Raw genomic sequence first — 230,686 nt, 5'->3', positions numbered from 1 at the left:
TGGTGTTCGGGGGCGGGCACGTGGTGCTGCCGCTGCTGGAGGCTTCCACCGTCGAGACGGGCCAGATTGTGGCCGATACCTTCCTCACCGGCTATGGCGCCGCCCAGGCAGTGCCGGGGCCGCTTTTCACCTTTGCCGCCTGGCTGGGGGCCGGCATGGCGCAGGTGGGCGGCGGTTCGGCACTGTTCGGTGCCGTCATTGCGCTATTGAGTATCTTCCTGCCGGGGATTCTGCTGCTGATCGGTGTGGCGCCTTTGTGGGGGCGTCTGCGCGCCCGCGCCGGGGCGCGCGCTGCGCTCGCCGGTGCCAATGCGGCCGTGGTGGGCGTGCTGGGCATGGCGCTCTATGACCCGCTATGGACCACCAGCGTGCTGAGCCGCACGGACCTGGTGATCGCGCTGGCCGCCTTCATCGCTCTGACGCGTTTCTCGCTGGCACCCTGGAAGCTGGTGCTGGGGATGGTGATCCTCGGCGCGGTGCGTGGCGTGATCTAAGTCCCGACGTCGTATCTGGCAAAAGAACGCCCCCGTCTGCTGTTGGCAGGCCGGGGCGTTATTTTTCTGCAGAGCAGTTCATACCGAGCAACTTCAGGCAGAGCAACTCATGCAGAGCAGCTCATGCCGAGCGGCTCGCGGTTGGCATCACACTAGCGACAGCAGCGCGGTGACCAGCAGCTCGTTGTCGTAGTAGGGCGCGCTCTGCTCGCTGATCAGGCGGGTGTCGATCACGGTGATGCCCATGCGCTCGAGCGCCTCGATGCAGGGGCCGCCGGGGTAGTCACCGCGCTGGCTGTCGAGGAGCACGATGTTGAGCAGGTTCTCGGTGGGGCAGTCTTCCATGCGGCCGGTGAGGTCGGCACACAGGGTGTCGAGCAACACGCTGACCAGCTCATCCATGCGCTTGCCGGTCTGCTCCGGGTCCGGGCAGCAGTTGGGGATGTAGACCTTGGGGCAGGGGTTGGCCAGCACCGCGCGCCCGACGCCCTTGGGCAGCAGATTGGCGAGCACGCTGGAGTAGAAGCTGCCGGGAGGGAAGCAGATCAGCTCGGCCGACTCGATCAACTGGCGATTGTTGGCGTGCAGCTCCGGCACCACGGGCACATGGTGGTCGCCCTCCGTCGCGGCCAGACGCATGCGCGCGATGGGCGAATCGAGGGGGGCGACTTCCTTGCCGGTGATGCGGTGCTGGCCGATGATCTCGCGACCATCTTGCAGCGTCACCGCCAGATGGCAATCGGCATTGACCACGGCGCGCACCGTGCCGCGTACATGTACCAGCTTGGAGAACAGGAAGATGATCTGATCCAGCTGCTGGTGATGGTTCAGATAGCCACCGGCAATGATCAGATTGCCGATGCTGGCGCCGCGCAGATCGAAGCCTTCCGGCATGGCGTCGATGAGAAAGCCCAGCTGATGGCAGATCAGGGTGCGCATCGGTTCCGCGACCGCCATGGTCAACGGATGACGTCCGGCCGCCAGTTCGCGCAGCGTGGCATGTAACATCTCCGGGCGCGCTTCACGTGGCAGGCGGTGGGTAAACAGGCGATAGATGTCGGGATGGCCCAGGACGCTGTCATCGGCCAGCGCCATCAGGCGTGAACGCAGATCGCCGATGGCGGGCATCGAGAAGGCGTCGCGCAGTTTGGCCGAGCTGCCACCGGAGTCGAACGGCGTCACCAGATGGATGCTGTGGTGGGTATAGCGGGTCAGGGTGCGTGAGACCCCGGTCAGCGCGGTACCGCCACTGAAGAACAGCACGCGTGGGCCGACTTCGGGGGCTTTCAGATAGCGCCTGACGCGCATGGGATCGGGTACACGTGCGGTCCGACTGACCCTGACCTTGGCCATTGCATGGCTTCCTTTATGCTTGCATTTTTGGCATAGAGTGCCTTTTTTTACGCCCAGCGTCGCCTATTATGCACTTTCTCTCAATTCCAGCGCAGGGACTCTCGACTCCAGTCCAGTCTCTCGATCCCAGCCCAGCGTTTCTTGTTGCCAACCTGGTTTCCTTCATTGCCAACGTAGTGTCTGCCAGGCGCGCTGTTGCGCCAGGCTGGCGAGGGTCGGGTCCGGGTGGACGGCGAAGGGGTGATCGACGAACTCCAGCAAGGCCAGATCATTGCGTGAATCCGAATAGCCCCAGCTGGGCACCCCGGCGCTGTGGCCTGCATGTTGCTGTTGCCATGCCTTGAGTGCCGCGAGCTTGCCCTCGCGGAAGGTGCGAATGCCACGGGCCCGCCCGTTGTAGCAGCCTTGCTCGGTCTCAAGGGCCGTGGCCAGGGCCGCGTCCAGCGCCAGACGTTCGGCGAGGGGGGCGACCAGGTGCGCCGTCGAGGCCGAGATGATCACGACCTGATGATTCTGCGCGCGGTGCCAGTGAATTCGCTCCAGCCCCTCACGATATAGGCGCGGCATCAGCTCGGCATCGAGAAAGCGTGCCACCTCGGCATCGACCTCACTGACAGCGCGCCCTGCCAGCGGGGCCAGCAGGTGGGTCAGGTGGGTCTCCATGTCGAGCTCACCGGCCGCGTAGTCCAGCATCTGTTGTGCCCAGATCGCGCGATATTCCTCGCCATCGGCGATCCAGCCCTTTGCGATCAACCAGTCGGTCCAAAGCCCCGTGGCATCGCCCTCGAGCAAGGTGTCGTCGAGATCGAAGATGGCAAGTCCTGTGATGTCATCCATGGGGCACCTGCGACATGGCGGCGGTCTCGTTACCGCACAGCGCCTGGACCTCATCCAGATCGGCGTGCAGCATCACGCGCAGATGGCGCGGCAATAACTGCCGAGCGCTGCGATTGAGGACATCGACATTCAGGCGCAGTCCCTGACAGTCCACCTCGTAACGCACGATATTGCCGAGCAGCTGGTGGCGACGAATCACGCCCGGGCAGCCGGGGCCGGCATTGTCCGGCAAGGGCTGGGTCGGGAAGTTGGCATATTCATCCTGCTGTCCCTGGGGGCTGGTGTCCGGTTGCAGATACAGCGCTTCCGGACGCAGTGCCACGCGCGGGCTGTCGCTTTCATAGCCGAGCAGCGGGCGCGCCAGCTCGCGACCGATCAGATTGTAATGCCCCATGAAGCCTGCCGCCGTGGCATCCACCGGCCGCGTATACAGCGACTCGGCATTGCCCTGTTGCAGGATGCGCCCCTGATGCATCAGGAAGATGCGGTCCGACAGCAGCAGTGCCTCTTCCTGATCGTGGGTTACGAACAGGGTGGTCAGGCCGAGGCTCTTCTGGATGTCACGGATCTGATCACGCAGATGGCGGCGGATACGTGCATCGAGTGCCGACAGCGGCTCATCCAGCAGCAGGATCTGCGGCTCGACCACCAGCGCGCGTGCCAGCGCCACACGCTGACGCTGACCGCCAGACAACTGGTGCGGGAAACGCTGCGCCTGATCGGTCAGCTCCACCAGTCTGAGCACCTCGCTGACACGCCGCTCGCGCTCTTCCGGGCGCACCTTCTTCATGCGCAGCCCGAAGGCCACGTTCTCCGCCACGCGCATGTTGGGGAACAGCGCATAGTGCTGGAAGACCATGCCGATGCCGCGACGCTGCGGCGGCAGCGACGTGATGTCGTGACCATCGACGATGATCTGGCCGGCATCGACATCATTGAGGCCGGCGATGGCGCGCAGCAGGGTCGACTTGCCGCAGCCGGAGGGGCCGAGCAAGGTGATGAATTCCCCGCGTGCGATCTCGGCCTCTATCTCGGCGAATACCTGGGTCTTGCCGAAGCTCTTGGCCAGGCCATTGAGCTTGAGATAGTGCTGGTCGGCGGCGCGTTCGCGCAGGGCGCTGGTCAGAAGGCCGCCGGCGCTCTGGCTATCGAAAGTGGTGGCGGTGTCGATGGCAAGCATCAGCGGTCCCCTCGGGGTGCGGAGTCTGACGACTGGTGGTGGGTGTGGCGCGGCTCAGGGTCGGCGCTCGGCAGTGGGCCGGGCAAGCCGTCGGTCATGGTGGTGGCCAGCGCCTCGTCGGGGTCATCCGCGGGCATCTCCTGCTCGGCGGGCTGACGATTGCCGAGCCAGGTCAGGATCAGGGTGAACACGAACAGGGTGATGACCAGGGCGCTGGTGAAGTGGCCGCTGGCGCCGCGGATATTGTTCAGATAGACCTGCAGTGTCTCGAAGCGCGTGCCGACCAGCATGTTGGCGAACACGAATTCGCCGGCCAGGAATGAGAAGGCCAGGAAGACGGCAATCTGGATGCCGACGCGGATATTGGGCAGTACGACCAGGAAGAACGCCTTGAGCGGACTTGCCCCCAGCAGTTGAGCGGCCTCCATCAGGGACGCCACGTCCAGCGCACGCAGGCTGTTGGCCAGAGCGCGGTACATGAAGGGCAGCACGATGGTGAAGTAGGTGGGGATCAGGATCCACGGCGTGCCGACGATGGCCAGCGGGCCGCCCGCGTAGAGCTGCAGCAGGCCGACCGATGACACGATGGGTGGCACGGCGAAGGGCAGCAGGATCAGCCCATTCATCACGCTGTCCAGGCGCGGATAGCGTGTGTGGGCGAGAAATACCACCGGTACGATCAGCAGCAACGACAGTGCCAGCGCGCCGACGGCGACCAGCAGCGAGCGCCCGAACGCCGCCAGAAAACGCGGCGTGGTCCAGAGTTCCAGAAACCATTTCACGGTCAGGGCGTCGGGAGTCAGGCTGGCGCCCCAGCGTGTCGCCAGGGCGTAGAACAGCGTCGCGATCAGTGGCAGTGCCAGCAGTGCGAAGACACTGGTGACGATGAAGGTATAGACACTCACGCGGCGCAGGCGCGCCATCAGGCTGGGCAGCAAGGGCTTGCCGTGGCGATAGGGCAGTTCAGCGGGAAGTGACATGGTAGCTCCTGCGCATGAGCCATTGCTGAATCAGCGTGACGATGACGAGAATGACGACCAGCACCAGGGCCAGTGCACTGGCCAGTTCTGGCTGCAGGAACAGGTCTCCGGAGACCAGATTGGCGATGCGGATGGTCATCAGGTTGTAGCTGGTGTTCACCAGCGCATAGACGGTGGCGTAGGCGCCCATGGCATTGGCGAAGAGTACGGTGAGCGTGCCTGCCAGGGACGGCCACAGCACCGGCAGGCCGATGTGCTGCCAGTAGGCGAGGCGGTTGGCGCCCAGCAGGCTGGCGGCTTCACGCCATTCCGTCTTCAGGGTGCTGAAGGCGGGATATAGCAACAGGATGCCCAGCGGAATCTGGAACCAGGTGTAGATGACGATCAGGCCGGTGCGCGAGTAGAGATTGAAGTTCTCGAGCAGACCGATGCGCTCCAGCATCAGGGTCAGCATGCCGTTGGCGCCCATCAGGATGATGAAGGCGAAGGCCAGCGGGACACCGGCGAAGTTGCTGGTCATGTTGGTGAAGGCAATCATCATGCGCGTCAGGCGCGGACCACAGCGGTGCATGCTGTGACAGGTCACGGCGGCGATCGCCAGTCCCAGCACGCTGGACATGAAGGAGATCTCGAGGCTGCGCCAGATGGCCTGTCGGAAGAAGGCCGATGAGGCGATCTCGTGAAAGTTGGCCAGCCCCCAGCCCGTGGGGGTCTTGAAGGCGCTGATCATCACCCACACCAGCGGCGCGATCTGGAAGGCGCCGAAGATCAGCGCAAACGGCAGCAGCCACATGACGGGGCTGGTCAGGCGGCGCTTCAAGGCGGCAGACATCACTTGAGGCCTCGCGTGGCAGCATGACTCGTCAGCAGCGACGGATTGCTCGCCTTGCTGTGCTCAAGCCCCAGCAGTGTGGCCAGGGTGCCGCAGAGCTCGCGTTGCTTGAGATCCGTCGCGACGCCATTGGCGAAGGCGGTGCCGAAGGTCCACAGCGGCACGCGACGCTCCTCTTCCAGCAGGCCGGAATGTGAGCGGTCGGCATTCATGCCGTGATCGGCGGTCACCATCACCTGATAGCCGGCTTCCAGCCATGCCGGCAGGTAGTCGGCCAGCGCGACGTCGGCATGCCGTGCGGCATTGCGATACTGCGGCGTGTCGCCGCCATGACGATGGCCGGCATCGTCGATGTTCATGCTATGCACCAGCAGGAAGTCCGGGTCGTGACGCAGGCGCAGCATTTCGGCGTCACTGAACAGATGGTCATCCGGATAATGATCCTGCCAGTAGAAGATGCCCGCTTGGATGGCGGATTCCGGGTTGTCGAGCCAGCGATGGCGGGCCGGCACGAAGGGGGCCGCGACATAGAGTTCACTGACCCAATGATAGGCGGCGGCAGCCGTGCGCTTGCCCTGCTGGCTGGCAAGGGCGAACAGGCTGATGCCGCGTGAGCGGCGCACGATACCGTTGTTGACGATACCTGAGTCGACAGGCAGGTCGCCGGTCAGCAGGCATTCATAGAGCGGGCGCGACATGGCCGGCAGCTCGCAGTCCAGTGATTGATACTGGCCACGGCCGGCCTCGACCAGGGCACTCAGATAGCCCATGGCATGGTGACCCACGGCGTGGTTGAGGCCGTCGAGCACGACAAGAATGACACGCTGAGACATGGTGACTCCGTGAAGCTCAAGACGGCACCGCCAAGGCGATGCCGTCTGTCAGGATGGTGCGCGCTCTGCTCGCGTGAAGCAGAGGCCGGGGATCACTGCTGGTGGATCAGTACCTGGGACTGCCACTGGCGCGGCAGCTGCTTGGCACTGGCTTCCCAGCCCGCGAAGTCCTGGACCGGACGAGCATTGGCATACTGCTCGTTGGGCAGCAGCTTGGCGGCGATATCCTCGGGCAGGGTGAGGTGCTCGGCGCGGATGGGACGGGCATAGCCCTTGGCCAGATTCAGCTGACCGGCGTCGGAGAGGATGTACTCACGGGCCAGCTTGGCGGCATTCGGGTGCGCGGCATGCTTGTTGATGATGGTGGCGTAGCCGGAGGTCACGGAGGCATCAGACGGAATGACGACCTCGAAGGTGTCGCGGTTGATCTGATCGCGATAGTTCAGGGCATTGAAATCCCACAGCAGGGCGACTTCGACTTCGCCTTTCTCCAGGTTGGCGATGCTCGGCTCTGCCAGTGACAGACGGCCCTGGCGCGCCAGTTCCGCGAAAACTTCCAGGCCCGGTGTCAGGTCGGATTCCTTGCCGCCATTGGCGAAGGCAGCGGCCAGAATGGCGTTGTTGGCCTGGGACGCCTTGCCGACGGCGCCGACGGACACCTTGTAGTCACCTTCGGCGAGATCGGCGAAGGAGGTCGGGCGCTCATCTTCACTGACCAGCGTCTTGTTGATCATGAAGGAAATGGTGCCGGTGTAGCCCAGTACCCAGTGGCCATCCTTGTCTTTGGCCCACTCCGGGATCTGCTCCCAGGTCGTGGTCTTGTAGGCCTGGGTCACGCCTTGCTGCACCGCGATCGGACCGAAGGCGAAGCCCACGTCACCGATATCGGCGGTGGCGTTCTCACCCTCGGCCTTGAACTTGGCGACTTCCTCGGCGGAGCTCATGTCGGTATCGCTATGCGCGATGGAATACTTCGACTCGAGGTCTGCCCAGGTGTCCTTCCAGTTGGCCCAGCTGTCCGGCATGCCGACGCTATCGACACGGCCTTCGGACTGAGCGGCCTCGAGAAGGTCAGCCGGCATGTCGGCGGCACTGACGGAGGCACTGCCCAACAGGGCGGCCATGCAGGTGGAAACCAGCAGGCCGGTGGAGCGGGATGAGGTAGTGGCAATCGACTTCAAGGAGATTTCCCCAGTAGGTGATGAACAATCGCTGCGCTGAAGGTAAGGCGTGACGGGCATCAGGCACCCTGTCGACACGCTGAGAGCACGTCCGGGTGCTCAGGTCATTGCTCAGGCCAGTTCTCGTATCTTTGATCAGACCAGTGCTGTGCCAAGTGCTCAGGCAAGTGTCGAGACAGCCGAGACTGTGTGGTCTAGTTCAGTTCAAGAGGCACGATCGACTCTAGCGCTCGCCTGTGACAGTTGCGTGTCGTCAACATGTCGTTGTCATGGCATGGGGTGGCGGCTCTGCCTCTGCCTCCTTCATACCTTCTTCGTGCCTTCTTCGTGCCTTGCCGCGGGCTTCAGTCCTCGCTATCTTCCACAGCCATGGGCGGACAAGGCATGAGTCAGCGCGTGATGGCTGAGCTGGCGTGGCAGCCAGAGCTGTCACCGAGTTGTCACGCCAATGCCACTATTCTCCTCATGCGTGTCTCGACAAGCGTGTCTTGAAAAGCCGCACTGAACTTTGCGGGTCATCTGAACTAGACCACAGAAATCGCTTCTCTCTGACCCTTTCCATCCTGGACGCCCTGGATGTCATGCAAGTGACTCGCCAGAAATTGCTGTCTTTCGTTATCTTTCAGGAACTTCGCATGCCTTCATCTTCGCTTGAGCCCCAGAGTGACGCCGCCTCATCGGCAACTCCTGACGCGGATGTCCCCGTGGCAGGGCTCAAGGGCAAGTTGCTGAACCATCTTGAGGCAGCGCCGCTACGCGCTTCACAGCGCCTGCCCTCCGAGCGCGAGATGATCGAACGCTTTGTCACGACGCGGGTCACCCTGCGCGACACCTTGCTGCAGCTGGAGGCGGAGGGGCGCATCTATCGCGAGAATCGGCGGGGCTGGTTCGTCTCGCCGCCACGACTGCGCTATGACTTGCTGGCGTGCCTGCCATTTCGCGACATGGTCGAGTCACAGCAGCGGGTGGCCAGCACCGAGGTACTGGCGGCAGGAGAGGTCGCTGCCAACGCGGTGATCGCGCGGCGACTGGGGATTGCGGAGGGCTCAGTGGTCTATCGCATCACTCGCGTGCGGCGTATCGACGGGCGGCGCGTGCTGCATGTCTGCCATCACCTGCGACGTGACTGCTTCCCGGGCATCCTCGATTTCGACCTCGCGGCCCACTCCCTGACCGACCTCTATCGGCACGAATATGCCATTCGTGTCAGTCGCGTCAGCTTCGAGCTGGCCTCCACGGTGTTTGACGCTGAGGCCGCCGCCGCGCTGAACGCCGCGCAGGGCAGCCCCGCGCAGCGCATCACTCGCATCAACTTCGATCAGAATGGCCGCGCGGTGGACTGCGATGATGAACACTGGCGCCACGACGCCATCGAATTGACGCTGAGTGCCGCACCACAGAGCTAGTCGGCAAGTTCGCGGCGAAGCCTGAATGCCTGGCAGGCCGCTGGTGGCCCAGGCGAAAACGCCCGCACACCTCTCTGTCGGTGGAGGCCGTGCGGGTGTTTTTTGTGCGACGGGCAGGATTCGGGCGCGGTTGAGACCCGATCGATCGGTATCAGCGCATCAGCAGGCTTTCATCGACTTCGCGGAAGTGATGGGCGCTTTTCATCAGGGCGAGGGCGGTGAGGGCTTCGACGCCATAGACGCGGGTGGTGATGGCGTGGCGGGTGGCGACATGGTCCAGCAGCAGGGCGAAGTCGCCATCGCCGGAGGCGAGGATGATCTCATCGACCTCGGGGGCGGCTTCCATCACGTCGATGGTGATGCCGACATCCCAGTCGCCCTTGGCCGAGCCGTCGCCGCGCTGGATGAAGGGCTTGAGTTTGACCTCGAAGCCTATCTCGCGCAGGCGCTGCTGGAATTGCTGCTGCTTGGGGTCGCCACGGTCGATCGCGTAGGCGTAGGCATGCTGGATCGAGCCGAGGCGCTCGAGCTCTGCCCACAGGCGGCGATAATCGAACTGCCGACCGAAGGTGTCGCGGGTGGTGTAGTAGATGTTCTGCACATCAATGAAGACGGCCAGGCGTGTGCGTGCCCCATCCGCGTCGCGAGTGCCATGCACACTGTGCTGGCGGGAGTCGAGGGTGCTGTCGCGCGAAGAGGATGCTGGCATGGGCGTCGCCGTGGCGGGAGGAGCAAGGGCAGGCAAGAGGTGGTTTTCCTCTCCCCAGAAAGAAGCCGGCCGCTACCTGATGATGCAGGGCAGCGGCTGGAGGTCTAGCGATGAACAGCGCTCTCACCGGTCAGTGACTCGATGGCAGACGCCAGTTGAGTGAGGCGAGCAGCCCGTTCGGGCACCAAGGCTTGATGGGCAAGCCTCAGCTCTTGGCAGCAGGGTTTGACGGCTTGGTCGGCTTGACGCCAATGACCTGGCCGCTGACACCGGATTCAATCACATCCACCTTGCCACCACGGTCCAGGAAGGCCTGCATCTGAGCTTCAAGCGAGGCTGAGGTTTCGACAGCAGCCGGTGCTTTTTTCTTTGCAGCAGTACGAGTATTCGCCATGCGGGACTCCGTTCCAAGACGTGAGGGGTGAAGGTGCATGATAACACAGTGGCAACTTTGCTGCTTGATGGCGTCAATTTGGAATCAGAAGCCTGATGTTTTGCGTCGCTTTTCCTGGTGTCTGCAAGCCTCGCGCAGCTTGGTGGGTCGCTGTTGCGATCTGACCAACACAGTGATGCAGGGCAGCCAAGCCATTGAAAAGTCGGGCTGTCGGCAAGAGGTCAGTGGGCATGATCGCGATTGCCGCATGGCATGCGAATCCTTTTATGGGCGCTGAATCATCTTTGATGACCAGGCTCCCCGACGCTCAGCCAAGCAAGGAGAGACTCCATGACAAGCCCTTCCAACGGTGGTTTTGACGGACAGACTCGCGCTTATGCGGTGGCATCCGAAACGGCAGACCTGGCGCCCTGGAACTTCGAGCGTCGCCAGCCGCGTCCGGATGACGTGGCCATCGAGATTCTCTACTGCGGTGTCTGTCACTCGGATCTGCACGTCGGCCGCAATGACTGGGGCTTTTCTCAGTATCCGCTGGTACCGGGGCACGAGATCGTGGGTCGGGTGACCCAGGTGGGCAATGACGTCAGTCAGTACAAGGTGGGCGATATGGTCGGCGTCGGCTGCATGGTGGATTCCTGCCGTGAATGCAGCGCCTGTCAGAAGGGGCTCGAGCAATACTGCCTCGACGGCATGACCATGACCTACGGCAGCCCGGACCGTCACGATGGCAGCCTCACCCAGGGCGGCTATTCCGACAAGATCGTCGTCAGCGAACGCTTCGTGGTCTCCATCCCGGACAAGCTCGACCCGGCAGTGGCCGCGCCGCTGCTGTGCGCGGGTGTCACGACCTATTCGCCGCTGCGTCACTATGGCGTGAAGTCCGGTGACAAGGTCGGGGTGATCGGCATGGGCGGCCTGGGCCACATGGGCATCAAGTTCGCCAAGGCGATGGGCTGTGAAGTGACGCTCTTCACCCGCAGCGAGAGCAAGGTCGAGGAAGCGCGCGAGAATGGTGTCGATCATGTGATCGTCTCGACGGATGACGAGCAGATGGCAGGCGCCACTGAAACCTTCGACTTCCTGCTTGACACGGTGCCGGTGCCGCACGACCTCAACCCTTACCTCAATACCCTGAAGTACGACGGCACGCATATCCTCGTCGGCTTGGTGCAGGAAGTGGACCCCGCGCTGCAGGGTGGCAACCTGGTCATGAAGCGGCGTGTACTGGCGGGCTCGTTGATCGGTGGCATGCCGGAGACCCAGGAAGTGCTCGACTACTGCGCCGAGCACGACATTGGCTGCGATATCGAGATGATCGACATCGACACCATCAATGATGCCTGGAAGCGTATGCAGGAAGGCAAGGTCAAGTATCGTTTCGTGATTGACATGCAGAGCCTCAAGAACGCCCAATAAGCGCTGGCGCTGCTGCCGACGAGGCAGTCTGTCAGTGAATGCTGAAACCCCCGCCAATGACGCATTGGCGGGGGTTTTGTCGTAAGGTATGTCACAAAATTGCTACAGGGTGATTCCCGATGTATCGCAAAACGCGTATAAGAACGCGATGAAAACGCCAAAGAGAATCCAGCCGCTCATAGATGACGGTCTGGTCGATGAAGTGCTCCGCCCCTTGATGAGTGGCAAGGAAGCCTCGGTTTACGTCGTGCGCTGCGGAGAAGAGATTCGCTGTGCCAAGGTCTACAAGGATGCTGCCCAGCGCAGCTTCAAGCAGGCTGTGCTGTATCAGGAAGGCCGCAAGGTGCGTAACAGTCGCCGTCAACGGGCGATGGAGAAGGGCTCCGGCTTCGGACGCAACCAGCAGGAAGCCGCCTGGCAGAATGCCGAGGTCGATGCGCTGTATCGTCTGGCCGATGCCGGTGTACGCGTGCCGCAGCCGTTCGGCTGTTTCGATGGCGTGCTGCTGATGGAGCTGGTCACCGATGATGACGGCAATGTGGCACCGCGCCTGAATGATGTCTCGATGTCCGCCGAGCAGGCGCGGGAAGACCATGCACTGATGATGCAGTACATCGTGCGCATGCTGCATGCCGGCCTGGTGCATGGCGACCTGTCTGAGTTCAACGTGCTGGTCGATGACTATGGCCCGGTGATCATTGATCTGCCGCAGGCGGTCGATGCCGCGGCCAACAACAATGCCAAGAGCATGTTGGCGCGTGATGTCGCCAATATCACCGCCTACTACGCGATGTTCGCGCCTGAACTGGCACGGACACGCTACGCCGACGAGATCTGGGCAATGTTCGAGGCCGGTGATATGGACCCGGATGTCGAGCTGACGGGCCTTTATGAGGACGACGCCGAAGCGCCGGACGTGGATGCGCTGCTCGAGAACATCATGGCGGCCATGGAAGAAGAGCAGGAGCGCAAGGCGCGCCAGAAGAGTGCCGAAGAGGGCGATGATGACTAGCAGGAGTCTTTAGCTGCTAACTGCTGGCCGCTAGCCGCTAGCCAGGGCTCGGGCTCCCGTCAGAAGCGCTGAGGAGGGGCTCGCCAGTGGCAAGCGAGTGATGCCCTGTCACGCACGCTGTTGTTTCGATGGCCTGATCTTCCCACGAGTGCCGGGTAGATCAGGCCATTTCTGTTGGTGCCTTGTCTCGGCCGAAGGTAAGGCACAGAGGCGACAGGCGACAGGAGAAGGAGAAGGAGAAGGAGAAGGAGAAGGAGAAGGAGAAGGAGAAGGAGAAGGGATAGAGAGACAAGGCAGCCCGCGGCAGGATCCTCAGCGGAGATGTCACGCGGCTGCAATAAAATGATGCTCATATATGCCTATGCGTATTTATCGACATGCCTGTCATCGAGATACGTGTTCAGCATGCCGAGGGTGATTCTCATCACTGGCATGTGGCGATTGGCGAGGTGTCGCGCCAACCGGGGTAGCGGAGTCGTGAGGGATTGCGCTACCAAATATATGCTTATTCATATAAATCAATGCATCGGAGCACCGCAATGAATCGCCCTCTCAAGCAGCTCGCTTTCGTGATCGCCTCTGCGGCTATCGTGTCCAGTGCACAAGCACGTGACCAGGTTCGCATCGTCGGTTCCAGCACCGTCTATCCCTTCTCGAGCTATGTGGCGGAAGAGTTCGGTGTCACCACGGATCATCCCACTCCGGTCATCGAGGCCACGGGTTCCGGTGGCGGCATGAAGCTCTTCTGTGAAGGTGCCGGCAGCAACACCCCGGATATCACCAACGCCTCGCGCCGCATGAAGGCCTCCGAATTCGAGCGCTGTCAGGAAAATGGCGTGACCGACATCACCGAAGCCTTCATCGGTTATGACGGCATCGCCTTCGCGCAGTCCAACACCAACGACGTAGCCGCCTTCACGCTGGAGCAGATCGCGCTGGCGGTCGCGGCTCAGGTTCCGGTCGATGGCAAGCTGGTGGCCAACCCCTATACCCGCTGGAACCAGATCGATTCCAGCCTGCCTGACCGCAAGATCACCATCTATGGGCCGCCCAGCACTTCCGGTACGCGCGATTCCTTTGAGGAGCTGGTGCTGGAAGCCGCCACCGAAGAGATGGACGGCTATGGTGGCGAAGGCTACTCCAAGGTGCGCAACGATGGCGTCTTCGTGCCGGCCGGCGAGAACGACAACCTGATCGTGCAGAAGCTGTCGGAAGACACCGAGGCCTTCGGCGTCTTCGGCTATTCCTTCCTCGAGGAGAACGAAGACTCGCTGAGCGGCGCGACCATCGACGGCATCGCCCCGTCTCCCGAGGCCATCTCGGAAGAGACCTACCCGGTCGCACGTACCATGTTCTTCTACATCAAGAATCAGCACGCGGAAGAAGCCCCGATCATGTATGACTACGCGGACCTGTTCATGAGCGAGAAGATGGTCGGCAACCTGGGCTACCTGAAAGGCATCGGCCTGATTCCGGCGCACGAAGAAGCGCGCAAGGCGGCGCGTCAAGCCGTCGCCGACAGGAAGCCCCTGACGCTTTCGGACCTGCAGGGCTGATGACGTGAGCCACGCGGTGCGGCGGTCGAGCGCATCGTGAACGCAGCGAGTGGCGATCTTCGCGGGCTGGCGTGGTGTGTCTGGCAGTTGCCGGTCACTGCGCTGGCCCGTTCGCGTCTGTTGCAGGCTCTGTTGCAGGTGTTGTTGCAGGGTTTGTTGCAGAAAGTGTTCTGAAGGTGGGGCGCCGAGGCCTGAAAGGCTACTGACATCAGTTTGTTATACAAGCGCGGTACTTCTGATATGCGACCCTATGGTAAGGTAAAATTGCAGCTCTGGAGATGAGTCATGTCCAAACAGCGAGTGCTTTTTCTGTGCAATGCCAATTCTGCCCGCTCCCTGATGGGGGAGGCATTGCTGCGCAACATGGCGGGGGACGAGTTTGACGCCTTCAGTGCCGGTGTCGCGCCTGATGCCCCGCAACAGCATGCGTTGGCCGCTCTGGCGCGCGCCGGGGTGGATAATTCAGGTCTGGCGAGCGAGTCGATCGATCGCTACCGCTCTCAGTCCTTTGATGCCGTCATCGTGCTGTGTCAGAAGGCGCAGCAGCAGTGTCGCCAGTGGGATGGCCAGACCGATGAGCTGTTGTTCTGGGATATCGAAGACCCGCGCAATGAGGATACTGCGGTGTCCTATGGGCGGGCCTTGAACGAAATTCGCACGCGCTTGCAGCTGTGGTTGGCGGCACGCTCACATCATTGAATCAGGTGGAATTCTGCATTGTCTCTTCTGACCCCGACACGTCTTTTCAAATGCCTCAGCGACGATACGCGCCTTGTGCTGATGTTGCTTATCCATGCAGAAGGCGAGCTTTGCGTATGCGAGATGACCTACGTGTTGCAGGAGTCGCAGCCCAAGGTATCGCGCCATCTGGCCCAGTTGCGCAATTGCGGTCTGCTGCTGGATCGCCGCCAGGGACAATGGGTCTACTACCGTCTGATGCCTGACCTGCCGTCCTGGGTATTGCCGGCGCTGGTCGCGGCGGCGGAAGGGAGTCAGCACCGCATGGCACCGTTGCTGGCGCGCCTGGCCACCATGGAAGGGCGCCCCAACCGCGAATGCTGAGCCGCTGTTGGTACCGCCATTGCCGTTATACAAGAACGCCGCCCCGGATTCCGGGGCGGCGTTCTTGTTGAGAGCACATCAGGGGCTGATCAGACCGGATCGACGGCGTGCTGCTCGGTCTCGGGGTCATGGCGACGATGGCGCAGTTCGATGCCCTTGAGCAGGTTGCGCAGGATCTGGTCCTTGCACTCGCGGTAGTGGCGATGATCGGGCTTGCGGAAGAAGGCAGACAGCTCGGACTTGGTGATCAGCTCGAAACCGGCCAATGCCAGCAGCTCGAGCATGTCGTCATCCTTGAGCTCGAAGGCGATCTTGAGCTTGCGCAGAATCACGTTGTTGTCGAGACGCTTTTCAGGCGCCGGCTGGGCGCCTTCGCGCTTGCCGCGACGCACGTTGATCAGGCCATTGAGGAACCTGGCCAGGTCGATGTCCTTGATGCGCTGCTGAGCCTCATCATCATCGCGCTTGAGCCAATCGCTGATCTGGGCGCGTGAGACCTCGTGGTTCGCGGCAGCGAAGGTGTTGATCATGTCGGTGTCGGAGAGGTTCAGCGCGTAGCGCAGGCGACGGATGATGTCGTTATTGGTCACGGGCGTGGTTCCGGTCGTGAAGAGTGTCAATGGGCGGCAGGCGGCTCAGTCGGCACAGCAGAACTGATGCCCAGGTGCCGGCCAGCAAGGCCGCGGATGGCGCGCAGCATACCAGATCAGGCGGGCGGTTCGCTCCACTGCAGGCGATGGGGATCGAATCCGGCGCACAGGGTCGGCTTGATGATGTCGAAGTAGGGCGAGATATCGAAGTCGCAGGGTGCAAACAGGCTGTGATGGCGGATATGCAGCAATTCCTGATAGCAGTGCAGGCATGCCGGGTCGCTGGAGGGCAGGACGTCACTGTCTGGCAGGATGGGATAGCGCACGGCCTGGAAGGCCTCGGCGATCAGCGATGAGCAGATCGCACGGGTCGGGTCGCCGCTGCCCAGTGCCAGCATGCGGCGCCGATAGCGGCTTGGCACCGGTGGTGTGCGAATCAGATAGCGAGCCAGATCGACGATGTTGCGCAGGTCATATTGATGGCCCAGCCGCGCCTCGGCATGGGCGATCAACGCGCTGATCTCCTCCTCCGTGAGTCCGACCGGGCGGCAGATGCGCGTGTGCTGATGCCAGTAATGGTTGAGGGGGACGCGGCGCACCCCGGCGGTGACGTCCGCTTCCAACAGGCAGTCGCCCCTGACCGGGCGACCTCTGCTGTCCAGCGGCGTGCGCACGCAGAGCGCGGCGTGAGACCAGGTCGACTGAGTGAGGTAGCGAATGGCGGTGCTGATACGCGAGGAGCCCTCGACCAGCAGGACATCGCCGCGCCGCAGGGTGGCAGCCAGCTTTTCCGGTGATGACGTGGCGCGATGCGCCGGCAGCTGGCCCGGCGCCGTGAGATGACGCGCCAGCCGCGTGCCCAGCCAGTCGAGTCCTCGCATGCCTGCCTCCCGTATGGCTCAACCCTCATCAGCCAGTCTGGGACCTTTTGGAGAATTCAGCCAAATGCCATCTCAGGCATGTCGCGCTCAGCGACCTGGCTTCGGCACGTCCTGATGACTGACATTCTCGTCACTGGCGGTCTCGCTGGCCTCGGCCTGGTCGTCGGCGTCCGGCTCCGGGGCATCGAGTGTCTCGTCGGTGTCCTGGGCGGGCGTCAGCGCCAGTTCGGTGAGCAGCGGGAAGTGATCGGAGCCGAAGGCTTCCATGCGCGCCACGCGCACCACACTGAAATGCTCGCTATGGAAGAGGTGATCCAGCGGCCAGCGCAGCAGGGGAATGTTGGCGTGGAAGGTGTTGAACATGCCACGGCCCACGCGGGGGTCCAGCAGGCCGGACAGCTTGCGGAACAGGCGCGTGGTACGAGACCAAGCCACGTCGTTGAGGTCGCCGGTGACGATCACCGGTTGCTGGCTGTCGGCGACGCTGCGCGCCACGATGATCAGCTCGGCATCCCGCTCGGATGACTCGTCATTCTCGGTCGGGCTGGGCGGCGCCGGGTGCAGGAAGTGCACTCGCACGCGGTCACCGCTGGCCAGTTCCAGTTGCGCATGCATCGACGGCACATCCTCTTCGACCAGGTAATCGATGCTGGCGTCATGCAGTGGCAGGCGTGAATAGACATGCATGCCATAGAGGTTGTCCAGCGGGCATTTGAGGGTGTGCGTATAGCCGTATTGCTCGCTATCCGCCTCGAGCACGTCGAGCCGCTGCTGCCACCAGTCATCGGATTCCAGCGTCACCAGCACGTCGGGCTGTTCGCGTTCGACGATGGCCAGCAGCTTGTCACTGTCGTGATTGCTGGTCAGGACATTGGCGGTGAGCAGGCGGACCTGACGCTGCCGGTCGTGCTGTCTGGTGCGCGCGGACTCGCAGGGAAAGAGGCGGGTATAGGGCACGATCCAGTGTGCCTGATAGACAAGTCCGGCCACGGCGATCACGGCCAGAGACACCCTGAGCCCGAAGGAGAGCTCGGACACCGCGAGGTCGGCGATCAACAACATCGCCCACAAGGCGGCCAGCTGCAGACGGGGGAAATCCATGATGCGCACCGACCAATGGCGAATACGCGTCAGTGGCAGCAGGGTGAAGGCTGCCATCAGCAGCGTCAGTACGCCGAGTAGCGTGGGGATCATGGTGGCTCCGGTGGCAAAGAATGGGGCGGGAAGTCGAACGCTCAAGCGTCAGACATGGTGGCGACATGCCTGACACTCAAGTCAGGACGCTGTTCTCACGAGGCAACCCGCCGCTGACGCCACAGGCGTGAGATCCATTGCCAGCGATTGATCAACAGGGCGGTGAAGATGAGGCCGCAGCCGGTCATCTGGATCAGGGTCATGCGCTCACCGAACCAGGCGGCCGACATCAGGGCGGCCCAGACCGCTTCCAGCATCAGGATGACCGAGGCGTGGCTGGGCGTGGTCAGGCCCTGTGCGTAGATCTGCAGGAAGAAGCGCAGCGTGCTGGCGATCAGGGTACTGGCCAGGAACCAGCTCAGGATGTCGAGACTGATGCCTGCGGGCCAGCTCTCGCTGAGTGCCGAGAGTATCAGGCAGGTGACGCCGGTGGTCATCAGCTGGATGGCCGTCAGCGGCAGGGCCGGGATATTGCGCACCAGGCGTGAATTGAAGTTGAACACCAGTGCGAACAGGCAGGCGGCGCCGAAGATGAGCCATTGAGCGGGCTCGATGGTGAAGCCATCGGTCGCGCCGGGCTGACCCATGCCGAGCAGGGCGAAACCGAGCAGGGCGGTGGGCAGTGCGATCCAGGTGCTCAGCGGCGGTCTGTCCTTGAACAGCAGTCGTGCGAGCACCGGCACCAGCAGGATGCCGAAGCTGTTGATGAAGGCGATCACGCCCAGTTGATCAGATAGTGCGACCCCCAGCGACCAGCAGGCCATGGCGCCACCGAACAGGACACCGACGCCGCTGGCGCGCAGCTTGCGCGCGGTGGATAGCTGTCCCAGTGAGCGCGCATCGAAGATGGCCAGAATGAGCCCCGCAAGCAGGAAGCGACTGCCGATGAACAGCAGAGGGGGCATGCCGGCCATCGCCTCCTTGGAGAATATCCAGCCGGCGGCGGCGATGATGGTGACCAGCAGGAGCAGCAGATCGGCCTTGAGGGGCGAGCGGGAGGGGGTCGTCTCGGAGGAGAGGCTCATGGGGAAGGCGGGAATCCTTTATTCGTTGCTTCGCAAGTGATAACTATCCTATCAAGCTGGCGCAGTGGCTGCTGGCCTTTATCGGAACGCGAAAATCCGCCAATGCGTCTTGAAAGCCGCGCGACTTTCGACGTTACGCTGCGCATCATGCAGACACGTTTCTTTTTTCATTGGATGGCCGGAGGTTGAATGGCATCGACACCGCAAGATGAGGTTCGCGATCCCTCGCATGAGCCTTCCGGGCAGCACGCTCACGATCATTCCCATGGTTCCGACCCTTCAGACGGTCACTCGCATGGCGATTCACACGTTCATTCACACGGCCACTCACATGATCATTCGCACGGTCATTCACACGGGCACCACCATGATCATGCGCCTGAGGTGACCGCCGACAGCGAGCGACGCGTCAAGCTGGCCATGTATCTGACGGGCGGCTTCATGCTGGCGGAGGTGGTCGGCGGGCTGGTCGCGGGCTCACTGGCCCTGCTGGCGGATGCCGGGCACATGCTCAGTGATACCGTGTCGCTGGCATTGGCCTGGGGCGCGTTTCGCCTCGGGCATCGGGCGGCGACCCGCAAGCTGACCTTCGGCTATGCACGCTTTCAGGTGCTGGCCGCATTCGTCAATGGCCTGACCCTGCTGGTGATCGGGGCGGCGATCGTGGTGGCCGCCATCAAGCGGCTCTGGCTGCCCTCCGAAGTACTGGCGGGGCCGATGCTGGCCATCGCCGTGCTCGGACTTGTCGTCAATATCGCGGCATTTCGTATCCTACATCAGGGCGATCAGGACAACCTCAATCTGCGCGGCGCGGTACTGCACGTGATGGGGGACCTGCTCGGCTCGGTGGCAGCCATCGTCGCCTCGCTGATCATCATGACTACCGGCTGGAATCAGGCAGACCCGCTGTTGTCAGTGCTCGCGGCGGTGCTGATATTGCGCGGTGCCTGGTCGTTGGTGAAGCGGTCGGCGCACACCTTGCTGGAAGGCACGCCTGAGCAGCTCGACCATGCCGATATCCAGGCGGGCGTCCTGGCGCTTGAGGGCGTGGAGAGCGTACATGACCTGCATCTCTGGGGGCTGACGCCTCAGTCGCCGATTGCCAGCCTGCACGTCGTCGTGGCCGCCACCAGCGTGCCCGGCGATGTGCTGGAGCGTGTTCAGGCCTATCTGCGCGACGGCCATGACATCTCGCACGTCACGGTTCAGCTGGAAGGTGAGGCATGCCTGCAGGGCTGCGTGACGCGCTGATGTGATGAGGGCTATCAGCGCGCTGGTTGAGGGAGGGAATATCGCAAGGGCAAGCATGCGAATCTCTGACGCAAAACGCCCCGCTGAGAAGCGGGGCGTTGTTCGTTGCCGCGAAGGGACTGGAGTGAATCATCCGCTGCAGTTTCTTCAGCTCTTCAGCCTCTTTAGCTGTTCAGCGTCGCGTTGCACCTCAACGCTCAGCGGCCAGTGCTTGGCGAGTCAGGACTGAGCCTCTCAGTGCTCAGCGACATAGACGGTGCGGATGTTCATGAAGGCACCGAAGCCATACTCGCTCTGCTCACGGCCATAGCCACTGCCTTTGACGCCGCCGAAGGGCAGCTGGGCGAAGGGCGTGGTCGGACGGTTGACGAAGCTCATGCCGGCCTGAAGTTGACGAGAGACGCGTTCACCCCGTTCGTCGTCCTTGGCCACCACGGTGCTGCCCAGGCCATAGGGGCAGTCGTTGGCAAGCTCGATGGCATGCGCTTCGTTGTCGGCGACCACCACGGAGGCGACCGGACCGAACAGTTCTTCATTGAAGGCCGGATTGCCCTGGGTGACATTGGTCAGCACCGTCGGCGGATACCAGGCGCCGTCGCGATCCGGAATCTCACCACCGCATTCAAGCTTGGCGCCTGCCTTGATGGCGCGCTGGACCTGGTCATGCAGGTCATCGCGCAGGTCCTTGCGAGACATCGGGCCGATATCGACCCCTTCGCTCATCGGGTCATCCATGCGCATGTCCTTGACCTTCTCGATCAGGCGCTTGGAGAAGTCTTCGGCGAGGGACTTGTCGACGATCAGGCGCTTGGACGCGGCGCAGCTCTGGCCGGTGTTGTCGAAACGCCCGGCGATGGCGAGATCCACCGCACGCTCGATGTCGGCGTCATCCAGCACGATCAGCGGGTCGATACCGCCCAGCTCCAGCACGCTTGGCTTGAGCGCCGCGCCTGCCTGCTCGGCGACCTTGCGACCTGCCTCTTCACTGCCGGTCAGGGTGACGCCCTGCACGACAGGATCATTGATGATGTCTTCGATCATCTCCGAGCCCACCGGCAACCAGGTGAAAATACCCTCTTCAAAGTCGGCCTTGTGGAACAGTTGGGTGATCAGATCGGCACACCCCGGGACATTGGACGCGTGCTTCATCAGGCAGACATTGCCGCCCGCCAGGGCCGGAGCCGCGAAACGGATGACCTGATAGAGCGGATAGTTCCACGGCATCACGCCGAGGACGGCGCCGATGGGGTCCTTGACGATCTTGGCACGCACGGCGCCGTTGACATCACGCTGCTCGGTTTCCATCAGCTTGGGCAGGTTGTCGGCATAGAAGCGCGCGATGCTTGAAGAAATCTGCGTCTCGCTGATGCCCTGATCATAGGGCTTGCCCATCTCATGGGCGATCTGCGTGGCGATTTCCTTCTGATGCTCATCGATCAGGTCCGCCAGAACGGTGAGGCGCTGCGCACGATCCTGCACGGTGGTCTGGCTGAAGCTCGAATACGCCTTGTGCGTCTGCTCCAGTTTCTGCTGAACCTCTTCCTTGCTCAGCGTGGCGTATTCCTTGAGAACCTTGTCATTGGCCGGATTGGACGCGGTCAGTGTCTTGTTGCTCATCTTGCCTCCCTGGTGGGTGCTGGTTCAGCAAGTGACTGAATGGGGATCGCGAGGGGTCGAGATCGGCCCTTGAGCCAGTCACTTCATTGGCTACACATCAGGACTTGGAGATATTGCCTGAGGTCTTCAAGGGGCTGGGGACTATTGCGTCGGGTCACCTCAGTGTTGCCATATGAGCACGCTGCTGGCCCTTGAAAAGCCAAAGGTGTCATCAGCGCTCGATCGCGAAGCGGTCAAATGTGAGCCTGCCGAACAGGCTGCCAGCATGCGACAATGGGCGTCTGACGTCCGTGCGGGGCCAAGCTTGCCGCGCGCCGGGCCATCAACATGAGTGCAAGCGTCACAAGGAAGAGGAAGTCAGCGTGTTCAACAATATTCTGGTGGTGTGTACCGGCAATATCTGTCGCAGTCCGGTCGGCGAGTCACTGCTGAAGCAGGCGTTGCCTGGCAAGACGGTGCACTCGGCGGGTGTGGGCGCACTGGTCGATCACCCGGTCGAGCCCACGGCAGCACGCTTCGCCCTCGAGTCAGGGCTCGAGCTCGATGAGCATCGTGCGCGCCAGGTGTCGGTCGAGATGCTGACGGCTGCAGACCTGATTCTGGTCATGAGCGATGGCCACCGCCGCGCCATCAACCAGATGGCACCGCAGGTCAGTGGCAAGACGATGCTGTTCGGTCGCTGGCTGGCGGGCGGCCAGGGGGAAGAGATTCCCGATCCCTATCGCAAGAGCGAAGAGGCCTTCCGCCATGCGCACCAGAAGCTGGTGGAAGCGGCTGCGCTGTGGGTCAAGAAACTGATGTAATCAATATTCTGTTTTTAAAAATATTTTATGGATTTTCCCGCCGAGCGTCGCGTGGAGCAGCTGGACTGGCGTCGCTCCGCCAGTGGTCTGGAACGCAGGCTGCTGCAGGATAGCCCGGTGGTGCAGGCCGATCTGGACGTGCAGCGCCAACGGGTCAGCGCGCTGCAAGCCGAGCAGGCGACCGGTCAGCTGGAGGCGGCATTCGCCGGCAAGGTGCACTCGCTCAACCCTGCCTTGCGAGAAGGGGGCTGGGTCGGTGAAGGGGAGCGGGTGATGACGCTGCGCAATCCCCGGCAGGTGACCCTGACGGCCTGGGTGGAAGAGGAAGAGGTGCTGCGTGTCGATGAAGGTGCCAATGCCTGGTTCTATCCGCTGGCGCCAGTAGACAAGCCGCTGGAAATGCGCGTGGTCAGCATCGAACCTCAGGCAGTCGCAGTGTTTGAGCAGCCAGAAATGGCCGCGCCCTACGGTGGGGAGTTGAAGGTTCGCGAGGGCGAGGAAGGGCAGCTGGAACTGATGCGCAGCCTCTATCGGGTCACGCTTGAGCCAGTGGACTTCTCGCAGGCGCTGGCACTCTCGATGCCTGGCCGGCGCGGCATGGTCAACGTAGAGACCGAGCCGCGCAGCCTGTTGAGTCGAACCTGGCGTGAAGTGGTGGGAGTCTGGCGTCGCGAATCCGGTTTCTGATACCGCTATTCTCCCTCCTGCACCCTGCACCCTGCACCCTGCACCCTGCACCCTGCACCCTGCACCCTGCACCCTGCACCCTGCACCCTGCACCCTGCACCCTGCACCCTGCATGCTGCATTCTGAATAAGAGCACAGAAGCCCAGCCTCCGAGTGGCGTTTGCCGCTCGGAGGCTGGGCTTCTCTGGTCTGGTTCTGGAGAGCGGACTTCTGGATACAGGGCTTATGGAGAGGGTTTGGAAAGAGGGCTTTGTGTGGTTTCGAGGAAATGCCGCGCTCTGCTCTATTCCGCGCTCCGCCTTGATTCGGCAAGCCCTGATTCAGCCGGCCTTGGGAGCAAGAGGCTGCGCCACGCGAGCGTCATTGACCCGTGAGATCGGGCTGGAGCCTTTGCCCTCAGCATGCCCCTTGCCGTGGCCGTCATCGGTATTGGAGCAGATGGCGAGTGTCTCGAGTGGCTCCGGCATGCCCAGCGCATAGCCCTGCACATAGTCGGCGCCGATGGTGGCGACGGAGGCGAGCACTTGCGCACTTCCCACGAATTCCGCCACGGTCTTCATGCCCATTTCACGCGCGACCTCGGCAATGGCGCGGGCGATGGAGTAGGAGACGCGGTTGGTGTCCATGTCGCGAATGAAGGCGCCATCGATCTTCAGGAAGTCGACGGGCAGGTTCTTCAGGTAGCCAAAGGAGGACACGCCACTCCCGAAGTCATCCAGCGCCAAGGAACAACCGAGTGCGCCGAGTGCCTCGAAGAAGGCACGAGCGTCGCCCAGCCGCGTGATGGCGACGGATTCGGTGATCTCGAAACACAGCTTGTCACCCGGGATGCCACTGTCGCGGACCAGCGTGACCAGCAGGTCGCGAAAGCTCGGGCTGCTGATGGAATGCCCGGAGAGATTGAGTGACACCATGGTCAGTCGCTGGGCATGCTCAGGGTGCGCCGTCAGCCAGCTCAGGTATTGGCGAATGACATGTTCATCGATGGCGGCTGACAGGCCATAACGCTCCGCTGCAGGCAGGAAGGCGCCCGGCGCAATGATGGTGCCGTCCCGGCCTTTCAAGCGCACAAGCACTTCGTAATGTAGCTCGCAGAGCGGCTCGCAGTGCGGGTCGTTGCCAGGCTCTGCGTTGTCAGCTTGTGCAGTGGCGAGGGTGCTGACAATCGGCTGTTGGTAAAGCACCAGACGCTGTTCTTCGATGGCCGCGGTGATTTCTGTCAGCCAGTGCATTTCCTGCATGCGCCGAGCTACCTCGTCACCGGATTCACTGTGGCGATGAATGCGGTTACGCCCGGCATCCTTGGCTTCATAGCAGGCAGCGTCGGCGGCACTCAGCAGTTGGTGCGGGTCGTTGTGATTGCTGTCGATGCTGACGAGGCCAATGCTGGTACTGATGGTGAACAGCTTGTCTTCCCACATGAATCGGAAGTTGGTGACGGACTGGCGCATCTCTTCGAGCAGCGCCTCGGCGGCGTCCAGCGACATGTCTGGCATCAGCAAGCCGAATTCATCCCCTCCCAGGCGCGCGAGACGATCCTGCTTGCGCAATCCGGCGGCAATGACGTCGACCAGCTGGATCAATAGCGCATCGCCGGCCGAGTGGCCGCAGGTGTCATTGACGACCTTGAATTGGTCCAGATCGATGTAGGCGAGACAATGCAGTGCGCGAGTGGCGCGTGCATCATCGCAAAGTGTCGTCAGTTCACGCTTGAAGGCGCCGCGATTGAGCAAGCCCGTCAGGCTGTCGTGATTGGCCTCGTGAGCCATGCGCTGCGACATGGTGTGATTGAGCGTATTGTCGATCAGCGCCAGCAGCGTATAGCCATCCTGGTCTGGCGTCGCCTCGACCGCAGAGACACTGATCTCTGCATGCACCGAGTTGCCTGAGGCATGGATGAAGCGGCATTGCTGGGTAAAGAAGTCCTTGCGCTGCTCGATCAGCGCCTGATGTTGCTGCAGGAAGCTTTCCAGGTCTTCCGGCTCGATCAGTTCGCGTATCACACTCTGCGACAAGGTGGCGGCGGTGTAGCCCAGGATGCTCTCGAGTCGTTGATTGACGCGCAACAGCTGGCCACTGGTGCTCAGGTGCGCCATGCCGACAGCGGAGTGCTCGAAGGTGGCGCGGTAGCGTCGCTCGCTGGCTCGCAGGCGCTTCTGAGAGGCCTGTTGCTCGAATTCGGTCATGAGCTGTGAGATATGATCCGCCACCGAGGCCAGAAACGCCTGCTCATCCTCTGCCCATTCGCGTGGGGCATTGCTTTCCGTACAGCAGATGACGGCCACCACCTGGCCCGCCACACGGATCGGGCTGTCGATGATGGCCTTCACGCTGCAGCGGAAGGTGCCATCAAACAGCAATTCCTGGTTGGCCTTGGTCACATCGGCCAGGGCGAGAGCATGACCGGCATCCAGAGCCTCGAAATAGACCCGGTTCTGGGTGCGGGTAAGGCGAGTGGGGACTGTGTTATGCGTGGCATCTTGCGGCGGTGGGACCCACGCATCATGGACATGGGCCAGCGACAGGCAGTCGCGGTCTTCATTCATGTACCAGAAGCTTACCTTGCGTATCTGCAGTCCCTTGGCGACTTGCTCACATAACCACGGCAGCAGGCTGTCGAGCTGCGCGTTCTCATCGTGGCGGGTGTTGCCGAGCTCGATCAAGGCCGCTTGCTGACGTTCATAGCGGCGCAGCTTGTCGGCCTGGGCATCCTTGGCCAGATGCTGCTGATGGATATCCAGCAATGAGCCGATGAAGCGGTAGGGCGCGCCGTTTCTGACCTCGAATTGAGCGCGCAGCTCAAACCAACGATGATCTCCCTGCTGGGTGCGGATCAGCAACTCGCAATTGAAAGGCGTCCCGCTCAGTCGCTTGGCGTTGATCAAGGCCTTGAAGTCGTCACGCATGTCGGGCGCGACTCTCTCATGCAACGCCTCGAGTGCGGTATCGAGTGTGCCGGCTTCATACCCCAACTGGTTTTCCAGGCGGGTAGAGATGGTCAGTCTCTCGTTGCCTGTTTTCCATTCGATGATGCCATCGGAAATGCTGCGCAATATCCAGCTGGCCCGCGACTGACTGTCTGCGAACTCTGCATTGAGGTAGCTTTGATTGACCTGGCGTTTCAGCGCCTCGGTCGCCAGGCTCGCGAGCTTGTCCAGCCGGACGAGGACGTCCGGGCTGGGCAATTGTTGCCGCGGCTCAGCGTCCGCCAGGCTCATGCAGCCGATTATCTCGCCATTGTCTGCCTTGAGGGGCAAGCCGATGTAATAACGAATGCCGTCGGCAAGGACCGAACTGCAACCGGCGAGTTCCGGTTGTCGACGGGCGTCACACGTGATGAGGGGACTGGCTTGCAGTACCGCTGCGCCACACAGCGCATCGTTGATGGGGACGGACTCATGCACGTTGTCGTCCAGACTCAACCAGCGCTTGAGCTGCTCGCCATCACGCAGGTTGATCATCGCAATGGGAGCGCCAGCCAGGTCGGCAGCCAGTTCAAGGATCATCAGGGCCTGATGATCCTCTTCATGCCGCAATGTCTTGATCCAATTGGGAATAATGGATGTATCAAGCCCGAGAGAATCTGGCATCGTGTCGCAGCCTTCCCTGTCTGTAACGGTGATGGGGGATCAAGATCGCAGACTATCACAGTAAAGCGTTGCCTCACCGTTGTTGGGAGTTGAGAGCACTGAGAGCACGGAGGGCAGCAAGGGCGCTGGGGTCATGAGGATGCCGGGAGGGAGAGGCAAGGGCGTCAGGGATGGCTGTGACATAATTGTCAGCATGGCGGCCTGACGGGCTGACACGGTCAAGAGGAGTCTGTAAGGAAATGGCGTTGATCAAGGGGTTCTGCATCTTGCTGCTTTGCCAGTTTCTCGGCGAGGTGACGGGGCGTGCGTTGTTGCTTCCGGTGCCGGGGCCGGTACTGGGAATGTTGTTCCTGCTGCTGGGGTTGATGTTGCGAGGGCGGCTGCGCAAACGGTTGTTGCCTGCCCCGGACAGAGAGGGGGAAGGAGTGCTGCGTGTTGACGAGAATGCGGATCGAGACCTCGGTCAACGTCAGCTGGCCCGTGCGCTGCTGCGGGAACGTGTGCCTGCCAGTCTCAGGCTTGCCAGCAATGGCCTGCTCTCGCATCTGTCGCTACTGTTCGTGCCTGCGGGCGTTGGCGTGATGGTCCATTTCGAGCTCATCGCACGCGATCTCACCGCCATCGCCATCACGCTGGTCGCGTCGATCGCGGTCACCCAGTTCGTCACGGCCTGGCTGTTGCAGCGCCTGATCGATCGAGGTTCTGCGACGCCGAGTGGAGCAGGGGGCAAGTCACCCAGCGCCGATGAGGTGTCCTCATGAATCTGGCCCCGCTGGACGCCCTGTGGGTGTACCTGAGCGCTTCTCCGTTGCTGCATCTGCTGTTGACGCTGGTGGCCTTTCTGCTGGCGACGGCGATCAATCGTCTGGCCCGGGGCGCATCGCTGGCGCATCCGGTACTGGTCTCCATCGCGCTGATCATCGGGTTTCTGTGGCTGACGGACACCGACTATCCCACCTACTTCGAAGGGGCCCAGTTCATCCACTTCCTGCTCGGGCCGGCCACCGTCGCGCTGGCGGTACCGCTGTTTGATCATCTCGATCGGGTCAAGCAGATGCTGTGGCCACTGCTGACAGCCTGTTGCGTCGGTATCGTCACTGCCGTGACCACCACCCTGGGTCTGGCGCTGGCACTGGGGGCACATACCCAGGTGGCCTTGAGCCTGGCGCCCAAGTCCGTCACATCACCGATCGCGATGGGGATCGCCGAAAAACTGGGCGGTATTCCCTCGCTGACGGCAGGGCTGGTACTGCTCACCGGCACCCTGGGTTGTGTGGTAGGCCCCGTTGTCATGCGACTGGCAGGGGCGCGAGACGATACCGTCAAGGGCTTCACCATGGGCTTGTCAGCGCATGGTATCGGTACCGCCTTCTGCTTCTCGTCGGTGAGCACGCTGGCGGGGGCCTTCGCTGGCATGTCGATGGGGCTGACCGGTCTGCTGACCGCCTTCATCGTGCCGCCTATCGTCAGGCTTTTCGGCTTCTGAGCATGAGAGGGGCATTGGTGGAGAGTCGAGCTGGAGGTGAGCAAGCGGCGAGCAAGAAGCAGGAAGGCCAGCGTTATCGTGGCATCGTCCTGTGAGAGCTTAAGTTTGCGTTAAGCGCAGCCATTCATGCTGGTGATCACTCCATGGCTCAGCTCAGCGCTTGCGTGTTGGCCATGGCAATCGCCAGCACGTCTTGTGGAGATGTCACCTCGTTGCCACATGTCTGTCAGTGAGCTGATCGATCATGCTCCTACGCAGGTCCACAAGGCGTGGCATCCACTCGCGCCTCTGTGTCTGGCAATGCCTCGACCCAAGGAAAGCCCTCATGTTCACTTCTCTTGCACGCACAGTTCTTGAACGCACTGGTCTTGCCCGCATTGGTCTTGCCCACACCGCTGCAAAGCTCAAGCCCGCTGGCCTTGCCGGGCATCGTGTACTGGTCGAGGCGCCGATGGCCTCCAGTTGTCGAGAGCTCTGTTGGCAGCTGGCGGCGGCAGGGGCTGCATTGATTCTGGTCGAGCGAGAGGGGGATGACCTTGCCTTGCTGTGCAGGTTGTTGCCCACCCCGAGTGGCCAGCAACATCGCCGCCTGTCATTGACGCACGCAGATGTGAGTGGTGACGCGCTATGCACGCAACTGTGCAACATCCCGGCTTCGGAGTGCCCCGATACCTTGCTGAGCCTGCCGGGCGATGGCCGCTGGCATCTGGAGAGTGGCCGCGCCTGGCATGTGCTCGAGCGTGGGGGATGGCCGGCTGAGGTGCGCGCCAAGGTACTGGAGTGTCTTGAGCTTCATGGCTCGGCGGATAGCCGACGCCCGCTGCTGGAGCTGATCGTGCAGGCAGACGGCGACTTTTTCGTTCCGCTGCCGACAGCGAATCACTCACGTATCCGGTTGCATACCCCGGCGCTGATCACCGGCGAAGAGGACCCTCTGTTGATGCGCCTGGCGCGCCATCAGGGCAATCATCCTGTCAGTGTGGCGCGTCAGGCGCGCAAGCTGATCTTCCGGCTGCGTCTGGCGCGAGCCAGGCACCCGCTCGCGTATGGCTGGCTGATGGCGGGCGAGGCACTGCGGCGTGTCATCGGCGGGCCGCGCCGCATGCTGGAGCGTGGCGCGCTCGGGCTGCGCGAGCAGAGGATGCTGCTGACGGCGCGTCTGGCCAGGTGGCGCCATGCCCGACACCAGGGGCGTCGCGCACGCAGCGGTGTGTGAAGGCTGGCTGATCCATCGACGCCGGCGATGAGCTATCCCGCAGTTTGCTTGCAACGTCCGTCACCTTTCGGTGGCGGACGTCTTGTCTCATGTCCCCTCATGTCCCGATATGACATGGCAGAATCAGAACGATTTCAAGGAGTCCAGATGCGAGTTCTGCTCGTCGAAGATGATCCGTTGTTGGGCGAGGGGGTCAGCCATACCCTGCGCCGCGAAGGCATGAGCACTGAATGGTTGAAGGAGGGCGCCAACGTTGCCGCCACGCTCAAGCATTCGCCCTTTGATGTGCTGGTGCTGGACCTTGGCCTGCCGGATCTCGACGGTCTGCAGGTCTTGAGTCACCTGCGCCGTCAGGGCCAGACGTTGCCGGTATTGATCCTGACGGCACGTGATGACATCAGCGACCGGGTACGTGGTCTGGACGGCGGCGCGGATGACTATCTGGTCAAGCCGTTCGACATTGCCGAGCTGGTGGCGCGTCTGCGTGCGTTGGTGAGGCGCCATGCCGGGCAGGCCAGCGGTTGCCTGCAGCTGGGGCCGTTGCGCATTGATCAGGCTGGCCGCACTGTCACGCTCTCCGGTAGTGAGGTCGCGCTGGGGCGGCGCGAGTTTGATCTGCTGGAGTTCCTGCTGCTGCACCCCAGTCGTGTCTTCAGCCGGGATCAGCTCGTCGAGCAGCTCTATGGCTGGGATGGCGATGTCGAGAGCAATGTCATCGAGGTACATGTGCACCATCTGCGCCGCAAGTTCGGCACCGGGGTGGTCAAGACCGTGCGCGGCGTGGGGTATCGACTGGGGGAACTCACGTGAAATCCATCCGCAGTTTCCTGCGGCGCAACCTGATCGGTGGCGTCGTGGTCGTGCTGGGGACGGCCGCCGCCTGGAGCTACTTCGATTCCCGCGAGCAGATTGATGAGCTGTTCGACGCTGAGCTGGCCCAGAATGCACGCATGCTGGGGCGACTCTATCAGTCCCGACTCGCGTCGTTGACACCGGTCGAGCGTCAGGAAACGTTGCAGCAGATGACATCGGGCCAGTTCAGCCTGCGTCCGCCCTCCTTGAGCTTTGCCGATGGCCATGAGAAATCCCCGCTGGGACATGTCTATGAAGACAAGCTGATCTTCCAGATGTGGGATGCGCTGGGCCAGCCGTTGCTTGGCCTCTCGTCACGCTCCGTGGCGCTCGATTACCTGCCGGTGCCCGGCTATGGCAGGCAGCATGACAATCACCATGACTGGTTCACCTTCACGCTGTATTTCCCCGAGAGTGGCATCTGGGTCACGGCGGCCCAGCGTGAAGATGTGCGCGATGAACTGACTGGCCAGATTGCGTTGCACAACGTGCTGGCGCTGGTGGTCGGGTTGCTCGTGATCGCCTTGCTGATCGGTGTGGCGGTCTCGCGGGGGTTTCGTCCCGTCTTGCGCATCAGTCATCAGATCACGGCCCGTCAACCCGGGTACCTTGAGCCGCTGGATGCCAGCGAGGCACCGGACGAGATACGCGGCATGGTGGATGCCCTCAATGGGCTGCTGGCGCGCCTGGCGGACACCCTGGACAAGGAGCGGCGCTTCACGGCCAATGCCGCCCATGAATTGCGGACTCCCCTGGCGGGCATCAAGGTGCATGCCCAGAATCTGGAGGCCGATGCCAGGGATGAGGCCTCGCGGCGCTCGGCACGCATGATCGTGGATGGCGTCAATCGCATGACGCGGGTAGTGGAGCAGCTGTTGACCCTGTCACGGCTGGAAAGCGGTGCAGAGGCACCGCGTCGTCCAGTCGATCTCGCCCAGCTGACCCATGAGCTGGCGCGGGACCTGGGCCCCATGGCACGCCAGCGAGGCATCAAGCTGCATGTCGAGGTTGCACCCGGCGCGCAGCTGGTCAGTCATGAGAACGGCCTCTACGTGCTGCTGCGCAATCTGCTCGACAATGCGCTGCGCTATACGCCAGAAGGCGGAGAGGTGCATCTGGATATCCGCCGCGACGACGCTGGATGGCGCATGGAAGTGGCCGATACGGGCCCCGGAATCCCGCTGCGTGAACGCGAGCGCGTCTTTGAACGCTTCGTTCGTCTGGCCGGCCAGAAGACTCAAGGTTCCGGGCTGGGCCTTTCCATCGTGCGCGAGCTCGCCGAACGTCTAGGCGCAGCGCTGGCGTTGAAGGAGAGCCCTTTGGGAACGCCGCAGGCGCCGGGGCTGCTGGTGCAGGTTCGCTTCCCGTCATAGCAGGTTCGCGTTACGTCCAGGACAGCGCCTGTCGGCCGGGTTGCGTCAGCGGAGGCCAATGATTGCGTCGAATGCATCATGCGGCTGTGATGCTGGCTGGCGCTCGATAATGCCAACGGGGAGTGCAACTCGGCGATGGTCGGGTGGCAAAGACGGCTAGATTAGCGCTATCTTCATTATATGTTGCAGAGCAGCATGACATTCCCCTCTGTCAGGAGATTCGCATGAGTGAACAACAGTCTTCCCCTGTCCGTGTTGCACTGGTGACCGGCACCGCCAGTGGTATCGGCGCCGCCATCATGCAGGCGATGTGCGATGCCGGGCATCAGGTGCTGGCAGTCGATTTCAGTGATGAGGGGGCAGAAGTCGCCGACAAGGCAGGGGCTGCCTTCTTCAAGGCCGACCTGACGGATGCCGAGCAGTGTCGCGCGGCGGTGGATGAAGCCGTGTCCCGTTTCGGGCGTCTCGATATTCTGGTCAACAATGCCGGCATCCAGCATGTCGAGCGCATCAAGGACTTCCCCGAAGCCAAGTGGAATCAGATCATCGCCTTGATGCTGAGTGCGCCATTCACCCTGATCCAGGCGGCCTGGCCGCACATGGAGAAGAATGGCTATGGGCGCATCGTCAACATGGCGTCCATTCATGCGCACGTCGCGTCGCCGGGCAAGGCAGCCTACGTCAGTGCCAAGCACGGCCTGATGGGGCTGACCAGAACCGCTGCGCTGGAAGGGGGCGAAAGCGGCATCACCGCCAATGCCATCTGCCCGGCCTATGTGCGCACGCCGCTGGTCGACAAGCAGATTGCCGAGCAGGCCAAGCTCAATGACATGCCTGAAGATGAAGTGATCGAGAAGATCATGCTCAAGGGCGCGGCGATCAAGCACATGATCGATCCCTCCGAGGTGGCGGACATGGCGGTATGGCTGGCCTCCGACAAGGCAGGCTCAGTGACCGGCTCCAGCTTCAACATGGACCTGGGGTGGACGGCGCAGTAACGGCGTACCCTTGAGCAACGGCTCATTCCAGACAGTGCAGAGACACGAAGCCCTCACCATCGATTCGCGCTTGCGAGCAAGGATGGTGAGGGCTTTTGCTTGGCAGCGCCGATGTCTCAGCGCTTGACCGGGCGCTTCTGCAGCTTGCGTTGCAGGGTACGGCGGTGCATGCCCAGGGCGCGGGCTGTGGAGGAGATGTTGCCATCGTGCTCGTTGAGCACCTTCTGGATGTGCTCCCAGGTCAGGCGGTTGACCGACGGCGGGTTGTCGGAGATCTCGGCGGCAGGGTCGCCGCCTTCGCGGTTGAAGGCGTTGAGAATCTCGTCGGCGTCGGCGGGCTTGCACAGGTAGTTGACCGCGCCGAGCTTGATGGCTTCCACCGCGGTGGCGATGCTGGAATAACCGGTCAGCACCACGATACGCGTGTCAGGCAGCAGGGCGATCAGCTCGGGCAGCAGCTTGAGGCCGGAGCTCTGCTCCAGCTTCAGGTCGAGCGTGATCAGCTCCGGGCGGTGGCTGCGTGCCACGCTGAGTGCCTGGGCTTCATCACGGGCCACTTCCACTTCATAGCCGCGCCGCGTCATGGCGCGCGCCGTGACCTGGCAGAAGAATTCATCATCGTCGATGATCAGCAGTCGGGTTGCATCGCTCATCAGGGTTCTCGCTTGGGCGGTCTTTGCCGCCATCATGTCAGATGAAGGGGGAGGCGCACTTCCGTCAAGGTGCCGCCATCTTCGTGGTTGTACAGACTGACGCCGCCACCGAACCGATTGATGGTGGCATGCGTGAGGAACAGGCCGATGCCCATGCCCTTGGATTTGGTGGAGATGAAGGTCTCACCGAGCTGGTCCGCCACCGCCATGGGCACGCCATCGCCATGATCGCGGATGTCGATCAGCACTTCCTGATCGCGTTGCTCCAGGGTGATCTCGATATCATCCGGGCAGGCGTCGGCGGCATTGTTGAGCAGGTTCATCAGCGCCTGCTCAAGCGTGGTGTCCACCAGCATGGAGGCTTGTTCAGCGCCGGGCGTCACCTCGACGCTATGCTGCACGTCCGGACGCACCACCAGCCAGCGCTGCACGATTTCCTCCAGCCACTGGGCAGCGTTGATGGGTTGGGGCTGTTCCATGCGGCGGCGGTCGGCCGCGGCGACCATCGCCTGCAGGCGTTGCTTGCAGGTGTCGACCTGACTGCGCAGCAGGGCAAGATCATCCTCCAGCTGAGGGTCATTCCTGTCCTTGGCATCCTCGCGCATCTCGCTCAGCAGCACCGCCATGGTGGAGAGCGGGGTGCCCAGCTCATGCGCGGTGCCAGCGGCCTGGCTGGCCACCGCCAATACCTGCTCGCTGCGCAGGGCGGCCTCACGCGTGGTGGACAGCGCCTGATCCCGGGTGCGCAGGGCATGGGCCATCTTGTAGATGAAGTAGGTCACCAGCGACGCCGACAGGCCGAAGTTCAGCCACATGCCGATGACATGCAGGCTGATGCGTCCACCCAGCTCATAGGTCGCCAGCTGCGGCACCGGCTCATAGAACACCATCAGGAAGCTGTAACAGCCCATGCCGACCGCGGCAATCACCCAGGCGTAGCGCCAAGGGAGCGTTGCGGCCGCCATGGTCACCGGCACCAGATAATAGGGCACGAAGGGGTTGGTGGAGCCACCGGTATGGAAGAAAAGCATCGTCAGACCGGCGATATCTACCAGCAGGTGAATCAGGTTCTCGGTGTCGGTGACAGGGTGTGATTGCCCGAGGCGCCACCAGGTCGCGACATTGACCAGCCCCATCGCGATGATGATCGAGATGACGGGCAGCACATTGAGCTGAAAGCCGATGATCTCGAGCCCGAAGATGATCAGGATGAGAAAGCCGGTCCAGGTGATGCCGCGCGCGATGGTCAGACGAATGAGATTGCGGTGCGGCGTGGACAGTGGTGGCGGTAGCGGCTGATTCATGACGACTCCTGCGAGGAATGCGGCCATGATAGTGAATAAGGCTCATAAAGTGCAGCCCTGACGGCCAGTTAGCGCCAAGGCGCCATGCAATCCCCTGCGTTGCTTTCTCTTCGTTGCACCCTCTTCGTTGCACCCGCTTTGTGGCGCTCTCTTCGTGGTTCAAAGTTATCAGCCTCGCTCGAAGGAGCCACTCAGCCAGGGCGTCACGCGTGTCGGTGTGATGTCGGCCAGATGGGCCTCCCAGCCCTCGACATGCGTGAGAGGCTGGCGCGGGTAGCTTCCTGCTGATCTGTCGCGGCCGGTGCTGCTTGACCAGGCGAGCCAGGGCGCATGGCGCTGCATGCCGGCGGGCAGTGTCGCAAGCTCCGGTATCCAGCGGCTGACGTAATGGGCGAGAGGATCATGCTGGCGTGCCTGCTTCATCATGTTGAAGTGGCGATCCCCGCGCGGATCACGTCCGATACCCGCCAGATAGCGCCAGTTGCCCCAGTTGGAGGCGACGTCGTGATCCAGTAGCTGATGCTCGAACCAGGCTGCTCCCTGGCGCCAGTCCACGCCAAGGTCCTTGACCAGAAAGCTCGCCACGTTCTGGCGCATGCGGTTGCTCAGCCAGCCGGTAGCCGCCAGTTCACGCATGCCGGCATCGACCCACGGTATCCCGGTCATTCCGGTCTGCCAGCGTTCAAGCGCTTCCGGCGTCTGCGCATGGCTTTGCGGCTGAGCCGCGTAGTGGCCTGGGGACTCGCCCGTGAAGGTGTGTCTGCCCAGCCGCCGTGCATCCCAGTGGAAGTACTCGCGCCATAAAAGCTCGACGCGGATCCAGTCGCTGTCCTTGAAGGCAGCCTGCGGATGTTCACAGTGCTCGGGCAGTGTGGTCTGAAAACGGTGCAGCGCGTCCAGTATCCGCCGCGGCGACAGACAGCCCAGTGCCAGCCACACGGAGAAGCGGGTCGAGAAATCCGCGCCGCTGAGGCGATTGCGAGTGGTCTTGTACTGGCCGGCGAAGGCCGGGCTCAAGTAATCCTGCAGGCGCTGCAAGCCGGCGGGCTCTCCGGGGGCAAAGGTGTATTCGCCACGGGTGTCGGCCTGCCATTGGCGAGCCTTGAGCAGGAGTCTGGCCGTGCCCTGAAAGCCACGAGGGGCGGCCTCTGGCCAACCGGGGAGCGTGGATGGTGCGTCAAGCGGGGCAGGCATGTCGGTGAGGCTCGGGCGGGCCTTCTCCAGCTTGCGCCGGAAGGCACTGAAGCTCTCGGGGAGTGCGGCGAGTGGTTCCGGCAGCTCGTCTTCGTCCAGCAGCAAACCACTGCTCAATTGCCGCAGGCGACACTGGCTTGCCACCGCGTGTTGCTGGCGTTGTTCCACCACGCCCGTGGCGCGGCGCGTGATGACGCCCCGGCAGCCATATTGCCTTGCCAGTTGCCCAATCAGCTGTGCCGCGTCGCCGTGGAGGATCAGCAGGTCACTGCCCAGTGCCTGAAGTCGCGTGCGCAGCGATTCCAGGCTCCCGAGCAGGGCATGTTGCCGTCCTGTGCTGAGCGGCTGCAGGCGTGGCTCCCCGGGGCTGACGCTGCCGAAGGGCTGAAAGGTCGTCTCGGCCACCACATGCACGACCAGCAGGTGCGAGGCTCGCTCCTCGAGCGCGGCTTGCCACAACGGGTTGTCATCCAGGCGCAGGTCCTCGTTCAACCATACCAGCCAGGGGTCAGTGGACGTCATCGCGCGCCTCCCGTGCCAGCTGGCGTGCGTTGCGACGACAGCGCTGACTGCAATGGCGTACGTCGTCCCAACAGTCCTGCCACTTCTTGCGCCACGTGAAGGGGCGCTGGCAGGTCTGACATGGCTTGCTGGGCAGGTGCGGTTTGCGATGCATGCTGGCAAGGCTCCTTAAAAACAGTACACAACCTATACCATAATTGTACGTCATGCGAAATGGCGGCCAGGCAATCCCCTGTCATTCAGTTGATGAGCGCCTTGCATGCCTGCCTCAGTCGCTGCCCGGCAGTTGATCCAGTTGTCGCTCCAGAGTCTGCATGGTGAGCAGAAGATCACGGTATTGGCGTGCATTGACGGCGCCGAGCAGCTCATCCTCGAAACGCCGCGCTTCGGGAATCAGCTCCGCGAGCATGGCTTCTCCCTCGGCGGTGAGAACGAGCAACTGCGCACGCTGGTCCTGCTCGCTCGGGCGACGCAGGATCAGTTCACGGCTTTCCAGTGATTTGACGGCGCGCGAGACGCGTACCTTGTCCATGTGGGTGCGCAGGCTGATTTCCCGCGCGGTCATTGGCACGCCTCGGCTCAACCAGGCCAGCAGACGCCACTCGGCGACATTGATGGCGAAGCGCTCGCCATAGCGGGCGAACATCGCCTCACTGGTGCGCTCGGCCAGTCGGTTGAGGCGATAGGGCAGGAACTGGTCAAGATCCAGCTCGCAGCGGGGCGTGTCCTGTGAGGCTTCCCCATCAAGGGCATCGCGCGCTTCGGGAGTGTCATCAGTGCGTTGCATCGAGAGTTACCTGTCTCGGTGAGGGGGCTGACCAGCGTTGTCACGACAGTGCATGGCGGTCGGATCAGGTTACCGATGTTACCACTTTCGACAGCGAGCAAGACAAAAGTCGAGCACTTGAGCGATTGCCAAAGTGTGAATCTGTCTATATGGTTTCATGTGTAACTAGTTGAGGGCGGTGGCGGCATGTCGTGCCGTGGATGCCCCAGGTCATCAGGAGCCGCGAGCCCACAAGGAGATGAATCGTCATGCGCGAGCGCAATGCTGAGTGTCATTATCACGCCGGTTTTCGAAATCATGTCTCCAGCGAGGCGTTGCCTGGCGCCTTGCCGCAGGGCCAGAACTCTCCCCAGCGTTGCCCCTATGGCCTGTACGCGGAGCAGTTGAGCGGCTCGGCCTTCACCGCGCCGCGTAGCCACAATCTGCGCAGCTGGCTTTACCGCATTCGGCCCTCGGTGGTGCAGGGCGCCTATCAGCCCATGGAGATGCCGCAGGTCGCCACCGCACCGCTGGCCGAGAGAATGCCGGATCCCAACCCGATGCGCTGGGACCCCATCGAGTTCTGCGCTGGCGATTTTCTGGAAGGCCTGATCACGCTGGCGGTCAATGGGGATGCCCAGGCGCAGCAGGGCTGTGCCACGCATCTCTACGCCTTCTCTCGCGGCATGCAGCAGCGCTTTTTCTATAACGCCGATGGCGAATTGCTGATCGTGCCGCAGCAGGGTGCCATCGAGGTGCGCAGCGAGCTGGGTCTGCTGGAAGTCGCCAGCGGCGAGATCGTCGTGATTCCGCGTGGTATCAAGTTCCAGCTCAATCCGCTGGCGGGGCACGCGGAGGGCTGTCGAGGCTATGTGGCCGAGAACTATGGCGCGCCTCTCGAGTTGCCCTCGCTGGGGCCCATCGGCAGCAATGGACTGGCCAATCCGCGTGACTTCCTCGCGCCATCGGCACGTTTCGAGGACGAAGCCGGTGACTTCACGCTGGTGGCCAAGTTCGGCGGGCGTTTCTGGCGCGCGAGCCTGGATCATTCACCGCTGGATGTCGTGGCCTGGCACGGCAACTACGCGCCCTACAAATATGATCTGGCGACCTTCAATACCATCAATACGGTCAGCTTCGATCATCCTGACCCCTCTATCTTCACCGTGCTGACATCACCGTCGGACACCGCCGGGGTCGCCAATCTCGACTTCGTGATCTTCCCGCCACGCTGGATGGTCGCCGAGAACACCTTCCGGCCGCCGTATTTCCATCGCAACCTGATGAGCGAGTTGATGGGCCTTATCCATGGCGAATATGACGCCAAGCGCGAAGGCTTCCGTCCGGGCGGCGCGAGTCTGCACAACGCCATGACCCCGCATGGCCCTGACGCTGCCACCTTCGATGCCGCCAGTCAGGCAGAGCTCGCTCCCCGCTATCAGGGCAATACGCTCGCCTTCATGTTCGAGAGTCGCTATCTGTTCCAGCCCACCCCGCAGGCCCTGTCGTCGAGCGCTCGTCAGCGCGACTATGGCTCGGTCTGGCAGGGGCTCGCGTCTCACTTCACGCCTCACACCACTCCTTAATTCACCCCTTGATTCACTCCTTAATTCACCCTGCAACAGCGATGACCTTTGACTGTTCATCGTCATCCGACCCCAGGCAATTCCTGCATTATTGCTCACGTTGCTCTTCAAGGAGGCACCCATGAAATTCGCTACCTACCAGGATGGTTCCCGTGATGGAACGCTGCTGCTGATCTCCCGTGACCTGACCCGCGCCGTCAAGGTCGCGGATGTCGCCACGACGCTGCAGGCGCTGCTGGAAGACTGGGCCTCGCTGGCGCCCGGGCTCGAGCAACGCTACGCGGCGCTCAATGATGGCACGCTGACGGACGCCTTTGCGCTGGAAAGCCAGGCGCTGCATTCCCCGCTGCCGCGCAGTTATCAGTGGGCAGACGGCTCGGCGTATCTAAACCATGTTCAGCTGGTGCGTCAGGCGCGTGGCGCCGAGATGCCCGAGACCTTCTGGCACGACCCGCTGATGTATCAGGGGGGCAGCGACAGCTTCCTGGCCCCCAGCGCCGATATCGTATGTGCCAGTGAGGAGCATGGCATCGATTTCGAAGGCGAGATCGCCGTCATCACCGATGATGTGCCGATGCACGTCAGTCCGGAGCAGGCCGAGGACCACATTCGCCTGTTGATGCTGGTCAATGACGTCAGTCTGCGTGGGCTGATCCCTGGCGAACTCGCCAAGGGCTTCGGCTTCTTCCAGGCCAAGCCGTCGTCAAGCTTCTCGCCCATCGCCGTGACGCCGGATGAGCTGGGGGATGCCTGGCAGCAGGGGCGCGTACATCTGCCGCTGAGCGTGCATCTCAATGGTGAGAAGTTCGGTGAGCCAGAGTCAGGGCCAGACATGATCTTCAGCTTCCCGCAGCTGGTGGCACATGCCGCCAAGACTCGCCCCCTGGGCGCCGGTGCGATCATCGGCTCAGGCACCGTGTCCAATCCCGGCAAGGATGGCGGCCCCGGCAAACCGATCAGCGAAGGTGGCGTGGGCTACAGCTGTCTGGCCGAAGTGCGCATGGTCGAGAAGATCCTGTTCGATGAGATTCGCACGCCCTTCATGCGTTTCGGTGATCGCATCCGCATCGAGATGTTCGATCGCGATGGCCAGAGTATCTTCGGCGCCATTGATCAGCAGGTGACGCAGTTGGACGCCTGAGGGCCGCGTCGAGAGGCAGAGCTTCTCAGAGACATGTCTCGGGAAGACATCGTGTGCCGGTAAGCCTCAAGCCAACTGGGTGCGAGGTAGTGCGAAGGGGCGGCCGGCATCCAACCGCGTCACAGGGGAGTGCAGCATGAGTTCAATGAGCCTGTATGGCTATTACCGTTCATCTACCAGCTATCGGGTAAGAATCGCGTTGGCGCTCAAGGGGATTGAGGTCGCTCAGGTGCCGGTCAATCTTCTCAAGGGCGAACAGCGCAGCGAGGACTATCTGGCCATCAATCCCCAGGGACTGGTGCCGACCCTGATGGTGGGAGATACCCCCGCACCGGTGGCCCTGACCCAGTCGCTCGCGATCATGGAATATCTGGAGGAGCGCTGGCCCACCCCGGCGCTGTTGCCCTCAGTGCCGGAAGCGCGTGCGAAGGTGCGCTCGCTGTGCCAGTTCATGGCCTGTGAGATGCATCCGCTCAACAATCCGCGCGTGCTCAATTATCTGACCGATCGGCTTGAGGTCACCCAGCAGCAGCGCCTTGAGTGGTATCGACACTGGGTCGCCGAGGGCTTCGCGCGTCTGGAAGTGATGCTGGCGGAAAGTGCAGGGCGGTTCTGCCATGGCGATAGCCCGGGCATGGCGGATGCCTGCCTGATGCCCCAGCTCTACAATGCGCGCCGCTTCGAGTGTGAGCTCAAGGACTACCCTAGGATTCTGGCCATCGAGGCGGCCTGTCAGTCTCTGGAAGCCTTCCAGCAGGCCCACCCCGAGCGTCAGCCAGATTGTCCGGCGGCCTGACGCGCATGGCTTCAAGGCAGCAAGCAGCGCCCCACCCGAAACGGTGGGGCGCTGTCGTTTCAGGTGACCCCTCGACATCTGAACCTGTCTATCAACCATTTGGCGCCTTCATCGAGCTGAGCATTGCGACGTGTCGACAAGCCGATGGGGCGATGAAAAAGTGGATGGTCAAATTCAAGGAATTTCAAGCGATCTTCGAGATGCGGGAGCGTCATCTTGACCGGCATTGCCGTCAAAAGATCGGTCGAACTGACGATCTCGAGCGCGGCGCTGATCGCGCCTACTTCACAGACGATATCCAGTTTCTCTACACCGGATTCCAGTAATGCCATTTCCGTCTGTTGTCGCAACAGACTGTCGCGAGAATGTGCCAGCCAGGAGTGAGACTGAAGGTGTTTCGGTGAGACTTTCGTCTGGTGAACCAAGGGATGATTTGCCCGGCAGAGTATTCCTATCCTGTCCTCCACCAATGGGGAAAACGTGACCCCCGTATCGGCATTCATCACATCACGCGGACCAATCACGATATCGACTCTCCCTCGCGATAACATGGACCGTAACTCAGGGACCAGTCCCACTTTCAGGTCGACGCGCCAGCCGGGTTTTTCCTCCAGAAATTGAATCAGAATCTGCGTCAGATAGCGTCCAGCCACGATGGGTGGGGCGCCAATACGCACGATGCCGCGCTTGCCTTCGGCCATCAGGCTGGCATCCATCTCGGCCTCGGCCTGTGCCGCGCGAATCGCCATCCCTGTCCTGGCCAGACGCTTGGCCAATGCCGTCGGCAGGGAACGCTTGCCTGAACGTTCGAAGAGTGGTGACCCGAGTCTTGCTTCCAATCCGCGCATGTTTCGACTTATGGCGGGTTGTGTCAGTCCCATTCTTTCGGCAGCCAGTTGGAAGGATTCTTCTTCCACGATGGCCGAAAGTTGTGCCAGATGTCGCGGATCGATATTCATATCAACCTGGTATGCAAAATGTCGGAATTGATATTTTTCATCATAAGATAACGAGGCTAATCTGACGCTACAACAATAGGAGTACGCCATGAAAACCCATGCTAAACGTGCAAGTTTCCTTGCCGTTACGTTGCTTTTCGCAACCTTTATTTCGCCGGGGTTCGCCGAGGCCAAGGTCTACAAGGGAGAAACTGCCGGGGCGGGAGATTCCGTGCACACCATGTTCGTATCATTCGTCAATCAAGCACGATTGGCCGATGTGAATATTCAGGTCAATGCCGGTCAGACGCTGACGAAATCCATGCTCAATGGGGCGCGCGGCAGAGTGGATTTTTTTTCTTCCGTTCCCTCGCTGGTCGACATGATGTCAAAGGGGGGCGGGATGTATCAGCCCATCACGAATGCGCCGGAGCTTTCGACTCATCTGCGCGCCATTCTCGGCTTTCAGAGTGGTGTCTATCACCCTGTGACACTGGAAGGCTCGGGGATCACACGCTGGGAAGACATCGCGGGGAAGACAGTCTTCACCGGCCCGCCTGCGGGCTCGGCCGCTGCTACCTCAGAAGCCCTCATACGCGGTATCACCGGCTATGAGCCGGGAGAGGATTACACCGCCGTCCGTCTGAGCTGGGGTGAGGCCTACGAAGCGCTGGCGGATGGCAAGATCGACATGATGATTCGTCCCGCGGAAGTCGGTTCGGCCAATATCGAGCGTTTCGGACTCACCGATGAATTCAGGATCCTCTCCATTCCTGACAGCGCCATTGCCTCCCACCGGCTAGATGGCCTCATCGGCCAGGCAGGGCGAGGCACGACGAGCTTTGACGGCAGTCTCTACGACGGGCAGTTGACCCAGGGCAAGGTCACGGCCCTCGCGTACTACCAGTTCATCGGTACCAACGACAGCATGTCTGAAGACGTGGTGTATCAGGCTACCAAGGCCTTCTGGGAAAACCTGGCCAGCGTGCAGAGCAGCGCCTCATTCCTGAAGGCCGTCACGCCGGGTACGGCGTTTGCCGGCATCAATGTGCCGCTGCATCCCGGTGCACTGCGCTACTACCGGGAACAGGGCTACGACATCCCCGCCGCCTTGAAAGTCACACAATAACAATCGCCTGGAACGGCCACGTACATGTGACCGTTTGCCTGACTGTAGAAGGAACTCGCCATGAACGAACAGGCCACGGTGTCACATCCATTATTACGTATGTTGTTCTTCGCCTCCGTCGCGTGCTGCGGAGTGATCGGGGCGATGTCGCTCTACTCGGCCGGTATCGGTCTGATTGATCCCACATGGCACCGCACGCTGGGGTTTGGCCTGGCGCTCGTGATCGGCGTTGCCGCTGCGCGCCGCAAGCAGCTCTCCGCTGCGCCGCAAGGCTCGGGTTACGGTATCCGTCATATCGTGGTGGACCTGCTGTTGCTCGGCGCCGGTTGCTGGGCGATCGTCAGCTTCTTCGTGGTCCAGAGTGAAATGCAGGTGGTGCTCTACGACGTGACCCGCCAGGATGCCTGGCCGGCGCTGGCCGGGTTGTGCGTATTTCTCGAGCTGTGTCGGCGTCTCTGGGGCTGGGGGCTCTTCGCTGTCGGGGCGCTGGCCGTGCTCTATCTGCTGTTCGGTCAGGGCCTGCCCGGCATTCTGGAACATGCGGGCTTCACGCTTGCAGAAGTGGCCGAGAACCTCTGGTACAACACCAACAAGGGCGTGTTCGGCTCCATCACCAATATCGTGCTGGGTACCGTCTTCATCTTCATCATCTTCGGTGTGCTGCTGGAAGGGACTGGCGCAGGGGATACGCTGCTCAAGTTCGCCTTCCTCGCCACTCGTCGCTCGCGTGGTGGGCCTGCGCACGCCGCCATCCTGGCGTCTTCGCTGTTCGGCACGATGTCAGGCTCCACGGTCGCGAACATCGTCGGAACCGGCACCTTCACCATTCCGATGATCAAGAAGCGTGGTTTCACGCCTGCCTTCGCCGCGGGTGTCGAGGCAACAGCCTCCACCGGCGGTCAGATCATGCCGCCGATCATGGGGGCAGCCGCACTGGTCATGGCTGACCTGACCGGTATGGGCTATCTGAACATCGCCATCGCGGCACTGGTGCCGGCACTCTTCTATTACTTCAGTCTGTTCACCGCGGTCACCATCGAGGCACGTCGTCAGGGCGTCCAGGTGCAACCGCTGGAGGTAAAGGACAAGATCACCCGGCTGGACATCTTCAACTCGATCCTGTTCGTCGGGCCTATCCTGACGGTCATCGTCTCGCTGGTCATGGGCGCCTCCACCTCGGCCTCCGGCTTCTATGCCACGCTGGTACTGGTCCTGCTCTCCGTCATCAACCCTGAGGTTCGCCGTGATCCCATGCGGCTGGTGCGTTCCTTCATCACCGGGAGTGCCAGCGGCGCCTCTCTGCTGATCGCGATCGCGGCCATCGGGATTCTGGTCGGTGCATTGGATTCCACCGGTCTGGGGCTCAAGCTGGCCAACGTGATCGCGATGCTGCGCGGCGAGAGCCTGTTCTCGGCGCTTTTCGTCGCCATGATGGGAGCACTGGTGCTGGGGATGGGCATGCCGACCCTGCCAGCCTATCTGATCATCGTGCTGGTGATGGGGCCTGCCATCCAGGCGCTCGGGCTGTCGCTGCTGACGGCGCATATGTTCGTCTTCTACTACGGGGTCGCCTCGTCCCTGACGCCGCCGGTCGCGATCGCCGCCTATGCCGCCGCTCCCATCGCGGGCGCAAACCCGCTCAAGACCTCGCTGGTGGCATTCCGCCTGGGGCTGGCGCAATTCATCATCCCCTTCATCTTCGTCTACTACCCGTCGCTGCTGATCGTCGAGGACTTCTCCCTGTCGTCCTTCCTGTGGATCGCGGCGCGCACCGCCTTCTGCATCTGGCTGTTCTGCTCGGCCATGGCGGCCTTCGATCGGGAGCGCCTGTCCATCGCCGAAGTCGTGCTGCGTTTCCTGGTGGCATTCCTGTGCCTAGTGCCGGATCCGCTGATCCACCTTCCTGCTGTTGCCATGGGCGCCTTGCTGGTGGCCTTCCATCTGCGCCGTACTCATCCAATCGCCAACGTGACCGGAGCCTGAATCATGACTGCACGTCCGAACTTTCTCTTCATCATCACCGATCAACAGCGTGCCGATCATCTGGGATGCTATGGCAATGGCGTCGTCAAGACGCCCAACATCGATCAGCTGGCGGCGAAGGGGACACGTTTCGAGCGCTTCTACGTCGCCAACCCGATCTGCATGCCCAACCGTGCCTCGATCATGACCGGACGGATGAGTTCATTGCATGGTGCTCGTCACAACGGCATTCCTCTCTCGCGTAACCACACCACCTTCGTGGAGTTGCTCAAGGATGCAGGCTATCGCACCGCGCTGATCGGCAAGTCCCACCTGCAGAGCTTCACGGGGCTGCCTGCCACCAATGTCTTCAAGTCCGAAGAGGGCAAGCAGGCACCGTCCGCCTCGCTGCGTGATGCCTTCAAGGACAATCGACACACCGATGACTATGAGCTGGAGAATACCCGGCATTGGGAAACACCTGTCGCGGAGCGGCTCGCAGGAGATTTCTACGGGTTCGAGCATGTAGAGATCGCCGCAGGGCATGCTGATGAGGCCAGTGGCGACTATCTGTTGTGGGCACGTCAGCAGCGGGCCGATTTCGACGACCTGGTCGGGCCGAAGAACGCCTTGCCGGATCAACGCTACCAGGCGCCACAGGCATGGCGCACCGCCGTGCCGGAGGAGCTTTATTCCACCAGCTGGATCGCACAGCGAAGCCAGGCATGGCTGGAGGAGCAGGCCGCTGGCGACCAGCCATTCTTCCTGCAGATGTCGTTCCCGGACCCGCATCACCCCTTCACTCCGCCAGGCAAGTACTGGGGCATGTACAGCCCTTCCGATATCGACCTGCCTGCAAGCTTCGGCAAGGGAGAATTGCCGCCGCTTCTGGCGATGCGCAAGGCGCTGGAAGAGGGCACCGACCCGCGGGACAACCAGAATCCCTTTGCGGTAACCGAGGATGAGGCACGGTCAATCACCGCGCTGACCTACGGCATGATTCACATGATCGACGATGCCATCGGGCGAGTGATGGCGTCCCTGGAAGCGCTGGGTCTGGCGGAGAATACCGTGGTCGTCTTTACTTCCGATCACGGCGATTACATGGGCGATCACGGTCTGATGTTGAAGCTTCTGCTGCACTATCAGGGGCTGGTGCGTACCCCCTTCATCTGGCACGACCCCCAGCGGCCCCAGGACGCTGCCTGTTCCACCGGGCTTGCCTCTTCGGTGGATATCGCCTCGACGATACTCGCCAGAGCCGGGATTCAAGAGTTCAACGGCATGCAGGGGCGCGACCTGCTGTCGACATCGGCACCCGAGGCTGTCCTCGTCGAGGAAGACAGTCAGCGCACGATGACGGGATTCGATCGACCGCAGCGGGTGCGGACGGTGATTACCGAGCGTTATCGCATGTCGATCCGCCATGGAGAGGACTGGGGCGAGCTCTATGACTTGGAGAGCGACCCCGATGAGCTGGTGAACCTGCACGATGATCCCGGTCACGCGGCGGTGCGCGCCGAGCTGACCGATATCATGCTGCGACGCATGATCGAACTTCAGGATCGCGCGCCGCTACCGGCCTATCGTGCCTGAAGGCCTTCAGTACTCAAGGTCAGCGATGCCCTGTCTGTCAGCTTGGCTTTCTGGCGTAAGGCATGCGGCGCTTGATGACCGCGTAGCGTCGCCTCAATGACACACGAACGCCCCATCCGACTCGGTGGGGCGTTCGTGTATCAGGCCGATAGCGTGATATACGGCATTGCGCAGGCGCTACTCAGCGAGCGAGGTTCAACGACAGCACTTGCTGGAGCTGTCGCCGCTGGCGGGTGTCTGCTCGACCACCACGGCAGCCGTGGATGGCGCGCAACAACTGCGGGTGGCGCAGGATGATGGCGGAGCGTCAGGGGCTTGGGAGCTTGCGTCTTGCTCATGCGCAGCTTGCGCGCTTTCGGCCTGCTTGGCTTCGCGCAGCTCAACTCGCGCATCGCGAATCACCTGCCAGGCGGACTGCAGGAAGAGTGCGGCAATCGCCGCCCCCAGCAGCACATCCGGCCAGCGGGAACCTGTCCAGCCGACCAGTAGTGCTGCGCCGAAGACCGAGGCGTTGGCGATGATGTCATTGCGTGAACAGAGCCAGGTGGAGCGCATGTTCAGATCATCCGACTTGAAGCGCCACAGCAGGCCGAAGCAGATCAGATTGACGGCCAGCGCCAGCAGGGCGAAGGCGCCCATGCCGTGTGCGGCGGGGGCGACGCCATGGAGGGCCTGATAGCCCGCCTCGCCAAGGACGATCACGCCCAGCGCCAGCATCACGATGCCTTTCACCAGCGCGCTCAACGCACGTTCACGCACGCTGCGGTGCAGGACGTAGAGGGTCAGGGCGTAGACGCTGGCATCGCCGAACATGTCGAGTGAATCCCCCAGCAGTGCGGTGGAGCCCAGCCACCAGGCCGCGGTGAATTCGATGAAGAACATGCTGGCATTCAGTGCCAAAAGGATCTTGAGCACCTTGCCCTGAGAGGCTCTGAGCTCTGCCAGCTCGCCGGACTTGCTTTCGCAACAGCTTTTCATAAGGGGTCTTGGCCTCCTGTCGTATTGCTGACAGCATGGAGGTTATAGTCACTATAAGGTCAAGTCTCATGACACAAGGAACCGGGCGCGAGCCGGGGACAGCAGCGCAAGACCCGCAAAGATCAGCGGCTTGCACAGGGTCTGACACAGAGCCTGTCACAGGGGCGATGAGCATCGGTCAGCTGGCCAAGGCCTCAGACGTCCAGGCGGTGACGATCCGCTACTACGAGAAGCAGGGGCTGTTGGCCCCGCAGCGGCGTGCAGCCAACGGCTATCGCGAATATGGCAATGCACAACTGCGCCGGTTGACCTTCATTCGCCGTTGTCGGCGTCTGGGTTTCTCGCTGGATGATATCCGCGCCTTGTTGGGACTGGCGGACCAGCAGGCGTTGCCGTGCCATCAGATAGATGCGCGTATCGAGGCGCAGCTGGCCGAGGTGCGCAAGCGTCAGCGCGACCTCGCCGTCATGGAGGAGGAGTTGCAGCGCCTGACACATTGCTGTGCCGGCGGGGTGGTGGCGCAGTGCCGTATCGTCGAGTCACTGTCCGAGAGCGAGGAGTAAGGCCCCGGCAGGCAGTTAACTGTTGCCAGGGCTGGGTCAAGGAGGGGGGAAGTCAGGCGGGTTCAGGCGGTGCCAAGCGGGGTCAGACGCCGCAGGACTTGCGGGCGAGTTCCTCCGCGACCAGTTCCGTGACATCGATCAGGGTCTTGGTGGGGGTTGCGTCGTTGCCTGACGAGCTGACGGGAATCAGTGGTAGCTCGGTACAGGCCAGCAGCACGGTGTCTGCCGACAGGCTCTCTAGCAGCGCATGAAAGCGCTGGGCCACGCTCGGGTCATCGCCGCCATGCGCCTTCACGTCATAGATGATCTGATGCAGCAGGTGTGGGTCGGCGGGCACCTCGACTTCCACCACCTCCGTCAGTGCCCGATAGGGTGACCAGTCCCCCATGTCCGTCACGGACTTCGCGCCCAGCAGCGCCACCTTGCTCAAGCCGTCGCGCCGCACCCTGTCGATGACGACATCGCTGAACGACACCAGCTGGGCATTCAATTTCAGGGCCTCCAGCTGTGGCTGATAGTAGTTCAGCGTATTGCAGGCGATGGCGTAGTAGTCGACATGCTCGGCGAGCTTGTGGGCGCTGTCGGCCAGTGCCTCCCATACCTGTTGGTCATGAGTCTCGAGCTCCATGGACAGCCCGAGCGCCGGCTGGGAGATCAGATGGACGTGCGGGGCATCCAGATCTCCCCGATAGCCAGGCCCGATACGGGCCTTGTTGGCGATCAGCAGCTTGTTCCAGAGATCCAGTCCGGCATCCGGGCCGGAGCCGGTGAGGATGCCGATCACGTTGCGTTGGCGCAGCTCAGTATCTTGCATGGCGGTGTCCGTCGTCTTGTTGCGGGGCAGGCAGTGAAGGTTCAGTCGAGGGCAGCTCAGTCAAGAGCAGCTCAGTCAGGGGCAGATCAGCTGGCTGAGCTTGGGGCTGAACTTGAGACTGAACTTGGGGCTGACGCTGACAGCGAGGAGCGCACAGCGGGCGTGTCGCCGGTAGCTTCGTCCTGGACGCTCGCCTGGCCTGCCGGGCTGAAACGACGGCCCCAGCCGGTGGCGATGGAGACACTCATCACGGCCAGCAGGACCCAGGCGTAGAGCACCCAGGGCGTCAGATCGAGCGGCATCAGGGCCGGCACGCCGGGGAAGGTCTCGGCGGCTTTCACGGACAGCCCGGAGGCGAACAGCAGCGCGGCGGACCAGGGCAGCGAATAGACCAGGGTGCAGGACATGCTGTCGATGATGTTGGCGCGTCGGTAAGGGCTCAGGCCGAAGCGTTCACCGACCGGTTTGGCGTAGGACAGGCCGACCGCGAGGATCGCAGGGGCATTGATGCTCATCAGCGAGGACATCAGCAGCGAGAGCCCAGCGGAGGAGGCTTCCGCGCCACGCGGTGTGCGCACGACGCCCTTGAGCGCATTGATGAGCTTCTCACTGCCACCGCCATCGAGCATCAGGCGAATGCCCGCCGACAGCAGGATCACCAGAATCGACAGGTCTGCCATCCAGCCGGCCACGCCATTGATCAGCGCGCCATTCTCGACCGACACGAAACCGCTCAGCGTATTGAGGCCGGTGAGCATCGCCACCAGCATGCCGGACAGGATTCCCACGGTGGTGGCGAAGATCACATCGCCTTTCTTCATGGCCACGTAGATGGCGGCCAGGGCGGGCAGCAACATCACCAGGCCCTTGGGGTCCATGTGCTCGGCCAGCTGTTCATGCGCGACGACCAGCGGCGTCGTTTGCTGCGTCAGACTGATCAGCACCATCACCACGAGCGTGATGCTGCCGGCCACCAGCGTGAAGGGCAGTCGGGAGCGAACCACGCCACCGATATCAGCGCCCTGACTCGCCGCCGAGGAGATGGTGGTATCGGAGATGGGCGCCAGGTTGTCACCGAAGGCGCCGCCGCCCACGATGGCCCCTGCCAGCAGCAGCGGGTCGGCGCCCAGCATGACGCCTGCGGGATAGAGCACGCCCATGCCCGCGGCGATGGTGCCGAAGCCGGTGCCTGCCGCAGTGGCGAACAGGGCGCAGGCGAGGAAGGTCGCGACAAGGAAGGCCGTTCCGGTGGCGCCGGTGTGATAGGCCGCCCACAGGATGCCGTCCACCAGTCCCGAGGAGCGCAGTACCGTGGCGAAGATGCCGGCAAAGATCCACGCTGCCACCGGGGCGATGGCCACCTTGCTGGCCATGCCCTTCATGATGGTGTCGCTGTAGACGGACTTGTCACGGGCAAACAGGAAGGTGACCAGCAGGCCGGCGAGAATGCCGACCCACATGCCCTGGATGGTCGGCTCCTCCAGGCTGGTGGCCACATGGATGGCCGTGGTGATGAAGCACAGGATGGGCAGGAACGAGGCCCAGGGCCCGCCGTGGAACGTGAGTTTGGATGCAGGAGTCATGCGATAGCCTCTTATATGGTTATTACTATCTGCGTGTGAGGGACTTCTGCATTGCATCATTCACTCGTGAGGCGCGGAATTTGACGACCTGACTCAAGATGGCGCACTCAGACGCACTATCTGATACAGACTGCGCCTGACGCACTCTGGGTCATGACGGGTGGGCGGCGTAGACTGAGGCTCTATCCCGGCGCGAGACAGACCCATGAACGAAGACCTGGCCCTCAATCTGCGGCTGCTGTGCAGCTACTACCGGTCCATCGCCGAGGTGAGTCGGCGGCTCGAGATCAGTCGGCCACAGTTCAATCGATATCTGAGCGGTCAGTACCGGCCCGCTGCGCATACGCTGCGACGGATCTGCGAGTTCTTCGGGGTGGAGGAGCACGAGATCCTGCTGCCCAATCGTCAGTTCCAGCGTCTGGTGCAGGTGCGTCCCAAGCCGCGCGAGAGTCACGCCACGCGTGTGGAGAGCGAGCCGCTGGCGCAGCTGAGACGCTCGGGCGCCTCCGAGCTGAGCCGCTATGTGGGCCACTACTATGAGTACTATCTTTCGATGTCGTCGCCGGGGCGGATACTGCGGGGGCTGGTGTCCATCATCCAGCGTGAGGATGGCGTCTATTACCAGCGTCTTGAGCGCCTGGTCGAGCGCGAGTCGTCCGGCGTCGGCGTGTCACACTGCAAGTATCAGGGGATGGCGTTCTATCTGAGCGATCGCATCTTCATGACCGACTATGAGTCGATGACCGTCAATGAGATCACCCAGACCATTCTCTACCCGACCTTCACCAGCCGTGTGTCGCGCCTCAAGGGGCTGCGGATCGGGGTATCGGCAAGTGGTGACCGCACGCCGGCCAGCACTCGTGTGCTGCTCGAATATCTCGGGCGTGATATCCGCGTTCGTTGCGCGCTGAAGCAATGCGGCCTCTATGCCCTGGACAGCTACGAGATCGAGGATGCCATCCGCCACGAGATCCTCAACGATCAGGCGCCGGTGGGCGAGGGGCCCTGGCATTTTCGCGCGCGCAAGGATGACTGAAGGCCGCTGATCGCGCTCGCCTCTGTTGCCGCGCCGCGCCAGCCGCTACAATGCGCGCCATTCGTCTTGTTCTGCTATTCACCCAACAGTGCGCGCGGCGTGCCTCACGTCGGGCCGGATGCCTTTCAGCTCATGTCAGATTCCCAGATTGCCAAGGCGGCGGATGTGCGCCGTACATTCGCCATCATCTCTCACCCGGATGCCGGTAAGACCACCATCACCGAGAAGCTGCTGCTGTTCGGGAATGCCATCCAGATGGCCGGCTCGGTCAAGAGCAAGCGGGCCGATCGCCACGCGACCTCTGACTGGATGAAGATGGAGCAGGAGCGTGGCATCTCCGTGACCACCTCCGTGATGCAGTTCCCCTACAAGGACCGCATGGTCAACCTGCTGGATACCCCCGGGCACGAGGACTTCTCCGAAGATACCTACCGGACGCTGACGGCCGTCGACTCGGCGCTGATGGTCATCGATGGCGCCAAGGGTGTCGAGGACCGCACCATCAAGCTGATGGAAGTCTGCCGCCTGCGCACCACGCCGATCCTGACCTTCGTCAACAAGATGGACCGCGAGACGCGTGACCCCATCGAGGTGATGGACGAAGTCGAGACGGTGCTCAACATCCAGTGTGCGCCGATGACCTGGCCGATTGGTGTCGGCAAGGGCTTCAAGGGCGTCTATCACCTGCTCAATGACGAGATCCATCTCTACAAGCAGGGCCAGGGCAACCGCATTCCCGATGACGTGCGCATCAAGGGCCTCGACAGCCCCGAAGCCATCGAAGTGCTGGGCGAAGACCTGATCGAAGAGCTGAGCATGGAAGTCGAGCTGGTGCGCGGCGCCTCCCACGAGTTCGATCTCGAGGCCTATCGTCGCGGTGAACTGACGCCGGTCTACTTCGGTACCGCCATGGGCAACTTCGGCGTGCGCGAGATGCTCGACGGCTTCGTCGAATATGCCCCGCCGCCCCAGCCGCGCGATACCGATACCCGCGAAGTCACGGCCCACGATGAGCGCTTCACCGGCTTCGTGTTCAAGATCCAGGCCAACATGGACCCGAAACATCGTGACCGTGTCGCCTTCCTGCGTGTCTGCTCCGGCAAGTACGAGAAGAACATGAAGATGCGCCATGTGCGCATCAACAAGGACGTCAAGATTCCTGACGCCCTGACCTTCATGGCGGCGGACCGCTCCCACGTGGAAGAGGCCTGGCCGGGGGATATCATCGGCCTGCACAACCACGGCACCATCCAGATCGGTGATACCTTCACCATCGGCGAGGACATGCGCTTCACCGGCATTCCGCACTTCGCGCCGGAACTGTTCAAGCGCGTGCGTCTGAAGGACCCGCTCAAGATGAAGGCGCTGCAGAAAGGCCTTCAGCAGCTCTCCGAAGAGGGCGCGACCCAGGTCTTCCAGCCGTTCGACAACAACGACCTGATCGTCGGTGCCGTCGGTACGCTGCAGTTTGACGTGGTCGCTCACCGCCTGAAGGAAGAGTACAAGGTCGAGTGCATCTATGAGGCGATCAACGTGCAGACCGCACGCTGGATCTACTGCGATGACACCAAGATGCTGGAAGACTTCAAGCGCAAGGCCAGTGCCAACCTGGCCTACGACGGCGGCGGCTGGCTGACCTACATCGCGCCGACCCGCGTCAACCTGCAGCTGACCCAGGAGCGCTGGCCGGACATCACCTTCCGCGCGACCCGTGAGCACTGAGACAGTTGCCACAGCGGCGCTGCGATAGCGAGACTGTCGATCACGCCATGAAGAACGCCACCCCTCGGGGTGGCGTTTTTTTATGCCCGGATAAAGGTGGCGTTTTTCGTGGCCAGACATGCGTGTAACCCTACGTTTACACAGCCAACCCATGGCGCGGCATCAGCACGGCATAATGTTCGGGTCATGTTGTCTTGCTGGCATCCGGGTGATGAAGCTTGCTGGGGCGAAGGTCGGTAGGGCGCAGACAATGACAACAACAATGGCGTGGGATGTGTCTCAGTGCGGGCCATGCATGATGCGTGGCAATCCGCCGGATGGTTAGCGAGTGACAGGAGATGACAGATGTCCGGATTCATGCAGGAATTTCGTGATTTTGCCGTCAAGGGAAGCGTCGTCGACATGGCGGTCGGCATCATCATCGGCGGGGCATTCACACTGATCGTCAAGAGTCTGGTCGGTGACATGCTCAACCCGTTGATCGGGCTGCTGATCGGCGGAGTCGATTTCGCCAACTTCTTTGTCGTCCTCAAGGAAGGCGCTCAGGCCGCGCCCTACGCCAGTCTCGAGGCCGCCAAGGAAGCGGGAGCCGTCACGCTGAACTATGGCTTGTTCATCAATGCCATCATCAGTTTCGCGCTGGTGGCGCTGGCGGTATTCGTGTTGATCCGCCAGATCAACAAGCTCAAGAAGGAAGCCGAGGAAGCGCCGGAAGAGGTCACCGACAAGGATTGCCCGTATTGCCTTTCCAAGGTGCCGCTGGCGGCGACCCGTTGTGGTCATTGCACCTCCGAGCTGGCGCCGGCAGCGCCGGTGGAGGCGGCCTAGGCCATCTGCGTCAGTCACGACGACTGGCAAGCAATATCGACACTCGTCCTCAAGGGACCGGCCACCAGGCCGGTCCCTTCGTTTGTCTGACACACGCTGATATAGCACGATGGCTGTACGACCATCACCGGGAGATTCCATGCTGATCGACAGTCATTGTCATCTGGATTTCGCTGACTTCACGCCGGATCGTGAGGCGGTCATCGCGCGTGCCGAGCAGGAAGATGTCTCGGCCTTCGTGGTGCCCGCCACCACGGTGGCAAGTTTTTCGGCAGTGCTGGCGCTGGCGGATTCATCGGCGCGTATCTTCTGTGCCCTGGGACTGCATCCCTATTTTCTGTCCGAGCATGGCGATGGCGCGCTGGCGGCGCTTCATCAGGCCCTCGATCAGCATGCCGGCCAGATCGTCGCGTTGGGCGAATGTGGCTTCGATGCGCGACTGGCCGATCATGACGCCCAATGGCAGCTTTTCGAGGCCCAGCTGAGCATGGCACGCGAATTCTCCCTGCCTGTCATCGTGCACTGCGTGCGCGCCAATGACGAAGTGGCCAAACGTATCAAGCAGGCACGACTCACCCGTGGCGGCATCATCCACGCCTTCGCGGGCAGTCAGGTGCAGGCGGAGCGCTTTCTCGAGCTTGGCTTCGTGCTGGGGCTGGGCGGCAGCGTGACCTACCCGCGTGCCAACAAGCTGCGCGGAGTGGTGGCGTCACTGCCCGACGATGGCTTCGTGCTGGAAACCGACAGCCCCGACATGCCGCTGTGCGGGTTCCAGGGCCAGCGCAATGAGCCATCGCGAGTGGCGAAGGTCGCGGACGTGGTGGCGGAACTCCGCTCGAGCAGTCGCCACGATATCGCGTTATCCACTACGACAAATGTGCAGCGTATTCTTCAACTGAACGTCTGATCTAGACTGACCTCAAAGGCCAGGCGACAGCCTGCCGACCCGGTTCAGGAGGTCGCCTCATCATCGGTAAATCAATGTCAGATTCTTCAGCATCGCGTTCCTCCTCTCGTGTGCCGGCACACGAGTCTTCTGCTGTCTTCGCGCACGCCTCCCTGCCTGCTGGTCCCCGCTATCGGATGTACCTGCTGCCGCTGCTGTTGCTGGCGGCATTGCTGGCCACCGCCTGGTTGACGGCCAGCCAGATTTCGCAATCCCGCGAGGCGGATCGTGAGTCCGACAGGCAGCGGCTGGCCTTGTGGGTCAAGAGTGAACAGCGCCTGCTCGCGGGACAGCTGCAGGAGAACGGCTACTGGGAAGAAGCCGTGACCAGGTTTCTGCGCGAGCCCGAGCTCGACACGACCTGGCTCGAGTACATGTATGGCCCCGAGTTCGCCATCAATACCGACATACATCTGATCTCTGCGGTGCGTGGCGATGGGCAGGTGGCCGCCTGGGTGCAGCACAACGCCGGGTCGCCGGGGGCCGACTGGCTGGGCAAGCAGCCGGTGAGCTGGCGACGTGCGCTCGCCCCCGTCATGCAGGCGGCCCGCCAGTCACCGACACAACCTCAGCTGGCCTGGTTGATCGTCGACAACCAGCCATGGCTGATCGGCATGCAGGGGCTCTACGAGGATGAGGAGGCCTTGCCACCGCGAGACGAGCAGGGGCTGTTGATTCTGGGCATGCCGCTCACGACAGACCTGCTGGATGAGCAGGCGGCCGTGCTGGGCTTGAAGGGTCTGCATGTCGTCAGCAACGCCATGCCACAGCCCATAGCGACGCAGCAGGTCTGCGTGGCCTTGCCGGCGTCCGGCCGTGCCGATCGCTACAACCATGCCAAGGCCTGCTGGCAGGATGAAAATCGCGTCGCTCAGTTGCTGCAGGAGATGGGCACTCCGCTGGCGGTGCTGCTGTTGATCATTTTACTGGCGGGCATGGGCACCATCGGCATGCTGGTACGCGACAGTCGGCGCCGCAGGGCGAGTCGGGCCTATGGCGCCTACCTCGAGCATCAATACCAGCGCCACAGCATCCTCAACCAGCAATTCCTGTGCGTCCCCTATGAAACCCACACGCCGCAGAATGCGCGTGCGTCTCTCACCCGCTACCTGCAGCGCGTGCGCGAGATGCTGGGGGCAGAGATCATCATCTATCGGCGTGAGGTGGGAAATCCCAACGCCGGCTACCTGATTCTGCAGAGTCATGATGAGCGTGAGTGGTTGAGTGAAGCATCGTTGCGGCGTGATCCTCTCTGGCGCCTGCCGGTGGGGCGCGTGTGCGTATCGGCCGGCGATCGCTCGCGACGCGATGGCGATGGGAGCGTCGACAAAAGTGTCGATGAGCAGGAAGATCGCGCGCTGCTGCTGTGCCAGCGACTGGGCGCCAGCCAGCTGATGGGCTATTCGGTCTCGCCGCATCCCGGGCGCAGCGAATTGCTGCTGGTGGCCAGTCGTGGCCATCGACTCAACGCCACCGAGATGATGCCGTTGCTGGACATGACCCTCGATACGCTGGTGGTACGAGGGCTGGAGCAGGAGCGTGTGCTGCTCCAGCACCAGTTGCTCGAGGAGCGCGAGACGGATCTCGATACCGGTCTGCTCAGTCGTGAAGGCATGCTGCGCCTGATCAAGGTGCGGATTGACCAGCTGGGCGAGGTCGCGCCGATGGAGGGCTTCGTGCTGATGGCGCTTAGGATCGGCGGCTTGCAGGTGCTCTACGATCATGCCGGCGCCGAACCGGGCAATCACCAGCTGGAGCAGGTCCAGAAGCGCATCGCTCCCTTGCTGGGCAATTCCGGCGATGTGGCGCGCCTCGAGACCGACAGGCTGCTGATCATGGTCCAGCGCCGGCTGCTGGAAGCGACGCGAGGCGGTATCAGCGGCTGGCTGGACAATCTGCTGAATGCCGTGCGCGACAAGGTCACGCTCAATGATGAGGTGATCTATCTGCAGCCGAGCCTGGGCATCACGCGCTATCCCGAGGATGGCCATCAGGTGGATGCGCTGGTCTATCGCGCCGAACGTGCCCTGCACGATACCCAGCAGTGCCAACGCGAGTGGCATTTCTTCGATGAGGAGGCGGAGCGTGAGTTGCGTCGCCTCAAGCAGCTGGAGGCCGAGTTCACCGTCGCGCTGCGCGAGGATCAGCTCAGGCTCTTCGTGCAGCCGATCGTCGACGGGCGTACCGGCCGTTTGCAGCTGTCGGAGGCGCTGATTCGCTGGCAGCACCCGGAACATGGCTTGATGGGCTCGGCGGACTTCATGGCCATCGTCGAGTCCGCCCGCCTGGATGTCGCGCTGGGGCGCTGGGTGCTCAAGGAGAGCATCGCGACCCTGATGCGCGTCCACGAGAGCGGCCATGAGCTGCATCTGAGCGTCAACGTGACCGTGCGCCACATGATGGACAAGCGCTTCCTGTCAGACCTGGAAATGTTGTTCCGGCATCCGGAGCTGTGTGAGCGCCTGACGCTTGAACTGGTCGAGAGCCAGCTGCCGGATGACATCCAGGCCCTGGCCGTGCTGTTCCAGACCATCCGGGCTCACGGCGTGGCGTTGGCACTGGACGATTTCGGCACGGGCTACTCCTCGCTGTCACAGTTGCAGCGGTTGCCGTTCGACAAGCTCAAGATCGATCGACAGTTCGTGACGGCGCTGGGCTCCAGCAAGGGGCAGGCCATGATCGAAGCGATGCTGGGGCTGGCGGAGGCCTTCCATCTTGCGGTGGTGGCCGAAGGTATCGAGACGCCGGAGCAGCGAGCCGAATTGCTCGCGCTTGGCTGCTCGCTGCATCAGGGCTATCTCTATGCACGACCGATGCCGGTGCAGGACCTGATCGAGCATCTGATCGCAGGGGATGGCTGGCTGCCGGAAGGGCTGTAAGAGCTGTGAGCCCCGGCAGGTGCGTGAGGTCTGCAGTCCTTGAAAGACGAAAGCCCCGCACCTTGGCACGTGCGGGGCTTTCTTATGACGGCTTTCAAGCGATCAGTCCCTCAGGGAGATCAGCCTTTCAAGGCGTGCCCTTCAGCCCTTGAGCTGCTCCGGATCGCGACGCTCGACGGCATAGGGCAGCGCGCTGCGCTCAAGCCGGGTGCCATCTTCCAATGCCAATGCGATCTCTTCATCGCGCAGGCTGATCACGGCCAGCAGCTCCAGACGTCCCTGCTCATCATGGGCTGCCTGCAGCACTTCGCCGAGGGACTTGCCGTCGGGGCTTGTGACCTTGCTGCCTACCGCCGGCAAGTCGGCCGGCTGCGCCGTCTTCAGGCGTTGTAGGCGCTTCTTGACCTGGCCGCGGAAGTGGGCGCGTGCCACGACTTCCTGACCGGTATAGCAGCCCTTCTTGAAGCTGATCGCGGCGAGGGCTTCCAGATTGAGCATCTGCGGCAGCCAGCTGTCAGTCTGCGCGGAGGTGACCCACTGCAGACCGGCGCGGATATCTTCCAGGCGCCAGCGGGTTTCGTCGCTGGCGGCCACATCGCGTGCGAAAAGCGCCGTCGCGAGGTCTGCCAGGGCGGCATGCGGGCCGACCAGTATCGCGCGCGGGTTATTGCCTGACGGCTGGCGTGCCAGCGCGCAGGTCTGCGGTTCTTCTTCCTCGCTCGACTGCAGGGGCGACTGGAGGACCGAGCGCATGGCCAGGTCATGCTCGGCCAGCGCAGGTGCCGCGAGGGCATCGGCACAGGCCGCCAGAGTCTGTTCGCCGAGCAGGCCGAGCACGCTCAGCTCACTCGACACCTCCAGCGTCACCTTGTAGAAGGGCGCGAACTTGGCCAGATGGGCACGCAGCGGTTCGGCGGTGCCCGCCGGCATCACGAGCCACAGGCGCTCTTCGCTGACGCGCAGCAGCTGAGCCATGGCCAGAATGCGTCCCTTCGGGGTGCAGAAGGTCGTCAGCGGCGCCAGCTCGCCATCGACCAGACTCAGCTGCTGTGAGGTCTGTCCCTGCAGAAAGCGTTCGCCATCCTTGCCGCAGACCTCGAGTACCTCGAAATTGCCCAGCGGGGTCAGTGCATTTTCGGCCAAGGCACGGTCGGCTACGCCAGCGTGAGGCATGTCAGCGAGTGGCATGGAGGCGTCGGCTGGCTCACCCAGCGTCAGGCGGCCGTCCTCGCCGAGCTGGTAGCCGTGGTCTTGCATCAGGGTCTTCAAGGGATTCATCTACCATCATCCTGTTGCGAAGGAGTGAACTGCCGGTGGCGCACTGGCAACCATGCGGCATGTCGGATGCCCGCATTGTCACGCGCCAGCTGGCGGCTGTCAGCCCCTTGTGCCACATGTGGCCTCAAAAGAACGGGCAAATCAGTGTTCCCGTCCTGCCAGGCGTTTCTCGGGCCTGGCTCGCGACGAGTCTGATCCGCGCTGACTGTCAGGCAACCGTGCTATTCTTGACGGCTGCAATGCGCCGCGGCGCCCCTTTTTTACTGCATGACAGGAATGACACGATGGCCAGCTTTTCTCTTACTCTGATCGGCGTCGAGAGCGTCAAAGACGTCAACAAGGTCACCACGGCGCTGATGATGATGGACGGCGTCAAGGAAGCGGAGGTCGGGCGTGGCTTTGCCGAAGTCGACGGTCAGGTGCGTTATGACGCGCTGGTCAAGACGGTCGAGAAGGCCGGTTACAAGGTCAAGTGACCGCAGTGCGGTGACGCTGGACAGGCGGGAAACAGGCAACGTCTCACGAGCGGGATCACGGACAGATCAGCGACAGGGAGGTGACGAATGAGCATCGAGGTAATCAGCCGTCGGTCAGGCAGCTTCGTGCAACGGGTACAGGTCGCAAGCTTTGATGAGTTGCTGGTCGATGTGCCGGCGGTGGTCGGTGGCGACGAGAGCGCCCCGGATCCGCATGACTATTTCGATCTGTCGCTGGGGGCCTGCAAGTCGATCACCGTGCAGATGTACGCCCGGCGCAAGGGCTTGCCGCTGGCGGGGATCATCACCACGGTCGACCGGGACGACAGCGACGAGCGCCGTGGCAGCAACAGCGAATATCGCCTCACGGTCAGCATGCAGTTCCTGGCCGAGGAGGGTCATGAGCTGGACGCCGAGACCCGCGCGCGCCTGATCGAGATCTCCGAGCGTTGCCCCATCCATCGCCTGATGACCAGCACCCGGGTCTCGGTGACCAGTCGAGAAGCGCCCGCGAGCGAATGATGCCGCCGGGCAATCATCTGCCTGTCGTCAGTTGAAGACTCGACTGACTGCCACCATTGAGAGCGCATGAGCAAACCATTTCGCATCGATTCCAAGTTTCAGCCGGCCGGTGACCAACCGGCGGCCATCGAGAAGCTGATCACCGGCCTGGACGCGGGCCTGGCGCATCAGACCCTTCTGGGCGTGACCGGCTCCGGCAAGACCTTCACGGTGGCCAACATCGTGGAGCGCCTGCAGCGTCCGGCCATCGTCATGGCCCCCAACAAGACATTGGCGGCACAGCTGTACGGCGAGTTCAAGTCGTTCTTCCCCGACAACGCCGTCGAATATTTCGTCTCCTATTACGATTACTACCAGCCCGAAGCCTACGTCGCCTCCTCGGACACCTTCATCGAGAAGGATGCCTCGATCAACGACCACATCGAGCAGATGCGTCTGTCGGCGACCAAGGCGCTGCTGGAACGCCGCGATGCGATCATCGTGGTCTCCGTCTCGGCCATCTACGGCTTGGGTGACCCGGATCAATACCTGAAGATGCGCCTGCACTTCAATCGTGGCGAGCAGATCGATCAGCGCGGCTTCCTCAGGCGTCTGGCTGAGCTGCAGTACACCCGCAACGATATGGATTTCCGGCGCGGTACCTATCGGGTGCGCGGCGACGTGATCGACATCTTCCCGGCCGATTCCGAAGAGCAGGCGGTGCGTGTCGAGCTGTTCGATGACGAGATCGACTCCATCCGGCTGTTCGATCCGCTGACCGGCGAAGTGGCCGAGTCGGTGCCGCGCATGACCATCTATCCCAAGAGTCACTACGTGACACCGCGCGAGACCATCGTCGCTGCGGTCGATCACATCAAGGAAGAGCTGGTCGAGCGCCTCGATTACCTGCGCAAGCACGACAAGCTGGTCGAGGCCCAGCGCCTGGAGCAGCGCACCCTCTATGACATCGAGATGATGATGGAGCTGGGCTACTGCAACGGCATCGAGAACTACTCGCGCTATCTGTCGGGGCGTGATCCCGGCAATGCGCCGCCGACCTTCTTCGACTACCTGCCCAAGGACGCGCTGGTCTTCATCGATGAGTCCCACGTCAGCGTGCCGCAGGTCGGTGGCATGTATCGCGGTGACCGTTCGCGCAAGGAAACGCTGGTGGAGTACGGCTTCCGTCTGCCGTCGGCCCTCGACAACCGCCCGATGAAATTCGAGGAGTGGGAGAGCATCCTGCCGCAGACCGTATTCGTCTCGGCGACGCCTGGCCCCTATGAGGAAGAGCATGCCGGCCAGGTGGTGGAGCAGGTGGTACGTCCCACCGGGCTGCTCGACCCGGTCATCGAGGTGCGTTCGGCCTCGACCCAGGTGGATGACGTCCTCTCGGAGATTCGCGCGCGCACTAAGGTCGGCGAGCGCGTGCTGATCACCACGCTGACCAAGCGCATGTCGGAAGACCTGACCGAGTATCTGGGCGAGCACGACGTGCGGGTGCGCTATCTGCACTCCGATATCGACACCGTCGAGCGGGTCGAGATCATTCGTGACCTGCGTCTGGGCAAGTTCGATGTGCTGGTCGGCATCAACCTGCTGCGTGAGGGCCTCGATATTCCGGAGGTCTCGCTGGTGGCGATTCTGGATGCCGACAAGGAGGGCTTCCTGCGCTCGGAACGCTCCCTGATCCAGACCATCGGTCGCGCGGCGCGTAACGCCAACGGCAAGGCCATTCTGTACGGGGATCGCATCACCGATTCCATGCAGCGGGCCATTGCCGAGACCGAACGCCGTCGCGAGAAGCAGATGGCCTTCAATGACGAGCACGGCATCACGCCGCGCACCATCACCAAGTCGGTGGCGGATATCATGGAAGGTGCCCAGGCGCCGGGCCGCAAGAGCAGCCGTCGCAAGGGCAGCGAGCGTCAGGTGGCGGAAGAGACGCCGGACTACGCCGCGCTGGCGGCCGAAGGGCCTCAGGCGCTCGAGAAGGAGATCAGCCGTCTCGAAGATGCCATGTTTGCCGCGGCCAAGAACCTCGAGTTCGAGGAAGCCGGTCGACTGCGCGACCAGATCAACGATGTCCGCAATCGCCTGATCGCGCTGGGCTGACGCTATTCTCCATCCCCCAGCATTCGCGTTGCTAAAGGCATGACCCTGCGCGCCCGACGATGTCACCCATCGTCGGGCGCGTGGCGTTCAGGGCTGGCGGATATCTGACGGGGGAGTGCCATCAACAAGTTATCCCGTTATCTTGCTCGTTACCTTGCAGCTCGCCACATTGCAGCTCAGTGCATGGCTCAGGAGCAACCGGTTGCTCGGGGAGGGCGGCAGGATTGCTTCTCTTACAACCTTGGGCGTAGCCGGGCAGGGGGCTGCGGTGCGTCCTGATGGTGCGAGAGGAGAGGGAAAACCTGTTATCCGCGTGTTGGCATGTGCCAATGACTGGCTTTGATCAGGTTTTCCGAGGATTGTCTGGCCACATGGGAAAGCGTGGTGCTTTTCGCTATTGGCAGGCTACCGAGCCGCATTCATGAGCGGCCAAACGGTCACTTTACATGCGTATTCGCTGCTGCCAATAATGCTTTCAAGGCATTCCTGACGTGTCGATCCCCTGCCTGCAGGCTGGCAGCGGCGCACAAGGTCAGCGAATGACAGACACTGTCGCCAGCCCTTTTCGGTCAGCCCAGCGCTGCCACCAGGCGTCAGTCAGGTCTGCCCGGCCGTAGTACAACAATAATCGGGAACAGGAATTCTCATCATGATGCGCAGGTCTCTTCTCGCTCTCGGTATCGCCGCGGCGATGTCCACCCAGGCTCAGGCCGATATCACCATCGCCATGGCAGGCCCGGTCACGGGGCCGGTCGCCCAGTACGGTGACATGCAGTTCATCGGTGCCGAGATGGCCATCGAGCGGATCAATGCCGCCGGTGGCGTCGACGGCGAGATGCTCAAGGGCGTCAAATACGACGACGCCTGTGATCCCAAGCAGGCGGTGGCGGTGGCCAACCAGATCGTCAATGACGGTGTCCAGTACGTGATCGGGCACCTGTGCTCCAGCGCGACCCAGCCGGCCTCGGACATCTACGCCGAGGAAGGCGTGATGATGATCACGGCGGCGTCCACCAGCCCGACCATCACCGAGCAGGGCTATGAGCTGGTCTTCCGCACCATCGGCCTGGATTCCCTGCAGGGGCCGGTCGCCGGGCGCTATATCGCCGAGACGATCAAGCCCAAGCACATGGCCGTGATCCACGACAAGCAGCAGTATGGGGAAGGCATCGCCACCGGCGTGCGCGACACCGTCGAGGAGGCGGGCATCGATGTGGTGCTGTTCGAGGGCATCACGGCGGGCGACAAGGATTTCTCGGCGCTGATCTCCAAGCTCAAGAAGGAGAACGTCGACTTCGTCTATTACGGTGGCTATCACCCGGAGCTGGGCCTCTTGCTGCGTCAGTCGCGTGAGCTGGGCTTCGATTCCCCCTTCATGGGCCCGGAAGGGGTCGGCAACCCGGACATTTCCAAGATCGCCGGTCAGGCCTCCGAAGGGCTTTACGTGACGTTGCCGCCGGCCTTCGAGACCGACCCGAAGAACGCCGATCTGGTCGCGGCCTTCAAGGACAAGGATCAGGACCCCTCCGGCCCGTTCGTCATGCCGGCCTACACCGCGGTGGAACTGATCGCCGATGGCATCAAGGGCGCCGACTCCACCGACCCGTATGACGTCGCCGAATATCTGCGCGCCAACAGCTTCGACACGCCCATCGGCAAGGTCGAATACGACGAGAAGGGCGATCTGAAGGACTTCAACTTCGTCGTCTACAACTGGCACGCCGACGGAACCAAGAGCGAAGCGGCACATTGATCATCGGCTGGCCTCTGCTCGTCTGAGCCCAGCCTTCGCCACGGCCATGTGACGTCTCATTCGAGATCTCATGTGGCCGTGGTGGATCAACCCCGAGACGCTTCCCGTCATGCCACCAGGCATGGCGGGCTTCTCCGTTCGGTCGAGTCCACGGTGATGCAATATCGCCGTGCCTTCCCGTTGTCGCCGCGCATGCGGCATTTCCCTGACGGTCACCGGCCACAAGCCGAAGACAGTCGCGGCCAAGGGTCGTTTCAATGGAAGACATCCTCTACTTCCTGCAACAGGTCATCAATGGCATGACCATCGGCAGTACCTATGCCTTGATCGCCATCGGCTACACGATGGTCTACGGCATCATCGGCATGATCAATTTCGCCCACGGCGAGATCTACATGATCGGCACCTACGTGACCTTTATCGTCATCGCGGCGCTGGGCATGCTGGGCATCGCCAACCCCTTCTTTCTGATGGCGGCCGCCTTGCTGGTGGCGGTGCTGGTGTCCTGCGCCTACGGCTTTGCCGTGGAGCGGGTGGCCTATCGCCCGGTACGTGGCTCCAAGCGTCTGATCGCGCTGATCTCGGCGATCGGCATGTCGATCTTCCTGCAGAACTACATGCGGCTGGCCCAGGGCTCGCGGGACATGGCGATCTCCAGCCTGATCCCGGGCGGTTGGGAGTTCGGGCTGGAAAGCTTCGCGGTCAATCTCTCCTACATGCAGGTGATCATCTTCAGCGTCACCCTGGTGTGCATGCTGCTGCTGTCGTCCTTCATCTCTCGTTCCCGCCTGGGACGTGCCTGTCGTGCCTGCTCGCAGGATGCCGGCATGGCGCGTCTGCTGGGCATCAATACCGACATGATCATCTCGATGACCTTCGTGATCGGGGCGGCGCTTGCCGCCGTGGCGGGCCTGCTGCTCGGCATGTACTACGGCGTGGTCAATCCCTACATCGGCTTCCTGGCCGGCCTCAAGGCGTTCACGGCGGCGGTGCTGGGCGGTATCGGCAGCATCCCCGGCGCGATGCTGGGCGGACTGCTGCTGGGAGTCGCGGAGGCACTGACCGGCGGTTACCTGTCCACGGAATACAAGGACGTGGTGGCCTTCGGACTGCTGATCCTGATTCTGCTGTTCCGTCCCTCCGGGATTCTCGGCAAGCCCGAAGTGGAGAAGATCTGATGCCCAAGCTTGCGAAACAGACTCTGAAGAAAGCGGGCACCTCGCCTGCCGAGACGTTGCCGCCCCAGCCTGCCTATCGGCGCCCCTGGTGGTCGGCGCTCGCGGCCGCCGTGCTGACCCTCGTGCTGGGCGGCTCGGTGCTGGGGGTACAGCTCGAATCCACCGGCATCACCACCACGGTACGCTTGATGGGCATGGATACCTGGGGCTGGTTGCTGGCCGCGGCACTGGCCGTCTTCCTGCATCAGCTGGTACGCCCGCAGATCGAGGAGTGGCGGGCGCGTACCCGCAAACCCTCACGTTTCAGCGTCCCCGATGTGATGAGCGGCCAGAAGCGTCAGCTGTGGATCATGCTGGCCATCGGCGCACTGCTGATCTTCCCGTTCCTCTCCAACCGCTCGGCGGTGGATCTCGCGACCCTGACGCTGATCTACATCATGCTGGGCCTGGGGCTCAACGTGGTGGTGGGGCTCGCCGGGCTGCTGGATCTCGGCTACGTGGGCTTCTACGCCGTCGGGGCCTATACCTATGCGCTGCTCAATAGCTATCTGGGCTTCAGCTTCTGGGAGGCGCTGCCCATCGCCGGGTTGATGACGGCGCTGTTCGGCTATCTGCTCGGCTTCCCGGTACTGCGACTGCGCGGGGATTACCTGGCCATCGTGACGCTGGGCTTCGGCGAGATCATCCGCATCCTGCTCAACAACTGGACCGAGCTGACCGGCGGCCCGAATGGCATCGCGCGCATTCCCAAGCCGACCTTGTTCAACCTCGAGTTTTCGCGGCGCGCCGACGAGGGCAACATCGCCTTCCATGAGTACTTCGGCATCGACTACGACCCGGCCCTCAAGGTGATCTACCTGTATCTGCTGGCCTTGATCCTGGTGCTGATCACGCTGTTCGTGATCTACCGCCTGCTGCGCATGCCCATCGGGCGGGCGTGGGAGGCACTGCGCGAGGATGATATCGCCTGTCGCTCGCTGGGCATGAACCCCACCGGCATCAAGCTCTCGGCCTTCACGATCGGCGCGAGCTTCGCGGGCTTCGCCGGCGCCTTCTTCGCCGCGCGTCAGGGCTTCATCAGCCCCGAGTCCTTCACCTTCATCGAGTCGGCGATCATTCTGGCCATCGTGGTGCTGGGCGGGATGGGCTCGCAGCTGGGCGTGATCCTGGCGGCGATCGCCATGACGTTGTTGCCGGAGCTGGCCCGCGAATTCAATGAATATCGCATGCTGTTGTTCGGACTGATGATGGTGTTGATGATGGTCTGGCGTCCTCAGGGCCTGGTGCCGCTCAAACGACCGCAGATGGAGCTCGACCGTGGCTGATACACATGACAAGCAGGTCCGCGACAGGCAAGACCTCGACAATCCGACACCGGTTGCCTCCGCGCGTCGTCAGGCGCGCGCCGAGGGCGGAGCGCCATTGCTGGATGTGCGCGACCTCAACATGCAGTTCGGTGGCCTCAAGGCAGTGGACGGCGTGACGCTGCAGGTGCATCCGGGCGAGGTGGTGTCGGTCATCGGGCCGAATGGTGCGGGCAAGACCACCGTCTTCAACTGCATCTCCGGCTTCTATCAGCCCACCGGTGGCGAGGTGTATTTCCAGAACCGCGCCATGCATCGTCTGCCGGGCTATCGCATCGCCCAGGCCGGCATGGTGCGCACCTTCCAGAACGTGCGGCTGTTCAAGGAGATGACCGTCATCGAGAACCTGCTGGTGGCGCAGCACATGCACGCCGAACGCAATCTTCTCAAGGGACTGTTCAAGACGCCGGGCTATCGACGCAGTGAAAAGGCGCTGATGCAGCATGCCGGCGACTGGCTGGAGCGAGTCGGTCTGCTTGAATTCGCCAACCGCGAGGCTGGCAATCTGGCCTATGGCCAGCAGCGTCGACTCGAGATCGCACGCTGCATGGTCGCCAGGCCGCGGCTGCTGATGCTGGATGAGCCGGCGGCGGGCCTCAATCCCAACGAGACGCGTGATCTGGATGATCTGATCGTCAGCCTGACCCGCGATGAAGGCATCTCGGTGCTGTTGATCGAGCATGACATGAGCCTGGTGATGGGCATCTCGGACCACATCTACGTGGTCAATCAGGGCCAGCCGCTGGCGGATGGCAGTCCGGAGGACATACGGCGCAACGATGCCGTGATCAAGGCCTATCTGGGGGAAGAGTGATCATGAGTGAGCATGTCGAAGACGTGACGCCCGAGGCCACGCTTGCCGGTGAGGAGCTCGCGCCCCGGGAGGCCATGCTGGCCCTCGAGCATCTGACCACCCACTACGGGCCGGTGCAGGCGCTCAATGATGTCTCGCTGGCCGTCGGCCAGGGCGAGATCGTGACGCTGATCGGTGCCAACGGCGCCGGCAAGACGACGCTTCTGATGTCGATCTGTGGCGATCCGCGTCCGACCAGCGGGCGAGTGTGGTTCGAGGGCGAGGAGATCACCGGCACGCCCACGGCGCGCGTGATGCGTGGTGGGCTGTCGGTGGTGCCGGAAGGTCGCCGCATCTTCACCGGCATGACGGTGGAGGAAAACCTGGCCATGGGCGGTTATTACCAGAGCAAGGAGGAGAACGAGCGCAGCATCGAGCACGTGCTGGGGCTCTTCCCGCGTCTCAAGGAGCGCTTCCAGCAGCGCGGCGGCACCATGTCCGGTGGAGAGCAGCAGATGCTGGCCATCGGGCGCGCCCTGATGAGTCGGCCGCGGCTACTGTTGCTCGATGAGCCATCGCTTGGGCTGGCGCCCATCGTGATCGGGCAGATCTTCGAGATCGTCGAGCAGTTGCGCGAGCAGGGCACCACCATCTTCCTGGTGGAGCAGAACGCCCATCGTGCCTTGTCGATCGCCGATCGCGGTTATGTGCTGGAGCATGGTCGAGTGGTCTTGGCGGATAGCGGCAAGGCGCTGCTGGCCAATGACGATGTACGCCGCGCCTATCTCGGAGGCTGATCGCTCGCAAGTCGATCGGGTTCACCACACCAGAACGCCGCCCCCGGCACTGAATCGTCAGTGCCGGGGGCGGCGTCTTTTTTCGCTCTCGAGATCGGGATGAGGTGGAAGTGTGGGAAGGAGGGAAAGGAGAGGGCTAAGGCTGGCTCGGTCAGTGGTGTGCTGCTCGTGCCAGTCCCTTTATCAGTACCAGTGACCTGCGTGAGCAGAGGTCAGGCAGAGAGAGATTCGGGAAACTCTTCGGGCATGTAGGCAACGCCGTCATGAATGCGGTAATGATCGGTGGGGCCCGAGGCCTGGCAGCTGTTGACGCATGCCTGGCTGGCGGGAAGCTGGCGCAGGGGGTAGCGCACGCCGGCCTGGCACAGTTCCAGCATCTTCTTGAGCGCGCTGCGCTCACAGTAACCACACAGGCACTCGAGGGCGTTGTCGAGGCAGTCTTCTTCGCTCATGCCCGCGCCGTAGATGCGATTGTCATCACAGACGACGAATCCGAGAGCGCCGGGGGATGTGGCGGGTGTTGTCATGTCTGCTGCCGTATCAGGTACTGCACTGAGAATGTTGTCAGCCATGATGAACCTCATTGTGATGGGGTATTCCGGCTTCTCCGAGCCAGTCGCTAGCTTGTGTGTCCATGACCCTCTCTGGTCATGCCTCATCCCAGAGTAGACGGCGGTCGTCAAACTGCCATGCAAATCTGTTTGGCGCGTCAAGGACGAACCGATGCTGCGTCAGAAAAGTGACAGAGAAATGACATTCAGATGACTGCACAGGCCCCACACCTGGCGGCCTCAGGTCGGCTGGCAGCCCGGCGACTGGCGGTAACGTGAGTTGAGTGCCAGCAATATCGCGGCACTCTCGGCATCGAAGGCCCCGCTGATCGCCCCGGGACGAAAATGCGCCTGGAACGCGGCAATCGCCAATTCGGGACGTGCGGCGTCCACCGGATAGCCGTAATGCGTGAGCGCGGTGAGCAGAACCTCTTGTGATGGCAGGCCCTCACTTGCCAGCTGGCGCTGGAAGCACAGCACGTCAGAGGTGCGTGGCCAGGCACCAATGCCGGCCTCATGCAGACGCTGCCAGGGGAAGCGCGGGCCGGGGTCGGTCTTGCGCTCAGGGGCGATGTCCGAATGCCCGACGACATCCACCGCCTTGATGCCATGGCGCGCGATGATGGGCTTGAGCAGCGTGATCAGTGCGCTGATCTGCGCCTCGCTCCACGGCGCGAAGTCACGCGAGGGGGACCAGCGTCTGGCGACCGCCGCCCTGGCGTCTTCCTGCTCGCCTGCCGGCAGTGGCACCAGTGCCAGCGGCCCGGCATTGACGATCTCGATGCCGATGGAAGTGTCATTGAGATTGCTGCGCTCACCCCACTGGCTGACGCCGGCATGCCAGGCGCGGCGCGCTTCCGGCACCAGCGGATAGACGCGCGGCAGGCCGGTCTCGGGCATCGGCGCCGACAGCAGATAATGCGCGCTGACCTGAGAGCCGGTCAGGCTGATCAGGGAGCCGCGCAGATCATCATCGGTGTAGTGCAACACCAGATGGCGAACCCGCGAATTGCTCTTGCCGTGGGGGGAGGACGTCACCCAGTCCAAGGTATCGCTCCCGTCACCTGCGCCAGAACCCGGCTGGGTGCCACAGCCTGCCAGCAACACTGTGAGCGCGGCAGCGGCCAGTGACAGCAGACGTCGCGAAAAGGAGCGTGACGAGAAGAAGCGTGGCGAGCAGGGACGTGGTGAACAGGGGCGTGGTGAACAGGTGCGTGGCGTCATTGAGCGGTCATCGTGGTTAAAAAAGGAGAGGCTGCATGACAAGACGGTACCGCAACGGGACGGCGTCAGTCGCCTCGCGATGCACGCGACTGCCGGCAGCGAAGCAGACGGCTCCGGCCGGGAGAGCATCACGCAGACTGGGCCATAACCTGCTGAATTCTCATGACTTGCGGGTTGCAGGATTCGCTCTGCCGCCTCGTGCTCGCATGAGGTATAATCCTGCGCACCTGACCTGACGCTCGCCCCGTGGCGGCGCGATTGCCGTGCCTGACAACAGTAATCGCCCCTGTGCCCTGCGCGCCAGTGTGTCTGTCTTTCCCATCGCTTGCCCTTGAGGAGCCGATCCTGATGACCGTGATCCGCCAGGATGACCTGATCCAGAGCGTCGCCGACGCGCTGCAGTACATCTCCTACTACCATCCGAAGGATTTCATCGACGCCATGAACGCGGCGTACGAGCGTGAAGAGAATCCTGCCGCCAAGGATGCCATCGCGCAGATCCTGATCAACTCCCGGATGTGCGCCCTGGGTCATCGTCCCATCTGTCAGGATACCGGTATCGTCACCGTCTTCGTTCACGTCGGCATGAACGTGCGCTTCGAGGCCGACATGAGCCTGGACGACATGGTCAACGAAGGCGTGCGTCGCGCCTATCTGCTGCCGGACAACGTGCTGCGCGCCTCCGTGCTGGCAGACCCGGACGGCAAGCGTGCCAACACTAAGGACAATACGCCGGCCATCATCCACCACAAGCTGGTGCCGGGTGACAGCGTCGAAATCCACGTCGCGGCCAAGGGCGGCGGCAGCGAGGCCAAGTCCAAGTTCGCGATGCTCAACCCGTCCGACTCCGTGGTCGACTGGGTGCTGGAGCAGATTCCGAAGATGGGGGCTGGCTGGTGTCCGCCCGGCATGCTGGGTATCGGCATCGGCGGCACCGCCGAGAAAGCGATGCAGCTGGCCAAGGAGTCCCTGCTCGAGCCGATCGATATCCAGGAGCTGCAGGCGCGTGGTGCCTCCAACCGCGCCGAAGAGATCCGTCTCGAGCTGTTCGAAAAGGTCAACGCCACTGGCGTCGGCGCCCAGGGCCTCGGTGGCCTGACCACCGTGCTCGACATCAAGGTCATGGATTACCCGACCCACGCGGCCAACAAGCCGGTGGCGATCATCCCGAACTGTGCGGCGACCCGTCACGTGCACTTCACCCTGGATGGCAGCGGTGTGGCAGAACTGCCGGCACCCAAGCTCGAGGACTGGCCGGAAATCACCCGTGAAGCGGGCGACAGCGTCAAGCGTGTCAACCTCGACACCGTGACGCCCGAGGAAGTGCAGAGCTGGCAGCCGGGCGACACCCTGCTGCTCAACGGCAAGCTGCTGACCGGCCGTGATGCCGCTCACAAGCGCATGACCGAGATGCTGGCGCGCGGCGAGCAGCTGCCGGTCGACCTCAAGGGTCGCTTCATCTACTACGTCGGCCCGGTCGACCCGATCCGTGACGAAGTCGTCGGTCCGGCTGGCCCGACCACCGCGACCCGCATGGACAAGTTCACGCGCACCCTGCTGGAAGAGACCGGCCTCTTGGGCATGGTCGGCAAGGCAGAGCGTGGCCCGACCGCGATCGACGCCATCCGTGACAACAAGTCCAGCTACCTGATGGCCGTCGGCGGCGCTGCCTACCTGGTCGCCCAGGCGATCAAGAAGTCACGCGTGCTGGCGTTTGAAGACCTGGGCATGGAAGCGATCTACGAATTCGAGGTCGAAGACATGCCGGTGACCGTGGCCGTCGACAGCGCGGGCGTCTCCGTGCACCAGACGGGCCCGGCCAAGTGGAAGGAAATCATCGCCAGCCGCGCCTGATGACGGCCGAGTGATGAATCGTCACGTCCTGTGGCATGCGTCCTTGTGGCAAGTGTCCTTGTGATGACCTGAAGAACCCCGCCCGTGATCACTCATCGGCGGGGTTCTTGGCTTTGCGGCGCTCAAGACATCTACACGAGCGCCAACGCAACGGCATCGTCGCGCGCGCTGCTGTGGCATACTCTGGCAACCCTGACGCCTGCAATGGAGTTGCAATGACCGCCTGGCTACTCGGCTTTCTCCTGCTGACCAGTCATATCCTCGGTGCCATGTCCGCCGTCATGGCCCTGATGTCGAGCCGCACTTCACAAGGGGCGATCGCCTGGATTCTGTGTCTGCTGACGTTCCCCTACGTGGCGCTGCCACTGTACTGGGTGTTCGGACGTCCACGCTTCTATGGTTACGTCAGCGCTCGTGAGGAGCGCGACTCGACCATGCGCCGCGTGCTGATGCGCTTTCGGCCCAAGCTGTCGCCGTGGCTGTCACGCCCGCTGGGCGGCAACCCCACCCATCTGGATGCCATCGAGCGTCTGGCGATGATGCCGGTCACCACCGGCAACCGCGCCAAGTTGCTGATCAATGGTGAGCACACCTTCGATGCGCTGTTTCATGCCATCGATGCCGCCGAGGATTACATCCTTATCCAGTTCTTCATCGTGCGTAACGATGAGCTGGGGGTGCGTCTCAAGCAGAAGTTGATGCACCGCGCCGAACGCGGCGTGCGGGTCTGTTTCCTGTATGACGAGATCGGCTCGCGCAAGCTGCCCGACGGCTATCTGAATGATCTGCTGGAGTCGGGATGTGAGGTCAGTGCCTTCAACTCCTCGCGCGGCTGGCGCCATCGCTTCCAGATCAACTTCCGCAATCACCGCAAGATCACCGTCATCGACGGCCGCGTCGGCTTCGTCGGCGGGCTGAATGTCGGCAATGAATATCTGGGTCATTCCGAGCGCTATGGCGCCTGGCGTGATACCCACCTCAAGCTTGAGGGGCCCAGCGTGATGGGGCTGCAGGAAGCCTTCTGGGAAGACTGGCACTGGGCAACCGGTGAGGTGCTGTCACTCGAATGGCAGCCACAGATCAGCTGTGACGAATGTCAGCATGTGGTGATCGTGCCCTCCGGTCCGGCGGACCGCCGCGAGACGGCCAGCCTGCTGGTGCAGCAGGCGATTCACTCCTCGGTCAGCCGCATCTGGATCACCAGCCCCTATTTCGTGCCGGACCAGGGCGTGCAGGATGCGCTCAAGATCGCGGCGCTGCGTGGGGTGGATGTGCGGGTGATGATTCCTGAGCGTCCCGATCACCTGCTGGTGTTCCTGTCGGCGTTCTCGTTCCTGTCAGAGATGATTCGCTCCGGCGTGCGTGTCTTCCGCTATCAGCCAGGCTTTCTGCATCAGAAGGTGATGTTGATGGATAGCCATACGGCGACCATCGGCACCGTCAATCTCGACAATCGCTCCTTCCGCCTCAACTTCGAGATCACGGCGTTCGTGCCTGATCACCAGTTTGCCTCGGAAGTGGAGGCGATGCTCGAGGAAGACTTCCGCCACTGCCGTGAAATCAGCTGCGAAGAGCTGGATGCGCGGCCGATGTGGCGCAAGCTGGTCTCGCGGGCGGCCTATCTGCTGGCACCCATCCAGTAATGCAGCATTCTGCATGAAAAGTCCTGCATGCAAAGCCCTGCATGCAACAAGCGCCTGCCGAACTGAGCAAAACTCGCTCGGCAGGTCTTGCCAATCGCCGCGCCAGCAGGCATCTTCTCGCTATAACTGATCGCCTTCTTATGTCTGTAAAGAATAAGGTGAGAGCCTTGATGTGCTTCACGTGCCATGCGCGCCAAGCGCCACCGAGGCCGGCGACTTCATGATTCAGCGCTGAGACCCGCCATGACTGCTCAAGACTCCACCGCTAGCACTGCACCCTCCATCGACTATCAGTTTCGCGATGATGTGGATGTGATCGCCTTCGCGCGCCAGCACGTCGGTGCGCGCTATCCGGCCTTCGCGACCGCTGAAGCACTTCAGGTCGAAGAGATCGGCGATGGCAACATCAACTATGTCTATCGCGTCTGTACGCCGGACCGCTCCGCCTCGGTGATCGTCAAGCAGGGCCTGCCCTGGGTGCGCATCATCGGCGAAAGCTGGCCGTTGTCGCTGGTGCGTGTGCGCATCGAGGCGGAAACCCTGCAGTTCGAGGCCGACTGCGCGCCGGACCTGGTGCCGGCGCTTCATCATTTCGATGAAGCTCGCTCGGCGATCGTGATGGAAGATATCGGTGATCACCGCAATCTGCGCCATGCCTTCCTGGAGCGTGCGTCATTGCCGCGGCTGGGCGAGCAGATGGGGCGTTTTCTGGCCACCACGCTGTATCGCAGCAGCGATCTGGCACTCGATGCCCACGACAAGAAGGCGCGCGTCGCACGCTTCATCAATCCCGATCAGTGCAAGATCACCGAAGACCTGTTCTTCATCGATCCGTTCTGTGATCACGAGCGCAACAGCATCAATCCGGCGCTGCGCGCGGATGCCGAAGCCCTGTGGCAGGACGCCGCCCTGAAAGTCGAAGTGGCGGAGCTCAAGCAGCGTTTCCTGTCCGCGCCCGAGGCGCTGCTGCATGGCGATCTGCATGCGGGCTCGATCTTCGTGGGGGAAGACAGCACCAAGGTCATCGATCCGGAATTCGGCTTCTTCGGTCCGGCGGGCTTCGATATCGGCAGCTGGTTGGCAGCACTGTGGCTGGCGGCCTGCGCGCATACCGAGCTTGAGGGAGAGCAGGGCGACAAGCGTGACTACGTGGCACAGCTGCGTGCCCAGGCGGTCGCCAGCTGGGAAAGCTTCACTCGGGAGTATCGTGAGCAGGCCGCCGACACGCCGGATGCCAGCTTCGCTGCGCCGGGCGTGGCTGAGCGTCTGTTGGCTCGCATGTTGCGTGACGCACTCGGCTACGCCGGCTGTGAGCTGATCCGCCGCACCGTGGGGCTTGCGCATATTCTGGAACTCGAATCCATCAGCGATGAGACCACCCGCGCGCGTGCCGAGCGGCGGGCGCTGGCACTCGGGCGCGAGCTGATCATGGCGCGCGAAAGCCTGAGCGATATCGATGCCATCGATGCCCTGGTGGCGCGTCACCTCGCCTGAGGGCGCGCGCGCCAGGCAGGAGTCGGGCGTTCAGGGCCCGGCTAGGGTAGACTCTGCGCTCCGCACCCACGCGCTTGCCCTGTCACGCGCGTGGTTCAGTCGAGGAGCATGGTGCTTTATCGGCAGAGTGTCTTCCTGCCATCGCCTTTCCAAGACGTCTGCCTTTTCAAGAAGAGATTTTCATGGCCCTGTCTTCCACGCCTTACAAGGTGGATCTGTCGCTGACCGACCTGGATCGCGGCGTCTACGAGACCCTGCGCTTCACCGTGGCTCGTCATCCCTCCGAAACCGAACTGCGTCTCTGCGTGCGCCTGCTGGGCCACGCCCTGTGGTACAACGAGAACATCGCGTTTGGTCGCGGCCTGTCCGATGTCGATGAGCCGGCGCTGTGGGAAAAGAGCCTCGATGGCCGTGTCCTGCACTGGATCGAAGTCGGTCAGCCGGATGCCGAACGCCTGACCTGGTGCTCGCGACGCACCGAGCGTACCTCGCTGCTGGCCTATGGCAGCCTGCGTGTGTGGGAAACCAAGGTCGTGCCGGCGGTGGCGGGGCTCTCCAACCTCAACATCGCGGCCGTGCCGGAAGGTTCGCTGGACGCCATCACCGAGTCGCTGCCACGCAACATCAAGTGGACCGTGATGATCTCCGAAGGCACCATCTTCATCACCGATGACAACGGCCAGCACGAGATCAACCTCGAGTGGCTGAAGGGCGAGCGCTGAGCGACATCAGCCTCGCATCCGGTCCCAACGACAGCGCCCTCTCAAGCCTTGCTTGCGGGGGCGATATATTTAGGGATGGCTCAGCCGGAGCGGCTGCCTTGATCGAGGCTGATTCGATCCTGCCGGGGTTCAGATGACGTTCAGGTCCTTGTCGACCATCAGACGGCCTCGGCCATTTTCCTTGGCGTGATAGAGAGCGTCATCACTGCGCTTGACCCAGCTCGACAGGGTGTCATCGGCGTGCAATTCGCTGGCGCCGGTGCTGAAGAGGATCACCCCGTGCATCAGGGGCGTGGCTTCGCAGCGCTCCCGCAGGCATCTGTCGAACTGGCGAGCCGACGCCAGGGTGCCGGGAATCAGGATCATGAACTCCTCGCCGCCATAGCGTCCTGCTTCTCCCGAGAACTCCTGCGTTAGCAGACTGACATGGAGTGAGAATTCTTCCAGTACCGTGTCGCCGTATGGATGCCCATGGTTGTCATTGATCATCTTGAAATGATCCAGATCACAGATTAGCAAACAGGAACTTTGCGAACGCCTGATCCAGGCTTTAGCCTGTTCGTGGATGGCGCGATGGTTGTAGAGCCCGGTTAGGCTATCCAGTAAGTTGAGGCGCTCGAGTCGAGCGGCATAGGCATTGGCAATATCACGCTCTTCATGGATGCGTCGAGCGTAGCCTGCGATCACTACGCTGAGCAGTCCAAAAGAGAGCGTGTAACTGAAGCCCATGTCAATGAAGCGCATGCCTTCTGTGGCATAGCCGCTGACTAGCCCCGGCCTTGAATACTCGAAGGCCAGCAGCCCCCAAGGCATGAACATAAGGCCAATGATGATGATGCCACGGCGCTTGGGATTAGCTGGAAGTACCGCTAGCACATAGGCTGCCGCCATTAGATAGAACAGCAGGGTGGGACCGGTCGCGCCATGATTGAATAGCCAATTGCCAGGCAGCATCACGAAGGTCACCAGCGCACAGAACAACCAGGCCATGCGCTGGAACTCACCATGAAAGCGCGAGCGATACCATATCAGGGCTATGAACGCGCTGATGATGACCAGCACGATGTTGTACGCCGGCAGGGTGAGGTCAAACAGGGAGTTGAAGAGGGCCGAAATCAACCCGATGAAGACAGCGGAAACGAGAAAGCCATGATGGAGTATCTCGCGGGCGGAGCCGGTATTGCCGACCAGCCAACGCCAGGAGGTAACTATCAATTTCAATGGGCTGACCATGTGACCTCGGGCATCGAGATGTCAGTGCACGGCAGGCACCAACCGGGAAAGGCGGGATGATACACCACCTCATCATCAGCCACAGCTCGCCAGAGCCAACGAAGGGCGCGCAAACCCTATGCTAACGCATGGCGAGTCAAAAAATGCCTCATCCATCACTGCGCGCAATGACGTGGGTCGCTTTTGCGTGTGATGGGCAATATATTGCCTGTTCGACGCTGGCGCGATAACTCCTGATGCCTTCCCAATGATTTGCGTCGCCGCGCCGTTACTTCCAGGGCGTGTAGCGGTAACTGTCGGGGTCGTTGGCATCCGGGCTGTCGGCTTCCTTGAGGCGTACTAGGGTGTTGCCATCGTCATCCTCTTCGACTCCCGTCACTGTCACCGGAAAGTTGGGTGACAGGGCATCGAGTGCCGGCCATTGCCCCTTGGTGATCTGGCTGCCGGCGGCAGGGGCGCTGTCGGCGCTGACCTTGATGGGGTCTCCGCTGACGCTGGTGCCGCCCTTGAGCGTGGTGGTAAGCGTGAATTGGATCATCAGTCGCGAACTCCTCTGGACGATTGTCGTTCATGGGGCGTTGCATTCGAAGGTGCGCAATGAATGCCTGCTTCATGAACATGCGTCGCACCCGGGCATTTTGCAATGCCGACGGCGGATTCAGGCGTCACTGCGACACCAGATCACGACGCAGGTAAAGAAATGTGAGATTCCTGCTTTTCTTTTTGAGATCAATGCGGTACATTACGTCTCGTCTTGAGGGGGAAGCTCTTCCAGACACTAGTCGGGACGTGGCGCAGCTTGGTAGCGCGCTGCAATGGGGTTGCAGAGGTCGCAGGTTCGAATCCTGTCGTCCCGACCAGATTCAAGTGAAAAGGCCATCCGGAGACGGATGGCCTTTTTGCGTTTTCGCATGCCCGTAAGATACCTGCCTCTTCACTGTTCGCTCTGCGCTCTTAATTTTTGCTCTCCGTTCCTCATTTCCCTTCTTCATTTCCCTTCTTGCGACAACCGTCAGCCTCCCGCATCTCGCCTTCGCCCGTATTGCTCACTTTCCTGGCCCCTCAGCTCAATCAGCACTGTGCTCGCGCAAGTTCTTGTCTGTCGATCCAGGCAGATGCCTCTGACATGTGACCTTTAAAGCGCTGCCGATTGAGTTGATGTGGATCAATTTTCTGTCGGTTCGAAGGGCGGGGCAGGCAGGATGAGTTCTCTAAGTATGTAAGTATTAGGTTTTTCGTATATACTGCGCCAGTCGATATTGGTGGTGATAATGAAAATCATAGACATTTACACGGCATCTCGATTCAATCCCGAACGCTCCATCCTCAGAGAACAGCTGGGCGGAGGCTATGTGGTGCAGACCTGCGCCGTGGCCGCCGAGAACTACTGCTTCGAGGTCTCTCAGTCGCGCCATTTCATCCTGGGGTTTGAGGTCGCGGGTGCACGCAGTGCTGAATTTCTGTCGATCATCACCGAGGATTACGTCTTCCAGCATCCCGGCATTCGCCCGGAAACGCTCTCGGCATACCTACAGGCTCACGCCCGACATCCGCTGCGTCTTCGCGCAGCCTCTGCGCCTTCCGCCACTGTATCGAGCGCCGCACGGCGCAGTGTCACCAGCGTTGCCGTTGGCTGATGATGCTTGAGGCAACGCTCTTCAGCGAATGTCGTTGTGCCGTGCTGAGGGGGAAAGCAGGCCAGATGTAGGCAAGAGACAGGCGAGCGCAGGGCAAGCGAGACAGCCAGAAAGACTACAAAGACAGAAAAACCTGCAGGACAAGGAAGGGTAGAACGCAGCGCTGGGGAAGGGGAGCCGTTCAGAGAAGACTGTGCAGGTTTTTCACTTTTTACGGCGCACACTGTTGCGGCAAGGGCTTTTGCGGCACACGCTTTTTACGACGTTCACTCTTCGCCGTGCATCTGCTCTTCGCCGTGCATGTGCGCGTCTCATTTATTCGCAGGGCGCGCACAGGGTCATGTTCTGGCCCGATAGCGCCTGAGCGCCCAGACCGTGCTGGCCAGGCACATACAGCAGAGTAGCGGCAGGGCGACATCGAGACAGGAATCCAGATTCCAGTGTTGCAGCAGTCCGTAGTCCCAGCGCTCCGCCTTGGGGCCGTCGCCCTTGTATTCGTGCTGAGCGATCTCGCGGCCCAGAAACAGGGCCACGGCGATGGCACCTGCCGACCACACGCCAAATAGCGGCCAAAGCGCCAGCTGGATCAGCATGGCGATCACACCATGCTGAACGGCACTGTTTAGAATCTCGGCCGTCATATCTCAGCCATCATGCTGCAGGCCTCATGCTTGAAAGCTCATTCTTGAGAGCTTGTTCTTGAAAGCCATCTGTCGACCTTCACTTCTCGATCCTCATCCCTAGACCCTCATTTTCGACCGTCATTTCTCGGACCTCGTTTTCGATGAAGCTCACGCCTCTCACGCATAGCCCAGTGCCTTCTGCAGGCGCTCGGCGTTGTCGGCGACCCACTGGGCATTGATCGGCCCCCAGTCACGAATCACGTAGTGGCCGATATTGTTGCGCTGACCTTCCTCACGCTGGAATTCACAGACGATCTCGAGCTCACCCAGGGCAGTGATGGTGTCCTGGGCGGTGCGACGCGGCATGCCGGTGGCCGCGATGATGGCCGGTACGCTGGCGATGTCATGCGCGATGAGGTGGGCCACGAACAGGCGTCGATAGAAGCTCGTCTGGGTCTTGCTCAGCGGGGTATCGGACATGGGGGCTCCATATGGCGAAGAAGGGGGCTGTCGAGAGGTGATCAGTGGCTCAGGGTGTAGTCGATGGTGGTCACGACTCTGACTTTCTTGATGTCAGGGGTATAGCTGTCGAGATCCGAGATCGAGAAATAGCCCTGGCTGGCATGCTTGATGTGACCGACCGTGCTGCCGGAATCCTCCGCGAACTGCTGGGCGGCGCGCCGGGCATCCGCGGTCGCGGCCGCGATCATGTCGGGCTTGATGGCTTCAAGCCCCGTGAACAGGAATTCGGTGCGATAGGCATAGTCAGCCGAGAGCAGGATACCTTCGCGCACCAGCTCACCGGTCAGTGAGGCACTCTGCTTGACGAGGTCGACCTTGGGCGAGCGCACCAGCACCGTGGCTTCGGCGCGATAGCGCTCATCCGGACGCTGGGCGTTGTAGCTGTTGGCGTAGAGGTCAGTCACCTGAGGAGAGGTCACGCTGACCTGGTCGGCGGGGAAGCCCCGGGCGGTGAGAAAGGCGCGAATCTTGCGCTCATCATTGGCCAGCGCCTCATGAAGGCCGGTCAGCTGATTGGCATTGACGCTGAAGTGCAGCGGCCAGAGGGCCAGGTCGGCCTTGACCTCACGCTCCGCGAGCCCCTTGACGGTGACCACGCGGCTGGAAGATTCCCACACCTGCGCGGCCTGCTTGAGATAGCTGCCACTCCAGACCATTCCCACGGCCAGCAGGCCGCCCAGCACGGCCGAGCTGATGATGTTGCGCATGAATTGTCGTCCCTGACGTGAGCTGTAAGCAGGCCGCCGCCCTCGGCGGGGTCAGTCCTGTACCTTGCCGCGCATGGCCTTGATCTTGCCCTTGCGCGTCTTGCTGTCGACGCGGCGACGCTTGGCGCCCTTGCTGGGCGCTGTCGCACGGCGCGCCTTCTGCACCTTGACGGCCTCCAGAATCATCGCCTTGAGGCGCGCCAGCGCATCTTCCTTGTTCAGCTCGAGGGTGCGATGGCTCTGCGCCTTGATGATGATGACACCTTCCTTGCTGATGCGCTGATCCGACAGCTGCATCAGGCGCTCCTTGTAGAAGCCGGGCAGCGTCGAACGCTGCACATCGAAGCGCAGGTGAACGGCGGAGGCGACCTTGTTGACGTTCTGGCCGCCATTGCCCTGGGCGCGAATCTGGGTAAGGTCGATTTCCCAGTCGGCCAGCGCTACCGAATTGGAGATGGTCAGCATATTGAATCTCCTTGTTTTTGGGACTGTGTGGTTTGTCACGCAGGCACAGTCAGTGAAGCGATGGTCCATCTTAGCCTATTCGCGCACTGGCTTCAGAATGGCGCTTGCGTCTGCCCCTCCATTGGGTCAGCTCGCGACGCTGATCGCCTGCCCTCGCGTCACAGCGCAGAGGGCTGTGAGAACTGTCATGACGCGGAGGAGAGGCTGGGAGGCGAGGCGACAATTTATTCTAATATGGCGTTGAGGGAGGGTGAGTTCAACTGCGCGCTGCCCGAGACGCTCGAATATCGGGTACTCTGCTGGCTGCGTCTTGCGTCAAGTCTCTCTACTTTGCTTAGCCCCTCTCCCATCCTCTGCAGAGCGCCTCATGGATATCCCGCATCAGCGTCTCGTCTATTTTCAGGTCACCGTCGAAGCCGGCTCCATCCGGCGTGCCGCCGCGCGCCTGAACATCGCCCCCTCGGCTGTCAGTCGTCAGATAGGTCTGCTCGAAGAGGCCATGGCCGCCTCGCTCATCGAGCGTACCCGTGACGGCGTGCAGCCGACGCGGGTCGGCGAGATGCTGCTAGATTACATCCTGCAGCGAGAGAAGCTCGACCAGCACCTCGGCGAGCGCCTGGATGCCTATCAGCGGTTGGAAACCGGGGAAATTCGCTTGATTATCGGTGAGGGCTTTGTCGGCGACATCATCAACAGTCCGCTGCGCGCCTTTCGCAAGCAGTACCCCGGCATCACGCTCAAGGTCAATACCGGCAGCATGCAGAGCATCATCGACAGCGTGATCGAGGATGAGGCGGATATCGGCCTGATGTATCACGAGCGAGTCCATCCCCAGTTGCGCTTCTGGCATTCGAGCCCGCAGCCGCTGGTGGCCATCATGTCGCCGGAGCATCCGCTGGCAAGCGAGACCCATGCGCTGACGCTCGAGGAAGTGGCGCAGCATCCCATGGCGCTGTGGGGGCCGAGTCACGGCGTGCGTCAGCTGATGGACGATGGTTTTCGTGAGGCCGGGGTGCGCCCGCATATGGTGGTGCAGACCAATTCCATGGAGGTGCTCAAGCAGGCGGCGCGCTCCGAGCTGTGCATCACGCTGTTGCCGGCCTTCGCCGCGGCGCGTGAGCTCCAGGAGGGCGTGTTGATCGCACGGGATGTGGAGTGCGCCAGCTTCCGCCAGGCCCGCGCGCATATCATCACGCGGGTCGGGCGGCGCATGCCGCGTGCCAGCCTGCAGTTGCTGCGCCATCTCGAACGCTGGATCGCGGCATTCAGCGGTCCGCGTCAGGAAGCGCGCTGATCGTGGGCCTTATGATCTAGGGGCTCTGATTTCGGTCAGTCGCGGCGGGGGCAGCTGGGCGGGCACCTTGCTCAGCCAGCGATCGCACAGATGATGGAGATCATCCTCGTCTGCCGGACATAGCTCCGGCGGCTGACAGCGCTCGAAGACTGCCTTCATCAAGCCTTCCGGCAGGTTGAGCGTGGTGACGAAACTGCGCGCCAGGCGCAGGTCTCGGCGCAGCTGACCGGTGGAGATGCCCGAGTCATAGCGGCCCGGCAGCACCCAGCGCGGAAAATTCACCTCGCTCACGGCACTGCGTCCGGCGCCCAGGTTGATGGCATCGATGCACGCCTGGGGTGTCACGCCTGCGCGATAGGCCATGGCGACCGCCTCGGCAGTGGTGATCAGGTGCGCGGCATGCAGGTAGTCGCTGGCCAGGGCGGCGGCATGGCCACAGCCGGCATCTCCGACATGCAGATGCTGCGTGCAGATGGCGTCGAGCAGCGCTGACATGCGCGTCACGGTCAACTCATCACTGCCGATCAACAGCGTCAGGCTGTCATTCGCCTCATCGGCGGGATTGCGACTGGTGGCCGCTTCCAGCCAGTGATGGCCGGCGAGGCGTGTCTGCACGGCCAGTTCGCGGCTGAGCGTGACATCACCACTGCATAGATCGATCACGGTACTGCCTGGCGGCGCCCTGCGCAGCAGGCCTTTCTCGCCCGTCAGTACCTTCTGCACCTGTTGCGATGTGGCCAGCGCCATCAGGTAGACCTCGGCGCGGAAGGACGAATGGTTCGCGACTTGCCCTTCGGGCGCCGCCACTGCCGAGACGCCCTCGACTCCGGCGTGTGCAAGCGCCTGTATGGCCCGAGTGCCAATGGGCGCATCGCCAATCACGCAGATCTTCATGCTGAGCACTCCTCGCCGGGCCCGTGTCGCTGGTGGTCTTGATTAGTGGTTGTCTTGATCAGTGTTGGTGGTTTCGTCAGTGCTTCACCCCGGCCATCTGCTATCCGTCAACGGCCAGCAGCTGACGCACCAGCGACGTCCAGTAGCTGACGCCGATGGGCGTGGCAGCATCATTGAAGTCGTAGTGTGGGTTGTGCAATGAGGCGCTGTCTTCGCCGTTGCCCAGCCAGATATAGGCGCCCGGACATTCCTGCAGCAGATAGGCGAAGTCTTCCGAGGCCATCGAGGGCGGCAGATCACGATGGACCTGCTGGATGCTCGGCAACTGCTCGAGAACGCTGGCGCAGCGTTCGGCATGGCCGGGCGCATTGAGCGTCGCGGGATAGCGCGGCTGATAGTCGAAGTTGACCTTGAGACCGTGGAAGGTCGCCATGGCATCGACGGCGTCATGGAAGCGCTGCTGCAGATGCGCGCGCAGTGTCGGGTCGAAGCAGCGCAGGGTGCCGCGCAGTTCGACCTCTTCCGGCATCACGTTGAAGGCGTCGCCGGCATGGAACTGGGTGATGCTGAGAATCGCGGTCTGGTGCGCCGGCGTCTCGCGGCTGATCAGCCCCTGCAGCTGGGTCACCAGCTGACAGGCCGCCAGGATGGTGTCCTTGCCCAGATGCGGCATGGCGGCGTGGCAGCCGTGACCGCTCAGGGTCAGGGTGAAGACATCGAAGGCCGCCATTACCGCCTCTTCATGCACCGCCGCCTCGCCGAGCGCCAGCCCCGGCCAGTTGTGCAGGCCATAGATGGCATCCATCGGGAACTGCTCGAACAGGCCGTCCTCGACCATGCGGCGGCCGCCGCCTTCGTTCTCCTCGGCCGGCTGGAACACGAACACCACGCGGCCGGCAAAGTCCGGATCACGCGCCAGTTCACAGGCCGCGCCCAGCAGCATGGTGGTGTGGCCATCATGGCCACAGGCATGCATCTTGCCCGGTGTGTGCGAGCAATGTGAGACGGCGTTGGCCTCGGTGACATCCAGCGCATCCATGTCGGCGCGCAGGCCGATGGTCTGGCCCTTGCCCAGCTTGCCGTCGAGCACCGCGATCACGCCGGTCTCGGCAAGTCCCGTGGTGACTTCCAGGCCTGCCGCACGCAGGATCTCGGCGACGCGCGCCGAGGTGCGGTGCTCCTCGAAGGCCGTCTCGGGATGCTGATGAAACTCATGACGCCAGCTGCGCAGCAGTGCCTCGTCGATCTTGTCGGGTAGTTGCATGCTGAATTCCTGTGGAAACCGGCACCCTGGAGTGCCGGCGTGAAAGTGATGAGAAGGGGGTAGCAAAGTGAGAAGCGAAAGGTAATGCGAAAGGTACAGCCCGAAGCCCGTGTGATCAGAGTAGTGCCTGCGCCACGACCGCCGAGCCGATATAGGTGCCAGTGAAGACCAGCAGCGAGATGATCACCAGCTTCCAGCCCGCCTGGCGGAACATGCTGAACTCGCGCTTGCTCAGCGCCAGACCCGCATAGCCGAGCACCGGCGTGACGATGGCGAGGAAGTTGACGAAGCCCAGCTGCTCGGTGATCCAGCCGCTGCCCGGGAACCACGGCAACGTCATCAGAATGCTGACCAGCGACACCCAGGCGATGGCCGGCAGGTAGAAGGGCATGACGCGGGCGACCAGCAGACCGAGCATGGTCATCACGTAAAGGATCAGCATGCCGGGCGCTGCATCGATCAGGCTGGCACCATTGATGGTGTTGACCACCCAGCCGACTACGCAGACGGCTGCGACGACTAGTGCTGTCTTGCCCAGCTGGTTCTCCGGGCGGTCTTCAACCAGCGCGTCTGAGGCGAGCTTGGCTTCCTCGTCATTCATGGCGTCATCGCTGCCGGCCCGCTTGCGGCTGAAGAAGCGGAACAGGCGCTCGGCGACCGGCAGAGCGATGAACAGCGAGACGTAGAGGCCGGTGGCATAGGTCAGCAGGTTGCTGGCGCCGGCGAAGGCCAGCAGCTCTTCACCCATCTCCGGCAGGGCACCGGCGATGGCGCCGGAACACGCCGCCACCATGCTGCCGCTGCCGACACCGCAGGCCATGGCCAGTGCACGCGGGTCGAAGATGTCCAGTGAGGTCAGGTAGCCCGCCATCAGCGCGAACCACAGGGTGCCGAACATGGTGCCCACGACATAGACGCCCATCACGCCGACGCCTTCCGGGCCCTTGAGGCCGTATTTGTCGGAGATGATCGCGATATTGGGTTCACGCGCGATGGAGTAGGTCGCGCCAATCGCCTCGCGGCCCATCTTGAGCACCACCACCGCGATCGGCATCGCGATCAGCATGGTGCCCAGGTTGCCCAGTTCCTGCAGGATCAGTGCCGGACCCGCCGAGATCAGCTGCTCGATGGCCGGACCGATGGTGGAACCAAAGCGGGCGATGAACGGCATGATCGACAGCAGGATGACTGGCCCTGCCGCCGCGCTGACCACCGGCGGGATGAAGCGTCTGGTGCCACTGAACAGGTGCGGATTGCACAGCACGGCGGCAATGAAGGCATAGAACAGCGGCAACAGCAGCAAGGTGCCGGGGCCGAGCGGGAACTTGAGAATACCGATCAGTTCGGCGCCGAGGGACAGCACCACGACCAGCAGGTGCAACCGCCAGTCCAGGAGTTGAGAAAGGGGCATGTGGGACTCCGCTTGTTATTGTAGTTTCTTCAGCTGATGAAACGTCTGGAATGCAGCGCGTCGGGCATGCCCGCGGCTGTCGGCTGCCACCCTCTGTCGGGGCGGTCAGCGCAATCCAGTATTGTCAGGAGCGGTGCGCTAAAGAAACACGGAGGGTGTTCGAAAAAATAGCGCGGGTCGTCATTGCCACTGAACCAGGCGCGCACAACGCAACGACCCGACACGCCGCGTGGGGCGGCGTGTCGGGTCGTCTGGTGTATCGAACGCGTCGGGTGTGTAGAGAGTGTCGAGAGTGACGAGCGTATCGCGACTGGCTGCGGGCCGCCATTCACGGCCCGGCGGGCGGTCAGTCGCGGGTGATCACGCGCAACAGCTCATGGCAGGCGCCGAGGCTATGATAGTCACACTTGGCACCCGGCGAGCTCTTCAGGTCATCGAAGCGCTGGTTGTCGGCATTCAAAAGGCGATACCAGGCACCGTGCTGGTGGTCGATGAAGTGCTGCCAGGCGTAGCCCCACAGGCGCTCGTACCACTCGGCGTAGTGTGAATCGCCGGTGGCCTCGTGCAGCAGCGCCGCAGCCACCAGACTCTCGGCCTGCACCCAGAAGTACTTGTCGTCATCGCAGATGGTGCCATCCGGCGCGAAGCCGTAGTAGATGCCGCCACGTTCGCTGTCCCAGGCCAGATCCACGGCGGTATCGAACAGACGCTGCGCTGTCGGCAGCAGCCAGTCGTCATCGCGCTGACGCTTGAGCATCAGCAACAGCTTGGCCCACTCCGTCAGGTGACCCGGCTGGAAGCCCCACGGACGATAAAGGTTCTTGGGATCGTCGCGGTTGTAGTCCCAGTCGACGTTCCAGTCGCGATCGTAATGCTCCCAGATCAGGCCATCGGCCTTGGCGGCCTGACGCTGGCAGATGTTGCTGGCCAGGGTCAGGGCCCGCTCCAGATAGTGCGCCTCGTCGGTGGCTTCGAAGGCGGCCAGCATGGCTTCACAGGCATGCATGTTGGCGTTCTGGCCACGGTAGTCGGACAGCGTCTGCCAATCGGCGCTGGCCTCGTCGGCATAGAGCCCCGCCTCAGGCGACCAGAACTTGTCTTCCATCAGCGCGCGGGTCTCCTCGAGCCAGCCGCGAGCCTCCTCGATGCCGGCGCGATAGGCCGTCGCATAGGCCAGCATCACGAACGCCAGGCCGTAGCACTGGTTGGTGTGGTCTGCCTCGCCTTGCTCGCTCAGCGACCACAGGTAGCCACCGGTCTGCGGATCGAGATGCACATCGCGCAGGTAGTCGATGCCGTGACGGGTCGCGGCCAGACACTGCTCATCACCGCTGCGCAGATATTCCATCGCGAAGTTGAAGACCATCCGCGTGCTGCTGACCAGATGACGCGCCGCGGGCGCATACACCGTGCCATCGTCGCGCCAGGCCTGGAAGTAGCCACCGCGCTCATGGTCTACCGCCTTGGGCAGATAGAAATCCATGATCGAGCGGATATGCTCACCCAGAAAGCCGCGGCTGGCGAACGTTGCCGGCATGGGCGGTACTGCCTGGCGTGACAGCGGTGCCTTTTGCGGCGCCTGCGCCAGCTGAGAGGCTTGTCGAGACTGTTGCTGAGAGGCGTGCTGAGTCATCAGGAAGCCTCCACGACGCCGGCTGCCGCCTTGCTGGCAGTGAAGCTCTCCAGCGGGTTGAGCCAGTAGAGGTCCATCGCCGCGGTCCAGGAGAAGTCGCGGCCGCCACAGCCTTCGCCGGTCACCGAGTTGAAGTACTCGTAGTAGCCGGCGGCCTCGATGCACTTCTGGCTGGCCTGCTTGATCTGGTCGGCCTCGCGGGACATGCCATATTCCTCGCAGCCGATGGCCAGCATCCAGTTGATGTGCAGCCAGCTCGGTCCGCGCCAGTAACGCTTCGGCTCGAAGCGGGTGCTGGCCGGATGGGTGGAGGCGACACCGAAGGGCGCCTGTTCCAGCCATTCCTCGAGCAGACCGCCCATGCGCTGCGCCTGGGCGCCGCTGGCGACCCCGGCGAACAGCGGCAGGATGCCGGCGGTGGTGACGTGCTCCAGCAGCACGTTGGCACGCGCATCGCGGCTCAGGAAGCAGCCCAGCTCATCGCTCCACAGCGCCTGCACGCCTTCCTCTGTGCGCGCCAGCGACTGCTTGAGGCTGAAGAGCGCCTCGCCGTGGGTGTTGGCCAGACCCAGACCGGCGGCATCCTCTTCGCACAGCGCGATCAGGTCGCGCGTGCCACGGTGCAGGATGGAGATCAGGCTGATGTCCTCGACGAGGTACGGGCAGTCGCGATACAGCACCTCGGCGTCGTGCTCGTTCTGCTGGAAGAACTTCACCAGATAGATGTAGCGATCATATTCGTACTTGTGCGGGCGCTCGGACGGATCGACCAGCCCGGTATCGCGACGCACGTATTCGGCATCCACCGGCGGTACGCCAGCCAGCGGGCCATCCCACTGGGGGCTGTTGTCCATGCCCGATTCCCACGGGTGATAGCTGCACACGCGGCCGGTGTTTTCCGGATCACGATCGCGGTAGAACCACAGGTGGTAGCGGATGACGCCGGGCAGGGTGGCGGCCAGTTTTTCCTCGGCAAGCCGGCGATCACGGCCTTCCTCGAACAGCAGCTTCATGACGCTGGCCAGCACCGGCGGCTGGGAGATGGCGCTGGTCGACGGGCTGTGCTTGACGCCCCAGACTTCCGGCCCCGGGAAGTAGGTTTCCGCATCACCGTGGAAGACGATATGCGGCACCATGCCGTTGTCCCACTGACCTTCCAGCAGGCGTTCGACCTCACGCCAGGCACGCGCTTCATCACCGGCGGCCAGCCAGCCCAGCGCGGTGATGGCGGCGTCCCAGTTCCACTGGAAGGGGTAGAGGCCACGCGTGGGTACGGTGTAGCCGCCCAGGTCGTTGAGCTTGAGAACGTCGTGAGCGCTGAGCGCGTCGAGCTTGGCATTCATGTAAGTCGGCTCCGTTCGGGATGAAAGGTTTGGGCTGAAAGGTTGGGTAGATAGGGGTCGGGGTGCCTTACGCCGACATCAGGTGGCCGCTGTGGTCGTAGAAGCGCACCTTCTCGGCCAGCGGGCGGATGTGGATGTCGCTGCCATTGCCGACATCGAGATCACTCGGCACGTTGACGCGAATCATCTCGTCGCCGAAACGCGCGGTCAGCTGCTTGTGCGATCCCAGCAATTCCGAGACCAGCACGCGCACCGGGGCGAAGTTCTCGGTGGGCTCGAAGCGCACCTCGAAGTCCTCGGGGCGGATACCGCACTTGTGCACCTGCTGGCTCGACTGCTCGGGTCGGGTCGGGTGATTCCAGCGCGCATCCGGCGGGATGAAGTTCATCGGCGGGTTGCCGATGAAGCTGCCGACGAATTCGGTCGCCGGGTAGTGGTAGATCTCGGAGGGCGGCGCGTACTGCTCGATCTGGCCACCCTTCATGACCGCGATACGGTCCGCCAGGCTCATGGCCTCGACCTGGTCGTGGGTCACGTAGATGGTGGTGGTGTCGGAGGCGGCGAGAATGGTCTTGAGCTCGGCGCGCATCTCCAGACGCAGCAGGGCATCCAGATTCGACAGCGGTTCATCCATCAGCAGCACTTCCGGCTCCATCGCCAGGGCGCGCGCGACCGCGACACGCTGACGCTGACCGCCGGAGAGCTGACCGGAGTAATGATCGAGGCGGTCCTCGATATGCATCAGCTCAGCGGTTTCCTTCACCTTGCGCTGGATATGCGCCTCGCTGTCCTTGCGCACGCGCAGGCCGAAGGCGATGTTCTCCGCCACGGTCATGTGCGGGAAGACGGCGTAGTTCTGGAATACCATCGCGATGCGACGATCGCGCGGTGCCAGCGAGGTGATCTCACGCTCGCCGATGCGGATCGAGCCGCTGCTCTCGTATTCCAGCCCCGCGATGATGCGCAGCAGGGTGGACTTGCCGCAGCCGGACGGGCCGAGCAGTACGGTGAATTCCTTGTCACGGATCTCGAGATCGATGGACTTGAGGATTTCCTGCTTGCCGAACTGCTTGCGTACGGCGCTGATTTGGATGGCTGACATGGTCTGACTCCTTTGATCGAGAGCGGCGGCGAGGAAGTGAACTCGCTTGCGAGAGACGATGAAGATCGCCGCCGTTCATTGGCCTGATGAGCGGGCGTACGTTAGCGGTTGGAAATGCCCCACATGCTGAACAGGTACTTCCTGATCGCGAACAGGAACAGCAGCGCCGGGACGACCAGAATCAGACCACCGGCATACTTGATCTCGGCAGGTGACTCGGAAAGGCTCTGCACCAGGAAGGCGGTCAGGGTGCGGTTCTCGACGGTGAGGATTGCCGAGGCGAACACCTCGTTCCACGAAATCACGAAGGCGAACACGGCCGAGGCGGTGATGCCCGGCGCGGCCAGTGGCAGCACCACGCGGCGGAAGGCCTGCCAGCGGTTGCAGCCCATCAGCCAGGCGGCTTCCTCGAGCTCCACCGGAATGCCCATGAACAGGCTGGAGGTGATCAGTACCGCAAACGGCAGTGCCAGGGTGGCGTGCACCATCGCCAGACCCAGGATGGAGTCATCGATGCCGACCTGGATGAAGATGACGGCCAGCGGCAGCGCTAGCAGCGGCATCGGGAAGGCTCGCGACAGGATGATGATCATGCGGTAGGCATTCATGCCCGGGAACACGAAGCGGGCCAGCGCATAGCCTGCCGGTGCGCCGAGCACGATGGCGATCACCATGGTGAAGACGGCGGCCAGCAGCGAGTTGCCCAGCGCGCTGATCACGCCCTGGTAGTGCCAGAAGAAGTCGAGGGTCTCGAAGCTCAGCGCCGGGGTCAGGGTCTTGGGCCAGCCGGTGATCTGCTCCGGCGTGCTGACGCTGTTGAGCATCAGCAGGGCGATGGGCACCAGCACCCACAGCACCAGGATCGAGACGCCAGCCCGGAACAGCCATTTCCAGGCCATGTCATTGCGCCGTGGCTTGTGGGCGGTCTGTGCCTCCTGGCGTGAGGAATCGGCTGAGGAGGCGCTTGCGCGTGACGAAAGTGATGACGGCATGACGGCCTCGGAAGAAGAGGATTTCATCAGCGGGCCTCCTTCGGCACATTGAGGAACTTGATGTAGAAGCCGGTGATGACCACCGAGATAAGCATGATCAACACCGCGTAGGCTGCAGCGGCACCTGTCTGCTGGTAGAGGAACTGCCAGTCGAAGGTCTCGCTCATCAGTACCGGCATGTCACTGCCGCCCAGCATCATCACTACCGCGAAGACCTCGAGTGCCAGCAGGGTGCGCAGAATCAGCGCCGACTGGATGCTGGGGCGCAGCATCGGCAGGGTGATCTTCCACAGGCGCTGCCAGTAGCTGGCGCCGAACACCTGACCGGCCTCGTCATATTCCTTGGGGATCAGCCCCATGCCCGATACCAGGATCACCAGCACGATGGCGGTACCGCGCCAGATCTCGGCGACCACCACGGCCAGGAACAGCGCGAAGGCATTCTGATAGTTGAGCCAGGACGCCGGCGCATCGATCACGCTGACTGCGCTCAAAAAGCTATTGAGGAAGCCGAACTGCTCGAGGATCGCCAGCCAGATGATGCCGGCGGCCAGATCGGAGATGCCCAGCGGGATGGTCCAGATGTAGAGGATGCTGTCGCGTCCCTTGTTCATCTTTGTGACCATCAATGCCATGCCGATGGCCAGTACCAGCTGCAGTGGCACCACGACTCCGGTCAGCAGCAGGGTGTTCTTGAGTGACGGCCAGAAGTTGAAGTCCTGATAGATGCGCGTGAAGTTGGCCAGGCCCACGTTGCCGTCACTGCTGGTGAAGGCCTCGGCGAAGATCTGGATGAACGGATAGAGAAAGAAGGCACCCATGAACAGCAGGCTGGGGGCGATCAGGTAATAAGGTAGCCAGCGATCGTGCTTCATCTTTGCTCACCTTTGGCGTTGTTGTGATGGCTTGTCGGAATGGTTTGGGGGCACCGGGTCGGCATGACAGGGGTTGGCGTACCGTCATGGCGACCCGTCGGGGGGGCTGCCGTTGCTGCTGCTGTGTTGCGAGTGCTGCGAGTGATGCGTGTGTGGCGAGTGATGCGTTCTTGAGTGCTGCATTCTGGCGCCAGCGGCTTACTTGACCGGGCAGGGGCCGTCGCTGGGCGTATCCGGGAGCCAGCAGCCTGCGCCTGATGTGTTGATCAGCGTCTGCAGGCGCGGGGCGAGGATATCCAGCGTCTCCTCGATGTCGGCGTCGCGCAGTACGATCTGCACAAAGGCATCGCGGTAGATCTTGTTGAACAGGCCCGACTGCTGGCCCAGGCCGCTGGGCAGCAGCGAGAGCACGGCGTCATCGGCGGAGGATTGGGCTGCGACCGCCTTGCCGGACATGCGAATGCTGGCGGGCAGGTCATCGGGAAGTTCAGCCTCCACCACCGGGAAGAAGTTGGTGGCCCGCAGGGTGCGAATCTGGGCTTCCGGCGTCATCAGATAGCGGATCAGCTTGCGTGAGGCGTCGGGATTCGTGGCATTGGCGGGCACTGCCAGACCGGCGACCACCGGCATGTAGCCGCGTCCGCTGGGGCCGGCGGGGGCCGGGAAGGCCACGTACTGATCCGGCTGCTTGTTGAAGGCATCCTTTAGGCGCGCGGTGTGATCGAAGGCAACCCACACCTCGCCATTGAGCAGCGGTTCCTGCATGAAGCCATAGGCGGTGGAGCGCGGATTGGTCACCGCCCAGATCTCGCGGAACTTCTGCCACATGGCCACGGCGTCATCGCTGCGGAACTCACGCACCACCGAGTGGGTGAAGGACGGGTAGAGATAGCCTTCCAGGAAGCGGTGGATCAGCCCCTTGCGACCGGCCGGGAAGCCCAGCTTAGGGCTGCCGGTGGCCTCCTGCATGTTGCGGCCCCAGGCCAGCAGCTCGTCATAGCTCAGCGCGTTCAGGTCAGCGCCTTCGGGCAGGTAGGGCAGCGCCTTGCGGTTGGCGGCCATGATGTAGGTCGCCTGCATCCACGGGATGTAGCGTTGCTGGTCGCCGCCCAGCTTGCCCAGCGTCATGTACTGCTGGCTGATGCCCGCGTCCGCAAGCGAGCCTTGCAGGTCATCCAGCGGCGCTAGAATGCTGGGCGTCAGCGACCCCAGTTCGCCGTGCAGCCCACCGAGCAGATCCAGCGCGCCGTCGGGGCTGGTTTTCTCCGCCTCGAGACGTGACAGGAAGGTGCCCGTCTCCTGCGGCATGTAATTGATAGCCTCGGCGTAGGGTGCCAGCGCGATCTCGCGCATCTGCTGGGCCTCTTCCAGCGGTCTGGCCTGGGTGCTGAAGAAGGTGATGTCAGCGAGGGCGGACGTACTGCCCAGCAGCGCCAGCAAAGCGAGGGCGGTTGGCATCTTGCGCATGGAGGTCTCCCCGGTCGGGTGTTGTTTTTCTGGCGTCACGCTGACCACGTTCTGTCAGTGGCAATTTCAGATCAGGCGTTTGGCGGTCAGGCGTCTGGCGTCGTGAGGTCAGTCGATGGTCCTGTGTGCTCAAGCATGTGTGCTCAGGCAGTGGTATCGCGCAGCAGCAGGTCGTAATCGAAGCAGCGATGACGTGGCGCGCCCTCCTGCGGCGCCAGCACCAGTTCGATCAGTGCCTGACTGACGGTCTCGAACGAGATGTCCAGGGTGCTGAGGATGGGCTGGCGGTACATCTGCGGCGGCAGGTTATCGGCGCCGATGATGGCGATGTCCTTGCCGGGTGCATGGCCGCAGGCGCTGACCGCTTCCATCACGCCGTAGGCGAAGATGTCGCTGGCACACACGAAGGCGGTGGGGGCGTTGCCCCCGGACAGCGCTTCATGGGCGACCTGATAGGCACTGGCATAGCCGTGCGGGCAATGGCGTGAGCTGGGCACTAGGCCGGCGTCGTGCATTGCCTGCAGATAGCCGGTCTCACGTTCGACGGCGGTATAGAGGTCGCTGAAGAAGTTGAGGAACAGGATGTTGCGATGGCCCAGACCAATCAGATGGCGGGTGGCGCGCATGAAGCCATCGGCGGCATTGATGTCGACCCAGTCGTGTTCGCTGGCGCGCCCGGTACGACCGTGAGTGACGAAGGGGATGCCGCTGTCGAGCAGGAAGTCGACGCGCGGGTCCTGAATGCGGGTACGGGCCACCACGAAGGAATCGACCTTGCCGCCATCGATGAAGCGCTTGTAGGTATCCAGCTCGTCGCGGTCCTCGGGCACCGTGGTGACGATGAGGTCATGTTCCGGTGCGGCGTCGTGCAGCGCCTGGCCCAGTGCGACCAGCAGGCGGGTGTTGAACTGATCACGAAAGTCGCCCTGGGCGCCGTTCATGATGTAGCCCACCGAGGAGGTGCGGCCTGTCTTCAGGCGGCGTGCGCTCTGATTGGGTTTGTAGCCCACTTCACTGGCATAGGCCTGCACCCGCTCACGGGTCGTGGCGCTGACATCCTCGAATCCGCCCAATGCCCGCGAGACCGTCGTGACCGACAGGCCCAGCTGGCTGGCGAGATGCTTGAGTGTGATGTTCGGCGGCATGGCACTTTTCCTTTGCGGTAACTGTGAGCGGAAACCGTTACCCGAAACGTTTCGGAAGCGATCTTTTCACTGTTTCAATTGGCTTGGCAAGAATGATGAGACCAAAGAATATATCCGTAATAATCCCGACATCTGGCGCTGGAAATCGCCGCTCTGGCTGGTGATTGAGCCGGCGACGATACCACGCTATTTGCACGTAGCGATCTAGTGCGCATCACCGCTGGTGGAAGGGAGCAAGTCATGCGTGTTGCAGGCAGCGAAGTCGATCAACGGCTCCTGAAGCGACGCTTGATCGGTATGACATTGGTCTGAAATGCACAGAGCTGAAAGGTATCGCTCCTTGAATGAACGCCCTTGAGCAATAGTTCTTTGGACATCGATGCCGCGAGGTCTCCATTTCCTGAGAAAAGAACGCAAACACCCCGCACATGGCGGGGTGTTTGCGTTCTCGGGAGCCATTGAAGCGGCCCTGGGAAACACTCTCGAACAGTGTCAGCCCATGGTCACTTAGGGGCTCAGTCGTTCAGAGGATCAGTTACCCTGTGGCGCGACTGCCGCGGCCTGTTCCTGCTCTTTCTCTTTGCGCGAAGGACGGATCAGACGGCCCTGGAGTTCCTCAAGCGACACACCCTTGGTCTCGGGCATGAAGAACAGTACGAAGACCAACTGCAGCAGCATCATCAGGGCGAAGAAGGCGAACACCGGCCCGCCGCTGAAGTGGCTGAGAATGGTCGGCATCAGCAGCGCGATCAACGCCGCGAAGACCCAGTGCACGGAGCTGCCGAAGGACTGCCCCATGGCGCGTACCTTGTTGGGGAAGATCTCGGAGATGAACACCCAGATCACCGTACCCTGGCTCATGGCGTGTGCCGCAATGAAGACAGCCATCAGGATCGGGACTCCATAACCGCCCATGGCACTGAAGTCCTTGAGGTAGAAGGCCCAGGAAATCAGGCACAGCGACAGCAGATAACCGGCAGAGCCGATCAGGATCAAGGTGCGTCGACCCAGCTTGTCGATCAAGGACATGCCCAGCATCGTGAAGGCGAGATTGATGACCCCGATGCCTGCCGTAGAGAGCAGGGCAGCACTGGATTCAAGCTGCGCCTCGGCCAGAATGCGCGGCGCATAGTAGATGATGAAGTTGATGCCGGACAGCTGATTGAAGGCCGCGATCAGGAAGGCGAACAGCACCGGCAAGCGATAGCGCCAGGCGAACAGGCGGGTATGTTGTTTGGCGCTCTCTTTGCTTTCCGTACCCCGGATAATGGCAATTTCTTCCGCGATATTGGCGTTGGGGTTGATCTGTTTGATCACCTCCGCCGCTGCCGCTTCATCGTTGCGCTTGAGAATCAACCAGCGCGGACTGCGCGGCACCTTGCAGATCATCAGCAGATAGAGCGCGGCCGGTACGGCTTCCACGCCCAACATCCAGCGCCAATTTTCACCATCGATGAAGCCGATGAAGTAGTTGGAAACGAAGGCAATCAGGATGCCGAAGACGATGTTGAACTGATAGAGCCCGACCAGCGCACCGCGCCGTTCTCGCGGTGCGATCTCCGAGATGTAGATAGGCGCGGCCACGGATGAGGCGCCTACACCCAAGCCCCCCAGCAGACGGAAGAATGAGAAGACATACGGGTCGGTGGCCAGTGCGGAACCCAGCGCCGAGACGAGATAGAGAATGCCGATACCGATCAGCGTGGCACGGCGTCCGAAGCGGTCGGTCGGCCAGTTGCCGAAGATGGCACCGATCACTGTGCCCCATAGCGCCATCGACATGATGATGAGGCCGTGGGTCAGGTCACTGAGTCCCCATTGACTCTGCAATGAGGTATCCGCTCCCGAGATGACGGCGGTATCGAAGCCGAACAGAAAGCCGGCAAGGGCGACCGTGATCGACCACTGGAGAATTCGTGACATGGCGTTTCTCGTCCAATGAGAGATGGAAGTGGTTGTGTCATTTGAATCGTTTAAGAGTGTATAGGTGAATCGTGTCACCTGGCAATTGTCAGCATAGAGATGATGACAGCCCTCATCTGCTAGACCTTATATGCATAAAGTAAAATTCAGATATATTTTTGTTGCGGATAAGGCTTTATCTCATTTCATATCAATGGTTTATAAAGATGCGGCATTGTATATATCAATATGGAATATAGTTATTCTGTATTTTGCATTCTTTTGGGAGGCGGCGTAAGCTGACATCAATCTCCAGCGAGTGACCCATGGGAGGCAGGACCATGCCCACGCAATATCCGGACGTCGAAAGCTTCTTTGATAAAGACAGCAACACCTTCACTCACCTGGTGCGTGACCCGCAGTCTCGCCAGTGCGCGATCATCGACCCCGTGCTCGACTTCGATTACCCCGCTGGGCGTACCAGTACCCAGTCAGCAGACGCTCTGCTTGCGCATATCGACGCCGAGTCCCTCGAGGTGGCGTGGATTCTCGAGACCCACGTTCACGCCGATCACCTGTCGGCGGCCGCCTACCTGAAAGACAAGCTGGATTGTCAGCTGGCGATCGGGGCGCGCATACGCGAAGTGCAGGACATCTTTGCCGATATCTTCGCCGCCGAGGCGGGTTTCGCGCGTGATGGACGCCAGTTCGATCGTCTGTTGGAAGAGGGCGACAGCCTGGCCATCGGCGGGCTTGAATGCCGCGTGCTGCATACGCCGGGTCATACGCCGGCCTGCGTCAGCTACGTGATCGGCGACGCCGTCTTCGTCGGCGATACCCTGTTCATGCCCGATTACGGCACCGCGCGCTGCGATTTCCCCGGCGGCGATGCGCGCACGCTGTATCGCTCGATCCACAAGGTGCTCTCGCTACCTGACAGCACGCGCATCTTCCTGTGCCATGATTATTCGGCCGAAGGACGCGAAGGCTTCTGCTGCCAGACGTCGGTGGGTGAGCAGCGTGAGCACAATATCCATGTGCATGACGGCATCGATGAGCAGGCCTTCGTCGATATGCGTTCAAAGCGTGACGCCGGGCTTGGCATGCCGCGCCTGATGCTTCCGGCGGTGCAGGTGAACATGCGCGCCGGCCAGATGCCGCCGGCGGAAGACAACGGGCGCGCCTATCTCAAGATTCCGCTCAATCTGCCTTTTGATCCGCTGTGATGGCCGCCATGCCGGCTTTGCTGAAGTGCTTTGCCTATGTAGCTTGCTTACGTAATTTTGTGACTCAAATGGACGAATTTCCGCGATGGGAGCCTTATCGATGAGCCAGAGCACGCCACAAACCCCGCCAGTTTCGGATTCTGCAACGACGCCTTGTGACAATCAGGGGGCTGATTCGGCCACCGAAGCGACCCGCGCCGCCAATCACCGCCTGGCACCCAATGCCCACAAGGTGGTGATCATCGGTGGCGGGGCCGGCGGTATCGCGGTGGCGGCCAGTCTGCTCAAGCGCCAGCCGGGCATGGACATCGCCATCGTCGAGCCCGCCGAGCAGCACAGCTATCAGCCGGGCTGGACGATGGTCGGTGGCGGCATCTTCACGCCGGAATTCACGCGCAAGCCGATGCACTCGGTGATGCCCAAGGGCGTGCACTGGTATCGCGATACAGCCACCGGCATCGATGCCGAGGCGCACGAAGTTACGCTCGGCAATGGCCATCGCCTGCGCTATGAGCGTCTGGTGATCGCCATCGGGCTGGAGCTGGACTGGGGCGCCATCGACGGGCTTGAGGAGACGCTGGGAATGAATGGCGTCACCTCCAACTATCGCTATGATCTCGCGCCCTATACCTGGCAGCTGGTGCAGTCCCTCAAGGGCGGCAAGGCGCTGTTTACCCAGCCGCCGATGCCCATCAAGTGCGCCGGTGCGCCGCAGAAGGCGATGTATCTGGCCTGCGATCACTGGCAGCGCGAGAACGTGCTGTCGCAGCTCGAGGTCAGCTTCCACAACGCCGGCGGCGTGATGTTCGGCGTGCCGGCCTACGTGCCAGCGCTGGAAGAGGCGGTCGCGGGCTATGGCATCGACGTCAGGTTCCATCAGCGGCTGGTCGCGGTGGATGGCGAGACGCAGACGGCACGCTTCGAGGTGCCGGCAGCCGAGGAGGGTGGCGAGCCGCAGATCGTCGAGCAGTCCTTCGACATGCTGCATGTGGTGCCGCCGCAGAACGCGCCGGCGTTGATCGCACAATCCGGGCTGGCCAACGCCGCTGGCTGGCTGGATCTCGAACCCGAGACCCTGCAGCACATGAGCCATCCCGACATCTTCGGACTGGGCGATGTCAGCGGTACCTCGAATGCCAAGACCGCCGCGGCGGTGCGCAAGCAGTCCCCCGTGGTGGTCGAGAACCTGCTGGCCACGCTGACCGGTGGCGCGCTCACGGCGAGCTATCGGGGCTATGGCTCCTGCCCGCTGACGGTGGAGAATGGCCGCATCGTGCTGGCGGAGTTCGGCTACGGCGGTGAACTGCAGCCGACCTTCCCCAAGTGGGTCAATGACGGCACGCGTCCGACTCGCCTGGCCTGGCAGCTCAAGGCGCGGGGGCTGCCGTTCATCTACTGGAACCTGCTGCTCAAGGGCCACGAATGGCTGGCGCGTCCGGCGTCACGCGATGTCTGAGCCGGTTCGAGAGGCAAAGGGGACGTCGCTTGCCCTCTGGCTGCCGCTGGCGGGTTGGCTTGCCCACTATGACCGCCACAGTCTCGGCCGTGATCTGCTGGCGGCGGTGATCGTCAGCGTCATGCTGGTGCCTCAGGCGCTGGCCTATGCGCTGCTGGCAGGGCTGCCGGCGCAGGTCGGCCTTTACGCCTGCATGTTGCCGCTGGTGCTGTATGCGCTGTTTGGCACCAGCAGCACCCTGGCGGTGGGGCCGGTGGCGATCATCTCGCTGATGACGGCCTCGGCGATCGCGGGCATGAGCGGCACCGATGGCGCGGCGCTCTCCACGCCCGAGATGCTGGCCGCCGCGCTGCTGCTGGCCTTGGTCTCCGGCGCGATGCTGATCGCCATGGGGCTGTTGCGCCTGGGAGTGCTGGTGAATTTCATCAGCCACCCGGTGATCTCGGGCTTCATGACCGCCTCGGGCATCCTGATCATCGCCAGTCAGCTCGGGCCCATCACTGGCCTGAGCCTGAGCGGCGGCAATCTGATCGCGATGGGCGAGTCGCTGTCGGCAGGCGCGCAAGAGCTGCACTGGCCGACACTCGCCATCGGGCTGGGCTGCCTGGCGTGGCTGATTTTGGCACGCCGTCATCTCAAGCATGGCCTGATGGCCTTGCGTATGAGCGAGAGCGCGGCGGGCATGCTGTGCAAGACCACGCCGATCATCGCGGTCATCGTCTCCAGCCTGCTGGCCTGGGGGCTGAGTGATCCTCTCGTTCAGGGCGAACAGCTTGAGCAGGGCAAGAGCGGCATGGCGCTGGTCGGTGCCGTGCCCGGCGGGCTGCCCGACCTCAGCCTGCCGAGCCTTGTCAGCCATGACTGGTCGGGTCTGCTGATCTCGGCACTCTTGATCAGCGTGGTCGGCTTCGTCGAATCGCTGGCGCTGGCCCAGACCCTCGCCGCGCGGCGCCGTCAGCGCATCGACCCCGACAAGGAGCTGATCGCGCTGGGCGTCTCCAACATGGGCGCAGGCGTCAGCGGTGGCATGCCGATCTCGGGCGGGCTGTCGCGCTCGGTGGTCAACTTCGATGCCGGCGCCGCCACGCCCTTGGCGGGGGCCTTCACCGCCATTGGCATTCTGCTCGCCAGCCTGTGGCTGACCGACTGGCTGGCGTGGCTGCCGCGCGCGACGCTGGCGGCGATCATCATCGTCGCCACCACCAGCCTGATCGACATCGCGGCGATCAAGCGCACCTTCCGCTACTCGAAGGGTGACGGTGCGGCGCTGATGATCACACTTATCATCACTCTCGCGCATGGGGTGGAGAGCGGCATCATCGTCGGCATCGCCGTGTCGCTCGGGCTCTATCTCAAGCGCACCAGCCAGCCGCACAGTGCGTTGGTCGGGCGGGTGCCGGGCAGCGAGCACTTTCGCAATGTCGAGCGTCATGAGGTGGAGACCGACCCCGAACTGGCGATTCTGCGCATCGACGAGAGCTTGTATTTCGCCAATGCGCGCTATCTGGAAGACACCGTGCTGGCGCTGATGGCCGAACGCCCCTCGCTCAAGCATCTGGTGCTGGCCTGTCAGGCGGTCAACCTGATCGACGCCTCGGCGCTGGAAAGCCTGGAAGTCATCAATGAACGCCTGAGCGCCGCTGGTGTGAAGCTGCATCTGAGTGAAGTGAAGGGCCCGGTGATGGACCGCCTCAAGTGTTCGGAGTTGCCGGCCAATCTCGGTGGCGACATCTATCTCAGCACCTTCGACGCCTGGCAGGCGCTGAGCATTCACGGCAGCCACTGCGGCCAGTCCTGCGCGCGGGACGGCATCAGCCAGACGGCGGCGGTCGGCTGATAGGAGAAGTCGCTGGTTTCAAGAAAGAGCTGTGAACGAAAACACCCCGCCTCGGTGTTTGCCGAGGCGGGGCGTTTTCTTATCTGGTCACACAAGATGCTCAGTCAATACGTTCAGTCAAGTACTGGGCCGATGATGTGCTTGACCTCCAGATAGCCCGCCAGGCCCCACGGCCCCAGCTCACGGCCGATGCCGCTGCGCTTGAAGCCACCCCAGCTGGCCTGCACCAGCGGCAGCTGCTCGCTGTTGTACCACACCACCCCGGCACGCAGGCGACGGCCGAGCTGCTGCGCGCGCCTGGCATCGCCGCTGACCACCGTGGCCACCAGCCCGAAATCACAGTCATTGGCGAGGCGGATCGCCTCGGCCTCATCGGCGATGCGGCGTGAGCACAGCACTGGCCCGAAGATCTCCTCGCGCCACAGACGGCTTGTCATCGGCACATCGGTGTAAAGGGTCGGCGCCACGAAGTAGCCCTTGTTCGGCAGGCTGCGATGGGTGCCATCGCGCAGCGCCGTCAGGCCTTCCTCGCGCGCCACGTTCAGATAGCTCAGCACGGTGTCGCGCTGGCGGGCGCTGGTCATCGGTCCCATCTGGGTCGCGGCATCCAGCGGGTCACCCAGCACCAGCGCATCGATGCGGCTGGCCAGTGCGGCGTGCAGCTCATCGGCGATGGCTTCATGCACCAGCAGGCGCGAGGTGGCAGAGCAGATCTGACCGGCATTGAAGTAGATGCCCGCCATCACCCAGTCGGCGGCTTCCTCGACGTCGGCATCGTCGAGCACGATGATCGGCGACTTGCCGCCAAGCTCGAGGGAGACGCCGCGCGTGCCGCAGGCCGCGGCCTGCATGACCTTCTCGCCGACCACATTGCTGCCGGTGAAGGAAATCTTGTCGATGCGCGGATGACGGGTCAGCGGCGCGCCGATACCCTCGCCATCGCCGTGCAGCAGGTTGAACACGCCCGCCGGCAGTCCGGCTTCCAGCGCGATCTCGGCCATCACCTGTTCCGGCAGCGGCGTCACTTCAGACGGCTTGATCACCAGGGTGCAGCCCGCGGCGAGCGCCGGCGCGACCTTCCAGGCGCTGGTGACCAGCGGGAAGTTCCACGGCGTGATCAATCCCACCACGCCTGCCGGCTCGTGATAGGTGTGCGCGGCATAGCCTTCGACATCATGCGCGACCTCCGCACCCTGACGCGCATCCAGCGCGCGTGCCTGGGCGGCGTAATAGCGGTAGCAGCCGATGGCGTCATCGAGATCGATCTCTGCCTCGGCGCGAATCTTGCCGTTGTTGCGACACGACATCTCCACCAGCGCTTCCCGGCGTGACGTCAGCCCCTCGGCGAAGGCCTCCAGATAGACCGCACGCTCGGCGCCACTCAGTGCCTGCCAACCCTCGAAGGCCTCGGCGGCGGCCGCGACGGCGGCCTGTACATCACGCGCATCACCCGCCGTCACCTCGGCGATGACGGTCTCCTCGAAGGGGTTGGTGACCGCCAGACGACGCTCGCCGTGGGACTTGACCCACTCGTTGTTGATGAACTGATGATCGAGCTTGTGCATGGACATTGTTGGCATGGACATTGTTGGCATGGACATTTCTGGCATGAGAGTTCCTTGCCGCCTGCCACCTCAAGGGCACAGGCGGGCATTGTTCAGTGTTGTGGAGCGATGTGGCGAGCCAGACTCACTGTGCGATTGAGCGCTGCCACGCCGCCGCATCAATTTCCACCAGCAGCGGGGCGCTTGCGTCGCGCTCGCTGATCGCGGTCGCCAGCTCACTGGGGGAGTCGATCGCCACGGCGGCGCAGCCGAAGCCCTGGGCGAGCAGCTGGAAGTCGGGGGCCTTGATGTCGACGCCCAGGCGCGTGACGCCGGCGTTGTCCATGAAGCGGCGGATCTCTTCATAGCCCTGGTTGTGCCACAGCACGATCACCACTGGCAGCTGTTCTTCCACTGCGCAGGCGAGTTCGGACAGCGTGAACATGATGCCGCCATCGCCAACCAGCGCGATCACCGGCAGGTCCGGGCGGCCCAGGGTCGCGCCCATCGCGGCAGGCAGGCCGTAGCCGAGCGTGCCGTAGCCGGTGGAGGCATTGAAGTAGCGGCGCGGCGCCGGCTGGCTGAGCAGATGATTGGCGGCGTAGACGGTCGCGCAGGAATCGCCGACCCAGATCGCCTCCGGCAGCGCTTGCTGCAGGGTATCGAACAGCGGCACGTAGGGCGCGAAGGCCGGGTCAGTCGGCAGCGCGAGGGCTTCAAGCGTGGCGGCGGTGATCTGCGCGCCGCGTGTCTTGCCTGCTCCGTCAGGCGTCTCAGCCGTCTTGTCATAGGTTTCGCCCAAGCCGCCGGCAACACGCGCGGCGAGAGTCTCCAGCGCCAGACCGGCGTCGGCGACGATGGCGAGTGTCGCCTGCTGGTTGCGCGCCAGCTGTTCGGGGTCGATATCGATGCGGATCAGCTGACCACCGATCACGAAGCCATCATCGAACACCACGTCGTAGTCGGTCTCGCCAAGTTCGGTACCGATCGCCAGCACCACATCGGCGTCGCGCGCCAGTTCACGTACCGCAGGCAGCGCGGCATTGGCGCCGAGATCCAGCGGGTGGGCGCCGCCCAGCAGACCCTTGGCATTGATGGTGGTGACGGTGGGGGCATCGAGCGCCTCCACCAGCTGGCGGGCTGCGTCGGGTGCGGCCACACAGCCACCGCCCAGCAGCACCAGCGGACGCTCGGCGTCCTGTAGCATATTCACGGCCTCAGCGAGCAGGGCCGGGTCCGGCGCGAGGCGGCCGATGCGCGGGCGCGTGAAGTCATGCGTGGTGCGACCTGCGGGCGGTGCGACCTCGGCATTGAACAGGTCGATGGGAATCTCGATATGCACGGGGCCGGGGCGGGCGCCCTCGAACAGCGCGAAGGCGCGGGCCAGCACTTCCGGCAGCGCGGCCGGGTCGAGCAGGGTGTGGCTGAAGCGCGCCACGCCCGACACCAGCTGCTGTTGGCTGGGCAGTTCGTGCAGACGCCCCTGGCCACGGCCGAGGGTGTCGGTGCGATTGACGCTGGAGATCACCAGCATCGGGATGGAGTCGGCCAGCGCCTGTCCCATCGCGGTGGTGATGTTGGTCATCCCCGGGCCGGTGATGATGAAGCACACCCCGGGCTTGCCGGTGCTGCGGGCATAGCCATCGGCCATGAAGCCGGCGCCTTGTTCATGGCGCGGGGTGACGTGGCGAATGCTGCGCGCGGCGGGATCGGCATCCGGCTCCAGGCCACGGTAGAGCTCGACGGTATGCACGCCGGGAATACCGAAGACGGTGTCGACGCCGTAGGTGTCACGCAGCAGTCGGATCAGGAGTTCAGCACAGGTCATGGCAGGTTATTCCAATGACGGGAGCACCGTGGTGCTCCCGTATGAGATGAGAAACAAGTTGAGTGCCCGCTTGGCTCAGAACACGAACAGATGCGCGATACCGGCGATGATCGGCAGGGTGATCAGCGTGCGCAGCACGAAGATGGCCACCAGTTCCCAGATCTTGAGCGGAATCTTGGACTTGAGCAGCAGGGCACCGATCTCGGACATGTAGATCAACTGGGTCAGCGACAGGCAGGCGATCACGAAGCGGGTCAGTTCGCTGTCGATGTCCTTGGCCAGCACCGCCGGCAGGAACATGTCGGCAAAGCCGACCAGCGTCGCCGGGGCTGCCTCTGCCGCGTGGGGAATCTGCAGCAGTTCCAGCAGCGGAATCATCGGGTAGGAGAGCCAGGTGAACACCGGCGTGAACTCGGCCAGCATCAGCGCCACGGTGCCGATGGCGATCACCACCGGCAGCAGGCCGAGGAAGATGTCCGCCACGTTGAAGCTGGCCGATTTCACCAGCTTGAGCGGGCCCGGCGCATGCTCGGCGCGCGCGACCGCCATGCCGAGTGAGTAGCGCAGCACGCCACAGTCGCTCTGGTTCTCTTCACTGATCTGACAGCCGACCGGCTCATGGTAGTCATCACGCTTGCGCGACAGCGGCGGCAGACGCGGCACGATGACGGCGGCGATCAGGCCCGCGATGACGACGGTCAGATAGAAGGGCACGAACAGGTGGTTGATGTTCATGAAGCTGGTGACCAGCAACGCGAAGGCGATCGAGACCACCGAGAAGTTGGTGGCGATCACTGCCGCTTCACGCTTGCTGTAGAAGCCCTGCTCGTACTGCTGGGTGGTGATCAGCACGCCGACGGTGCCGGAACCCATCCACGAGGCGGTGGCATCGATGGCGCTGCGCCCGGGCAGATTGAAGATGGCGCGGAACGGGCGACGCACCAGGCTGCCGATGAATTCCATGAAGCCGAAGTCAACCAGCAGCGGCAGCAGAATGGCCGCGAAGAAGAAGAAGGTCAGCAGTACCGGCGCGAGATCATTGAGCATCACGCCGCCGGTGAAGGCTGCGGTGACCTGGGTTGGCCCCCACTGGAAGTAGGTCATCAGCGCGAAGATGGCGCCGAGGGCGCGCATGGCGAACCATACCGGCGAGACGTCGAACAGCTCGTGCGCCGCGCCCTGACGTGCCCAGGCGGGCTTGGCGAGCTTGACGAAGCCGGTGAGGATCACCGACAGACACAGCACCGCAACGGCGATGGCGGGCAAGGCGCTGCCGAGCGTGGCCTTGAGCCAATCGGCCATCAGGCCCATGCCGATGTTGATGGTGTCGCCGACACTGAACGGCACCAGAAAGAAGCTGACGCCGAGCAGTGACGGCACCAGGAATTTCATCAGCCCCTTGGCCGTCAGCGGCACGGGGCGGGTGGCGATGAGGTCTTTCTGCGCCTTCTGTGGCTTGGCGGTCTCAGGCTGTTCAGCACCTGAGCTAGAACTTGATACGGAACTTGAGACAGAGTCGGAAATAGCGCGGGGCGGCGTATGGTCCGCCGCGGAGTCGATGCTGGTTGTCATTCGGGTCACCTAGATCTTGTTGTAATGGTCAGGCTCTAGCCGAGCATTGTGTGATGCATCATGCCGTATCGTCTCGAGTGATTCTGTGTGCGCCGAGGGCGGGACGGGCCCCCGGCGCGGGTACAGCAGGACAGCGGGTCATTCGTGGATCGTTCGTGGATCAGTCGCGCTGTTGCACGCCCGGCAGTACGCAGAGCATTTCGTAGAGCAGGGTCGCGCCCATCAATGCGGTGTTGCCGCTGGTGTCGTAGGGCGGGGAGACTTCCATCAGGTCACCGCCGACGATGTTGAGGCCACGCGCGCCACGCACGATTTCCATGCCCTGCGGCATGGTCAGGCCGCCGGCTTCCACGGTGCCGGTGCCGGGGGCGACGGAGGGGTCCAGCCCATCGATGTCGAAGGTGATGTACACCGGGCGGTCGCCCATCATGTCGCGCACTTCGGCCATCAGCGGGGCGAGTGACTTGAACCAGCACATCTCGGCGGTCTCGACACGGAAGCCCTGCTGGCGGCACCAGTCGAAGTCATCGGCGGAGTAGCCGGTGCCACGCAGGCCGATCTGCACCACGCGATTGCTGTCGAGCAGGCCTTCTTCCTGGGCGCGGCGAATCGGCGTGCCGTGGGCGATGGGCTCACCGAACATGTGGTCGTTGACGTCGGCGTGGGCATCGATGTGGATCAGGCCGACCGGCCCGTGCTTCTTGGCGATGGCGCGCAGCACCGGCAGGGTGACGGTGTGGTCACCACCCAGGGTGAGCGGCACGCAATCGTGGCTGAGCACTTCATCGTAGAATTTCTCGATGATGTCCATGCTCTTGGGCAGGTGGAAGGTGTTGATCGGCACATCGCCGATGTCCGCCACCTGCAGGCTATCGAAGGGCGCGGCGCGGGTGGCCATGTTGTAGGGGCGCAGCATGCGCGATTCATCACGGATCTGGCGCGGACCGAGACGTGCGCCCGGACGGTTGGAGGTACCGATGTCCAGCGGAATGCCGATAAAGGCGGCGTCCAGGCCTTCCGCGGTTTCCTGAGCCGGCAGACGCATCATGGTGGCCGGGCCGCCGAAACGTGGCATGTCGTTGCCGCCCAGCGGCTGATTGAACTCGCTCATCTGTCTCTCCAGGGTCTTGAGTCGCTCGCGCTAACGTGACGGCGAGCGGGGTATTGTGATTGTTCGCCTGATCGCTCGGCCGGACGGTGTCATGAAAGCCAGCGATCTTCCTTGGCGCATACCCCAGCATTGCAGTAATCGTGCCAACTTTTAGTTGATTGATTTTATTGGGTTTTATTTGAGGGCAATGGCTGAGTGATTTATTTCTGGATCACTCGTGCGCCATTAATGATTCAAAAATGGATCACTGATTCATTTGTGGATCACATTCGGGCATCATCGAGAGTGTCTTCAAGCGCCGTGCGAGAAAGACCAGCTAGAAAGACCTGCTGGGAAGAACTGATAGAAAGAAGCGCTGGAAAGCCCGCCCGATTCACAGGCTCGACCATGAGGTGCCCGCCATGTCAGAGCTCGACCGTCAGATTCTCAAGACCATCATCGACACCGCTCATGATCACTACTTCGTGGTCAATGCGGATGGTCAGGTGATGGATGTCAGCCCCGGCGCCGCGGCGGTCTATGGCATGACCCGCGAGGAGTTGTGTGCCGCCAACGTGCATGAGCTGGAAGCCAGCGGCGTGCTCAAGCCCTCCATCAGCCTGGAGGTGCTGCGCACGGGGCGCACGCTGCAGATGATGCAGCTCACCGCCACCGGGCGGCGGGTGGTGGCGCAGGCGCATCCAGTGTTCGTTGCGGGCAAGCTCGAGTGCGTGGTCAGCCGCTCGATGGATCTCACCGATATCCAGCTATTGCAGCAGGAGTACGCGGTGCTCCAGCAGCGCTTCAGTGATCACCTGCGTCGTAACTCACGCGGCGGTGAGCTGGGCGGCGTCAATCAGGCCGAGGGCGTTCGGGCAACGGCGGGGGCAGGGCAAGCAGTCCACGACACTGAGCAATATGCACAGAGCCAGGCTGAACAGCGGCAACGTGAACAATCAGCACGAGAGCAGGCCGAGTGCGAAGACGCCGCGCTGGAGCTGGGCGAGCTGCAGGTCAGAAGCCCGGTGATGCGCGAGATAGCGCTGCTGCTCAAGCGGGTCGCGCCCACCAACGCCACGGTATTGATGCTGGGTGAATCCGGGGTCGGCAAGACGGCCTTCGCCCATCAACTGCATCGCTGGAGCCAACGCGCCGACGGCCCCTTCATCGAGGTGAACTGCGGCGCCATTCCCGAGAGCCTGTTCGAGTCCGAGATGTTCGGCTATCAGGCCGGTGCCTTCACCGGCGCGGGCAACCGTGGCAAGGCGGGCCTGATGGAGCAGGCCGAAGGCGGCACCCTGTTCCTCGATGAGATCGGTGAGCTGCCGCTGGCCACCCAGACCAAGCTGCTCAAGGTGATTCAGGACGGGATGATCACCCGCCTGGGCGACACCACCACCCGCCGCGCCGACTTCCGACTGGTCGTTGCCACCAATCAAGACCTCGCTGCCCGCGTGGAGCAGGGCCAGTTCCGCCTCGACCTCTACTACCGCATCAATGTGCTCCCCGTCAGCTTGCCGCCGCTGCGTGAACGCCGCGAAGATATTCCCGCCCTGATCGAGCAACACCTTGCCCGCCTCAATCAACGTCACGGCCGCCGCAAGCTCCTCGACGCCTCGTTATGGCCCATCCTCATGCGCCAGGACTGGCTCGGCAATATCCGCGAACTGGAAAACTGGCTGGAGCGCGCGTGGCTCAGCGCCCCCAGTGATGTCATCGACAGCGACTCAGTGAAAACACTGCTCAACACTTGTTCCACGAATAACGCGAATGCATCAGGCAATTCATTAAAATTAAGTAATGACAAATATAATGAGATAGGAGTTACTGATACAGTTGCCTCTGTTGCCTCTGTTGCTGATGTGCAAGGCGATAATTTTCTTTCAGAGTCTGTCCCTGAGGGTGCGGTAGCCGTGTCAGTCCCCAAACTTGGCCCCAATGAAACTCTCAAGGAAGGGCTGGCACGCATCGAAGCACAGTGGCTACGTGAGATGGCAGCCGAATTGCCCAGTACCTATGCGATAGCGAAGAGGGCGGGGGTTAGTCAGCCGTCTATTGTAAGATTTTTAAAAAAATACAAGATCTATTTGTTGAACAAACAACGATATGTGGGATGATATGATATGACATTCAACGTTATTGATGGTCAATGGAATCTGCCACCAGAATCTGGCTTTTATTTAATAAGGTTAACTGTAGTTGTTACTCTTTATTGCCATGTCTGATGTTGTTTTGTCGATTTGGTCGGTGAGTATCATAATGTAGTTAGGGTCAAGATAGGTTTCGAGGGCTAAGTTGAAAAAATAAGTAGTTACTCAGTAATACCGAAAGCATTCGGGTAGTTAGATAGCATTTTTTCTCCTTGGATGAAAATATTGATTATTATAAAAATCTGTCTGACCTGGATTCATAGAATAACTGCAGCACTTTGGACTGCACGGTAGAGGCAGGAGGGCCAGCGCCGGTACCATTCTCGGCTCACCGACCAAAGTGAAGCAGAATATGGAATACCGACAGCTGACCCAGACCCAACGATACCAGATCCACGCCCGTTATGACTTGGGCATGAGCCAGCGCCAGATCGGCAGGGAGTTGAACCTCCACAGCAGCACGATCAGCCGTGAAATTCGCCGTAACGCCACCGCTGATGGCTATGATCCCGAGCAGGCTCAGTCTCTCAGTGATCATTGGCGCCGCACTGCTACCAAGTGGACAAAGCGCCTCCATGCATGATGGCCGCCGTTGCCGGTCGGCTACGTGAGGAGTGGAGCCCACAGCAAATCAGTGGCTTTATGGCGCCCTTGGCCGGCGTTAGTGTCAGTCATCAATGGATCTACTCCTTGATCTTGGACGACAAGGCACGGGGTGGTGACCTTTGGCAGCATCTTCGTCAGCCCAAACACCGCAATAAGCACCGTGCACATGCCAAAAGCGCCGGGTTGGGCAAGATCCCCAACCGAGACGGTATCGAGCACCGCCCAGATGAGATTGATGACCGGCGCTTCATCGGCCACTGGGAGGGCGACACCGTGATACAAGGCCACAAGCAATCAGGCCTGGTCACGCTGGTCGAGCGTCGAAGTGGCTATTTACTGGCAGCACGACTGCCCAGGATCTCGGCCGAGTTGACGCAAGCAGCCATGATCCGCTTGTTGAAGCCGCGTCGGGGAGCGGTCCAGGCGATCACACTGGACAATGGCTCGGAATTCGCTGGCCACGAAGCGGTGGCCAAGGCCGTGACGGCGGCGATGTACTTCTGCGATCCCTACTGCTCTGGACAGCGTGGGACCAACGAGAATATGAATGGCCTGATACGGCAGTACTTCCCCAAAGGAACGGATTTCCGTCAGGTCAGCAATGCAGAGCTACGCAAAGTGGTCGAAAAGCTGAATGACCGTCCTCGAAAGCGACTCGGCTACCGGACACCGGCGCAGGTGTTTCTAGGGGAATACTCAGGAGGCCTGGATACCGCAGGTGCTGCGCTTATTGCTTGAATTCAGGTGTTTTAGAGGGATATGTCCTCGGCCACCGGATCACCAACGCCCCACAGTTCAGTGAAGTCGAAGCCGCCGCATTCCTCGGCGTTCCACGAGGCGAGCAGGAAATTGGCCACGCGGCACGACTGCCCGGTGTCGTGCCTGGCGATGCTCAGCAACCGCTCGAGGGCGGGTACCCATCCGGGGAGTGTGGTTGTGGTGTCGGACAAAGAAGCCTCCCAGTCATGATGGGTGGTGATTGCCATCACGATAGGCGACGGTGACCAGCGGGGCTTCATGTGCCAGCATTGCCTCTTGTGACAAGGCGAGCCTGTCGTGCTTCATTAACTGTATTGCCTGACGCAGCTCGGCACTCAGGTCCTGCTGGCGCTCCAAACGGGCCAGTTGTTCCAGCTGCTTGAAATACTCACCCTCTTTCCGGGAATTCTTGAGCTCAAGGGGGGAGGCGGGGATGACGACGTGCTGCTGGCGCGCAGGAACGTCGGTAAAGATCCCCAGGGCTATCTCGAAGCCCGCGGCGTCGAAATCCACAAACATGTGCAGCGATATTCTATCGCCCCAATCCGCCAGCAAGGTTTTCAGCTCGCGGGCGGCCTGGTCGTGGCCCCGATAGAAGATGAGGGTGTCGCGGCGCAGTGCCTCCGGCAATAGCGGCACGATCTGCCACCAGCGCTCCATCACCGCCCCGTTTTCCACCATCAGCACGTGCTGGGTCCCGGGCGGCAGGATGAGCATGTCGCCGAGTACCGAGGGGAGAACACCGGGCGGGCACGGAAGCGAGAGAGCAGCTTCTGCGGCCCGGAGGGTCACTTCGCCGTTGGTGTGTGCAACACGCTGAAGGGATGAGAAGGCCTGGTGCGTGGAGAGCTTCTCGTCTGGCAGGTGACCCGCCAGGCCGACCCGATCCTGATCCAGGTTGAGGTGAAGGCCGGCATGATGGGTGAGCCGATCATAGACCCGGCGGATACGCTCCTGATCGTGGGCCAGCAGCCGCAGCGTCCTCCCTTGCGGGGTGCCGATGCCATGCTCCTCATGAATGCGCCGCCACACCTGGCCCAGCCGGACCTGATTGGTGGGCTGGCGCAGGATGCGCTGGAGCGCCTTGATCGTCTCCCTCATGCCGCGTGATGCCTTTCCAGCGAGAATACGATGTCCTCTACCAACCGGGTGCCGTCATAGGTCCCCATCTGCCGCTCGGTAAGCTCGACCGGCACGAGGTCTTCGCCGTTCTCCAGTCGCATGTTGTAGCTCTCCCACAGCGCCAGCATCCAGAAATCGAGGGGCTCCTCGACATCGAGCTTGTAGTAGGCGTCGACGGCGGAGATTGGCTGTTTCGTCACGAGAGTCGGCAAGGCTTCAAAGAACCATTCCAAGGCCTGCTCGAGCGGATCTTCAGGCTCGACCTCCTCGGCGCCACGCTGGTCGATCACCTCGACTCGCTCCGTGAAGACATTCGAATCGGTGAGCGTGCCGGGCTCGAGGCGACGCAACGCGTTCTCCGCGAGCTCATCGAGCTCCTCACGCTGCGAAGGATCGTCGATGGCCGGGTGAGCCCGTATCTCAAGAGGCTCTACTCGGAAGAGGCTAGGCGACCGGCCATGGGCTTCATCGAGGATATCCTCGCCGGGGGCATAGCGGGGATTGCGCTCATAGTGCTGCAGCCAGGCATCGATGACATGGTTCTGTCGCTGCACTTCCTTGTCGTTCTGGAGCTTGGCCAGGTTATCGGTGAGCCGGTGAAGGGCATCCACCAGATTTGCCCTCAAGCGCGACAGGCTGCGCGCCAGGATCTTGGTCAACAGGTACTGTAGCTCACGGCTGAACCGGGCAAGCTGCATCAAGTAGGACGGGGTCAGGGTATCGAGAAGCCGGTTGATGTTGCCGGCTTCTTCCAGCGCACGGCGGTTTTCCAGGATTCGCAGATCGATATCGGAGACCGTCGAAAAGCGATTATGGATATAGTGCGTGAAGCGGACCACGATAGCCTGGAGGGTGTTGATAAGGCTGGCAATGACTTCCTGGGTCTCGATCAGCTTCCGAGCGGCATCATCGGCCGCACCCTTCTCGCGGGCGAAAAAATAGCTTTCCACAACGTGTTCGAGCTCGCGCACCAAGTCACTGACGGCACCACTGGACGCCTGACGCTGATAGCTCTGCGTCACATGTGCCATCAGGTCCCCGACCACACGACTGACCTGTACGTGCGGGAGGTCTTCATCGAGGTGAAAGACCAACTGGTGCTGACGCAGTGCTTGGATCGCCTCAAGGTTGTCGGGGGTGTCATAGATCACGCCGCCGTGTTCAAGCGTTGCCTCGGCCAGCACGTCGGTATGCTTTGCCAAGGCCTTCATCGCATTGCGCGCATCATCAAGACGTGCCAAGGAAGAGCCCCTCTTGCTGCGGTTCGTTCAGCGCGGCCTCACGCTCCTCAGCGACGATGCCTTCGCGCGCCATCACGAACTCAAGTTGATCCTGGAGCAAGGACCACTTGCCGGTGGCCTGATAGATGGCTCCGGAACTATCGATGGCCACCAGGTAGCCGAGCTTGCACAGCTTCTCGAGCAGGCGACGCAGGCGGACCTTGGCATCGCGTGAATTGGACTGCACCTGAAAGCGGGTGGCGATGACTTCCAGCTCTTCCTGCATCATGGAAGAGTTTTCGATCGCGGCCAGCCACTCACTCTCGCGCACGACATCCTTTACCTTCAGAGGCTGCGACGATGGCGAGGCTTGTCGAGACAGGCGCAACCAGCGCAAGAGGGCCTCCCAGTCACGCACCGCGCTTTCGAACTGGTGACGGATCCGATGCCGGACGCCACGCGATTCGGTATCTAGGTAGACGCAGTAATACCCTGAGCCATCCCGGGTTTTTTCAAGCCCATGGCCGGTCTCCGCGAGGTAATGGCGGACCCGGTCTTGGCCTTCGAGCGTGCTGAGATAATCGTGCGCTTCATTGGCACTGACGGGGCACAGCACCTCGCCCTTCAAGAGCCCCTCGATGGTGGCGGCGAAACGCGGGTCGTAGCTCATAGCGGATTCTCCATGTCGACCTGAGGTGCCACGGCCGCCGGTGCTAAGGCATTACTACTGTCCATGCCCAACAGCGGGTTGTGGCCCTTGTCATGTTCGCGCGGGCGCATGATGCGAACTCCGCCGTCCTTGCTCAAAGAGACCTTCTGGGAGAAATGACGCTGCACATCGCTGTGCAGTTTGGGCTGGGCACACAGCAGCGTGATGTTGTAGTCGGCCATCATGCGGAAGATCTTGGCCACGTTCTTTGGGTCGAGCTTGCCCAGTTCATCGATGGGCCAGGTGATGTTGACGTGTGGATCACGGCAGAGGTAGCGGGTCAGCCCGCTGAACAGAATCAGGATCGCGATGCTGGACAATCCCTCGCTGCTGGCCTTCTTCATGTCGTCATCACGGCGGATAGGCACCAAGCGCCCTTGTTCTCGGAATTGAATCTCGATGCTGACCAGGTTCTTGAGGTCGAAGGTCGCCATCTTGGCGGCCTTCAGGTCTTTGTCGACGTGGCTCATCAACGACAGTAGGGCAGTGCTCGGTAGGCCGGCAAAGTTCTGCTGGCCCCAGGCTTTCCATACTTGGGCAAAGGCGCTGAGGTTCTTCCAGAAGTCGTATTCGTGGATATTCGAGCGCACGACGACTTTCACATCGCTGATCTCGGCAAACTCGTGTTGCGTGTTTAGCTGGGTTTCCAGCTCACGGCTGACTCGCGAGGTCATTGTGTCGAGGTTTTTGAGGTTCTCACGGTAGTAGGCGAGCTGCCCGCCGATACTGTGGATTGTTTCGTTGAGCGCGCTTTCGACCTGGGGGATCGATTCATCTACCAGCGCATGAAGGTCCTGCATCAGCACGATGTAAAGGGCCTCGGTGGCCTCAGGCAGACCGGATTGCAAGCGCCTCGCCTCACTCATCCGGTTCCAAGTGTCGTGAATCTGGGTCTCAGGGTGTTGCGCGATTAGGCTGCTGCTTTCGCGCGAGGCCTTGATGACATCCTGCTTCTGTCGGGTAGTTAACTCGATCAATCGGCGCATCTCGGTGGCCAGCTGCTCATCGCCCATGGCTTCGCTGTTGGGCGCCAGTGCCTGGCGGCCTGGGATCTCGATCACCGGGATCGACTCAAGCAGTCCGGAGGCGTTGTCGCACAGCCGCTGCCAGGACTCACACGCTTGCAAGGCACCTTTGATGCTCGCGGTGACCTGCTTGTGCTCAGCCTCAAGGCACCCCCGCGTGTTGCTATAAGCCTGTTGGGCATCGCTCAGTTCAAGCTCGGCGCTCTCCTGCCGACGTTTCGCGTCGTGGAAGCTGCGCTCCTTCCGCGGTTTTTCCTCGATCATGAGCGTTCGCCACTGCTGATAGGCGAAGACCTCATCACGCTTCGACTCCACTGCCTCAATCTCGTCGGTTAAGCGGGCAACCTCCGCTTTTTTCGCGTGTCGCGTGGCAATATCGATGCCCCCAACTGCCAGGGCCTGGTCGCGGACCGCCTCCAGTTCGCCAAGGCGGGAGGTGAGCGAGGCCTGGTGATCTTCGCGATGCGCCTTGATCTGGGCACGCCGCTCTTTCACTGCGTCCTTTTCGCTGCTCTGATCCGCCTTCAGCTGCAGTTGCCGCGCCTTGTGGTCACGCTGCAGATGAAGGGAGCGCTTCTCGGCCTCGAGTTTTGCTGTCTCTAGGTGATGGTTCGCGTCTGTCAGTTGGTTCGTGAGGGCCTGGTGGCGCTGGTTCCCGGCGCCTGTCACCTCTGCCTCAATGGCGCGATGGGTGGCCCGGCACTGAGATAACTGGTCTTCCGCACTCTTGTGGCGCGATCGACTCAGGGTGACGCTCTGGGCCGCTTTCGCATGCTTTTGCTGAGCCTCCTTCCACGCCTTCTCCTGGCGATCCACGTCTTTCTTGGCCGCTTCCAGCCGGCTAGTGGCTTGCTCCAGAAGCGCCATGAGCTCTTCGATGGCCCGCGCGTCGTCCGGGCGCTCCAGTCCGGCCAAATCTAGCTCCAACCCAAAGGCCTGGGTCAGGTCTGGCGTGCTCGACAGCCGAGGGTGTAAATCGCGCCGCCCCAGCAACCGCGGATCGATGAGCTTGCCAAGCTCATCGTGCCAATCGAGCCCGGACGTGCGCAGGAACGCCAGCAGGGTCCCATCGGCGGGGTACACCTGTCGCGTGAGCCGTTCGACGTCATCGGCTTGCTGGTCTCTGGCGCGCTTTGCATGAGCGAAGAGCCGTTCCGCCTGCTTGAGGGCTTGCGCTTCCTTGTCCTCGGCGTCCTTGGCCTCGTTCAGTTGCTGCAAGTGGCGGGTGGCGAGAGATTCGGCACTCTGGATACTCGATACCGCTTCCGCCAATCGTTCCGCTTCCTCGGGCGTGGGGGCCTTGGCGGTCGCGCGCTGCTCTTGGATCTCTTGGATGGCTGCGCGGAGCTCGTCGGCTCGCTGCGCATCGCGGGTGCGCAGATCGTCTTGCTCCTGGCGTAACTCGTCCTCGAGAGCGGCCTGCGCGGCATTGTGAGCCTCGTTCAAGTCCTCTAGCTCAGCGGTAGCGGCGTCGATACGCTGGGTGAAGTCTGCTTGCGCCTTGCCATGCTCCTCTCGGACCTTGTTGACCTGGGCGTAGTAGGTTTCTTCAATGCGCGTGGCCGAGGCCGACATGTAGGCCAGCGCGTCCTCTGCCGCCTTTAGCGCTTTGCGCAGCGAGGGCAGTTCATCGAGGCGCTGTTGCCAGGTGTCGATGTTCTTGGCACCCCATGCCTGCTGCTCCTTTTCCTGCCCGTGAAGCCAGCTTTCAGCGGCCTGGGCGTCGTTGCGCTGCTGACTGATGATGCCATTCAGCTCTTCCCGCCGTTCCTCAAAGCGCTTACGTGTCTCTTCGAGATTGTCATCGAGTCCGCGACGCTTTGCCACTAGCGTGTTGAGTTGCTCCTTCTTACGCGCTATCGCCTGCACCAGGCCACTGAGCGTGCTCGTGATCGTCTCTCGGCTGTCCTGAAGGGCTAAGTGGGTTTCAAGCGCCTTGCGTAGTCGCGGCTCATGCTGCTTGAACTTCTCAAGACTCTCGACGTTCTGCCACAGGTGGGGGTTCTTGTGGTGGGTCGGAGGATCACTGATATCAATACGGTCGCGCAGCATGGTGTCGATTACCATGTCCTCGAGACTCGACACAAGGCGCGACTTGTCCAACACCACGGCCGTCAGTTGTTCGATGTGCTGCATTCGCTCCAGCCCATCACCGAGGCTAAAGCGTCGTGCATCATCGTGACGGCTGAACTTGGCGGCTTTCTTCCGGCGCCGTTTCCCACTGGCATGGACGTCGTTTTGAATGATCGAGCGATAGTCCATGACGCTATTGATCTGCGAGCTGACCGCGCACCCCATGCCCGGCAGGGCATCACCGACGATGCTGTGGGCCGCCTCGCCCGTAGCAAAGCGGTCGCTCAGGTCGGAATGAAACAGCGTGTCGTCGGCTGCCCCCTCCACGAACCGGTAGGCCAGTTGCCCACCGGCGCGGCGATACAGGATCGAGCAACATAGCGCTCCATCTCGCCGGCGATACTCGAATACCACCATGCTCTGGTGGTTGGGCAGGTAGTAGTCGACAAAGCTGACCTTGTTCGCCGCCCGCTCGATCATCGCCCCCGGGTCCTGGCCGTAAAAGATGGGGATCAACTTCAGTGCCGAGGTCTTGCCCGCCCCGTTTGTGCCCTGCACGTTGGTATGGCCATCACAATCGATCCGGGAACGTTTCCCGTGAAAGATGGAGTGGTGAAGGATGATGGCAGTCAGTCCGGACATCGGAGGGATCCCTGCGCCAAGTGAGATGGATATGCGCTTACTCATTTACTCATAGCAGTTTACCAGAGGTCAGAGCCACCTCTGTTTATGCGAGAGGGTTGAAGGTCTAATTCCGAGGGGGAAATAGGACCCCGGCGCGCCTGTCACTAGGCGCGCCGGGGTGTCAGTTACGGGGAAGGGGGGCAACTGATACCGAGGAGGCTTGGCCTAGGTGTATGGTCCAAGGAAGTAATGGACGGGATGTTGATAAAATCGCTCCAGATCATTCTGCCAACGTTTGAGAATGAAACCTGTAGTCGTCATAGCGCGAGAACAACTCGCTGAGATTGGCGTGGAACCCGCCATCGTCTGTTTTCAGGATGTGATTGAAGACAACACGAGAAAGGACCGACTGTGGCAGCTCGTAGTCCCGCTTGAAGTGGGTAACGTCCCACTCGTTGGCCAGTGCGCGCTCGATGTATCGCGCGATACCGCTTATCACCTGGTTGTTGGCGTGGGGGCGGCCCTGTGATAGTCCCTGATGATACTTGTCGGAGACATGTCGAATCTGGTTCGTGATGATCCAGCACACCTGGGATAGCGAGAAGTGGGACAAGGCGTCCGCCAGTGTCGAGAGGGTCTTTTCACCATCACGCTTAGGAAATCCTCGGCGCTCAAGCGAGAGGTTGAGGAACACCAGCGCCTCTTCCTGCACGATCTTTCGAGCCAGTCGCTCCACACACCCCCAAGCCTTGGAGCGGAACTCGCTGGAAGCCACATGCAGGTTGAGCAACTGATACGTGGCGGGCAGATTGATCTCTCCTACGCAGCCCTCGTCATCGGGCTGACGAACCAGCACCTCCCACCGCACGTCGAACGGGAAGAAACGCTCACCATCCTCGTCGACAACCAATGCCCCCTCGGGACTTCGATGAGAAACCTTCAGAAGGGCGGTATTCCGGAGCTGTTTGAGCATCTCCCAGGACATATCGCTGGAAGGGCTGAACACATCCACCTCGTTGCTACCGAGCGGTCCGATGCCATCGAGAGATTCACTACCGGAATGCTTAAACAAGGCGAGCAGGATGATGCGTTGATCTGCGGTCAATGCATCGACGGGCATAGCATCCGACGCCTCATCTTCGTAGGACGCCCTTAGCCGCGACCGAAACAGCTCGACCTGCTTGGCGGCCACTTCCTGAGCAGTTCTCCGCTGCTCTGCCGCCTGGTCCTTGGCTTCCTGCCGGCATCGTGCGCACACGAAGGGCTTAGTGGCACCGCTGCCTAGATAGCCCTGTGGCAAGTCGGTTCGTACATATGCCTGGTACGGAGCGTCGCATTCTCGACAGCGCCGGGAGGGCACCAGGACGTAGGCTGAAGTTTTCACCACCTGAGAGACCATGTGGGATTTCATGCCATGCAAACGAGCGATCTCAGCGACGGTGTATTGCCACTTGCCCGTATCGGCGAGAACCCAGTAATCCTGGCAAAGGCCTATGACAGAGGGATCGTCGCTTGTGAAGTGAATGGATAACTGCGCCACATAGACTCCTGCTGATCAGAATCGAGTATCCCGATAGCTTAACGACTCTTTGCTGGGAGCCGAAACGAAATGAAAGAGGTGGCTATGAACCAAGCCACACGCGTTTGAGGTACTCAGTCCGTAAGCGACCGGTGATCCCATCTACCGCAGAGTCCTGAACTCCGTCACGTTAGATGTCCACCTATCAATAAGTGGACACTTATCATGACGGAATCAAGCGTGTTGGAAGTTCCTCGCAAGCGTCGCCGCTTCACTGCCGCCTTCAAGGCCAGGATCGTCGAAGCGTGTCAGCAACCCGGTGCCTCCGTTGCCGGAGTGGCGTTGGAGCACAGCCTGAATGCTAACCTGGTCTACAATTGGATCCGTACCACCCGTCAGCAAACGGCTGTGCCAGAAATACCGGCATTTGTACCGGTGCCCATGACTCGCGAGTTGTCACCGGCCACTTCCCAGCATCAGGTGGCGGACCCTATTCGCCTCACCATCCCGCACCCCAACGGCCCGATGGTCATCGAGTGGCCTGCCTCGGAGGCCGACACCTGTCGATCTCTGATTCGGGAGCTGCTCGCATGATCCGCATCGACGAAATCTGGCTGGCTACCGCCCCCCTGGATATGCGGGCCGGTCCGGACACTGCGTTGGCCCGAGTGGTGAAGGTCTTCGGCGCGGCTCGCCCGCACTGTGCTTATCTGTTCGCCAACCGGCGTGGCAACCGCATGAAGGTGCTGGTCCACGATGGTCTGGGCATCTGGCTGTGCGCCAGGCGCCTGAACCAGGGCAAGTTCCATTGGGCTGGCAACCGGCATGGCGATTGCGTCGAGCTCTGCCCCGAGCAGGCCATGGCACTGGTGCAGGGCCTACCCTGGCAGCGTCTCGGCACCGACGGCGTCATCTCTGTCGTCTGACACGCCAGGCCAGGTACGGCACAGAACCTCCCGGCCCGCTATTCGCTGATGCGCCAATCCCACTGCCTTCGGCGGGCTGGCATACTGGCGGAATGACGACGCCCCCCGACTTGACTCAACTCTCTCCCGATCAGCTCCGCCACTTGGCGGCAACGCTGATGACGCAGGTGGAGGAAAAGGAGAAAGCGCTACGCCACAGCGAGCAGGTCAATCAAAAGCTGACCTATGAAATGGCATTGCTCAAGCGCCACGCCTTCGGCAAGCGCAGCGAGCATCTCAATGTCCTGCAGATCAGCCTGCTGGAGGAAGGGGTGGACGCCGACATTGCTGCCATCGAGACCGAGCTGGAAGAGCTCCACCTCACTGCTGCCACGCCAGTGGCAAGGAAGACGCCCAAGCGCACGCCCTTACCTCCCGAGCTACCGCGCACCGAGATTCATCATGATCCGGAGAATGATCACTGCCGGTGTGGTTGTCAGCTGAGGCGGATCGGCGAGGAAATCAGTGAGAAGTTGGATTACACGCCGGGCGTGTTCCACGTCGAGCGGCATATCCGTGGCAAGTGGGTCTGCGACCAATGCGAGACACTGACCCAGGCACCGATGCCGACGCAGATCATTGACAAGGGCATCCCCACCGCCGGCTTGCTGGCCCAGGTGCTGATCGCCAAATATGCTGATCACCTGCCACTCTATCGCCAGGAGCAGATCTTCGCCCGCGCCGGCGTAGCGATTCCGCGCTCCACCCTGGCCGAGTGGGTCGGCACCTGCGGGGTGCGACTTCAGCCGCTGATCGATGCACTGCGTGAAGTGTTGCTCAACGAGCCGGTGCTGCATGCCGACGAAACGCCGGTACCGATGCTGGCCCCTGGCAAGAAGAAGACGCACCGCGCCTATCTCTGGGCCTACGCCACCACCCCGTATGCCGGGTTGAAGGCCATAATCTACGACTTCAGCGAGGGACGTGGCGGACAACATGCCCGCGACTTCCTCGGGAAGTGGCGGGGCAAGCTGGTCTGTGACGACTACAGTGGCTACAAGCAGAGCTTCGCCAACGGTGTTACCGAGATCGGTTGCATGGCCCATGCCCGCCGTAAATTTGTCGATCTGCACGTCGCTGGCAAGAGCCAGATCGCCGGGCAGGCTATCGAACTGATCGGTCAGCTATACCAGGTGGAGCGTGAGGTACAGTCACTCAGTGCAGAAGAGCGTCAACGGCTGCGGGAGACGAAAGCAAAGCCCATCGCCGATGCGCTACATCGCTGGATGCTGGCGCATCGCGAGAAGGTCCCGAATGGTTCGGCGACGGCGAAAGCGTTGGCTTACAGCCTGAAGCGCTGGACGGCGTTGACGCGCTACCTGGATGACGGCGCGTTGCCGATCGATAACAACCGGGTGGAGAACCTGATTCGCCCCTGGGCGCTGGGGCGTTCAAACTGGCTGTTCGCCGGATCTCTGCGCAGTGGCCAGCGTGCTGCCACCATCATGAGCCTCATTCAGTGTGCCAAGCTGAACGGCCATGAGCCCTATACCTACCTGAAGAATGTGCTGGAAAGGCTGCCGACCCAAAAGGCTAGCCAAGTGCACGAACTTCTGCCCCATCATTGGCAGCATACTGCGTGATCACTCACAAGCGGTGATGCCCGAACGCTTACCTCAGTCCAGCGATCAGGTCTTCGCCACTGATGATTGTAGTGGCATAGTGAATCGGGCCACCTGACTTTGAGTTTATGATGGCGCACAGAGACAAGCAGGTGCAAATGATGACGAAGAAGAGAACGTTTAGCCCGGAATTTCGCTTGGAAGCGGCTCAACTCGTGGTCGATCTAGGTTACACGCTGAAGGCGGCGTGTGAGGCCATGGGGGTTGGCATGGAGTATTGGGTTAGCAGACTTCGAGCTGAGCGGGTAGGAAAGGCGCCGCTGAAAGGTGAGGTTCTGACGCCGGAACAGCGTGAGATCCAGGAAATGAAGCGCAAGCTGCGGCGAGTGGAAGGAGAGAAGGCAATATTAAAGAAGGCTAGCGCTCTCTTTATGTCGGACTCCCTGAGCAATTCTCGATAATTGAGCGACTTGAAGAGAGCAGTGCGGGGCAGCACTTGTGTCAGGTGTTTGGGGTGCAGCGCAGTAGCTACCGGGCTTGGCGTGGTCGGGATAGAAGGCCTTGTGAGACTGAGCAGAAACTGCTGGATCAGGTTGTCGAGGCGCATACCGTCAGTAACGGCTCTGCCGGCGCTCGCAGCATCGCAAAAATGGTCACGCAGGCAGGAACACAGTTGAGCCGTTATCGGGCCAGCAGGCGGATGAAGCAGTTGGGGCTGATGAGCTCACAGCCGCCAAGCCACACCTACAAGAAGGCTCGTCAGCCACACACGGATATTCTGAATGTTCTTGATCGGGAGTGAAGTGGACCCCATCCTTTGGACCACCTGACAAGTCGTCCAAGCTCGGACCGGATCATCATCGGCGTTAGGCCGCCTGGGTCAGTGGTTGAGAGAAGTACACTTCATCGGGTGTGGCATCGTCCAGCCCTTGGTGGGGCCGCTTCTTGATGTACCAAGCGAAGTAACGCTTCAGATCCCTTCGCAAGTGGGCGCCACTCTTGAAAGCCTTCAGGTAAACGCACTCGTACTTCCCGCTGCGCCAGAATCGTTCTACGAAAATGTTGTCCTGATAACACCCCTTGCCGTCCATGCTGACCCGGAGATCGTGGGCTTCCAAAACTTCGGTGAACGCTTGGCTGGTGAACTGACAGCCTTGATCTGTATTGACTATCTCGGGCTTTCCATAGCATACCAGGACTTCCTCCAAAGCATCGACACAGAAGTCTGTATCCAGGGTGTTGGAGACCCGCCAGGCCAATACGCGACGGCTATGCTAGTCCATGATGGCCACCAGGTGCATGAACCCGCGTGCCAAGGGAATGTAGGTGATATCGGTCGCTCACACTTGATTGGGACGATCGATGCCCCGCCCCCGCAGAAAGTAAGGATAGATCCGATATCCCATGCCCGGCAGAAGCATGGCTTCGGATAAATAGCCCGTAGGCCCATTTCGCGCATCAATCGCTGAACGCGCTTGCGGTTCACCGCGTATCCCAGACAATTGAGATAGGCTGACATCCGTCGTGAGCCATAGGCCGGTGTGCGCAGGTGTTACGCGTCGATCAGGTCCAGGTCATAGGCCCGTAGCGCCTTGCGCTGATAGTACATTGAGGAGCGACTGATACCGAGTGGCTGGCACCGACGTCGGAGGCTGATGTCGGACGCCTGCGGCTCGACCAGTGCTAGGCGCTGGGCCCGGCTCAACGACCGGGTCTGCGTGACAAAAAAACCGTTCTACCCTTAGCTTGCCGATCTCGCGGTAGAGCGTATCGATCTCATCCTAGGTCTTCTGGGAGGCTTCACCGGGACTCTTGTTCTCGAAGACGCCGGCGGCGCTGTCCAGCAGTTCGCGTTTCCACTGACTCACCATGGTTGGGTGGATCTCGAAGCGGGCCGCGATCTCCGACATGGTCTGTTCCCCCTTGAGGGCGGCGAGAGTTACCTAGGCTTTGAACTCACTGATGTACTATCGACGTTTCCTGCTCATGATCAAGCTCTCCTAGTGGGTCTGATCAGAGCTTAGCGCCTGGTCCGAATTCCGGGGTCCACTTCAGGCGGCACTGATGCCAATGCGGTCGGTGAGTGCCAAAGCCTCATCCTTGTAGGCTTGGGAATAACGGTTACGAGTCTTCTTCACCGACGCTGATTGCCTTGCCATGGGTTACCTCGTTCAGTGTACTTCCTAAATAGGGTGTCCACTGTCACTGGGCAAGATTACTCTCTAGAGAAAACCATGTGCTTGGCTATTCACTCACCATCACCACCAAACTCCCCATCACCCCTTCACATAACGGCTTGATCTCGCTGAAGCCGTCATCGACGGCGAGGTCTGTCTTGGCTTTGGCGTAGGTGGTGCCGTCGGCGGTGGGGTGGTAGCTGGTGCAGTGCAGGCGGATCAGCTTGTCGTCGAGGAAGAGGCCGTATTCGCGGGTCTGCGAGGTGATGGGCGTGCCCTGGTGTCGCTGTGTCATGGCGATATCGAACCAGTAGACCTGACGGTGATCCACTCGGGTCAGGCCGGAGTCGAGCATCTGGCTGTTGATGGGCGCCCATTGCGCCAGTTGATCCGTGGCGGCCATTACCTTGAGCTGCGCGTCGCTGACGGTGTCGCCATGCAGGTCATAGATCTCGAGGATGATCATGTCGGTGCCGGTGCCCGCCTGACTCTGCCATTTCTGCACGATATGCGGCAGGCGACCCTCGGCGGCAGACCACGAGGCGGGCAGATGCAGCGCCAGGTTGATGCCCTGTGACTTGGCGTGGCCCTTGGTGTGGAATTCCTGGAAATAGCCGTCGTACAGCTCGTACACCGGCTCGATCTGATACTTGGTCGCCAGCAGGAATTCCTTGAACGGCGAGGGCAGGTATTCCCCCTGGGCGCGCAGATGAATGGCCTCGATGAAGCGGGCCGCGAAGTCGCTGGTCAGCTTGTCGGTGGTCAGCTGGGAATCCAGTTCCTTCTTTATCTGACGGCGAATGCCATCCAGCACTTCGCGTGCGTGGTCCTTGCCCATCAGGGTGGCGAGGTTTTCCGCCAGACGATGTGTGATGTTCGGGAAGGCATTCTTGAAGTAGGCGGAGGCCAGTTCCGCATCCGGCGCGAGGCCGGGATACTCGTCGGCGATGCGTGACAGCGTGATGTCCTGGGCGATGACGAAGCCGTAGGTACTGCTCAGCGTATTGATGACCTTGGGCGTGGGGCGAAACTGTGCGGCTTCGGCGCGTGCCGAGGCACCGAGGGTGATGAGACATAAGCTCAGGCCCAGTCCAAGCGTCAGGGCGGCGGCAGCCAGCCCGGGAATTGCCCCAAAGGAGCGTGTTACGGCAAACGCCATGCGTGACATCCTGTCAGAGTGCGATCGATTCAATCCTATCATCGGCCTACGGTGACTTCTTGCGTGCTGACGCTGTTCAGTTGCCTAATCAGGCAGAAGTATCAGACTGCGCGTCATGCGACGCACGCGGTTTCCCTTCAGAGAGCAGCAGACAACGATGTCCAGACGACACCAGTATTCGGTTGAACTTGAGTGGACCGGCAATCGCGGTGATGGCACCCGCCATTACACCGCTTATGAGCGTGATTTCGTGGCCCGCGTCAGTGGCAAGCCGAGCCTGGCAGGCTCCGCCGACCCCGCCTTTCGGGGCGACGCTGGCCGCTGGAATCCGGAAGACATGCTGGTGGCCTCCGTCTCGGCCTGCCACAAGCTGTGGTATCTGCACCTGTGTGCTGAGGCCGGCATTCGTGTCATGAGCTATCACGACCACGCCGAGGGCACGATGCAGGAAGGCGCGCCCGCTGCCGATGACAAGACTCAGACAGAGAGCCAGGGGGAGGCGGGACGCTTCACCTCCATCGTGCTGCGCCCCGAGATCACGCTGGCCGCCGGTGACGATATCGCGCTCGCCCATGAGTTGCACCATCGAGCGCATGCGCTGTGCTTCATCGCCAATTCGCTGAATTTTCCGGTCAGCTGTGAGGCGGTGATCACCCATCAGTGATGGGCAGTCCTCAGCCCGCGTCGGACTGACCGTGTCATACAGACCCTGTCAGAAACCAAAAAGGCCACCAGATTGCTCTGGTGGCCTTTTTGGTTTCAGCATCCTAAAGAGTCAGCGTCTTTCCAAAGAAACAGCGTCTCGCGGGCGAATCAGGAGGGTGAATCAACCGCGTGCATTCACTTCCTCGATCAGCTTGCTGGAGCCGGTGAGGTCCGGCAGGCAGGCGCCGTCGGCAATCTTCGCCAGCAGCACTTCTTCGGCTTCTTGAACCTCGATGGCGTGGCTGGCGATGGCCGAGACTTCCTCGGGCGCCATGACGATGACGCCGCTTTCATCGGCGAGGATGGCATCGCCCGGATTGACGACGACACCGCCGATGCTGACCGGCACGTTGAGCGCGCCGCCGATACCGGCGAAGCGGGTGGTCAGCGAGGCGACACCGCGACTCCAGACCGGGAACTGCTTGTCGCGAATGGTCAGCGCATCGGTGGCCATGCCGTCGATCACCACACCCGCCACGCCGAGGCGCGAGGCGACTTCCGTCATCACGCCGCCCCAGCAGGCGCGGTGGCGATCGCCCTGACGATGCACGATCAGCACATCGCCCGGGCGCACCAGGCGCATCAGGTGGTTGAGCAGGGTGCCATCTTCCGGCGGCAGCGAGACGGTGACGGCGGTGCCGGCGATGCGCACCTCGGGCAGCATGCTGGCAATCGCCGGTTCGACGAAGCCGTGGGTGTGGAAGTGGCCGATGGTGGCCGTCTCGCACTGGCGGAGCTGTTCCAGCCGTTCAGGCGCGACCTGCGCTGGCATGTCATTGAGTTGGTACATGGAAGTCTCTCGTCGTGGTCGGTCAGATCAGGCTGGGCAGGAAGGTCGTCAGCCACGGGGCCCAGTAGAGCATCAGCATCGCGAACAGGAAGCAGATGACGATCGGCCAGGCCGCGGCGTAGATGGTCTGCATCGGCGTCGCCGGGGCGGCGCCTTTCACCGCGAACAGGTTGTAGCCGAAGGGCGGGGTCAGACTGCCCACCGAGATGTTGATCAGGAACAGTGTCCAGAACCACACCGGATCAAAGCCATACAGCTTGACCAGCGGCGCGTAGATGGGAATCACCACCATCATGAAGGCGATCTGGTCGATGAACATGCAGGCGATCAGCGGAATCAGCATCAGGATCAGCAGCATCCACACCGGATCGAGATCCAGCCCGGTCACGCTGCTCACCAGACCGCTGGTGGCGCCGGTGAAGCTCAACAGCTGCGAGAACAGCTTCGAACACGCCAGGATCAGGATGATCATGGTGCTGACCTTGAGCGAGGACATCACCGCCTCGCCGGCCATCTTGAACGAGAACTTGCGGTAGTAGGCCGCAACCACCAGCGAGCCCAGCACACCGGTGGCGGCGGATTCGGACGGCGTGGCGATGCCGAGCAGAATCAGGCCGAGCACGGCGAAGATGATGATGGTGAACGGCAGCATGTTGATCACGGCGCGGCGCTTTTCCTGGGCCGTGCCGCCGCCGCTTTCATCGACGGGCGGCGCGCGGCGCGGGTCCAGCGTGATGCGCACCTTCACATAGAGGATGAACAGGGCGGCCAGCAGGATGCCGGGCAGGATACCCGCGATCAGCAGGCGCGCGATGGAGACATCCACCATCGAGCCGATGATGATCACCAACAGACTCGGCGGGATGATCGGCGCGAGACTCGCCCCGCCCAGAATCAGGCCGATGGAGAGCCTGTCGTCATAGCCGCGCTCCTGCATGGTCGGCAGCGCCGAGCGGCTGAGCATGGCGGTCACGGCCAGCGCCGAGCCGGACAGGGCACCGAACAGCGTCGAGAGGGCGACGACGAAGAAGTAGAGGCGACCCTTCATGCGGCCCATCAGGGCATCCAGCGAGTCGAAGATCACATCGATGGAGCCGGAGCGGAACAGCAGCTCCCCCATCAGTACGAACAGCGCGATGGTGGTCAGCGTCTCCGAGGTCATGCTGTCGTAGACACTGTTGGCGAACATGCCAAAACCGGCGGTGCCCATCAACCACAGCGTGCCGAGCACGTTGATGGTCAGGAAGGCGGCGAAAACGGGAATGCCGAGGGCAAACAGGCCCATCAGCAAGGCGATGGCCAGGCCCAGAGAGGTATACCATTCCATGACTCAGGGTCCTTTTCTGGCGGCGGTAGCCGGGGGCATCGCGCGGGTGAAGGCGTGGCGCAGGAAGTACAGGGCGGCGCTGATCATCGCGTAGGCGATGAAGCTGGAGACCCAGTACTTGGGAATGTCGAGGCCCATGGCGGTGGTGGTGTGGTAATTGAACTGACGCAGGCTTTCCTGCACGCAGATCCAACCGGCCACGGCGCAGACGGCGCCGGTCACCAGGGCGAGGAGACGATCATAGAAGGCGCGCGCGGCAGGGCCGAGGCGCTCCGGCAGCACGGTGATGGCGATATGGCCATGGGTGCGTGCCAGTTCCGGCGTTGCCAGCGAAATCGAGAGGCATAGCAGGTAAGCCACCATCGCGCCGGACCACAGGGTGGGTGAGTTGAAGAAGTAGCGCGCGATGACTTCCAGCCAGAAGCACAGGACGATGCCACACAAGGTGACACCGCCCAGAAGGAAGCCTGCTCGCGTCACGCCGTCATGCACACGTGCAAGCAGGGTTAGCATGGTGGATTCCTTACTCGCTGACGGTGGTCAGGTTCTTCTCGATCGCCAGTTCACGCATGGCGGTCACCGTGTCCGGGGTCTTGTCGATGCCCAGCTGCCAGATACCGTCGGTGACGAGGGCATCCAGACGCTCGGCGTCTTCCGGTGCGAATTCGGTAGGCTGCATGCCGGCTTCGTCCAGCGCCTTCCACTCTTCGACTGCCAGCTCATCCAGGATCGGGACGATCTCGGTTTCCAGCTCACGCCCTTCGTCGAGCAGCACTTGCTGCTGTTCCGGCGACAGGGTGTTGAAGGCGTTCAGGTTCATCAGCACGAAGTTGTAGGTCTGACCGAAGGTCGGCTTGGAGTAGTAGCCGGCGACTTCCTGCCAGCCCATGTCCTTGACGCCATTCAGGCCCCAGGCCGCGCCGTCGATCACGCCACGGTCCATCGCGGAATAGACATCGCCACTGGACATCAGCACCGGCGTACCGCCCAGGCCCTTGGTGACGTTGGTATAGGTGGGGCTGCCGCGCAGACGACGGCCATCCAGACCCGGCGTACCGGTGATCGGCTCCTTCAGCACGTACTGGAAGCCGTGGCTGCCCAGCGGCGGAATCGCGATCAGCTTGAGGCCCAGGCCGTTGTAGTGCTCATCGACCATGTCCCACAGGCCGGATTCACGCGTCTGTTCCGGATTCACCGCCACGCCATCCATCGCGGCGCCGACGCCGGTGGTGTTGGTGTGGTAAGCGGCGTGGGTATACAGCAGCTGGAAGACACCGGCCGCAACAGGCTGCAGCTGCTCGAAGGGCGGCACCACATCCGGGCCGGTCAGCTTGATGGTGAGGTCGGCGGCCTTGTTGGCTTCGACTTCCTTGATGAAGCGCTGGGCAATCTCGCGGGAGTAGGCAGTGGTCTGGTCGTAACTGGACAGCATGCGCAATTCGGTGGCCATGGACTGGGTGGCCGGGAGGAGAGCGAGCAGCGGGAGCAACAGAGCGGGCTTGAGGGTTTTCATAGCAGTATCCACGTTATCGTTATTGTGAGCGGGGCAGTGCATGCGGGACTTCTCGTGACCATGATGCTGCGTCCGGGAGATGCATGCGGTACCTGTCCCTGCTTCTTGTTGTGATGGTACGCCTTCAATCTATGAGGCCCTCCCTTCGCGGTCAACGAATCATCAGCCTTTTGGGCTTTCAAATTTCAATACGCAGTATTTGCCAAATTTATGTAAGAAAATATGTGTGTATTGTGCGGTGACAACATGCGGGGATTCCGATGAGAAATTTGCCGATTGATGGCAGAAAAGGCAGGCAAGTCGTCGCAAGGATAGTGGGCAGTCGCTCACGAAAAACCTGCCTGAAGCCATCTGCTCGGTCAGCAGAATGGTCAAAAGAATAGCCATCATGGTGGCCAGCAGAATGGCTATCAGAGTAGCGAGCAGAATGGCTATCAGAGTGGCGAGCAGGAAACCCGCAGAGCGATTGATCCTGACCACGGGAAAGCCCCCGTTGTCGATGCTCTCAAGAGGTCATCGGCAATGGGGGCTTTCGGGTGGTGCATCACTACTTGATAAGCACCGAGCGCAACTGTTCTCTCAGTCAGTCAGCTCGGCCAATCAGTGCGCCAAGTCAGCTCGGCCAATCAGTGCGCCAAGTCAGCTCGGCTAGTCAGCTCAGTCAGTCAGCGCGCCGCGGACTCGGTCGAGAGGCCTAGGCTCGACTTGCGCAGCGCCAGCGGCATCAGCGCCAGCGAGACCGGCAGACCGATCATCACCGGGTGCAGGCCGAAGGGATGGCCCAGCACCTGCCACAGCACGGCGGTAGCCAGCCCGCCCCACATCATGATCACCCCGCCACGCGGGTCTGGCGTGCGACGGCACAGCGCGACCACCGTCGGCACCAGCACACCGCAGACCAGCATCGCGCTGCCGAGAATCCAGATATCGAGCAGACGCGGTGCATAGAGCGCCAGGCCCAGCGAAATCAAGGACATGGCGACCACCGAGTGACGGCTCATGCGCAGCATGAAGGCATCATCGCGGCCCTTCATGCGCGGCTTGATGATGTCGTTGGCGATGGAGGACGCACCGGCGATGAAGAACGAATCCGCGCACGAGATGATGGTCGCCAGCAGCACGACGACCATGCTGACCATCAGCGGCAACGGCAGGGTGGCCTTGATGATGGCGTAGAAGGACAGGTCCGGATTGGCGACCGCGATATCCAGCCCCAGCTTGGCGAAGGCACCGATCAGGACCACGGCACCGCCGACCAGCAGCGTGAAGACGATGGCGACGGCGTAGCCGGTACGTGCCGCCTTGAGGCTGCGCGCGGCCCAGAAGCGCTGCCACAGGTCCTGGCGCACGAACTGATAGGCGCCGATGGTCAGCATGTAGACCGCCAGTTCATGGCCGGAAATGCCGGTCAGGCTCAGGAAGTCAGGGTTGCCTTCGGGCATCGGTGCCGCACTGATGAATTCCCAGCTGCCGCTGGCGTAGTAGACGGTGACCAGCAGGAAGAAGATGCCCAGGGTCTGCAGGGTGCCCAGGATGGCATCTGACCAGATGACCGCCATCAGGCCGCCCAGCCATGTCTTGGCGGTCAGCAGTGCCCAGGTCAGCAGGATGCCCACCGGCAGTGCCAGGCCGAACACCAGCTTGAGCACCGTGGCCACGGCCACGAACTGCATGCCGGTGATGGCCGCGTAGGCACACAGGATGCTGAGCAGCGTCGGCACCCTGACGCCTTCGCCAAAGCGACTGACCAGGAAGTCGGCCAGGGTCACCATGTTGAGGCGCTCGCCTTCGGCGTGGATCTTGCCGATGAAGAAGTACAGCGCAATGCCCGCGAAGGTCATGCCCACCGGCAGCCACAGCTGGCCCATGCCGAAGGTGTAGCCCTTGGAGACGAAGCCCAGCAGGGTCGAACCGCCGACGGCGGTACCGATCAGCGTACAGATCAGCGGGAAGGTCGAGGTGGAACGGCCTGCGACATTGTAATCATCATAGGTCTTGATGCGGCGGAAGAAATAGAGCGAAAGCCCCATCAGAAATACGCCACATGCTATGATCATGATCGAGAGAATGAAGGTTTCTCGGGTATCGAACATCGTCGTGTTTTCCGCTTTATTGATATTGTATTGATCGTCATTAGTGTCTTGAGCGAGGGGGAATATATCACTCGAGGGCAGACGTTGGTGACGCGGTGCTGACTTTATTACCATCTGGCGTACCACCGGGAGAGCTTTTCATTGCGCTCTTGCCGGTCGCGCCACTTTCGGGACAGGAACAATCGCCATGCGACCCATACATGACACGCTGGACTGGAACCTGCTGAGAACATTCATCGTCATCGTCCAGGAGGAAAGCGTCAGTCGGGCCGCGGCGCGTCTCTACCTGTCACAGCCAGCGGTGAGTCTGTCACTCAAGCGCCTGGAAGAGCGCCTGGGACAGCGTCTTATCGAACGGGACAGTCACAGTTTTCGCGTGACCGGGGCGGGGCAGGTGGTCTATCGCGAGGCGGTGGAGATCTACGCCAATGTGGCGCGTCTCGCCTCTGAGGTGGGCAATAGTCATACGGAGATTTCCGGACATGTCTCGCTCCTGTTCATCACCGGCATTGAATGCCGTTTCCTTGATAGCGTGTTCGCACGCTTTCACCGCTGTTTCCCCCAGGTCACCTTCTCGATCCAGGAAATGTCCAGTCACGAGGTGCAGCAGGGCCTGCTGCAGCGCCAGGGGGCCTTGGGTATCTGTCTGGCCCAGCAGACGCCTGAACAGCTGATGTCCCAGGTGCTGGCGCGCCAGAATTACCGTTACTTCTGTGGTCGCATGCATCCGTTGTTCGGTCAGCAGAACCTGCCGATGGATGCGCTGCGCAATGAACGCTATGTCTCCTTTGGCAGTGAGCAGCTCGATGGCGTGCTGTCACCGCTGGCGATGTTCCGTGCCCGCGAAGGCGTGCAGGGTCCGGTGATCGGTCAGTCCAGCAGCCTGCAGGAAATCCGCCGCATGGTGCTGGCCGGTTGGGGCATCGGCTGCATGCCCGAGCACATCGTGCGCCGTGAAGTCGCGGAAGGAGAGTTGTGGCCCCTGCCGCCCTACGGTGGCGTGGCCGATATCGACCTGCACCTGATGTGGCACCGCGAGGCGCGTTTCAGTGCCGCCGAATCCACCTTCGTCAACTTCATGCACAACGCGCTGGCCAAGGTGCCGCTGGAAGAGCGTCTGCATCGCGGGCTGGAAATGCAGCCCGCCGCGGCCTCTACCGCAGCCGACGGCGTGCCGGCCAGTCGCGACCCGCTTGCCGCCGTGCATGCTGATCCTGATGCTGAACGGCTGAATGCAGCCCAGCCGTCTGCGGCCCAGCCGGGTGCGGCCCAGCCGGGTGCGGCCCAGCCCATGTCCGACGAGAATGAGGGCGAGGGCGAAACCGTCTAGACCGAATTTCAGTTTCTAGCCCCATTTCTCGACTACCACCCACGGCACCGCTGCCATCCTGCAACATCGGATGGCAGCGGTGCCGTGGGTGGGTGGGTCGTCACTGGCCTCAGTAGGCGAGATTGATCCAGGTGGTCTTCAGGTCGGAGTACTTGTCCAGCGCGTGCAGTGACTTGTCACGCCCGAAACCGGACTGCTTGACGCCACCGAAGGGCACGCTGATGTCGCCATCGGCGTAGCAGTTGACCCACACCAGACCCGCCTTGAGACGCCGCGAGACACGATGGGCACGCGCCAGATCGCGGGTCCACAGACCAGCACCCAGCCCGTAGATGGAATCATTGGCCAGTTCGATGGCCTCTTCCTCGCCGCTGAAGCGGGTCACGCCGAGCACCGGGCCGAAGATTTCCTCGCGCATCACGGTGCTGTTCTGGCCGCCTTCCACGATGGTCGGCTCCAGATACCAGCCGCCGGCGGTGGCGTCGCTGGGCGCGATCGCCTGGCCGCCCTGGTGCAGCGTCATGCCTTCCGAGAGCGCCGTCTCGACGAAGCCGAGCACCTTCTCGTGGTGGTCCGCGCTGACCAGTGCGCCCATGCGCGTGGCCGGGTCGAGCGGATCACCGGCCGGCATGGCGCGGGCGCAGGCGATCAGGCGCGGCATGAAGTCATCGAAGATGGCCTCATCGACATACAGGCGCGAACCGGCGATGCAGACTTCGCCCTGATTGATGAAGATGGCATCGGCGGCGGCGCGCGCGGCCTGGTCCAGGTCCGGGCAATCCGCGAACACGATATGCGGCGACTTGCCGCCACACTCTAGCCACACACGCTTGAGGTTGGAGTCGCTGGCGTAGCGCATGAAGCGCTTGCCGGTAGCGGTGGAGCCGGTGAAGGCCAGCGCATCGACTTCCATGTGCAGGCCGAGCGCCTGACCCGCCACCGCGCCCAGGCCCGGCGTGACGTTGAACACGCCCGCCGGAATGCCGGCTTCATCGGCCAGTGCCGCCAGACGCAGCGCACTCAGGCTTGAGGCTTCGGCCGGCTTGAGCACCACGCTGTTGCCCAGCGCCAGCGCTGGCGCGAACTTCCAGGAAGCGATCATCAGCGGGAAGTTCCACGGCACCACCGCCGCGACCACACCCAGCGCTTCACGGGTGATGGTGGCGTGCACGTTCTCGCCGGTGGGCGCGATCTCGTCGTAATGCTTGTCGATGGCCTCGGCGTACCAGGCTACCGAGCGCGCGGTTTCCGCCAGATCAAAGCCCAGGCTGTCGCCGATCGGCTTGCCCATTTCCAGCGTCTGCAGCAGGGCCAGTTCTTCGGCATTGTCGCTGATCAGCTGGGCAAAGCGTTGCAGCACGGCCTTGCGGGCCTGGGGGGACTGACGCGACCAGACACCGGATTCGAAGGCGCGACGCGCGGCCATCACGGCGCGGTCGATGTCCTGCTCGGTGCAGGCGGTGATATGCGCCAGCACTTCGCCGGTGGCCGGATTCCAGGCCGGGAAGGTGTCGCAGCCGGTGCTTTCGGTATAGGCGCCATCAATGAAGGCACGCGTCTCGAAGGTCAGCGCGGCGGCGCGTTGCTGCCAGTCGGCATGCGTCAGCGGGGCGGATGTGGCAGTGCTCATTGGGCGTTCTCCGCGGTGTTGTGGGTCGCATTGGCGTCGTCAGTGTTGGTGCTGACGATGCCGGCACGCTTGAGCATCGCCAGCAGCAGGACGTTGGCGCCATCCTCGAGATCGGACGGTTCGGCGTTCTCGCTCTCGTTGTGGCTGATGCCGTCTTCGCAGGGCACGAAGATCATCGCCACCGGATTGATGCCGGCGATCTGCACGGCGTCGTGACCGGCGCCGGTTTCCATGTCGCGGTAGCTGAGTTCCAGCTCTTGACTTGCGCTGCGCACCATCTCGATCAGTTCCGGCGCGAAGGGCGTCGGCGGAATGTGCTGGACCTCGATCAGCTCGATGTCCACGCGTTGCTTGTCGCTCTGGTTGGCGGCGTGATGCTTGAGGCACAGCGCCTTGAGCTGGTCGTGCATCTCGGCGAGCACTGCCGGTTCCAGATGACGCAGGTCGACGCTGAAGCGCACCTGGCCCGGAATCACGTTGCGCGAGTTGGGATGCACATTGAATTCGCCACAGGTGACGCGACCGTTGGGCTGGTAGGCATCGGCCAGCGTCAGGATGTCACTGACCAGCGCGCAGGCGGTCTTGAGCGCATCGCGGCGGTAGGGCATCGGCGTCGGGCCGGCGTGGGCTTCCTGACCGCTGACCACCACGTCAAACCAGTGCAGACCCAGCGAGCCGGTGACGGCGCCGATGGTGATCTCTTCCTGCTCCAGCACCGGGCCCTGCTCGATATGCGCCTCGAAATAGGCGCCGAAATCATGGCTGCCCACCGGCACGTCGCCGGCATAGCCGGTGCGCGCCAGTGACGCGGCAACGCTGTCGCCGTCACGGTCGGTGGCGGCCAGGGCCTTCTCAAGCGGGATCAAGCCCGCATGCACGCCGGACCCCATCATCACCGGCACGAAGCGGCTGCCTTCCTCGTTGGTCCAGATCACCACTTCCAGCGGGGCTTCGGTCTCGATGCCGCGCTCATCCAGCACGCGCATGACTTCCAGGCCGGCCAGCACGCCGTAGCAACCGTCGAACTTGCCGCCGGTGGGCTGGGTGTCGATGTGGCTGCCGGTGGCGACCGGCGGCAGGCTGTCATTGCGCCCCGGGCGACGGGCGAAGATGTTGCCGATCTCGTCGACGCGCAGTGTCAGGCCAGCGGCCTCGAGCCAGCCGGTGACCAGCTCGCGGCCGGCGCGGTCTTCTTCGGTCAGGGCCAGACGGCAGTTGCCGCCCTTGGGCGTCGCGCCGATCTCGGCCAATGTCATCAGCGCGTCCCACAGGCGCTTGCCATCGACGCGCAGGGCGAGGCTATCCAGAATCTGCTGGGTCTGTTCGGTATTGGCAGAGGGAGCTGAAGGGGTAGTGGTAGTGGACATGTTGTTGTATGACTCCTGTCGTCGCGCTCTGGCGGCATGGTTCAACTGTTCTGACGGTTCAACTGTTCTGACTGGCGACCTTCCCGCCTTCGGGCGACGGGAAGGTCGTCCGAAGGCGGGAAGGAGCGCCTCACTGTGACTTACTCGGCCGCGTTGCGCGTGAGGGCATCTTCACGGATGCCGCTCAGCAGCTTGCCCGGGGCGATGCCGTCCGGGTCATAGCGCAGCTCGATCAGGGCCGGCAGACGCTCGCGGTCGGCGAATTCCAGGGCGCGCTTGAAGCTTTCCTCGAAGTCCTCGTCCTTCTCCACGACCTGACCCAGGCCGCCGTAGGCGGTGACTAGCGCCGCGAAGTCCGGGTTGGTGAAGGTCAGCGCGATCTCGCGGCCCGGGAAGTCGTTTTCCTGGTGGGCGCGGATGGTGCCCCACATGCCGTTGTTGAACACCAGCACCACGACGCCGAGGCGGTACTGCAGTGCCACGCCCAGTTCCTGCAGGTTCATCTGGAAGCAGCCATCACCGGCGTAGCAGACGGCGGGGCGTTCCGGGAATTCCAGCTTGCTGGAGATGGCGGCGGGCAGGCCGTAACCCATGGAACCGACGGTCGGGGCCAGCGAGCTGCCCAGGCCACGGAAGCGCACGTAGCGGTGGGCGTAGAGCGCATAGTTGCCGGCGCCGACGCTGATGCAGCCCTTGCCATCGAGAATGCGATCGACGGTCAGGCTGACCTTGTCCAGGCTCAGCGGGCCCGGCGACGGCTGCTCTTCCAGTGTGGCCAGATAGGCGGCGCGTGCCTCGCGGGTAATGCCGGACCAGCGCGGCGCGCTATCCGGTGACAGGGTGGAGAGCGCCAGTGCAAAGCCGTTGACGTCGGTATTGATGGCCAGCGTCGGCTGATAGACTCGGCCCAGCTCTTCCGGGTCTGCGTAGATGTGCACCAGCTTCTGGGTCGGCACTGGCGACTGGATCCAGCTGTAGCCTTCGCTGGTGGCTTCGCCGATACGGGTGCCGACGGCGATCACCAGATCACTCTCGACCAGCTGCTGGCGCAGTGCGTCATGCATGCCCATGCCGACGTGACCGGCGAATTGCGGCAGTTCGGCATCGACGCACTCCAGACGGCGCCAGGCGACACCGGTGGGGATATCGAAACGCTCGGCGAAGCCTTCCAGCGCGACCTGGGCATCGCGGGTCCAGCCGCTGCCACCGACCAGCAGGAAGGGGCGCTCGGCGCTGGCAAGCAGGCGCTTGAGCTCATCCAGCTGCGGCTGACCCGGGTAGGTGGCCAGACGCGGGTGCGGCTTGACGTCCGCGACCTGGGCTTCGCCCCACAGGGTGTCTTCGGGCAGCGCCAGCACCACCGGGCCCGGGCGGCCGCTGCGCGCCACCTGATAGGCACGCGCGATGTATTCCGGAATGCGCGAGGTGTCGTCGATCTGCGCGACCCACTTGGTCATCTCGCCGAACATGCGGCGGTAATCGATTTCCTGGAAGGCTTCGCGCTCGATGAAGTCGCCCCCGACCTGACCGATGAACAGGATCATCGGCGTGGAATCCTGATAGGCGGTGTGCACGGCGATGGAAGCGTTGGTCGCGCCCGGGCCACGGGTAACGAAACATACGCCCGGCTCGTTGGTCAGCTTGCCGTAGGCTTCGGCCATGTAGCCTGCACCACTTTCCTGGCGACAGACGATGGGCTCGATGGCGCCCTTATGCTCATTGAGCGCATCGATGCACGGCAGGTAGCTTTCGCCCGGCACCAGGAAGACACGCTTGGTGCCGTGCAGCCGGATCTGGTCGACGAGGATCTGCCCGCCATTGCGCAGCGGCAGGGTGGAAGCGGAGGAAGTGTTCGTGGCCTGAGTCATGGGAGTGCTCTCGTTGTTGTTGAGAAATCAGTGTTGAGAAATCGGTGTTGAGACGCCGCTAGTGTTGAAGCGGCAATGAATTCGGTGCGCGCTCGGCAGGGCCGCCTTTCAGAACTGCGACGCGGTGCTGTCGGCGGGCATCAGGTCTCCGCCCCATCAGCGGGCCTCGGGCCAGCGCCGCGAGCGGGCATCAAGTCATAAAGCGCTTCGAGCTGTTCGGGGTGGATGACGCAACGCGCCTGCAGCCCCTGCTGATTGGCCCAGTGCTGGTCGGTGCCCAGCCCGTGTTGCCAGCGCCATGGGCCATCGATGGCCAGTCGTTCATGGCGCTGGCAGACCTTCGCCAGCCGCGCGCGCCACGGCTTGAGGGTCTCGGTGATGGTGGCGACAGGCTGGTTGGGCATCAGGCCCAGATCCGCGGCCAGATCTCCGGTACCGATCAGTGCGCCCAACAGGCGTGGCGTATCATCGCCGGGGGCGAGCAGTTCCTCTGCGGCCAGCAGTCCGGCCTGGCTTTCCAGTGTCGCGACGCTCTTCAGGCTGCCCCGTGGCAGGCCGCGCAGCGCTTCCTGCTCGGCCAGGGCGGCATCCAGCGCTGCCAGCTGGGCGCGTTGCTCGACGGCAGGCAGGAAGATGGCGGCGGGAGACCCGCTGGAATCGCCTTGGGTGGTGCTGATCAGTTCGGCCAGTTCGTCATGTCCGCCCTGCGTGAGCCGGTTGAGACGCACGCACGGCCACACCTTCAGGGCACGGGCGCGTCTGGCGAAGTCGGCGAAGCGACTGATGGCAAGCTTGCGTCCGGCGGCCGGGGTGAACTCTTCGAGATCGACCACGATGGCATCGGCGCCGCTGGTGAGGGCGGCCTGCAGACGGGCGTCGTCGTCACCCGGCACGAACAGCCAGCGCTGGGGAAGCTTGTGGTCCATGGCGGTGGTCATCACTCAGCCCTCCATCAGGTTGGGTAGGAACAGCACGAGTTCCGGAATGAAGGTGATCAGCATCAGCACGGTCAGCATCGCGCCCAGCATCAGGCCCAGCGGGCGCAGCGAGTCGCTGACGTTGATGCCGGCGATGCGACAGGCGGCCATCAGATCGATCCCCAGCGGCGGCGTATTGGCGCCGATGGCCAGATTGACGGTCAGCAGTACCCCGAAGTGCACCGGGCTGATGCCGTATTGCGCCAGCAGTGGCATCACGATGGGTGTCACGATGATGATGATCGCCACGCTTTCCATGAAGGACCCCAGCACCAGCAGCACGGCGGTCAGCAGCAGCAGGACGCTGATGCGGCTGTCGGTGAATTCGCCGATCAGCTGGGCGATGGCCTGCGGCACCTGCTCGTAGGTCAGGCCCCAGGCGAACATGCCGGCCGCACCGATGATCAGCAGGATGGCGCCGGTGGTCTCGGCGGTTGCACGGACGCTGTCCAGGAAGCCGCGCCAGGTCAGGCTGCGATAGACACAGGTGCCGATGATGATGGCGTAGAGAATCGCGGAGGCGGCGGCTTCGGTGGGCGTGAAGACCCCGAAGCGGATCCCGCCGATGATCATCACCGGCACCATCAGGGCCGGCATGGCGCTGAGCAGTGCGCGGCGACGCTCGCCGGGCACACGGGCCGCGACACCGCCCGACCAGCCATGCTTGCGTGACATGTAGAGGGCGACGCCGACCAGCGCGACGGTCAGCATCAGGCCGGGGATGATGCCGCCCATGAACAGCTGGCCCACCGAGGTATTGGAGGTGGTGCCGTAGACGATCATCACGATGCTGGGCGGAATCACGGTGCCGATGGAGCTGGCGGTACCGACCAGCGCACTGCTGAAGCCCTTGTCATAGCCGTTGCGGGCCATGGTGGGCAGCAGCATGCTGCCGATGGCGATCACGTCCGCCACGCCGGAGCCGGACAGCGCGCCGAACATCATGCAGGCGAGTACCGCGACCACCGCCAGGCCTCCGCGGATGTCACCGACCATCGCCATGCACAGGCGTACCAGGCGTTCGGTCAGACCGGCGCGGTTCATCAACTGGGCGGCGAGCACGAACAGCGGGATCGCCAGCAGGGTGAAGCTTTCCATCCCAGCCACGAATTGCTGCGCCGAGACCATCATGGGCGCGGCACCGAAGGCCAGCAGGTAGAAGAGGGCCGACATCAATAGCGCGAAGGCGATGGGAATGTCGATGAGGATGCCGAGCGCGAATACGCCGAGCAGAGCCAGTGCGCCGAGAGTCATGAGGCATCTCCTTGGCGTGGGGATGACGTGGCGTCATCGGCCAGGGTGTCACGGGAGGTTGCGGTCGGCGTCAGCAGGTGCTCCAGCTGTACCAGTGCCATCGCGGTGCAGCACAGCGGCACGGACAGATAGACGATACCGGCCGGAATCTGCAGCGCGGTGGTGGTCTGACGCATCGTGATGGCACTCAGGTCCATGCCTGCCTTGGCCAGCAACAGCAGCATGATCAGGATCATGGCGTCAGTGATGCGTCCGGTGATGCGCTGGATACGCACCGAGCGCACCAGCAGCGGCAGCAGGCCCGCACTCAGGTGAGTGCGGTTACGGGTGCAGGACACCGCGGCCAGCAGGGTGGTCCATACCAGCACCAGCTGCGGCAACTCTTCTGCCCAGTGCGGCGGCTGGCCCATGATCCAGCGCATGAAGACGGTCCAGATCACCAGTGCCGACAGCGCGGCGACTCCGCTGGCAGCCAGGGCCAGACAGCCCCGGCAGCTCCAACGTGAGAGGGTGATCATCAAGGTACGCACGACACACAACACGGCCTGCGGCTTGACGGAGGGAGAGGCGGAAGACATCGTTACTCGCCCTTGCGGTATTGCTCGACCAGGCCCATCAGCTCAGGCCCGAAGACGTCGGTGTACTCGGCCCAGACACCCTGCACCTTGGCATTGAAGGGTGCGGTGTCGACCTCGTTGACCTGCATGCCTGCCTCTTCCAGCTTGGCGACCAGCTCGGCGTCATCCTTCTGGGTCATCGCGCGCTGCTTGTCACGCCATTCATCGGCGCTCTTCTGCACCGCGGCCTGATCCTGCTCGGAGAGCTGGTTCCAGGTGAAGTTGGAGATGGTCAGACACGCCGGTGCCCAGACGTGACCGGTGAGGGAGACGTAGTCCTGCACTTCGCTGAAGGAAGAGGAATAGATGATGGCCAGCGGGTTTTCCTGGGCATCGAACACGCCCTGCTGAAGCGCGGAGTAGAGCTCACCGAAGGACAGCGGCGCCGGGCTGGAACCCAGTGCGGTGAAGGTATCCAGACGCATCTTGTCCGGCGTGACGCGAATCTTGAGGCCCGCGAGGTCTTCCGGGGTGGTGATGGGGCCACGGTTGTTGGTGACGTGACGGAAGCCGTTTTCCCACCACGACAGGATCTTCATGTTGTGCTCGTCGGCGACGTCCTCGAGCGCATCGCCCAGCTTGCCATCGTAGGCGGCGTAGGCGTGTTCGCGGTCCGGCCAGGAGTAGGGCAGTTCGACGATGCCGAAGCGGGCATCCAGCGGCTGGAAGGAGCCACAGCCGATCACGCCAGCCGGCACGCTGCCGATCTGCATGCCTTCCACGACCGTCTTCTCGTTGCCGAGCTGTCCGCTGGGGAAGACCTGGAAATTGACGCGGCCATTAGTGGCCTCGGCGACATCCTTGGCAAAACCTTCCGCAGCGATGTTCCAGCTATGGGTGGGCGCCAGCACGTGGCCGAGCTTGATATCCTGAGCCTGAGCGGCGCTCAGCGGCAGGATAACGGTAGCGGCAATTGCAGCGGTCAGCAGGGTACGCTTCATCGGGACACCTCTTGGAGTTGTTATCGTTGTGACAGGCGCCTCTGTGTGCGCCTTGATCCAAGAGTGTGTTCTGTTCGTGTATTTCGGTAGTTTCGATTTTTTATTCTTGGTATTAACCAGATTTATGCTGGGTCTCGATGGCTCGCCAATCCTGTAGTCCAGTCCTTTGATATACCGTTATCTTGATTTGCTGCTCATTGCAGTTCTGGCAGGGCTGGGCGCAGCAGCAGTCATCGGGGCACGCAACACAAAGCGCCCGCGAAGAGACGTGTCTTCGCGGGCGCTGAGATATCACTGAGGCGGCCTGGTTGGCACCTCAATGTCGCCTGACTGTCGTTTAAGAACCGCTCCCGCGTCAGGCCACCGCCTTGTCCAGTGCCTGGCTGACATCGGCGATGATGTCGTCGATGTGCTCGATCCCCACCGAGATGCGCACCAGATCCGCCGAGACACCGGCCTTGGCCAGTTCTTCCTCGTTGAGCTGGCGGTGAGTGGTGGAGGCCGGGTGACAGGCCAGCGACTTGGCATCGCCGATATTGACCAGGCGCAGAATCATCTGCAGTGCATCGATGAACTTGCCGCCGGCGATGCGTCCGGCTTCGGCCTTGTCGTCACCTGTCGCGTCCGTCTTGATGCCGAAACTGATGATGCCGGAGGCCTTGCCGCCGGTGATCTTCTGGCAGGTGGCGTGATAGGGGCTTTCCGGCAGGGCGCCGTAGTTGACCCAGCTGACGCTCGGGTGCTGTTGCAGGTATTCGGCCAGTGCGAGCGCATTGCTGCAGTGGCGCTCCATGCGCAGGCTGAGGGTTTCCAGGCCCTGCAACAGCAGGAAGGCGCTCTGCGGTGACAGTGCCGCGCCGGTATTGCGCAGCGGCACCACGCGGCAACGCCCGATATAGGCAGCCGGGCCGAAGGCTTCGGTGTAGACGACGCCGTGGTAGGAGGGGTCCGGCTCGTTGAGGATCGGGAAGCGGTCCTTGTTGGCGACCCAGTCGAACTTGCCGGAATCGATGATGATGCCACCCACGGTGGTCCCGTGGCCGCCGATGTACTTGGTCAGCGAATGAATCACGATATCGGCGCCGTGATCGAAGGCGCGGCACAGCACTGGCGTGGCGACGGTATTGTCGACGATGAGTGGCACGCCATGCTTGTGAGCGATCTCGGCCAGACGCGCGAGATCGACGATGTTGCCGGCAGGGTTGCCGATGGATTCGCAGAAGACGGCGCGGGTCCTATCATCGATCAGTGCTTCGAGGCCTTCGAAATCATCAAAGGCTGCCATGCGTACCTCGACTCCCTGACGCGGCAGGCTGTGGGCGAAGAGGTTGTAGGTGCCGCCATACAGCTGGCTGGTGCTGACGATGTTGTCGCCGACCTGCACCAGCGCCTGGATGGCATAGGTGATCGCCGCCATGCCGGAGGACACCGCCAGCGCCGCGATACCGCCTTCGACGGCGGCCATGCGTTGCTCCAGCACGTCATTGGTCGGGTTCATGATGCGGGTATAGATATTGCCCGGCACCTTGAGGTCGAAGAGATCCGCGCCGTGCTGGGTATCATCGAAGGTGTAGGAAGTGGTCTGGTAGATCGGCACCGCCGCGGCCTTGGTGGTGGCTTCCGAGGTATAGCCGTGATGCAGGGCGAGGGATTCCAGCTTCATGTTGTCAACCGACATGACAGTGTCCTTGTGCGAGAGCGTGGCGAAGTTCTTGTTGTGTCGTGCGCTTTTCGTTCGTGCTGTTTGCGATCGTGCGGCTGCGATCTGCCGCCAACACCAACAGGGTGCATACCGCGACGACGCCCAACATTAGCAATGGCTCATCAGGATGTCTAAGCGTTTCCCGGCGCGGGCTGTGGCAGTGTCTTGAGAGCAACAGCTCGGAGATTCCATCATGGTGGGCACAGGAGACATGGATGTGACATCACAAGACATCATATGCCAGCAGAACTGGTTGCAAGGCCCGTATGGTGCGTTGTTCGTGGCCCGATGGCAGCCTGCCGTCCCGGCCATTAACCCAGTGCGTGCGCCCATCATTCTGCTGCATGACTCACTGGGCTGCGTGGCGCTGTGGCGAGGCTTTCCTGCAACGCTGTCGGCCAGTAGCGGACGCGAGGTAATCGCCTACGACCGGGCAGGCTTCGGCCGTTCGGAGGCACGCCATCACTCCATGCCGCTGGATTTCATCGAGCAGGAGGCTTGTGGCGACTTGCAGGCCGTGATCGAAGGGCTCGCGCTGGAGCGCTTCATCCTGCTTGGCCACAGTGTCGGCGGGGGCATGGCCATCGCCGGCGCCGCGACACATCATGCGCGTTGTCAGGCTGTCATCACGCTGGCGGCGCAGGCGATGGTCGAGGAGCTGACCCTGAACGGTATCCGTGAAGCGCAACGCCTGTTTGCCGAGCCCGACCAGCGCGCACGACTTGCCCGATATCACGGATCCAGGACCGAGTGGGTGCTCAGCGCCTGGATCGATAGTTGGCTGGCCCCCGCTTTCCGTGACTGGTGTCTCGATGCCTCTCTGGCAGCGTTGCGTTGTCCGCTGCTGGTGATCCATGGCGCGCAGGATGAGTACGGAAGTGCTACCCAGCCGGCGCGCCTGACAGAGAACGCGGGGCGCGGCGCTGAGCTGCATCTTCTCGACGACTGCGGACATGTTCCGCATCGCGAACAGCCAGAGGAAGTGATGACACGACTTGTTCGCTTCCTTGCCGCTTGCGCCTGACATCCAGCGCCTTGCCCTGACCGTCCCCCTTGCATGTCGACTCACCCTACACCGCGCTGTTGTCAATGACAGGCCGCTGACTGGGTGGCACGCCAAACTGGCGACGAAAGGCGGTGGCGAAATTGGCGGCGCTGCGATACCCCGCCATTTCGGCCGCGGCCTCCACCGTGACATTGCGGTCCTGAAGCAGGTGAGCGGCACGGACCAACTGTCGTCATCTCAGGTCCTGCGTCATGGTCTGGCCGTAGGCGTCGCGATAGCGGCGCTGCAACTGGCGCACGCTCATGCCCAGACGAGCGGCGATCTCCGCCTGACTTTGATAGGCGACTTCCCCGTTGTGGATCCAGTCTTCCAGCGTTTCCTTCCAGTCTGCCGTCTCCCGGGGAGGATGCCTTTCCCCGGTACCCGTCTGGGCGGGTCTGGCCGTCAGGCATTCACTGATCATCTCCAGCGCCAGCGATTCGATTCCCAGACGCTGGACCGGGTAGGTGGGTCGCTGTCGGCTGAAGGTGTCCAATCGTTCCAGCAGACGCGGGGACGGCCACCAGTGGAAATGCGCCAGATGGCGCATGTGGGACATCACCTCACTGGCACGTGAGGCGTTCAGGTGCCATTTCAGCCAGGCCGGCGTCAGCGTCAGGATGGCGCTGTGTTCGTGGGCCCCCTTGAGACTGTTCAGTCGGAATTCAGTGGGCTCGTCCAGAGCGATGCACAGTGCACGCCCCGGCTTCAGCGCATGGCAGTGTGGCCCGAAACTGACCTCTGGCTCCCCACGCCACACCACCGCGATCTTCAGCGATGGCTCGATGCGGGAGCGAATCATCAGATCCGCTAGCTTGCGCACACGGTTGAGGCGCATGAACAGTCCCGGCTGCGCTTCCTGTAGATGCATGTTGCCGATCAAGGCGCCGTCAGCGGACTGGCCCTCTGCAGGCTGGCATTGGTGGTCGCTGGTCAGCGCGCGCGCCATGCGATGCACGTGGTCGAGCTCGATGATCCAGGACACGACAGGAAAGGGGACACGATGAAGAAGGTGAATGCACGAGGTCGCGGTCTGTGCGGGGCAGGCACGCGTCGTCTGATGATCGGGGCAGGTGTGGTGCTGGTCAGTCTGCCGGCACAGGCGGAAGACGCGACGATGGTGCTGGATACCCAGCGGGTGACGGGACTGCGTCTGTATGACATGGCGTCCAGTGAGCAGAGCGGCGGCTACAGTGTTGACGCTGCCACGGTGGGCTCGAAGGTGCCGGCCTCGCTGCGCGACATCCCGCAGTCGGTGAGCGTGGTGACCCATGACGCCATCGAGGACCAGAACTTCATCACGCTTGATCAGCTGGCGGCACGTACGCCGGGTGTGCGGGTGCTGAACAATGACAGCGGTCGCTCGTCGATCTTCGCGCGCGGCTATGAATACGATGCCTACAGCATCGATGGGCTGCCCGCACCGATGTCGAGTCTGACGGGCTCGGTGCCTTCCCTGACCGCCATCGACCGGGTCGAGGTGATGCGTGGGCCGTCCGCCCTGTTCAACAGCACCAGTGAGCTGGGCGGAGTGATCAATCTGGTGCGCAAGCGCCCGACCGATACCTTCCAGGGCTCCATCAGCGGCAGTGTCGGGAAGCTGGAAGACCGAAGCGTCAGTGTCGATATCTCCGGGCCCATCGATGAGCAGGGCCGTATCCGCGGCCGCCTGGTGACACGCTCCACCGAGCAGGCGCAATGGGTGGATGACAATGACAACACGCTGAATGATTTCTATGGCGCGCTGGATATCGATCTGGATGAGAATACCGAGCTGTCACTGGGGGTGATCCACAACACCAAGGACATCACCGTCAATCAGGGTCAGCCGGTGGATGGAGACAACAACTTCACCTATGGCCGCCGTTCGGCATTCTACGGCGCTGACTGGAATAGCTTCGAGAGTGATTCCACCGATGTGATCGCCGAGCTGACCCACCGCTTCAGCTCACGCGGCTATGGCCGGCTGGCGGCGCGTTACAGTGATCGCAAAGCGGATTATGAATACGCCTACAGCGGCTCGGCACTGAGCGATACCGGCGACTTGAGCAGTGTCGCGGGTTATGCCGGTTTCACCGATGAGACCTCGGTGAGCGTGGACGCCAGCTACACCCAGGGCTTCGATGCCTTCGGCAACCAGAACGAATTCGTGGTCGGGGTCGATTACAAGACATCGGAATCGGACACCACCGCAGCGCGCACCAGCAACCTGACCGGCTCCGGCGCCAGCATCAGCGAGCTGAACAACCTCGCCTATGTCGACATTCTCGGCAATGCCCGTGATGGCGTGAGCGGTTACAGCCTGTCGCGCACCGAGACCACCCTGGAAGAGCAGGGCCTGTACGGCAAGGTGACACTGCGTCCCGTGGCACCGCTGGCAGTGATACTGGGTGCGCGCGTCAGCCAGTTCTCGGCCGAGACCGAAGACAAGCTCAACGGCGGTAGCAGCGACATGCAGGACACCGCGTTCACGCCCTATGGCGGACTCGTGTATGACCTGGATGCCGACCACTCTATCTACGCCAGCTATTCCAAGGTCTTCGAGCCGCAGACCAGTGAAGATGGCAATCTAATCGACCCGCGCGAAGGCGAGCAATACGAGATCGGGATCAAGGGCAGCTATCTGGATGGTGCGCTGAATGCACGCATCAGCGGCTTCCAGCTGACCGATAGCCACCGCGCGGCATGCTCGACCGATGGTAGCGTCAGTTATTCGGTGGATTCCGGCAAGATGCGCATCACCGGCGCCGAGCTTGAACTGGCCGGCAACATCACGCCGCAGTGGGATGTCATCTTCGGCTACACCTACATGGACTCCGAGGTGCTGGAAGCCGGCAGCTCCGATGCGCTGCTGATGCCCAACAACATGGTCAATCTGTGGACCCAGTATCGCTTCGAGGGCAACCTGCTGGATGGCGTGTCCGTCGGTGCCGGCACGACGGCGCTGAGCGATTTCGACAGCACCCAGGGCACCATCCATGCGCCGGGCTATGCCGTGTTCGATGCCATGCTGGGCTATCAGTTCACGCCCAGACTCAGTGGCCAGCTCAACGTCTACAACCTGTTCGATCGTGAATATTACGTGCGCGCCGGTTCGGCCAGTGTCTTCAACTTCGTGGGACGCCCAGCCAGCGCCGTCGCGACCATGAAGTACGAGTTCTGATGATGCGTCTCGGATTGCGAGCACGCGTGAGGCTATTCGTCCGGCGACAGGCCTGGGGCCTCATATGCTGACTACCGGTACTGTCTGCATGCCGGCCTTGGCCATGGCTCACACCGCTGATGATGCGCTGCCAGGCACCACGACCTCTTTCACCCAGCATTCGCGTCTCACGGGGCACGATTATCTGATCCAGGTGGCGCTGCCGCAGGTCGCGCCGCCTCAGGGAGGTTATCCGGTACTGCTGGTGCTGGATGGCAATCGCTACCTGGACCTGTTCACGGCGGCGCGGGACGTACTGGGTCGCCGTGGCTTTGACAAGGCGCCGTCAGATCTCGCCATCGTCGCGGTCGGCTATGCGGGCACTGACGAGCAGGCAGAGGCGGCGCGGGGTACCGTCACGACGCTGCACTTCAAGGACTTCACGCCACCGCTCACCAGCGGCACGGCCCCTGAGGGCACGGGCGGTGGTGAAGATTTTCTCGCCTATCTGACCCAGGCTCTGCCGTCTGAACTGGCCTCACGCTATCCGCTCGATCTCGAGCGGCCTGCACTGGTCGGTCACTCGCTTGGCGGCCTGTTCGCACTTCATGCCCAGCAGCAGGCGCCCGAGGCCTTTGGCGCCATCTTCGCGATCAGCCCTTCGCTGTGGTGGCTGCAGGAGAATGATCAGGCCAACTGGCCGCTGCGTCTTGTCTGCTCCGAGGCGACGGGCCCGGTATTGATTGCCGCTGGCGGACGCGAGCAATCGCCGCAGCCACAGCGTAATGACCCAGAGCGGGACAGACAGCGTGTTAAGCGCGCGATGATCGACAACGCCCATGCCTATGCCCGCCAGTTGGGCGAGCGCTGCCCGCAGATCGAGGTGCAATGGCGGCGTTATGCAGGCGAAGACCACGGCAGCGTGATGTGGCCCGCCGCGCGCTCGGTGATGGAAATGTTGTCGGGGGCACGCTGATCAGGCTTGCCTGCGTGAGAGCGTGCATGGGAGAGGAAGCCGCTAGACAGTAACAACACGACGGCGGCATCAGCGTGGGACGTTTTGTCCTTGCTGATGCCGCCGTCGTCTTGTTTCAGCGCCGCTTGTTCAGAGCGGTTCGTGTCATAGCCTCTCGTGTCAGAGCGATGCTTGCTTGTCAGAGCGATGCTTACATCACCGCACGCACCGCGAGGAACAGCACCGTCGGGGCGAGCAGAATGCCCAGGCCGGTGTAGAAGGTGGCCGTCATCGCGCCGTAGGGCACCAGGCGGGCATCGGTGGCGGCGAGACCGGCCGCGACGCCGCTGGTGGTGCCGATCAGGCCGCCGAAGATCATCGCGGAGCGGGGGTTGTCGAGCCCGATCAGGCGCGCCGTCATCGGCGTGGCCACCATGGTCAGGATCGATTTCACCAGCCCGGCGGCAATCGACAGCGCGACCACTTCGGAGCTGGCCCCGAGCGTTGCCCCGGTGACCGGGCCGACGATATAGGTGACCGCGCCTGCGCCGATGGTGGTGATATCGACAGGATCGGTATAGCCGAAGGCGATGGCGACCCCGCCACCGGCGACGAAGGAGATCAGCACGCCGACGAACAGCGCCACGACACCCCGAAAGCCGGTCTGACGGATTTCCCGCAGGTTGACCCCGTAGGCGGTGGCGATGATCGCGAGATCACGCAGCATGCCGCCACCCATCAGGCCAAGCCCCGAGAACAGCGTGACATCCGAGAGGCCCTTGCTGCCGCCGGTGGTCGCGCCGCCCACATAGGCCAGCACCAGGCCGAGGATGATGGCGATGGCGGAGCCGTGTAGCTTGCCGTGGGTCAGGTTGTTGCTGATCCAGTAGGCGACATACATCGCCAGGCCGATCACGGCGAAGGCAGCGACCAGATGATACTTGTCGAACAGTTGGACGAGTGAATCGATCATGGGTCAGCCCTCAGAGTTTGTGCGCAGGTGTGGAGGAAGCGTGGCGATTGCGGTCCAGCACCGGGGCACCCGTCGTCACTGAGGTTCTGGTCGGCGTGTAGCGGGTCTCGCCGGCCAGCGGGTCATCTTCCAGCGCATTTTCGGGGCGCTTGCCGGTCAGCAGCGGCACGAGGGCCAGCCCCAGCACCACGGCCAGTACGCCCGCGACCAGCGCGACCATGCCACCACTGAAGGCTGCGACCACGTTCTGGCTGGCGGCCATCGCGACCACGATGGGGATGTACATCGCGTTCCAGAAATTGATGCCACTGGCGGTGCTGTCGGCCATCTTGCCGCGGTCCTTCAGCACGCCGGTGATGAAGATGAGCAGCAGCATGGCGATGCCGACACCGCCGAGATTGGAATCGATATTGAGCATTTCTCCGAGCAGATCCCCGATCACGAGACCGGCCATCATGCACCCTGCGAGCAGGGCAACTCCGTAGATCACCATGGCGTAATACCTTCTTGTTGTTGTGGTGAAGTGGTGGTGAATCAGTGTGGCGTCTTGTCGTCTATCTGACTTGTCTCTTTATCCAGGTTGGCTGGCCTGGCGTTGCGTGTCTTGTGACTGACTTTTGCGCGTCCTGTGTCTGTCCTTTGCTGGGCTTGAGGGTGAGTGAACCCACCGGCATGACGTGATGGCGTCACGCCATGCCATGGCACGAATGTATCGAGTATCAGGCCTGCCAGGGGTGGCTCAGCCGTGTGAACGGGCCGGCTCAGGGGCGAACAGCTCGGCATACTCCTCGCGCAACTGTTTCTTCTGTACCTTGCCCATCACGTTGCGTGGCAGGCTGTCGATGAAGAACACGCGCTTGGGCTGCTTGTAGCGGGCCAGCTTGTCGCTGAGGGCGGCGAGCACCGCCGCTTCATCGAGACTGCCCTGGTGGCCGGGCTGCATGACCACCACCGCGCAGACACCTTCGCCGAAGTCTGGATGCGGCAGGCCGAACACCGCCGATTCGTTGACGCCGGGCATGTCATCGATCAGCAGCTCTACCTCCTTCGGGTAGATGTTGTAGCCGCCGGAGATGATCAGGTCCTTGTCGCGACCGCTGATGCACAGATAGCCATCGGCATCGATATGGCCTAGATCGCCGGTGATGAAGAAGCCATCCTCGCGGAATTCGCTGGCGGTCTTCTCCGGCATCTTCCAGTAGCCCTTGAAGACATTGGTACCGCGCACCTCGATCAGACCTGTCTCGCCACGCGGTAGGACGGCACCTGTCTCGCGGTCGGTGATGCGGACTTCGCTGCCGGGCAGCGCCATGCCCACCGTGCCCGGACGGCGCTCGCCATCGTAGGGGTTGGAGGTGTTCATGTTGGTCTCGGTCATGCCGTAGCGTTCGAGAATCGCGTGGCCGGTGCGTGCGCTGAATTCGCTGTGGGTCTCGCTGAGCAGCGGTGCGGAACCGGAGACGAACAGACGCATGCCGGCGGTCGTCTCGCGATTGAGGCGCTCGGACTCCAGCAGTCGGGTGTAGAAGGTCGGCACGCCCATCAGCACGCTGGCGCGCGGCATCAGATCCAGAATCTGCTCGGCATCGAACTTCGGCAGGAAGGTCATCGAGGCGCCCACCGTCAGCACGATGTTGCAGGCCACGAACAGGCCATGGGTGTGGAAGATGGGCAGGGCGTGGATCAGATGGTCATCAGCAGTGAAGCGCCAGGTTTCGGCCAGCGCCTGGCAGTTGGAGGCCAGATTGGCGTGGGTCAGCATCGCGCCCTTGCTGCGCCCGGTGGTGCCGGAGGTATAGAGGATGGCGGCGAGATCATCGGCGGCACGCGGCTCGATTTCACTGCTGACGCTGCACTGGCGCGCCTGCTCCATCAGACTGCCGTCCTGCTCGGTGCCCAGACTCTCGACACGCGGCACACCACATTCCTTGCCCAGTGCGCGCGCCGTCTCCAGCACTCTGGGCTGGCAGACATACAGGTGCGGCCCGGCGTCGCCCAGGAAGTAGCGGATTTCCTCGCCGGTATAGGCAGTATTCAGCGGCAGATAGACCGCACCGACCTGCAGGCAGGCCAGATACAGGATGACCGTCTCGCAGCTCTTGTCGATCTGCACCGCGACGCGGTCGCCCGGTGCCACGCCCAGCTCGCGCAGGGCAGTGGCCATCTGGCCGGCGGCGGTGCGTGCCTCGGCGAAGGTGTAGCCGTGACCTTCGACGGTGTCGAGGAGGGTGGCATCCGGGCGCTCATCGAAGTTGCGCGCGAATTGCAGATAGAGGTTGGCGTGGTCGGCGTGAGACATCATTGGCTCCAATGGCATTGTTTTTGTGGTGAGGCGTGCTCCGGCAGGCGGCGTGCCTGACGGGCGAATCATTTTTCGAGCGGCTTATTCTTTGAGCGGCTCATTCTTCCAAAGACTCAGGCGCTGGCTTGCTGTCATTGGCATCAGCAGCCGACTTCGGCGCGGGCGGCTGCTCGTCTGTTTTGGGTGGCAAGGAATCGCTTTCCTTCCTGGCTTCGCGCTTCGGCGCCTTGGCCAGCTCCTTGTTGGCTTTCGATTCCTTCTTGACCTCACTGCTACAAACCACGCTGTCGTTGCGGCTGAAGGCCTCGTGGTTCTGCTCGATGCGGTGCGGCTCGTAGAGGTAATTCACCATCAGGCCGTGGGCCTGCTGGCGGCCATTGGGCGAGGTATCGCCGGGCCAGTTGAGGCGGTGCAGGCTGGCGCCGTTGCCGAGATGGAAGCGGGCGACCGGGTCCATCGGCTGGCCGCTGCGGTGCTTGACGTTGACCAGATAATGGGCGGCGAGGGCGCGCAGTTCCGGCGCCATCTTCTGCTGGGCTTCCTCGTCATTCATCCAGTCATCGTGTTCAAGGTGATGGGCCAGCAGGTCGGAGACTTCCAGGCCTTCGTCATCACGTGCACTGGCCAGCCACTGACTGAAGCCGGGCACCGGCGAGAGAGTGACGAAGCGGCTGAGGTTGGGCAGTTCGCGTTGCAGCTCCTGCACCACCTGCTTGATCAGGAAGTTGCCGAACGAGATGCCTTTCAGGCCCTTCTGGCAATTGCTGATGCTGTAGAAGACGGCGGTGTCCGCCTCGCGTTCTGTGGTCTGGCCGCTGTTGGCGAGCAGATGCTGGATGTTGTTGGGCACGCCCTTGCACAGCGCCACCTCGACGAAGATCAGCGGCTCGTCGCCGATGGCCGGGTGGAAGAAGGCGTAGCAGCGGCGGTCCTCGGGGTCGAGACGGCCGCGCAGGTCGCTCCAGTCCTGGATGGCGTGCACCGCCTCGTAGCGGATGATCTTCTCCAGTACCGCGGCGGGCGTGTTCCAGTCGATGGCCTCCAGCATCAGGAAGCCGCGATTGAACCAGGAGGCGAACAGGTGCGCGAAGTCGGCATCCAGCGGTTTCAATTCCGGATGCTGCTTGATGAGCTTGAGCAGGTCGGCACGCATGCGCACGATTTCATAGGTGCCGCCGGGGCACAGGTTCAGACGGCGCAGCAGCGATTGGCGCCTGGGTTCGCTGGCGGCGAACAGTGCACTGAGATTGGCGTTGTCGGGGGAGTCGCGATAGGCCGCATAGGCGGCGTGAATGCGGTCTTCATCGGCGGCGTAGTGCTCGGCCAGCACGCGGAAGAAGGCGAGGCGCTGTTCGTGGTCCAGCTGCTGATAATCCTCCAGCGCCCGCTGGGCCATCATGATGCGCGAGGCTTCACCGCTGCTCTCGGTGAGGTTGTGACAGCTCTCGGTGAGGCGGGCGAGGGCGGTGTCTTCATTGCCGGCGCCGGGCGAGAGGCCGACCTGCTGACGGGCACGCTGGCCGACGTGGGTCAGCAGGTCCTGCAGAAAACTCAGATTTATGTTCATGGCGGTCTTCCTCAAGGCGCGAGACGCGAAGCTGTGGTGGCTGATTCCTATTCATTGCTCAGTATGGCGTCTGAGACTTGAATATTTGGCTTCGTCTTGTTGTATACAACAAATAGGCGCCTGATGTGTTAGCGTCAAGCCCTGGCATGCCAGACACGACTAAAGTCAGTTTCCTGTGTGGCTGCATCCCCTGTTCAATGAGGGCTGGGGAGCAAAGCCTGAAGCGCGTGGTGGTGGGCGTGACAGCGGTGAATCAATTTCTGCTGTAAAAGCAAAGGCGCAACAATAAGAAGGCCGCTTTCAGAATCATCGCTGCTGACACGTTCATGGTGACTGACAAGGCCACAGCGACTGACAAGCGATGCCCCATCAAGACCGCTTCAACGAGAACAGCCGCCAGGCCACAGCACAAGGACGCCGATGATGATCAAGATGTCTCATGCGCAACGCCTGCGAGACCTGCTGGAAGACGCCATCGTCGAAGGGCGCTTCCCGCCGGGCACCAAGCTCGATCCCGAAGCGCTGGGCCGCGAGTATCAGTGTTCCCGCACCCCGATTCGCGAGGCGCTGCAGCAGCTCGCCGCCTCCGGCATGGTGAAGGTAGTGCCCAAGCGCGGCACCTTCGTGACGCAGCTAGGGGTGTCGGAGCTGGTGGAACGCTTTGAAGTCATGGCGGAACTGGAAGCCATGTGTGGCCGACTCGCCGCGCGACGCATCACCCCGCAGGAGCTTTCTGGACTCAAGGACGCCCACGCCGCTTGCCGTGAACGCCTGGAAGCCGACGACGCCAATGGCTACTACTACGAGAACGGGCTCTTTCATCACTGTCTCTACCGCGCCAGCCACAACGCTTTCCTCACCGAAGAAGCCACGCGCCTGCACGCCATCCTCAAGCCTTACCGCCGCCTGCAACTTCACGTCCGCCACCGCATGCACAGCTCCTACGCTGAACACGAAGCCATCGTCGCCGCCATCGAAGCCGGCGACGCCGCTGCTGCAGAACAAGCGCTGAAGGATCACGTGCATATCCAGGGGGAGAGGTTTACCGATCTGGTGGCGAATATTGAGCGGTTGCATGATTCTGCATAAGCTTTCGCCATCGACCGATTTCGCGTCATGCCTCTGATTGTGAGGCTGATTTTTACTGAAGATAAACTTCGGCGAGATTGAGTATCAAAGACGGAGCGTCTCGAAGAGGGGCCCTTATGTAGAGAAGAGAGTACAGACCGTTTTTATTCTTGGCTGGCGCCTGTCGCCTTGCCAGCTTTGTAGGAGCGATGCAGAGGTGATGCGAATATCGTCACTATTCACTCAATTGCCACTGTCGGAGCAACTATTATCATCAGGACAGATGTCATGCTTGTCTCCAGCCAGCTTGGTAGGTACCCCGAAGTGAAATAGATGACAACCTTCTCAGTGTCGATCGTCAATATTTATCAGGCTTTGCGAATTATTTGCTGTTCTCGGTGTAATATACCCCTATATGTCGGGTTCCGTCTGATTGACTACAGCTTGCGTAAACAGCTCCGGTCGTTCGACCTGCCACTCCTTCATTGCTGCTATAGGCGCTTTGTGGTGTAGTGCCTTCTGAGGAATGTGGTGGTTATAGAGCCAGCAATAACGCTCGAGTGTCTGTTCTAAATCCTCACTTGAGTCATAACGCCGAGTCGCCAGAACATCGCTGATACGCCCATTGAAGCGCTCCACCATCCCGTTCGTTTGGGGTCTGCCTGGCCTGATCAATCGATGCTCAATGCCATGGTGCTGACATTCCTGATCGAAAAGATGATTTCCACTGGGCTTACGTTCGCCACCCACGGTAAAGCGATCGGTAAAGGATTTACCGTTGTCCGTGAGCACGGTTCGAATCGTGAAGGGAGCCTCCTCTTCCACACGCTTCATGAACGCCTGGGCATCCTTTGCAGATTGACTTGATCTGACCTCCAGATACACCCACCGAGTGGCACGATCAATCGCGACGTAGAGATAACGCTTCTGATCTTCGTCAGGCATTTGGGGCAGGTGCTTGATATCAATGTGCACATACCCGGGCTCATAATCCTTGAAAGGCCGATGCTTGGGCTTCTCGTCCTCCTTCGCATCTTGACGCGCCAACTTGGCGAGAGTCGGCACATCACGTCGTTTGAGCATGCGCTGAAGTGCGGAACGCGACAGATTGGGGTTCAGGAATTCCCGAGCAACGACAAGTAGATCATCGAGCCCCAGGCGAAGCAGTTCACGTGCGGCGATGACGATCTCTTCCTGTTCTGAGGTCAGAGTCGCGAGTAGGTTATGACGTGTGTGGGAACGATCCAGGACATCATCACGATAGCGCCAGCGCTGTATAGTTGAGACGCTGACCCCGAACTGACGAGCGAGATCTTTGTTCGTCATGCTGGAGGGAGCTGCTTGGATGTCGGCACGGATTTTCGGTGTCGTCGTCGCTTGCTTATGCAGCTTGATGTCCATGAAGCTTTTCCTGAATCAATTGCTTGATGAGCTCACGAGAGGCTAACAAAGGATAGCTTCGTTGTGAAATCCGATCATCCGGCACCCTACATCTAATTGGTTGTTTAGGAGTAAAATATGAGTGCTATTTAGTTTAGTCTTTATACAACTGATTGAAGCCTTTGACGCTGAACCCCTTGAGAAATTGATCGCCAATCTTCAGGACAGGCACGCTGCGAAAGCCTGTCTTGGCGAATTCCGTCTGGCCCGCGGGGGATCGGACGTCCACCAGGCGGAAGCCGATCTTCTGCTGCTCCAGATACTGCTTGGCTGTCTTGCAGTGTGGGCAGTTGGCCATGGTGAAGAGTGACACCCGTTTCATTGCTGTGCTCCCGTGTTGATCGATCCCGCGCGTTATACGCATAGCCTGAGATGCTGGCGGGCAATGATACCAGCCGTTGTTCTCTCTCTACACCAGCACTTCCCGCATCTGCACCTCTTGCACCAGCACTTTCCACACCGGGCGTTGTGAAGATCAGCCCTTGCGCGGGATATGGCTCATCGTATGTTCCGCCAGGGCCGTGATGGTCAGGCTGGGATTGACGCCCAGATTGGCGGCGAGCATCGAGCTGTCACAGATCAGCATGTTGCGGTAATGGAAGACGCGATTCTGACCATCGCAGACGCCTTCCTCGGGGGAGGCCGCCATGGCCGCGCCGCCCATGCAGTGCGCCGTGGTCGGGATGTTGAAGAGTATCTCGGGGATGCTGCTGCCGGGGATGGCGCCAATGGCCTCTGCGCCACGCGTGACGAAGTCATTCGCCTCGGGGATGAAGGTGGGAATGCGCTTGCCTTCGGTGACCAGCGCCTTGCGAAATGGCCAGTACCACAGGCGTTTGAGCGTCATGTCGAGGTGGCCCTCCGCCGTCTGCATGCACAGGAAGATGATCGTTTCCTTCGCGAAGCCCCACGGCAGCTGGAATTTCAGCGCGCGGCGCGGATTGGCCGCCACCACCTTCGCCATGGCCTTGAGCCACGAGAAGGGGCGTGTCCAGCCGGGCTTGCCTCTGGCCATCGCGGTGAACAGCAGCCCCATGAAATCGGAGCCCGCCGGATAGCGCGTGGCTTCGATATGGGTGTGCTCATCGATGTGAATGCCGGAGCCGATGGCGATGCCCTTGGACATGTCATCGCGACTTCCCGGCATGCGACAGCTGATCAAGGACTCCGCATTGGTGCGCACCCGCTTGCCCAGTGCGTCCGAGAGGTTCGGCAATGAGCCCTTGTCCTTGAGACGGAACAGCAACTCCTGGGTGCCAAGCGACGAGCCTGCGAAGACGATGGACTGACAGGTGACACGGCTCTTGCCCAGGCCAAGATAAAGCCCGGCGAAGGTGGAGGGCACCGTCGTTACCACATAGCCATCGGCACCATCCGTCTTGGCATTGAGCGGTACGACATCGATCACCTTGGTTTCGGCATGCACCTGGGCGCCGTGCTTCTCGGCCAGATACAGATAGTTCCTGTCGAGAGTGTTCTTGGCGCCATGGCGGCAGCCCATCATGCAGCCGCCACAGCCGATGCAGCTTTTCCGTTCAGGCCCTTCGCCAGCGAAGTACGGGTCTGGATGGGTGCTACCGGCGGCGGGCGTGGCACTTTCGCCCTCGGGGCCGAAGAAGATGCCGACCTCGGTGGGGTACCAGGTGTCTTCGCAGCCGGCGACTTCCGCCATGCGTTTCAGGGCGTCATCCGCCGGCGCGATGATCCGATTGGTCGTCACGCCGAGCATCTGCTGCGCCGTGGCGTAGTGCTCCGGCATCACCGCATGCCAGTCATTGAGTCCCGCCCATTGGCCGTTGTCCCAGATCCTGGCAGGCGGCACCAGCAGTGTCTGCGCATAGGTGATGGAGCCGCCACCCACCGCGTTGCCGTGCAGCACGATGACATGGCGGAATAAGCTCATGGTGAAGAAGCCGCGCAGCCCCAGCATCGGCCGCCACAGCCAGCGGCTCAGACGCCAGTTGGAGCGGGGCATGTTGTCCGGCGTCCAGCGCTTGCCCTGTTCCATGACCGCCACGCGATAGCCTTTCTCGGTCAGACGATGCGCGCACACCGAGCCGCCAAAGCCCGAGCCCACGATCAGGTAGTCGTAGTCGAGGCCATGGTCGTGCTCTTGTGGCGCAGTGGCGCTGGCGTGGCGATCAGCGGTCGTCATCGATAGTCATTGGTAGTCATTGATAGCGCTTGAGCTGTTGCGCGATCAGGTCAACGAAGCCCTGGCGGTCGATCTCGAACAGCACCCTGGCGTTGTGTGGCTTGCCGGTTAGCTGGTAACGATCGACCACCGTCATGCCCTGGGTATGCTCGCCCTGTGTCTCGACCCCGACCCAGCACTCGACAGCGGTGAACAGCCCAGGCTTCAACAGCCAGGCGATGGTGCAGGGGTCATGCAATGGCGCACCGGTGAAGCCCCACTTGGGGTCGCGGTGGTAGATCATGAAGAAGTCGAGCAACTCGGCGACACACTGGGCGACGGGGTTGTCGATGACGCGGATACGCTCGATATCCTCGTCCATGATCTGCGCCTGATGAGTGACATCCAGGCCGCACATCACGATGGGCAGTCCGGACTTGAACACCATGTCGGCGGCTTCGGGGTCGACGAAGATGTTGAACTCGGCGGCGGGGGTCCAGTTGCCGACCCCTGCCGCGCCGCCCATCAGCACGATGCTGTCGATACGCGAGTGCAGCTCAGGGTAGGCAGCGAGAAACAGCGCGATGTTGGTCAGCGGACCAGAGGGCACCAGCGTGACCTTCTGCTCACAGGTGCGGACCTTCTCGGCCATCAGCTCGATGGCGCTCTGCGTGACGGGGGCAAAGCCGGGCTCTGGCAGCTTGGGGCCATCCAGGCCACTTTCGCCATGCACGTTGTCGGCGATGATCAGCTCACGCGCCAGCGGCTTGGGCGCACCACCGGCGACCGGAATGTCATGCCGCCCCAGCAGGGTGAGTACCCGCAGCGCGTTGTTGAGCGTCTTGTCGGGGGTCTGATTGCCGGCGCTGGTGGTGACGGCCAATACGTCGAGCGCGTCTGAACTCAGGGCCAGAATCAGCGAGATGGCATCGTCGTGGCCGGGATCACAATCGAGAATGATGGGGCGCGGCATGCAGCAATCCTTGTCGTGAGTTGTCTTGTTGTCGTGATTTGCCTCTATGAGCCTTTCCTTTATGCCTGAACGCAAAACGACACGCCATCCTTGCTAAGGGCGTGTCGTCTGTCAGGGCATTCGAGGCAATGTGGCGCGAGTCAATCCGCCTGCTGGGCGCGTGCCTCATTGAGCATCTGCACCAGCACTTCCACCGGCTGGGCGCCGGGTACGTAATACTGGCCGACGATGGTGCTGGGTACCGACTGAATACCGGCGTTGCGCAGCGCTTCCTGCTGGGCGGCGACTTCCTGCTCGCCCGCGTCGGATTCGAGGAAGGCCAGCGCCTGTTCGACGCTCAGATTCTCATCGTGCTGGCTTGCGATCTCTGCCAGCACCTGGCGGTCGCCCACGTCCTTGCCATCGTGGAAGTAGGCGCTGAACAGCGCTTCCAGCAACGGGCGCTCCGCCAGGCCCGCGGACTGCTGGCGCCAGACGATGCGCTGGGCGTCGGTGGAGTTGGGCGTGCGCTCCATCAGGGCGTGGCGGAAGGTGACGCCGCTCTGCGCGCCTGACTGGGCCACCTGCGCATCCAGCTCCGCGCCACGCTCGACACTGCCGAACTTCTGCGCGCGATAGTCGGCGCGCGCCATGCCTTCACGTGGCACCCACGGATTAAGCTGGAAGGGCAGGTAGCTGACGCGCACCTCATCCTTGAAGTCGAGTTGCGCGATGGCGTCATCAAGATGACGCTTGCCGATCCAGCACCAGGGGCAGACCACATCGTAGGCGACCTGGATATCGAGCTGTGACATGGGGATTCTCCTGCTGATCTCTCATGCGCTCTTCAATACAGCGTGAAGGCGCTGTGAGAGCACGTCGAAATGATTTTGAGCAATCGCTCATCAGTGTCCTGCCATCCTAGCGATTTGGGGCGCGGGACGCTACCGAAAACGCCCTGACCGATCATGCGACATGACCGGACAGGGCGTTCGTGTTCAGCGCTTAATCTACAGAGCATCCTGTTCACTGCGTTGGACTCTGCGCCTCAATCAACTCAGCCCCCTGCGCAGATCCGCCAGCGCGCGGATGTCGTCCGGGCCGGTGCGGCAGCAGCCACCGATGGCCGTGGCGCCGGAGGCCAGCCAGCGTGGTGTCCAGCCGGCGAGGTCATGATCGTGTTCATAGCCGTGACCCTCGGCATCTGAGACGGCACAGGCGGCAGACCAGGTCTTGGTAACCGGGTCATAGACCTCGCCGGAGTTCGGGTAGATGACGATGTCCTTGTCGGTCTCGCCACGAATCTCACGCACCAGCGATTCGATGTGCTCAAGCGCGGTGCAGTTGACGCCGATGGCGACCACCTGCTCGTAGTCGGCGATGGCGCGCACGGCGTCTCGGATCGGCGTGCCGTCGCTCAATTCGGTGGCATTGCGCGCGCTGAAGGCGATCCAGGCACGCGCCGTGGGGAAGTCATCGCGCAGCAGATCACACACGGCCAGTGCTTCCTCGGCACACGGCAGCGTCTCCACGGCGAGAATGTCCGGTTTGGCATCGAGCAGCGTGGCGAGACGGGCACGGTGGAAGTCGCGCAGGCCGGTGCGGTCCAGCGCGTAGCCGCCTCGGTATTCGCTGCCATCGGCGAGATATGCGCCATAGGGGCCGACGGAGGCCGCGACCAGCGGCGGGCAGTCCAGACGCTCCGGGTGGGCGGCCAGGTATTCGCTGCGGGCCTGGGCGGCCAGGGTCACGGAGCGCTGGATCAGCGCGCTGGCCTGGGTCTCGCTCAGGCTGCGCGCCATCAGGCCCTCGAGCGTTGCCTGGTAGCTGGCGGTGGTGGCGACATCGGCACCGGCCTCGAAGTAGGCGCGGTGGACATCGACGATCGCCTGCGGATCATCGGCCAGCACCCTGGCCGACCACAGCGAGTCGTTGAGATTGAACCCGGCTCGCTCAAGTTCGGTGGCCAGGGCGCCATCGACGATCAGGAAGGGCTGGCGCGCGGTGATGGCGCTCAGCGGATTGCGGGTGGCATCAGCGGGCATCGAGGGCCTCCTGCGTAGTCAGGGAATTCGCGGCGTCGGCAGACGTGCGATGGGTCAGATAGTGCACCAGATAGCACAACGCCACGAAGGGCACGCCGAAGTAGAGCGCGATGCGCTGGTTGGGATCGAAGGCGATACCGATGCAGGCCAGCGCGCAGAACAGGAAGGCGGCAATCGGCACGACGGGATACAGCGGCGCGCGGTAGGTCAGCTCGCTGGCACTATGGCCGGCCTTCAGCCACTGGCGGCGGAAGCTGAACTGACTGGCGGCGATCGCCATCCACACCAGCACCACGGCCAGCCCGGAAATCGACACCAGCGCCAGATAGAGAGTGTCCTCGGCATACACGCTGGAGAGCAGTGACAGCAGGCCACCGAGCATGGTGATCAACAGGGCGGGCACCGGAATGCCGCGCTGATTGACGCGACTGAACACACGCGGCAGCGTCTTCTGGTCCGCCAGGGTCCACAGCATGCGCGAGGCGGCGTAGAGGCCGGAATTGGCCGCTGACAGCAGCGCGGTGATGATCACGAAGTTCATGATATCCGCTGCATAGGGAATACCGGTGAGCTGGAAGACCGCCACGAAGGGGCTTTCCTTGAGGCCGGCGCTGTCCTGCGGCAACAGGGCGGCGATGACGATGATGGTACCGATGAAGAAGATGATCAGCCGCCACAGGGTCGCGCGAATCGCCAGCGGCACGTTCTTCTCGGGGTTCTTGCTTTCGCCTGCGGCAATGCCGATCAGCTCGGTGCCGGAGAAGGCGAAGCTGACAGCCAGCAGCGTCATCAGAATCGGCATCACGCCGTGATCGAATACCCCCTCCTGCAGGATACGCGTGATGCCCGGCGCCTCGACGTTACCCGCCAGGGGCGTGAAGCCGAACATGGCGGCGGCCCCCACCGCGATGAACACGATCACCGCGGCGACCTTGATCAGCGACAGCCAGAATTCGGATTCGGCGAAGAAGCGCGCCGAGACGATGTTCATGCCGAACACGATCAGCGAGAAGATGGCGCACCAGACCCATGGCTCGACGCCGGGGAACCAGCGCCCCATGAATACGGCGGAGGCGGTGAACTCCGACCCCAGCGCCACCGCCCAGGTCAGCCAGTAGAGCCAGGCCACGGTATAGCCGGTGGCAGGGCCAAGATAGCGGGTGGCGTGGGCGCTGAAGGCGCCGGGTTCTGGGTGATGCACGGCCAGTTCGCCGAGACACATCATCACCAGATAGACCACCAGTCCGCCGATCAGGTAGGCGAGTACCGCCCCCGCCGGGCCCGCCTGTTGAATGGTATAGCCGGAGCTGAGAAACAGGCCGGTGCCGATGACACCGCCGAGGGACAACATCACCAGGTGGCGCTGCTGCATGCTGCGTTTGAAGTCGTGGGCGTTGCTGTCAGTCATGGTCGGGGTCACTCGAGGGGCTGCCGATGAGAAAGGTCTCTCCCTGGCAGCCGTCATTCATGATGGCGTGTGGCATGGCGTTAATCGGTCGGTAATACGCAGAAATTCAGCGAATATCATAATTTAATCAATTAGTTACCACAAAAGACTGCTTGGGTTGATTGGCTATATGGTTAGATGGGCAATCAGCTGCGATGCATGTCCTGGCTCAGGGGGTTCATCCAACACAGCGAGCTGCGCTGGAAACGACAACGGCCACCCGAAGGTGGCCGTTGCTTGGCTTGTCTGTCTCAGGACAGGCCGTGGATCAGGCGAGGCTTTCCAGCGCCTTCTCGACGATGTCGAGACCTTCTTCCAGCACTTCCGGCTCGACCGTCAACGGCACCAGCACGCGGATGGAGTTGGAGTAGAAGCCACAGGACAGCAGGATCAGCCCCAGCTCCTTGGCCTTGGCACACACCGCCGCCGTCGCGGCGGGGTCCGGCTTGCCATCGGCATCCACCAGCTCGAAGGCCGCCATGGAACCCTGATTGCGTGAGTGCGCGACATGCGCGAAGCGTTCTTCCCACTGGGCGAAACGCGCGGCCAGTTGCTCGCCCATCTGGGTACTGCGCTCCAGGATGTTCTCCTCGCGGATGACGTCGATGACGGCCAGGGCCGCAGCGCAGGATAGCGGGTTGCCGCTGTAGGTGCCGCCCAGCGAGCCCGGGCCGGAGGAATCCATCACCTCGGCGGTACCGACGACGGCCGACAGCGGCATGCCGTTGGCCAGACTCTTGGCCATGGTCATGATGTCGGCTTCGACGCCGCTGTGCTCCATCGCGAACAGCTTGCCGGTACGTGCGAAGCCGGACTGCACTTCATCGGCGATCAGCAGGATGCCGTGCTCGTCACACAGCTCACGCAGGGCGGTCAGGAAGCTCGGCGAGGCGATGTAGAAGCCGCCTTCGCCCTGCACCGGCTCGATGACGATGGCGGCGGTGCGGTGCGGTGCGATGTCAGTCTTGAACAGGGTGCGGATGGCGTTCAGGGACTGCTCTTCGCTGATGCCGTGAATCGGGTTCGGGTAGGGCGCACGGAAGATATCACCCGGCATCGGACCGAAGTCGTTCTTGTACGGCAGCACCTTGCCGGTCATCGCCAGGGTCATCATGGTGCGGCCGTGGAAGGCGCCGTCGAAGGTGATGACGCCGCTGCGTCCGGTGGCGGCACGTGCGATCTTGATGGCGTTCTCGACCGCTTCCGCGCCGGAGTTGACCAGCAGGGCCTTGCGTTCCGGGCCACGCACCGGCGTCAGCTCGGCCAGCTTCTGGCTCAGTTGCACATACGGCGCGTAGGAGATGACGCCCGCGGCGGTGTGCATGACCTTGTCGAGCTGTGCCTTGACGGCGGCGACGACCTTGGGGTGACGGTGACCCAGGTTGAGCACGCCGATACCACCGGCGAAGTCGATCCAGCGGTTGCCGTCCGCATCCCAGATCTCGGCGTTCAGCGCAGTGTCGGCGAACTGCGGTGTGGCAGTGACGGCACCCTTGGCGACGTACTTGTGCTTGAGGACGTCGAGTTGTTCGTTGCTCAGCTGAGAGTGGCTCATGTCAGGTTCCTTTTCTTGTTGCCGGTGGCATGGCGCGGGCCATGCCACCGATGTGCAGTAAACGTGGTGGGATAACATTGTGGGACGTCCTCTCGAGGCATCGGCGCGATGCGTCGTCGCGAGGCGCCCTCGCAGGATCAGAGGCCGCCGATGCAGACGTACTTCAGCTCGGTGAACTCTTCCAGACCGTGGTGAGACCCTTCACGACCCAGACCGGATTCCTTGATGCCACCGAAGGGCGCGAGTTCTGTCGAGATCAGGCCTTCATTGACGCCGACCATGCCGTATTCCAGCGCTTCCAGCGTGTGCCAGATGCGGCGGTAATCGTTGGCGTAGAAATACGCGGCCAGCCCGAACGGGGTGTCGTTGGCCATCGCGATGGCTTCCTCGTCCTTGCCAAAGCGGAACACCGGCGCCAGCGGGCCGAAGGTTTCTTCAGCCGCGACGACCATTTCCGTGGTGACATCGGCCAGTACGGTCGGCTCGAAGAAGCTGTGACCGAGAGCGTGCTTCTTGCCGCCGGTGACCAGGCGCGCGCCCTTGTTGACGGCATCATCGACGTGGCTCTGCACCTTGCTGACCGCCGCATCATTGATCAGCGGGCCGATGGTGTTGCCTTCGACCAGGCCATCACCGACCTGCATGCTTTCAACGCGTGCCGCGAGCTTCTCGACGAAGGCGTCGTAGACACCGTCCTGGACGAGGAAGCGGTTGGTGCACACACAGGTCTGGCCGGCATTGCGGAACTTGGAGGCGATGGCGCCATCGACGGCCGCGTCCAGATCGGCATCATCGAAGACGATGAAGGGCGCATTGCCGCCCAGCTCCATCGCGGTCTTCTTGACGGTGGAGGCACACTGCGCCATCAACGTCTTGCCCACCGGCGTGGAGCCGGTGAAGGACACCTTGCGGATGCGCGGATCGGTGGTCAGCACTTCGCCGATGGCGATCGGCTTCATGGCGGTGACGACACTGATCAGCCCCTTCGGTAGGCCGGCTTCCAGCGCCAGGTCCGCCAGTGCCAATGCGGTCAGCGGCGTGGCTTCAGCCGGTTTGATGACCACGGCACAACCTGCGGCGATCGCCGGGGCGCACTTGCGGGTGATCATCGCCAGCGGGAAGTTCCACGGTGTGATCGCGGCCACTACGCCGATCGGCTCGCGCAGTACCATCAGACGCTTGTCGGCACCGTGGGACGGCAGGGTCTCTCCAGCCATGCGCTTGGCTTCTTCGGCGAAGAATTCGATGAAGGAGGCGCCATAGGTCACCTCGCCACGCGACTCCGCCATCGGCTTGCCTTGTTCCAGCGTCATCAGCTGGGCGAGATCTTCACGATGCGCCAGCACCAGATCGAACCAGCGACGCAGCAGTGCGGATCGCTCCTTCACCGGCACCTTCTTCCAGGCGTTGCCGGCGGCCTCGGCCGCGGCGACGGCGTCACGAGTGTCATCGGCGCTGACCTCGGCGACACGGGCCAGCTGCTCGCCGGTGGCCGGATTGGTCACGTTGAAGGTGGTGCCGGTCTCGCGGTGCTCGGTACCGATGAGCGCTGGGACGAAGACGTCGCTGCTGGTTTCCGAGTTGACGTAGCGCTTCAGGAAGTCGCTGATCGGGAGGGCGGAACGGGACATGTGAAGCTCCTCTGGCGTTCTGGCGTGCAGGTCATTCATGGAGTGAGCAGCTTGTCGCAAGAGGCGTCAGCTGCTCTCGAGTCGGCTCGAATATCACTGAGTCGATATGGCTGGGCAGGCGGAACAGACTGCCCAGCGGTATAGGTATTGCGTGTTTACTGCGCCGTGAAAGCCGGGGCCATGACACGGTCGCTGTATTCACGGCCGAATTGCTTGAGGGCGATGGCGTACATCACCAGGCCCAGAGCCATCCAGGCGCCGAAGATCAGCCATTCGGTACCGGTCAGCGCGGAAGGGCTACCCGGCAGATACAGGCAGGCCATGCCGAAGGACAGCAGGATGGCCAGCACACCGCACAGCTTGCCGTGGCGGACACGGAACGGACGCGGCATGTCAGGCTCGCGGATGCGCAGGATCAGGAACGAGATCGCGACGAACAGGTAGGCGATGACGATACCCAGTCCGCCGGCATCGACGATCCACACCAGTGCCGGGCGACCGAAGAAGGGCGCGATGCAGGACAGCAGACCGATCAGCAGTACGGCATTGGTGGGCGTCTTGTGTTTCGGGTGCAGTTTGCCGAGGGCGGCCGGCAGCATGCCGGCATGCGCCAGGGCGTAGATGGCGCGCGAGCCACCGATGTAGAAGGCGTTCCAGCTGGTGATGATGCCGGCGATACCTGCCAGGATCATCAGCTTGCTGGCCCATGGCGTGTTGAACAGTGCCTGCATGGCGTCTGGCACGCTCAGGGAGCTGGCGACGAGAGCATCGTGATCCAGTGCCAGGCTGGTGGCCAGGATGATCAGGGCATACCACACCACTGCCAGTACCACGGACATCATCAGCACCTTGCCGATAGCGTTGTAGGGCAGATTGATCTCCTCGGCGGCCTGGGGGATGACATCGAAGCCCACGAACAGGAAGGGCACCAGCACCAGTACCGCGATGATGCCGGCCGTCACGCCACCCTCAGACTGGGTGAACAGCGGCGTCATGTTGGCGGCATCCCCCTCGAACAGGGCGCCGGTCACGAAGAGGACACCGGCGATCAGGATCACCCCGGTCACAACCTTCTGCAGCAGCGCCGCGGTGGTGATGCCGACGTAGTTGATGGCCATCATGGCCAGTGAACCACCGACCCCGACGGCGACCCAGGTGGCCTTGACGTCCCAGCCGGCGATGGTCCACATGTGGCCGACGGCATAGCCGGGCGCGAGGTTCTCGATGACCGTGGGCAATGCCACCGCTTCGAAGGACACCACGCTCAGGTAGCCGAGAATGATGGTCCAGGTGCACAGGAAGGACGAGAAATGCCCCATGGCACGGTAGCTGTAGACGTGTTCGCCACCCACCTTGGGCATGGCGGCGGCCAGTTCGGCATAGGTCAGGCCGATCAGCACGACGGCAATGCCGCCGATGATGAAGGCGATGATGGCACCGATGCTTCCGGCATCCTGAATCATGCCGCCGGTCAGGACGATCCAGCCCCAGCCGACCATGGCACCGAAGGCAAGGGCCAGAACGTCGCCGCGGGCGAGGACTCTGACAAGTTGTTCTGCAGGGGGAGTTGTTCGGGTCATGGGGGATGCGTCCGAGTCGATCTTGGAATTTGTTATATGGCGGTGCCGGACCTGAAGATGTCTTTCGTGCGCGTCTGCTGCCCTCTGCCAAAGGTGCTGGCGGGTAAGCAGGTGCAAAGTCAGTCCTGTTGCTGGCTGAGGCTTGTGAAAAATTCGCTCCTGTCGACATCGCAGGAGCGATCCAGCCATCGTAGGCTGTGAGCATCAGTCAGTAGGCAGCGCCTGAGGAACACGCTATCAGCGCCCACTGTCCAGGCGAATAGACCAATTGCGCGTTTGACTGGACCAATCAGCTGGGGCTGCGGATAATCAGAGCTGAATGGGCGTTGCGCGCCGGCCCTGAAGCGCGTGGCTGACGGGAGTGGGACAGCCTCGAGGAGCTGCGTGACACCATATCGACAACGACAACGGGAGACCGGGATGGAACTGGCCGCGCTGGAGCCGCTGATCGAATGTTACCGCCGCCAGTCCGAGACGCTGGGCAAGCAGGTGAGGCTGGAGCAGGCGTTGCTCGAGATGATTCGTGAGCAGTGGCCGGTGGGGGTACGGCTGCCTCCGCATCGCAAGCTATGCGATGCGCTGGGCGTGGCGCGCAATACGCTGGCCTTGGCGATCAAGTCGCTGATCGAGGAGGGCTATCTGCACACCGGGCAGGGCCAGGGCACCTGGACGCGCCGCCCGCATGCCGCGAGACCCGGCAGTGCCTCGCCCGAGGCGCCTGCGCCACTGCCACTTTCTCGCCGTGCTCGCCGAGTGCTGGGGGGGCAGGGTGCCAGCTTGATACAAAGTGGCGCCTTCGTGCCGGGCATCCCGGACATCGCGCGCTTTCCGATGCGCAAGTGGCGTCAGCTATATGCCAGTGTGACGGTGCCCCACAACGCGCTGCTGCTGTCGTATTCCAGTGGTGGCTATGGCCCGCTCAAGCGGGAGATTCGGGACTTTCTGCGCCGCTGGCGTAACATCGATTGCGATACTCAGCAGATCATCATCACCGAGGGCACCCACCACGGCATCGAGCTGTGTGCGCTGGCGCTGGCGGACGCCGGCCAGCAGGTGGTGATGGAGTCTCCCTGCTACTGGGGGGCACGCAATGTCTTCCTGGCTGCCGGACTCGAGACCCGGCAGATTCCCTGGCGGCCGGTGAACGATACGACGAGTCATACGACAAATGAGTCAGGACACGACCTCGCCTCGCTTGGCGAGGGGCCGGTGCAGATCGCCTATTTCACCGGCTCGCATCACTATCCGCTGAGTGTGCCCACCTCGCGGCGTGACAAGCTGGCGCTCTGCGAGGCCTGTCAGCCCGCCTATATCCTCGAGGATGATTACGAGTTCAGCGGTGATGATCATGGCGAGTTGCTGTTTGATCCCGATTCCGGCAATCGCCTGCTGGTGGGCTCGTTCTCCAAGCTGATGTTTCCTGGCCTGCGGCTGGGCTATCTGGTGGTACCGCGCGCGCTGGCCGGGCCGATGAACCGTCTGCGCAGTGAGGTGTTCCGCGAGGGGCGAATGCTCGATCAGGCGGTGCTGGCGCAGTTCATCGCCGATGGCGATCTGGACGCCTGGTATCAGCGCATCCAGCGCGATTATCTGGGCCGGCAGCAGGTAGTGCATGACCAGCTGTGTCAGGTGAAGGGCGTGATCAGTGTCTCGCCGCCATCACGCGGTATCAGCCTGTGCGTGCAGTTTGCCCCCGAGGTCGACGACAAGCGCGTCGCGCAACTGATGGTCAAGGAGCACCTGATCGTGCGGCCGTTAAGTCCGGTGTGTAGTGCCAATGATTCGCGTCGTGGCCTGGTGCTCGGAGTGGGTATGTTGGCGGGAGATAGCCTTGTCAACGAGGTGGCGCGCCTACGGCGCACGCTGGAGAGCATCCTGAGCATGCGCGACAGCCGTTTGGGTGGCACCCCGCTGGGCGGCACTCCGCTGGGCGGCACTCCGCTGGGCGGCTCCCCGCTCCGCTAGTCCTGACGGGTATGACGACACTCGCTGTCGTGATCCTGTGGCCTGCGGACGGGCGTGATTGCTGACCACAGGATAGGTACGCCCGGCTTCAGCGAGGTTCGGCCTTGCCGAGATCGGGACGCATGCGCGCGACATCTTCGGCGCTCATTGTCGCCTCGAGCTGGTTGCCGAAATGGCTGCGCAGGTGATTCACCACATCGGCGATCTGCTTGTCACTCAAGGTGTCGCCGAAGCCAGGCATGCCGCGCAGGCCATTGAGCACCACATCAACGGCATAATAGGGCGTGCGCAGGCGTTCATTGCCGACGAAGGACGGGAAGGTGCCGGCACTTTGAGCGCCTTGACCATCTGCCATGTGGCAGGCCTGACACAGGGTCTCATAGACTGCCTTGCCGCTGCTGGCGGAATAGCCCTTGGTGTCGGCAAACCACTCCTCCCAGCGCGGGTCCACCTCCTGGCTGCCGGACGTGACGGGCGCACTGATAGTGCCTGTCTTCCCCGTTGCCTCGCCGGTGGCTTTCAGGGTGCCCTTGCTGGCGCCTGGCCTGGAGCTGTCCTCGGCGGTCTTGTCAGTCGAGTTGCTGGCGCCTTCTCGGGAAGGCCCGCCAGCACCGCTTTCGGGTGTCTTTTTCGCCCCTTGTTCAGGCTTCTGGTCCGGGGGTGCCGTGGTGTCCTGGCGGGAGTCTGCCTGACTCACTACCCACGGCGGCGTGAGACGGTGATGTTGCATGCTGTCGTTCGTCGCTGCGGCGGCCGATACCGTCAGGGCCGTGGTGGTCAGACTCACCGCGCCCAGAGCACAGGCCATCACGCTGCTACGCCATCCCATGGTGGCGAATTTCGTTGCTTGCCTGGTTGCGCCCTTCGCCGATGAACCGGTGTCGTGGAAGATCAACTTGGCCCCCTCAGGCGCTTGCCTTGTGCTCGGTGGCTTTCTCGTGCAGACGTTGGCTGGCATCCATGCCCGACAGAATGGCGCCTTCCTGCCAGGCAGGGATGTAGGAGCAGTGCTCGCCGGCCAGCACCAGTCGATGATCGATCTCGCACAGTGTCTCGTAGTGTGCCGCACGCAGTTCATCGGTCCACAGGCCGTAGCAGCCCAGTGACCAGGGGCTGCGATGCCAGGACCACGAGACCCCGCTCAAGAATTCCTCTTCATACTGGGGGTGGATCTGTTTGCCGTAGGCCAGCGCTGCCTTGATGCGTTCCCTGGCGGTCAGCGTGGACATCGTGTAGCTGTTGGGATCATCGAAGGTGTAGGCAGCCAGCAGGACCGCCGGGCCATCACTGAAGTAGTCGTAGGCCGGATAGGAGATGGTGGTGATTGGCAGGTCGGTGAAGGTAATACCCCCGAAGATGCTCTCGTCCTGTTCCCAGAAGCGACGCTTGAACTCGAGACCTGTCTTGGTGGAGCTGCCATAGGGCACTGCGGCGATGGCCTGACGCAAGGCCGGCGAGGCATCCACCGGAATCTGGCTGAGGATCGACAGCGGAATGTTGCACACGCACCAGTCGGCGCTGCGCGTCTTGATGTCGTCCGGCCGGCTCGGGTCGATGTAGTGCACGGTGACCTGAGTCTCGGACTGTTCGATGCGCACCACCTGGGCGCGATATTCAATCAGGTCCCCGACCTCGCGCGCGAAACCCTTGGCGATCTGATCCATGCCGCCCACCGGCTCGAAGATGGTGTGCTGGTACTCGTTGTTGAAGTAATCCAGCAGCAGCCCCCACAGGCCGGAGTGCAGCAGCTCCTTGAAGTCCAGTGGCTTGCTGGGCGACGGCCTTGGCATCAGGCCGCCGGCAGGCCAATGCTCGTAGCCCCGGAAGCGGCTGGCCTTGAGGCTTTGCTGATACTGGTGATCGCCGGTCAGGCGGCCCCAGTCATCCAGCTGGTCGAGCAGAGACTCGCAGTCTTCCTCCGTCAGCACTTCGTCCAGTGCACGTTGGTCGGTGGCCTTGGCCAGCAGCTCCGAGGTGTAGCCGTGTATATCGGTCAGCACTTCCCGTACCCGCTGTGGCTTGCCCTCAAAAGCGTTCTGCGCGTGCACATAGGCGTTGTAGTTGAGCTGGATGAAGGGTTCTAGCTTGACCCCGAATTTCTTGCAGTAATGCAGCACACCGTAGTGGTGATAAGGCACCCGCCACGGGCCGACATTGATGTAGTTGCCAGGTGAGAAGTCGCAGTGCTGTGTCTCGCCGGAAAGATCAGTGACCGTATCCCCGGCGTGGAGCGTGAAGCAGCGCCCGCCGGTCCGCTCGCTGTATTCCAGTACGCTGACGTCGTAACCCGCCTTGCGCAATTCGTAGGCCGCCGTCATGCCCCCGAGGCCGGCCCCCAGCACCAGAACGCTGTCACCCTTGGGGGCCTGTGAGAGATTCAATTCACCGGTGAAGGTCGAGGCCTTGGCAAGGCCCATGGAGGACATGGCGGAATACAGTGCGCTCGCACCAGCGGTTCTGCCGATCATGGTCAGCAGGTCGCGACGTGTCATGAAAGGAGGCGTAGGCATGAGAACACCCTTATGGCGAGTGATGGGTATTGGACGTGGCACTGGCGGGCTGGCGGCGATCACGGCGCCGCCATAGCCACCAACCCGCGAGGCCTGCCAGTGTCACGGCCACGATAATGCCCAGCCAGGCGAGGGTACCGGCGTGGCGTATCAGTGCCGGCACCGAGCGCTCGCCCGTGATCAGCTCATTGACGTCCTGCGCCGTGAGCTGGCTCTCGTCGTGCCCGCCAAACTCGGTTCTGACATGGTTGGCCACCTTGGCGATCTCGGCATGGCTCAACACTTCAGCAAAGCCCGGCATCTGAGGCAGTGGCGTCGCGCCTTGATAGGCGACACCCTGGGTGATCACCGCGATGAGGTTGCGCGGGTCGGCGCGCCGCAGGGTGGTGTTCCCGTTCAGACTCGGGTAGTAGGAGACCGGCTGACCATTGCCATCTGCCGCGTGGCAGGCTGCACAATGGGTGAGGTAGAGCCCCTGTCCGGTGTCTGGTTGCGCGATATCGTCTGGCCTGAGGCCTTGCGTTGCCAGCGTGTCTTCGCGGTGGCGGGTAGCGGGGCTCACCACCGGCTCATGGCCTAGCAGTGCCTGATTGGCCATCTGATCGAACACGGGCTGTTGCTGGGCCTCATCCTCAATTGCTGGCACCGTCTTCAGATAAGCGGCGATCGCCAGACGATCCTTCTCGCTCAGATATTGCAGGCTCTGATGGACAGCCTCGCCCATGGGGCCGGCTGCCTGGGCGACATAGCCTGCCATGCCATGTTTGAAATAATCCGCCAGTTGCTGGTCTTGCCAGGCACCGATACCCGACGTCTCATCGGAGGTTATGTTGGGGGCCGACCAGATTCCCAACCGTGCACCACTCAGATAACGCGTCGAGTCACTGGCCATGAAATCATCGCGAGGGGTATGGCAGGTACCACAATGTGCCAGATGATCCACGAGGTATTGCCCACGACTCACCGCCCCATCCTGCCCCTGTGAGGCAGGATCATCTTCAAGTTCGAGCGTATTCCACATCGCCATCAATATCCGGAAATTGAATGGGAAGTCCATGTCGGTGTGGGCCTCGGGTTCGCGATCCACTGCGGGAATACTTTGCAGATAGGCGTATAGTGCCGCGATATCGTCTTGCTTCATGCCACGATAGGAAGGGTAAGGCATGGCGGGATACAGATGGCTGCCGTCGGGCGTCTTGCCATGGCGCAACACGTTGGTGAGGTCTTCCAGCGAATAATCGCCGATACCGTATTCCTTTGATGATGTGATATTGGTGGCGACCACGTCGCCCATCGGCGTGCTGATCGGCCGGCCCCCAGCGTAGGGCGTGCCATCAGGGCCCATGTGACAAGCCGCGCAGTCAGCCGCCCGGGCGATGTATTTCCCATGCTCGATCTCGGCCCTGGGAGATGTGGTCTCGGTTGCTTCACTGGCATGAGCGGTGGCGATCCCTACCACACTGCCCAGTACCAGCAGTCCCGTTGTCCGTAACGATTGCTTGCGCATGAGTCACGTCCTGTCATGGGTAACGAAGGCAAATCGTGGCGTCCTGACCTGGATAATGACTATCAATCTTCCGGTCAAAGGACTGACATTCCTGTGTGATTCCTCTGAACAAGCCTTGTCGCTCTTCAATCCGGCTATCCAGGGTCAAGAACGTATTTCTCATCAGGTGATATTCTGCCACCTGCTAGTCTGACATGTTTTCATGTTAGTTCAGGTTCTGCGATTATTCTAAAGTGTAGCGATTTTCCGCAAGTTCATGGTGGGTGCCTTGAGAGAAGGGGCCACTGAAGCTGGAGTTGGATAGTTGAATTAACGGAAAACACCTGGCATCAAGAGCAGCTTTCAAGAGTAATCAGAAAGAGCAGTCGCGAGGAGACGGCCAGGCGAAGTCGCCAAGGGAAGATTGACAGGGGATACGGGGACGGCTTGATTGAGAGGGGTGCAGCGGAAAGCAGGACTGAGAGCGGAAGAGGCTCTCATCAGGATGGAATGATCAGGATGGAATAAAGAGGGGAGTCAGGAACGAAACGGGCAGCGGAGTGATTCTCTAAGTGCAGTGGGAGCAGTGGGCGAAACAGCGTGAATCTCAAGCTTCGTGCCTGAAGCCCTGTTTCTCAAGTGCTATATCTCAAGTGCTAGATCTCAAGTGCTATATCTCAAGTGCCATGTCTCAGGTTGTATATCTTCTCAGTCTGTATGTCTCAAGCCCATAGAGGTGGACGATAACTGAAAGCCGTGCGCAACCTGCCGAAGAGAGACGATAAATGCCCTCTGAACCATGCTTCCTGCATCTGGTTCAGAGGGACGTGGACTGCTAGCGCATGCGCTCGGTCAGCTTGCGGAATTCCTCGCGCATGGCGCTGTTCTCGAAGCTGGTGGCGACCGGCACCTGCAGTCCGGCGAGGGTGTCGAAGGTCTTGACACCCTGGCGGATCAGGTCGGCGACGTGAGCGCTGAGCTTGACGGTGCGATAGGTATTGGTCGCCACCGCAAGCTCGCGCTGGCTCTTGCTCAGAGAGGTCGTGACGCGGTCGCGCTGCTCGGTGACCAGCGAGCGATACAGGTTGATCGTCTTGAGCGTCAGCGCATTGGCGCGGATGTTGTTCTCCAGGCTCTCGCGTGACCCGCCTTGCTTGATCAGCGTGCGGGCTTCTCGCGTGGTGGCCTCGGCTTCGTCGGCGAAGCCTTGCAGTTGCGGCAATACCTCATCATTCACGCGCGTGATGAAGTCCTGCTGCATGGTCACGATCATGCGGTGAAGCATGACGACCATGCCGTAATAACGACGCGCGTAGTCGAGGTTCTCGCCGCTGTCGCGGGTCAGCTCCGCGAGCTGCTGAGCCACCGACTTGATGCTGGCGAACACGACACTCATGGTCAGCACATCATCGCCGACCACCGAGGACAGCCACACCTGGACCTGGTCTGGCGTCAGGGTGATGCCGATCTCCTCGAGTCGCGCGGCCAGCTTGCCTTCCAGCGCCGTCAGCTCATTCTGATAGGCGGCGATGTTCTTCTCATGCGCGGCGATCAGCAGATCATAATCGCCGCGCGTGCTGGCGGTGAATTCGCGCAGGGTATCGGTGGGCGTGAGGCGCGTCAGTGTCGAGACATCGGTATCAGGCGCAAGGATACGCTTTTCCTTCAACTCGGAAATCTCGCGGCGCGATTCGCGAATCTTGTCCTCGACCTGGCGATAGGTGCTGCGCAGTGTCGAGAGTTGCGGGACGTCGAGGGCCTGCATGGCTTCCTCGATCATATCGTCCATATCGCTGCGCGCCGACGCTTGATCGCGGCTGATCCATGCCTCTTCCGGCAAGGTGTCCATTTCATCGAAATAGCTGACCGCCTTCTTCAGGGTGGCGAAGGCTTCCGGCTGGTCAAAGCGCATATCGTCGTCTGACTGCGCTGTAGTGGGTACGAGAATCGCAAGAGATAATGTGAAAGTCACCAGCATTCGCCATGTTGAGGTGGCGGGGCGAATGCGAGTGTCTTGTGGTGTGCCATGTGTCATTGAATGAACTCGGGTCGGCGTGAAGCACGGCAGCGCAGAGTAGCAAAATCGCTGACAGGCGTCTCCGAGTGCAATGTGGGGAAGGCTTGCTCAGTGCGGTTGATAGGCTTGCGGCCGGCCGGTGAGGGGATCGATGCGGTCAAGCGAGGGCCCTTGATAGCGGTCGGTGATCAGGGCCACCACGGCGTCACCATATTGCTCGAACCAGAAATCGCCCATGGCCTTCAGATGCTTGATGTTGGTGGTGCTGATGTCGTCCATCGCGTCATCAGGCGCCTTGAGCATTCCCGGTTGCGGGCGCATCTCGGCATTGACGCGGATATAGCTGCCCGGCGGCGAGATGGTGATGGCCTGATAGCCGACCACCTTCTCGTCGGAGAGCACGTCGATCAGGCTGCCTTCCAGTACCCACTGCACTGCGCCCCAGTGCTGCGAATCCGGGCCATTGATCTTGCGCGTGCGTGTTCCGGTGCCGATCGACAGCACGCGACGTGGCTCATGCGGCCACAGGCGACAGGCTTCGGCGATGGCGCACATGGTGGGGTTGTTGGCGATGACGCCGCCATCGATCAGCCAGGTCTGCTCGTTGTCCGGCCCGAGCTTCATGTCGCGGGTCGGGAAGTAGGTGGGCGCCGCGCTGGAGGCGTCCGCCACCTGCCAGGCCAGCAGCTTGTGATGCTCGCACTTGCTCGACTTCAGGACATGCGGGCGGCGTCTCTCGATGCCGTAGGTGACGACAAGCACCTGCTTGCCAGCGGGGACATCCCTGAGCTTGGCCTGGCCGAGGTGCTTCTTGAGCATCGTGCTCTTGCCCTTGGCCTCGTACTTGGGCGCATTGATGCCATCGAGTTCGAACCAGCCGCGGTTGTCGGCGAAGATCTGCCTGGCGCTGGTCGCGCTGTAGAGCCCGTTAATGTCCTCGAGGCTCATGTCGGTGGTGGCCAGCGCCAGCGCGATCAGACTGCCGGTGCTGGTGCCCGCATAGAAATCGACCCGCTCACGCAGGCTGGTCTGATGGTCATTTCTGAGTGTCGCCTCGACACGCATCAGAAACTGTGCGGTGGCCGCCCCGCGTATGCCGCCGCCATCCAGTGAAAGAATCAGCTTGGACATGCTTGCCTCCTGCAGAGCGGGTAATGCTCAATCCTGTCCACGGCAACGTCTGTGGCTGCTACCAGAATAGAGAGGCCACTGGCTTTCAGCCGACTGAAAAGACTGATACGGACAGACAGGAGGACCTGATACTTCCAGGGGGAGCAAAGGCGGCATGAACGCGGAGCAGGCGCTGAGGTGCGGCGCATCTTCCATGAACAGTCCCCTATGCAAGAAGGCCACCCGGATCGGGTGGCCTTGCGTTTTCTGCGCGGTTGTTCCTCGCCGTTTGCGGCGGTACTGCCCTCAAGCATCAGGCGCAGTGGGCGCCTGAAGAAGCAGGGCGATCAGGTGTTGAGCACGACGCCGCCGTTGAGGTGAATCGTCTGGCCTGTCATGTAGCTTGAATCTTCGCTGGCCAGATAGACGTAGGCCGGGCCCATCTCGCTAGGCTGACCGGGGCGCTCCATCGGTACTTGCTGGCCGAAGTTGGCGACCTTTTCGTCCTCGAAGCTGGCGGGGATCAAGGGAGTCCAGACTGGGCCGGGTGCAACCGCATTGACGCGAATGCCGCGGTCCATCAGCGTGCCGGAAAGTGAGCGTACCAGCCCCTGGATGGCGCCCTTGGTGGCGCTGTAATCGATCAGGCTGTCGTTGCCCTTGAAGGCGTTGACGGATGAGGTGGCGATGATGGAGTCGCCTTTGGAAAGATGCGGCACGGCGGCCTTGATCATGTAGAAGTGGCTGAACAGATTGGTCTTGAAGGTGCGCTCGATCTGTTCGTCATCGATCTCGGTCACGTCATCCCAGTCGTACTGCTCGGCGGCATTGTTGACCAGAATATTCAGCTGTCCGAATTCCTCCATCGCACCCTCAACGACCTTGCGGCAGAAGGCCGGGTCACCGATATCCCCTGCGATGCGGCGTCCGCGTCTGCCTTCGGCTTCGATCAGACGGATGGTCTCCTGCGCATCGACTTCTTCACTGCCCAAGTGCGTGATCAGACAATCGGCTCCCTCGCGTGCGAAGTGCACGGCGGCGGCGCGGCCGATACCGCTGTCACCACCGGTGATGACTGCCACCTTACCCAGGAGCTTGCCGCTGCCGCGATAGCTCTCGCGGATATATTCGGGCTTGGGGTCCATGCGATGTTCATCGCCCGGTTGCTGGTTCTGATGCTGTGGGGGCTGTTGCTGAGTCATGCCGTCACCTCCGGTTCGTTGATCGTGAATGCGCTGATGCGCCTTCAGACGCTGAACGTCTGCCAATAGACCTGTGGACGATCCCGTCGGATTAAACCCCTCCATCATAATTTTCTTGTTTAGTAATGTTAAAACGCCCAGTCCTGCATGAGCAGAACTGGGCGTCGTGTTGTCTCGTTTCGGTACGCCTGGCGGTGGTCAGGAGAGCGCATCCTCATGCTTGTCATGCACGGTGGCTGGCATACTGGCACCCGCTGCCATGGACTGCGCAAGCGGAACACGCGGCTCACTTTCCTTGGTCTGTTCTATGCCATGCAGGCTTGGCAGATTAGCAGGGTCATGCCCGGGGCCGTTTTCGAGGCTGGGCAGGGCCTTGCGAATGATGCTCGTGCATAGCGCCCGATGTTCATGCAAAATCAGACCTTCCCGCTCGAGGAATTGCAGCAGCCGAGTGGCAGAAACCAATGCCACGATGGGATGGAGATCGCGAAAGTGTTCCTCGACCTGGCTGGCGCTGATCGTCGCGAGTCGCTCCGGATGAGTGTGCGGCATCGAAATATCCTCTTTTCGGGTTCCGATGAGTCGGAATCTTGAGTGATTCTCTAGGTGTCACGCTGCTTCGTCGGCGGTGAGGCTAGCCCATCTGCCGGCGAGACCCACGCGCTTTTCATTGCGCGTCAGCCATCAGGCAAGTGACAGTTGCTACTGAGAGTGTTCGTTCTGAGTGTGTCTGGTTTACGACGGTGTTGCGTTCTACAAAACCTAGTATTAGAGAATTCGCGAATATCTTCCAGCCTTGATGCGCGCATGCTCTCAATTTTCTCGTGCTTTCGCGAAACTTCATGCCTTCGCGCAGGCGGATACCTGCCATGGGGTTCTGACTGTTAGACTAACGCTCCCCCATGTCGTACAGATGTCCGTCATGTTGAATATAGTCAGGATGGCCACGAAGCCACCTGACAGATGATCATTTTTCCTTCTATGGATGTGCCATGAAACGCTTTGTGCTGCTCGATACCGCGCCGATCCCCGGCACGACGGATTCGTTGTGCCTGTTCGAGTATGGCGAGGACTTCGTCATCAAGATCGAGAGCGGCAAGGGCGGGCAGCTGATGAACACCCGCATGCATGGCTCGGAAGATGCGCTGGCCGAGATTCCTGCCGGCCTGCTCAAGAGCCGCGGCACGTCGGCGGCGCCGCAGCGCGTTCTGATCGGCGGCCTGGGGATGGGCTTCACGCTGGCTGCCGCGCTCAAGCACTTCAAGCCAGATGCCGAGGTGGTCGTCGCCGAGCTGGTACCGGGAGTGGTGGCCTGGAATGACGGCCCGCTGGGGGCTAAGGCGGGCTATCCGATTCGGGACCCGCGCACGACAGTCGAGAATCGCGATGTCGCCGAGGTGCTGCGTGAAGCGCCTGGCGGCTTCGATGCCATCATGCTGGATGTGGACAATGGCCCGGAAGGCCTGACCGCGGATGACAACGACTGGCTCTACAGTGCGGAGGGGCTGGCGGTATGCGCCAGGGCGTTGCGCCCGGCCGGCATTCTGGCGGTGTGGTCGGCCACAGCCGATGCTCGTTTCTCGCAGCGACTGTCGCGGGCCGGTTTCAAGGCCGAGGCGCGTCAGGTCTACGCGCATGGCACCTCGGGGGCCAAGCACACCATCTGGATCGCGCGTTACGTCGGGCGTACGGAGAAGCCTGATGACAAGACGAAGGCCGGGAAAGGCAAGGGCAAGCGCTCAGGCAGCCCAAGCAGAAAGCTGGCAGCGAAAGGTACCGCACGGCCATCCCGCCGCAAGTAACCCGAGTGCGTCGTGGCTGATGACGTGGTGGATGACTATTCGCCTTAGTCGTTGTGACACACGCTTTCACAGGCGTCGATGCCCTCATCGCAGGGTGGTGAACACATGAAAAAAACGGGCTGGCCACATGATGTGGTCAGCCCGTTTTCGTGTGCGTCATCGGCGGCTATCGATAGCGTTCAGCCTGTCACAGCGCCAAGCGCTTTCGACTAGGTCCGATGCTGGATTCTGGCTCAGGCCGCTTCGCGCGCCTTCATGTCCTGGTGATATTCCTCGGCGAGGCGCTTCTTGGTGGCGTCATCGAAGACGCGGCCTGCCAGCTGGAAGACTTCCTGCTCTTCCTCATCCAGATGGTGGGTCACCAGGTGCTCGAGTTGCTTGGCGGTGGCCAGCCAGCCAGGCGAGCTGTAGTCGGTCGCCTCGAGCTTCTCGACCAGCTCATCGATCTCATGGTGCTCGGCGACACTGTGACGCGCCTTCTCCTGCGTCATGTCGTGCTCCATCATCGGCATGTAGAGCGCGCGTTCCTCAGCACCGGCGTGATTGGTCAGCGATTCCTTGAGACGCTTGAACAGGTCATCGCGCGGCTCGCTGTCACCTTCGGTCTGCAGCAGCATGTCCAGCAGACGGCGTTGTTCGTCGTGGGTCTCGCGCAGGGCTTCAAATACGGTCATGTTCCAGCTCCTCATCATGTCTGGCGTGTTGAGTGGCGGGTCTGCTTGTGTGGTCTTGCTCAAGTGCGATCTTGCTTGTGTCAGGTCTGTACAACTCTGGTGGCGGATCGGCGGAAGTTCAAGTGCGCAACGGCGATCGGCCTTGAAAAAGGCTTGGCGCGAGTCAAGGAAGCAAGGGTGACCCTTGAATTCTTTGTTCGGTGGCGTGCCCGCAGCGGTGTCTGATCTATGCCAGCTGCCGGCCGCCACCGTCAGGAGCCCCGACATGTCCCAAGACCAGACCACGCCAGTCGATTCCTTCAGCCCCAAGGGGTCCCACGCGCCGGCGTTATCGGCGTCGCTGTCCGGCAGTCAGCTGGACCGGCCGCCGGGCGGTGGCTGGCCGTCGATCAAGGCGGTCGAGAAGTTCATCTGGCAGGAGCATCTGCCCATCGAGGGCCATCGCAGCCTGATGAAGATGAACAAGCCCGATGGCTTCTACTGCCCGAGCTGCGCCTGGCCGAATGGTGACAAACCCAAGGGGGCCAACTTCTGCGAAAACGGTGCCAAGGCGCTGGCGTGGGAGGCGACACGTGAACGTGTCAGTGATGAGCTGTTCGCCAACAATACGCTCAGCGAGTTGCGTGAATGGTCGGATCACCATCTGGAGAAGGAAGGGCGCTTGACGCGCCCCCTGCGCTACAACGCCCAGACGGACCGCTACGAGATCACCAGTTGGGAAGCGGCCTACGCCGAGATCGGCCAGCGCCTCAAACGCTATGAGGACACGAATCAGGTCGAGTTCTACACCTCGGGGCGTACCTCCAACGAGGCGGCGTTCTTGTTTTCCCTGTTCGGGCGCATGTACGGCACCAACAATTTCCCGGACTGCTCGAACATGTGCCACGAGACCACCTCGCGGGCGCTGCCGGAGTCCATCGGCATCGGCAAGGCGACGGTCAATCTCGAAGACTTCAAGCAGGCCGATGCCATCTTCATCTTCGGCCAGAACAGCGGTACCAACAGCCCGCGCATGATGGGGGATCTCCACGAGGCGCGTGGCCGCGGGGCCGAGGTGGTCAGCTTCAACCCGCTGCGCGAGCGGGCGCTGGTCAGCTTTGCCGATCCGCAGTCGCCCAAGGACATGCTGAGCGGCAAGGGCGTCGAGATCAGCAGTCAGTATCATCAGCTGCGCATCGGCGGAGACCTCGCCGCCGTGCAGGCGATGTGCAAGTACGTGATCGAGGCCGACGATGCGCTGCGCGAGCGCAATCCGCATGCGGTGGGCTATCTGGATCACGACTTCATCGCCCAGCATACCCACGGCTTTGATGCCTTCGCCGAGCATTGCCGCAAGCTCGAGTGGCAGGACCTGGTCGCCATGTCCGGCCTGTCACGCGAATCGCTGGAACAGGCGGGGCAGACCTATCTGGAGGCTGAGCGCGTGATCTGCTGCTGGGGCATGGGCATCACCCAGCATGCGCGCGGCGGCGACACCATCCAGCAGATCATCAATCTGTTGCTGCTGCGCGGCAATATCGGCAAGCCCGGCGCGGGCGCCTGCCCGATACGCGGCCATTCCAATGTGCAGGGCGACCGCACCGTCGGCATCGAGAACCTGCCCAATGACGCGATGTTGGATGCCTTCGATCGGGTCTTCGATATCAAGTGCCCGCGCGAGAATGGCCATGATGTCGCCGAATGCTGCGAGGCGATTCTGCGCGGTGAGGTACGTGCCTTCATCGGCATGGGCGGCAACTTCTTCCGTGCGATTCCCGATCAGAAGCGTGTGATCGAGAAGGTGCACGATCTCGACATGACGGTGCATGTCGCCACCAAGCTCAATCGCAGTCACCTGCACCCCGGCAAGCATGGTTGGGTGCTGCCCACGATTGGCCACAGCGAACGTGACCTGCAGGCGGGCGCCGATGGCAAGGGCGCGGAGCAGGTCTCCAGTGCCGAGGACGGTATGTGCAACGTGGCGCCGTCGCGCGGCGTGATGGCACCGGCGGACCCAAGCCTGCACTCCGAGATCGCCATTACCTGTCAGCTGGCCAAGGCGACGTTGCCGCCGCACCCCACCGTGGATTGGGATTGGCTGCAGGCGGATTACGCACGGATTCGTGACTGCATCGAAGAGGTCTTCCCGCAGATCTTCCCCGACTACAATGCGCGCCTGGCTCAGGGCGGCTTCCACATCCGCATCGCGCCGCGCGAGCGTATCTGGCATACCGACTCGGGGCGTGCCAACTTCCTGTTCCCCGAGGGGTTGGGCACGGATGAGCAGGGTCTCGACAAGGTGACCCACGAGACACTGAACATGGATAGCACCTTCCTGCTCATCACCATGCGCGGGCATGACCAGTTCAATACCACCGTCTACTCCAATGATGATCGCTATCGCGACGTCTATGGCACGCGCATGGTGGTGATGATCAGCCCGCAGGATCTCGAGACGCTGGGGCTGAGCGAGGGGCAGCGCGTGACGCTGGAAACGGCCAGCGAAGACGGCGTTGAGCGCAGCATGGCGGGCTTCAAGCTCAAGGAATACGACATCCCGACCGGCTGTCTGGCAGCGTATTACCCGGAAACCAATGACCTGATTCCGCTGGATCACCGCGATGCGCGCAGCAATACGCCCGCCTCGAAATCGGTGCCGGTCAGACTGCGCCTGATGGACACTGAAGAGGTCAATGCCAGCGAAGGGGTGTTGGCGAGCAGCTGAAGGGTTCAGCATGAACCGCTAAACAAGGAAAGGCTGAAAAAATTTGCATCCTGTGCTCGGCGTCAGGTTTCGATGTCAGTGCAGGACGCCTCGAGCCACGCCACGCGCTGCACTGAAAGAGTGCGCCGCGTGGCGTTCTGGTGTCTGGCGCTCAAGTTGATGCCAACGTCGGCGTAATTGAGGGGTTTGTAGGTACTGCGCCGGACTAGTCGCGAAATCATTTCTGGAGGCGGTCTTGCGCCCGATCGCGTCTGCTGACAGGCCAGATCCTGACGCCTGTGTCAGCTTCATGAGGCAGACGACGAGCTGGCGTCTTGCACGGTTTGAGGATGGGTGGCGTGAATCTTGCGTGGTGGTAGGGTAGCGACCGCCGCTCTGACCACCACCTTGCGCGCAGGGGGCGGTGGCCGGCGTTCAGGCAGGCTGACACCACCACAAGACTCGACGACTCACGACCGAGCTCCAGGAAGGCACTCATGGCAGAACACTCCTCACCGCACGCCTCAGACCGCACCTCAGATCAGCAATCGATGACAGGCGAATCCGGCAATGACTATCCCTTGAGCGAAGTCCCCGCTTCGGCACGACGTGGGCTGCTTTCCACCTCGATGGTGCTGCTCGGCTTCACCTTCTTTACCGCCACCATGTGGGCGGGTGGGTCATTGGGTGCCGCGTTCGCGCTCAATGAACTGCTGTGGATCATCGTGATCGGCAATCTGCTGCTCGGCGGTTACGCCGCTGCCTTGGCCTATATCGCCTGCAAGAGTGGTCTGAATTCAGTGCTGATGGGACGGCTGTGCTTTGGCGAGAAGGGCAGTCGCCTGTCTGACTTCGTGCTCGGGTTCACCCAGATCGGCTGGTACGCCTGGGGCACCGCGACCATCGCCATCGTGCTGGTCAAGACACTCGGCTTGCCCGAGTGGCTGACCACGCCGCTGATGATCATCTTCGGTTTCGCCTTCTGTCTGACGGCGATGATCGGCTATCGCGGGCTGGACATGCTCTCGCGCATCGCCGTGCCGGCCATGCTGCTGTTCATCCTGTTCAGTCTCTACACCGGCATGGTCGATGTCGGTGGCGTGGCAGGCCTTGCGGCACTGACGCCGACGGATTCCATGAGCTGGACGGCCGCCATTACCGCGGTGATCGGCACCTTCATCAGCGGTGGCACCCAGGCAACCAATTGGAGCCGCTTCGCGCGTTCGCCGAAGATCGCCGTCATTGCCACCCTGGCGGCTTTCTTCGTCGGCAATGGCCTGATGGTGCTCACCGGCGCGCTCGGCGCGATGATCTACCAGCAAGCCGATATCGTTGACGTGATGATCGCCCAGGGGCTGGTCAGCCTCGCCGTCCTGATGCTGTTCCTCAATATCTGGACCACCCAGGACAACACCATCTACAACTTCGCGATCGCCGGCTGCAATCTGCTGCGTACCCCGCATCGTCAGCGTGTCACCCTGGGCGGCGCGGCCATCGGCACAGTGCTGGCGGTACTCGGCATGTATGAGTGGCTGATTCCGTTCCTGATTCTGCTCGGTACCTTCATCCCGCCGATCGGCGGCGTGATCATGGCCAACTTCTGGCTAGGCCACAAAGGACAGTATCCGCGCCTCGCCGAGATGCCTAAGGTGGATTACCACTGGCCGGGGCTCGCCGCCTACGCCATCGCCTGCCTGTGCGCCTGGAGTTCACCCTTCATGCCGCCGGTCGTGGGTGTCATGGTCGCCTTCGTCGTCTACGGCGGTCTGATCAAGCTTGCCAGGGTCGAGCTGGCCAGCAAGACGGCGGCGTGAGTCGCTGAGCGTCTGATGTGAAGGACAGATGAATATGAAGCGCCCAACGAGTCCTGGACTCGTTGGGCGTTTTTCCTGGGGGGGGTAGCGTCAGGGTAGAGCCGCTTGATGCACAATATGGTTGTGCATAGAATGAGGGAAAAAGGTGCTGCCATGGCGGTGGAGTTCAGGGATGTGTGGCTCGAGAGCTTCTATGAGCATGATGTTGGCCACCGCAAGATACCTGCGGCGCTCTCCAGTTAGCTCTATCGAAAGTTGCAGATTCTCGATGCCGCAAGTCAGGAGTCTGATCTGAGGGTCCCACCGGGCAATCGGTTCGAGCATCTGCAGGGCAATCTCGCAGGTTATTGCTCGATTCGTGTCAACAAGCAGTATCGACTCATCTTCCGGTGGGAGGCGGGGGTCGCCCATCAAACATATCTAGACCCGCATGCTTACAAGGGCTAGAGGAGGTAGCAGTGATGAGAAACACCCAGCGGCGCCCGCTGACAGTAGGAGAGATGTTGACGGCAGAGTTTCTGGAGCCGATGAACATCGATATCCGCACCCTGGCCGAGGCGATGGGAGTGCACAGAAATACTCTGAGCCGTATCGTGCATGACAAGGGCACCTTGACGGCACCGATGGCCATCAAGCTGGCAGCTGCGCTAGGCAATACGCCGGAATTCTGGCTCAACATCCAGCATGCCGTGGAGCTTTGGGATGTGCGTCATCGTGCCTACGCGCAGGATGCCAAGGGTGTACGTCGGATAACACCGCAAGTGGATGCCGGCGAGCTTGCCTCGCATTGACGGCGCGCGCTTTTCACGGCGGGTGATTGAGATGGCGTGAGCCCGAGAGCTTATGCCCAGCAATGCAAAGCCCCAGCCTGAAACTCAGGCTGGGGCTTTGTGCTTTGCGCATTCGGTAACGCCTCGTCGTGCCGCTCGCGTTGATCAAGCGGTTGCTGGCCTCACCTGAATCACCAGGCAGACGGCGATTAGCGCCATGCCGAGCCAGCCGAGCGGAGCGATATGTTCCCCGACGATGGTGACGGCGAGCAGCGCGGCGACCAGCGGTTCGAACAGGGTGAGCAGGGTGGCCTTGCTGGCGGCAACGGTCTTCAGGCCGTAGCCGAAGGCAATATAGCCAAGGAACATCGGTACCAGCGCCATGTAGAGCGCGACCGATGTGTTGCCGGGGGTGGCGAACAGGCGCGGATCGGCCATCAGCATGCTGAGACCCAGGCCGGCGATCAGTGCGATACCGGCGACACCGAACAGGCTGCCCATGGCAGCGCGAGCGTGGGTGCCGTGGTCCATCATGCGCCGGGCGATCAGTGAATAGGCGGCGTAGGTCGTGCCGGCGATGATGCCCAGCAGGATACCGGTAAGGCGTTGCCAGTCAGCATCAGGCACGCTCCCTGACCCTGTCGCCATCGGGTCGCCGCCGGCGCTGACGGCGCTGACGGTGGGAATGTCTCCGCCATGAGTGGCCGTTTCGCCCATCGCCATCATCACCACACCGGCAATGCCCAGCGCGAGGCTGAGATACCAGCTCAGCGTGAGTCGGTGGTGGCCGAACAGGCGCTCCAGAATCGCCGCGGCCAATGGCGCCGTGGCGATGGTGATCACCGTGCCGATGGCGACACCGGCCAGATGCATCGAGGAGTAGAAAGCCAGCGGGTAGATGACGACACACACGGCACCGAGCAATACCCAGCGCTTCTGCGCCAACAGCAGGCTCAGACAGCCCATGATATTGGGTCGTGCGATCATTGCCTGAAGCAGGCCGCCGATACCCATGGCGAAGGCGCCGGTTGCCAGCGGACTGACATCCTGGTTGAAGTGGGCCGCCGTGCCAGTGGTGCCCCACAGCAGCGCGGCAAACAGCACGGCCAGGCTCCCCATGTCGGTCGACCTTGAAGAGGCCGCGATATCAGAGCGAGTGGTTGTCATGGTGATGTCCTTGCGTATCTTGCCAATCCCGCGGCCGATTTCAGTCGCAGCATGAGTCCTGCGAAAGTGTGCTGAAACCACTTTCGGTCAAGTGAGTCACCGCGCCGGCTGAGTACCGCTCAGGGCACGTACTCCAACTTGCCAAGAATTCGCTCATGGCCGTCAGGCGTCGTGATGCTGCCATGGCGCCGACCCTTGCTCAGGCCCATGCTTGGCATCGCGGCCATGCTCGGTACCGCTCCAGGGATCACGCCACGAATCACGCTCACCCCAATGAGCAGCGTCGTCTTTTGGCTCAACCAGAGCGTCGGAGGCCGTGTCGGGCGTCGTCCAGGCCGCGAGGTCTGCCTGCGGGCTGGCCATCGGAGCCTGCGTTGCCTGCGGCCGCAATTGCAGCATCAGGCAGGTCATGATCAGCACCATGCCGATGGCGCCCATCAGCGTGAACTGCTCGCCGACCACGATGACGGCCAACAGGCCCGCCACCAGTGGCTCGAACATGGTCAGGACTGTCACCCGGCTGATGGGCACGCTGGCGAGCCCGCGTCCGAAGATGAGGCTGGCCAGCAGCATCGGGATCAGCGCCATGTAGATGGCGACCGCCGAATTCACCGGCGTGGCAAACAGGCGCGGATCGAGGAACAGGCAGCTGATGGCCAGGCCGATCAACAGTATGACGCCGGCACAGCCGAACATTGCCCCCATGGCTGCACGGCGATGCACGCCCAGCAGCATCATGCGTCTGGCAAGCAGCGAATAGGTGGCGTAGCTCGCGCCGGCCAGCACGCCCAGCCCGATACCGATGAGCTTGCGGCTTTCGCTGGCAACGCCGCTGGCAGTGGCTTGCGCTGCCGTATCCGCCAGACGTGTCTCGCCCACTGCCATCAGTCCCACGCCAGCCATGCCCAGCATCAGCGCTGCGTACCAGCGCACACTGACGCGCTTGCGATCCAGCACATATTCCAGCACCGCTGCCGCCAACGGCGCCGTGGCGATGGTGATCACGGTGCCCATCGCCACGCCGGTGTATTCCATGGCCGAATAGAAGGCCAGCGGGTAGACGATGATGAATAGCGCTGCCCACAGCACGAGATGCTTATGAACCAGCAGGGCGGCCAGCTCCTCATGAAGGATTCGTCGCGACAGCACTGCCTGAAGAATGCCGCCAAAGCCCATGGCGAAGGCGCCGGTGGCCAGCGGACTGACATCCTGATTGAAGTGGGCGGCGGTGCCGGTCGTGCCCCATAGCAGGGCGGCCGTGAGGACGGAAAGGTTGCCGATCTGGCGTTCCAGCGCTGGGCGGAAGGGCGTCCGGGAGAAGGAGTGCTGCATGGTGGATGGCTCGCAATGAAGTGTGTCTCGGAGTGCACGAGATTACGCCTCATCGCGAGAATATATTGTGCTGAAACTACGCTCTGATCTGCCAGGAGAAGCAAAACGTCATATACCGCCACATTGCGGTGGTTGACTGCTGATTCGGATGCTCAATCGGTTGTTCAGATGATCGAATCAGTCGGTCATTCAGTCGTTCAGTCATTCGGGGGAGTGAGGCTCGAATACTGGCGCGTCATCTCGCGTGGCGACTGGCCGAAGTAGCAGGAAAAGCGCCGCGAGAAGGCGGAGAGGTTCTGATAGCCGACGGCCTCGGCGACCTGCTGGACGCTGAGATCGGTATGGATCAACTGCGCCCGCGCGCGCTCCATGCGTCTGGCAGTCAGGTACTGCTTGACGCTGACGCCCAGATTTTCGCGGAACACCTTGTGAAACTGGGTCGGGCTCAGGTGGGCGAGTCGGGCCAGTGATGCCACGTCGTGGGGCTGCTCAAGCTGCGCGTTCATGACGTCGAGCACCCTGAGCAGACGACGGTCGACGCGTTGATCACAGGTCTGCTTCTCCAGCAGGCCGAAAAACAGCGCGATGGAGAGCTGATCGATGTGCTTGTCGACCTTACCCTGCAGCTGCGCTTCGAGAAACAGCAGGTAGTTCATCAGCAGGGTGCTGATCGAGAACACCACGCGTTGCGACGCCGCGAGGTTGTCGGGCAGATAGTCCAGGTCAGCGACGATGAAGCGCGCGGCGTCCTTGGCATGAAACAGATGTGACTCCCCGGGGCGAATGATGACGCACTCGCCGGTGACCACGGTGCCGTTATGGTTGCCGACCTGGATATCGAGATGGCCGCGGATCGGCAGCACCAGTTGGTGGTGGGCGTGATCATGGACCGTGGCCTGTGGGGTATAGGCGCGCAGCGAGAGTGTCGTCATGGTGCGGTGGCCATCATCCGGCGATGCAAGGGCAGCATGTAGAGCAAGAAGAACACGCGGGTATCAGCGGCTCAGCTCGATGCTGCGGGTCTGGCCGCGGCCGACCTGAACCTGACTGAGAATCAGCGGGCTGCGTGTGCCGTCCGGCAACTGGACGACACCGGCGGCATAGAAGGTGCCGGATGGCAGGCCAGTGGCAGTGAAGTAGCCATTGCTGTCAGTGCGCACGATGTGGGTGTAGGCCTGGGCGCGCGGGTCGGCGCGGGACGCCGTCTTGCCTGCCAGTGCCAGTTCCGCGGCTTCCGCGGAGTAGGTGGTGACTGGGGCGATCGAGATGCCCGCCCGGTTGGCGTAGATCGTCTGGCCCTGCCACTCATAGGACATGCGGCCCTTGATCACCGAGGTGCCGGTCTTGTCGAGCCTGGCGTACTCCGCCTCCGGGAAGGCGACGGTGCGCTGGACGCGCTGCTCGCCCTGTTCGGTCTGCGAGGAGGAGCCCAAGTCCGGCAGCGAAATGCTGTCGGCCATGCGCGAGGCGCTTTCACACCCGGCAAGAATGGCGGTACACATGAGCAGAGCGAGCGGAGTACGCAAGTGACGAAGCATGGCGAGTCTTCCCTGAAGTCGAGTGATGGGCGGCGCGGGCGTCGGCTCGTGAGCGAGCCAGTCTGGCCACAGCTGCTGCCTTTGCCCCACATCCTACTGCGCCGAGCACAGTCAGGGAACTGCCGGTGGGCGGGAGACAGGCGCGGGTAACTCTTGCGTCAGGCATCGGCATTCGCGGGCATCCGCTGGTAACTCTCGCGGTTTCGACCGACCCTTGTCAGTAGGCCAGCAGCAAGCGTTTGCCCGTGAGCGGGCTGGGTTGCGTGAAGCGTGCCTCTTGAGTTGCATAAACAGAAACTCCTTGTTCATTATACGTTTGTCTATAACTTGGCGGCGCTTGTTACCATGCTGCGAATCAAACCCTGTGCAAGGGCTACGCAAGAGCTGTTCGAAATCGCTCGAGGTCTGCTTGTGTGCTGTTAGAGCGCTATCCGAGTGCAGCACACAGGCGGCAATACTGCCTTGTGCACTGGCGTCGGGTGAACCATTCATTGTCCGGGAGGGCCGCATGTCGACATCCCAGAGTGCTACTGATCCTTCACGTCGCCAGCTATTGAAGCTGGGACTCGGTGGAGCAGGTATGGCCATGTTCGGTGGTCTGTCCCTTCAGGCCCTGGCCGAGACGGTCGCTGACGAGCAACAGACACAGGATGACAGTGCCTTCGCGACGTTCATGGTCCTGTCGCGCTGGCTGCTCAGCGACAAGACCCTGGATGAACGGCTAGGGCAGCGCTATTTTGAGGCGCTGGCGAGAATCCCGGCCGAGGGAGTGCCCGGTGTCGGCAGCTTGCCGGCCCTCAAGACCCGCCTGCTGGCCCTGGGCGAGTCGCGAGAGTACGTGAAAAAGGAAGACCTGAGTGACGGCGAGATGGCGCTGGTGCGCCGTCTGCTGCAGGCCTGGATGCTGGGCACGGTCGGCAGGTCGATCAGTGATCCCGCCGCCGAGGTCATCGCCTTCGAGCGCGCTGGCATGTATGCCGGGCCGCGCGATGTGCAGGTGGTGCGTACCTATTGCCCCAATCGTCCGGGGTTCTGGGCCGAGGCACCCAAGGCCTGAGTGGTCACGCTTACTCCCAAGGCTTGCGCGTGGCGGATGGTCGGGTCTTGAGTCCGTGCTTGGTCATCAGCTTCTGACCGAGCAAGGCATCAGCCCTTGAATCGCCTGAATGCCAGACCTTCCAGGGGCGTCCTGACCGCCCCTGTTGCTGTTCCCAATTTCCCGAGGAGAATCCTGCATGGCCGAGGAATCCCGTGCGTATGATGCCGATGTGATCGTGGTCGGGTCTGGTGTTGCCGGTGCCCTGATCGCACATCGCTTGGCCGAGGCCGGCAAGTCGGTCATCATGCTGGAAGCAGGCCCGCGCATGCAGCGCTGGCAGATCGTCGAGCGCTTCCGCAACCAGGCCAACAAGATGGACTTCATGGGGCCTTATCCTGCCAGCAAGGCAGCGCCCCATCCGATGCTCTACGGCGAGAATGCCGACTATCTGGTACAGAAGGGGGAGCAACCCTACGACGCCCAGTACATTCGTGCCGTCGGCGGCACTACCTGGCACTGGGCGGCGTCTGCCTGGCGTTTTCTGCCCAGCGATTTCGTGCTCAATAGCGAGTATGGCGTCGGGCGCGACTGGCCGATCGGCTATGACGACCTGGAAGACTATTACTTCCGTGCCGAGGTCGCGCTGGGTGTCTGGGGGCCGAATGATGTCGATCTTGGCAGCCCGCGCAGCGCAGAGTATCCGATGGCACCGCTGCCGCTGTCGTGGAACGAGCGGCGGGTCAGCGAGCGCATCAATCCCCACGGCTTTGACATGGTCACCGAGCCGGTGGCGCGCAACAGCCGCCCCTATGATGAGCGCCCGACCTGCTGCGGCAACAACAACTGCATGCCTATCTGCCCGATCGGTGCGATGTATTCCGGCATCATCCATGTCGAGAAGGCCGAACGTGCCGGTGCCAGACTGATCGACAATGCCATCGTGCATCATCTGGAAAGCGACGCCAGCGGCAAGATTCGCGAGGTGCGCTATCTGGACCCCGACGGCAAGCAGCATCGCCTGAGCGCGGCGCGGGTGGTGCTGGCGGCCAATGGTATCGAGACGCCCAAGCTGATGCAGATGTCGGTCAACGCCCATACCCCCGATGGGGTGGGTAACCAGAACGACATGGTCGGCCGGCATCTTATGGACCATCCCGGTACCGGGGTGAGCTTTCTGGCCGATGAGCCGCTCTGGGCCGGGCGTGGCCCTCAGGAGATGACCTCGATCATCACCTGGCGCGACGGCGACTTCCGCAAGGACTTCGCGTCCAAGAAGCTGCACCTGTCCAACATTGCCCGCACGCAGCAGATGACCACGGAGGTGCTGTCGGAAACACCGCTCAGGCTCGGCGCGGATCTGCAGGCGCAGATCGATAACCGCGCCAGCCGCTATGTGCAGTTCGACAGCTTCCACGAGCTGTTGCCAGAGGCCGCCAATCGCATCACGCCGTCAAAAAAACGTGACGCTCTCGGCCTGCCGCGCCCGGAATTCCGTTATGCTATCGATGATTACGTCAAGCGCAGCGCCGCGCATACCCGTGAACAATATGCGCGTATCGCTCAGCTGATGGGAGGCACCGACATCGCGTTCCGTGATGAGTTCTCCAACAACCAGCATATCTGCGGTACGACCCTGATGGGAGACAACCCCAAAGACTCCGTGGTGGATCGCGATTGCCGAGTGCATGGCCATGACAACCTGTTTGTCGCCAGCTCCGGCTGCATGCCCACCGTCGGGTCGGTCAATTGCACCCTGACCATCGCGGCGTTGTCTCTGCGTATTGCCGATCTGCTCGAACAGGAAATATAAGCATGGTCCCGCACGTCCGTACTGCTGGCACCCGTGATGCCATTGATGAGAAAGGTCGCGGTGCCCGCCCGATCCTTCACCCCGCACGCCTGACCCGTGCCGTCCGCCTGGCCGCCATTGCGGGCACCAGTGCCATGTTGCTCAGCGCCTGCGGCAGCGGCGAGGATGAGCACGCCAGACAGGTACAAGCCGACAAGGCCGCCACCGATGACCCCGCGCTGATCGAGAAGGGCCTGTACATGGCGCGCGCCAGTGATTGCGCGGCCTGTCACAGCACCGAGGACGGCGATGAATATGCCGGTGGCCTCGGCTTCGAGACCCCGGTGGGCGAGATCTACGCCACCAACATCACCCCGGACACCGAGCACGGCATCGGCAACTACACCCTCGAGGAGTACACCCGTGTGCTGCGCGAGGGCGAGGCTGCCGATGGTCACAACCTCTATCCGGCGATGCCGTTCCCTTCCTATGCCCGTCTGACGGATGAGGACATCAAGGCGCTCTATGCCTGGAACATGCATGAGGTGACGCCGAGCAGCACGCCCAGCCGCGAAAGCGAGATTCCGTTCCCGCTCAACATGCGTTGGCCGATGGCGCTGTGGGAAGAGATCTTCTCGCCGCTGGAGCCGTGGCAGGACCACGAGGACAAGAGTGCCGACTGGAACCGTGGCGCCTATCTCGTTCAGGGGCCGGGCCACTGTGGCAGCTGTCACACCGAGCGTGGCTTCGCCTTCCAGGAAACGGCGCTGACCGGTGATGAAGAAGGCTATCTGGGCGGGGCGATGATCGAAGGCTGGCGCGCCTTCAACCTCACGCCGGACATGCAGGATGGTCTGGGCAGCTGGAGCGAGCAGGATATCCAGACCTATCTGGCGACCGGCAACCTCAAGGGCAAGGCGCAGGCTGGCGGCCCGATGGCGGATGTGGTCGAGCACTCCATGCGTTACATGAGTGAAGACGACCTGCGCGCCATCGCGGTTTATCTGAAGTCGATTCCGGCGGTGGATGGCAAGGGCGAGCAGGGCGAGGCGGTCAATGATGGTGATCGCGAGGCCGAAAGCGAGCCGCAGGTCGCCACGCGCTTCAATCAGGGGGCACCGGCCGATGATGTGCTGTTGCTGCGCGGTCAGCCGCTGGACAAGCGTCCCGACGATGAAGATCTGATCGGCCAGCTGACCGATGCCACGCCGGGCGTGCGTCTGTATCTGGGCCACTGCGCCATGTGTCACGGCGCGGATGGTGCCGGCACCCAGGATGGCTACTACCCGTCGCTGTTCCACAACAGCGTGACCGGCAGTGTCTATCCGGACAATCTGGCCCAGGCGATCCTCAATGGCGTGCAGCGTGAGAACAATGGCCACAGTGTCTTCATGCCGGCCTTCGATGACAGCCTGACCGATGATGAGCTGATCAATCTGATGGACTATCTCGAGAATCGCTTCGGGGAAGGCCATCAGTCCGAGACGCTGGCATCGCCCGAAGCGCGTCGTCAGCAGCTGAGCGACAAGCTCGAGGACTGGCGCAAGCACTGAGATCTGTGCTGACAGGCCTGCGCAAGTGCTTGGTCGCCGAGTAAAAAGACAGCCCATGAAAGCGGGCTGTCTTTTCCGTGACCTGCACCACGGCGCCGACATGCGATTGTCGTGTGCGTTCAGTGCCGTCTCATCCCGCGCTCGGTATCCTCCATGACTGGTTCATCCGTGGCTGGCGATGTCACACAGTTGGGGTAATATTGCCCCATGCAGGACCCCCGATTCACATTCATCCCGCTCGGGTTGCGCTCAAATGCAGCACAAACTGAAGAACTGCGGTAGAATGTGCGCCCAGACTTTAGCTCTTTATCAATTATTCGAGGCAACATAGCAGTATGACCGACGCTAATCTTGACGACCAGCTTGCATCCCTGTTTCAGGAGCAGGACACCAAGCAGGACCAGAACGCCCGCATCAAGGAGCTGGAGCGTCAGCTGCGTGAAGCCAGCAAAGAAGCCGACAAGCTCCGCAATGCCCGTGACAAGGCAAAGAAGGAAGTCGAAGACCTGCGCGCTCGCAACGAACGCCTGAGCGAGAAAGCCGCAGCCTCTGACAAGCACCGCAAGCAGGTCGAACACGAGTTCAACCAGAAGCTGGTGCAGTACAAGGCACGTCTGGCACGCGAACAGGCCATCGCGCAGTCTCGCATGATGCCGATGGGCGCAGCCGTCGAGGAAGCGACCGAAGAAGCCGATGCGGCCTCTCTGGAAGACCTCGGCCTCAACGCTGCCGCTATCCGTGCCCTGACTGACGCTGGCTACGACGATGTCGCCAAGGTCCGCAAGGCTCACGCTGATGGCGTGATCTCTGAAGTCAAGGGCATCGGCCCGAAGGCTCAGTCCCAGATCGCTGAAGCCCTCGACGCCTGATCGTTGCCCTTGATCGAAAAAACCCGCCAATCGGCGGGTTTTTTTGTGTCTGTCATTTGCCCTGTGGCGGGCATGACTGTTGGGCCTACGGCCGGGTCTACACCTGGGGCTACTGCTGGGTTTGCTGCTATAGCTCAGGCCAGCTGACCGCTGACTGCTGCTCGCCCAGCCAGTCCTTGAGGGCGGTGCGCATGTCGGCGGTCGGGATAGCGCGCCCGTTCAGCGCATGCACCACCTTGGGCAGACTCGGCGCCTCACCGGCATCCGCCGGCCAGGCCTGCTTGAGCGTGAAGGCGAGCTTCATCGGCTCTTCGCCGTGCAGGCTCTGCTGCATACGGGCGTGCTCAACGGCCAGTGACTCTAGTTCGGCCTCAAGGCTCGCATCTTCGATATCGGCGCGGCTGACCAGCAGCATGCGCGGCAGGTCGAGCATGTCGGCGCGCGGCAGCCAGTCCTTGGACAGCGGATGCAGCGCCACCAGACGCGTCGCGTCATCGCCGTTGAGGAAGGCGGCGTGCATCTTGCGGCTGTTGATCAGTGCCTGAGGCGCATCCCCGACATATTCATCGCCTTCGAGCTCTTCCAGCGAGCGTGGGTTGACCAGCTGCATGCTGGAGCCGACCTTGACCTCGACCCACTGCTTCAGCGCCAGATGCGAGCGTGCATCGTCATCGCGCATCACCACTCGCACCGCACGGGTGGTGTCATTGAGGAAGCGGATCAGCAGCTCCTGGGGCTCGAACAATTCGGTGTAGCGGATCAGCTCGTCACGCGCGACCAGGCTGACATCGTCGAGATCCGCGCCGTCCAGCACTCGCAGGGACATGCCGCTCTCGGCCAGTGCCTTGAGCATCTGCGGTGTCAGGTAGGCGGCGTCGAGGCTGCCATCGCTCAGCCCTTGCTCCACGGCCTCGTGGCTTGAGAACTGCTTGAGCAACAGCGGGCTGCTCAGTTGCTCATCAAGGGTGCCCTCGGCTTCAAGCATCACGGCGGGGCTGACGCTGACGCCGCCATCGGCGGGCATGCCGATCTCCAGCGCGCTGGCGTGCTGGGCAAGAGTCAGGCTGGCAGTGGTGAGCGACAGGGTGGCGAACATGCGTGCCAGGCGCGGGCGAGATATCGGTAGTGATATCGAAGGACAGAACAGTGCAGGGGGAAGCAGGGACATCTGGCACTCCGGCAACGGTAACAGGGTGATGGCGTACGGCAGCGATGACAGCGCTCGCGCGTGGGCGCCAATGGTAGCCGTTTGATCTGTGGGTGTCAGGCACGGCGCGGCGTCATGTCTCACCTTGCCGCCAGCACGCCATCCTGCAGGCTGACCGTGAAGATGATCGTGAGGATGGCCGTGAAGATGAGCGTATGGATGAGCGTATGGATGACCGCGGGCATGAAAAAAGCCCCGTCTCCGAAAAGAGGCGGGGCTTTTGACGACTGTCAGCGCAGGTGGCTCAGCTCACTTCTTGCACGGCTCAGAGCATGCGACAGCTCACGGCTCAGCACATATGGCAGCTCACGGCTGTGAGCGTGCCACCGGTGCTTCGCCGGTCGCGGCATCCGGCTCCGGCGTGGCCACCACACCATCGCGGCGCGCGAAGTGATCGACCCACAGCGCGATCACGCCGTCGCCGGTGACGTTGGTGGCGGTACCGAAGCTGTCCTGGGCCAGATACAGCGCGATCATCAGGCCAAGTTCCGCCTCGCCAAAGCCGAGCATGCTGCCCAGAACCCCAAGCGCCGCCATCACGGCGCCACCCGGTGCCCCGGGCGCGGCGATCATGGTCAGGCCCAGCATGATCAAAAACGGAATCACTTCGCCGAGGCTTGCGAGTGCCAGGTTGTGGCTCATCATCATCACGGCAGTGGCGCAGGTGACGATGGTGATGGTGGAACCGGACAGGTGGATGGTGGCGCACAGCGGCACGCTGAAGTTGGCCACTTCATCGCTGACGCCATTGGCCTTGGTCTGACGCAGGCTGACCGGAATGGTCGCCGCCGACGACATGGTGCCCAGCGCCGTCAGGTAGGCCGGCAGCATGTTGCGCAGGAGGCCCAGCGGAGAACGACGCTGGATCAGGCCGGTGATCAGATAGGCCGTGCTCAGCCAGATCCAGTGCATCACGATCGCCAGCACCAGCACCTTCCAGAAGGTATCCAGTGTCGACAGCGCCTTGCCCTCGTAGGCCATCTCGGCAAAGGTACCGGCGATGAACAGGGGTAGCAGCGGGATGATGACGCGATTGAGGAACACCTCGACCACTTCACGCGATTCGAAGACGGCGCTTTTCAGGGTCGGCAGTTCGCGGCGGCTGATGACCACGCCGAACACGAAGGCCAGCACCAAGGCCGTCATTACCGGCAGTGCCGCGGGGATTTCGAGATCGAGAAAGGGAGTCAGGGCATCGCGGCCTTCAGCGACCGGCGCCATGCCGGACAGCATGCCGGGCAGCAGGTTGCTGGCCACCAGAAAGGCGAAGATGCCGGCCAGAATCGTCGACCCGTAGGCCATGCCGACGGTGCGACCCAGCATGGCGCCGGAATTCTTCGGCAGCGACGCGATGCCGCTCATGACGTAGAACAGGATGATCAACGGGATGGTGAAGTTGATCAGCTGGCCGATGATGACCTTGGCGGTCAGCGCGGCACGTACGAGGGCATCCGGGGCCATCAGGCCGATCAGCAGGCCGGCAATGATGCCGAGGATAAGTTTGACGATGAGCTTCATGTGGATCTCGAGGGTTTGACGGGTTCTTGCCCCGATAACGGGTCGTGAATCGCGTACCACCTCGGCGACGCACCGAAATGGCGCGCAGAGTTTACCTGAATTGCGCCACCATTTCAGGCGCCTGGCCAGCTGCCGTGGCATGGGGTGTGAATGCCCATGACTCGACGTGCTGACCAGGCGCCATCTCAGGCTCTCAGCCGTTCATCGCTTCGTTTTTATAACTTTCGCGTTTTCTCTCTTTCGCGCCTCGCTTGCCTACCTAGCGCTTCGCTTGCGCTCTCGTCTCACTGTCTTGATCTCACTGTCCTGGTCTCACTGTGTTGAAGAGGCCGAGCGACGCTGCTTTACACCATGATGCACCAGTGCCACCGCTGCCAGTACCAGCCCGAACAGCGACATGCCCTGCCAGCCATGCACGCTCATCATCTTGACGCCGATGGCGGAACCGGCTGCCGCACCGAGGTAGTAGCACAGCATGTAGACGGCGTTCATGCGGCTCTGGGCCTTGGGGTCGATCGAGAATACGCGCACCTGGTTGGGGATCTGAGCCGCGAAGACGCCCAGGTCCAGCAGGATGATGCCGACGATCAGCCCTGCCAGGCTGTTTCCCCAGAGGCCGAGTACCGCGAAGGACGCCAGCACCATCACCAGGGCGAAGCTGATCAGGTGCCCTGCGCCGACACGATTGACCAGACGGCCCGCCGCCTTGGCCCCGAAGATGCCGGCCAGCCCGATGATACCGAACAGCCCTGCCTGCTGGACGCTGTAGTCAAACGGCGCATCGGTGACGTGAATGGCCAGCGTCGCCCACATGGCATTGAAGGCCGCGAACCACAGTGCGCCGGTCAGTGCGGATTCCCGCAGCAGGGCATGTTGCTTGAACAGCGTGCCCATCGAGAGGATCAGTCTGGGGTAGGCCATCTGCACGGCAGGCGCGCGACTGGGCAGGTGACGATGCAGCAGCACACCGATGATGACGGCGAGGATGGCCGCGACCAGGAAGACGCTGCGCCAGCCCCAGTATTCGCCGATGCTGCCGCTCAGAGTGCGTGACAGCAGTATGCCGATGGTCAACCCCGTCATCAGGGTGGCGATGTTCTTGCCGCGCGCCTCGGGGGTGGACAGCGAGGCGGTCAGCGGAATCAGCTGCTGGGTGATGTTGGCGCCCAGCCCGGCCACGAAGCTTGCCAGCAACAGCGGCCAGAAGCTGGGGGCCAGGAAGATGCCCAGTGAGGCCAGTGCCAGGGTGATGGACAGATTGCGGATAAGCTGGCGCCTGTCCATGGTGTCGCCCAGCGGCGAGATCAGCAGGATGGCGGCGGCGTAGCCGAATTGGGTCGCGGAGGGAATCAGGCCGATCATGCCCTGGCTCACGCCCAGTGAGCGGGCCATCTCTGCCAGCAGCGGCTGGTTGTAGTACAGATTGGCGGCAGTTGCAGCGACCGCGATCGCCATCAATAACAGCAGACCACGGCCAATGGCGGGCGTGCTGTCGGCGTCCGATGTCGATGTCGGCGAGGCTGTGCCTGACTGGACAGTATCTGATCGGGCTGTGTCCGATCGGGAAGTGCTGGAGGGGGAGTGCCTGTCACCTGGGTGTCCTCATGTGCGTGCTGCCAGCCGTGGCAGCGGTGATTCACGAGGGGCAGGGTAGGCAGTGTTCACCTATAAGAGAAATGTTGGTATTTGATATGTTTGATGCTCAACCGGTATAGATCTGTGATCTATCCTGGAGGCGCTCAATACTTACTGTGCTCAAGCGTGGCTGCGCTCAAGCCTGGCCCTGAAGGCGCTCAATACTTACTGTGCTCAAGCCTGGCCCTGAAGGCGCTGGTCTGGCCGCGCGACACTGTCGCGTTCCACCAGCCTCGGGGCCAGTTGGGTCTGGCCCGGGAAGGGGGCGCCCTCCAGGCGCGCGATCAGCTGATCGACGGCCGTGGTGCCCAGCGCATAGATCGGCTGGCGGATGGTGGTCAGGGCGGGTGAGAGATAGGCACTGATCTCGATATCGTCGTAGCCGATGATCGAGAGCTGCTTGGGTACCTCAAGGCCCAGGTCTCGAGCGGCGCGCAGACAGCCCAGTGCCAGCAGGTCATTGAAGGCGAAGATGGCATCGGGTCTGTCGGCCGGGTTGGCCAGCAGCAGATGGGCCGCGCGATGACCGTCGGCCAGCATCAGCTGGGTCTCGATCTGCCAGTCCTCGGCAAGCCCCAGGCCGGCGGCGTGCAGAGCGTCCAGTGCACCGCTCAGTCGCTCGCGGGAACGGGCATGATCTCGAGGCCCGGTCAGCAGGGCGATGCGTTCGATCCCCTGCGCCAGCAGGTGTTCGATGGCGAGCCTGCCCCCCAGGCGTGAATCATCATTGACCACCGTCATGTCCCAGCCAGGCTGGGGCTCGGCGTCCATCATCACCGTGGGCAGTGGCAGGGCGCTGAGCGCCTCGAGAAAGCCGGCACCGTTCTCGGCGGTCATCACCACCAGTCCATCGATGCGTCGGTCCCGCAGTGTCTCGAGATAGCTGAGCTGCTTGGCGTCGATATCGTCGCTGTTGCACAGAATCAAGCTGTAGCCTGCCTGGTAGCAGCGGTCCTCGACGCCGCGGATCACCTCGGCGAAGAAGGGGTTGTGCGCATTGGTGACGATCATCCCGAGGGTGTGGCTACGGTTGGATTTCAGCGCGCGGGCGACGCTGTCCGGTCGATAGCCGAGTGCGGCGATCGATTCGCGTACTCGGGCCTCGGTCGCACTGGCCACCGGGCGGGTGGCATTCACGACATGCGACACCGTGGTCACGGAAACTCCGGCGTGTGCCGCCACATCCTTGAGTCGAATCACATCTCTGTCCCTGGTGGTGAAAGTCGAGCGGGCGTCACTGGCCCTGCGAGGCGAGAAAGACACGCCATTGAAGGAAAGACGGAAAAACGCCGGCCAGTGGCCGGCGTCCTGTCTTGCGATGAAGATGGTGCGAGCCGTGCGGTCGCTTATTCGGTGATCAGCTTGAGTGGCACGGAAATGGTCTTCTCGACGTCTTCGTCCTTGAGCAGCTTGTCGGCGGTATCGACGCCGAGGCTACCGATCAGTGCCGGTTGCTGGGCGACGGTGGCGTCCATCTTGCCGGCCTGTACGGCCTTGATGCCTTCATCGGTACCATCGAAGCCGACCAGCAGGATGTCCTTGCCGGCGGCTTGCAGGGCACGCTGTGCGCCGAGCGCCATTTCATCGTTCTGGGCAAAGACGGCATTCACGCCCGGATGCGCCTGCAGCAGGTTCTCCATCACGTTCAGCCCCTGGGTGCGATTGAAGTTGGCCGGCTGAGTGGCCACCAGGCTGAGGCCGGTCTGGCCGTCGATGGCCTTCATGAAGCCTTCACCGCGATCGCGCGTGGCCGAGGCGCCGGCGACACCTTCCAGCTGCACGATCTCACCCTTGCCTGCGAGTTTCTCGGCGATGAAATTGCCCGCCAGTTCACCACCGGCGACGTTGTCGGAGGCGACGTGCGCCGCGACCCGACCGCCGTTGGCGCTGCGATCCAGTGTCACCACCGGCACATCACGGCCATTGGCGGTGCGCACGCTGGAGACCACGGCATCGGAGTCGGTCGGGTTGATCAGCAGCAGGTCGACACCGCGGGACAGGGCGTCCTCGACGTTGGACAGCTCTCGCGCGGCGTCATCGCCGGAATCCAGCACGATCAGCTCGTGGCCCAGTTCCTCGGCCTTGTCCTTGGCACCCTGCTGGAGGCTGACGAAGAACGGGTTGTTCAGCGTCGAGACCACCAGCGCGATCTTGTCGGCCATGGCGGATTGCACCGGCATCAAGCTCAGGCCTGCGGCAGTGATGGCGGTGGTCAGCGTGGAGGTGAGCAGTTTTCCGTTCTTCTTCTTCATGGCGATGGTCCTTTCGTTGTTGTCGGCGACCCGCTGGAGGGCCCCCGTGGTTGGCGCACGGGGGCGAGGGTCTTCGATGCTGCCGGGAATGAAACCGTGTCGTGTATTACTTACTTGCTCTTCTATTTCTGCGCGCGGCTGTCGATCAGTACCGCGAGCAGTATGACGGCGCCCTTGGCGATCATCTGGTAGTAGCTGGAGACGCCCATGATGTTCAGCGCATTGTTGAGCACGCCGATCACCAGTGCCCCGATCAAGGTGCCGAATATGCGTCCACGGCCACCCATCAGGCTGGTGCCGCCGATGACGACCGCCGCGATGGCGTCCAGCTCGTAACCGGTGCCAGCATTCGGCTGTGCCGAGCCCAGACGCGCGGCGAGGATGGCGCCGGCCAGTGCCGCGAAGGCACCCGCGATGGCATAGACACTGATCTTGATGCGATTGACGTTGATGCCGGACAGACGCGCGACCTTCTCACCACCGCCGACCGCATAGACGTGGCGCCCGAAGCGGGTGTGATGCAGCACGCCCCAGCACAGCACGTAGACGAAGAACATCATGTAGATCGGGATCGGCACGCCGAGCCAGTAACCGCCGCCCAGATTCCAGAAACTGTCGGCGGCTTCGCTGACGCCGATGGAGACCGGACGACCATCGGTGTAGACGAGCGTGGCACCGCGCAGCACCGTCATCGCCACCAGCGTGACGATGAAGGCCTGGATGCGACCGAAGGCGACGAACAGGCCGGAAATGGCGCCCAGGCCGGCACCGGCAATGATGGTGCCCGGCACGCTCAACCAGGGGGAGAGGCCGGCGGCGGTCATCGAGGCCGCGAAGGCGCCGGTCAGCGCCAGTACCGCGCCGACCGACAGGTCGATGCCCGCGGTGAGAATGACGAAGGTCACGCCCATGGCGATGATGGCATTGATGCTGGTCTGGCGGAGCACGTTGAGCAGGTTGTCGGACGACAGGAAGTTGTCGGACAGGCCGGCACTCACGGCGATCAACAGGGCCAGCGCGATCAGCGCCTTGTTGTCGACCAGCAGACGCATGACGTCGAGGCGGCGGCCGCTGGCGGCAGAGGAAGAAGGAGTAGACATCAGTTCGGCATCTCGTGGCGGGAAGCGGAGGAATCGGGGGTAGAAGACGGGCGGGCGGTAGCGCGTGATGCAGCGCTGGTCGATGAAGCGCCGGCTTTTGAAGTGCTGTCGCTGCTCAGCGGGCTCTCGAGGCCCGAGGCCGCGGTCATGATCGCTTCCTGGGTCGCGTTCTCACGGCTGAATTCGCCGGAGATGCGCCCATCGGCGACCACCAGAATGCGATCGGCCAGGCCGAGCAGTTCGGGCATCTCGGAGGAGATCAGCAGCACGCACTTGCCCTGGCGCTTTAGCTCGTTGATCAGCAGGTAGATCTCGCGCTTGGCGCCGACATCCACGCCACGGGTCGGTTCATCGAGAATCACCAGCTCCGGCGCCGGCATCAGCGCCTTGGCCAGTGATACCTTCTGCTGGTTGCCGCCGGACAGCGTATCGACCGGCTGGTCGGTATTGCTGACCTTGATCTGCATGCTCTTGACGAAGCTTTCGACGGCGGCGGCTTCCTCGCCATGGCGAATACGCCCGAACGCGCCACAGAAGCTCGGCAGGGCGCTCAACGACATGTTGCTGGCCACCGAGTGGGCGAGGATCAGGCCCGCCTGCTTGCGGTCTTCCGGCACATACACCAGACCCGCGGCCAATGCCTCGGCCGGCGAGGAAAATCTCACCGGCTGGCCATGCAGCTGCACGCTGCCGGCGCTGATACGGGTATCGCCGCACAGGGCGCGGGCCAGTTCGGTGCGCCCAGCGCCCATCAGGCCGCCAAAGCCGAGCACTTCTCCGCGGCGGGCAGAGAAGCTGATGCCCTTGACGCCCGGCGCCTCGAGATCCTTCACCTCAAGCATCACCTCGCCATTAGGGCTGGCGGGTGTGTAAGGGTAGCGTTCTGCCAGCTCGCGACCGACCATCAGGCGAATCAGGCCGTCCTCATCCAGCTCCGCCGTCGGCCCCTGGTGAATCATCTGGCCATCGCGCAGCACGGCGACTTCATCGCACATGCTGAAGATCTCGTTCAGGCGGTGAGTGATCAGGACCAGCGAGCGGCCTTCGGCGCGCAGCTCCGCGACGACCTCGGCGAGAATCTCGGTCTCGATGTCGGTCAGCGCATCGGTGGGCTCATCCATGATGATGATCTCGGCGTCCAGCGACAGCGCACGCGCGATCTCGACCATCTGTTGCTGACCGATGCTCAGCTCGCTGACGGCGGTGCGGGAATCCAGTGATTGGCGCAGGCGGTCGAGCAGCTGGCGGGCATCGCGATGCAGACGCCTCCAGTCGACGGTGCCCAGCGCGGTGCGTGGCTCACGGCCGAGGAAGATGTTCTCGCCGGCGGACAGGCCCGGCACCAGATTGAGTTCCTGGTGGATGATGGCAATACGACTGTCCATCGCCTGACGCGGGGTGGCGAAGACCACTTCCTCGTCACGCAGCCACAGCGTGCCGGCGTCATAGCGATAGACGCCGGAGAGAATCTTCATCAGCGTCGACTTGCCGGCGCCATTCTCGCCGGCCAGCGCATGCACGCGCCCCGCGCGCAGCGTCAAGTCGACACCCTTGAGCACGCTGACCCCGGAGAAGCCCTTGTCGATGCCCTTGAGTGCCATCAGCACCCGCGGTTGTGCATGGCTCTGCATCAGAAGGGCACTCCACAGTGCAGGATCACGTTGGCGTACGGCGTGCACTCACCCGTGCGCACGATGACGCTCGCCTCGGGCAGCGCCGCCTTGAAGGCTTCATGACTGAGCTGCTGGCGGGTAATCGGTGCCATGGACAGGCGGTCCAGGGTGTCCAGACGTTCGACGATGGCGTCATGGAACGAGGGGCTCTTGACCGGCAGCTCCTCGGCCAGGGTCGTGGCCTCGATGCACAGCTCGGCCAGTAGGGCGTCCAGCACCGGCAGCATGGCAGGCAGGCCGGGGACCACCGCGAGATCGACACAGGGCACGCCCTCGGGAATCGGCAGGCCGGCGTCGGCGATCACCACGGTGTGGGTATGGCCGAGACGGGCGAGGTGGCCACTGAGAGGTCCGTTCAAGATGCCGTGTCGTTTCACGTCGCAGTCCTTGGGTAAAGCAGGAATGAGTCGATCCAGTGTCTGAATCCGCTGGTTCACAATGGCGCCAATTATGAACCGCAAACGTTTGCGGTGCGGTAAGCGATACGTCGTAGGCGCTGTAGGGTGACTACCTTTCTGTAGTCTGAGGTCCAATGCGGGGTGTGCTCGGGAGGTGATCAAAAAGGAAGGCGATTGAAAAAGAAGGTGGTCGCAAGAAGAAGGTGGTCGAAAGAAGGTGATCGAAAGAATAAGGCGCTCACACAAGACAACGTCTGCACAAGAAAGCCCTCAAGTTCACGAACCCTGTGCCGATAGCCACAACACTCAGACAGACAAATACGCCCGGTATGCGTGCTTTTTCGCCTGATGGCGACTCAGCGGGCATGTGAAAATACCTTCACCCTATCGAGAGGTGCATATGGCGACGATTTCATCGCTGGGGATTGGCTCTGGGCTCGACCTCAACAGTCTGCTGACGGATCTGGAGACGGCAGAGCGTCAGAAGCTCACGCCGATCGAGACCCAGCAGGCAAGTTACGAGGCCGAGTTGTCGGCCTGGGGCACGATTCAAAGTCGCCTGGAATCCCTGGATACCGCCGCCGCGGCGCTGGCCGATGCCGAGACCTATGCCGGCATGACGACCACCGCCAGTGGCTCGGGCGTCAGTGCCACGGCAACCTCGGAAGTGAGTGCGGGCAGTTATTCGGTGGCTGTCACCCAGCTGGCGCAGGCGCAGAGTCTGGCGACGACGGGCCAGGCGAGTCGTGATGAGGCCATCGGTGATGGCACCGGGACCACGCTGACGCTGTCATTGGGCACGCTGGCCAGTGATGGCAGCTATGCGGCGGACGCCGAGCGCAGCGCCAGCATCGTCATCGACGGGAGCAACAACACGCTGGAAGGCATTCGTGATGCCATCAATGAGGCGGGTCTCGGGGTCACGGCCTCGATCGTCAATGATGGCTCCGACACGCCGTATCGCCTGGTGATGACCTCGGAGGAGACGGGCAACGAGGCGGTGATGAGCCTCTCGACCAGCGGCGAGGTGGCAGAGCTCGATAGCCTGCTCAGCCATGTCCCGGCGAGCTATGACGCGACAAGCAGTGACCCGGCCGCCGGCGGGATGGAGGAAGTCGTCGCGGCGCGCAATGCCGAGTTCAGCGTCAACGGCATCAGCATGCAAGCCACCTCCAATGTCATCGATGATGCCGTGGATGGCTTGACCCTGACGCTGAGCGAGACCAACACGTCTGCGAGCGTGGTCACCGTCAAGGAGAACGCGGAGTCGGTAAGCAAGGCGATGGAGACCTTCGTCAATGCCTACAACGACCTGCAGGACACCATCGACAATTACACCGCCTTCAATGCCGATGAAGGGACCGCGGGGGAATTGCTGGGCGATTCGACGCTGCGCACCATCGAGAGTCGTCTGACCTCGGCGCTGAATTTCACCAGTGAGGGCGATTTCTATGCGCTCTCCTCGCTGGGAGTGAGCCGTACCAACGATGGCAAGCTCGAATTCGACAGCGCCGTGATCGAGGCTGCCGACAGTGAGCAGCTGGCGGCGATGTCGGGGTTCTTCATCTCCGATGATGAGGCGGGCACCAGCGGCTTCGCCAGCCAGATGTCCAGTCTGCTGGAGGAGGTGGTCGGGGAAGACGGCACGCTGGAAAGCACCACGGAAGGCATCGAGGGGTCGCTGGAGAGTCTCGCCAGTCAGTATGAGCAGACCGAAGACACCATCGAGGCCACCATCGAGCGTTATCGGGAGCAGTTCACGGAACTCGACATCCTGGTGGCCAACTTGACATCCACCAGTGACTACCTGACCAGTCAGCTGGAAACGCTGGAAAACAGTTGGGACATGACGGGCTGATCGGTGGCTGATGCCTTGAGACATTGGTCATTGGTTACTGACCCAGGCCCAGGCCATCCGCCATGCGCTTGCGAGATTCGATGCGTCCGGCAATGCCCGCAGTCGAGACGGCATGCCGACGACGGCTCCATATCTGACAGAGATACTGACAAACGCCATGCACAAGGGAACCCAATCACCATGAGTCGCTATCGTGGCGCCAATGCCTATGCCCGTGTCGGCGTAGAATCCGGTGTGCTTTCCGCCAGTCCACACCAGTTGATCGTGATGTTGTTCGAGGGAGCAGACCGCGCGCTGGCGGCGGCGCGTCTGCAGATGGAGGCCGGCGACGTGGCCGCCAAGGGACAGTCGCTGGCCAAGGCGACCAGCATCGTCACCGAAGGTCTGCGTGCCTGCCTGGATCATGAGCAGGGCAATGAGGTCGCGACCAATCTCGATCGTATGTATGACTACATCACGCGCCTGATCATGCAGGCTAACCTGGGCAACAACCCGGAAAAGCTCGAGGAAGCGCGTCGCCTGCTCAACGAGCTGGGTGACGCCTGGCGTCAGATTGCCGTACACGACAAGGGGATGGGCTGACCATGGACAGCAATGCACTGCTCGCCGATGACACCTTCCAGCAATGCGATGAGCTGCTGGAGCAGATGAATGCCATGCTGCGCTCAGCACGCCTGGGTGACTGGCCCGCGGTACTCGGCGGGCAGGCCAGCTATATCGAGAAGATGCAGCAGCTGCGTATGCCGCGAGGTGGCAACGCCGAGACGCGCAGGGCGCTGGAACAACGCCTGCGCACGCTAACCATGCTGGAATCAGAGCTGACTGTCCAGCTCAAGGCGCGCCAGAGTCAGTTGCAGGAAGTGCTCGGGGATGTGGGTACGCGCCGCAAGCTGGCACGCAGCTATGGCCAAGGCAATTATGGCCAGGGCAGCTACGGTCAGAATAGCTGAGGCCAGAACAGCCAAGACCAGGCAAGTTACGATCAGGGCGGTCAGGCCCAGCAGAGCAAGGCTTGATCGGGCATGGGGAGAGTCGAGCCTCCAAGGCCTCGCGCATGACTCCCTGACGGCCTCCCCTGGGCAATGAGGATTGCACGACATGAGCGGCATCAATCCCTTGATCGATAGTCTGCTCCATCAGGTGTTGGGGAGGGCGGCACAACGCCCGCCGCCGGCGGACTCCGGTGTCGTCTTCCCGACCTCCGCTCTCCAGTCGCGCCAGGGGCTGGGGGCGGAAGATGGCAAGGGCAGTGGCGGCCAGAATGGCGCCAATCCGCTCTTCCAGACGGGAACTGGTACAGGCTCAGGCGCAAGGCCTGCGGCCCCGTCATTGAATGCCAGCGCAGCGTTGCTGACAGCCTCGCAAGCCTCCACTTCTCCCGCTGGCGCCCTCGCGTCAGCTTCCTCTTCCCTCCCACCGTCCGGTGCTTCCGTCGAGCTGACGACGCAGACACAGACGATGTCGCGTTTGTTCGATGCCCTGTCACAGCTGGTGGCCAGCGGCTCGCCGTCCGCGCGGGTCGGGTTGGCGCTGCCGGAAGGGCAATCGCTGGTGTCTCTGCTGGCGCGCGGCCAGCCCTTGCCCGGTCTTCTGGCGCCCATGGCGTTGTCCAGCGCATCACTTCTCAGTCTGTCGGCGGCCTTGAGCCAGCAGATCCACCAGAGCGGGCTCTTCTACGAAGCGGACCTGCTCGCCTGGGTCGAGAATCGGCTGGGATTGGCCGACCTCGCCGGTCATCCGCAGCTTGCCAATGCCAGATTGGAGGCTCTGTTGGCCTGGCGGCAATGGCCGGTGCTGGCGGAGGCGCGCTTCATCCCTTGGGAGGCGGCACGCGAGGACGCCTTTGTCTGGCGCATGCGAGACATGCGAGCAGAGCTGCGCCGTGAGTCGCGCCCGGGCATGGCTCGCCCGAGCAGTGACATGCTCTTGCCGCCGGGTGGCATTGACGCGGCCCGACAGGGCGCCGGCTCTCATGAAGCCAGTGCGCTGGGTGCCTATCGCGCCAACATGCAATTGGGCGTCGCTCAACCTGCCGCCTCTGATGTGTCTCGCCAGGCAAGTGGCTCAGACGCCCTTGCCAGCGGGCTGGTACAGCAACAGCTGTTGTTGATTCTGGGTCAGCCCTTCCATTGGCAGGGCCTGTTGATGCCCGGCCTGCATGTCTTCTTCAGCCTCTATTTCCCGGGGCCGCCATATTGGCATCGCTCGCGGGATGAGGAGGAGCGACGTACAGCGCCATTGGCCGTGACGCCCGTGGCTGCGCATGACGCCACACCTGACAGTCGCCGCAGTGATCACGGCGAGGCTCAGCAGTGGAAGATGTCGCTGACCTTGGTGGCAGGCGACAGCGATGGCGAGGAGGGCAGCGATCGCAAGCCACAGGTGACTTCCGAGCAGGAAAATCTTGCCGCGAAGGACAATGCGGAGCAGGGCGAAGGGCAGATGCAAGCGCCCGGTAGTGTGGAAAGTGCGGAAAGTGCGGAAAGTGAGAGGGGGGAGAAGAGCAGGAGCAGTGAGAGCGGGGAGACTGCCGCGCGGGCAACGCTTGCACTGAACCTGACCTGGTATCAGCTCGCCGCGCCTGTGGCCTTGGTGGTCGAGATAGAGCGACTGACGCAACCCTCCAGCAATGCAGGCCAGCGTGATGCGGCCTTGCGCGAACTGCAGCATGCGCTCGCGCAAGGTCTGGCCGGGATAGCGCCCAGGGTGCACGTACGCCCCGTCGATGCAGTACCTGATCATGAGGCGCCCGCGTCTTCTGATGGCACATCTCTTGATGCCCCTCGGGCCACGGCAGAGCAAGCGACGGATTTCATGCATACCCAGGGTGAGAGGCTGGGGCAGCGCATCCAGCAGCGGGCCAATTCGCTGGGTCTGAGCGTGCATGAAATGCCCGAGCTGGTCGAAATGCTGGCCACCGGCCTGCCGGCACGCAAGGAATTGCCCACAGCCTTGATGCAGGTCGTCGTCAAGATCGCCGAGCTATGGGCAGAGAGGCATCGCTCACAGAAGGCGCCTTCCGAGTAAAATCCTCGAATGTCCCGCTCTGCAGGATGATGTTTCATCCTTGTACGATTCTTGCTCATTGAGCCCTGACGAATGTTTTTATGGCATGCCACTGCATGGCGACTGTGGAGGTGTGAAGTGACACTTCAGGCGTCACGCCATAGGCCAGGATATCGAGAAATATAATTTATTTATAATATTTAAATAAAGCGTCACTCAGGCGAACTGCCTGCGTGGAAGCGGTATTGAAACTCCGCCGAGGGTCGCCCTGTAAATGCAGCTCGATCCTGCATGTTGTTTGTGCCAGAACCCTCATATGCAGTGTTTTATTGTGTTGAAGCGGCGAGAGAAACCCATTTGGGCGAGCCGCTGGCGGGTCCTCTCGCAGCGTTGAAATAGCAGATAGCCCATTCTGGACAAGTGCTGACATTGCGTTATTCCTCGCCTTTACGCAGGGGTAACTTGCTGCCTGTTGGCGGCCCGTTCGGGGCAATTGCTCGATATTGTACAAGGCATGCCCCGGGCGGCGGGAAAGGGTCAGGGCTGCCTTTCACGAAAATGCAACACACTGTGCGCACCATCCGCTTGCTATTGCTTTGTATGACAAATCTGGTGCATCGTGATTATGCAAGTCGTCTTGAAGACAAGATTGAGGGCTTTTCTTACACACCTTGCTGCCATTTCGGCGGCTTGATGCAGCTTTTGTGCATATAGCGTAGTGGTATGTAAAAAAATGTTGATGAAGAGTCTGGTCCATTACGTGATTAAGTATTAGAATCGCCATCTTTAAGTGGGTGGCTCATTTGGTCATGAAGCCGCTAGCCCGCATGGCGCCATTGGTCCGGCGCCATTGAGTATTTCGTTTCATCACATCAAAACCATAAGGAATGACGGTCGAGCGCCAGGGTTGGCGGTAGCTCGGGACGATCAGACCACTCAGGGAATCATGATGTCCTCACTGCTCAATGATATACAGAGTGTCAATCTGTCGTATCTTCTGCTTGTGCAGCGCTTGTTGGTCGAAGATACGGAAATGGCGCTGGTACGCCTGGGTCTCGATCAAGAGATGGCGGATCTATTGTCTGGCATGAGTGTCAGTCAGCTGGTGTCGTTGTCGTCCTGCAATCAACTGCTGTGCGAGCTGGCGTTGGATGATGCCTCGCAGCTCAAGGGAGTCTTGCAGGGTGGACGCGACCAGGATTTCAGCGCGATGCACACTGCCATGCTGCTGAATGCGCGCCAGAACGATGCTGGACTTCGCCAGGGGGGAGTCAGCTGATGACCCAGAAAAGTCTCGTCGATGAACTGCAACAGCTGCAGTTGGCAGTAGAGTTGATCGAACTGGGGGCCCGCCTGCAGGTGCTCGAGACGGAAACGGAGATCAGCCGCGCGCGTCTGGTCAAGCTGTACAAGGAAGTTCGGGGTGTCTCGCCGCCCAAGGGCATGCTGCCGTTTTCCACCGACTGGTTCATGACCTGGCAGCCCAATCTGCATGCATCGCTGTTCCACGGTTTCTACCGTCGGCTCAAGGCGCAGGGCGCGTCGCGCATGAATGCCTTCGTCAAGGCATATCGCTTCTACCTGGAGCATGTCGGCGAAGACGAGCCGGTGCTGGCGCTCACGCGCGCCTGGACACTGGTGCGCTTTTTCGAAAGCGATCTGCTGGAAGTGGCCAGCTGCAAGACCTGCAGTGGCCATTTCGTGGTGCACGCCCACACGCCATCACACGATTACGTGTGTGGCATCTGCCAGCCGCCATCGCGTGCCGGCAAGACGGCCGCCCGTCGCAAGGCCCGTGAAGAACTGGCACTGGAGCAGTCGGCAGCCGTCGCCAGTCTCGGCTGATAGCTGTCTCGTGTCAGTGAAGGCGCCAGGATTGCGCCAGGCGAACGAGCAAGACGAGCGTGCAAAGACCAGAAGGCTTGCCCATCCCCGGGCAAGCCTTCTTGCGTTGTGCACCATTGCTCTGACGCCTGACTCAATGCTGACTGTTTCGACCATGGTGCTTTCGGCAACGACTGCCTCAACGAATATTCCGCCGTGACCCTAAAGACATGCTCAGCGACGCCGATAGTCAGATTCATGCGACGTTGACCGAATGCCAAGGGGGTTATTGTGTTGTTGTTCATAGGCTATCTAGTGGTCATCGGGTCCACCCTGGGCGGGTATCTGATGGTGGGCGGGCACCTGGCGGTGCTGATGCAGCCCGCGGAATTGCTCATCATCTGTGGCTCTGCCGTCGGCGCCTTTCTGGCCGGCAACAACGGCAAGGCCATCAAGGCCACCGGCAAGGCATTCTCGAAGTTGAAGCGCACGCGTGGCTACAACAAGTCCCTGTACATGGAAGTCATCGGGCTGCTGTATCTGCTGCTGTCGCGTGCCCGTCAGCAGGGCATGCTGGCGATCGAGCAGGACATCGACAATCCGCAGGAAAGCGCCTTGTTCGCCGAGTATCCGCGCCTGCTCTCCGACCCCATTCTGATGAATTTCATTACCGACTACCTGCGCCTGATGGTCAGCGGCAACATGGACCCCTTCGAGCTCGAGTCGCTGATGGAGCACGAGATCGAGACCTTCAAGCACGAGACCGAGATTCCGGTGCATTCCCTCTCGGCGGTGGCCGATGGCCTGCCGGCCTTCGGGATCGTCGCCGCCGTGATGGGGGTGGTGCATGCGCTGGCCTCGGCGGATCAGGGCGCCGCTCAGCTGGGCGTGTTGATCGCCAATGCCATGGTCGGCACCTTCCTCGGCATCCTGCTGGCCTATGGTTTCGTCACGCCGGTCGCCAACAAGATCCAGCACGAGGTGCATGAGGCCGTGAAGATGATGCAGTGCATTCGCGTCATCCTGATGGCCTCGCTCAATGGCTATGCCCCGCAGGTCGCGGTGGAATTCGGCCGCAAGGCGTTGTTCACCGCCGAGCGTCCCAGCTTCAACGAGCTGGAAGAGCATGTACGCGAGATCAAGAACAAGGGTGCGGGCTGATATGGCGTTGCTGTCTCTCGCAAGTGCGTCAGTCGCAAGTGCGTCACTCGCAAGCGTGTCCGTCACCGGCGTGTCAGTGACACAGGTGTCGCTGGCTGTCGTGGTCGAGTCAGTGGGTGTCTCTGGACTTAAGCTCGGAGGTCTCGATGAGTGAAGAGCGCAGACCCATCGTCATCAAGCGGCCGCGTATCGTCAAAGGACATCATGGCGGTGGTTGGAAGATCGCCTACGCCGACTTCATGACCGCGATGATGGCCTTCTTCCTGGTGATGTGGGTGATCTCGAATGCCTCGGATGACGACCTGCGGGAAATCTCCGACTACTTCGGTGCGCCGCTGGAAGTCTCGCTGCTGGGGGGCGATCGCAATTCGGCCTCCAGCAGCGCCATTCCCGGCGGCGGCTTCATGGCCGAGCAGACCCAGGGCGAGAAGGGCGCTGACCTGCAACGTCTGCAGCGCCAGGCGCTGGCCGATGATTCCCGCATGGCTGCCATTCGCGATGAGATCGACACCACCATGACGCAGCGCATGGCCGATGACGCGGACCTGGCCGAACTGCGTGAGCAGCTGCAGATCGAGCTGACCTCCGAAGGCTTGCGCATCCAGATCACCGATAGCGATCAGCACCCGATGTTCGCGTTGGGCAGCAAGCAACCCTCGCCACAACTGTCGCAGCTGCTTGGCTTGCTGGCGCCGATTCTCAAGCGGCTGCCCAATCACCTGAGCATCACCGGGCATACCGACAATCGTCCCTTCGTCGGTGAAGGCGGCTACGGCAACTGGGAGCTCTCCACCGATCGCGCCAATGCCGCGCGCCGCGTGCTGGGCAACAGTGGGCTGCCCTATGAGCGCATCGTGCGCGTGGTCGGCATGGGCTCGCGCATCAGCCTCGACAGCCAGAACCCCGAGGCCGCCATCAATCGTCGCATCAGCCTGATGGTGCTCAGCCAGTCGGCCTATCGCGATATCACCGACAGCAACGGCGTCAATCCCCAGCCCGCCGAGGACATCAACAACCTGCGCGAGCGTCTCGAGCAGCTGGCAAGCCCGGTGCGCGTGACGAATCCCGTCGCTGGCAGTCCTGTCACCGACAGCCCCGTCGCCTCCGGGCTGGACAGCTGAGTGCGCTCAATGCCCCTCATGTCAGAACTCAAGCGGCGCCGCTTCCCGTGTGATAGCGCAATGACAGCCAGCGAGAACATGCATGGATATCAGTGAGTTTTACGACACCTTCTTCGAGGAGGCGCAGGAGCTGCTGGCCGAGATGGAGCGCCTGCTGCTGGCGCTGGATGTCGAGGCGCCGGATGCCGAGCAGCTCAACGCCATCTTTCGTGCGGCCCATTCCATCAAGGGCGGCGCCGCGACCTTCGGCTTCACGGTCCTGCAGGACACCACCCATCACCTCGAGAACCTGCTGGACCGTGCCCGCCGTGGCGAGTTGCGGTTGAGCATTCAGCATATCGATCGCTTTCTGGAGACAAAGGACATGCTCGACGACCAGTTGGCGGCCTATCGCAATGCCCAGTCCCCTGACCCCGAGGCCTACGCGCATATCGTCGCGGTGCTCAAGCAGCTGGGCGAGGAGTCGTCGGTGATTGATGCCTCGAGCGAACCAGTGCCATCTGACATTGATGGCCCGAGCCTACCAGGGCCGTCAGGCGAAGCATCTGCGCCAGTCGGCAGCGATATGGCCACGCCGTCTACGCTCGAGTCACACCCCAGCGCCGACGCAAGTGTGCCGTTGCTCTCGGTCACTCTGATGTTCGTCGCCGACCGCGAGCGTGAACTGCTGATCGAAGAGCTGGCCAACCTCGGTGAGGTCATCTCCAGCAGCGGTGACGAGCAGGTATGTCGCGTCATCGTGAGTACCACGGTCAGCGCCGAGGATATCGAGGCAGTAATGTGCTTCGTCATCGAGCCGGAGCAGATTCTTATCGAGCCCGCGACAGCTGCTCCACCAACTGAGGTTGATGACGTAGTTGATGGCGTAGTGGGCAGCGTAGCGGATGGGCAGGTTGAAGCGCTGACTGAAGAGCCGACTGAAAAACAGGTCGAGGACGTCGCCGATGGCATGGCTGACGACGCAGCGGTCGAACTTGCTGACCAGCCAGCGCCAGGGGAAGCGACAGTCGAAACAGGCTCGTCGCCACGACTTTCCTCTGCTACCCCGGCGAGTGGCGAGCGACGCAGTCAGCCGGGGCGGCGCGCCACTGATGCGCCCACCGAGCAGGGCTCCATCCGCGTCGGCGTCGACAAGGTCGATACCATCATCAACCTGGTCGGCGAGCTGATCATCACCCAGTCGATGCTGGAGCAGACGGCATCGGCGACCACGCCGCCGGATCAGGCGGCGCTGGTGAGTGGCATCAGCCAGCTGCAGCGCAATGCACGAGATCTGCAGGAAGCGGTGATGTCGGTACGCATGATGCCGATGGACTACGTATTCTCGCGGTTTCCGCGCCTGATTCGCGACCTTGCCTCGCGGCTGGGCAAGCAGGTCGAGCTGGTCAGCCAGGGGCATGACACCGAGCTGGACAAGAGCCTGATCGAGCGCATCATCGATCCGCTGACCCATCTGGTGCGTAACAGCCTCGATCATGGCATCGAATCGCCCAGCGAGCGTGAGGCGAGTGGCAAGAGCGCCCACGGCACCCTGACGCTGTCTGCCCGCCATCAGGGCGGCAATATCGTCATCGAAGTGATGGATGACGGCGCCGGCCTCGATCGCGCGCGCATTCTGGCCAAGGCGCGCAGCAACGGCCTGGCGGTCAGCAACGGCCTGGCGGTCAGCGATGGCATGAGCGACGTCGAGGTCTGGCAGCTGGTCTTCGCCCCCGGCTTCTCGACGGCCGAGCAGGTCAGTGATGTCTCGGGGCGTGGAGTCGGTATGGATGTGGTCAAGCGCAACATCCAGTCGCTGGGCGGGCATGTGGAGCTTGCTTCCGTGACCGGACAGGGCACCACCACGCGTATCGTGCTGCCGCTGACGCTGGCGATCCTCGAGGGCATGGCCATTCGCGTCGGCGAGGAAATCTACATCCTGCCGCTGTCGGTGGTGGTGGAGTCGTTGCAGCCGCAGGCCGACATGCTGTTCAGCATGGTCGGCAATGATCGCCTGCTGAAGGTGCGGGACGAATACCTGAGTCTAGTCGCCTTGCATGAGGTGTTCGCGGTGCCGGGCGCCCAGACGCAGCCCGAGCAGGGCATCGTGGTGGTGGTGCAGGGCAAGGGGCGCCACTACGCCTTGCTGGTGGATGAGCTGATCGGTCAGCAGCAGGTGGTGGTCAAGAATCTCGAAAGGAATTATCGCAAGGTGCCGGGCGTCTCTTCGGCGACGATCCTGGGCGATGGGCGGGTGTCGCTCATACTGGATGTCTCGGACCTGCATCGCCTCGCCAATCAGATGCCAGCGGTGCAGAGGCAGGCAGAGGTCGTCACTGAGTCCGTTATGCCCCAGGACGCCATTGTCAGCTGAGGCGATGGTCATTCACCGGCCGCATCCTCGCCCCTTGCGCCTCTGCGCGAAGCGTCATCCCATCACAGACAGGAGATGAGCATGTCTCACACTCAAGTTGCCGCGGCGCAGACGTCCAATGTCGGCCTGGCGCAGGACCACGCCTCCAAGGTCAATGACGGCGGCGAATACCTGGTATTCAGCCTCGGCGAGGAGCACTACGCCGTGGATATTCTCAAGGTGCAGGAGATTCGCGGTTACGAGAACGTCACGCGTATCGCCAATGCACCGGCCTTCATCAAGGGCGTGACCAATCTGCGTGGCGTCATCGTGCCGATCGTTGATCTGCGACTGAAGTTTCAAGTGGGCCAGGCCGAATACACGGCGCAGACGGTGGTGATCGTGATCAATATCGGTGAGCGTGTGGTCGGCATCGTCGTCGATGGCGTCTCCGATGTGATCAGCCTCGCGGCCGATCAGGTGCTGCCGCCACCGGAATTCGGTGCGCGCATGAACAGTGACTTCCTGGCGGGGCTGGCGACCGTCAATGATCACATGCTGCTGATCATGGATATCGAGCACATGATGACCTGTGATGAAATGGCGCTGATGGAGCCCGCGAGGCAGCCGGCATGACCTGCTGCCTCGCGGCATGAGTCAGGCGCAATGCGCGGCATGTTGCCTGCGGCGTGTGCTCGCCTGATCTCGCGAGCTTTCCACCTGTTTCGTCTCGAGCGCCGCTGGCCTGCTGGTCAGCGGCGTTCTGCGTTCAAGAACGGCCGACAGCGGCCGATAAGGTGTGCACCACAAGGTCGTGGGCGGCTGTACCGGGCAATGACGGTCATGCTGCCGGTCAGTGGTCTCGCCGGGTCAATGACGATCACGCTGTGACGAGTACGAGGCTAAGCAAGGGCAATGCGAAACAATCAGCCGGTGACGGCAAGGGAATACCCCATTGGTGAGCATGACTACCTGATCTCGCGTACCGATCTCAAGGGACGCATCACCTACGCCAACTCTGTCTTCATCGAGGTCAGTGGCTTCACGCGTGATGCCTTGATCGGTGCGCCGCACAATCTGGTGCGTCACCCCGACATGCCAGAGGCCGCCTTCGAGAATCTGTGGTCGACGCTCAAGCAAGGCGAAAGCTGGCAGGGACTGGTCAAGAATCGACGCGAGAACGGCGACTATTACTGGGTCGACGCCTGTGTGACGCCGCTGATCGAGCAGGGCGAGGTGATGGGATTTGCCTCGGTGCGCGTCAAGGCCAGTCGTGAGCAGATCGCCCAGGCCGAGCAGGTCTACGCGGGCCTCAAGCAGGGCAAGCGCGACTTTCGCTTGAGCAAGGGTCGCATCGTGCGTGCTGGCCTCACGGGGGCCTTCAAGCGCCTCACCCAGTGGCGCATGGCGCCGCGTATCGCGCTGCTGGCCGCACTGCCGCTGGTGGCCGGAGCCTTGATGGGCAGCGAGCTGCTGCAGGTGTTGGCCGATAGCCAGGCGCATGCCCGCGCGGTGCTGACCCAGCTGTCTGCCGAGCTACCCGCGGCGCAGCTGGCGACGCTTGAGCAGCGCCAACAAGCGCTTGAGGCGAGCCAAGCGCGTCTGGAGTGGGGGCTGTGGACCGCCTTCGCTGGTGTGGGCGTGGTGTCGATGTGGTTGGCGCTGCGTACCTACCGCAGTCTGGTTCGTCCGCTGCGCAGCACCCTGGATTTCGCGCGCCAGATCGCCGCGGGCAATCTTTCCCAGTCGATGACGCTGGCGGGCAATGATGAGATGGCACGTCTGGTACGAGCGCTGGACAGCATGCGCAAGTCGCTGGTCGGCATCGTCAGCGAGGTCAATGCGGGCATCAATGTGGTCAGGCCTGCCGCTGGCGACATGGCACACGGCAATCAGGAATTCTCGGCGCGGGTCGAACAGCAGGCAGCATCGCTGGAAGAGACGGCGGCCAGCATGGAGCAGATGACCGGCACCGTGCGCCAGAATGCCGACAATGCCATCCAGGTCTCGCAACTGGCTGATCAGGCCGCGCGCTCCTCCAATGAAGGTGGCGAGGCGATGCAGGCGGTGGTGGTGCGCATGCAGGGGATTACCGCCACCTCTGAAAAGATGGCCGACATCATCAAGGTGATCGATTCGATCGCCTTCCAGACCAACCTGCTGGCCCTCAATGCCTCGGTGGAGGCCGCACGCGCCGGTGAACATGGTCGCGGCTTTGCCGTGGTGGCCGGTGAGGTGCGCAATCTGGCCTCTCGCAGTGCCGAGGCGGCGCGCGAGATCAAGACTCTGATCGACACCACCCAGCGGGAGATCAGCGACGGCGGTGATCAGGTCGAGGCAGCGCGCGGCACCATGGAGGCGATCGTGACCGGCATCTCGCGGGTCAATGACCTGATCGCCGAGATCTCCTCGGCCTCGCGTGAGCAGAGCGGCGGCATCGAGCAGATCAATACCGCCATCAACGAGATGGACCAGGCCACTCAGCAGAACGCCCAGCGTGTGATGAGCAGCGCCCATCTGGCGCAGGATCTCGAGCGTTCGGTCGCGGGGCTGTCGCATGCGGTCAACGTCTTCCGCTTTGGCGGCGAAGGCCCGGAGCAGATTCCCGCACGTCTGCCGGGGGACGCCTCAGTCGAGCAATCTTCTTCAGTGCACGCTCAGGCCGCGACTCGAGCGCAGGTGTCTGGCGGCTCACAGGGCCCGCGACGGTGACAGATCTCACGCCGCCACCCGTCTGGTCCGCCCCGTCACCGGCTTCCCACGCCCTCGGGCGGGACCTGGTGATGACCGATGACGACTTCGAGCGCATCGCGCGCCTCATCTATCAGCGCGCCGGTATCGTGCTGGCGCGTCACAAGCGTGAGATGGTCTACAGTCGTCTGTCGCGCCGGCTCAGAGTCCATGGTCTGACGCGTTTCCATGACTATCTGACCATGCTGGAGGCCAGCCTGAGTCGCAGTGATCACGACGAGTGGCCTGCCTTCATCAATGCGCTGACCACCAATCTGACCGCGTTCTTTCGCGAGCCCCATCACTTCGTCATGCTCGAGAACTTCCTGCGCGAGCGCCTGCAGCGCCAGACGTCGGGGCAGCGGGCACCGTTGCGTATCTGGTGTGCGGCCGCCTCGACCGGGGAGGAGCCCTATTCCATCGCGATGGTGCTGCGCGAGGTGTTGGGGGCTGCGGCGAATCAGGTCGAGCTGATCGCCACCGATATCGACACGGACGCGCTGCGGGAAGCCGAACTCGGCATCTACCCCTTCGAGCGCATCGCCAAACTGGGTGAGCAACGCTGCAAGCGCTTCATGCTGCGTGGCAGCGGCAGTCGCCAGGGGCAGGTGAGGGTGCGCCCGGAGATCAAGCAGCTGGTGCGCTTTCGCCACCTGAATCTGCTGGATAGCCACTGGGACCTCGGTAGCGGCTTTGACGTGATCTTCTGTCGCAACGTGATGATCTACTTCGACAAGCAGGCCCAGTCACGTCTGCTGGACCGCTTCGCGCTGATGCTCAAGCCCGATGGACTGTTGTTTGCCGGTCATTCCGAGAATTTCTCATGGCTCAATGATGCCTTCACGCTGCGCGGCCAGACGGTCTATACCCTGTCTCGCCGCCGGACGGAGGGCGCGTGATGCGTCGTGATGGCTAGTGATGATTTCCTTTCCCTTACCCACTCTCCAGGAGTGTCTGGATGCCTACCCCCGCTTCATCGTCATGCTCGGTCTCAAGCTCCAATGCTGGTTCAAGGTCAGATTCGAACTCAAGTGCAGCTGCTGGCGCAGGCACATCCCAGGCCGGGGCCGGGCGCATGATCCGTGTGCTGTGTGTCGATGACTCCGCGCTGATTCGTGAGTTGATGGCCGAGATCATCAATGCCCAGCCTGACATGCAGGTCGTGGCCACCGCGCCGGACCCGCTGGTCGCGCGAGACCTGATCAAGCGTCACGAGCCGGATGTGCTGACGCTGGATGTGGAAATGCCACGCATGGATGGACTGGACTTCCTCGAGCGCCTGATGCGCCTGCGGCCGATGCCGGTGGTGATGGTGTCTTCGCTGACCGAGCGCGGCGGGGAAATCACGCTGCGCGCGCTGGAGCTGGGCGCGGTGGATTTCGTCTCCAAGCCGCGTCTGGGCATACGTGGCGGCATGCTCGAGTATGCCGAGACGATTGCCGACAAGATTCGCGCCGCCGCGCGGGCGCGAGTGCGGCCTGCGGGTCGCGCCGTGACGTGGCCGTCTGCTGGCAGTGCACAGGCCGGCTCGGCCCTGTCCAATCCGGATCAGTCCAGCCTGTTTCAGTCCAATCCATATCCATCCAGTCTGGCAGACAGGTCAGTCGCCGCTTCGGTCAGTCAGGGTGCGCTTAGTCAGGATACGGTCAGTCCGCCTGCGATCGCTGCTGCCGGCCGCCGGCCATTGCTGTCGAGCGAGAAGCTGATCGCGGTGGGGGCCTCGACCGGCGGGACCGAGGCGATACGCGCGGTGTTGCAGTCGTTGCCGGCGGATGCGCCGGCCATTCTGGTGACTCAGCACATGCCGCCGGGCTTCACGCGCTCGTTCGCCGAGCGACTCAATGGACTGTGCCGTATCGCCGTCAAGGAAGCCGTGCACGGTGAGCGCATCCTGCCGGGGCATGCCTATATCGCGCCTGGCGACGCCCACCTGACGCTGTCGCGCAGCGGGGCCAACTATGTGGTCACCCTCGATCAGCGTCCGCCGGTCAATCGTCACCGCCCATCGGTGGATGTGCTGTTCGATTCCGTGGCGCGGGTGGCCGGTCGCAACGCCGTGGGCGTGATCCTCACCGGCATGGGTCGCGACGGCGCGCGCGGGTTGTTGCAGATGTGCGAAGCCGGCGCCCACACCATCGCCCAGGACGAGCAAAGCTGCGTGGTCTACGGCATGCCGCGGGAAGCCGTCGAGCTCGGGGCCGCACAAAGCGTCTTGCCGTTGAGTCGCATCAGTGGGCAACTGCTTCACCTGGTACAGCTGGCCGGGCGTTCGCAACGCGTCTAGACCGCTTCGATCTGCCTGGGCGTGGAGATTAAGTGGGTGTGAGTCGCCGGGAAGAAGATGGGCGCAGAGGGTAAAGTCTGCCGGCTTGTGGCCGATAACCCCCTCACAAGGCTGGAATTTTCAGCCGTTCCCTCATGTGATTCTGGAAGAGAGCCCGACCGCTGATGGCCGACAAGAACCTGCGAATCCTCGTCGTCGACGACTTTCCCACCATGCGTCGGATCGTGCGCAACCTGCTCAAGGAGCTCGGCTTCACCAATGTGGAGGAAGCCGAAGATGGGCAACAGGCTTTGGAGTTCCTGAATCAAGGCAGCTTCGAGCTGGTGATCTCCGACTGGAACATGCCCAACCTCGATGGGCTCGAGATGCTCAGGCGCGTGCGTGCCAATCCCGCCACGGCCACGTTGCCCGTGCTGATGGTCACTGCTGAGGCCAAGAAGGAAAACATCATTGCCGCCGCCCAGGCCGGTGCCAGTGGCTATGTGGTCAAGCCCTTCACGGCGGCGGTGCTGGAAGAGAAGCTGGGCAAGGTCTTCGAGAAACACGGCCTCTGAGCCATCGCGCCACGTTGGCCGGGCCACGCTGATCGCGTCGTTGGTCACATCAAGGAGGGTGCATGAGTCATCTGGAATCATCATCTGAACCCCAGTCATCCTCGGGCGCTGATCCTGGTGTGATGGCGCGCGATGGGGCAGCCAACCTCGCCAGGACGGGGGATAGCAGCGAAGACCTGATTCGGCGTATCGGCCAGCTGACACGCATGCTGCGCGACAACATGCGTGAGCTGGGGCTGGATCGAGAGATCGAACGTGCTGCCGAGGCGATCCCCGATGCTCGTGATCGCCTCAATTACGTGGCCAGCAAGACGGAGCAGGCGGCAGATCGTGCCCTCAATGCCTGTGAGCGGGCCCAGCCGCTGCAGGATGCCCTGGCCAGTGAGGCGAAGTCGCTCAGCGGGCGCTGGGACGCCTGGTTTGCCGAGCCGGTGGCCCTGGATCAGGCGCGTGAGCTGGTGATCGACACGCGTGCCTATCTGGCCGTGGTGCCTGATCAGACCAGCGCCACCAACAGCGAATTGCTCGAGATCATGATGGCGCAGGATTTCCAGGACCTAACCGGTCAGGTGATCAAGCGCATGATGGATGTCATCCAGCAGATCGAGATGCAGCTGTTGCAGTTGCTGCTCGACAATGTCCCGGAGGGCCATGCACGTTCGGCGCTGGCGTCTTCCGGGCAGGCCGCCACCCCGGCGGCCGCTGCGGGGCTTTCGGAAGCAGCGCTTTCAGCCTCGGCGCTGGACGAGCAGGCAACCCCCGGCGCCGGGGACGCCCAGTCTGGCGCCTTGCTCAATGGCCCCCAGGTGCGAGCCGATGCACCGGGGGTGGTCGCCAGTCAGGATGAGGTCGATGACTTGCTGGATAGCCTCGGTTTCTAGCCGCCTTCCCGGCAGTGGCTCCTGCTGGTCCTTGTTCTTCATACCTTGCCCGTCCACGTCCCGTGAGGCGGGCAAGGGCGTTTTTGGGCGCTATTCCGCGCTTTGATCCCTGCCGTGCTTGGCACAATGAGGCCCATTCTCGGCATGATGCGTTCGCCGTGCGCGCCAGTGTGAGCGAGCGTCATGCTCCGGGCAGTTCAGGTAGATGCGATCCCAGGCAAGCGGAGTAGCCGGTGGCTGACGAGCAGAGCAGCGACGACAAGACGGAAGACGCCACGCCCCACCGAATACAGAAGGCCCGCGAGGAAGGGCAGGTGCCCCGCTCGCGGGAGCTGGCGACCTTTCTGTTGCTGGGCGGAGGAGCGGCAGGCCTGTGGCTGTTGGCCGGGCCGCTTGGCGACACCCTGGAGCGGGTGCTGGGCGCCTCGTTCGGTTTTGATCGCGCTCAGGCACTCGACAGTCGCGTGATGCTTGCCAACGCCTTGATGCTGGGCCAGGAGGCCTTGCTGGCACTGTTGCCGTTGTTCGCCCTGCTGATGGTGCTGGCGCTGGTCGGCCCGGTGTTGCTGGGCGGCTGGATGTTCTCCACCAAGTTGCTGGCGCCGTCGCTGGGCAAGCTCAATCCCGTCAAGGGGCTGGGCCGGATGGTGTCCTCCCAGGCGCTGGCCGAGCTGCTCAAGACCATCGCCAAGTCGATACTGGTCGGTGGCGTGGTGGTGATGTATCTGCATGCCCAGCGCCAGGAATTGATGGCGTTGATGATGATGCCGCTGGGCAACGCCATGGCGGATGCGCTGGCGATCGTGGCGCGCTGTACGGCGCTGGCGATATTGATGCTGATCGTGCCGACGCTGATGGATGTGCCGTACCAGCTGTGGAGTCACGCCAAGAAGCTGCGCATGAGCCTCGAGGAGATCAAACGTGAGCACAAGGAGACGGATGGCGACCCGCAGATCAAGGCGCGCATCCGTCAGCAGCAGCAGGCCATGGCGCGTGCGCGCATGATGAGCGCCGTGCCCACTGCCGATGTCATCGTCAACAACCCGACGCACTACTCGGTGGCGCTGGTCTATCACGAGGGCGACATGCGCGCACCGCGGGTGGTGGCCAAGGGGCGTGATGAGGTGGCGCTGCGCATTCGCGAAGTGGGCGAGGCGAACGGGGTGCCGATGCTGAGTGCGCCGCCCCTGGCGCGCGCCCTGCACACCCATGTCGATCTCGAGCAGGAAATTCCCATTGCGCTCTACCAGGTGATCGCCGAGGTGCTGGCCTGGGCGATGCGGCTCAAGCGGGCGCGCCAGCAGGGTGGCCTGCGCCCGAGCCTGCCGGCAGATCTGTCCGTTCCCGATGAGTATCAGGTGCCGGAGGAGGCGCAAGGGACGGTTGAGGAGGCTGGTTCGCCAGGCACCGAGCGAGATGACGGGGAGCCGGCAGCCGAAGCTGAGGCATCAGCCGCAGGCGCGATGTCTTCTGATCATGATTCTGATGACGCCGATGCCGGGGCGGTGTTCCAGCCCAGCGCCAAGCCCGGGCCGGACGGTGACGCAACGACGGATCCTCGTGCCGGAAGTTGATGACCGCAGTTGATGACCGACGTGGCTGATCGAAGTTGAGGCCCGAACTTGATAACCGTGCTGCTGCCCGATGCTGCTGCCCGAACCCCATGACTGACCGCCATTTCCGCTCCCCAAGTCCGGGCCGCTGCGCAGCACGCGCAACGCCCTTCACGATCGATGAGCCGCTTGCATGAATACCTTGCTGACACTGTTTGACCGCGTGGGGCTCAACACCTCCAGCCAGCTGAAGGTGTTGGCCGGGCCGCTGCTGATCATGATGATCCTGTCGATGATGGTGTTGCCGCTGGCGCCCTTCATCCTCGATCTGCTGTTCACCTTCAATATCGCGCTGTCGATCATGATCCTGATGGTCAGCATGTTCGCGCAGAAGCCGCTGGATTTCTCGGCCTTCCCCGCGGTGCTGCTGTTCTCGACCTTGCTGCGCCTGTCGCTCAATGTCGCCTCGACGCGGGTGGTGCTGCTGGAAGGTCACAACGGCGGTGACTCGGCCGGCAAGGTCATCGAGGCCTTCGGTCAGTTTCTGGTCGGCGGCAACTTCGCCGTCGGCCTGGTGGTGTTCTCGATTCTGGTCATCATCAACTTCATGGTCATCACCAAGGGCGCCGGGCGTATCGCCGAGGTCGGCGCACGCTTCACGCTGGACGCCATGCCCGGCAAGCAGATGGCGATCGATGCCGACCTCAACGCCGGCCTGATCGGCGAAGACCAGGCGCGCGAGCGCCGCCGGGAAGTGTCGCAGGAATCCGATTTCTTCGGCTCGATGGACGGTGCCAGCAAGTTCGTGCGTGGCGATGCGGTGGCGGGGCTGGTGATCATGGTGGTCAATATCATCGGCGGGCTGATCATCGGGGTCGGGCAGCACGACCTGAGCATGTCCGATGCGGCGCGCACCTATACGCTGCTGACCATCGGCGATGGTCTGGTGGCCCAGATTCCGTCGCTGGTCATCTCGACCGCTGCGGGCGTGATGGTGTCGCGGGTCAACACCAATGAAGACGTCGGTCAGCAGATGATCGGTCAGCTGTTCAAGAGCTCGCAGGTACTGTGGTTGGCGGCTGGCGTGATGGGGCTGCTGGGTCTGGTACCGGGCATGCCCAACATGGTCTTCATTCTCTTCACCTTGCTGCTGGCGGGGCTGGGATGGTGGGCCTCCCAGCGCGAGAAGGAGGTCAGCAGCGAGGCGAAGGAAGAGGCGACGCCCGCGCCTGCGGCGGCCGTACAGGAGGTCAGCGAGGCCAGCTGGGATGATGTGCGACTGGTGGAGCCGCTGGCGATGGAGGTCGGTCATCGCCTGATCGCGATGGTCGACATGCGCCAGGGCGGTGAGTTGCTGGCGCGCATCAAGGGAGTGCGTCGCAAGTACGCCCAGGAGATCGGGTTCCTGCCGCCGGTGGTACATATCCGCGACAACCTCGAGTTTGGGCCCAATCAGTATGTGATCAGCCTGAAGGGTGCCGAGGTCGGGCGGGGCGAGGCCTATCCGGGCCGCTGGCTGGCGATCAATCCGGGCAAGGTGTCCGGCAAGCTGCCGGGCGTGGCCACCACCGAGCCGGCCTTCGGCCTGGCCGCCACCTGGATCGAGCCGGAAACCCGCGAGCAGGCCCAGGTCTATGGCTACACGGTGGTCGATACCCCGACCGTGATCACGACCCACCTCAATCATCTGATGACCCGCCATGCCGATCAGCTGCTCGGGCGCAGTGAGGTCAGCAAGCTGCTCGAGAAGCTGGGCCCGCAGGATGGCGGCCTGGTGGAGGAGGTGGTGCCGGCCTTGATCAGTCAGGGCACCCTGCAGCGTATCCTGCACAACCTGCTGGATGAGGAGGTCTCGATTCGCGACATGCGCACCATCCTCGAGGCACTTGCGGAGCATGCCCCGCACAGCAAGGACCCCAACGACCTGACCGCCATGGTGCGCGTCGCGCTCGGGCGTGCCATTACCCAGTACTGGTTCGGCGCCGAACGCGTCTTGCGCGTGATCGGTCTGGAGGCGCAGCTCGAGCAGGTGCTGATGCAGGCCTTGAGCAGTGGCAATGCGCTGGAGCCCGGCCTTGCCGATACCTTGATGCAGCATGCCGAGAATGCTGTCGCCGCGCAGGACGCCAATGGCGAGCCCAGCGTACTGGTGGTCGGGCACGCGCTGCGACCCTTGGTGGGGCGCTTCCTGCGTCGACGCTTCAAGAGTCTGGCGGTGCTGTCCCAGGCTGAGATTCCAGATGACCGCGAGCTGCGGGTCACCCAGATGATCGGGGGTCGTGCGGCGTGACGCCAGCGCGACTCACCACCGAGCAAGACAACAACATGCCGCAAAGGCAGAGAAGTGCGACAGGGAAGGCGCCGGCAAGGGGTGTGTCGAGCGTCTGCAGCAAGACGGATCTGAAGGAGTCAGCGGTGCAGAGAAGAAGGCGAGTGGTGACAGGGTGCAGTACGGTCAGGGCGGGAGTGGTGTCGAGAGCGAAGCTGAGTGCGAAGCCTGGAAGCAGGACGGCACCGATGGCGGCCTGGATGACGGCAACAGCGCTGTGGGCCGCGACGCTGTCCACGCCGGCACAGGCAGCCAGTGCGGCGGTGATGATGTCCGTCGAGTCGCTGACCATCGCTCAGCGGGGGCATTGGTATATGCGCCCTCTGGCAGTGGCAGATGCCGTGCGTGATTCAGGGCTGATGGCGCCTGACAGGACACGCGTCACCGCGATTCATTGGCGCTATTCGCTCACGCGTGCGCCGGGGGAATGGCAGATCATGCTCTGCCAGGAAGAGCGCTGCGCCATGCTCGAGGCGAGGCGTGGCAAGTTGACCCTGCCCACCCGGGAGCTGGCGACGGCGCCATTCTCGCTGAAGGTCTATCGCAATGGGCGTGGCGTACTCAAGCCGGCGGCACATCTGGATGACATCCAGCTGGTGATCGACGTCGAGAGTCTGGAAGGCGCGTGACAGGCAGCGTTGTCAGCGAAAGGGGGCTGGCTTTGAATGGCTGACGATCGCTGGCTGATTGGCTGGCGAGTGGTGTGCAGCAGCAGTGTCTGGAGGCTCGGTAGAATGCCGGGCCTCGCGTGTTTCTGGGTCAGTAAAAGGAAAGACAGTCGGGGTGTGCAGCCCGCGAGCCTCACGCCTTAGCTATTCAAGTCAGGACGCTCAGGCCAGGACCGTCTGGGCAGGACATTCAGGCCGAGACGTTCAGGCGTGAGGCCGCCGCTGCCGGGCGTCCATCGGCGCCGTAATGGCCGGGGGAACGTTGATGCAGGCTGTCGAGAATCTTGCTGTGCAGTGCCATACGCTGACCGATCAGCTCACCATTCAGGCGATTGCGTGCCTGGGCGCGGCGCGTCAGTGTCACCAGATGCCACCACTGGGTAGCTAGTAGCGGCTGGCTGGCGAGCACCGTATGCAGTTCCAGTGGGTCATTGGTGAGCCCTGCGTTGCTCAGCCAGCCGCGCCGGCGGTTCTCCAGCGCTTCCAAGCGGGCGGCGTTGGCCAGCTTGGCTTCGCGCGAGGCCTCAAGGTCTGCCGCGCTCGGCAGGCGTTGGCCCAGCAGGCGCTGTTCTTCCTCGAGCAGGGCGATGAAGTCATTCAGCTCCTGCTCGAGGCCGGAAAAGATCTCGCCCAGCAAGGCCGTCGAGGCGTCATCGAGTGTCATGCGTCACCTTCGAAGGCATCGATCAGCCCTTGTGCGATGCGGTCGACATCGATCTTGATGCTGCCATCGGCGATGGCCTGCTTGAGGCTGTCGACGCGCGCCTGGTCGATGTCCTGGCCTGCATCGATCGCGCTGCTGGAAAGCTCGACCTGGGTGGAGTCGGCCGTGGAGGTCGCCGCCGTGGTGGCGGTGGTGTCCTTGGACGTCTCGGCACGCAGTTCGCGCGGGGCTTGAGTGTCGCTGCGCGGTATCGGGCCGCCATGTTCGATCTTCATTGACTGTCCTCTCTGGCCGTCGGGCCGGGCTCGACGACGAGCCTGTCATGGATGGGTTGCGTGCGTCATCTGCGCGCTTGAATCGACTATCGGCCATGCCGGCACAAGCTTTACCCCACACAGGCAATATGGTCCCTCAGGAATGAGGGATCTGGTGCGGGTGGCGGCTTGTCAGTATCAAGCATTTCGGCCTTCGAGCGTCAGCGTGTCTTTCCGGTGCGTCAGCGCGTCGTGGCTGGGCGTGCACAATCAACAGGATGACTCGGGTTGGCTCGGCGCGGATCAGCTCGGCTCATCTCATCTCAACTGAAGTCATCATGGCGCTACCCGCCGCGGCCCGATGACGCGGGCGCGCACCCAGTCGCCCGGAGCGAGTTCGATGCGGATGCGCTCATCGAGCCCCCCAGCCTCCAGCGCCCGCGCACTGCGCTGCATGCTGAAGCCTGTGCCGCTGACCTGATAGGTCACGGTATCGCCGAAGTTTACCAGCGGGATGGCGCGCACGCTGTTGCGGGTGATGACCTCTCCGGCGCGCAGGCGGCGGCGTACCTCGAAGCCTGACAGTGCCGCGGCGCTCTCGAAACCATTGCCACGCAACTTGCCCAGTGGCGTCAGTACCGGCGCCAATCTCGCGGGTGCCAGCGGGGTGCCACTCGCAAGCGGTTGTGGCGTGCTCTGGCGCCAGGCGTAGCGTTCCATGCGAACGCTGACGATATGTTGCTTGCCGTTGGCGCACAGCAGCTGCAGGCGTTTGAGACCCGGTGTATGGCGGTCACTGCGCGCGGCATTGAGGCTCAGTTGGGGTGCCGAGCATTCTTTCAGGCGGGCGGGCAGGCGACGCAGCTCGAGTTGTACGGAGGCCTCGCTGGGCGCGCCCAGTGGCGGCTCGCCGGGCATGCGCACTCTGACGGGGCCGCTGTCCTCGGCGGTGAAGAAGTCGCTCAATTGCCAGCGCAAAGCTTCGACGGCGCGTGTCTGCGCGTCTTTGACTGAAGGCGCTGTTGTTGAGGCTGATGCTGATGCCTGGGCGGCAGACGGCTGAATGGCAGAGCCGATCGCGTCTGAGGTGTTGGCATGCACAGCGGCCCCCGCGGGCAGCAGGACCAACAGCCCGGTGCTGGCGATGGTGCGCCACAGTCCTTTTGCCGTCACCACTCTTCTTGAATCAGACAGCCCTATTGCCGCCGTCAGGCCTTTCGCTACGCTGATTTTCGGCATGCTGTCTCTCATCGCGAGTGGCGTCCGGGGCGGAGGGCGGGGTCAAGCGCCCCTGGTACAGGGCACAAGGTTCAGGGCGCTGGATCAGTGCCGCGAGAGATTGTAATCCGCCCCTGATACCGGCATGGCCAGAAATAGCCGCGATAAAGTGGCTTGTTCTTACCTTCATCCTGGCGCTGGCTGACTATTCTCAGTCCTGCTTTCCGTCATGCTCCCCTACGCGTGAGCTGATCGATGGATGTTCCCTCGCTCACATCAGGGCGAGGTGCCGACAGCGGGGCACTTCCATGTTTGATCGACTTGATTCCCTCATGAGCTTTCACCAGCAGGCGCTGGGCCTTCGCGCCGAGCGTCAGCAGGTGCTGGCCACCAATATCGCCAATGCCGACACGCCGGGCTATCTGGCGCGAGATATCGACTTCTCCGCCACCCTGGCCAAGGCGACGGCGGGCAATGCCGCGCCGGGGCCGCTTGCGCTGAATACGACCCAGGCCGGCCACCAGGCTGCCAGCGGGGCGGGTCTCTCGCTGGGCGCGGACCTGCTCTATCGCGTGCCCACACAGCCGAGTCTGGACGGCAATACCGTCGACATGGATGTAGAGCGGGTCAATTTCGCGGACAACAGTCTGCATTACGAGGCCAGCCTTGAGCTTCTGACCGGCAAGATCCAGGGTCTGCGTCTGGCCATGCAATCGGAGAACAGTTGATGGCAGCGTTCAGCATCTTCAACGTCGCGGGTTCCGCGATGGCGGCCCAGTCGCAGCGCATCAATGCCGTGGCCAGCAACATGGCCAACGCCGACAGCGTGGCGGGCTCAGATGGCAAGCCCTATCAGGCGCGTCAGGTGGTGTTCGAATACGCGCCCCTCGCGCGTCAGGCCAATGCCTCGCTGGCGACGGCCAACCTGGCCGGTGGCGGTCTGGCGACACAGATGGCGTCACGCAGTGCAGGCCTCGGGGGTGTCAGGGTCAGCTCGGTGGAGCTGAGCGATGCCCCGGCGCGCCAGGAGTATCGCCCCGATCATCCCCTCGCCGACGAGCAGGGTTATGTGACCTTCTCCAATGTCGATCCGGTCGCCGAGATGGTCGACATGATCGCGGCCTCCAAGTCCTACGAGGCCAATGTCGAGGTCTTCAATACCTCCAAGTCCCTGCTGCGCAAGACATTGACGCTGGGGGAATGACCCTCGCTCAGGGCTTTGGCCTTCTGACCGCTTCTTCTGATTTCGGGTAACCGCATGGCGACGCTAGACACCAGTGTGCTCAACAGCATCAACCAGACCACCACGACCTCCGGCGTCACCGACAGCACGCAGTCGGTGAGCAGTACCGAGGAGCTCAATGATCAGTTCATGACCCTGCTGGTGGCGCAGATGCAGAACCAGGACCCGATGGACCCGGTGTCCAATTCCGACCTGACCGCGCAGCTGGCCCAGATCAGCACCGTCAGTGGTATCGAAGAACTCAACACCACCCTTGAGGGCATCACGGCGCAGATTTCCAGCAGTGAAGCGCTGCAGGCGGCCAGTCTGCTCGAGCAGGGCGTGCTGGTCGGCGGCAATGCGGTGCTGGTGGGCAACGCGACCTCGACACCCTTCGGCCTTGAGTTGGCCGACGATGTCGACAATGCCACCGTCGAGGTGCTGGGCGCGGATGGCAGTGTGGTCAAGACCTTCGAGTTGGGCGCATTGGAGGCGGGTATTCATGGCTTCGTCTGGGACGGTTTGCTGGATGATGGCACTGAAGCCGCCGATGGCTCCTACCAGCTGGCCGTGACGGCCGAGCGGGCAGGCGAGAGCTATGACGACCTGCAGACGCTGAGTTATGGCGTGGTCAGTGGCGTCAATCAGACCGACAGCGGTGCCCAGCTGGACCTGGGTCCGGTGTTGGGTGTCGTCAGTCTGGACGCCGTGCGTCAGGTGCTTTGAGCTGAGCCCATGGCGCCGGGATAGCGCCAGCGAGCCCGCCGGACGGGCCACCAGTTTCAGGCCGTTTGGCCGCCCCCGAGCTCGCTGACAGGTCTCGGGCTTCCATCTTCATCGCGATCAAAGGGACAGACCATGGCGTTTTCACAGGCATTGAGCGGCTTGAGTGCGGCGGCAACCAATCTGGATGTGATCGGCAACAACATCGCCAACTCGGAAACGGTAGGCTTCAAGTCCTCCGAGACCCAGTTCGCGGATCTTTATGCCAGTTCCCAGGCGGCGGGTATCGGGGTCCAGGTTGCCTCCATCTCCCAGGACTTCTCGACCGGTTCGCTGGAAACCACCGGGCGTGATCTCGATATCGCGATTTCCGGCGAAGGCTTCCTGCGCTTTGCCGACAGCACCGGTCAGGTGGTCTATTCGCGCAATGGCCAGCTCAATGTCGATGCCGATAGCTATATCGTCAATACGCAGGGTGCCCAGCTGACGGGTTATGCCGGCGAAAGGGTCACTGGCGAGCCCGTCGTGCTGCAGGTACCGACCGCGCCCCTGGCGGCCAGTGCGACCCAGGACAATCTTGCCAACAGCATCTATGGCGCGCAGATATCCATCAATCTGGATTCCGAAGCCGAGCCGACCACCACGACCTTCGATCCGATGGATCCGACCAGCTATGACTACGCGTCGTCGATGACCGTGTATGACAGCCTGGGCAGCGAGCATGTCGTGACGTCGTTCTATACCAAGACCGGCAGCAATACCTGGGATGTTCAGCATGTCATGGACTTCGCCGGCAAGTCGGCCGAATACCAGTCGGATGTGAATGCCGGCATCACCCCGACGGTGGATTTCGATGTCCAGGTGGAGCAGATCAGCTTCGGCACCAATGGCCAGCTGAACAGCGACTACACCCAGACAGCCATGACCTACACCCTCACGAACGGTGCCGAAGACATGAACTTCAGCATCGATCTGACGGGCAGCACCCAGTACGCCAACGACTACGAGGTCACCTCGCTATCCCAGAACGGC

General features: G+C 62.3%; 197 protein-coding genes, 1 tRNA gene and 2 pseudogenes (2 of these 200 only partly in view). 91 read left to right on the top strand and 109 right to left on the bottom strand.

Going from position 1 to position 230,686, the window contains the following annotated elements:
* A protein-coding gene (gene chrA, locus U0O11_RS09865; RefSeq protein WP_324689695.1) for a chromate efflux transporter crosses the window boundary here: on the top strand, nt 1-494 show its final stretch. The gene continues 769 nt to the left of window position 1, outside the view; only the last 494 of its 1,263 coding nucleotides appear in the window; its start codon lies off the left edge, out of view; it ends in the stop codon at nt 492-494.
* A 147-nt stretch (nt 495-641) separates the two neighbouring features.
* Here chrA and U0O11_RS09860 read toward each other — a convergent pair whose 3' ends face one another.
* The 7 genes from U0O11_RS09860 to U0O11_RS09830 all read right to left on the bottom strand — a co-directional run bounded on the left by U0O11_RS09860 (nt 642) and on the right by U0O11_RS09830 (nt 7,690).
* Nucleotides 642-1,847, bottom strand: a complete 1,206-nt coding sequence (locus U0O11_RS09860) for a GAK system CofD-like protein (protein ID WP_131432212.1) — start codon at nt 1,845-1,847, stop codon at nt 642-644.
* Nucleotides 1,848-2,009: 162 nt separating this feature from the next.
* Complete coding sequence (locus U0O11_RS09855; RefSeq protein ID WP_165873958.1) at nt 2,010-2,684, bottom strand: HAD family hydrolase; 675 nt, start codon at nt 2,682-2,684, stop codon at nt 2,010-2,012.
* Nucleotides 2,677-3,864 carry an ABC transporter ATP-binding protein gene (locus tag U0O11_RS09850; protein WP_324689694.1) on the bottom strand — a complete coding sequence of 396 codons (1,188 nt, stop codon included), beginning with the start codon at nt 3,862-3,864 and terminating at the stop codon, nt 2,677-2,679. Before U0O11_RS09850 ends, U0O11_RS09855 begins: the two co-directional genes overlap by 8 nt.
* On the bottom strand, nt 3,864-4,844 hold the full coding sequence (locus tag U0O11_RS09845) for an ABC transporter permease (RefSeq protein WP_324689693.1): 981 nt from the start codon (nt 4,842-4,844) through the stop codon (nt 3,864-3,866). The genes U0O11_RS09850 and U0O11_RS09845 overlap by 1 nt, the downstream gene beginning before the upstream one ends.
* A complete protein-coding gene (locus U0O11_RS09840; protein WP_192839217.1) occupies nt 4,828-5,676 on the bottom strand; it encodes an ABC transporter permease in 849 nt (282 codons plus the stop codon). Before U0O11_RS09840 ends, U0O11_RS09845 begins: the two co-directional genes overlap by 17 nt.
* Nucleotides 5,676-6,509 (bottom strand): alkaline phosphatase family protein, encoded by an 834-nt coding sequence (locus tag U0O11_RS09835; RefSeq protein WP_324689692.1) that lies wholly within the window; start codon nt 6,507-6,509, stop codon nt 5,676-5,678. Before U0O11_RS09835 ends, U0O11_RS09840 begins: the two co-directional genes overlap by 1 nt.
* A gap of 92 nt (nt 6,510-6,601) precedes the next feature.
* Nucleotides 6,602-7,690 carry an ABC transporter substrate-binding protein gene (locus tag U0O11_RS09830; RefSeq protein ID WP_225996643.1) on the bottom strand — a complete coding sequence of 363 codons (1,089 nt, stop codon included), beginning with the start codon at nt 7,688-7,690 and terminating at the stop codon, nt 6,602-6,604.
* 635 nt (nt 7,691-8,325) lie between these two features.
* Between U0O11_RS09830 and U0O11_RS09825 the strand changes: the two genes are divergently transcribed.
* Nucleotides 8,326-9,096 carry a UTRA domain-containing protein gene (locus U0O11_RS09825; RefSeq protein ID WP_324689691.1) on the top strand — a complete coding sequence of 257 codons (771 nt, stop codon included), beginning with the start codon at nt 8,326-8,328 and terminating at the stop codon, nt 9,094-9,096.
* A 151-nt stretch (nt 9,097-9,247) separates the two neighbouring features.
* Here the strand turns inward: U0O11_RS09825 and U0O11_RS09820 are convergent, their stop codons facing one another.
* A complete protein-coding gene (locus tag U0O11_RS09820) occupies nt 9,248-9,805 on the bottom strand; it encodes a LabA-like NYN domain-containing protein (protein ID WP_324689690.1) in 558 nt (185 codons plus the stop codon).
* A gap of 205 nt (nt 9,806-10,010) precedes the next feature.
* Nucleotides 10,011-10,199: a hypothetical protein gene (locus tag U0O11_RS09815; protein ID WP_084589604.1), complete on the bottom strand. Its 189-nt coding sequence runs from the start codon at nt 10,197-10,199 to the stop codon at nt 10,011-10,013.
* 330 nt (nt 10,200-10,529) lie between these two features.
* On the opposite strand from U0O11_RS09815, the gene U0O11_RS09810 reads away from it, so the two are divergent.
* The 5 genes from U0O11_RS09810 to U0O11_RS09790 all read left to right on the top strand — a co-directional run bounded on the left by U0O11_RS09810 (nt 10,530) and on the right by U0O11_RS09790 (nt 15,245).
* The gene (locus U0O11_RS09810) at nt 10,530-11,615 is read left to right on the top strand and encodes an NAD(P)-dependent alcohol dehydrogenase (protein ID WP_248377885.1); all 1,086 of its coding nucleotides are present in this window, start codon (nt 10,530-10,532) and stop codon (nt 11,613-11,615) included.
* A 148-nt stretch (nt 11,616-11,763) separates the two neighbouring features.
* Nucleotides 11,764-12,627, top strand: coding sequence for a PA4780 family RIO1-like protein kinase (locus U0O11_RS09805; protein ID WP_324689689.1), 864 nt, complete (start codon nt 11,764-11,766; stop codon nt 12,625-12,627).
* A 539-nt stretch (nt 12,628-13,166) separates the two neighbouring features.
* Nucleotides 13,167-14,183: a substrate-binding domain-containing protein gene (locus tag U0O11_RS09800; protein ID WP_324689688.1), complete on the top strand. Its 1,017-nt coding sequence runs from the start codon at nt 13,167-13,169 to the stop codon at nt 14,181-14,183.
* Between the two features lie 285 nt (nt 14,184-14,468).
* On the top strand, nt 14,469-14,882 hold the full coding sequence (locus U0O11_RS09795) for an arsenate reductase ArsC (RefSeq protein ID WP_324689686.1): 414 nt from the start codon (nt 14,469-14,471) through the stop codon (nt 14,880-14,882).
* A 27-nt stretch (nt 14,883-14,909) separates the two neighbouring features.
* A complete protein-coding gene (locus U0O11_RS09790) occupies nt 14,910-15,245 on the top strand; it encodes a metalloregulator ArsR/SmtB family transcription factor (protein WP_279833316.1) in 336 nt (111 codons plus the stop codon).
* 89 nt (nt 15,246-15,334) lie between these two features.
* Here the strand turns inward: U0O11_RS09790 and U0O11_RS09785 are convergent, their stop codons facing one another.
* The 4 genes from U0O11_RS09785 to U0O11_RS09770 form a co-directional block, all read right to left on the bottom strand.
* Nucleotides 15,335-15,835: a DUF1456 family protein gene (locus U0O11_RS09785; RefSeq protein WP_324689684.1), complete on the bottom strand. Its 501-nt coding sequence runs from the start codon at nt 15,833-15,835 to the stop codon at nt 15,335-15,337.
* Between the two features lie 116 nt (nt 15,836-15,951).
* A complete protein-coding gene (locus U0O11_RS09780; protein WP_324689682.1) occupies nt 15,952-16,716 on the bottom strand; it encodes a YiiX/YebB-like N1pC/P60 family cysteine hydrolase in 765 nt (254 codons plus the stop codon).
* Nucleotides 16,717-16,803: 87 nt separating this feature from the next.
* Nucleotides 16,804-17,910 carry an endonuclease/exonuclease/phosphatase family protein gene (locus U0O11_RS09775; protein WP_324689680.1) on the bottom strand — a complete coding sequence of 369 codons (1,107 nt, stop codon included), beginning with the start codon at nt 17,908-17,910 and terminating at the stop codon, nt 16,804-16,806.
* Between the two features lie 95 nt (nt 17,911-18,005).
* Nucleotides 18,006-18,935, bottom strand: coding sequence for a DMT family transporter (locus U0O11_RS09770; RefSeq protein WP_131432204.1), 930 nt, complete (start codon nt 18,933-18,935; stop codon nt 18,006-18,008).
* A gap of 384 nt (nt 18,936-19,319) precedes the next feature.
* On the opposite strand from U0O11_RS09770, the gene U0O11_RS09765 reads away from it, so the two are divergent.
* Nucleotides 19,320-20,186, top strand: coding sequence for a cation diffusion facilitator family transporter (locus U0O11_RS09765; RefSeq protein WP_225346721.1), 867 nt, complete (start codon nt 19,320-19,322; stop codon nt 20,184-20,186).
* A gap of 234 nt (nt 20,187-20,420) precedes the next feature.
* On the opposite strand, the gene U0O11_RS09760 is transcribed toward U0O11_RS09765, so the two are convergent.
* The gene (locus tag U0O11_RS09760; RefSeq protein WP_324689675.1) at nt 20,421-21,803 is read right to left on the bottom strand and encodes an NAD-dependent succinate-semialdehyde dehydrogenase; all 1,383 of its coding nucleotides are present in this window, start codon (nt 21,801-21,803) and stop codon (nt 20,421-20,423) included.
* A gap of 362 nt (nt 21,804-22,165) precedes the next feature.
* On the opposite strand from U0O11_RS09760, the gene U0O11_RS09755 reads away from it, so the two are divergent.
* Both U0O11_RS09755 and U0O11_RS09750 read left to right on the top strand, forming a co-directional pair.
* Entirely contained in the window at nt 22,166-22,606 is a 441-nt protein-coding gene (locus tag U0O11_RS09755; protein WP_324689673.1) for an arsenate reductase/protein-tyrosine-phosphatase family protein, read from the top strand.
* Between the two features lie 27 nt (nt 22,607-22,633).
* Nucleotides 22,634-23,293, top strand: a complete 660-nt coding sequence (locus tag U0O11_RS09750) for an HlyD family secretion protein (protein WP_324689671.1) — start codon at nt 22,634-22,636, stop codon at nt 23,291-23,293.
* Between the two features lie 320 nt (nt 23,294-23,613).
* Here the strand turns inward: U0O11_RS09750 and U0O11_RS09745 are convergent, their stop codons facing one another.
* On the bottom strand, nt 23,614-26,799 hold the full coding sequence (locus tag U0O11_RS09745) for a bifunctional diguanylate cyclase/phosphodiesterase (protein ID WP_324689669.1): 3,186 nt from the start codon (nt 26,797-26,799) through the stop codon (nt 23,614-23,616).
* A 323-nt stretch (nt 26,800-27,122) separates the two neighbouring features.
* Here U0O11_RS09745 and U0O11_RS09740 point away from each other — a divergent pair, with 323 nt between their 5' ends.
* From U0O11_RS09740 to U0O11_RS09715, 6 genes are all read left to right on the top strand, one after another.
* The gene (locus U0O11_RS09740; RefSeq protein WP_215822922.1) at nt 27,123-27,644 is read left to right on the top strand and encodes a CidA/LrgA family protein; all 522 of its coding nucleotides are present in this window, start codon (nt 27,123-27,125) and stop codon (nt 27,642-27,644) included.
* Nucleotides 27,641-28,369 carry an LrgB family protein gene (locus tag U0O11_RS09735; protein WP_054557016.1) on the top strand — a complete coding sequence of 243 codons (729 nt, stop codon included), beginning with the start codon at nt 27,641-27,643 and terminating at the stop codon, nt 28,367-28,369. Before U0O11_RS09740 ends, U0O11_RS09735 begins: the two co-directional genes overlap by 4 nt.
* A 325-nt stretch (nt 28,370-28,694) precedes the next feature.
* Nucleotides 28,695-29,585 (top strand): hypothetical protein, encoded by an 891-nt coding sequence (locus tag U0O11_RS09730; RefSeq protein WP_324689665.1) that lies wholly within the window; start codon nt 28,695-28,697, stop codon nt 29,583-29,585.
* A 147-nt stretch (nt 29,586-29,732) separates the two neighbouring features.
* A complete protein-coding gene (locus U0O11_RS09725) occupies nt 29,733-30,395 on the top strand; it encodes a response regulator (protein WP_279839985.1) in 663 nt (220 codons plus the stop codon).
* The gene (locus U0O11_RS09720; RefSeq protein ID WP_324689662.1) at nt 30,392-31,810 is read left to right on the top strand and encodes an ATP-binding protein; all 1,419 of its coding nucleotides are present in this window, start codon (nt 30,392-30,394) and stop codon (nt 31,808-31,810) included. The genes U0O11_RS09725 and U0O11_RS09720 overlap by 4 nt, the downstream gene beginning before the upstream one ends.
* Nucleotides 31,811-32,034: 224 nt before the next feature.
* Nucleotides 32,035-32,808: a 3-hydroxybutyrate dehydrogenase gene (locus U0O11_RS09715; RefSeq protein WP_054557012.1), complete on the top strand. Its 774-nt coding sequence runs from the start codon at nt 32,035-32,037 to the stop codon at nt 32,806-32,808.
* Nucleotides 32,809-32,924: 116 nt separating this feature from the next.
* Here the strand turns inward: U0O11_RS09715 and U0O11_RS09710 are convergent, their stop codons facing one another.
* From U0O11_RS09710 to U0O11_RS09690, 5 genes are all read right to left on the bottom strand, one after another.
* Nucleotides 32,925-33,461: a response regulator transcription factor gene (locus tag U0O11_RS09710; protein ID WP_043336058.1), complete on the bottom strand. Its 537-nt coding sequence runs from the start codon at nt 33,459-33,461 to the stop codon at nt 32,925-32,927.
* Between the two features lie 32 nt (nt 33,462-33,493).
* Nucleotides 33,494-34,765, bottom strand: coding sequence for an ATP-binding protein (locus tag U0O11_RS09705; RefSeq protein ID WP_176677262.1), 1,272 nt, complete (start codon nt 34,763-34,765; stop codon nt 33,494-33,496).
* A 168-nt stretch (nt 34,766-34,933) separates the two neighbouring features.
* Nucleotides 34,934-36,481: a DASH family cryptochrome gene (locus tag U0O11_RS09700; RefSeq protein WP_324689658.1), complete on the bottom strand. Its 1,548-nt coding sequence runs from the start codon at nt 36,479-36,481 to the stop codon at nt 34,934-34,936.
* On the bottom strand, nt 36,468-36,635 hold the full coding sequence (locus U0O11_RS09695) for a DUF2256 domain-containing protein (RefSeq protein WP_107334636.1): 168 nt from the start codon (nt 36,633-36,635) through the stop codon (nt 36,468-36,470). Before U0O11_RS09695 ends, U0O11_RS09700 begins: the two co-directional genes overlap by 14 nt.
* A gap of 114 nt (nt 36,636-36,749) precedes the next feature.
* The gene (locus U0O11_RS09690) at nt 36,750-37,268 is read right to left on the bottom strand and encodes a MarR family winged helix-turn-helix transcriptional regulator (protein WP_054557009.1); all 519 of its coding nucleotides are present in this window, start codon (nt 37,266-37,268) and stop codon (nt 36,750-36,752) included.
* Between the two features lie 248 nt (nt 37,269-37,516).
* On the opposite strand from U0O11_RS09690, the gene hmgA reads away from it, so the two are divergent.
* The 3 genes from hmgA to maiA all read left to right on the top strand — a co-directional run bounded on the left by hmgA (nt 37,517) and on the right by maiA (nt 40,770).
* A complete protein-coding gene (gene hmgA / locus U0O11_RS09685; RefSeq protein WP_324689655.1) occupies nt 37,517-38,833 on the top strand; it encodes a homogentisate 1,2-dioxygenase in 1,317 nt (438 codons plus the stop codon).
* A gap of 121 nt (nt 38,834-38,954) precedes the next feature.
* Nucleotides 38,955-39,974: a fumarylacetoacetate hydrolase family protein gene (locus tag U0O11_RS09680; RefSeq protein ID WP_324689653.1), complete on the top strand. Its 1,020-nt coding sequence runs from the start codon at nt 38,955-38,957 to the stop codon at nt 39,972-39,974.
* A gap of 145 nt (nt 39,975-40,119) precedes the next feature.
* Nucleotides 40,120-40,770, top strand: a complete 651-nt coding sequence (maiA, locus tag U0O11_RS09675) for a maleylacetoacetate isomerase (RefSeq protein WP_324692512.1) — start codon at nt 40,120-40,122, stop codon at nt 40,768-40,770.
* 59 nt (nt 40,771-40,829) lie between these two features.
* Here the strand turns inward: maiA and U0O11_RS09670 are convergent, their stop codons facing one another.
* Nucleotides 40,830-41,729, bottom strand: a complete 900-nt coding sequence (locus tag U0O11_RS09670) for a LysR family transcriptional regulator (RefSeq protein WP_324689652.1) — start codon at nt 41,727-41,729, stop codon at nt 40,830-40,832.
* 88 nt (nt 41,730-41,817) lie between these two features.
* Between U0O11_RS09670 and U0O11_RS09665 the strand changes: the two genes are divergently transcribed.
* Genes U0O11_RS09665 through U0O11_RS09655 form a run of 3 tightly spaced genes read left to right on the top strand, consistent with a single transcriptional unit; the run spans nt 41,818 to nt 46,395 of the window.
* Nucleotides 41,818-42,837: a TAXI family TRAP transporter solute-binding subunit gene (locus U0O11_RS09665; RefSeq protein ID WP_324689650.1), complete on the top strand. Its 1,020-nt coding sequence runs from the start codon at nt 41,818-41,820 to the stop codon at nt 42,835-42,837.
* A gap of 60 nt (nt 42,838-42,897) precedes the next feature.
* Nucleotides 42,898-44,820 (top strand): TRAP transporter permease, encoded by a 1,923-nt coding sequence (locus tag U0O11_RS09660; RefSeq protein WP_216060758.1) that lies wholly within the window; start codon nt 42,898-42,900, stop codon nt 44,818-44,820.
* Nucleotides 44,821-44,823: 3 nt separating this feature from the next.
* A complete protein-coding gene (locus U0O11_RS09655) occupies nt 44,824-46,395 on the top strand; it encodes a sulfatase family protein (protein ID WP_324689649.1) in 1,572 nt (523 codons plus the stop codon).
* 195 nt (nt 46,396-46,590) lie between these two features.
* On the opposite strand, the gene U0O11_RS09650 is transcribed toward U0O11_RS09655, so the two are convergent.
* Nucleotides 46,591-47,373: a cation diffusion facilitator family transporter gene (locus U0O11_RS09650; RefSeq protein WP_324689647.1), complete on the bottom strand. Its 783-nt coding sequence runs from the start codon at nt 47,371-47,373 to the stop codon at nt 46,591-46,593.
* Between the two features lie 167 nt (nt 47,374-47,540).
* Here U0O11_RS09650 and U0O11_RS09645 point away from each other — a divergent pair, with 167 nt between their 5' ends.
* On the top strand, nt 47,541-47,936 hold the full coding sequence (locus U0O11_RS09645) for a MerR family transcriptional regulator (RefSeq protein WP_324689645.1): 396 nt from the start codon (nt 47,541-47,543) through the stop codon (nt 47,934-47,936).
* 82 nt (nt 47,937-48,018) lie between these two features.
* Here the strand turns inward: U0O11_RS09645 and U0O11_RS09640 are convergent, their stop codons facing one another.
* Complete coding sequence (locus tag U0O11_RS09640; RefSeq protein WP_324689643.1) at nt 48,019-48,750, bottom strand: aspartate/glutamate racemase family protein; 732 nt, start codon at nt 48,748-48,750, stop codon at nt 48,019-48,021.
* 86 nt (nt 48,751-48,836) lie between these two features.
* On the bottom strand, nt 48,837-50,333 hold the full coding sequence (locus tag U0O11_RS09635; RefSeq protein WP_324689641.1) for a Na+/H+ antiporter NhaC family protein: 1,497 nt from the start codon (nt 50,331-50,333) through the stop codon (nt 48,837-48,839).
* 205 nt (nt 50,334-50,538) lie between these two features.
* On the opposite strand from U0O11_RS09635, the gene U0O11_RS09630 reads away from it, so the two are divergent.
* The 5 genes from U0O11_RS09630 (at nt 50,539) to U0O11_RS09610 (ending at nt 57,744) form a co-directional block, all read left to right on the top strand.
* The gene (locus U0O11_RS09630; RefSeq protein ID WP_324689640.1) at nt 50,539-51,369 is read left to right on the top strand and encodes a helix-turn-helix domain-containing protein; all 831 of its coding nucleotides are present in this window, start codon (nt 50,539-50,541) and stop codon (nt 51,367-51,369) included.
* 132 nt (nt 51,370-51,501) lie between these two features.
* Nucleotides 51,502-53,091 (top strand): peptide chain release factor 3, encoded by a 1,590-nt coding sequence (locus tag U0O11_RS09625; RefSeq protein ID WP_153635928.1) that lies wholly within the window; start codon nt 51,502-51,504, stop codon nt 53,089-53,091.
* Between the two features lie 345 nt (nt 53,092-53,436).
* Nucleotides 53,437-53,919: a large conductance mechanosensitive channel protein MscL gene (gene mscL / locus U0O11_RS09620; protein ID WP_054557004.1), complete on the top strand. Its 483-nt coding sequence runs from the start codon at nt 53,437-53,439 to the stop codon at nt 53,917-53,919.
* 139 nt (nt 53,920-54,058) lie between these two features.
* A complete protein-coding gene (locus U0O11_RS09615) occupies nt 54,059-54,826 on the top strand; it encodes a TatD family hydrolase (RefSeq protein ID WP_324689637.1) in 768 nt (255 codons plus the stop codon).
* A gap of 74 nt (nt 54,827-54,900) precedes the next feature.
* Nucleotides 54,901-57,744 (top strand): GGDEF domain-containing phosphodiesterase, encoded by a 2,844-nt coding sequence (locus tag U0O11_RS09610; RefSeq protein WP_324689636.1) that lies wholly within the window; start codon nt 54,901-54,903, stop codon nt 57,742-57,744.
* 141 nt (nt 57,745-57,885) lie between these two features.
* On the opposite strand, the gene ygfZ is transcribed toward U0O11_RS09610, so the two are convergent.
* On the bottom strand, nt 57,886-59,022 hold the full coding sequence (gene ygfZ, locus U0O11_RS09605; protein ID WP_324689635.1) for a CAF17-like 4Fe-4S cluster assembly/insertion protein YgfZ: 1,137 nt from the start codon (nt 59,020-59,022) through the stop codon (nt 57,886-57,888).
* A gap of 284 nt (nt 59,023-59,306) precedes the next feature.
* On the opposite strand from ygfZ, the gene U0O11_RS09600 reads away from it, so the two are divergent.
* From U0O11_RS09600 to U0O11_RS09565, 8 genes are all read left to right on the top strand, one after another.
* Nucleotides 59,307-59,498, top strand: coding sequence for a hypothetical protein (locus U0O11_RS09600; RefSeq protein WP_054557000.1), 192 nt, complete (start codon nt 59,307-59,309; stop codon nt 59,496-59,498).
* Nucleotides 59,499-59,585: 87 nt separating this feature from the next.
* Nucleotides 59,586-60,020: an OsmC family protein gene (locus U0O11_RS09595; protein ID WP_054556999.1), complete on the top strand. Its 435-nt coding sequence runs from the start codon at nt 59,586-59,588 to the stop codon at nt 60,018-60,020.
* A gap of 66 nt (nt 60,021-60,086) precedes the next feature.
* Nucleotides 60,087-62,114 carry an excinuclease ABC subunit UvrB gene (uvrB, locus tag U0O11_RS09590; RefSeq protein ID WP_192838931.1) on the top strand — a complete coding sequence of 676 codons (2,028 nt, stop codon included), beginning with the start codon at nt 60,087-60,089 and terminating at the stop codon, nt 62,112-62,114.
* A gap of 652 nt (nt 62,115-62,766) precedes the next feature.
* Nucleotides 62,767-63,867, top strand: coding sequence for a branched-chain amino acid ABC transporter substrate-binding protein (locus U0O11_RS09585; protein WP_442872655.1), 1,101 nt, complete (start codon nt 62,767-62,769; stop codon nt 63,865-63,867).
* Between the two features lie 257 nt (nt 63,868-64,124).
* Nucleotides 64,125-65,045 carry a high-affinity branched-chain amino acid ABC transporter permease LivH gene (gene livH, locus U0O11_RS09580; protein ID WP_324689631.1) on the top strand — a complete coding sequence of 307 codons (921 nt, stop codon included), beginning with the start codon at nt 64,125-64,127 and terminating at the stop codon, nt 65,043-65,045.
* Complete coding sequence (livM, locus tag U0O11_RS09575) at nt 65,045-66,370, top strand: high-affinity branched-chain amino acid ABC transporter permease LivM (protein ID WP_082388855.1); 1,326 nt, start codon at nt 65,045-65,047, stop codon at nt 66,368-66,370. The genes livH and livM overlap by 1 nt, the downstream gene beginning before the upstream one ends.
* Before the next feature lie 97 nt (nt 66,371-66,467).
* Nucleotides 66,468-67,223, top strand: a complete 756-nt coding sequence (livG, locus tag U0O11_RS09570; protein WP_324692511.1) for a high-affinity branched-chain amino acid ABC transporter ATP-binding protein LivG — start codon at nt 66,468-66,470, stop codon at nt 67,221-67,223.
* A 74-nt stretch (nt 67,224-67,297) separates the two neighbouring features.
* The gene (locus tag U0O11_RS09565) at nt 67,298-67,999 is read left to right on the top strand and encodes an ABC transporter ATP-binding protein (protein WP_043336899.1); all 702 of its coding nucleotides are present in this window, start codon (nt 67,298-67,300) and stop codon (nt 67,997-67,999) included.
* A gap of 212 nt (nt 68,000-68,211) precedes the next feature.
* Here the strand turns inward: U0O11_RS09565 and U0O11_RS09560 are convergent, their stop codons facing one another.
* Both U0O11_RS09560 and U0O11_RS09555 read right to left on the bottom strand, forming a co-directional pair.
* Entirely contained in the window at nt 68,212-68,571 is a 360-nt protein-coding gene (locus U0O11_RS09560) for a hypothetical protein (protein ID WP_248377970.1), read from the bottom strand.
* Nucleotides 68,572-68,790: 219 nt separating this feature from the next.
* The gene (locus tag U0O11_RS09555) at nt 68,791-69,588 is read right to left on the bottom strand and encodes an N-acetylmuramoyl-L-alanine amidase (protein WP_324692510.1); all 798 of its coding nucleotides are present in this window, start codon (nt 69,586-69,588) and stop codon (nt 68,791-68,793) included.
* Nucleotides 69,589-70,122: 534 nt separating this feature from the next.
* On the opposite strand from U0O11_RS09555, the gene U0O11_RS09550 reads away from it, so the two are divergent.
* The 4 genes from U0O11_RS09550 (at nt 70,123) to U0O11_RS09535 (ending at nt 75,487) form a co-directional block, all read left to right on the top strand.
* Nucleotides 70,123-71,628 carry a fumarate hydratase gene (locus tag U0O11_RS09550; RefSeq protein ID WP_054556993.1) on the top strand — a complete coding sequence of 502 codons (1,506 nt, stop codon included), beginning with the start codon at nt 70,123-70,125 and terminating at the stop codon, nt 71,626-71,628.
* 215 nt (nt 71,629-71,843) lie between these two features.
* Complete coding sequence (cls, locus tag U0O11_RS09545; protein ID WP_324689629.1) at nt 71,844-73,271, top strand: cardiolipin synthase; 1,428 nt, start codon at nt 71,844-71,846, stop codon at nt 73,269-73,271.
* Between the two features lie 243 nt (nt 73,272-73,514).
* On the top strand, nt 73,515-74,765 hold the full coding sequence (gene mtnK / locus U0O11_RS09540) for an S-methyl-5-thioribose kinase (protein WP_324689628.1): 1,251 nt from the start codon (nt 73,515-73,517) through the stop codon (nt 74,763-74,765).
* A gap of 182 nt (nt 74,766-74,947) precedes the next feature.
* Complete coding sequence (locus tag U0O11_RS09535; protein ID WP_216060746.1) at nt 74,948-75,487, top strand: YaeQ family protein; 540 nt, start codon at nt 74,948-74,950, stop codon at nt 75,485-75,487.
* Between the two features lie 129 nt (nt 75,488-75,616).
* Here U0O11_RS09535 and U0O11_RS09530 read toward each other — a convergent pair whose 3' ends face one another.
* On the bottom strand, nt 75,617-76,720 hold the full coding sequence (locus tag U0O11_RS09530; RefSeq protein WP_324689625.1) for a GGDEF domain-containing protein: 1,104 nt from the start codon (nt 76,718-76,720) through the stop codon (nt 75,617-75,619).
* Between the two features lie 268 nt (nt 76,721-76,988).
* Nucleotides 76,989-77,258 carry a hypothetical protein gene (locus U0O11_RS09525; RefSeq protein ID WP_107334657.1) on the bottom strand — a complete coding sequence of 90 codons (270 nt, stop codon included), beginning with the start codon at nt 77,256-77,258 and terminating at the stop codon, nt 76,989-76,991.
* A gap of 245 nt (nt 77,259-77,503) precedes the next feature.
* Between U0O11_RS09525 and U0O11_RS09520 the strand changes: the two genes are divergently transcribed.
* Together U0O11_RS09520 and U0O11_RS09515 are read left to right on the top strand one after the other, a co-directional pair.
* Nucleotides 77,504-77,580: transfer RNA gene (locus tag U0O11_RS09520), tRNA-Pro, on the top strand.
* Nucleotides 77,581-77,991: 411 nt separating this feature from the next.
* Nucleotides 77,992-78,357, top strand: coding sequence for a hypothetical protein (locus U0O11_RS09515; protein WP_324689623.1), 366 nt, complete (start codon nt 77,992-77,994; stop codon nt 78,355-78,357).
* A gap of 338 nt (nt 78,358-78,695) precedes the next feature.
* On the opposite strand, the gene U0O11_RS09510 is transcribed toward U0O11_RS09515, so the two are convergent.
* The 4 genes from U0O11_RS09510 to arfB all read right to left on the bottom strand — a co-directional run bounded on the left by U0O11_RS09510 (nt 78,696) and on the right by arfB (nt 80,674).
* Nucleotides 78,696-78,998 (bottom strand): hypothetical protein, encoded by a 303-nt coding sequence (locus tag U0O11_RS09510; protein ID WP_317292066.1) that lies wholly within the window; start codon nt 78,996-78,998, stop codon nt 78,696-78,698.
* A gap of 159 nt (nt 78,999-79,157) precedes the next feature.
* Nucleotides 79,158-79,460: a winged helix-turn-helix domain-containing protein gene (locus U0O11_RS09505; protein WP_043336855.1), complete on the bottom strand. Its 303-nt coding sequence runs from the start codon at nt 79,458-79,460 to the stop codon at nt 79,158-79,160.
* 41 nt (nt 79,461-79,501) lie between these two features.
* Nucleotides 79,502-80,209, bottom strand: a complete 708-nt coding sequence (locus tag U0O11_RS09500) for an SIMPL domain-containing protein (RefSeq protein ID WP_043336853.1) — start codon at nt 80,207-80,209, stop codon at nt 79,502-79,504.
* A 51-nt stretch (nt 80,210-80,260) separates the two neighbouring features.
* Complete coding sequence (arfB, locus tag U0O11_RS09495; protein WP_043334927.1) at nt 80,261-80,674, bottom strand: alternative ribosome rescue aminoacyl-tRNA hydrolase ArfB; 414 nt, start codon at nt 80,672-80,674, stop codon at nt 80,261-80,263.
* A 367-nt stretch (nt 80,675-81,041) separates the two neighbouring features.
* Here arfB and U0O11_RS09490 point away from each other — a divergent pair, with 367 nt between their 5' ends.
* Nucleotides 81,042-81,968 carry a LysR family transcriptional regulator gene (locus U0O11_RS09490; protein ID WP_324689617.1) on the top strand — a complete coding sequence of 309 codons (927 nt, stop codon included), beginning with the start codon at nt 81,042-81,044 and terminating at the stop codon, nt 81,966-81,968.
* Nucleotides 81,969-81,977: 9 nt separating this feature from the next.
* Here U0O11_RS09490 and U0O11_RS09485 read toward each other — a convergent pair whose 3' ends face one another.
* The 11 genes from U0O11_RS09485 to U0O11_RS09435 all read right to left on the bottom strand — a co-directional run bounded on the left by U0O11_RS09485 (nt 81,978) and on the right by U0O11_RS09435 (nt 96,095).
* Nucleotides 81,978-82,862, bottom strand: coding sequence for an NAD(P)-dependent oxidoreductase (locus U0O11_RS09485; RefSeq protein ID WP_324689615.1), 885 nt, complete (start codon nt 82,860-82,862; stop codon nt 81,978-81,980).
* Nucleotides 82,863-82,962: 100 nt separating this feature from the next.
* Complete coding sequence (locus tag U0O11_RS09480; protein WP_324689613.1) at nt 82,963-84,126, bottom strand: M20 aminoacylase family protein; 1,164 nt, start codon at nt 84,124-84,126, stop codon at nt 82,963-82,965.
* A 115-nt stretch (nt 84,127-84,241) separates the two neighbouring features.
* Complete coding sequence (locus U0O11_RS09475; RefSeq protein WP_324689612.1) at nt 84,242-85,537, bottom strand: DUF3100 domain-containing protein; 1,296 nt, start codon at nt 85,535-85,537, stop codon at nt 84,242-84,244.
* 346 nt (nt 85,538-85,883) lie between these two features.
* Nucleotides 85,884-87,170, bottom strand: a complete 1,287-nt coding sequence (locus U0O11_RS09470) for an AGE family epimerase/isomerase (protein WP_324689610.1) — start codon at nt 87,168-87,170, stop codon at nt 85,884-85,886.
* Nucleotides 87,170-88,513, bottom strand: coding sequence for an MGH1-like glycoside hydrolase domain-containing protein (locus tag U0O11_RS09465; protein WP_324689608.1), 1,344 nt, complete (start codon nt 88,511-88,513; stop codon nt 87,170-87,172). The genes U0O11_RS09470 and U0O11_RS09465 overlap by 1 nt, the downstream gene beginning before the upstream one ends.
* A gap of 67 nt (nt 88,514-88,580) precedes the next feature.
* Complete coding sequence (locus U0O11_RS09460; protein WP_279833415.1) at nt 88,581-89,615, bottom strand: ABC transporter ATP-binding protein; 1,035 nt, start codon at nt 89,613-89,615, stop codon at nt 88,581-88,583.
* A 101-nt stretch (nt 89,616-89,716) separates the two neighbouring features.
* Nucleotides 89,717-90,634, bottom strand: coding sequence for a carbohydrate ABC transporter permease (locus U0O11_RS09455; protein WP_279839900.1), 918 nt, complete (start codon nt 90,632-90,634; stop codon nt 89,717-89,719).
* Complete coding sequence (locus U0O11_RS09450) at nt 90,634-91,482, bottom strand: carbohydrate ABC transporter permease (protein WP_043334942.1); 849 nt, start codon at nt 91,480-91,482, stop codon at nt 90,634-90,636. The genes U0O11_RS09455 and U0O11_RS09450 overlap by 1 nt, the downstream gene beginning before the upstream one ends.
* 198 nt (nt 91,483-91,680) lie before the next feature.
* On the bottom strand, nt 91,681-92,949 hold the full coding sequence (locus U0O11_RS09445) for an ABC transporter substrate-binding protein (protein WP_054556977.1): 1,269 nt from the start codon (nt 92,947-92,949) through the stop codon (nt 91,681-91,683).
* 143 nt (nt 92,950-93,092) lie between these two features.
* On the bottom strand, nt 93,093-94,094 hold the full coding sequence (locus tag U0O11_RS09440; protein ID WP_324689603.1) for a substrate-binding domain-containing protein: 1,002 nt from the start codon (nt 94,092-94,094) through the stop codon (nt 93,093-93,095).
* Between the two features lie 531 nt (nt 94,095-94,625).
* Nucleotides 94,626-96,095, bottom strand: coding sequence for a sugar porter family MFS transporter (locus U0O11_RS09435; RefSeq protein ID WP_324689601.1), 1,470 nt, complete (start codon nt 96,093-96,095; stop codon nt 94,626-94,628).
* A gap of 242 nt (nt 96,096-96,337) precedes the next feature.
* On the opposite strand from U0O11_RS09435, the gene U0O11_RS09430 reads away from it, so the two are divergent.
* The 3 genes from U0O11_RS09430 to U0O11_RS09420 all read left to right on the top strand — a co-directional run bounded on the left by U0O11_RS09430 (nt 96,338) and on the right by U0O11_RS09420 (nt 100,515).
* Nucleotides 96,338-97,222, top strand: a complete 885-nt coding sequence (locus tag U0O11_RS09430) for an MBL fold metallo-hydrolase (protein WP_324689600.1) — start codon at nt 96,338-96,340, stop codon at nt 97,220-97,222.
* Nucleotides 97,223-97,322: 100 nt separating this feature from the next.
* Nucleotides 97,323-98,678 carry an NAD(P)/FAD-dependent oxidoreductase gene (locus U0O11_RS09425; RefSeq protein WP_324689598.1) on the top strand — a complete coding sequence of 452 codons (1,356 nt, stop codon included), beginning with the start codon at nt 97,323-97,325 and terminating at the stop codon, nt 98,676-98,678.
* A complete protein-coding gene (locus tag U0O11_RS09420) occupies nt 98,671-100,515 on the top strand; it encodes a SulP family inorganic anion transporter (RefSeq protein ID WP_324689596.1) in 1,845 nt (614 codons plus the stop codon). The genes U0O11_RS09425 and U0O11_RS09420 overlap by 8 nt, the downstream gene beginning before the upstream one ends.
* A gap of 113 nt (nt 100,516-100,628) precedes the next feature.
* Here U0O11_RS09420 and U0O11_RS09415 read toward each other — a convergent pair whose 3' ends face one another.
* The 4 genes from U0O11_RS09415 to speB form a co-directional block, all read right to left on the bottom strand.
* Nucleotides 100,629-102,080, bottom strand: a complete 1,452-nt coding sequence (locus U0O11_RS09415) for an aldehyde dehydrogenase family protein (protein WP_324689594.1) — start codon at nt 102,078-102,080, stop codon at nt 100,629-100,631.
* 124 nt (nt 102,081-102,204) lie between these two features.
* Entirely contained in the window at nt 102,205-103,887 is a 1,683-nt protein-coding gene (locus U0O11_RS09410; RefSeq protein WP_324689592.1) for a 5-guanidino-2-oxopentanoate decarboxylase, read from the bottom strand.
* Between the two features lie 75 nt (nt 103,888-103,962).
* The gene (locus tag U0O11_RS09405; RefSeq protein ID WP_324692509.1) at nt 103,963-105,279 is read right to left on the bottom strand and encodes a YjiH family protein; all 1,317 of its coding nucleotides are present in this window, start codon (nt 105,277-105,279) and stop codon (nt 103,963-103,965) included.
* 340 nt (nt 105,280-105,619) lie between these two features.
* Nucleotides 105,620-106,570, bottom strand: a complete 951-nt coding sequence (speB, locus tag U0O11_RS09400; protein WP_324689590.1) for an agmatinase — start codon at nt 106,568-106,570, stop codon at nt 105,620-105,622.
* A 401-nt stretch (nt 106,571-106,971) separates the two neighbouring features.
* Here speB and U0O11_RS09395 point away from each other — a divergent pair, with 401 nt between their 5' ends.
* Both U0O11_RS09395 and U0O11_RS09385 read left to right on the top strand, forming a co-directional pair.
* Nucleotides 106,972-108,666 (top strand): sigma-54 interaction domain-containing protein, encoded by a 1,695-nt coding sequence (locus U0O11_RS09395; RefSeq protein ID WP_324689588.1) that lies wholly within the window; start codon nt 106,972-106,974, stop codon nt 108,664-108,666.
* A gap of 385 nt (nt 108,667-109,051) precedes the next feature.
* Nucleotides 109,052-110,043: pseudogene (locus U0O11_RS09385) on the top strand (IS30 family transposase).
* Between the two features lie 11 nt (nt 110,044-110,054).
* On the opposite strand, the gene U0O11_RS09380 reads toward U0O11_RS09385, so the two are convergent.
* The 6 genes from U0O11_RS09380 to U0O11_RS09355 form a co-directional block, all read right to left on the bottom strand.
* On the bottom strand, nt 110,055-110,255 hold the full coding sequence (locus tag U0O11_RS09380; RefSeq protein WP_324689582.1) for a DUF7673 family protein: 201 nt from the start codon (nt 110,253-110,255) through the stop codon (nt 110,055-110,057).
* A 13-nt stretch (nt 110,256-110,268) separates the two neighbouring features.
* Entirely contained in the window at nt 110,269-111,165 is an 897-nt protein-coding gene (locus U0O11_RS09375; protein WP_324689581.1) for a DUF7281 domain-containing protein, read from the bottom strand.
* On the bottom strand, nt 111,162-112,427 hold the full coding sequence (locus tag U0O11_RS09370; RefSeq protein ID WP_324689579.1) for a hypothetical protein: 1,266 nt from the start codon (nt 112,425-112,427) through the stop codon (nt 111,162-111,164). Before U0O11_RS09370 ends, U0O11_RS09375 begins: the two co-directional genes overlap by 4 nt.
* Nucleotides 112,414-113,076: a hypothetical protein gene (locus tag U0O11_RS09365; RefSeq protein WP_324689578.1), complete on the bottom strand. Its 663-nt coding sequence runs from the start codon at nt 113,074-113,076 to the stop codon at nt 112,414-112,416. The genes U0O11_RS09370 and U0O11_RS09365 overlap by 14 nt, the downstream gene beginning before the upstream one ends.
* Nucleotides 113,073-116,855 (bottom strand): ATP-binding protein, encoded by a 3,783-nt coding sequence (locus tag U0O11_RS09360; protein WP_324689577.1) that lies wholly within the window; start codon nt 116,853-116,855, stop codon nt 113,073-113,075. Before U0O11_RS09360 ends, U0O11_RS09365 begins: the two co-directional genes overlap by 4 nt.
* Nucleotides 116,856-117,117: 262 nt before the next feature.
* Nucleotides 117,118-118,377, bottom strand: coding sequence for a hypothetical protein (locus U0O11_RS09355; protein ID WP_324689575.1), 1,260 nt, complete (start codon nt 118,375-118,377; stop codon nt 117,118-117,120).
* 219 nt (nt 118,378-118,596) lie between these two features.
* Between U0O11_RS09355 and tnpA the strand changes: the two genes are divergently transcribed.
* The 5 genes from tnpA to U0O11_RS17650 all read left to right on the top strand — a co-directional run bounded on the left by tnpA (nt 118,597) and on the right by U0O11_RS17650 (nt 121,685).
* Entirely contained in the window at nt 118,597-118,950 is a 354-nt protein-coding gene (tnpA, locus tag U0O11_RS09350; protein WP_324689574.1) for an IS66-like element accessory protein TnpA, read from the top strand.
* Nucleotides 118,947-119,282, top strand: a complete 336-nt coding sequence (gene tnpB, locus U0O11_RS09345) for an IS66 family insertion sequence element accessory protein TnpB (protein WP_175090695.1) — start codon at nt 118,947-118,949, stop codon at nt 119,280-119,282. The genes tnpA and tnpB overlap by 4 nt, the downstream gene beginning before the upstream one ends.
* 92 nt (nt 119,283-119,374) lie before the next feature.
* Nucleotides 119,375-120,904: an IS66 family transposase gene (gene tnpC / locus U0O11_RS09340; RefSeq protein ID WP_324689573.1), complete on the top strand. Its 1,530-nt coding sequence runs from the start codon at nt 119,375-119,377 to the stop codon at nt 120,902-120,904.
* A 137-nt stretch (nt 120,905-121,041) separates the two neighbouring features.
* Nucleotides 121,042-121,344 carry a transposase gene (locus tag U0O11_RS09335; RefSeq protein WP_324689572.1) on the top strand — a complete coding sequence of 101 codons (303 nt, stop codon included), beginning with the start codon at nt 121,042-121,044 and terminating at the stop codon, nt 121,342-121,344.
* A gap of 44 nt (nt 121,345-121,388) precedes the next feature.
* On the top strand, nt 121,389-121,685 hold the full coding sequence (locus tag U0O11_RS17650; RefSeq protein WP_442872654.1) for an IS3 family transposase: 297 nt from the start codon (nt 121,389-121,391) through the stop codon (nt 121,683-121,685).
* Nucleotides 121,686-121,749: 64 nt separating this feature from the next.
* On the opposite strand, the pseudogene U0O11_RS09330 reads toward U0O11_RS17650, so the two are convergent.
* Nucleotides 121,750-122,847: pseudogene (locus tag U0O11_RS09330) on the bottom strand (IS3 family transposase).
* Between the two features lie 280 nt (nt 122,848-123,127).
* Entirely contained in the window at nt 123,128-124,219 is a 1,092-nt protein-coding gene (locus U0O11_RS09325) for a hypothetical protein (protein WP_324689571.1), read from the bottom strand.
* 157 nt (nt 124,220-124,376) lie between these two features.
* Between U0O11_RS09325 and U0O11_RS09320 the strand changes: the two genes are divergently transcribed.
* Complete coding sequence (locus U0O11_RS09320) at nt 124,377-124,883, top strand: OsmC family protein (protein ID WP_324689570.1); 507 nt, start codon at nt 124,377-124,379, stop codon at nt 124,881-124,883.
* A gap of 162 nt (nt 124,884-125,045) precedes the next feature.
* Here the strand turns inward: U0O11_RS09320 and U0O11_RS09315 are convergent, their stop codons facing one another.
* The 6 genes from U0O11_RS09315 to U0O11_RS09290 all read right to left on the bottom strand — a co-directional run bounded on the left by U0O11_RS09315 (nt 125,046) and on the right by U0O11_RS09290 (nt 130,647).
* On the bottom strand, nt 125,046-125,714 hold the full coding sequence (locus tag U0O11_RS09315; protein ID WP_043334961.1) for an RraA family protein: 669 nt from the start codon (nt 125,712-125,714) through the stop codon (nt 125,046-125,048).
* Nucleotides 125,715-125,736: 22 nt separating this feature from the next.
* Nucleotides 125,737-127,041, bottom strand: coding sequence for a TRAP transporter large permease (locus U0O11_RS09310; RefSeq protein WP_054556964.1), 1,305 nt, complete (start codon nt 127,039-127,041; stop codon nt 125,737-125,739).
* Nucleotides 127,042-127,044: 3 nt separating this feature from the next.
* A complete protein-coding gene (locus tag U0O11_RS09305; protein WP_324689567.1) occupies nt 127,045-127,554 on the bottom strand; it encodes a TRAP transporter small permease in 510 nt (169 codons plus the stop codon).
* Between the two features lie 10 nt (nt 127,555-127,564).
* Nucleotides 127,565-128,554 (bottom strand): TRAP transporter substrate-binding protein DctP, encoded by a 990-nt coding sequence (gene dctP, locus U0O11_RS09300; RefSeq protein WP_043334967.1) that lies wholly within the window; start codon nt 128,552-128,554, stop codon nt 127,565-127,567.
* Nucleotides 128,555-128,716: 162 nt separating this feature from the next.
* Nucleotides 128,717-129,034 (bottom strand): hypothetical protein, encoded by a 318-nt coding sequence (locus U0O11_RS09295; RefSeq protein ID WP_324689563.1) that lies wholly within the window; start codon nt 129,032-129,034, stop codon nt 128,717-128,719.
* 185 nt (nt 129,035-129,219) lie between these two features.
* Nucleotides 129,220-130,647 (bottom strand): sodium:solute symporter family protein, encoded by a 1,428-nt coding sequence (locus U0O11_RS09290; protein ID WP_324689562.1) that lies wholly within the window; start codon nt 130,645-130,647, stop codon nt 129,220-129,222.
* A gap of 187 nt (nt 130,648-130,834) precedes the next feature.
* On the opposite strand from U0O11_RS09290, the gene U0O11_RS09285 reads away from it, so the two are divergent.
* On the top strand, nt 130,835-131,977 hold the full coding sequence (locus U0O11_RS09285; RefSeq protein ID WP_324689561.1) for a LysR family transcriptional regulator: 1,143 nt from the start codon (nt 130,835-130,837) through the stop codon (nt 131,975-131,977).
* Between the two features lie 109 nt (nt 131,978-132,086).
* On the opposite strand, the gene U0O11_RS09280 is transcribed toward U0O11_RS09285, so the two are convergent.
* The 8 genes from U0O11_RS09280 to U0O11_RS09245 all read right to left on the bottom strand — a co-directional run bounded on the left by U0O11_RS09280 (nt 132,087) and on the right by U0O11_RS09245 (nt 142,294).
* The gene (locus tag U0O11_RS09280) at nt 132,087-133,607 is read right to left on the bottom strand and encodes an aldehyde dehydrogenase (RefSeq protein WP_303568107.1); all 1,521 of its coding nucleotides are present in this window, start codon (nt 133,605-133,607) and stop codon (nt 132,087-132,089) included.
* Nucleotides 133,604-134,974, bottom strand: coding sequence for a Zn-dependent hydrolase (locus U0O11_RS09275; RefSeq protein WP_107334686.1), 1,371 nt, complete (start codon nt 134,972-134,974; stop codon nt 133,604-133,606). The genes U0O11_RS09280 and U0O11_RS09275 overlap by 4 nt, the downstream gene beginning before the upstream one ends.
* A 140-nt stretch (nt 134,975-135,114) precedes the next feature.
* Nucleotides 135,115-136,842, bottom strand: a complete 1,728-nt coding sequence (locus U0O11_RS09270) for a thiamine pyrophosphate-binding protein (RefSeq protein ID WP_324689557.1) — start codon at nt 136,840-136,842, stop codon at nt 135,115-135,117.
* Between the two features lie 140 nt (nt 136,843-136,982).
* A complete protein-coding gene (locus tag U0O11_RS09265) occupies nt 136,983-137,780 on the bottom strand; it encodes an aldolase/citrate lyase family protein (protein ID WP_324689555.1) in 798 nt (265 codons plus the stop codon).
* A gap of 3 nt (nt 137,781-137,783) precedes the next feature.
* Complete coding sequence (locus U0O11_RS09260; RefSeq protein ID WP_054556959.1) at nt 137,784-139,073, bottom strand: TRAP transporter large permease; 1,290 nt, start codon at nt 139,071-139,073, stop codon at nt 137,784-137,786.
* Nucleotides 139,070-139,651 carry a TRAP transporter small permease gene (locus U0O11_RS09255; protein ID WP_324689551.1) on the bottom strand — a complete coding sequence of 194 codons (582 nt, stop codon included), beginning with the start codon at nt 139,649-139,651 and terminating at the stop codon, nt 139,070-139,072. The genes U0O11_RS09260 and U0O11_RS09255 overlap by 4 nt, the downstream gene beginning before the upstream one ends.
* A 2-nt stretch (nt 139,652-139,653) precedes the next feature.
* Nucleotides 139,654-140,631, bottom strand: a complete 978-nt coding sequence (locus tag U0O11_RS09250) for a TRAP transporter substrate-binding protein (RefSeq protein WP_324689549.1) — start codon at nt 140,629-140,631, stop codon at nt 139,654-139,656.
* Between the two features lie 355 nt (nt 140,632-140,986).
* Nucleotides 140,987-142,294, bottom strand: coding sequence for an O-acetylhomoserine aminocarboxypropyltransferase/cysteine synthase family protein (locus U0O11_RS09245; RefSeq protein ID WP_324692508.1), 1,308 nt, complete (start codon nt 142,292-142,294; stop codon nt 140,987-140,989).
* A gap of 256 nt (nt 142,295-142,550) precedes the next feature.
* On the opposite strand from U0O11_RS09245, the gene U0O11_RS09240 reads away from it, so the two are divergent.
* Entirely contained in the window at nt 142,551-143,357 is an 807-nt protein-coding gene (locus U0O11_RS09240) for an alpha/beta fold hydrolase (RefSeq protein WP_324689547.1), read from the top strand.
* Between the two features lie 46 nt (nt 143,358-143,403).
* Here U0O11_RS09240 and U0O11_RS17645 read toward each other — a convergent pair whose 3' ends face one another.
* Nucleotides 143,404-143,565, bottom strand: a complete 162-nt coding sequence (locus U0O11_RS17645) for a helix-turn-helix domain-containing protein (RefSeq protein ID WP_442872625.1) — start codon at nt 143,563-143,565, stop codon at nt 143,404-143,406.
* 6 nt (nt 143,566-143,571) lie between these two features.
* Nucleotides 143,572-144,363, bottom strand: a complete 792-nt coding sequence (locus U0O11_RS09235; protein WP_324689545.1) for a hypothetical protein — start codon at nt 144,361-144,363, stop codon at nt 143,572-143,574.
* An 18-nt stretch (nt 144,364-144,381) separates the two neighbouring features.
* Here U0O11_RS09235 and U0O11_RS09230 point away from each other — a divergent pair, with 18 nt between their 5' ends.
* A complete protein-coding gene (locus U0O11_RS09230; protein ID WP_324689543.1) occupies nt 144,382-146,541 on the top strand; it encodes a TonB-dependent siderophore receptor in 2,160 nt (719 codons plus the stop codon).
* Between the two features lie 103 nt (nt 146,542-146,644).
* On the top strand, nt 146,645-147,496 hold the full coding sequence (locus U0O11_RS09225; RefSeq protein WP_324689541.1) for an alpha/beta hydrolase: 852 nt from the start codon (nt 146,645-146,647) through the stop codon (nt 147,494-147,496).
* Nucleotides 147,497-147,686: 190 nt separating this feature from the next.
* Here U0O11_RS09225 and madM read toward each other — a convergent pair whose 3' ends face one another.
* The 4 genes from madM to U0O11_RS09205 form a co-directional block, all read right to left on the bottom strand.
* Entirely contained in the window at nt 147,687-148,448 is a 762-nt protein-coding gene (madM, locus tag U0O11_RS09220; RefSeq protein WP_175090148.1) for a malonate transporter subunit MadM, read from the bottom strand.
* A 10-nt stretch (nt 148,449-148,458) separates the two neighbouring features.
* Nucleotides 148,459-148,941, bottom strand: coding sequence for a malonate transporter subunit MadL (gene madL, locus U0O11_RS09215; RefSeq protein ID WP_175090149.1), 483 nt, complete (start codon nt 148,939-148,941; stop codon nt 148,459-148,461).
* 246 nt (nt 148,942-149,187) lie between these two features.
* The gene (locus U0O11_RS09210) at nt 149,188-150,747 is read right to left on the bottom strand and encodes a malonate--CoA ligase (protein ID WP_324689539.1); all 1,560 of its coding nucleotides are present in this window, start codon (nt 150,745-150,747) and stop codon (nt 149,188-149,190) included.
* 100 nt (nt 150,748-150,847) lie between these two features.
* The gene (locus tag U0O11_RS09205; RefSeq protein WP_442872653.1) at nt 150,848-152,311 is read right to left on the bottom strand and encodes a malonyl-CoA decarboxylase; all 1,464 of its coding nucleotides are present in this window, start codon (nt 152,309-152,311) and stop codon (nt 150,848-150,850) included.
* 429 nt (nt 152,312-152,740) lie between these two features.
* On the opposite strand from U0O11_RS09205, the gene U0O11_RS09200 reads away from it, so the two are divergent.
* Nucleotides 152,741-153,406 carry a GntR family transcriptional regulator gene (locus U0O11_RS09200; protein WP_324689535.1) on the top strand — a complete coding sequence of 222 codons (666 nt, stop codon included), beginning with the start codon at nt 152,741-152,743 and terminating at the stop codon, nt 153,404-153,406.
* 390 nt (nt 153,407-153,796) lie between these two features.
* Here U0O11_RS09200 and U0O11_RS09195 read toward each other — a convergent pair whose 3' ends face one another.
* The 10 genes from U0O11_RS09195 to U0O11_RS09150 form a co-directional block, all read right to left on the bottom strand.
* Complete coding sequence (locus tag U0O11_RS09195; RefSeq protein WP_324689533.1) at nt 153,797-154,786, bottom strand: IS481 family transposase; 990 nt, start codon at nt 154,784-154,786, stop codon at nt 153,797-153,799.
* A gap of 133 nt (nt 154,787-154,919) precedes the next feature.
* Nucleotides 154,920-155,147 carry a glutaredoxin family protein gene (locus U0O11_RS09190; RefSeq protein WP_324689531.1) on the bottom strand — a complete coding sequence of 76 codons (228 nt, stop codon included), beginning with the start codon at nt 155,145-155,147 and terminating at the stop codon, nt 154,920-154,922.
* Between the two features lie 153 nt (nt 155,148-155,300).
* Nucleotides 155,301-156,980, bottom strand: a complete 1,680-nt coding sequence (locus U0O11_RS09185) for a GMC family oxidoreductase (RefSeq protein ID WP_324689529.1) — start codon at nt 156,978-156,980, stop codon at nt 155,301-155,303.
* Nucleotides 156,981-156,996: 16 nt separating this feature from the next.
* Nucleotides 156,997-157,932 carry a pyrimidine-specific ribonucleoside hydrolase RihA gene (rihA, locus tag U0O11_RS09180; RefSeq protein WP_324689527.1) on the bottom strand — a complete coding sequence of 312 codons (936 nt, stop codon included), beginning with the start codon at nt 157,930-157,932 and terminating at the stop codon, nt 156,997-156,999.
* A gap of 140 nt (nt 157,933-158,072) precedes the next feature.
* Nucleotides 158,073-158,726, bottom strand: coding sequence for a DsbA family oxidoreductase (locus U0O11_RS09175; RefSeq protein ID WP_324689526.1), 654 nt, complete (start codon nt 158,724-158,726; stop codon nt 158,073-158,075).
* A 237-nt stretch (nt 158,727-158,963) separates the two neighbouring features.
* Nucleotides 158,964-159,956 (bottom strand): homocysteine S-methyltransferase, encoded by a 993-nt coding sequence (mmuM, locus tag U0O11_RS09170; RefSeq protein WP_324689524.1) that lies wholly within the window; start codon nt 159,954-159,956, stop codon nt 158,964-158,966.
* Complete coding sequence (locus U0O11_RS09165; RefSeq protein WP_324689523.1) at nt 159,946-161,364, bottom strand: amino acid permease; 1,419 nt, start codon at nt 161,362-161,364, stop codon at nt 159,946-159,948. Before U0O11_RS09165 ends, mmuM begins: the two co-directional genes overlap by 11 nt.
* Nucleotides 161,365-161,671: 307 nt before the next feature.
* Nucleotides 161,672-162,958, bottom strand: a complete 1,287-nt coding sequence (gene gabT, locus U0O11_RS09160) for a 4-aminobutyrate--2-oxoglutarate transaminase (protein WP_442872624.1) — start codon at nt 162,956-162,958, stop codon at nt 161,672-161,674.
* Between the two features lie 137 nt (nt 162,959-163,095).
* Nucleotides 163,096-164,589 carry an NAD-dependent succinate-semialdehyde dehydrogenase gene (locus U0O11_RS09155; RefSeq protein WP_324689521.1) on the bottom strand — a complete coding sequence of 498 codons (1,494 nt, stop codon included), beginning with the start codon at nt 164,587-164,589 and terminating at the stop codon, nt 163,096-163,098.
* A gap of 155 nt (nt 164,590-164,744) precedes the next feature.
* The gene (locus U0O11_RS09150; RefSeq protein ID WP_324689519.1) at nt 164,745-166,169 is read right to left on the bottom strand and encodes an APC family permease; all 1,425 of its coding nucleotides are present in this window, start codon (nt 166,167-166,169) and stop codon (nt 164,745-164,747) included.
* A gap of 420 nt (nt 166,170-166,589) precedes the next feature.
* On the opposite strand from U0O11_RS09150, the gene U0O11_RS09145 reads away from it, so the two are divergent.
* Nucleotides 166,590-168,134, top strand: coding sequence for an aminotransferase-like domain-containing protein (locus U0O11_RS09145; protein ID WP_324689518.1), 1,545 nt, complete (start codon nt 166,590-166,592; stop codon nt 168,132-168,134).
* 88 nt (nt 168,135-168,222) lie between these two features.
* Here the strand turns inward: U0O11_RS09145 and U0O11_RS09140 are convergent, their stop codons facing one another.
* The 7 genes from U0O11_RS09140 to U0O11_RS09110 all read right to left on the bottom strand — a co-directional run bounded on the left by U0O11_RS09140 (nt 168,223) and on the right by U0O11_RS09110 (nt 177,011).
* Nucleotides 168,223-168,963 carry a c-type cytochrome gene (locus tag U0O11_RS09140; RefSeq protein WP_324689516.1) on the bottom strand — a complete coding sequence of 247 codons (741 nt, stop codon included), beginning with the start codon at nt 168,961-168,963 and terminating at the stop codon, nt 168,223-168,225.
* A gap of 76 nt (nt 168,964-169,039) precedes the next feature.
* On the bottom strand, nt 169,040-170,644 hold the full coding sequence (locus U0O11_RS09135) for a flavin monoamine oxidase family protein (RefSeq protein WP_324689514.1): 1,605 nt from the start codon (nt 170,642-170,644) through the stop codon (nt 169,040-169,042).
* Nucleotides 170,645-170,654: 10 nt separating this feature from the next.
* A complete protein-coding gene (locus U0O11_RS09130) occupies nt 170,655-172,151 on the bottom strand; it encodes a cytochrome c (RefSeq protein WP_324689512.1) in 1,497 nt (498 codons plus the stop codon).
* Nucleotides 172,152-172,965: 814 nt separating this feature from the next.
* Complete coding sequence (locus tag U0O11_RS09125) at nt 172,966-174,042, bottom strand: hypothetical protein (RefSeq protein ID WP_324689511.1); 1,077 nt, start codon at nt 174,040-174,042, stop codon at nt 172,966-172,968.
* Nucleotides 174,043-174,255: 213 nt separating this feature from the next.
* Nucleotides 174,256-175,278 (bottom strand): patatin-like phospholipase family protein, encoded by a 1,023-nt coding sequence (locus U0O11_RS09120; RefSeq protein WP_324689509.1) that lies wholly within the window; start codon nt 175,276-175,278, stop codon nt 174,256-174,258.
* A 326-nt stretch (nt 175,279-175,604) separates the two neighbouring features.
* Nucleotides 175,605-176,459 carry an SDR family oxidoreductase gene (locus tag U0O11_RS09115; RefSeq protein ID WP_324689507.1) on the bottom strand — a complete coding sequence of 285 codons (855 nt, stop codon included), beginning with the start codon at nt 176,457-176,459 and terminating at the stop codon, nt 175,605-175,607.
* Between the two features lie 198 nt (nt 176,460-176,657).
* Nucleotides 176,658-177,011, bottom strand: a complete 354-nt coding sequence (locus U0O11_RS09110; protein ID WP_324689505.1) for a hypothetical protein — start codon at nt 177,009-177,011, stop codon at nt 176,658-176,660.
* Nucleotides 177,012-177,451: 440 nt separating this feature from the next.
* Here U0O11_RS09110 and U0O11_RS09105 point away from each other — a divergent pair, with 440 nt between their 5' ends.
* On the top strand, nt 177,452-178,261 hold the full coding sequence (locus U0O11_RS09105; protein WP_442872623.1) for a spermidine synthase: 810 nt from the start codon (nt 177,452-177,454) through the stop codon (nt 178,259-178,261).
* 233 nt (nt 178,262-178,494) lie between these two features.
* On the opposite strand, the gene U0O11_RS09100 is transcribed toward U0O11_RS09105, so the two are convergent.
* On the bottom strand, nt 178,495-178,935 hold the full coding sequence (locus tag U0O11_RS09100) for a hemerythrin domain-containing protein (protein WP_153635859.1): 441 nt from the start codon (nt 178,933-178,935) through the stop codon (nt 178,495-178,497).
* A 265-nt stretch (nt 178,936-179,200) separates the two neighbouring features.
* On the opposite strand from U0O11_RS09100, the gene U0O11_RS09095 reads away from it, so the two are divergent.
* The 4 genes from U0O11_RS09095 to U0O11_RS09080 all read left to right on the top strand — a co-directional run bounded on the left by U0O11_RS09095 (nt 179,201) and on the right by U0O11_RS09080 (nt 184,223).
* The gene (locus U0O11_RS09095) at nt 179,201-181,639 is read left to right on the top strand and encodes an FdhF/YdeP family oxidoreductase (protein ID WP_324689502.1); all 2,439 of its coding nucleotides are present in this window, start codon (nt 179,201-179,203) and stop codon (nt 181,637-181,639) included.
* 530 nt (nt 181,640-182,169) lie between these two features.
* The gene (gene codB / locus U0O11_RS09090) at nt 182,170-183,432 is read left to right on the top strand and encodes a cytosine permease (RefSeq protein WP_324692506.1); all 1,263 of its coding nucleotides are present in this window, start codon (nt 182,170-182,172) and stop codon (nt 183,430-183,432) included.
* A 255-nt stretch (nt 183,433-183,687) separates the two neighbouring features.
* Entirely contained in the window at nt 183,688-183,879 is a 192-nt protein-coding gene (locus U0O11_RS09085; RefSeq protein WP_324689499.1) for a type II toxin-antitoxin system RelE/ParE family toxin, read from the top strand.
* Nucleotides 183,880-183,893: 14 nt separating this feature from the next.
* Nucleotides 183,894-184,223, top strand: coding sequence for a HigA family addiction module antitoxin (locus tag U0O11_RS09080; protein WP_153635856.1), 330 nt, complete (start codon nt 183,894-183,896; stop codon nt 184,221-184,223).
* Between the two features lie 144 nt (nt 184,224-184,367).
* On the opposite strand, the gene U0O11_RS09075 is transcribed toward U0O11_RS09080, so the two are convergent.
* The 4 genes from U0O11_RS09075 to U0O11_RS09060 form a co-directional block, all read right to left on the bottom strand.
* Nucleotides 184,368-185,369: a DMT family transporter gene (locus U0O11_RS09075; protein WP_324689497.1), complete on the bottom strand. Its 1,002-nt coding sequence runs from the start codon at nt 185,367-185,369 to the stop codon at nt 184,368-184,370.
* A gap of 162 nt (nt 185,370-185,531) precedes the next feature.
* The gene (locus tag U0O11_RS09070; protein ID WP_324689495.1) at nt 185,532-186,701 is read right to left on the bottom strand and encodes a DMT family transporter; all 1,170 of its coding nucleotides are present in this window, start codon (nt 186,699-186,701) and stop codon (nt 185,532-185,534) included.
* 197 nt (nt 186,702-186,898) lie between these two features.
* Nucleotides 186,899-187,633, bottom strand: coding sequence for an AraC family transcriptional regulator (locus tag U0O11_RS09065; protein ID WP_324689494.1), 735 nt, complete (start codon nt 187,631-187,633; stop codon nt 186,899-186,901).
* 63 nt (nt 187,634-187,696) lie between these two features.
* Nucleotides 187,697-188,161: a carboxypeptidase regulatory-like domain-containing protein gene (locus tag U0O11_RS09060; protein ID WP_324689492.1), complete on the bottom strand. Its 465-nt coding sequence runs from the start codon at nt 188,159-188,161 to the stop codon at nt 187,697-187,699.
* Nucleotides 188,162-188,747: 586 nt separating this feature from the next.
* Here U0O11_RS09060 and U0O11_RS09055 point away from each other — a divergent pair.
* From U0O11_RS09055 to U0O11_RS09040, 4 genes are all read left to right on the top strand, one after another.
* Complete coding sequence (locus tag U0O11_RS09055; protein ID WP_324689491.1) at nt 188,748-189,296, top strand: sugar dehydrogenase complex small subunit; 549 nt, start codon at nt 188,748-188,750, stop codon at nt 189,294-189,296.
* Between the two features lie 178 nt (nt 189,297-189,474).
* Nucleotides 189,475-191,088: a GMC family oxidoreductase gene (locus tag U0O11_RS09050; protein WP_324689490.1), complete on the top strand. Its 1,614-nt coding sequence runs from the start codon at nt 189,475-189,477 to the stop codon at nt 191,086-191,088.
* Between the two features lie 2 nt (nt 191,089-191,090).
* The gene (locus tag U0O11_RS09045) at nt 191,091-192,620 is read left to right on the top strand and encodes a c-type cytochrome (protein WP_324689488.1); all 1,530 of its coding nucleotides are present in this window, start codon (nt 191,091-191,093) and stop codon (nt 192,618-192,620) included.
* A gap of 335 nt (nt 192,621-192,955) precedes the next feature.
* Nucleotides 192,956-193,489 carry a hypothetical protein gene (locus U0O11_RS09040; RefSeq protein ID WP_054556587.1) on the top strand — a complete coding sequence of 178 codons (534 nt, stop codon included), beginning with the start codon at nt 192,956-192,958 and terminating at the stop codon, nt 193,487-193,489.
* A 127-nt stretch (nt 193,490-193,616) separates the two neighbouring features.
* Here the strand turns inward: U0O11_RS09040 and U0O11_RS09035 are convergent, their stop codons facing one another.
* The 8 genes from U0O11_RS09035 to rbsD all read right to left on the bottom strand — a co-directional run bounded on the left by U0O11_RS09035 (nt 193,617) and on the right by rbsD (nt 203,251).
* Nucleotides 193,617-194,657, bottom strand: coding sequence for a hypothetical protein (locus U0O11_RS09035; protein ID WP_324689485.1), 1,041 nt, complete (start codon nt 194,655-194,657; stop codon nt 193,617-193,619).
* Between the two features lie 345 nt (nt 194,658-195,002).
* On the bottom strand, nt 195,003-196,214 hold the full coding sequence (locus U0O11_RS09030; RefSeq protein ID WP_054556589.1) for a dicarboxylate/amino acid:cation symporter: 1,212 nt from the start codon (nt 196,212-196,214) through the stop codon (nt 195,003-195,005).
* Between the two features lie 312 nt (nt 196,215-196,526).
* Entirely contained in the window at nt 196,527-197,669 is a 1,143-nt protein-coding gene (locus U0O11_RS09025) for an MFS transporter (protein WP_324689483.1), read from the bottom strand.
* Between the two features lie 354 nt (nt 197,670-198,023).
* Nucleotides 198,024-199,049 (bottom strand): LacI family DNA-binding transcriptional regulator, encoded by a 1,026-nt coding sequence (locus tag U0O11_RS09020; RefSeq protein ID WP_324689481.1) that lies wholly within the window; start codon nt 199,047-199,049, stop codon nt 198,024-198,026.
* Between the two features lie 146 nt (nt 199,050-199,195).
* Nucleotides 199,196-200,101 (bottom strand): ribose ABC transporter substrate-binding protein RbsB, encoded by a 906-nt coding sequence (rbsB, locus tag U0O11_RS09015; RefSeq protein ID WP_324689479.1) that lies wholly within the window; start codon nt 200,099-200,101, stop codon nt 199,196-199,198.
* Between the two features lie 122 nt (nt 200,102-200,223).
* On the bottom strand, nt 200,224-201,201 hold the full coding sequence (gene rbsC / locus U0O11_RS09010; protein ID WP_107334720.1) for a ribose ABC transporter permease: 978 nt from the start codon (nt 201,199-201,201) through the stop codon (nt 200,224-200,226).
* On the bottom strand, nt 201,201-202,832 hold the full coding sequence (locus U0O11_RS09005) for a sugar ABC transporter ATP-binding protein (protein ID WP_324689476.1): 1,632 nt from the start codon (nt 202,830-202,832) through the stop codon (nt 201,201-201,203). The genes rbsC and U0O11_RS09005 overlap by 1 nt, the downstream gene beginning before the upstream one ends.
* Nucleotides 202,832-203,251 (bottom strand): D-ribose pyranase, encoded by a 420-nt coding sequence (gene rbsD, locus U0O11_RS09000; RefSeq protein ID WP_107334721.1) that lies wholly within the window; start codon nt 203,249-203,251, stop codon nt 202,832-202,834. The genes U0O11_RS09005 and rbsD overlap by 1 nt, the downstream gene beginning before the upstream one ends.
* A 421-nt stretch (nt 203,252-203,672) precedes the next feature.
* On the opposite strand from rbsD, the gene fliD reads away from it, so the two are divergent.
* From fliD to U0O11_RS08910, 18 genes are all read left to right on the top strand, one after another.
* Nucleotides 203,673-205,130 (top strand): flagellar filament capping protein FliD, encoded by a 1,458-nt coding sequence (fliD, locus tag U0O11_RS08995; protein ID WP_324689474.1) that lies wholly within the window; start codon nt 203,673-203,675, stop codon nt 205,128-205,130.
* A 180-nt stretch (nt 205,131-205,310) separates the two neighbouring features.
* Nucleotides 205,311-205,712 carry a flagellar export chaperone FliS gene (gene fliS / locus U0O11_RS08990; protein ID WP_324689472.1) on the top strand — a complete coding sequence of 134 codons (402 nt, stop codon included), beginning with the start codon at nt 205,311-205,313 and terminating at the stop codon, nt 205,710-205,712.
* A 2-nt stretch (nt 205,713-205,714) separates the two neighbouring features.
* The gene (locus tag U0O11_RS08985) at nt 205,715-206,080 is read left to right on the top strand and encodes a flagellar protein FliT (RefSeq protein ID WP_324689470.1); all 366 of its coding nucleotides are present in this window, start codon (nt 205,715-205,717) and stop codon (nt 206,078-206,080) included.
* Between the two features lie 148 nt (nt 206,081-206,228).
* A complete protein-coding gene (locus U0O11_RS08980; RefSeq protein ID WP_324689468.1) occupies nt 206,229-208,157 on the top strand; it encodes a hypothetical protein in 1,929 nt (642 codons plus the stop codon).
* Nucleotides 208,158-209,085: 928 nt separating this feature from the next.
* The gene (gene flhD, locus U0O11_RS08975; protein WP_159055718.1) at nt 209,086-209,415 is read left to right on the top strand and encodes a flagellar transcriptional regulator FlhD; all 330 of its coding nucleotides are present in this window, start codon (nt 209,086-209,088) and stop codon (nt 209,413-209,415) included.
* Nucleotides 209,415-209,981 (top strand): flagellar transcriptional regulator FlhC, encoded by a 567-nt coding sequence (flhC, locus tag U0O11_RS08970; protein ID WP_054556600.1) that lies wholly within the window; start codon nt 209,415-209,417, stop codon nt 209,979-209,981. The genes flhD and flhC overlap by 1 nt, the downstream gene beginning before the upstream one ends.
* Before the next feature lie 270 nt (nt 209,982-210,251).
* The gene (gene motA, locus U0O11_RS08965) at nt 210,252-211,121 is read left to right on the top strand and encodes a flagellar motor stator protein MotA (RefSeq protein ID WP_176677172.1); all 870 of its coding nucleotides are present in this window, start codon (nt 210,252-210,254) and stop codon (nt 211,119-211,121) included.
* Between the two features lie 146 nt (nt 211,122-211,267).
* A complete protein-coding gene (motB, locus tag U0O11_RS08960; protein ID WP_324689466.1) occupies nt 211,268-212,242 on the top strand; it encodes a flagellar motor protein MotB in 975 nt (324 codons plus the stop codon).
* A gap of 82 nt (nt 212,243-212,324) precedes the next feature.
* On the top strand, nt 212,325-214,595 hold the full coding sequence (cheA, locus tag U0O11_RS08955; RefSeq protein ID WP_324689465.1) for a chemotaxis protein CheA: 2,271 nt from the start codon (nt 212,325-212,327) through the stop codon (nt 214,593-214,595).
* A 75-nt stretch (nt 214,596-214,670) separates the two neighbouring features.
* A complete protein-coding gene (locus U0O11_RS08950) occupies nt 214,671-215,210 on the top strand; it encodes a chemotaxis protein CheW (protein ID WP_442872622.1) in 540 nt (179 codons plus the stop codon).
* A 279-nt stretch (nt 215,211-215,489) separates the two neighbouring features.
* Nucleotides 215,490-217,286, top strand: coding sequence for a methyl-accepting chemotaxis protein (locus U0O11_RS08945; protein ID WP_324689461.1), 1,797 nt, complete (start codon nt 215,490-215,492; stop codon nt 217,284-217,286).
* Between the two features lie 71 nt (nt 217,287-217,357).
* Nucleotides 217,358-218,203, top strand: a complete 846-nt coding sequence (locus tag U0O11_RS08940) for a CheR family methyltransferase (RefSeq protein WP_324689459.1) — start codon at nt 217,358-217,360, stop codon at nt 218,201-218,203.
* 176 nt (nt 218,204-218,379) lie between these two features.
* Entirely contained in the window at nt 218,380-219,588 is a 1,209-nt protein-coding gene (locus tag U0O11_RS08935; RefSeq protein ID WP_324689457.1) for a protein-glutamate methylesterase/protein-glutamine glutaminase, read from the top strand.
* Nucleotides 219,589-219,752: 164 nt separating this feature from the next.
* The gene (gene cheY / locus U0O11_RS08930; protein WP_131432094.1) at nt 219,753-220,142 is read left to right on the top strand and encodes a chemotaxis response regulator CheY; all 390 of its coding nucleotides are present in this window, start codon (nt 219,753-219,755) and stop codon (nt 220,140-220,142) included.
* Nucleotides 220,143-220,264: 122 nt separating this feature from the next.
* A complete protein-coding gene (cheZ, locus tag U0O11_RS08925) occupies nt 220,265-221,023 on the top strand; it encodes a protein phosphatase CheZ (RefSeq protein ID WP_324692505.1) in 759 nt (252 codons plus the stop codon).
* A 233-nt stretch (nt 221,024-221,256) separates the two neighbouring features.
* Complete coding sequence (flhB, locus tag U0O11_RS08920; RefSeq protein ID WP_324689456.1) at nt 221,257-222,597, top strand: flagellar biosynthesis protein FlhB; 1,341 nt, start codon at nt 221,257-221,259, stop codon at nt 222,595-222,597.
* A gap of 172 nt (nt 222,598-222,769) precedes the next feature.
* On the top strand, nt 222,770-224,866 hold the full coding sequence (flhA, locus tag U0O11_RS08915) for a flagellar biosynthesis protein FlhA (RefSeq protein WP_324689454.1): 2,097 nt from the start codon (nt 222,770-222,772) through the stop codon (nt 224,864-224,866).
* 227 nt (nt 224,867-225,093) lie between these two features.
* A complete protein-coding gene (locus U0O11_RS08910) occupies nt 225,094-225,534 on the top strand; it encodes a flagellar protein FlhE (protein ID WP_324689452.1) in 441 nt (146 codons plus the stop codon).
* A 229-nt stretch (nt 225,535-225,763) separates the two neighbouring features.
* Here U0O11_RS08910 and U0O11_RS08905 read toward each other — a convergent pair whose 3' ends face one another.
* The 3 genes from U0O11_RS08905 to flgA all read right to left on the bottom strand — a co-directional run bounded on the left by U0O11_RS08905 (nt 225,764) and on the right by flgA (nt 227,664).
* A complete protein-coding gene (locus U0O11_RS08905; protein WP_324689450.1) occupies nt 225,764-226,237 on the bottom strand; it encodes a flagella synthesis protein FlgN in 474 nt (157 codons plus the stop codon).
* Complete coding sequence (gene flgM / locus U0O11_RS08900; protein ID WP_324689448.1) at nt 226,234-226,512, bottom strand: flagellar biosynthesis anti-sigma factor FlgM; 279 nt, start codon at nt 226,510-226,512, stop codon at nt 226,234-226,236. Before flgM ends, U0O11_RS08905 begins: the two co-directional genes overlap by 4 nt.
* Before the next feature lie 315 nt (nt 226,513-226,827).
* Nucleotides 226,828-227,664 (bottom strand): flagellar basal body P-ring formation chaperone FlgA, encoded by an 837-nt coding sequence (gene flgA / locus U0O11_RS08895; protein WP_324689446.1) that lies wholly within the window; start codon nt 227,662-227,664, stop codon nt 226,828-226,830.
* 377 nt (nt 227,665-228,041) lie between these two features.
* On the opposite strand from flgA, the gene flgB reads away from it, so the two are divergent.
* The 4 genes from flgB to flgE all read left to right on the top strand — a co-directional run.
* The gene (gene flgB, locus U0O11_RS08890) at nt 228,042-228,437 is read left to right on the top strand and encodes a flagellar basal body rod protein FlgB (RefSeq protein ID WP_318833290.1); all 396 of its coding nucleotides are present in this window, start codon (nt 228,042-228,044) and stop codon (nt 228,435-228,437) included.
* A complete protein-coding gene (gene flgC, locus U0O11_RS08885) occupies nt 228,437-228,913 on the top strand; it encodes a flagellar basal body rod protein FlgC (protein WP_324689443.1) in 477 nt (158 codons plus the stop codon). The genes flgB and flgC overlap by 1 nt, the downstream gene beginning before the upstream one ends.
* 54 nt (nt 228,914-228,967) lie before the next feature.
* On the top strand, nt 228,968-229,657 hold the full coding sequence (locus U0O11_RS08880) for a flagellar hook assembly protein FlgD (protein WP_324689440.1): 690 nt from the start codon (nt 228,968-228,970) through the stop codon (nt 229,655-229,657).
* A gap of 132 nt (nt 229,658-229,789) precedes the next feature.
* A protein-coding gene (flgE, locus tag U0O11_RS08875; protein WP_324689438.1) for a flagellar hook protein FlgE crosses the window boundary here: on the top strand, nt 229,790-230,686 show its 5' portion. The gene runs 363 nt beyond the window's last position; the window shows 897 of its 1,260 coding nt (coding positions 1-897); the start codon lies at nt 229,790-229,792; its stop codon lies beyond the right edge, outside the window.

The sequence above is a fragment of the Cobetia sp. D5 genome (genome assembly GCF_035666195.1).
GTDB classification, from domain to species: domain Bacteria; phylum Pseudomonadota; class Gammaproteobacteria; order Pseudomonadales; family Halomonadaceae; genus Cobetia; species Cobetia amphilecti.
Note: the sequence above shows the minus strand (reverse complement) of the source record. Positions and strands in the feature narration are given on the sequence as shown.

What these genes read in the sequence shown, in the direction of transcription:
- U0O11_RS09565 (WP_043336899.1), top strand. Translation starts at nt 67,298, where the DNA reads ATGCTGGCCCTCGAGCATCTGACCACCCACTACGGGCCGGTGCAGGCG.
- U0O11_RS09335 (WP_324689572.1), top strand. Translation starts at nt 121,042, where the DNA reads ATGATGACGAAGAAGAGAACGTTTAGCCCGGAATTTCGCTTGGAAGCG.
- U0O11_RS09525 (WP_107334657.1), bottom strand. Translation starts at nt 77,258, where the DNA reads ATGATCCAATTCACGCTTACCACCACGCTCAAGGGCGGCACCAGCGTC.
- U0O11_RS09225 (WP_324689541.1), top strand. Translation starts at nt 146,645, where the DNA reads ATGGCTCACACCGCTGATGATGCGCTGCCAGGCACCACGACCTCTTTC.
- U0O11_RS08905 (WP_324689450.1), bottom strand. Translation starts at nt 226,237, where the DNA reads ATGACACTCGATGACGCCTCGACGGCCTTGCTGGGCGAGATCTTTTCC.
- U0O11_RS09150 (WP_324689519.1), bottom strand. Translation starts at nt 166,169, where the DNA reads ATGACCCGAACAACTCCCCCTGCAGAACAACTTGTCAGAGTCCTCGCC.
- U0O11_RS09265 (WP_324689555.1), bottom strand. Translation starts at nt 137,780, where the DNA reads ATGACCACCGCCATGGACCACAAGCTTCCCCAGCGCTGGCTGTTCGTG.
- U0O11_RS09735 (WP_054557016.1), top strand. Translation starts at nt 27,641, where the DNA reads ATGAATCTGGCCCCGCTGGACGCCCTGTGGGTGTACCTGAGCGCTTCT.
- U0O11_RS09285 (WP_324689561.1), top strand. Translation starts at nt 130,835, where the DNA reads ATGCGACCCATACATGACACGCTGGACTGGAACCTGCTGAGAACATTC.
- U0O11_RS09095 (WP_324689502.1), top strand. Translation starts at nt 179,201, where the DNA reads ATGTCCCAAGACCAGACCACGCCAGTCGATTCCTTCAGCCCCAAGGGG.
- rbsB (WP_324689479.1), bottom strand. Translation starts at nt 200,101, where the DNA reads ATGAAGAAGAAGAACGGAAAACTGCTCACCTCCACGCTGACCACCGCC.
- U0O11_RS08880 (WP_324689440.1), top strand. Translation starts at nt 228,968, where the DNA reads ATGGCGACGCTAGACACCAGTGTGCTCAACAGCATCAACCAGACCACC.
- U0O11_RS09490 (WP_324689617.1), top strand. Translation starts at nt 81,042, where the DNA reads ATGGATATCCCGCATCAGCGTCTCGTCTATTTTCAGGTCACCGTCGAA.
- uvrB (WP_192838931.1), top strand. Translation starts at nt 60,087, where the DNA reads ATGAGCAAACCATTTCGCATCGATTCCAAGTTTCAGCCGGCCGGTGAC.
- U0O11_RS09835 (WP_324689692.1), bottom strand. Translation starts at nt 6,509, where the DNA reads ATGTCTCAGCGTGTCATTCTTGTCGTGCTCGACGGCCTCAACCACGCC.
- U0O11_RS09840 (WP_192839217.1), bottom strand. Translation starts at nt 5,676, where the DNA reads ATGTCTGCCGCCTTGAAGCGCCGCCTGACCAGCCCCGTCATGTGGCTG.
- U0O11_RS09250 (WP_324689549.1), bottom strand. Translation starts at nt 140,631, where the DNA reads ATGAAGCGTACCCTGCTGACCGCTGCAATTGCCGCTACCGTTATCCTG.
- U0O11_RS09845 (WP_324689693.1), bottom strand. Translation starts at nt 4,844, where the DNA reads ATGTCACTTCCCGCTGAACTGCCCTATCGCCACGGCAAGCCCTTGCTG.
- U0O11_RS09730 (WP_324689665.1), top strand. Translation starts at nt 28,695, where the DNA reads ATGTTCACTTCTCTTGCACGCACAGTTCTTGAACGCACTGGTCTTGCC.
- U0O11_RS09360 (WP_324689577.1), bottom strand. Translation starts at nt 116,855, where the DNA reads ATGTCCGGACTGACTGCCATCATCCTTCACCACTCCATCTTTCACGGG.
- U0O11_RS09105 (WP_442872623.1), top strand. Translation starts at nt 177,452, where the DNA reads ATGAAACGCTTTGTGCTGCTCGATACCGCGCCGATCCCCGGCACGACG.
- U0O11_RS09505 (WP_043336855.1), bottom strand. Translation starts at nt 79,460, where the DNA reads ATGTCCGATACCCCGCTGAGCAAGACCCAGACGAGCTTCTATCGACGC.
- U0O11_RS09680 (WP_324689653.1), top strand. Translation starts at nt 38,955, where the DNA reads ATGAAATTCGCTACCTACCAGGATGGTTCCCGTGATGGAACGCTGCTG.
- U0O11_RS09405 (WP_324692509.1), bottom strand. Translation starts at nt 105,279, where the DNA reads ATGAAATTCCTGGTGCCGTCACTGCTCGGCGTCAGCTTCTTTCTGGTG.
- U0O11_RS09460 (WP_279833415.1), bottom strand. Translation starts at nt 89,615, where the DNA reads ATGTCAGCCATCCAAATCAGCGCCGTACGCAAGCAGTTCGGCAAGCAG.
- U0O11_RS09290 (WP_324689562.1), bottom strand. Translation starts at nt 130,647, where the DNA reads ATGTTCGATACCCGAGAAACCTTCATTCTCTCGATCATGATCATAGCA.
- U0O11_RS09155 (WP_324689521.1), bottom strand. Translation starts at nt 164,589, where the DNA reads ATGTCCCGTTCCGCCCTCCCGATCAGCGACTTCCTGAAGCGCTACGTC.
- U0O11_RS09465 (WP_324689608.1), bottom strand. Translation starts at nt 88,513, where the DNA reads ATGAATGCCAAGCTCGACGCGCTCAGCGCTCACGACGTTCTCAAGCTC.
- U0O11_RS09805 (WP_324689689.1), top strand. Translation starts at nt 11,764, where the DNA reads ATGAAAACGCCAAAGAGAATCCAGCCGCTCATAGATGACGGTCTGGTC.
- U0O11_RS09615 (WP_324689637.1), top strand. Translation starts at nt 54,059, where the DNA reads ATGCTGATCGACAGTCATTGTCATCTGGATTTCGCTGACTTCACGCCG.
- U0O11_RS09510 (WP_317292066.1), bottom strand. Translation starts at nt 78,998, where the DNA reads ATGACGGCCGAGATTCTAAACAGTGCCGTTCAGCATGGTGTGATCGCC.
- U0O11_RS09470 (WP_324689610.1), bottom strand. Translation starts at nt 87,170, where the DNA reads ATGACTCAGCACGCCTCTCAGCAACAGTCTCGACAAGCCTCTCAGCTG.
- U0O11_RS09660 (WP_216060758.1), top strand. Translation starts at nt 42,898, where the DNA reads ATGAACGAACAGGCCACGGTGTCACATCCATTATTACGTATGTTGTTC.
- U0O11_RS09775 (WP_324689680.1), bottom strand. Translation starts at nt 17,910, where the DNA reads ATGATCCCCACGCTACTCGGCGTACTGACGCTGCTGATGGCAGCCTTC.
- U0O11_RS09075 (WP_324689497.1), bottom strand. Translation starts at nt 185,369, where the DNA reads ATGACAACCACTCGCTCTGATATCGCGGCCTCTTCAAGGTCGACCGAC.
- arfB (WP_043334927.1), bottom strand. Translation starts at nt 80,674, where the DNA reads ATGCTGACCATCTCCAATTCGGTAGCGCTGGCCGACTGGGAAATCGAC.
- U0O11_RS09610 (WP_324689636.1), top strand. Translation starts at nt 54,901, where the DNA reads ATGTCAGATTCTTCAGCATCGCGTTCCTCCTCTCGTGTGCCGGCACAC.
- U0O11_RS09055 (WP_324689491.1), top strand. Translation starts at nt 188,748, where the DNA reads ATGTCGACATCCCAGAGTGCTACTGATCCTTCACGTCGCCAGCTATTG.
- U0O11_RS09450 (WP_043334942.1), bottom strand. Translation starts at nt 91,482, where the DNA reads ATGAAGCACGATCGCTGGCTACCTTATTACCTGATCGCCCCCAGCCTG.
- U0O11_RS09060 (WP_324689492.1), bottom strand. Translation starts at nt 188,161, where the DNA reads ATGGCCGACAGCATTTCGCTGCCGGACTTGGGCTCCTCCTCGCAGACC.
- U0O11_RS09645 (WP_324689645.1), top strand. Translation starts at nt 47,541, where the DNA reads ATGAGCATCGGTCAGCTGGCCAAGGCCTCAGACGTCCAGGCGGTGACG.
- hmgA (WP_324689655.1), top strand. Translation starts at nt 37,517, where the DNA reads ATGCGCGAGCGCAATGCTGAGTGTCATTATCACGCCGGTTTTCGAAAT.
- U0O11_RS09515 (WP_324689623.1), top strand. Translation starts at nt 77,992, where the DNA reads ATGAAAATCATAGACATTTACACGGCATCTCGATTCAATCCCGAACGC.
- tnpB (WP_175090695.1), top strand. Translation starts at nt 118,947, where the DNA reads ATGATCCGCATCGACGAAATCTGGCTGGCTACCGCCCCCCTGGATATG.
- U0O11_RS09100 (WP_153635859.1), bottom strand. Translation starts at nt 178,935, where the DNA reads ATGACCGTATTTGAAGCCCTGCGCGAGACCCACGACGAACAACGCCGT.
- U0O11_RS09200 (WP_324689535.1), top strand. Translation starts at nt 152,741, where the DNA reads ATGATCAAGATGTCTCATGCGCAACGCCTGCGAGACCTGCTGGAAGAC.
- U0O11_RS09695 (WP_107334636.1), bottom strand. Translation starts at nt 36,635, where the DNA reads ATGCATCGCAAACCGCACCTGCCCAGCAAGCCATGTCAGACCTGCCAG.
- cheY (WP_131432094.1), top strand. Translation starts at nt 219,753, where the DNA reads ATGGCCGACAAGAACCTGCGAATCCTCGTCGTCGACGACTTTCCCACC.
- U0O11_RS09175 (WP_324689526.1), bottom strand. Translation starts at nt 158,726, where the DNA reads ATGTCACAGCTCGATATCCAGGTCGCCTACGATGTGGTCTGCCCCTGG.
- maiA (WP_324692512.1), top strand. Translation starts at nt 40,120, where the DNA reads ATGAGCCTGTATGGCTATTACCGTTCATCTACCAGCTATCGGGTAAGA.
- U0O11_RS09480 (WP_324689613.1), bottom strand. Translation starts at nt 84,126, where the DNA reads ATGCAACTACCCGACAAGATCGACGAGGCACTGCTGCGCAGCTGGCGT.
- U0O11_RS09600 (WP_054557000.1), top strand. Translation starts at nt 59,307, where the DNA reads ATGGCCAGCTTTTCTCTTACTCTGATCGGCGTCGAGAGCGTCAAAGAC.
- madM (WP_175090148.1), bottom strand. Translation starts at nt 148,448, where the DNA reads ATGATCGATTCACTCGTCCAACTGTTCGACAAGTATCATCTGGTCGCT.
- U0O11_RS09710 (WP_043336058.1), bottom strand. Translation starts at nt 33,461, where the DNA reads ATGAGCGATGCAACCCGACTGCTGATCATCGACGATGATGAATTCTTC.
- U0O11_RS09455 (WP_279839900.1), bottom strand. Translation starts at nt 90,634, where the DNA reads ATGAAATCCTCTTCTTCCGAGGCCGTCATGCCGTCATCACTTTCGTCA.
- U0O11_RS09365 (WP_324689578.1), bottom strand. Translation starts at nt 113,076, where the DNA reads ATGAGCTACGACCCGCGTTTCGCCGCCACCATCGAGGGGCTCTTGAAG.
- U0O11_RS09650 (WP_324689647.1), bottom strand. Translation starts at nt 47,373, where the DNA reads ATGAAAAGCTGTTGCGAAAGCAAGTCCGGCGAGCTGGCAGAGCTCAGA.
- U0O11_RS09415 (WP_324689594.1), bottom strand. Translation starts at nt 102,080, where the DNA reads ATGCACAAGCTCGATCATCAGTTCATCAACAACGAGTGGGTCAAGTCC.
- U0O11_RS09070 (WP_324689495.1), bottom strand. Translation starts at nt 186,701, where the DNA reads ATGCAGCACTCCTTCTCCCGGACGCCCTTCCGCCCAGCGCTGGAACGC.
- U0O11_RS09750 (WP_324689671.1), top strand. Translation starts at nt 22,634, where the DNA reads ATGGATTTTCCCGCCGAGCGTCGCGTGGAGCAGCTGGACTGGCGTCGC.
- U0O11_RS09705 (WP_176677262.1), bottom strand. Translation starts at nt 34,765, where the DNA reads ATGAATCAGCCGCTACCGCCACCACTGTCCACGCCGCACCGCAATCTC.
- flhD (WP_159055718.1), top strand. Translation starts at nt 209,086, where the DNA reads ATGTCCTCACTGCTCAATGATATACAGAGTGTCAATCTGTCGTATCTT.
- U0O11_RS09665 (WP_324689650.1), top strand. Translation starts at nt 41,818, where the DNA reads ATGAAAACCCATGCTAAACGTGCAAGTTTCCTTGCCGTTACGTTGCTT.
- mscL (WP_054557004.1), top strand. Translation starts at nt 53,437, where the DNA reads ATGTCCGGATTCATGCAGGAATTTCGTGATTTTGCCGTCAAGGGAAGC.
- U0O11_RS09395 (WP_324689588.1), top strand. Translation starts at nt 106,972, where the DNA reads ATGTCAGAGCTCGACCGTCAGATTCTCAAGACCATCATCGACACCGCT.
- U0O11_RS09280 (WP_303568107.1), bottom strand. Translation starts at nt 133,607, where the DNA reads ATGAGCACTGCCACATCCGCCCCGCTGACGCATGCCGACTGGCAGCAA.
- rbsC (WP_107334720.1), bottom strand. Translation starts at nt 201,201, where the DNA reads ATGTCTACTCCTTCTTCCTCTGCCGCCAGCGGCCGCCGCCTCGACGTC.
- U0O11_RS09120 (WP_324689509.1), bottom strand. Translation starts at nt 175,278, where the DNA reads ATGTCCAAGCTGATTCTTTCACTGGATGGCGGCGGCATACGCGGGGCG.
- U0O11_RS08935 (WP_324689457.1), top strand. Translation starts at nt 218,380, where the DNA reads ATGATCCGTGTGCTGTGTGTCGATGACTCCGCGCTGATTCGTGAGTTG.
- U0O11_RS09725 (WP_279839985.1), top strand. Translation starts at nt 29,733, where the DNA reads ATGCGAGTTCTGCTCGTCGAAGATGATCCGTTGTTGGGCGAGGGGGTC.
- U0O11_RS09425 (WP_324689598.1), top strand. Translation starts at nt 97,323, where the DNA reads ATGAGCCAGAGCACGCCACAAACCCCGCCAGTTTCGGATTCTGCAACG.
- U0O11_RS09800 (WP_324689688.1), top strand. Translation starts at nt 13,167, where the DNA reads ATGAATCGCCCTCTCAAGCAGCTCGCTTTCGTGATCGCCTCTGCGGCT.
- U0O11_RS09305 (WP_324689567.1), bottom strand. Translation starts at nt 127,554, where the DNA reads ATGCTAACCCTGCTTGCACGTGTGCATGACGGCGTGACGCGAGCAGGC.
- U0O11_RS09810 (WP_248377885.1), top strand. Translation starts at nt 10,530, where the DNA reads ATGACAAGCCCTTCCAACGGTGGTTTTGACGGACAGACTCGCGCTTAT.
- U0O11_RS08945 (WP_324689461.1), top strand. Translation starts at nt 215,490, where the DNA reads ATGCGAAACAATCAGCCGGTGACGGCAAGGGAATACCCCATTGGTGAG.
- U0O11_RS09115 (WP_324689507.1), bottom strand. Translation starts at nt 176,459, where the DNA reads ATGACTCAGCAACAGCCCCCACAGCATCAGAACCAGCAACCGGGCGAT.
- U0O11_RS09815 (WP_084589604.1), bottom strand. Translation starts at nt 10,199, where the DNA reads ATGGCGAATACTCGTACTGCTGCAAAGAAAAAAGCACCGGCTGCTGTC.
- fliD (WP_324689474.1), top strand. Translation starts at nt 203,673, where the DNA reads ATGGCGACGATTTCATCGCTGGGGATTGGCTCTGGGCTCGACCTCAAC.
- U0O11_RS09025 (WP_324689483.1), bottom strand. Translation starts at nt 197,669, where the DNA reads ATGGCGATCGCGGTCGCTGCAACTGCCGCCAATCTGTACTACAACCAG.
- U0O11_RS09190 (WP_324689531.1), bottom strand. Translation starts at nt 155,147, where the DNA reads ATGAAACGGGTGTCACTCTTCACCATGGCCAACTGCCCACACTGCAAG.
- livH (WP_324689631.1), top strand. Translation starts at nt 64,125, where the DNA reads ATGGAAGACATCCTCTACTTCCTGCAACAGGTCATCAATGGCATGACC.
- U0O11_RS09050 (WP_324689490.1), top strand. Translation starts at nt 189,475, where the DNA reads ATGGCCGAGGAATCCCGTGCGTATGATGCCGATGTGATCGTGGTCGGG.
- U0O11_RS09185 (WP_324689529.1), bottom strand. Translation starts at nt 156,980, where the DNA reads ATGACGACCGCTGATCGCCACGCCAGCGCCACTGCGCCACAAGAGCAC.
- flgM (WP_324689448.1), bottom strand. Translation starts at nt 226,512, where the DNA reads ATGAAGATCGAACATGGCGGCCCGATACCGCGCAGCGACACTCAAGCC.
- U0O11_RS08940 (WP_324689459.1), top strand. Translation starts at nt 217,358, where the DNA reads ATGACCGATGACGACTTCGAGCGCATCGCGCGCCTCATCTATCAGCGC.
- U0O11_RS09440 (WP_324689603.1), bottom strand. Translation starts at nt 94,094, where the DNA reads ATGCCGCCGAACATCACACTCAAGCATCTCGCCAGCCAGCTGGGCCTG.
- U0O11_RS09040 (WP_054556587.1), top strand. Translation starts at nt 192,956, where the DNA reads ATGACCGACGCTAATCTTGACGACCAGCTTGCATCCCTGTTTCAGGAG.
- U0O11_RS09420 (WP_324689596.1), top strand. Translation starts at nt 98,671, where the DNA reads ATGTCTGAGCCGGTTCGAGAGGCAAAGGGGACGTCGCTTGCCCTCTGG.
- U0O11_RS09475 (WP_324689612.1), bottom strand. Translation starts at nt 85,537, where the DNA reads ATGCCCCTTTCTCAACTCCTGGACTGGCGGTTGCACCTGCTGGTCGTG.
- U0O11_RS09485 (WP_324689615.1), bottom strand. Translation starts at nt 82,862, where the DNA reads ATGAAGATCTGCGTGATTGGCGATGCGCCCATTGGCACTCGGGCCATA.
- U0O11_RS09670 (WP_324689652.1), bottom strand. Translation starts at nt 41,729, where the DNA reads ATGAATATCGATCCGCGACATCTGGCACAACTTTCGGCCATCGTGGAA.
- codB (WP_324692506.1), top strand. Translation starts at nt 182,170, where the DNA reads ATGACAGGCGAATCCGGCAATGACTATCCCTTGAGCGAAGTCCCCGCT.
- U0O11_RS09165 (WP_324689523.1), bottom strand. Translation starts at nt 161,364, where the DNA reads ATGACTGACAGCAACGCCCACGACTTCAAACGCAGCATGCAGCAGCGC.
- U0O11_RS09560 (WP_248377970.1), bottom strand. Translation starts at nt 68,571, where the DNA reads ATGGCTGACAACATTCTCAGTGCAGTACCTGATACGGCAGCAGACATG.
- U0O11_RS08985 (WP_324689470.1), top strand. Translation starts at nt 205,715, where the DNA reads ATGGACAGCAATGCACTGCTCGCCGATGACACCTTCCAGCAATGCGAT.
- U0O11_RS09005 (WP_324689476.1), bottom strand. Translation starts at nt 202,832, where the DNA reads ATGCAGAGCCATGCACAACCGCGGGTGCTGATGGCACTCAAGGGCATC.
- U0O11_RS09770 (WP_131432204.1), bottom strand. Translation starts at nt 18,935, where the DNA reads ATGAGCCTCTCCTCCGAGACGACCCCCTCCCGCTCGCCCCTCAAGGCC.
- U0O11_RS09655 (WP_324689649.1), top strand. Translation starts at nt 44,824, where the DNA reads ATGACTGCACGTCCGAACTTTCTCTTCATCATCACCGATCAACAGCGT.
- U0O11_RS09795 (WP_324689686.1), top strand. Translation starts at nt 14,469, where the DNA reads ATGTCCAAACAGCGAGTGCTTTTTCTGTGCAATGCCAATTCTGCCCGC.
- dctP (WP_043334967.1), bottom strand. Translation starts at nt 128,554, where the DNA reads ATGAAAACCCTCAAGCCCGCTCTGTTGCTCCCGCTGCTCGCTCTCCTC.
- mmuM (WP_324689524.1), bottom strand. Translation starts at nt 159,956, where the DNA reads ATGCCCGCTGATGCCACCCGCAATCCGCTGAGCGCCATCACCGCGCGC.
- livM (WP_082388855.1), top strand. Translation starts at nt 65,045, where the DNA reads ATGCCCAAGCTTGCGAAACAGACTCTGAAGAAAGCGGGCACCTCGCCT.
- U0O11_RS09195 (WP_324689533.1), bottom strand. Translation starts at nt 154,786, where the DNA reads ATGGACATCAAGCTGCATAAGCAAGCGACGACGACACCGAAAATCCGT.
- flhA (WP_324689454.1), top strand. Translation starts at nt 222,770, where the DNA reads ATGAATACCTTGCTGACACTGTTTGACCGCGTGGGGCTCAACACCTCC.
- U0O11_RS09550 (WP_054556993.1), top strand. Translation starts at nt 70,123, where the DNA reads ATGACCGTGATCCGCCAGGATGACCTGATCCAGAGCGTCGCCGACGCG.
- flgB (WP_318833290.1), top strand. Translation starts at nt 228,042, where the DNA reads ATGAGCTTTCACCAGCAGGCGCTGGGCCTTCGCGCCGAGCGTCAGCAG.
- U0O11_RS09030 (WP_054556589.1), bottom strand. Translation starts at nt 196,214, where the DNA reads ATGAAGCTCATCGTCAAACTTATCCTCGGCATCATTGCCGGCCTGCTG.
- U0O11_RS09640 (WP_324689643.1), bottom strand. Translation starts at nt 48,750, where the DNA reads ATGCAAGATACTGAGCTGCGCCAACGCAACGTGATCGGCATCCTCACC.
- mtnK (WP_324689628.1), top strand. Translation starts at nt 73,515, where the DNA reads ATGACTGCTCAAGACTCCACCGCTAGCACTGCACCCTCCATCGACTAT.
- U0O11_RS09110 (WP_324689505.1), bottom strand. Translation starts at nt 177,011, where the DNA reads ATGCCGCACACTCATCCGGAGCGACTCGCGACGATCAGCGCCAGCCAG.
- U0O11_RS09275 (WP_107334686.1), bottom strand. Translation starts at nt 134,974, where the DNA reads ATGTCCACTACCACTACCCCTTCAGCTCCCTCTGCCAATACCGAACAG.
- U0O11_RS09825 (WP_324689691.1), top strand. Translation starts at nt 8,326, where the DNA reads ATGCCTTCATCTTCGCTTGAGCCCCAGAGTGACGCCGCCTCATCGGCA.
- U0O11_RS09445 (WP_054556977.1), bottom strand. Translation starts at nt 92,949, where the DNA reads ATGCGCAAGATGCCAACCGCCCTCGCTTTGCTGGCGCTGCTGGGCAGT.
- U0O11_RS09140 (WP_324689516.1), bottom strand. Translation starts at nt 168,963, where the DNA reads ATGGGATGGCGTAGCAGCGTGATGGCCTGTGCTCTGGGCGCGGTGAGT.
- U0O11_RS09065 (WP_324689494.1), bottom strand. Translation starts at nt 187,633, where the DNA reads ATGACGACACTCTCGCTGCGCGCCTATACCCCACAGGCCACGGTCCAT.
- cheA (WP_324689465.1), top strand. Translation starts at nt 212,325, where the DNA reads ATGGATATCAGTGAGTTTTACGACACCTTCTTCGAGGAGGCGCAGGAG.
- U0O11_RS09760 (WP_324689675.1), bottom strand. Translation starts at nt 21,803, where the DNA reads ATGAGCAACAAGACACTGACCGCGTCCAATCCGGCCAATGACAAGGTT.
- U0O11_RS09585 (WP_442872655.1), top strand. Translation starts at nt 62,767, where the DNA reads ATGCGCAGGTCTCTTCTCGCTCTCGGTATCGCCGCGGCGATGTCCACC.
- U0O11_RS09320 (WP_324689570.1), top strand. Translation starts at nt 124,377, where the DNA reads ATGTCCAGACGACACCAGTATTCGGTTGAACTTGAGTGGACCGGCAAT.
- madL (WP_175090149.1), bottom strand. Translation starts at nt 148,941, where the DNA reads ATGGTGATCTACGGAGTTGCCCTGCTCGCAGGGTGCATGATGGCCGGT.
- U0O11_RS09045 (WP_324689488.1), top strand. Translation starts at nt 191,091, where the DNA reads ATGGTCCCGCACGTCCGTACTGCTGGCACCCGTGATGCCATTGATGAG.
- U0O11_RS09125 (WP_324689511.1), bottom strand. Translation starts at nt 174,042, where the DNA reads ATGCGCTTTGACCAGCCGGAAGCCTTCGCCACCCTGAAGAAGGCGGTC.
- U0O11_RS08910 (WP_324689452.1), top strand. Translation starts at nt 225,094, where the DNA reads ATGGCGGCCTGGATGACGGCAACAGCGCTGTGGGCCGCGACGCTGTCC.
- fliS (WP_324689472.1), top strand. Translation starts at nt 205,311, where the DNA reads ATGAGTCGCTATCGTGGCGCCAATGCCTATGCCCGTGTCGGCGTAGAA.
- U0O11_RS09325 (WP_324689571.1), bottom strand. Translation starts at nt 124,219, where the DNA reads ATGGCGTTTGCCGTAACACGCTCCTTTGGGGCAATTCCCGGGCTGGCT.
- U0O11_RS09035 (WP_324689485.1), bottom strand. Translation starts at nt 194,657, where the DNA reads ATGTCCCTGCTTCCCCCTGCACTGTTCTGTCCTTCGATATCACTACCG.
- rihA (WP_324689527.1), bottom strand. Translation starts at nt 157,932, where the DNA reads ATGCCGCGCCCCATCATTCTCGATTGTGATCCCGGCCACGACGATGCC.
- U0O11_RS09690 (WP_054557009.1), bottom strand. Translation starts at nt 37,268, where the DNA reads ATGCAACGCACTGATGACACTCCCGAAGCGCGCGATGCCCTTGATGGG.
- U0O11_RS09595 (WP_054556999.1), top strand. Translation starts at nt 59,586, where the DNA reads ATGAGCATCGAGGTAATCAGCCGTCGGTCAGGCAGCTTCGTGCAACGG.
- U0O11_RS09625 (WP_153635928.1), top strand. Translation starts at nt 51,502, where the DNA reads ATGTCAGATTCCCAGATTGCCAAGGCGGCGGATGTGCGCCGTACATTC.
- U0O11_RS09230 (WP_324689543.1), top strand. Translation starts at nt 144,382, where the DNA reads ATGAAGAAGGTGAATGCACGAGGTCGCGGTCTGTGCGGGGCAGGCACG.
- U0O11_RS09430 (WP_324689600.1), top strand. Translation starts at nt 96,338, where the DNA reads ATGCCCACGCAATATCCGGACGTCGAAAGCTTCTTTGATAAAGACAGC.
- U0O11_RS09315 (WP_043334961.1), bottom strand. Translation starts at nt 125,714, where the DNA reads ATGTACCAACTCAATGACATGCCAGCGCAGGTCGCGCCTGAACGGCTG.
- U0O11_RS09130 (WP_324689512.1), bottom strand. Translation starts at nt 172,151, where the DNA reads ATGCGCAAGCAATCGTTACGGACAACGGGACTGCTGGTACTGGGCAGT.
- U0O11_RS09780 (WP_324689682.1), bottom strand. Translation starts at nt 16,716, where the DNA reads ATGCGAGGACTCGACTGGCTGGGCACGCGGCTGGCGCGTCATCTCACG.
- U0O11_RS09740 (WP_215822922.1), top strand. Translation starts at nt 27,123, where the DNA reads ATGGCGTTGATCAAGGGGTTCTGCATCTTGCTGCTTTGCCAGTTTCTC.
- gabT (WP_442872624.1), bottom strand. Translation starts at nt 162,958, where the DNA reads ATGAGCCACTCTCAGCTGAGCAACGAACAACTCGACGTCCTCAAGCAC.
- cls (WP_324689629.1), top strand. Translation starts at nt 71,844, where the DNA reads ATGACCGCCTGGCTACTCGGCTTTCTCCTGCTGACCAGTCATATCCTC.
- flgC (WP_324689443.1), top strand. Translation starts at nt 228,437, where the DNA reads ATGGCAGCGTTCAGCATCTTCAACGTCGCGGGTTCCGCGATGGCGGCC.
- U0O11_RS09530 (WP_324689625.1), bottom strand. Translation starts at nt 76,720, where the DNA reads ATGGTCAGCCCATTGAAATTGATAGTTACCTCCTGGCGTTGGCTGGTC.
- U0O11_RS09500 (WP_043336853.1), bottom strand. Translation starts at nt 80,209, where the DNA reads ATGCGCAACATCATCAGCTCGGCCGTGCTGGGCGGCCTGCTGGCCGTG.
- cheZ (WP_324692505.1), top strand. Translation starts at nt 220,265, where the DNA reads ATGGCGCGCGATGGGGCAGCCAACCTCGCCAGGACGGGGGATAGCAGC.
- motB (WP_324689466.1), top strand. Translation starts at nt 211,268, where the DNA reads ATGAGTGAAGAGCGCAGACCCATCGTCATCAAGCGGCCGCGTATCGTC.
- U0O11_RS09375 (WP_324689581.1), bottom strand. Translation starts at nt 111,165, where the DNA reads ATGAGGGAGACGATCAAGGCGCTCCAGCGCATCCTGCGCCAGCCCACC.
- U0O11_RS09820 (WP_324689690.1), bottom strand. Translation starts at nt 9,805, where the DNA reads ATGCCAGCATCCTCTTCGCGCGACAGCACCCTCGACTCCCGCCAGCAC.
- U0O11_RS09260 (WP_054556959.1), bottom strand. Translation starts at nt 139,073, where the DNA reads ATGACTCTCGGCGCACTGGCTCTGCTCGGCGTATTCGCGCTCGGCATC.
- U0O11_RS09635 (WP_324689641.1), bottom strand. Translation starts at nt 50,333, where the DNA reads ATGACTCCTGCATCCAAACTCACGTTCCACGGCGGGCCCTGGGCCTCG.
- U0O11_RS09410 (WP_324689592.1), bottom strand. Translation starts at nt 103,887, where the DNA reads ATGACCTGTGCTGAACTCCTGATCCGACTGCTGCGTGACACCTACGGC.
- U0O11_RS09210 (WP_324689539.1), bottom strand. Translation starts at nt 150,747, where the DNA reads ATGTCTCACGCCGACCACGCCAACCTCTATCTGCAATTCGCGCGCAAC.
- U0O11_RS09245 (WP_324692508.1), bottom strand. Translation starts at nt 142,294, where the DNA reads ATGAAGCTGGAATCCCTCGCCCTGCATCACGGCTATACCTCGGAAGCC.
- speB (WP_324689590.1), bottom strand. Translation starts at nt 106,570, where the DNA reads ATGAGCGAGTTCAATCAGCCGCTGGGCGGCAACGACATGCCACGTTTC.
- flhC (WP_054556600.1), top strand. Translation starts at nt 209,415, where the DNA reads ATGACCCAGAAAAGTCTCGTCGATGAACTGCAACAGCTGCAGTTGGCA.
- U0O11_RS09080 (WP_153635856.1), top strand. Translation starts at nt 183,894, where the DNA reads ATGAGAAACACCCAGCGGCGCCCGCTGACAGTAGGAGAGATGTTGACG.
- ygfZ (WP_324689635.1), bottom strand. Translation starts at nt 59,022, where the DNA reads ATGAATCCCTTGAAGACCCTGATGCAAGACCACGGCTACCAGCTCGGC.
- U0O11_RS09860 (WP_131432212.1), bottom strand. Translation starts at nt 1,847, where the DNA reads ATGGCCAAGGTCAGGGTCAGTCGGACCGCACGTGTACCCGATCCCATG.
- U0O11_RS09135 (WP_324689514.1), bottom strand. Translation starts at nt 170,644, where the DNA reads ATGCCTACGCCTCCTTTCATGACACGTCGCGACCTGCTGACCATGATC.
- U0O11_RS08980 (WP_324689468.1), top strand. Translation starts at nt 206,229, where the DNA reads ATGAGCGGCATCAATCCCTTGATCGATAGTCTGCTCCATCAGGTGTTG.
- U0O11_RS09850 (WP_324689694.1), bottom strand. Translation starts at nt 3,864, where the DNA reads ATGCTTGCCATCGACACCGCCACCACTTTCGATAGCCAGAGCGCCGGC.
- U0O11_RS09535 (WP_216060746.1), top strand. Translation starts at nt 74,948, where the DNA reads ATGGCCCTGTCTTCCACGCCTTACAAGGTGGATCTGTCGCTGACCGAC.
- U0O11_RS09745 (WP_324689669.1), bottom strand. Translation starts at nt 26,799, where the DNA reads ATGATCCTTGAACTGGCTGCCGACCTGGCTGGCGCTCCCATTGCGATG.
- U0O11_RS09145 (WP_324689518.1), top strand. Translation starts at nt 166,590, where the DNA reads ATGGAACTGGCCGCGCTGGAGCCGCTGATCGAATGTTACCGCCGCCAG.
- U0O11_RS09630 (WP_324689640.1), top strand. Translation starts at nt 50,539, where the DNA reads ATGAACGAAGACCTGGCCCTCAATCTGCGGCTGCTGTGCAGCTACTAC.
- U0O11_RS09270 (WP_324689557.1), bottom strand. Translation starts at nt 136,842, where the DNA reads ATGACTCAGGCCACGAACACTTCCTCCGCTTCCACCCTGCCGCTGCGC.
- U0O11_RS09255 (WP_324689551.1), bottom strand. Translation starts at nt 139,651, where the DNA reads ATGTCTTCCGCCTCTCCCTCCGTCAAGCCGCAGGCCGTGTTGTGTGTC.
- U0O11_RS09310 (WP_054556964.1), bottom strand. Translation starts at nt 127,041, where the DNA reads ATGGAATGGTATACCTCTCTGGGCCTGGCCATCGCCTTGCTGATGGGC.
- U0O11_RS09715 (WP_054557012.1), top strand. Translation starts at nt 32,035, where the DNA reads ATGAGTGAACAACAGTCTTCCCCTGTCCGTGTTGCACTGGTGACCGGC.
- U0O11_RS08950 (WP_442872622.1), top strand. Translation starts at nt 214,671, where the DNA reads ATGAGCATGTCTCACACTCAAGTTGCCGCGGCGCAGACGTCCAATGTC.
- U0O11_RS09855 (WP_165873958.1), bottom strand. Translation starts at nt 2,684, where the DNA reads ATGGATGACATCACAGGACTTGCCATCTTCGATCTCGACGACACCTTG.
- U0O11_RS09700 (WP_324689658.1), bottom strand. Translation starts at nt 36,481, where the DNA reads ATGACGTCCACTGACCCCTGGCTGGTATGGTTGAACGAGGACCTGCGC.
- tnpC (WP_324689573.1), top strand. Translation starts at nt 119,375, where the DNA reads ATGACGACGCCCCCCGACTTGACTCAACTCTCTCCCGATCAGCTCCGC.